The organism is Paractinoplanes lichenicola, from assembly GCF_016785085.1.
GTDB classification, from domain to species: Bacteria; Actinomycetota; Actinomycetes; order Mycobacteriales; family Micromonosporaceae; genus Actinoplanes; species Actinoplanes lichenicola.
In genome coordinates this window covers 113,711-336,638 of sequence record NZ_JAENHO010000004.1, presented here as the reverse complement: position 1 = coordinate 336,638, position 222,928 = coordinate 113,711, and the positions used below count along the sequence as shown (strand labels likewise).

The window sequence follows — 222,928 nt, the reverse complement described above, 5'->3', positions numbered from 1 at the left end:
GTCGCGGCCCACCCTGTGGGAGGCGGCGTTCGCCGTGCTAGCCTCGCCCACCCCGGCGTACGAGGGCGTGTTCCTGCACCGCGACTTCCACCTCGGCAACCTGCTGTGGGACGGTGACCGGATCAGTGGGGTCGTGGACTGGGTCGAGACATCGTGGGGACCGGCCGAACTGGACGTCGCGCACGCGGCCACCTATCTGGCGATGCTGCACGGGGTGCCGGCCGCCGCGCGGCTCGTCGAGGCGTACGGGCGGGCCGAGGTCAGGTATTGGAGCGTCATGGACATCGTGGGCTACCTGCCCGACCCCGTGAAGGTGACCCGGTCCTGGCCCGGGTTCGCAGTCGAGACAGCCCGCCGGCGCCTCGAACAACGCCTCGAAAGCCTTCTCGCATGACCCGGTTTCTAGTCTTTCGGGGCCGGGGCGTTCCCGCCGCGGATCACTGGTCGCGCGAATGGGTCGGCAACTATCCGGAGTTCACGTGGGCGCCCGCACCACCCGAGCCGCCGTTCGTGGTCGCCGACCGGCTCGCCGCGCTGCACGCCGCGATCAGCGCCGACGACGAGCCGGCGATCCTGATCGCCCACAGCGCGGGTTGCCTGGTCGTCGCCGTCTGGGCCGCCCAGCACACCGGCCCTGTGCGGGCCGCCCTGCTGGTGACCCCGCCGTACTTCGAATCGGGCCCACCGCCCACCGACGGCCTCACCGGCACCGGCTACGGCCCCTGGCCCGACGGCGAACGCTGGGCCCGCTCCCCGAGCAGGCCGGCACTCTGATCCTGGTTCGAGCGCGGCTCGACGGCGTAACGATCAGTCCGCGGCGTCGCCGTCGTCCTCGGGGTCGGTTGGGGCGGGGGTGGTGGTTCCGGTTCGTGGGGGCAGGTCGGCTACGGCGAGGTTGAACAGGGTGAGCTCGAGCAGGTCCGGGCTGACTGCGACGTCGGCGGCCGCCTGGTTCATCCAGTGCAGGTAGACCGCGTACCGGTACGGGGTCCACGCCACCGGGCGGCCGTTGCGCAGGTAGCCGTGGTCGTTGCCGGTCAGGCGGGCTACCCGGGCGGCCAGCCGGGCGTCGAGGATCAGCGCGCCGGGCACGGTGAAGTAGAGGAACTTCGTGAAGAAGGCGGGGCCGTAGCTCGCGATCCGGGACCAGGGCGGCGTTCCCGGGCGGCGGCGGTGGTCGTAGTCCGGCCCGCCATACAGCTGGGCGTACGCGAAGACCGGCCCCTGGCATCGGCCGATTTCCCGGACCCGCTCCAGCGTCTCGCCGAGCTCCGGTGCCGCCGCCCGGATCCGGTCGTAGCGGCTGCGGCCGTAGCCTCGCTCGCCCATGCCGAAGAGGTAGCTGGCCGTGAAGATGTCGATGGCGGGCGCCGCGCCCATGTCGAGGAGGGCGCCCCGCGTGATCGAACCTCCGTCGCCCGGCCACAGGTCGGCCCACTTCGCCACCTCGTACGGGACGGCCTGCCCCCGAGGATCGCCGTGGCACGCCTCCGCCAGCCACTTCACCTGCGCGTCGTTCAGCCGACCGGCGCGCGCCTCGTCCAGCGCGGCCTGGGCGTCGATCAAATCCATGCCAGCAATCCTGACCTGAGCCCGACGGCGGCGGATCGGGCGAATGGCGCCGTTTTGGCGCCGTGACGTCCTGCTGCGTGACATCCCCCGATTCCTCGATCATCGAGACGACTGGGCCATGGTGAGGCGGAAGTGGCCGACCGTAACGTGAGGCGGTTCCATGCCCCACGCCCCGAGGAGCACGACGGTGGAGAACGAGATCGAGCTGATCAGCGACGGCGATGGCCTGGCGGTCATCGGGCATCCGGCGGCTGTCGATCGCTTCCTCGCCGCCGAACGGCTGCCCTCGAAGGATCTCGGGTTGAAGCGGCTCATTCCGTCCCTCGGCACCACCGCCAAGGTCCTCAAGGCCGGCGCCGACATGTCCGAGAAGTCGGGGCGCTGGGTTCAGCTGACCGCGGAGTCCGCGCAGGCCGTAAAGAAGTACAACCTGATGGCCGGCTCGCGGGACGGGGTCAGCCGGGCCGTGCTGACCGACCACGGCAAGATCACCGGCCTGCTCGAAATCGTGCAGCAGAGCCCCGCCGCGATGCTGACCAACCCGGCCGTCCTGACCGGCGCGGCCGGGCTCATGGCCCAGCTCGCGATGAAGCAGAGCATGCAGGAAATCACCGATTATCTCGCCGTGATCGACGCGAAGGTCGACGCCGTGCTCCGCGCCCAGACCGACGCGGTGCTGGCCGACATGATCGGGGTGGAGCTCGTGATCGACGAGGCCCTGACGATCTGGGAGCAGGTAGGCCGGGTCTCCGAGGTCACCTGGTCCAAGGTGCAGGCCACGCCGGTGCCGCTGGCCCGCACTCAGGCGTACGCGTTGCGGCAGCTCGACGGCATCGCCGAGCGGCTGGAGACCCAGTCGAAGGTCGGCGACCTGGCCCGTACGACCAAGGAAGCCGAGCTGAAGGTGCAGGAGTGGCTGGCCGTCCTGGCCCGCTGCTTCCAGCTGCAGGACGCCGTCTCGGTGCTCGAACTCGACCGGGTGCTGGGCGCCGCCCCGCAGGAGCTGGAGGAGCACCGCGTCGCCATCCGGATCGCCCGGCGGAACCGCATCGAGATCATCGCGCGCAGCACCGGGCGCCTGCTGGCCCGGATGGACGCGGCCGCCGGCACAGCCAACGCGAAGGTGCTGCTCAACCCGACCAGTTCCCGCGCCGTCGTGCACTCGACCAACCACGTCGCGACCACCGTCGTCGACTTCAACGGCCGGCTCGGTATCGAACGCGATCGCCAGTCGTTGAGCGCCCGGCGCTGGCTGGACGCGGCCACCGAGGTGCGCGACAAGGTTCTCGACACGGGCGCCGAGGTGGGGACCAAGGTCCTCGACACCGGGGGCGACGTGAAGGACAAGGTCCTGGAGACCGGCGCCGAGGGTGTGGGGGCCGCCGGTCGTCTCGGCGTGCAAGCCTTCGGCCGGGCCAAGTCCTTGATGGGCAGAGTCTCGGGCGAGGCCCAGCGTCAGCTCGGCAACAAGGACTCCTGACCGGCAGCAGTCAGCGCCCGGGTCCAGTTCGCCGTAGTCGGTACGGTGGGCGGATGGGGCGTAGCTGGGAGGAGCGGATGGCCGCTCGGGCATACGCGCGGGCGGGCGAGAACAGCGAACGCCGGCGCCGCCCGCTGTTGCCGGATCGGCCCGGGCATGTCGGTCATCATCTCCATCGGACGGCCGCCGGCAGCGCCTGCTCCTGTGGGGAGGATTTCCAGGAGGCCTGCGTCGTCGACCCGGGCGAGGACGCTGCCTGGTGGGGCTCGCAGCGATGCGTCGTCTGCGATCGGCCCGGGACGGTGCTCGAAGGAGACCGGCCCGCGACCTGACCGCGAACACTTTTCCCGGGTGCGGCGAAGTATCGATGTGATGCGACCAGGGAGACGGCGGGCAAGGGCACGGTGGGGCTGATGAGACCGGGGACGACAACCGGCTTGGTCACCGACACCGAGCTGATCGAGCAGGCGGGACGGACGCCCGAGCGGTTCGCGGCGATCTTCGACCGCCATTATCCGGACATCTATGCGTTCGTGGCGAAGCGGCTCGGGCCCGACCTCGCCGAGGACGTGGCGTCCGAGACCTTTCTGATCGCCTTCGACCGGCGGCGCAGCTTCGACCCGGCGCGCGGCGAGGTGCGGCCCTGGCTGTACGGGATCGCGTCGAACCTGGCGGCCCGGCATGTGCGGGCCGAGACGCGGCGGTACAAGGCGCTCGCCCAGGCCGGTGGGCAACTGGCCGAGCAGTCGGGGCACGCCGACGCCGTCGCGGGGCGGCTCGACGCGGCGGCGGTCCGGGGGCGGCTGGCCGAGGCGCTGCGGCGGCTGCCGGAGCCCGTACGGGCGGTGTTGTTGCTGGTGGCGTGGGCGGGCCTGAACCAGCAGGAAGCCGCGGCGGCGCTCGGGATCCCGGCCGGCACGGCCCGATCGCGGCTGCACCGCGCGCGACAGGAAATGCGACAGGCGCTGGACATGGAGATCGAGGCGGACGAGTGATGGACGAGATGAGCATGCTGCGAGAAACCTTCGAGACCGGCGACGCTCCCCCGGCGGCAGCCCAGCAGCGCGCCCGCGCCGCCCTGCAGAGCCGGATCGACGGACCGGCCGAACGCCGCCGGTGGTGGCGAGTGGCCGTGCCGATCGGGGCCGGCGTGGCTACCGCGGCGGCCGTCGTCGCCGCGTTCAGCCTCAACGGCGTCGAGAAGACCGAAGTGACCACCCCGCCGGAGGCGCATCAAGCGGCGGCGACGGTGCCTTATCTCAAGCCGGTCAGCGCCCAGCAATACTTCGAGAACGCGGCGTGGACGGCCGAACGGAAGCAGTGGACCGACCCCGCCCCCGAGCAGTTCATGTATGTCGAGACGCGCGAACTGCGTAACCCGCCGGCGGTCGAGAACCGTACGCCCAACGGCGCCCTGGTGCCCGGTAAGGCGAAATATCGCACGGTCCAGATGTGGGACCGGGTCGACGGCCAGGTGCAGGGGACCATCAAGAACGGCAAGCTCGTCGTGGCGAAGCAGGGCGACGGGGGCGGTTATTGGGCCCGGCTCACGTGGGCGCAGGTCGCCAAGCTGACCACGCCGGCGGCGGTGAAGAAGTTCACCATCGACCCCGGCGGGCCGGTCGGCATGGACGTCGACGCGCTGGCCGGGCAGTACGTGCTGCCCCCGGCCGTGCAGGCGGCGATCTTCCGCTACCTCGCGCAGCAGCCCGGCATGAAGGTCAACGCGGACGCCAAGAACCTCGACGGCCGGCCCGCGATCGGCCTGGGCCGGATCCTCGAGGGCTACCTGTCGCAGGAACTGCTGTTCGACAAGCAGACCTACGCCCTGATCGGCGAGCGCATGATCGCGGTCGCCGACCACACGAACCGCGCCGACGACGGCACCTCGTACACGAAGAAGGGCGACCTGTTCCGCCAGGTGATGTATCGCAAGGCGATCATCGTCGACAAGCCGGGCGAGACCTTCTGACCCTCACACCGTCACTCGCTCCGCTCGGTACAGCAGCCGGGCGGTGTAGAGCAGCAGCAGGGCCAGCACTACTTCGATGCCGAGGCCGGTGCCGACGCCGAGGGCCTCGCCGAGGGAGAAGTTGTCGAAGTTGGTGACGTGGTAGGCGAAGTGGGTGGCCGCGTAGATCAGGTAGCCGGTCAGGGCGGCCAGGGCGACCTTCGTGTCGATCAGCCAGGCCGCGATCCACAGGGTCGCGGCCAGAGCTAGGCCGAGGCCGCCGACGTCGGTCACCAGGTGCTCGTTGTACGGCGGGTCGAGCTGGACGGTCGGGAAGTTGTCGTAGAACGAGCGGGGCAGGAAGTACTGCCAGAGCGAGACGAACGTCTGCAGGGCGGCCAGCGTGTAGAGGCCGCCCCGCAGCCAGCGGCGCAGGGATTCAGAGTTCATGCCTTGAGGACATGCCGCCGCACCACTTTGTGACAGATCACGGCTATGAGAATGATCGCCAAAGCCGCGACCACGAGGGCGGCCCACCCGATGTCGGGCGTCCACAGCAGCGCCATGCCGAGGTCGCCGCCGAGCTGGGCCGGGAGCACCACGAGGACGAGAGCGATCAGGACGGCGCAGCCGGCGGCCCACAAGATCGCGCTCAGCAGCCGGAAGCGGCGGCGGATCAGCGTCCGGGCGATGCCGATCACCAGCAGGGCGGCCACGGCCAGCAGCACGTAGAGCACCACGCTGAACGTCGGATCGGTGTCGCTTGTCTGCACGGCCTGGCCCTGGGTCATGCGGGCCACGTTGAAGCCGAGCGCGGCCAGCGACCCGTCGAGCGCAAGGCTGTAGCTGTTGGCCAGCACCACCACGGCCACGTCGGCGTCCGGCAGCAGCACGACGTGGGCGAAGAAGCCGGGGGTGGCGCCGGCGTGCCACACGACCCGGGTGCCGTCCATCTCGGTGTCGCGCCACCCCAGGCCGTACCCGTTGGCGGTCTGCCCTTTGTGCATCTCGCTGTGCCGCCCGCCGAGGTGGTCACGCGCGAATCGGGCCATGTCGTCCAGGCTCGCCGCCACATATCCGTACGGGGAACCGGAAGTGTCATAGCCGCGATCGAAGCCGCGCGGATGACCGAGCCAATAGCGGTGACCTGCCGGCAGTCCCACCCGTTGCGCGTCGGCCTCGGTGGCGGCGGCGTGCTCCATGCCGAGCGGCTCAAAGATCTCCGAGCGCAAGAATTCCCCGTACGGCTTCCCCGACACGGTCTCGACGAGCGCGCCCAGCACCATGTAGTTCGCGTCGCTGTATTCGTGAGCGGCCCCCGGGGCGCGCTCGGGCTCGACGTCGGCGAGGTCGCGCACCGAGCGGGCCAGCCCGTCGGCGCTGTTGTCGAACCGGTCGGTGCGGCTGGCCCATTGCCCGAGACCGCTGGTGTGGGTGAGCAGGTGGCGCACGGTGATCCGGGCCGCCGCGTCCTCGTCGGCCAGGTCGAACCAGGGCACGTGCCGGCGTACGGGGTCGTCGAGACCGACCCGGCCCGCCTCGACCAGCCGCATGACGGCCTGGGCGGTGACCGGTTTGGAGACCGAGCCGATCAGGAAGGGCGTGTCGGCCTCGACGCCCCAGGCCCCCTGGCTGATCACCCCGGACGGGCCGACGACCACGTACGCCAGCCCGGGTATTCGCAGCTCAGCCTGCTGCTCGCGGAGATAGTCCTCGATCTCGTTCGGCTGGACCGGCGCCAGCGCCACGACCGCCAGCAAGGCCGACAGAATCCACGACACATAATCACCCCGATAATCGTATGGCCGTATGGTTATCGAGATATACCGTATCGCGATATGGTTATGCAATGGCACGCACCGCCGATCACGACGCCCGCCGGCAGCAAGTGGCCGAGGCGGTCGAGCGTCTAGTCGCGTCCGAGGGCTACGACGCCGTCACCGTGGCCAAGACCGCCGCCGCCGCGGGCATCTCGGTCGGGCTGGTGCAGCACTATTTCCCCAGCAAGGACGACATGCTGCTGCACGCCTTCACACACGCCCGCGAGCGCACCGAGCGGCGCGTGCTGGCCGACGCCGATCGGGCCGACCAGGCCGGCGCCCGCATCGAGCAGATCCTGCTGGGCGCGCTGACCGAGCTGCTGCCGCTGGACGAGCGGCGGCGCCGCGAGTGCCGGGTCGAGCTGGCGTTCACCGGACGCGCGGTCGACAACCCGCGGGTCGCCGAGGCGCTCGGGCGCAGCAACGCGCACCTGCGGGCGATGCTGGCCCGGGCGATCCGCAACGGCAAGGAGTGCGGCGAGGTCGACCCCACGGCCGACGAGGAGGCCGAGGCCGCCCGTACGCTGGCCGTGCTCGACGGGCTCAAGCTGCACGCCTACACCGAGCCCGCGACGATGACCGCCGACGCCTCCCGGGCCGCGCTGGCCGGCGAGCTGGCCCGCGTCTTCACCGGCGAGTGTCATCACCGGGACTGATGTCGCCGAAGTTGTGGTGGCGGAGCTGGACCTCCTCGAAGTCCAGGGTGGTCTGGATGCTCTGCAGCACCTCGTCGTCGATGACGCCCTCGTCGCGCAGCCGGACGACCGTGGCGTGCTTGTGCGCGATCGCGGCCAGCCGCAGCCGCCGGTCCTGCTCCTCGCGGCGGCGTGCGCCGTCACCGTTGTCGGGCCCGTCCTCGCGCATGATGCCGAGACGCCGGCCGAACTCGTGACGCAGCTCGTCGGCCACCTCGCGGTCCGCGCCGACCTCGCCGGCCAGCTCGGGCAGGGCGGCCATCGCCTCCTCGCCCGCGGTGATCTCGGCCCGGTGGCGCTCCCTCGCGGCCTCGCCGTCGTCGACCAGCCGGGCCCAGCGCACGATCCGCGGCAGCAGCGGCGCCTGCACGACCAGCGTCACCGCGATCACCCCGGCGGTCACGAAGACGATCACGTCGCGGCCGGGCAGGCTCTCGGGCACGGCCAGCGCGGCGGCCAGCGAGACCGCGCCCCGGAAGCCGGCCGAGGCGACCACCGTACGGGGTCGGGCGCCCAGCCGCAGCTCGCGTTGCCGGGGCCTGCGGTCGAGCAGGCGGATCGCGTACGGGCTGGTGAACAGCCAGGCGAAGCGCACGCCGATGACCGCCGCCGACACCGCGACCACAGCCCCGAGCGCCTGGGCCAGGCCGACGGTGGTCAGATCACGTACGGCGGACTGCACTTCCAACCCGACGAGCACGAACAACGCCGCATTGGCCAGGGCGGTCAGGAAGGCCATCACGGTCTGCACGTATTGCCGGGCGTCGGCCGAGAACAGGCGGGGCGCGGCGCGGCTCACCCACAGGCCGCTGACCACCACGGCCAGCACGCCCGAGGCCTCGACCTCCTCGGCGACCAGATAGGCGGCCAGGGGCGTGGCCAGGGCGACGATGTTGTGCTGGAACGGGTCGTCGAGCCGCTTGCGGGTCTGCACGCTGAGCCACGCGAGCGCGAACCCGATCGCGATGCCGCCCAGATAGGCCAGCACGAACCGGCCGGACACACTGGCCAGCCCGACGTGCTCCTCGCCCATGGTGACGCCGACCGCCAGCGCGTAGATGACCAGCGCCGTGCCGTCGTTGACCAGGCTCTCGGCCCGCAGCGTGGTGGCGATCCGGCGGGGCAGCGACCGGCCCAGCACCCCGACGGCGGTGGCGTCGGTCGGCGCGACGGCCGCGCCCAGCACCCAGGCCGGGCCCCACGGCATGCCCAGCAGATGCGCGGCGGTCGCGGCGACGGCGGCCGTGGCGGCCACCAGCACCGTGCTCAGCAGCAGGATCGCGCGCAGGTTGGTGCGGATCTCGCGCAGCGACGACGTGAAGCTCTCCCAATAGAGCAGCACGGGCAGGAACAGCAGCAGGACGGCCTCGGGCGGCAGGTGCGCGGCCCGCAGCATGGGAAGGAAGCCGAGCAGCACGCCGGCGAGGAGCAGCAGCGCGGGCGGCGCGATCCGGAACTGCCGAGCGACGCTCGTGCAGACCAGGACGGCGACCCCGACCGAGACCGCGAGCAGCAGACTGAGCACGCCGGGGACGCTACCCCCGTTGGCTCAGCCGATAACCTTTCCCGGATTGAAGAGGTTGAGCGGGTCGAGGGTCTGCTTGACGGCGACCTGCATGGCCAGCACCGCGGGCGACAGCTCCTGCTTCATGCCGGCCCGTTTGAGCAGGCCGACACCGTGCTCGCCGGTGACCGTGCCACCCAGCGCGATCGCGGCGGCCAGCATGTCCTCGAACGCGGCCTGCGCGGCCCGCTTGGCCTGCTCGTCGCCGGCCGGGGCCAGGATCAGCGGGTGCAGGTTGCCGTCGCCGGCGTGCGCGATGGTGGCGATCGTCGAGCCGTGCCGGGCCGCGATCTCCTCGATCGAGGCCAGCATCTGCGGCACCTTCGAGCGGGGCACGCAGATGTCCTCGGTCAGCACCGGGCTGAGCCGTTCCAGGGCCGGGTAGGCCAGCCGGCGCGCGGCGAAGAGCGCCTCGGCCTCGATCTCGTCGGTCGACTGCTCGGCCCACAGCGCCCCCGCGGCCCGGAACACGCCGGCGACCGCGGTGGCCTCCTCGTCGCCCGGGGTGTCGAGCTGGGCTAGCAGCAGCGCCGCGGCGTCGGCTTCGAGGCCCAGGTGCTTCCACTCCTCGACGGCCCGCAGGCACGTACGGTCGAGCAGCTCGAGCGCGGCCGGCACCAGCCCGGCCCGGGTCACCGCGGCGACCGCCTCCCCCGCCGCGACCACGCTGCCGAACGCGCCGACCACGGTGCGCGGCGCCTCCCGCCGGGCGGGCCGGAGCCGTACGGTGATCTCGGTTATCACCCCGAACGTGCCCTCCGAGCCGGTGAAAAGCCCGGCCAGGTCGTAGCCCGCGACGCCTTTGGTGGTGCGCCGTCCCAGTTTGACCACCGTCCCGTACGCCCCGGCCGGCCCGCCCACGACGGCCTCCAGCCCGAGCACGTAGTCGCGGGTCACGCCGTACTTGAGGCAGCACAGCCCGCCCGCGTTGGTCGACACGTTGCCGCCGATCGTCGACCAGGGCGCGCTGGCCGGATCGGGCGGATACCACAACCCGTGCTCGGCGACGGCCTTCTTGAGATCGTCGTTGATCACCCCCGGCTGCACGGTCGCGGTCAGGTTCTCGGTGTCGATCTCGACGATCCGGTTCATCTTCGACAGGTCGAGGATCATCGCCCCGTCGACCGCGTTGGCCCCGCCCGACAACCCGGTGCCGGCCCCGCGCGGCACGATCGGAATCTGGCGCTCGGCGCAAAAGGCCACCACCTCCTGCACGTCCGCCGTGGTCAGCGGGCGCACCGCGCCGACCGGCCGCCCGTACGGGGCCCATTCCGCGTCGTCGTGGCTCAAGCTCTCCAGCACATCGGGGTCGTCGATGACGTTCACTTCAGAAACTCCAGAATCGCGGCGTTGGTCAGCTCGGGCTGGTCGAGATTCGCGGCGTGCCCGCAGTCGTCGAGCACCACCACCTGGGCCAGCGGATTGCTCGCCGCCGCGGCCTCGGCATGCTCGTACGGCCAGAGCTGGCTCTGCCTGCCCGCGATGAACAGGCTCGGCACATCCAGCCGCGCAATCACATCCCGCCAGTCCTGCTCGGCATGATTCTGCAGCAACGCCCGCCGCTCCGGCGTGCTCCCATCCGCCATCACCGGCGGCTTCCCCAGCGCCTTGATCAGCCGCGTGATCCCGCCGAGCCGGTCCCCCGCCAGCCCACGCCCGGTCTGCGGCACCCCGTTCGCGAAGAACGTGCCGACGTTGTCCCTGTTCAGCCCGTAGAAACCGTGCTCCCAGCCGGCGTCGTTGACCAGCTTCGGCGTCTGATCGATCGTGACGACCCGCCGGATCCGATCGCTGCCGAACAGGTCGGCATAAGCCCAGATCGTGCTGGCCCCCATCGACCCGCCGACCAGCACGACACCGTCGAGGTCCAGCTGCTCGATCAGCTCCCGCAGGTCCTTTCCATGCCGCGAGAGCCTTTGCCCGTACGAGGGTGACTCTGACCCGCCGTGCGAACGCCGATCAAAACCGATCACCCGGTAGCCGGCTTCGCTGAGGGCCGATCGCTGCAGCTCCCAGCTTTCGAGGGGCGCACAGAACCCGGCAATCAACACCACCGGCGTCCCTGCCCCTTCGTCGGCGTAATGAAGCCGTACGCGGTCGCTGGTCATGATCGTGGCCATACGAGCGACCCTACGCCCGCCCCTTTTCTCCTCTCACCACTCGCGCGCTCGCCTGGGCCCGTCACCGACCGCCCTCCTCAGGCACGCCGGAAGCCGCTCTTCCCACCCCACCGGCGCAACCGGCCGCAGAAAGCCCGGCCACGACGCCCCACCGCCTGGGAAGCCGCTCTTCTCACCCACGGCCGTAACCGGGCGGTGAGCGTCGTGGCCGGGCTGAGTGCCGCCCGTCACGCCCGGCGGATGGAAAGTGCGGCTGCCCAGGCGGTGGACGTCGTGGTCCGGCTCAGTGCCGCCCGTCGCGCCCGGTGGGTGGGTGCGCGGCTAGCCAGGCCTGCACCCGTCGTGGTCCAGCTCAGTGCCGCCCGTCGCGGTTGATCAGTGGGCGCGCGGCTCACCAAGCCCGCACCCGTTGTGGCCGGGCTCAATTCCGCCCAACTCAGTCGTAACAAAAGCTGTTGCTTCTGGGCCGCGGGGCGGCGAGACTGTCCGGGTGGCGGCCAACAGCAGGTTGACGATCGCGGCTCACGCCCTGGCCTGGCTCGAGCTGGCCCGGCGGCGGGGCCGCACGACGCTCACCTCCGACGAGGTGGCCGCCAGCGTCAACACGAACGCGGTCATCGTCCGCCGCAGCCTCACCGACCTGCACCGCGCCGGCCTCGTCACGGCCCGCCGGGGCAACGGTGCCGGCTTCGCCCTCGGCCGCCCGGCTGCCGAGATCACCCTGCTCGACGTCTGGCTCGCCGTCTCTCCGGAGCCGTTGCTGGCCCTGCACCGCACCGAACCCAACCTGGAGTGCCCGGTCGGCCGCGGCATCCGCCCAGTGCTCACCGACCTGTACGACGAGGCGACCCAGGCGTTCCAGGCCTCGCTGGCCCGCACGAGCGTCGCCGACATTCTCGAGAGGATGCCCACGTGATCGTCGAACTGCGCCGCTACACCCTGCGCGAGGGCCGCCGCGACGAGCTGATCGACCTGTTCGACCGCGAGTTCGTCGAGACCCAGGAAGCACTCGGCATCGCCGTCCTGGGCCAGTTCCGCGACCTCGACCGGCCCGACCAGTTCGTGTGGCTGCGCGGCTTCCCCGACATGGAAGCGCGCCGGACAGCCCTGACCGCCTTCTACTCCGGCCCCGTCTGGGCGAAACACGGCCCCGCGGCGAACGCGACGATGCTCGACTCGGACGACGTCCTGCTGCTTCGGGAAATCGTCGCAGTACCGGTCTTCGACCGCGGCGCCGCCGATCCGGAATCGCTCCTGCACGCGACGATCTGGTATCGGTCCGGCCCCTTTCCCGCGCCCGTTCCCGAGGGGTCGCTCGCCACGCTGGTGACCGAGTACGCCGCGAACACCTTCCCCCGGTTGCCGGTCCGCGAAGGGGAACACGCCCTGGTCCGGCTCACCCGGTCACCGCTGCGAGCCGAGGTCCCCGCCGACGTGGTCAAGGTCGAAAGTTTCCGCCTCCGCCCGACCAGCCGTTCCAGCCTCCACTGACCAGCAACCGGCGGACGCCGCGGTCAGCACTTCAGCTTGACCCACCCCGCGTCGCCGTCGGCCTGGACCGCCTCGCTGTGGGTGCTCATCTCGGGGACGACCGTCCCGTCGACGAAGCCGTCCCAGGTCGCCCAGAGCACCTGCACCTGGACGCGATAGCTGTCGACGCCCGAGCGGCAGTCGCCGGTCAGGTCGCGGGAGACGATGCCGCTCGACGGCAGCGACTCCCAGCCGGTCGTGGCGATCGTCTTCGGGTTGCAGAGGTAGCCGAACCGGTTGCAGACCCTCGTCTCCAGCCGCATCTGCACCTGGGCCGAGCAGTTGAGCTTCTGGTTGACCGTGGCCAGCCCGGTGCCGTGGACCTTGTGGTCGTCGCCGACACCCGGGTCGGTGACCGACTGGTCGACGATCGGGCTCAGCATCGCCCCGCCGAAATACTTCAGGGGGTTGCCGGCGCAGTCGTCGGGCGGAGTCTCGTTACCGGTGATGACGCCGGCGCCCGAGAGGTAGAGGCCTGAGCTTCCGCGGTTCTGGCCGCACAGGTCACGCAGGGTGAACACGACCTGGTTCATGCCGGAGTGCAGGAAACCGCCGATGAACAGCGGAGGGATCGGCTTCGGCCCGGCGGCGGTGCAGTTCTCACTGAAGTCCTCGCGGTGGACGACCGGGCAGAGCTTCGAGTCCGGGTTGCAGACCGAGATCTCGAGCACGTCGTCCACGTAGATCGGCGCGTCGGCGTTGTCCCGGCCACTCAGATAGGGAGCGCTCCGTGCACCCATGTAGATGATCGCGGACTTGGCGAGGAAGCCCTCACCCGGCGATCCGGCCGGCTGGCTCGAGGCCTCCGCGATCGGCACGACGGGAACAGCGGGGGAATCAGCCCAGGCGGTCGCGGGCACCAGCACGGCGACGCCGAGCAGGGCACCGGCCAACACTCTCTTGAGCATGGCAATCCTTCGGAGAGGGGCTTCGAACGAGCCCGTTCCCCCTTATGTGGCGGACAGCCGTTTCGGCATCCCCCGAAAATGTTCGCCGGGCCTCCGCAATACGCTCTGCCCGTGTACGAATCTTCGCGGATCTGCCGCTGCGTCATCTGCCACGACTACGGCGATCGCGACGAGTACGACGCGGCCGACCACGGTGTGCTCGGGAACGTCGAGAAGTTCGAGTGGAGCGTCACCGGCGTGCCGGCGGACGAGAAGGGCCCCGGCTGGTCCTACACGATCGGCCGCTGGCACAGCCGGGGCGAGCCCGAGCTGGCCATGTTCGGGCTCCGGGATCTCGCCGTCATGCAGTCGTGCCTCAACATCTTGGGCAAGCGCGACGGCCTCGACGACGGCCAGTCCCACGACGACGTCGTCAACGGCTATCCCGTACGGCTCCGGACCGTCCAGCCGGGCTGGTACAAGGCGTTCTTCGGCCACGGCATCTGGTTCTACCGCCGGCCGCCCATCCCGTTCCTCGAGGTCGTCTGGCCGGACCGCGACGGCACGTTCCCGTGGGACAACGGCAGTCTCGCCCAGCCCCACCTGTGGCTGGAGCCGGGCGAGCACATCCCGGGCGTCTGGACCCAGGACGTGGAATAAGAAGCTGCCGGATTCGCCGTCCGCTGCTGGAGTTGGGAAGGGAAGCGCCTCGGCGGCCACCTTTGGTATATCTTTGGACGGCCTCAACCATGCAAGTTGCATTTTCATGAACCGCTACCGGTCAATGTGCGACAGAGCAGATTGCCTGGTAGCAACCACTTGCGCGCATGAATGAATCGCGTGCGACGCCACTCACCCACCAATAATTGGCGGAAGAGAGGCGTAGGGGGTTGTCATGGCGGCTGACAAGAACGATGCCTTCCACGCGCCGGCTCGAAAAAGGACCGGGAGTTGGGGCCTACTGTGGATCGCGGCCGCACTTGCCGTGATCGGCGTCGCGCTGTCGCCGCTCTTGCTGGGCCTGGCGTACAGCCGGGCCGGCGTCGACTTCGGCGTGATCGGCGACGTCGGCCAGGCTTACGGGGCCGCATCGGCGCTGGTGGCGACAACGGCACTGGTCGCCGTGGCCGCCTCCTTGATCGAGCAGCGACGGCAGGTCAGGGAGGTGCGCTTGCAATTGCTGGACCAGACAACTGACGAACTGGTCCGACTGGCCATGGCCAATCCCGTCTACCGGCAATGCTGGGGCGCCCGGGTCTCACCGGGTCACGTCGCCGAGGATCTTTTCTACTATTGCCAATTACTGGTCAAGCTCTGGACAGATTCTTGGGAGCAGCGAAAAATCGACGAACCGCTGGCTCGCGCGTATCTGCAGAGCTTTTTCGACAGCGAGGTGCCGCGCATGTTCTGGGAGAGAACAGGCGACTGGCATTGCCCGGGTCCGGCCCGCAATCATCGCGATCAGTTCCGGGTCCTGGTGAACGAGGAGTATCTGCGAGCCCTGCGGGCGGGACCACCGGCCCGCTCATTCGAGCAGTTTCCGTCGACCGACGACAGCTTTCCCGTGATCAACAAGCCGCGGACGAGCAGACCGCTCGAGTTTCCCTGATCGGCGGCATCGGGAGTTCATTCCGCCCAGGGCCGCGGTGACTTCAGAGCTGCTATCAGGCCGCGCCACTGATCCAGCGACAGAGTGAGACTGACGTCCGGCCGCGTCGAGTTCCTCAAGAGCACCTCGTGGTCTCCCAGGTTGACCTCAACGCAATGTGACTCTCCAACACAGCGGGAGCTACGCCGCCAGCCGATTGGCCGGTCTTCATGCATGGTGATAAAACTCCCGAGTACTACGTGTCGGCCATTCGGACAAAGTGAAAAAATAGCCTAAATGCCCGCGCAGCGCAATGGAACGCCCGAGAGGGTGTCCCCGATCAGATTACTGGGAGCTACGCGTGGGCTCACCGCCGGAACCCCGAGAGACGCACCGCCTGTCCGTCATTGCCCGCAAGCATGGCCGGGCGCGGCCGCCCTCGTTGGGAATCGGCCGCGCCCGGTGGGGCTACCAGATCCTCGTACGGGCCTGGCCGGAGGCCAACGAGGCGATCGGGCCCGCGGTGAAGAGCGTGCCGGCCGCCTTGTGCGTGCCGAGCAGGTCGACGTCGATCACGGCGGGGGTGCCGTCGCGCTCCTCGAACTCGGCGTCGGCGAAGCGGACCCGTTCGAGGTCGCGGCCGGTGAGCGGGGCCAGGCGCGCGTTGTCGAACTCGGCCGGCAGGTCGGTCGCCAGGTAGACGGCGTCGCCCTCGTCGGTCACCGTCGCCGTGCCCGCGGACACGACGAGCGGTGCGGGCTCGCCGTCGAACGGGCGGGCGCCGGCGGCGTAGACGTTGCCCTGGGCGTAGACGGCCTGCACCACGTCGAGGTAGCGCTGGTGGTCGCCCGGCGGCTGGGCCTGAATACGAGAAATGTAGGCCTCGAACGAATTCGGGTAGCCGTCGTAAGCCGACGTCCCCGAGAGCGCCGGCGCCTTCCCCTCGGCCTCAACCCCGTACGCGCGTGAAGGTTCTCCCCCCACGAAAAGGTTGCCCGCCCATCGGTCGTCACCGGCCCGGATGTACGCGTAACCGGCGACCTGGGTGCTGTGCGGCCGGTGGTACGGGGTGGCCCGGTCCATCACGGCCTCGACGCGGACGGTGCCGCAGATCAGGTTGCTGATGAACGCGCCGCCCTGGCTGAACAGCTCGATCGCGGCGGGCGAGGCGAAGACGTTGTGCTCGACCAGGTAGGGCCCGTGGGAGACCTCGATGAAGATGTCGCGGCTGTTGTTGTAGAACACGTTGCGCGAGATGCGGGTGCCCTGGGTCTGCCAGTCGAGCCAGGTGCCGAGCGAGCAGTCGTGGATGCGGTTGTGCCGGATCTCGACGTCGATCGCCGCGTGCAGCTTGATGCCGCCGATCTCGTAGCCGTAGAACTCGCGCTTGAGGGCGATGTTGTAGATGTGGTTGTCCTCGATGGTCGAGAACACGCAGCCGAGGTGCCCGACGATGCCGTTCTGCCCGCAGTCGTAGATCGTGTTGCGCCGGATGACGTGCGAGCCGATGTGCTCCTTGTCCCAGCCGATCTGCTGCGCCGAGAAGACCGACTCGAGCTGATATTGGTAGCCGGGCTTGTCGCCGCGCTCGGTCGCGTAGTTGTGGCCGGTCGAGGCCTCCTTGCCGATCGAGACGGCCGACGTCTTGGCGTCGTGGATGACGTTGTCCTCGATGATCCAGCCCTTCGACCAGTTGGGCCCGATCAGGCCGGGCTGGTCGGCGGTCGGCGGCGTCCACGGCGTGGCGGCCTGGGCGAGCTCGAAGCCTCGTACGGTGATGTAGTCGAGGTGCGGCACGAGGGGGTAGAAGACCGACCGGCGTACGTTGATCTCGACGAGTTCGGCGTTGGGGTCGGCGCCCTGGAAGTTGGCCCAGATCGTGGTCGTCTCGTCGCCCACCACGGCGTGCCACACCAGCTTGGTCTGCTCGACGTTGCGGACCCGGCCGGTCGTCCTGGTCCAGTTGTCGACGATCTCCGTACGGGCCTCGGGCGCGGCGACGGCGTCCGGCGAGTCGACTTCGTAGAAGCTGAGCCCGTTCAGATAGACGTCACCGAGGTGCTTGTGCGCGGCGCCTTCCGGATAGACGATCCAATCCCCACCCACTTCTTCCCCGTACGGGTTGAAGTCGCCGAACAGCGAGTTGGGCACCTCGGCCCGCCAGACCGTCCCCGCCTCGGAAACCCAGCCGGTGACGCGCTCGGAGCCCTTGATGACGACGTGCTCGCCCTCGGCGGCCTGGTAGGTGATGCGGCGCGCGTCGCTGAGCCCGCCGCGCCGGGGCTGGACCCACTCGCGATACTCCCCCGCGTGCACGACCACGGTGTCGCCCGCGTGCGCGACGGCGGCCGCGCGATTGATCGTACGGAAGGGCTGGTCCTTCGATCCTTCGGCGGCGTCCGAGCCGGTGGTCGCGACGTGGAACTCGGAGGTCATCAGCGCAAGCCTTTCGACGAGGGGCGGTAGCGGGCCGTCCTCAACGTTAGATTGCGAAAATATCAAGTCACAAGGTCGAAAACTTTCGAGGATTCTCGGACCCGCAGCTTGTTATAGCCCAGGATCAGGCGGCCGCGGTCGACTTCCGGACGATCAACTGGGTGGCCAGCTCGACCCGCGGCGAGGCCAGCTCCTCCCCCGCGATCAGCCGCAACAGACGGCGCATGGCCACCCGGCCCATCTCGGCGAACGGCTGACGCACGGTGGTCAGCGGCGGCGCCGACCACCGGGCCGCGTTGATGTCGTCGAAGCCCACCACGCTGACGTCCTCGGGCACGCGCAGGCCGAGCGTGCGCGCCGCCTCGATCGCGCCCAGCGCCTGCCCGTCGTTCGAGGCGAACAGCGCGGTCGGCCGGGGCGTGCGCCCGAGCAGGTCGAGCGCGGCCGCGAAGCCGGCCTCGAACGTGAACGGCCCCGCCGCCATCAGCGCCGGGTCGCTGGTCAGCCCGCGCTGGGCCAGGGCGGCGTGATAGCCGTGCAGGCGGGCGACCGCCACCATCGCGCCGGTCGGGCCCTCGATGAAGCCGATCCGCCGGTGCCCCAGGTCGAGCAGGTGATCGGTGGCCGCCATGCCGCCGTTGAAGTTGGTGGCGCCCACGCTGGGCACGTCGGGGCCGGGCAGGTTGATCGGGTCGATCGCCACCACCGGGATCCGCTGCTCGGCGAACTGCCGCCACTGCCGGCTGTTGATCTCGGAGGTGACCAGGATCAGGCCCTCCCGGTGGGCGGCGGCCATCCGGCGGGCCCAGGCCGCGCCCAGCGGATCCTCCGGGACGGTGCCCACCACGACCTCGACCCCGCCGGCGGCCGCGGCCTCCAGCGCGCCGAACAGGATGTCGAGGTTGTTGGGCGTCCGCATGGCGTCGAAGACGACCTCGACCGTACGGGTGGCAGGTTGTGCCCCGCCCAGGCCGCGCGCGACATAGCCGTGCCGCACCAGCAGCGCCTCGATCCGCCGGCGGGTCTCGGAGGCCACGTCGGTGCGGCCGTTGACCACCTTGGAGACGGTCGGCACGGACACCCCGGCCTCCCGCGCGACGGCGGCCAGCGTCGCGCGCTGCGGCTCACGAGTCATGCGGCCAAGTATCGCAACGTTTTCGCAACCGTGCGGTTCCTGAGCATCCGGCGGGCGCCGACCGATCTTGCGGCCGACACCTCAAACCGCGAACCGCACCACGGAGATGCCAGTGAGCAGTCGTATCAAGCGTCTGGTCGCCGACCGGCGCGTCGGCACCAAGATCATGGCCGCGGTCGGCGTGGTCTCCCTCCTCGGGGTCGGCAACGGCCTCTACGCGCTGAGCAGCCTCAGCGAGACGAACAACCAGGTCAAGCACGGGTTCACGCAGAACCAGGAGCTGAACAGCATCGGCAACCTGCGCGCCGCGGTCAACCGCGTGTGGCTCGCGGTGGACGCCCACATGCTGGCCGGCAACGACGCCGAGCGGACCACCGCCGAGGCCGCCATCACCAAGGCCAAGGGCGAGGTCGTCCAATATTCCAAGGAGTTCCAGTCCTATCCGGTGGGCTCGGCCGCCCTGGCCACCGCGGCGCACTTCGACCAGAACTGGGCCGAGTACGCCAAGGTCGTCGCCATCGACGTGCTGCCGCTGTCCAAGCGCAACGCTCAGGTCGAGCTCAACGCGCTGCGCGACGGCGAGATGGCCAAGGAGATGGCCGACGTGCGCACCGACCTGACCGCGCTGTCCGACATGACGGTCAAGGCGAGCGCGGCGCAGGCGGCCGCCGCCCAGTCCACCTACGAGTCCACCCGGACGCTCGTGATCGGCCTGCTCGCGGGCAGCCTGCTGCTGGGTCTGGCACTGGCCTTCGCGATCGCCCGCATGATCGTCAAGCCGCTGGGCCGCAACGTCGAGGCGCTCGAGCGGATCGCCCAGGGCGACCTCACCGCCCGGGTCGCGGTGGAGAGCGACGACGAGGTCGGCCACATGTCCGAGACGCTCAACCGCACCGCCGTCGCCATGGGCGAGATGGTCGAGCGCATCCAGAACAGCTCGACGCTGCTGGCCTCGGCCTCCGAGGAGCTCTCGGCCGTGTCGTCGGAGCTGTCGGCGTCGGCCGAGGAGACCTCGGCCCAGGTGTCCACGGTCTCGGAGTCGGCCGCCATGGTCTCGACGAGCGTCACCACGGTCTCGGCGGGCGCCGAGGAGATGGGCGTGTCGATCCGCGAGATCTCCAACAACGCCAACGAGGCGGCCGGCGTCGCGGCCGACGCGGCCCGCGCGGCCGAGAGCACCAACGCCAGCGTGGCCCGCCTGGTCGCGGCCTCCGGGCAGATCGGCTCGGTCGTCGCGCTGATCACCTCGATCGCCGAGCAGACCAACCTGCTCGCGCTCAACGCCACCATCGAGGCGGCCCGCGCGGGCGAGGCCGGCAAGGGCTTCGCCGTGGTCGCCAGCGAGGTCAAGGACCTGGCCCAGGAGACCGCCCGGGCCACCCAGGAGATCACCACCCAGGTCGGCGCGATCCAGGCCGAGAGCAACGCCGCCGTGATCGCGATCCAGCAGATCGGCGAGGTCATCGGCACGATCAACGACTACACGACGACCATCGCGGCCGCCGTCGAGGAGCAGACCGCCACCACGGCCGAGATCTCGCGCAGCGTCAACGAGGCCGCCATGGGCTCGACCAGCATCGCCGACACGATCGCGGGCGTCTCCGAGGCCGCCGCGCACGTCACGTCGGGCGCCTCCGACACGCAGCAGACCGCGGCCAGCCTGGCCCAGACCGCGGCCGAGCTGCAGGCGACGGTCTCGGTCTACCGGCTGTCCTGACCCTTTTTGTTGACGGCGGCCTCGTACGCCGCCTGTAGCTCGGCGAAAACCGATGGAGTGCCCGGCGGCCGTGCCAGCCCGAGGTGTTGTTCGCGTAGCTCGTCCATGAAGCGGTCCCACAGGTCGGGGCCGCCGCGTTCGAGCAGCTCGGCGCGGACTGACAGCTCGTGGCCGGCCGGCATGTGCCGCCGGCCCCAGGAGCCGAGCGCGGCCATCACCGGCACCAGCTGCACCCCGGCCTCGGTCAGGCTGTAGCGGATCTTCTGCTTGTGGGTCTCGTCGTCCGCGCGCCAGAGCAGGCCGTGGGCGACGAGCCGGCGCAGCCGGTCGGCCAGGATGTTGGAGGCGATGCCTTCCTCAGAGCCGGTGAGCAGCTCGCGGAAGTAGTGCCGATCGCCGAACATCACGTCGCGCAGCACGACCAGCGACCACTTGTCGCCCAGCACCTCGACGGCCAGGTTGATCGGGCAGCCCGACCGGTGCGCGTCAGTTGTTTCCGCCCTCATCGAGACTGATGGTACTTCGCAACCGGTGCTGCTACCGTCAGCACGCATGAGACTTCTGCTGACCTCAGGCGGCGTCCGTAATCAGAGCATCCACGACGCCCTGCTCGACGTGCTGGGCAAGCCGATCGCCGGGGCGACGGCCCTGTGCATCCCGACCGCCGGCTACGCCAACCCGGGCGGCTTCGGCCGGGCGTGGAATTTCGTGGCCGGGCAGGAATCCGAGTGCCCGATGACCGAGCTGGGCTGGAAGTCCGTCGGCGTGCTCGAGCTGAGCGTCCTGCCCAGCCTCGGCCCGGAGCGCTGGCAGCCGGTCGTCCGCGAGGCCGACGTCCTGCTGGTCAACGGCGGCGACCCGCTGTTCCTGCACTACTGGATGCGCGAGTCGGGCCTGGCCGCCCTGCTGCCCGCCCTGGACGACACGGTCTGGGTCGGCCTGAGCGCCGGCAGCATGATCATGACCCCCCGGATCGGCGAGGACTTCGTCGGCTGGCGCCCACCCACCGGCGGCGACGACAGCACACTCGGCCTGGTCGACTTCTCGATCTTCCCGCACCTCGACCACCCCGCCCTGCCCGAAAACCACATGGGCGCCGCCGAGAAATGGGCCGCCACCCTCCCCAACCCGTCCTACGCGATCGACGACGACACCGCCATCAAGGTCGTCGGCGACACGGTCGAGGTCATCTCCGAGGGCAACTGGACCCTCTTCGAGTAGCAGACCGCTTCGGGCCGCGCGCGGGCCCCTCACCCCGCCGTGACCTGTGCCCTTTTCATATTCCGAGCGCTGACTCCGCTTCCGGGACGCTGTTAGGTTAGGCATCCCTTATTTTGAATTTTGTAGAACTGGAGTCCGCGCATGCGCGCCCCTCGTTTGCTGGCCGCGGCCGTCGCCGCTGCCGCCGCTCTGGCCCTGGCCGCCTGCGGTGGCTCCGACGAGTCCGACGACACTCCCGCGGCCGGTGGCAGCTCCGCCGCCGCGCAGTTCCCGATCACCATCAAGCACAAGCTCGGCACGACCACGATCGAGAAGAAGCCCGAGCGCGTCGCCACCGTGCAGTGGGAGAACCACGAGGTGCCGCTGGCTCTGGGCATCGTGCCGGTCGGCATGGCCAAGGCCAACTTCGGTGACGACGACGGCGACGGCATGCTGCCGTGGGTCGGCGACAAGATCAAAGAGCTCGGCGGCCAGGCCCCGGTCATGTTCGACGAGACCGACGGCATCGCGTTCGAGGCCGTCGCGAACACCAAGCCGGACGTCATCCTGGCCACGTACTCGGGCATCACCCAGCAGGACTACGACACGCTCAGCAAGATCGCGCCGGTCATCGCGTACCCGGACGCGCCCTGGGCGACCCCGTGGCGCGACATCGTGAAGCTCTCCAGCCAGGCGCTGGGCCTGCAGGCCGAGGGTGACGCGCTGATCGCGAGCACCGAGAAGGCCATGAAGGACGCGGCCGCCACCAAGCCGCAGCTGGCCGGCAAGCAGACGATGTTCGTGACGCACATCGACCCGACCGACCTGAGCAAGATCGGCTATTACACCAGCCACGACACCCGTACGCAGTTCTTCAGCGACCTCGGCCTCAAGATCGCCGACGTGGTCGAGAAGGACTCGGCCGGCACCGACGCGTTCACGCTCAACAAGAGCTCCGAGCAGATCCAGGCGTTCGACGACGTCGACGTCATCGTGATGTATTCCGACACCGAGGACCAGCTGGCCAAGCTCCAAGCCGACCCGCTGCTGTCGAAGATCCCGGCGGTCAAGCGCGGCTCGGTGGTGCAGCTCGTCGGCAGCACCCCGCTCGCCACCGCGGCCAACCCGACCGTGCTGGCCATCCCGTTCGTGCTCAACGACTACGTCAACCTGCTCGCGACCGCCGCCGACAAGGTGTCATGACGCAGCTCGACACCCCTCCCGTGCCGGGTCCCGCTGTTCGGCGGCGCCCGGCACGGGTGCGTACGCTGTGGATTCTCGCCGCACTCGTCGTGCTCGCCCTGCTCATGGTGGCGTCGGTCGCGTTCGGCTCGCGGATCGTGCCGTGGTCCGACATCGTCGCCGGCGTGCGGGGCGGCGACGACAACCTGGGCCAGGCCGCGGTGGTCAAACGCATTCCCCGTACGCTCCTGGCGCTCGTCGTCGGCGCCGCGCTCGGCCTGGCCGGCGCGGTCATGCAGGGCGTCACCCGCAACCCCCTGGCCGACCCGGGCATCCTGGGCGTCAACATGGGCGCCTCGCTCGCCGTCGTCACCGGCATCGTGACCTTCGGCCTCAGCTCGGCCACCTCCTACATCTGGGTGGCCATCGCGGGTGCGGCGGTCACGGCGGTCTTCGTGTACGCCGTGGGCTCCCTCGGCCGCGGCGGGGCCACCCCGCTCAAGCTCGCCCTGGCCGGCGCCGCGATCTCGGCCGCCCTGGCCTCCCTGATCAGCGCGTTCGTGCTGCCCCGGAGCGACATCGCCACCGGCTTCCAGTCGTGGCAGATCGGCGGGGTCGGCGGCGCGTCGTACGACAGCCTGCGCCAGGCCGGTCCGTTCCTGCTCGTCGGCTTCGCGATCTCGCTGCTCTCGGCCAAGTCGCTCAACTCGCTCGCGCTCGGCGACGACCTCGCGGCCGGGCTGGGCGAACGCGTGGCGCTGGCCCGCGCGGTGGCGGCGCTGGGCGCGGTGCTGCTGTGCGGCGCGTCGACCGCGGTGGCCGGGCCGATCGCCTTCGTCGGGCTGGTCGTGCCGCACCTGTGCCGGCTGCTGATCGGGCTCGACCACCGCTGGCTGCTGCCGTTCTCGGCGGTCGTCGGGGCGGCCCTGCTGACCGCGGCCGACGTGGTGGGCCGGGTGGTGGCGCGCCCGCAGGAGATCGACGTCGGCATCATCACGGCGCTGATCGGCGCCCCGTTCTTCATCTACATCGTCCGGCGGCAGAAGGTGCGCGAGCTGTGACTCTCGATGCTGTCATCAGCAGCCGCGTACGCCGCGCCCGCCGCTACGCCCTCGTCCTGGGCCTCCTGGCCGCTCTCATCGTCGCGGCCTACCTGGTCAGCCTGATCGTCGGCGAGACCTACTACTCCCTGTCCGAGATCTGGCGCGTGATCCTCGGGGAGACCGTGCCGGGCGCGTCGTTCACCGTGGGCGAGCTGCGGCTGCCCCGGGCCACGCTGGCCGCGCTGGCCGGGTTCTGCTTCGGGCTGGGCGGCGTGACCTTCCAGACCATGCTGCGCAACCCGCTGGCCAGCCCCGACGTCATCGGCATCACCTCGGGCGCGAGCGCCGCGGCCGCGTTCGCCATCGTCATCCTCGGCCTGAGCGAGACCGGTGTGTCGGCGTTCGCGATCGTGGCCGGGCTCGGCGTGGCGATCGTCGTCTACGTCCTGTCGTTCCGCGACGGGGTGGTGGGCACCCGGCTCATCCTGATCGGCATCGGCATCGCCGCCATGCTCGACAGCGCCACCGCGTACGTGCTGAGCCAGGCCGCACAATGGGACCTGCAACAGGCCGTACGGTGGCTGACCGGCAGCCTCAACGGCGCGACCTGGGACGAGACGCTGCCGGTCGTGATCGCGCTGCTCGTGCTCGGGCCGGTGCTGCTCGCGCAGGCCCGCAACCTGTTCATGCTCCAGCTCGGCGACGACACGGCCGCGGCGTTGGGCGTACGGCTGGAACGAACTCGGATCTTGGTGATCGTGGCCGCCGTCGGGCTCCTCGCGTTCGCCACCGCCGCCACCGGCCCGATCGCGTTCGTGGCCTTCCTGTCCGGCCCGATCGCGGCCCGCATCGTCGGCTCGGCCGGCTCCCTGCTCGTGCCGGCGGGCCTGGTCGGGGCGCTCCTGGTGCTGGTGGCCGACCTGATCGGCCAGTACGCGTTCGACATCCGCTACCCGGTCGGCGTCATCACCGGCGTGCTCGGCGCGCCCTACCTCGTCTATCTGCTCATCCGCACCAACCGCGCGGGAGGCTCCCTGTGACTTCCTCTCATTCCCTCACCGTGTCCTCGTTGTCGCTCGGCTACGGCGACCGGACAGTGATCGAATCGCTCGACCTCGTCGTGCCGCCCGGCAAGATCACGGCGATCGTCGGCGCCAACGCCTGCGGCAAGTCGACGCTGCTGCGCTCGATGTCGCGCCTGCTCGCCCCGCGCCACGGCCACGTGCTGCTCGACGGCCGCGAGGTGCACAAGATGCCGGCCAAAGAGCTCGCCCGTACGCTCGGGCTGCTCCCCCAATCCCCCATCGCGCCCGAAGGCATCACCGTCAGCGACCTCGTCGGCCGCGGCCGCAACCCGCACCAGCGCCTGCTGTCCCGCTGGAGCCACGACGACGACCTGGCCGTGGCGGCCGCGCTGGACGCCACCCACACGGCCGACCTGGCCGACCGCTCGGTCGACGAACTCTCGGGCGGCCAGCGCCAACGGGTGTGGATCGCCATGGCCCTGGCCCAGCAGACCGACGTGCTGCTGCTCGACGAGCCGACGACCTTCCTCGACGTCAGCCACCAGGTCGAAGTGCTCGACCTGCTGACCGACCTCAACCACGACCGCGGCACGACGGTCGTGATGGTGCTGCACGACCTGAACATGGCCGCCCGCTACGCCGACCACCTGATCGCCCTGGCCGACGGGAAGCTGCACGCGGCCGGGGACCCTTCGTCGGTGCTCACGGAGGATTGCGTACGGGCGGTGTTCGGCCTGGACAGCCAGGTGATCACGGACCCGACGTCGGGCAAGCCGCTGATGCTGCCGCTGGGCCGCCACCACGTGACCGCCCCCTGACCCCTTCTTCCCGCCCCCATCCGTCAGTAACTCCTCCCGCCCCCATCTCAGTAACTCCTCCCACCGTCATCTCTCAGAACTCCTCCTGCCCCCACCTCTCAGCAATTCCTCCCGCCCCCACCTCCCAGCAATCCCTCCCGCCCCCATACCTCAGAAAATCGCCCCGCCCCGCCCCTCAGTAATAGGTGGGCTGCTTGGCGGCGGGGTCGGCCCGCACGACGTCGAGGCGCGGGTCGGCCAGCAGGCCCGCCACGGCCGCTTCGGACCCACCGACCCCGGCCCAGTGCGGGTCGACGTCCTTGGCCAGGCACCAGGCGTGATCGGCGGGCCAGACGAACGCGGGATCGGGCGTGGTGCCCCGAGGTTGCCCGGGCCACAGGTCGGCCGCGCGCCAGTCGGTCAGGCTGCCACGGAACAGGAAGTAGGACCGGTGCGGCAGCTCGACCCGGGGGCTGCCCGCGATCTCCGTACCCCAGCCGTCCCAGAGGCAGAAATAGCAGTCGTCCGGCGTCGCAGTGTGCCCGCTGAGGGTCTCGAGGGCGAACCCGATCTGCTCGGACTCCGTCGGCGCGTCCTCGGCCGGCGCGACATCATTCTCGCTCTGGCCCGGAAAGGCCGGGTCGTCGAGGAACCGCACCCGCGCGTACGCGGCAAAGCCACCCGGCCCGAACGTCACCCGCTCGGTCCACGGCCGATCGGTCTCGTCGACAAGCCACCGAGCCGCCGACAGATCCGCCAAGTGCCGAAGCCCCACCCGCCGATCCTGTCATGGCAGGGTGAGGTCATGTCTGTCGCGCGCCGGATGTGGGCGCTCTTCGAGCCGTTGCACGCCGTCACGTATTTCGCCCCGCAAGGCGCCGTAGCCTTCGAGCAGGCCGGCCTGACCGGCTTCTGGCGCCGCTACTTCGCCGGCCGGGCCGCCGCCCTCGGCGCGGTCGGCCCCGGCCCGGTCACCGCCGCGTTCTTCGGCTTCGCCCCCCGCATGGTGCAACGAGCCATACCCGACGTGTGGACCCGGATCAGCCCACCGGCCGCCCTCGCGGCCCGCACGGCCGGCGCCACCGCCGCGCTGACCGACCTGTTCGCCGGCCTGCCCGACAAGACAGTCACCGAAGCCGCCGACCTGCTCACCGACGCCGCCCACGCCGCCGACACAACAGGCCGGGTGCTGGCCGCCGCCCACGCCGACCTCCCCTGGCCCGACGCCCCGATCGCCCGCCTCTGGCACGCCGCCACGATCCTCCGCGAACACCGCGGCGACGGCCACGTAGCCGCCCTGCTTACGGCCGGCTTGGACGGCTGCGAATCCCTGGCCTGGCGCGCCGCCCTCGACGGCGGCAAACTGCGCGAGGTCACCCAGCCCGCCCGCGGCTGGACCGACGACGAGTGGCAGGCCGCAGTCGGGCGGTTGGCGGACCGGGGCTGGGTCACCCCCGACGGCACCGCTACCGAGACCGGCCGGAAGGCGTACGACCGGGTCGAGGCCCTGACCGACGAGTTGGCGGCAGGTCCGTGGCACAACCGCGACAAGGCAGCGACCGAACTCCTGACGCCCCTGACCGAACGAGCCTGGCAGGCCGTACCGGACGACAACCCGATCCCCCTCCGCCGCCGCCAGTGAGGCGACGGCAACAGCGAAATATGCTGCGGAATCAGCGGCGCTCCCGGACCAGCAGGCTTTGGTCGGCCGTGTCCAGGGGCTGATTCGCGGCACTGCGGCAGGCGGCACCCTGGCCGGTAAGGCCGATTGCGAATACTTCTGCTACCGCGCGGGCAGCCATACCAGCGTGAACGGGACGGTGCGCAACCCGTTGAACCCAGCCCGCACGGCCGGCGGCTCGTCCTCGGGCAGCGCGGTGCCGGCTGCCTCCGGCGCGCTGCCAATGGCCGTGGGCGGTGACCAAGGGGGCTCGATCCGGGTGCCCCGCCGCCCACTGCGGTGTCTACGGCCTCAAACCGGCCCACGGGCTCGCGCCCTACAAGGGCGTCATGCCGGTCGGCCGCCGACCGCCTCGCCGCTGCCGGGGCCACGGTCGTCAAGTGTCAGTGCCCGAACACTGCACGACGACGAACGTCTGGTCGGCGATCATCCCGGAGGGCACCGTCCAGATCGCCATGTACGGCAACGGCGCTCGGATGGGCATCACCGGCCTCAACCCGACCGCGCTGATGCGGGAGGACCACTCGGCCTGACGTCACCGGGCCCACCTGCTGTCCGAGCCATTCAAGACCGGGCTGATCGCGGGTCACAACCTCCACGAGGTCTACTGCGCCAGGCCAAAAAACCTTGTCCGCGTCGCGCGGCAGGCCCATGACGCCGCTCTGAACCAGGTGGACGTGCTCGCGCTACCCACCGTGCCGTTCGTCGCGCAGCCCCTGCCGCTGGGCGCCGGCCGGGCCGAGATGTCCGCCCCGGGCTTCGACCCGGTGGTCAACACGGCGCCTTTGACTGCACCGGGCATGCGGCGCTCTCCGTGCCGCGCCGGCTCAGCGACGGGTTGCCCACGGGCCTGACGCTCGTGAGCCGGCATCGGGACGAGGCGACGCTTCACCGGGCCGCGGACGCGCTTGAGCGGGCCCGGCGAATGACGGGAACGGCGGGCCGGTCGCGTTGATGCTGCTTACGCCGACGGGCCCGCTTAGAAGCGATGTCCACAATGCCGGTCACGGTGCAATGGCTTCGACCCGGCCGTCGCGATGTTTCGGGGTGCCGGTGCGGTCTGCGGCCAGGGCTGTCTTGGCGGCTTCGACTGTGGCTGCGTCAATCGGGTCGGATTTGCCTGGTGATCGGCGGATATTGCGGCGGGGCCGGTCGATCTCGATCACTTTGACCTGTGCGACGCGGAGGCGGTCGGCGAGCCCCGCGCCGTAGGCGCCGGTCCCTTCGACCCGAGACGGCCTAGCCCGGCCGAAACCGTGGACCCAGGTCAGCAAGGGGTGTATCCGGTCCGGTGAATGCACGAGCACCTCCCAGCCAACGACGACAAATTCCAGGCAGGACCCGAAGTCAGTGGGAGGGTGAGTCAGACTCCGGCGGGAGGTGCTCACCAACATCCTCTCTGTGGACGGGGAGGTGGCGGCACTCCACCGATCTTGAACTAGCGGGTCCCGGTAAACGGCGACCGCGGCCCGATCTCGTACGCCGCCTCAGATCTCGACCATCAGCTGGAGGTCGAGCCGCGGCGTGGCTTCCATCGTGACGGGAAGGTACGACCCGAACGGGGTCAACCGACCGGCTGATCCGCCGACGATCTGTTCAGCTTTCGGAGATGGCCGTCAGCTCGACATCCGACGTCGGGTTAATCCGGTTTGTCCTCTCGTACGGCGCCATGAAAGCAGTGCGAGAGGATCACGATGAACAAGCTCACCCGCGCCCTGACCCTGGGAGGGTTTGGCGTTCTCACCGCTTTGACCGTTGGCATGGGTCCGGCTCAGGCCGCCCCGGCCGGGCCGGTCGGCCCGGCGACCGCGGACAGCAAGATCACGGCCAGCCAGAACATCTGGCGGGGCGAAAGCCAGATCGTCGGCTTCTACCGCTCGCTGCGGGCCTGCCAGCTGGCCGGCATGTACGGCGAGCGGAGCGGTGCCTGGGACGACTTCGACTGCTACGTCGTTCGCGTCGGTCCCCGCCGGGGTGCCTGGGCCCTCGACGTCGCTGACTACGACAACTGGGGCTCGTTCGGCTTCGGCCGGCCGTTCCAGGTCGTCCGCGGCTTCCCGGCCCAGTTCCGTCCCGTCTGGGCGGGCCAGTTCCGCCAGGTTCGTCCGGGTCAGTTCCGGCACTTCCGCCCGGGTTCGCACCGGTCCGACTGGATGCGGGACCGGGACCGTCGCCACCACGGCTGGGACCGCAACGACGGCCGTGGCCGCGACAACGACGGCCGTGGCCGGGACAACGACGGCCGTGGCCGGGACAACGACGGTCGCGGTAACCAGGGCAACAACGGCGGTCAGGGCAACCAGGGCAACCAGGGCGGTCACGGCAACCAGGGCAACAACGGCGGTCGTGGCCACCAGGGCAACAACCGGGGGAACTGACGCCACGAGCGATATCGGGCGGCGCCACACCGGGGTCGTTCGGAGCAGCATCAAACGCAACTGAGTAACGCACAAGGGGATGCATTTATCGCGCGATCCCCATGCCGATAGGTGACTTACACATCCTCGGCCGCCAGGCGATCATCTCGCCTGGCGGCCGCGCGGCTTTCCGGCGGGTCATGGACGAGCCGGCCGGCCCTCTACTGCTGGATGTGGCCGAAGAACAGGCTCGCGGGTGAGTCGAGTTCGGGGGAGGTGAAGAAGTCTCGGATGGCGCCGATGAATTCGGGGCGGCTGATCCGGCCGTCGTCGTCGGTGTCCAGTTCCAGGAAGACGTTGAGGGCCTCCAGGTCGGAGACGCCCCACGCTTCCAGGAACACCTTGTATTCCGGCTTGCTGATGGCGTCGTCGGCGTCGGTGTCCATCACGTCGAAGATCGCCTGGGGGACCGTCTCGGCGATGGTGGACCGGCTCTCGTCGGCCTGGTTGGCCGCCACGAACTGATCTTTCGACAGGCGATCGACGCCGTTCGCGTGTTGCATCAGTTCCGACCAGTACGTCTGGTAGGCGGCTCGCAGCGCGTGGGCCCGGCTGTCCTCCGCCGCTATGCCGTAGCCGTCCAGGTAGCGACTGATCAGGCGCTCGTAGTCGCTCCAGTCGACGAATCCGTCCCCGTCGGTGTCGCTCGCCCCGAACAGGTGCCCCAGCTTCACGGCGATCGGATCAACAGCGCCATCGGTCATGTGCCCCGGCCTTCCGCAAGCGTGATTTGTCAGCAATCTACCGCAAGGCTACGGGCCCGGGCGACGAGTCTCCGGCCGATCACCGCCGGCAGGACGATCGCCCCGGCGGCCACCGGGATCAGCAGCGGCGGGGGCAGGTCGAGGCGGAACACGCTGACCGCGACGAGACCGGTGACCAGCGAGATCGCGTTGAACCCGAGGGCGGCGACGCAGGCCTCCCCGGCGCGGAGCCGCCACGCCCGTACGGCTCGGACGCTCATCACGGCGGCGAGGACCAGCAGTCCCAGGAACACGATCAGCGTCATCCCCGAAGCGTCGCCGAACCACAGGGCGGGGATCAGGAGCAGGGTCATCGCGATCGTCGACAGCGCGTGGACGCCGGCGAACCGGGGGCGGCGGACGGCCAGGATCGCGGTGATCAGGGAGACGGTGGCGGCGGCCGCGTGCGCTGCGACGAACGTGAGGTGCGGGTCCATGTGAGCAGTACACGGCCGCGGCCGAGGGAGGGTCCAACAACTGCCGGGCCGCTTTGACAACCGGTGGTTGTCGAAGTTGTACTCGGGCGGTGGACCTCGACACCGCGACGCTGCGGGCGTTCGTCACATTGGCCGAGGAGTTGCACTTCGGCCGGGCCGCCGCGCGGCTCGGGCTCAGCCAGCAGGCGTTGTCGAAGCGGATTCGGCGGCTGGAGGCCGATCTCGGCACGTCCCTCGTGGATCGCGAGGACCGGCGCTCGATCCGGCTGACCGCGGACGGGCAGCGAGTGCTGCCGCAGGCCGTGGAGGTCGTGCGGGTGGTGGATCGGCTCGGGGAGAAGATGCCGCCCGAGCGGTTGCGGGTCGACGCCATGGGCGACCATCTGGCGCCGATCTCCTGGCTGCGACGGGCGTCGGTCACGATTCCGGTCGAGGTAACCGAACGACCACCCGACGGCACGGCCGAGCACCTGCTGATCAAGGGGCGAGCTGAGCTCGCGTTCGGCCGGGCCGGGGCCGTGCCCGGCCCGTGGCCCGGTGAGGTCCGCCGGCGGCTGGTCATGCTGGAACCGCTCGCGGTGCTCGTGCCGGAGGATCATCGGTGGGCGGCCCGTGACCGGCTGCCGCTGGCCGAGCTGAACGGGGAGCGGCTGTGGTTCCCGATGGCCGGCGCGCCGGTCGAATGGCAGGCCTACGTGGCCGAGTTCGCCGCGCTGACCGGGGCCGACATCGACACGAGCGGGTCGACGTTCGGGTTCGCGAACTGGGTCGAGGACGTCACCACCGGGGTCGCGCCGCCGTCGCTGATCGGCGAGGCGATGCGGCTGCCGGACGATCGGATCCGCAGTGTGCCGCTCTGCGAGCCGACCCCGGTCTTCCCGTGGTGGCTGTTGTGGCGCAGCGACGTCGCCGACGCGGCCGTCGAGGAGCTGGTCGCCGCGATGGGATTCGCCGCCGGGCCACCGTCGCGCCGGGGGACCTGGCTGCCGGCCGCCGACGGGGCCCTATTGATCGATGAAATCCAATAAAGAATCGTCCCGCCGGCGGCCTGGAGAAGCTGCTGCCCAAGATCGCGGCGTAAGGCGGAGAAGTAGGGTTTTCACCACCTTTGATCCTCGGGTCTGCGGGATCGATCGGGCGCCCCGGCCGGCGAAGCATGGACCGCATGGTGACAGTCGGAAAGGCGGCCCTGGCCGGGTTGTGGACGGTCGCGGCCGGGCGGGAACGGCCGGGGCTGCGGCGGCGGCCCTGGCTCACCGGGCTGTTCTTTCTGCTGGCGGTCGCGGTCGGGGCCGGCGTGCACGACCAGCTCGACGGGCAGCCCCAGGCGGTGCGGTTCGGGCTGGCGGTGGCGGTCGGGCTCACCGTCGTGCTGGTGCCGCGGCATTCGCTGATGGCCTGGCGGATCGCGATGGTGGCGACGCTGCTCAACCTGCCGGGATCGATCGCACCCGGGGGCATCTCGTGGCCGTGGCACCCGATGCAGCTCTGGGTGCTGCCCCTGCTGGTGCTGGTGGTCGCGCTGCGGCATGAGACCGGGACGACAGTCGTCGCCGCGCTGCTCACGGTGGCGACCATGGCGGGGCATCTGACATCCGAGCAACTGCCGGTCTCGGTGGCCGCGGTCGTCGTGCTGGCCCTGATCGGTGACCAGGTTCGCCGCCGGGTGGAGGTGCAGCACAGCCTGGCCGCGGCGCGCGAGCTGACCGCGGCCGAGCAGGAACGCAGCGCCGTCCTCGAGGAGCGGGCCCGCATCGCGCGCGAGATGCATGACGTGGTCGCCCATCACATGTCGATGATTGCCGTACGGGCGGAGACCGCGCCCTATCGAGTCGGCGCGGAGAAGGAGGCCCGGGACTCCGAGTTCACGGCCATCGCCGGGGCGTCGCGGGCGGCGTTGCAAGACATGCGGCGGCTGCTGGGGGTGCTGCGCAGCGACGACGTGGACGCCGCGCTCACGCCGTCGCCGGGCCTGGGCGACATTTCTGACATGGTCGGGGTGGCCGCAGAGTCGGGGCTGGACGTCGCGCTGGTTGAGCTGACGGGAAATGGCGTGCACGTCGCGCCGCTCGTGGGCCAGACCGCGTACCGGATCGTGCAGGAAGGGCTGTCCAACGCGACCCGGCATGCGCCAGGAGCCCCCGTACGGGTTGAGGTGGCGGCGGATGAGCAGGCGTTGCACGTTGTCGTCGGCAATGCCGGCTCGGCGCGCGGGGACGACACGAAGGGTGGCGGGCACGGGATCGCGGGCATGCGGGAGCGGGTCGCGGCGGTCGGCGGGGAACTGACGGCGGGCCCGACGACCGGCGGCGGCTTCGAGATCCGCGCCAGGCTGCCGCTGAGCGGGTGAATGCGCGCAGAACCGCGCCGCGCTGCCGCTGAACACGGACGGGGTGCGGGGACGAGGTGCAGCTCGGACTGAGGGCCGGCCGGTCGCGCGCGACGAGGGCGGCATGTTCCCGGGGAGCTGCGGGACCCGTTCAAGCTGGGCTGACGAATCGGTCCGTTGACCGGACCCGTTCGCCGCCGCGGGGGCCGCCGCGCTGCGATCGTGCGGGGATGAACATCATCGGGTATCTCGACCGGCTCAGCTACGCGCCCGGTGCCACCGTGCACGCCAAGTTCAGCACTCCCGCGCCCGATTTCGACGCGCGGCTGGTGCGGCTGATCAACGGGGACGCGCATTCGCTCGGGCCGGGCGTCGACATCCGAGCGGTTCCCTCGGCGCTCGACGGCCTGCGCTTCCCGGGCCGGGTCCAGCCGATTCGAGCCGGTTCCTTCGCCCGTACGGCGGAAGGCCCCGTCCCCGCGGGTCACGTCGAGCTGCGCCTGGCGTTCCGGCCGACGCTCGCCACCGGAGCCGGACACGACCAGACGGTTGTGGCCCTGACCAGCGGTGACGCGCTCGTGGCCGCAGTTGTCATCGACGAAGGACAAGCATTCCTGCGTACGGGGAAAGGGTCTGCCCCGGCCGGCGAAGTGGCGACCGGCCGCTGGTATCGGCTAGCGCTAACAGTGACAGGATCGACGGCAAGCCTGGTCCTCGACTCCGCGCACACCGCACCCAGCCCCTCGCGCACCGCACCCAGCCCCTCGCGCGCCGATAAGGCGCCTGACGAGCGACAAATTATGATAAGTCCGGTTTGGGAGGCGGGAAACGAGGCGGACGGCGGGGCGGCGGCACTTCGGGCGCTGGCGGTGACGTTTGCGGCTGACGGTAAAGGCGAGAATCACTTCAACGGGCGCATTGATCGGCCCACGTTGTATGCCGGCGACAGTGTGATCGCGGAGTGGGACTTCGGGCCCAGTCGGACGTTGCGGCGGATCGCCAACCGTGTCGGTCCCGAGTTTCACGGTGAGTCGGTCAACTTTCCGTTGCGGGCCTGTCTGGGCGTCGACGGTGCGGCCGACGACGTGGATCCGCGGCTCGCGCCCGAGGCCTATCAGGCGATCCACTTTCACGACGACGACCTCGACGACGCCGGCTGGGACGACGACCTGACCCTGGACGTGCCCGGCGACCTGCCCAGCGGCGTCTACGGCATTCACGTCACGGCGGCCGACGGCACCGAGGACACCGTCCCGTTCGTGGTCACGCCCGGTGACAACCCGCGTCACAAGGCCCTCGTCGTGTTACCGACGTTCAGCTACCTCGCGTACAGCTGCGAGCACGTGATGGCCGACCCGGGCGCCCGTGACTATCTGCGCGGCGTGGGTGTCGGCGAGCCCCCGGAGTTCGGCGGCAACAAGCACGACGCCTACCTGCTCACGAACGGCCTGCGCAGCCTCTACGACGTGCACACCGACGGCACGGGGGTCTGCTTCACCAGCACGCAGAAACCCCTGCCCAACGTACGGCCTGATCACCGCTGGGCGGCCGTGGCCGGGGGTGAGACGTCGGCGCACCAGTTCAGCGCCGACCTGCACCTGCTGGCCTGGCTGGACGCCGAGGGCTACGACGTCGACGTGATCACCGACGAGGAGGTGCACCGGGAGGGGCCGGCCGCGCTGGCCCCTTACCGTGTGGTGCTGACCGGCAGTCACCCCGAGTATCCGACGACCGCGATGATGGCCGCGTACGAGTCGTATCTGGGGCAGGGCGGCCGGCTCATGTATCTGGGCGGCAACGGCTTCTACTGGGTCACGTCGATCGACCCGGAGCGCGAGCACACGATCGAGATCCGGCGCACGGCGGGCATCCGCGCCTGGCAGCCCGAGGCGGGCGAGTGGCATCACGCGACGACCGGCGAGCTGGGCGGGTTGTGGCGGCTGCGCGGCAAGGCGCCGCAGAAGATGCTCGGCGTCGGCATGGCCTCGCAGGGCTTCGACACGAACCGCCCGTACGACGTGGTCACCAAGGTGCCGTTCGTCTTCGCCGGGATCGACGACGTGAACCGGATCGGCGACTTCCCGTCGCTGGTGAACGGGCACGGCGCGGCCGGCGTCGAGATCGACCGGGCCGACCGCGCGCTGGGCACCCCCGACGACACGGTCGTGCTGGCCTCGGCGACGGGCTTCTCCCGGGCGTACGGGCTGGATCCGATCGAGGTCCAGCTGCCGGACGGCTGCTACGACGGCACGACCAGCGACAAGGTCCGCTGCGACCTGGTGCTGGTGCCCAAGCCCAACGGCGGCGCGGTCTTCTCCACCGGCAGCATCGCGTGGTGCGGCTCGCTGCTGGTCGACGACCGCCGTAACGACGTCTCGGTCCTCACCGGTAACGTGCTGCGAGCATTCCTCGAGGAGGATCTGCCGATCTAGGGCCCCAACCATCCGCCGCCTCGCCGTCGTTAGGGCAGGTGAAGGGGGTGAGGGATGGACGACTTCCGGGACTTCGTCCGGGAGCGCTCGCCGGCGTTGTCGCGGCACGCGTACCTGCTGACCGGGGACCACCAGCTCGCCGAGGACCTGCTGCAGAGCGCGCTGGCCAGTGTCTACCGGCATTGGCGGCGGGTGCGCGACGACAACCCCGAGGCGTACCTGCGCCGGGCCATCTATCACCAGCACGTCAGCTGGTGGCGGCGCCGCCGCGTGCCCGAGCACCTGACGGGCGCGCCGCCGGAGACCGCCCGGGACGACCCGGCCGAGGCCACGGCCCTGCGGCTCAGCCTGGCCCAGGCGCTGGCCACGCTCAGCCCCAAGCAGCGCGCGGTCGTCGTGCTGCGCTTCTACGACGACCTGACCGAGGCGCAGGCCGCGGACGTGCTCGGGGTGCGGGTCGGCACGGTCAAACGGCACGCCCACGACGCGCTGCGCCGGCTGCGGGAGATCGCGCCCGGCCTGATCGACGACGGCGAGAGGAGCCCCCGGTGACTGCCCATCTGCGTGAGGAGCTGCGGCGCGAGGCCGCGACGGCGAAGACCTACGACGCGTACGCCGGAAGTCTGCGCCGAGCCCGGCGAGGGCGACGCCGTACGGCTGTGGTGTGGGCCGTGCTCGTGGCGGCGCTGGCACTGGCCGTCCCGTTCACGCCGCGGCTGGCGACGACCCCGGCGGCGGACAGCGGCGCGATCTCGTTGCCCGACAAGCTGGGGCTGCCGGCGTACGGGGCTCGCGGGGTCTCCGGGCTGGGTGCGGCGTCCGTGGTCTATTCGGGGTACGGCCCCCGGTTCGGGCCCTGGTTCGACGACCACGACACGTACGGGCTGGTCGGCGCGCGGAAAGAGGACTACCGCAAGATCCACACCGGCCTGGTCGACGACGAGGTGCTGCTCGCCCCGGACGGTGCCACCCTGGCCGTACCGGACCGGCTGATCGACCTGGACACCGGCGCCGAGCGCCCGCTGCCCGGCTTTCCGCTCGCCTGGTCGCCCGACGGCCGCCGGCTCGTGACCGACGACGGGACGCTGCGGATCGTCGACGTGAGCACCGGCGCCGCGACCGATCTGGCCACCACGGCCGCCCAGACGTCGGCAGCCTGGTCACCGGACGGCACCCGGCTCGCGTACGCGTACCAGGGACGGCTGACCGTGATCGGCCCCGATACGAAAAGCTTCGAGCTGGGCTTCGACGGCGTGCTGGCCGGCAAGGGCGCGTGGACGCCGGACGGCCGGGCCGTGGCCGTGGCCGAACAGGAGGACCGGGCGCCCAGGTGGTTCGACCCGGCGACCGGCCGCGAGGTCGACGGCCCGGATCTGCCTGCTGTCGACGGCACCGTCTACCGCCGGTGGTTCGTGGGCTGGCGGCCCGACGGCAGCGCGCTGGTCTTCGTCCTCGGCGACGAGCCCCGGCTCCTGGCCCTGACCCCGGGCGCCGACCGGCCGACGCCGGCGATGACGCTGCCGTCCCAGGTCAGCTATCTCGACCTGGCCGACGCCGCGATCGATTCGGGAGCCGTACGGGAAGGCGATTCTCCGTTTTTCATCGGCCCCTGGTGGTGGCTCAGGCTGGGCGCCGGCGGGCTGGTCGTGCTGGCCGTCGTGCTGATCGTGCGCCGGCTCAACGAGCGCGCCCGCACCCGCCGCGTCGTGGCGATCCCGTGGGAGACCACGCACGGCCCGCTCGTCTGATCAGGCCGCCGTCCGCGCCTCGACCGCCCGGTGGATCAACCCCGCCGTCGCCTGCACGATCGGCAACAGGCGGGGCACGATCAGCTGCGACGTGGGCATGGTGATCGACACGGCGGCGTAAATTTCCCCGTACGCGTCGACGACCGGCACGGCCAGCGAACTGTGCCCGACCAGCATCTCCTCGAGCTCGACGGAGTGCCCACGCTTGCGCACCTCGGCCAGCTGGGCCCCGAGCGCCTCCAGGGTGGGGACGCTGCGCGTGGTCGGGCGCATCAGCTCGTGCCGGCTCAGCTCGGCCAGGATCGCCCGGCCGTCGGGGCGCAACGCCAGGAACAGCTTGCCCGAGGCCGAGCAGCTGGCCGGGAGCCGCCCGCCGACCTCGGAGTGGGTGAGCACGTTGGCCGCGCCCGCGATCTTCTCGAGGAACAGCACGTGGGTGCCGTCGGGGACGATCAGATGCACCGTGGCCCGGGTGGCCGCGTACAGGTCGACCAGGGCCGGCCGCGAGACGCGGCGCAGGATGGCCGCGACCGGCACGCGCTGGCCCAGCTCGAAGACGCGCAGGCCGAGCTGATAGCTGTTGCCGACCCGCTCCAGCAGCCCCCACTGCACGAGCTCCTGGGCGAGCCGGTAGGCCGAGGCCTTCGGGACCCCCGAGCGGCGGCTGAGCTCGGTCAGCCGCAGCTGGACGGCCCCGGCGCCGAACGCGGCCAGCAGCAGCTGCGCCTTGCCCAGCACGGACTTCGGGGTGCCGGTCTCGTCATCGAGCTCGACGTCGGGCGGGATGCGGAAAGCGAGGTCGGTCATGCGCGGCTCCCTCCACAGCTGTGGATCTTGCCTTCCCGACGATAGCGCCGTGTCGCGTAGGGTTGCCGCTGCCGGGCAGACAGTAATTTCCGCCCGTTCGGGCCTGGTCCGGTGACTGGAACGTCCTGGTTGCCCTGCGACGCGCGCGACGGCGACGCTCATCCGAGCCGGCCGACCTTGAGGAGTGTCATGGAGCGATTCCGTCCCAGCGCGGACTACCGGATGTTCGTCGGCGGCGACTGGGTGGCGGCCCGGGACTCCTTCGAGGCCGTCGACCCGAGCCTCGGCAGCGCGTGGGCGGCGATCGCGGACGGCGCGGCGGCCGACGCCGAGGCCGCGGTCGAGGCGGCCCGCAAGGCGCTGCCGGCGTGGCGCAAATCGTCCGTGGCGACCCGCCAGTCGATCTTGGGCGCGATCGCCGACCGCATCGAGGCCAACGCCGACCTGTTCGCGCGCTTGCTGCCGACCGAGAACGGGCGCCCCGTACGCGAGGTCGCCATCGCCGACGTGCCGGCCAGCGCGGCCATCTACCGCTACTACGCCGGCCTCGTCCGCTCGCACCGCGGCGACCAGATCCCGGTCGAGGACCCGCACAGCCTCGTCTACACCGTGCGCGAGCCGCTCGGCGTGATCGCCGCGATCCTGCCCTGGAACTCGCCGCTGATCACCACGGCCAACAAGCTCGCGCCCGCGCTCGCCGCCGGCAACACGGTCGTGCTCAAGCCCAGCGAGTTCGCCTCGGCCAGCGTGCTCGAATTCGTCAAGCTGATCGCCGACCTGCTGCCCGCGGGCGTGCTCAACGTCGTCACCGGCGGCCCGGTCGTCGGGGCCACGCTGGCCGGGCACCCCGACGTGGCCAAGGTGACGCTGACCGGCGGCGGCCCGACCGCCCGCGCGGTGATGACGGCGACGGCGGCCGTGCTGACCCCGACGATCATGGAGCTGGGCGGCAAGAGCGCGATGATCGTGGCCGAGGACGCCGACCTCGACCGGGCCGTGGCCGACGCCGCCATGGGCATCTACCTGGCCAACGGCGAGGCCTGCATCGCGTCGTCGCGGCTGCTGCTGCACGCCTCGATCGCCGACGACTTCCTTGCCCGCTTCGCCGCGCTGGCCGCCTCGATCAAGGTCGGCGACGCCCTCGACCCCGCCACCCAGGTGGGGCCTTTGGTGTCGCGGCCGCACTTCGACCGGGTGCTCGGGCATGTCGGTCGCGCCCGGGACGAAGGCGTACGAGTGCTGGCCGGCGACGAGGACCTCGGGCTGGCGCCGGAGAACAAGAACGGCTTCTTCGTACGGCCGACCGTGCTGCACGACCCCACCGGGAAGGCCGACATCGTCACCAGCGAGGTCTTCGGGCCGGTGACCGTGGCCGAGACGTTCACCGACTACGACGAGGTGGTCGCGCGGGCCAACAGCACCCGCTACGGCCTGGCCGCCGGCGTGTGGACGAAGGACCTGGCCCGCGCCCACACCATCGCGGGCGCGCTGGAGGCCGGCATCATCTGGGTCAACAAGTGGTTCGACCTGCCCGCCGGCGCTCCCATGGGCGGCGTCAAGGACAGCGGGTTCGGCCGCGAGCTGTCGTGGGAGACGCTGCTCGAATACAGCGCCCCCAAGACGATCAACATCGACCTCGGCGCGCCTAGGTTCCCGCTCTGGGGCTAAGCATCGGATTTTTGCCGCCGATCGGGCCGATATGGGGACCGGGGGCAGCGTCGGGGTGCTGGCGCCGTTCGTCGGTGGCACCTATTACGGCAGCCTGGTCGCCGGCACGGTTGCGGCGGCGGCCTCGCACGGGCGGCCGCTGATCGCGATTCAGACCCTCGACGCCGCGGCCGACCTGACCGTCAGCGGCGGCAACCCGGCCTTCGACGCGCCCGTCGCCTGGGATCATATCGGTGGGTATGTCGTGTTCGCCGACGCCGTCGACGCCGGGCATCTGCGCCGCCTGGGCCGGGCCGGCAAACCCGTCGTGCTGGTCGGCCACACCGTCGACGGGCTGGACCGTCCGGTGGTGCTGGCCGACAACGACAACGGCATGCGGGCCGCCGTCACCCACCTGATCCGCGCGCACGGCTGCTCCCGGATCGCGTTCACCGGTTTCCTCGAGGCGAGCGACATCCGGGAGCGGTACGAGGCCTATCTCGCGGTGCTGCGCGAGCACGGCCTGACCCCCGGCCCGCTGCTGCCGGCCACCAGCAACGTCGAGGTCGGCATCGAATGGACCGCGGACGACCTGCTGCGGGACGGCAAACCGGACGCGCTCGTCGCCGCGACCGACCGCAACGCGATCGGCGCCCAGCGGATGCTCGCCGCGTCCGGGCTGCACTGCCCCGACGATTATCAGCTGACCGGCTTCGACGACCTCGACGTGGCCGCCTTCGTCCGGCCCGAGCTGGCCAGCGTCGCCCAGCCGCTCGACGCGATGAGCCGGCTCGGGGTCGACCTGCTCGTACGGGAAATGCGCGGGGAAGCGGTGCGCCGGGGCGAGCATCGGCTGCCGACCCGCTTCGTCCCGCGTACGTCGTGTGGTTGCACCGCCTTCGCCGAACGGCTGCCCGACCTGCCCGAGGCCGACCCTCGCCGCCGTCTCGCCGCCCGGCTGGCCGGTGTGATGGTGTTCGGCTCGCGCCTCGACCCCGACGCCACCGCCGTTCTCGTGGCCGACGCGCTCGAGGCCGGCGTCGTCGTGCCCGCCGCGCACGAACTGCAGACGCTGCTCGCCGCGAGCCCGACCCAGGAGACGCTGCGCGTGCTGTGCCGCGCGGTCCAGGAATACGCCGGCGCCGCCCCCGTCGACCCGCGCGGCGTCCAGGACATCGTGATGTTCCTCGGCCGTTCCTACAACCGGCTCCAGCTCGGCGACCAGCTGCACCTGCGCTCGCTGATCAGCGTCAACTACGACCTCAGCATCACGCTGCTGCACCGCCGCGACGCCGACCCCGGCGACCCGTCGTGGCTGGCCCTGACCCCCGCCACCGCCGGCTCGATCGCCCTGCGCGACCGCAACGGCGACCTCGTACGCACCCCCGGCTGGCGGCGGCACCCCGGCCCACCCATCCCCGCCGGGCCGACGACGGTCGAGGCCTTTCCCCCGGTCGAACTCCTGGACATCGCCGGCCCGACCTTTGTCGTACGGGCCAAGGTGGGCGACAGCGACCGGGGCTGGCTGGCCCTGGTCGACAAGGTCGAGAACCGGGTCGACGACGGCCGCGAACTGGTCAACCAGTGCGCGGCCCTGCTCACGGTCGCGCTCGACCTGCGCGAACAGGAGGCCCAGCTGAGGTGGGCGGCCCAGTCCGACCGCCTGACCGGCCTGCCCAACCGCACCTCGTTCACCGCCGCCCTGCCCGCCGCGGTCGGCCACCCCGGCGCCGTACTCTTCCTCGACCTCGACGGCTTCAAGAAGGTCAACGACACCCTGGGCCACCACGCCGGCGACGAACTGCTGACCCGCGTGGCCGCCCGCCTCCGCCAATGCCTGCGCCCCACCGACCTGGCCGCCCGCTTCGGCGGCGACGAGTTCGTCATCCTGCTGACCGACAGCGTCCCCGGCCCCGACCAGGACCAGCTGGTGGAACGCCTACGCGCCACGATCAGCGCGCCTTATCGGATCGGCGACCGCACGGCCCGCATCGGCGTCAGCATCGGCGTGGCCGACTGCGCCACCGGCACCAGCGCAGAGCAACTACTACGCGACGCCGACACCGCGATGTACCGCGTCAAGGCCGCCCGCCGAGTGCCGGCCGCCGGCGAGCTCGTCAACGACCGATCCTGACCTGCCATACCTTCCCCGACCCGCCCGGAACGAACCCGACGATCGAGTGATCGACGGCGGACCACCTCGTGGCGACCGGCCCCGATCTGGCCGCCCTGCTGCGAGGCGATCCAGAAATCCGTGCCGAGTCGAGAGCGGGCCCCGGTCGCCGTTGACCGGGGCCCGCTGGTCTCAAGATCGGCGGAGTGCCACCACCTCCCCCGCCCACCCAAGGGCAGGGGCTGGACACTACGCCCGGGTGCCGGGATGTGGCACAAGTTGTCCACAGGTCGCCGCACGGTGACCCGGATTGTGGACAACGGCTAGGCCCTAGTCGCGATCGGGCCGCCATTCCCGCCAGTCCCCGGCCCGCTCCAGCGCGCCCGCCGCTCGGTAAAGCGTCGCCTCGTCCCAATGCCGCCCGACGAGCATCAGGCCCGCCGGCATCCCGTCGCTGAGTCCGCAGGGCACGGAGAGCGCCGGATGCCCGGTGCAGTCGAAGGGCGCCGTGTTGACCACGGGGTCGAAGCCGGGGGCGGACATCTCGGCCCGGCTGGTGCCCAGCGGCAGCGGCGGCGCGACGAACGGCACGGTGGGCAGCGCGAGCACGTCGACCTCTGCCAGCGCGGCGTCATAGGCCTGCCGCGCGACGCGGACGAGGTTCTGCGCCTTGGCGTAGTAGACGCCGCCATAAACCTCGCGGAGGTAGTGGCCCGCGATCAGCCCCGTCTGGATCGGCGCGGACAGCAGGTGGGCCCGGTGGCGCCAGGCCGAGTGGGCCCGCATCAGCGCGGTCGGGTTGAGGCCGGTGATGCCCATCCAGGCGCCGTTGCCGTGCATGGCGATCTGGACGGTGCCCTCCAGGATGATCGCCGCCCAGACGTTCATCATCGTGCGGTGCTCGGGCACCGGCACCTCGACGACCGTGGCCCCGGCGGCGGCGAGGCGGTCGGCGGCCGACCGTACGAGCCGTTCGACGCCCGGCTCGGCCAGCGGCTGGCCGAAGCCCTCGGTCAGCAGGCCGATCCGCAGGCCCTCGACACCACCGGTCACCGCGCCGAGGTAGTCGCCCTTGCGTACGCCCACCTGGCGCGGGTCGAGCCCGTCGGGGCCGGCGAGCACGTCGAGCAGCAGGGCGTTGCCGGCCACGGTGGCGGTCATCGGGCCGACGTGGTCGATCGACGGGTCGACCGGCATGACGCCCGTGTACGGCACGAGCCCGTGCGTCGGCTTGAGCCCATAGATTCCGCAGTGCGCGGCGGGCACCCGGATCGAGCCGCCCTGGTCGCCGCCCACGGCCATCGGCACCGCGCCCGAGGCGACCAGCGCCGCGCTGCCCGAGGACGAGCCGCCGGCCGTACGGGTCGGGTCCCACGGGTTGCGCACCGGCCCGTTCGCGCTGGTGTGGCTGCCCGCGCCGTAGCAGAAGTACTCGCAGTTGGCCTTGCCGGCCAGGACGCCGCCCGCGTCGAGGATGCGGGTCACGATCGTGGCGTCGAAGTCCGGCGCGAAGCCCTGCAGCGTGGCCGATCCGGCGGTCATCGGCACTCCGGCCACGCTGACGGTGTCCTTGACGGCGACGCGGTGCCCGGCCAGCGGGCCGGATTCGGCGCCGGCGATGTCGGTGCGGACGGCCCAGCCGTTGTACGGGTCGTCGGCCGGGTCCGGACGGCAGCCCGGGGTGCGCGGATACCGTACGGGCGGCAGTGGCTCGGCCATGGTGTCGAGCCCGCCCAGCAGGTCGATGATGGGCGCGATGTCGGCCCGCACAGCGGCGACGTCAGCGTCCGGCAGCGGCAGCCCCAGGTGGTCGGCCGCGGACCGGATGTGCCGGTCGGACGGGCCGGTGATCGTCATACGCCGGCCCCGATCCACGGGTGTGCCGCCTCGATCTGCCCGGCCAGGGAGAACAGTGTTTCCTCGCGGCCGTAGGCGGCAGCGAACTGCACCCCGATCGGGAGCCCGTCCTCGGTCCGTGCGGCCGGCACCGACATGGCCGGCTGGCCGGTGGTGTTGAACTGCGGCGTGAAGCAGAGGATGTCGATCGAGCGCTGGATGCCGTCCGGGCCGTCGAACAGGCCCAGCGGGGGCGGCGGGTTGGGCACGACCGGGCTCAGCAGCACGTCGAAGCCGCCGGTCCACCACGCGGCCATGCGGCGGCGGAAGTCGTCGCGCCAGATCTCATGCCGTACGTAATCCGCGGCCGACACCTTGGCCCCCTGCTCGGCCCACCACCACGCCACTTCCTCGGCCTCGTCGCGGCGCAGCGGCCGCCCGGCCATCGCGGCCAGGTCGTCCATCAGCACGGTGACGCTGGGGCTGAGCAGGCCGAGCCAGTGCTCGAGGTAGGCCGGATCGGTCATCGCCGAGGGGTACGCCTCTTCGACGCGGTGGCCGAGCGCGGTCAGCCGGTCGGCGGTGCGCCGCACAACCGCGTTGACCGCCGGGTCCACCGGGTAGCCGTTCACGTCGTCGACGAGCATCACCCCGATCCGCAACGAGCCAGGCGCGTCGGATGCGGAGGCCAGGAACGACCGGGACGGCGCGGGCGCCACCACCGGATCGCCGGACCGGTAGCCGGAGATGGCGTCGAGGGCGGCCGCGCTGTCGCGCACGCTGCGGGTGATGACGCCGTAGATGTTGTGCGCGGCCAGCGCGTCGCCCTCGTCCGGCCCGGCACTGACCCGGCCCCGGCTGCTCTTGAAGCCGAACACGCCGCAGTGGGACGAGGGCATGCGCAGCGAGCCGCCGCCGTCGGTGCCCTGCGCCAGCGGCACCATCCCGGTGGCGACCGCGACGGCCGAGCCCCCGGAGGATCCGCCCGGTGAGCGGGTGAGATCCCACGGGTTGCGGGTCGGCCCGAAAGCCCGCGGCTCGGTGGTGGAGACCAGGCCGAACTCGGCCGTGTTGGTGCGCCCGAGCACGACAAAACCGGCCCGGCGCAGGGCCGCCGTCACGTTGGCGTCGCGGGCGGCGCGGCGGTCGAGGCCGCGCAGGAAGGCGTTGCCCTGCTGGTCCGGGTCGCCGGCGCTGCCGCTGCCCAGGTCCTTGAGCACGATCGGCACGCCGCGGAAGGGTCCGTCCGGCAGCGGGCCCCTGGCCTCGTCGAGGGCCTGCTCGAAGCGGCGGTGCACGACCGCGTTGAGCGGGCCGTCGAGCTCCTCGATCCGGCCGATCGCCGCGCTCACCAGCTCGGCCGGACTGGCCTCGCCGGAACTGATGAGCGCGGCCATCGCCGTAGCGTCGGTCACGTCTTACTTCTCGGTGACCGGGATGGTGGCCAGCGTGTAGCCGAGCGTCGCGGTGTCCTTGTACTCGGCGATGTTGGCCTGGCTCCAGTACTTCGCCGTCACCACGTAGTTCTTGCCGGTCACGCCCTTCTTGGCGTCGTCCATGGCCTTGATGACGGCCATGCCGGTGGCGTACGAGTCCGGGTCCCACGTGCCGCTGAGCCGGCCCTGCTTGACCGCCTCGATCGCGTCCGGGTCGCCGTTCGAGCCCTGGATGATGATGCCCTCGCTGGTGCCGTCGGAGATCTTGCGCCCGGCCCGGGTGGCCGAGGTCGACGCGCCGATGGCCGAGGAGTCGTTGTACGACCAGACCGCGTCCACGTCCGGGTACTTGGTGAACGTGTCGCCGGTCAGCGACGCCGCGTTGGCCGAGGTGTCCTTGGTGTTGTCGATCTGGGCCAGGATGGTCAGCCCGGCCGCCTTGGCCGCGTCGCTGAAGCACTTCACGTTGGCCTGGATCGACGGCACCGGCGGGCCACCCATCACGATCACCTTGCCGCCCGGGCGGGCGTCGGCGATCTGCTTGGCCGCCTGCCGGTACGGCGACTGGTCGTCGTCGCAGCGGTTGACGCCCCACCACACGGTCGAGGAGACGTTCGCGCCCTCCGAGTTGACGCCGATGACCGGGATGTTGGCCGTCTTGGCCTGGGCGTACGTGCCCTCCATGGCGCCGGAGTCGAGCGCCCAGAGCCCGATCGCGGCGGCCTGCTGCTGGATCATCGTCTGCACGTTGGAGACCTGCTGGTCGGCCGAGAGGTTGGCGTCGATGACGTTGACCTCCCAGCCCAGCTCCTTGGCGCCGGCGTTCAGGCCGCTGGTGACGATCTGCTGGCCGGGCTGCGAGGCGACCGGGCTGGAGTAGGCGACCTTGAGGCCGCCGGTGCTGCCGCCGGCCGCGGCGTCGTCGCCCCCGCCGCAGGCCGTGGTGCCGAGCAGGGCGGCAACGCCCAAAATGCTACAAGAGGTAATTTTCCACCGGGAAATGGGCATGACGGTTCCTCCGAGGGGTGAAGGCGCGTGCTTTAGAAGGTCTTGACGAGAGCCGAGGCAGTCCGTTCGGCCAAGGCCATGACTGTGATCATGGGGTTGACGCCGGGCGCGGTCGGCAACGCGGACGCGTCCCCGATCCAGACGCCCTTGACGTCGTGAAGCTGTCCCCAGCCGTCGGCCACCGAGGTGGCCGGGTCGGCGCCGAGCCGGCAGGAGCCCATCTGGTGGGCGGAGAAAGCGGTGTGATCGTCGATCGGGGAGCCGGCCAGTTGTTCCAGGTACGCGTCGAAGTCCTCGCCGCGCCGCCAGCGCTGGTCGCTCCAGTGGAAGGTGAAGATCTCGGTGGCGCCGGCCTCGCGATGCATCCGGGCCAGTTCGGTGTGCGCCCGTACGGCGATCCGGTGGTCGACGTCGTCGTCGAGGTTCCAGTGCACGGCGGCGCGGCCGTCGGCGTCGAGATAGACCTCGCCGCTGCCGTGGTCGTGCGACACCCCGTGCCAGGTCGCGAAGTAGGGCAGCTTGCGCAGCTGGTCGCGGGTGGTGCGGCCGTCGGTGAACGGGGATTGCCCGGCCCACGTGCCCGGGTTGAGGGCGAGGCTCTCGACCAGGAAGCCGCCGCCGTCGACGACCTGGGTCAGGTCGAAGCTGACGGCCGACTGGATCTGGCCGTGCCACGCCTCGACCGGCTCCTCGTAGACGCCGGTGACGATCCACGCCGGGTGCAGGGTGAGGTTCTTGCCGACCGCGGGGCCGCCGATGCCCGAGCGCAGCAGCACGGCGGGTGACTCGATGCCGCCCGCGGCGACCACGACGTGCTCAGCCGAGACGGTCAGCGAAGTGGAGCCGTTGACGGTCGCGAGAACACCCGTGACGCGCCCGTCCGCAGTGACGATCTTGTCGACATGCGCGCCGACCACAACGCGGGCGCCCGCATCCACGGCGTCCTGCAGGTATGTGTGCAGGGTCGAGCGCTTCTTGCCCTGCTGACAGCCGGCGTTGCAGTAGCCGCACATCGTCGCGTCGTCGTCGAGCGCGGCGTTGCGGGGCAGCCGCTCGTGCCGCAGCCCCAGCGAGGCCAGCCCGGTGATCATGGCCCGGGTGTTGGCGTTGTACTGGGTGGCGTCGGTGTTGACCCCGATCCGGTCCCACACCATGTCGGTGAACTTGTCGAAGTCGGGCCCGTCCAGACCCTCGAGCCCGTACGAGGCCCAGAGCTCGCGAATGTGCTGAGGAGTGCGCAGGCAGACCATCGAGTTGATCACCGTGCCACCACCCAGGGTCGCCCCGGCCAGCACGCCCATCTGCCCCGACGACGACCACAGCGAGCCACCGCGCAGAAACATCGTGGCCGCCCCGAGCGAGTCGATCTGCCGGAAGTCGGCCTCGTTCCGATATTGCGCGGCCTCCAGTACGAGCACCGACAACCCGGCCTGGGCCGCGCGGGCCGCCACGATCGCTCCCCCGGCGCCCGACCCGATCACGACGACGTCGGCCGCCAGCGTGGCCGGGCCCGCGGGCAGTTCGACGAGCGGGAAGTCCTTGGGCTTGTTGGGCGGCGGCGTGGCCGGCCCGGGGTAGCCGAGCGCGGGCCACGTCGGGTTGGTTCCGGTCGCGTCGACGGCCCCGACCAGCGTCGCGAGGGTCATCGCCTTGAGCTGCCGTACGCCGAGACGCAGCCGCATCGACTCGTCGGCCACCGCGAGCAGCGTCGCCGTACGGGTCTCGAGGTCGGCTGAGGCAAACGATGGGCCGAGCCGTTCCAAGAGTTCGGCCACGACGCCGCGGGTCAGCGCGTCGAGCGACCCGACCGCGCTCGCCACGGCTACGTCGATGCCACGGGCCTTGGCGCCGTCACGGTAGAACGCGATCGTGACGTCATCCGCGCCCGACGGGGCGTCCAGGGACGGCGCGAACGTGTCGCAGACCGCCTGGATGATCGCCTGGTCCTGTACTTCCGGCATGGAGTCCTCCGTCGCGTCAGTTGCTGTGGTGATAAGTCCGAACTAAGACGATGCCGGGGTCTTGCCCCGATTGAACCGCAACCAGCCTCGGTCGCGGGCCACTCCCAGGGCGACCGCGACGATCAGGACGACGCCGTTGACTGTGCCGCGCCAGAACGTCGAGACGTCGCTGAGGGTCAGACCGTTTTGGATCACGCCGAGGAACAGGACGCCGAGGACTGTTCCGCCCACGCCGCCGTCGCCGCCGGTGTAGGCGGTGCCGCCGATCAGGACCGCGGCGACCACCGTGAGCAGCAGGGTCGAGTCGATGCCGGGGCTGGCGCCGGTGAGCCGGCCGACCTGGATGAGGCTGGCCACCGCGGCGGCCAGGCCGGCGATCAGGAAGACGCTCAGGGTCGTCCGGGCGACGTTGATGCCGTTGAGCCGGGCCGCCTCGCGGTTGGAGCCGAGCGCGTAGACCCCGCGGCCGAACGTCGTGTAGCGCAGCACCAGGGCGGCCGCCACGACCAGGAGGACGTCGAAGATCAGCAGGTACGGTATGCCGGCGACCTTGCCGTTGACCAGGTTGTAGATCGGCTGGAAGCCCTCGAGCGAGAACACGTTGATCGTCTTGCCCTGCGACATCACCAGCGCCGCGGATTCAAAGATCGACAACGTGCCCAGGGTGACGACGAGGAACGAGATCTTCACGTAAGAGATCAGGACGCCGTTCACGATGCCGAGCAGCAGACCCACGGCCAGCGCGCCCGCCACGGCGACCCAGGCGCTCATGCCATGTTGCAGGAGCATCCCGTACGACATGCCGGTCACCGCCGCGGCCGAGGCCGTCGACAGGTCCAGCCCGCCCGAGATGATCACGAACGTGGCCCCGACCGCGAGCACCAGCACGACGCTGTTGCTGGCCACGATGTTGGTGATGTTGCCCCAGGTCATGAAGATCGGCTGCGTGATCGACAGGTAGATCACCAGCAGGATCAGGCCGGCCAGCACACCGGTGGTCTTGCCCGACGCCCGCCACACGTTGGTGAGCACGCCGACCCGACCGGAATCGGACGGAGCCGCGATCTTTTCAGAAGGACGAAGTGAAGTGTCCTGGCTCATGAAGGCTCCTCGGAGTGGACGTGCCCGCTGACCGCGATCGCGTTCAGCACCTCTTCCTGCAACTGCTCGCCGCTGACCTCGCCGTGGACCGCGCCCTGGAAACAGACCAGGACCCGGTCGGCCAGGCCGATCAGCTCGGGCAGCTCGGAACTGATGATCACGACGGCGGCGCCGCTCTCGGTCAGCTTCTGCAACAGGGCGTAGATCTGGCTCTTGGAGCCGACGTCGACGCCGCGGGTGGGCTCGCTGAGCACGTAGACCGGGCAGTCCAGCGCGAAGATGCGTCCGAGGATCGCCTTCTGCTGGTTGCCGCCGGAGAGCTGCGTGATCAGCTTGGCCGGGGACGAGGTCTTCACGCCGTACTCGGCGATCGCCTCCTTGACCCGGCGCTTTTCCGTACGGGTGGGCACGACGCCGAACTTGGAGAGCTTCGGCAGCCAGGTCAGGGTCATGTTGTGGGCCACACTGCGGGTCGGCAGCAGGGCCGCGCGCTTGCGGTCGTCGGGCACCAGGCCGATGCCGGCGCCGAGCGCGCGCCGCGGGTCGCCCAGCGTGACCGGCGAGCCGTTGACCCGCACGTCGCCGGTGGCCGCGATGGCGCCGCCGAGGGCCATGCCGAGCTGGGCCTTGCCCGAGCCGACGAGCCCGGCGATGCCGACGATCTCGCCGCTGCGCACCTCGAACGAGGTGGGGGCGAGCGCGCCGTCGGCCGAGGCCAGGTCGCGCACCTGCAGCACCACGTCGCCGGGGACGCAGTCGCGGGAGCCGTAGTAGTCGTTGAGCTCGCGGCCGACCATCATGCGCACGAGCTGGGATTCCGGGGTCGAGGGGAGCGGGACGGTGCCGACCATCTTGCCGTCGCGCAGCACCGCCGCCCGGCCCGCCGTCGAATACAGCTCGGGCATCCGGTGCGAGATCATCAGCACCGCGACGCCGCGCTTGGCCTGCTCCCGGACGAGCTCGAGCAGCCGCTCGGTGGCGTGCTCGGAGAGCGAGCTGGTGGCCTCGTCGAGGATCAGCAGCCGGGCCTTGCTGGAGACCGCGCGGGCGATCTCGACCTCCTGCTGCAGCTCCACCGACAGGTCGCCGACCCTGGCGTTGACGTCGACGTGCACGTCCAGCGCGGCCAGCTCCTCGCGGGCCCGGCGCCGGACGGTGGCCCAGTCGATGACCCGGCCGCGGCGGGGCAGCCGGCCCATGAAGACGTTCTCGGCCACGGTCAGCTGCGGGGCCAGGGTGAGCTCCTGGCTGATCATCACGATGCCGAGCTTGAGGGCGGTGGCCGGGTTGGCGATCACCGTCTCGGCCCCGTCGACCAGCACGACGCCGCCGTCCGGCTGCTCGGCCCCGCCGATGATCTTCGACAGGGTCGACTTGCCGGAGCCGTTCTCGCCGGTCAGGGCCACGATCTCGCCGGGGCTGACGGCCAGGCTGGCGTTGTCGAGGGCGAGCACGCCCGGATATCGCTTCGAGACTCCGCGTACCTCGACCAGAGGCGCCGCACTTGCGTTCACCTGCGTACCTCCCTGGGGGATTGTGAGTTCACCCACCGGCAACCGGATTGGCGCTCACCTTGGCACCGGCGGGTTACCGGCCTAAGCGACCTGTTCCGCTGAACGGACTGTGGCCGGATCGCGACGTTCGGAGATTTGGGCCGGTAGTCCGGTGAACGGACCACCAGGAAGGCGCGCGTAACCGCGGAGGCGTGTTGTGGAGACCCAGACCACACTTCGACGGGAGAACAGCCGATGACCCGTGGGTACGCGGCCACGCCGTACGGCCAGATGCACTACGCCGAGCTGGGCGAGGGCCCCGCCGTGCTGCTGCTGCACCAGACCCCGCGCTCGTACGACGAGTTCCGTGAAGTTCAGCCGCTGCTCGCCGATGGGCACCGGGTGATCGCCATGGACATGCGCGGGTTCGGGCTGAGCGCTCCCCTGCCGGCCCCGCAGACGATCGAGGCCATCGCCGACGGCGCGTTCGCGCTGCTCGACGCGCTCGGCATCGAGCAGGCGGCGGTGCTCGGGCACCACACCGGTGGCGCGGTCGCCATCGAGATGGCCGCGGCCGCGCCGCACCGAACAAAAGCGCTCGTGCTGTCGTCCGCGCCCTGGACCGACGCCGCCTATCGGGAGGGCCACGCGAACGGGCCCGGCGTCGACGAGGCCGAGACGGCGGAGGACGGCAGCCACCTGACCAAGCTGTGGGCGCTGCGGCAGCCGTACTACCCGGCCGGGCGGCCCGACCTGCTCGACCGCTTCATCCGCGACGCGCTGGCCCCCGGCGTCGACCCGGCCGAGGGGCATCTGGCCTGCGCCCGCTACGTCATGGAGGACCGGATCGGCCTGGTCACCGCGCCCGTGCTGCTGATCGGCGGCGCGGACGACCCGTTCGCGCTGCCCGACGTCGAGCGCCTGCAAAAACACCTGACCAACGCCGTACGGGTCGAGACCGCCGTCATCGAGGGCGGCACCATCCCGCTCATGGAGCAAAAGGCCGCCGAGGTGGCCGCTGTGACTCTGGAGTTCCTCGCATGAATCCCACCACGCTGAAAGCCGTCTGCGACACCCTGATCCCCCGCGTGCCGGCCGCGACCGACGACAGTCTCGAGGCGGCCACCCTGCTCGGCCTGAGCGCCTCGGATCTCGGCATCGACGCGATCGCCGCCGCTGTCATCCCGATGCTCGCGCCGCACGTCCAGGAGAAGATCGCGGTCACCCTGGACAGCCTGGGCGACGCCGAGGGCGACGAGCTGGCCCGGCGCTGGAAACAAGCCCTGGCAAACCCGGACACGTACCCCGGCGCGATCATCCTGCAGAGCACGGTACTGGCGATGTTCTACACCGGCCCCGACGCCGAGGCCAAGAACCCGACCTGGCCCGCCATCGGCTACGCGGGCCCGCTGCTGCCCACGCCGAGCGAGGCCGAATTCCCCAAGACGCTGCGCACGATCACCGCTGACGACGACCTGACCGCCGACGCCATCGTGGTCGGCTCGGGCGCCGGTGGCGGTGTCGCCGCGGCCCGCCTGGCCGAGGCGGGGCTGCGGGTCCTCGTACTGGAGAAGGGTTCCTATCGCAACGAGCCCGACCTGCCGCAGCTCGAGGCGCTGTCGTTCCCCAACCTCTATCTCGGCGGCGGCTTCCTGTGGTCGACCAGCGCCTCCGTCGGGCTGCTCGCGGGCTCGACCGTCGGCGGCGGCACCACTGTCAACTCGATGGCCTGCCTGCCCACCCCCGGCTACGTGGTCGAGGAGTGGCGGCAGCGCGGCATGCAGGGGCTCGACGACTTCGACGAGCACGTGCGCGCGGTGATGGACCGGATCAACGCGAAACCGTCGAACACCGTGCACAACCACGTCAACGAGATCCTGATCCGCGGCTTCGAGGCGGCCGGGCTGGCCTGGGCCACGCTGGCCCGCAACGCGAAGGACGACGAGTCGCGCTACTGCGGCGAGTGCAATGCCGGCTGCCTGGTCGGGTGCAAGCAGTCGACCATGAAGACGTTCCTGCAGGACGCGTCGGACCAGGGCGCGCGCCTGCTGCCCAACTGCGATGTGCGCGAGATCCTGCACGATCAAGGGCGAGCTTCCGGCGTACGGGCGCAGGTCGGTGATCGGGAGGTCGAGCTGCGGGCGCCGATCGTCGTCGTGGCCGCGGGCGCCCTGGCCAGTCCCGCGCTGCTGCTCGCGTCGGGCATCGGCGGCCCCGAAGTCGGCAAGAACTTGCACGTGCACCCGTCGTACTTCATGAGTGGAGTGTTCGACGAGGACGTGCGCGGCTGGGAGGGGCAGATCCTGACCAGCGTCAGCCACGACTACGAGCACGTGGCCGGCGAGCACGGTTTCGTCGTGGAGGCGGCGCCGATGGGCCTGGGCTTCTGGACGGCGCTCACGCCCTGGCAGGACGGCGAGTCGCACAAGCGCGAACAGTTGCGGCTGCGGCACGTGTCGGGCGTCTGGGGCTTCGCCCGCGACCACGGCTCGGGCCACGTCGAGCTGGGCCCGGACGGCATGCCGCTGATCCACTGGGACCTGACCGACGACGTCGACCTGGAGGTCGTGCGGCGCTGTCACGTCGAGCTGGCCAAGATTCTGCGCGGGGCCGGCGCGCGCGAGATCTTCACATTCCTGCCCGGTGATCCGCGCTGGCGCGACGGGGAGGACTTCGAGGCGTTCCTCGACACCCTGGCCAAGCTGGAGGGGCCGGACGTGCTGACGTTGTCGGCGCACCAGTCAGGCACGTGCGCGACGGGCACGGTCGTCGACGGCGAGGGGCAGCTCTTCGACGTGAAGGGCGTCTACGTTGCCGATGCGTCGGCGCTGCCCACCGCGCCGGGCGTCAACCCGATGGTCTCGATCGAGGCGTACGCGGCGAAGACCGCCGGGCACATCGTGGCGAGTCTCAAAGCTCCTGCGCGCTGAGCAGCTTGGTCATCCTGCGGCCGACGAGGTTGAGCAGGCCGATGTAGCGGTCCACCTTGGCCCGCGTCGTCGGGGCGGTCACCGACAGGGCCGCCACGACGGCGCCGGTCGCCCCGGTGAGCGGGATGGCCACGCTCATGTAGCCGATCCGGGTCTGCTCGAACTCGGCCACGAAGCCCTGCTCGCGGGCCTTCTGCAGCTCCTGGGCGAGCAGGCCCGGGGCCACCGTCGTGCGCGGGGTGACCCGGGCCAGCGGCGCGGTCATCACCTCGTCGAGCAGGGTGCGCGGGCCGAACGCGAGCAGCGCCTTGCCGGTCGCCGTGCAGTGCAACGGCATCCGCCCGGCGACCCGCGACGGCCGGCTGATCTGGGCGTGCTCGCCGGAGACCTTCTCGAGATAGAGCACCTCGAGCCCGCTGGCCACGGCCAGGTGCGCGGTCTCGTGCGTCGCCTGCACCAGGTCGATCATCATCGGGCGGGCCAGGTCGCGCAGGATCCGCTGCCGCGGCACGCGCTGACCGATCTCGAACAGCCGCATGCCGAGCCGGTATTCGCCGTTGCGGCGCTCCAGCAGCCCCCACTGCACGAGCTCCTGGCTCAGCCGGTGCACCGACGCCTTGGCGAGGCCGGTGCGCCTGGCCAACTCGCTCAGACTCAAAGTCTCGTCGTCGAGGCCGAACACCTCGAGGATGCGGCGCACCTTGCCCAGCACGCTGTTGCTGTCGGGCGCGGGGTGGGGTTCACGGGGGTCGGACTGGAACAGGCAGCTGTCTGCGGCGGTGGCCTCCATCACCTGAATCTCGTCTCCGCCGTCACACTTATCAACGAAACGGTCCGGCCAGCGGAACACGTCCCGCTGACCGGACCTCAGGTTTCAGAAAGACAGAACCGCGCGACCCCGTACGTGTCCCGAGCGCATCCGCGCGATCGCGTCCACGGCGTCCTCGAGCGGGACGGACTCGACCGCGACGCCCAGCTCGCCCGACGCGAGCCGCTCGATCAGCGACGGCGCGAGCTCGCGGGCCCGGCGCTCGTGGCGGATCATGTTGACCGGCAGCAGCGCCACGTCGGCCAGCAGCCAGCTCGGCAGGTCGATGGTGATCTGCGTGCCGGCCACGTAACCGACGACCACCGCCCGGCCGCCCTTGCGCACCCAGCCCGTACGGCCGATCAGGCCCTCGCCGCCGAGCGTGTCGACCAGCAGGTCGAACTCCTCGCCCCGGAAGTCGTCCAGCACCGCGCCGGTGACCCCCGCCGGCACCAGGTCGAGCTGGTCCTGGCGGCCGACCAGACCGGTCACCTCGGCCCCGGCCAGCAACGCCTGCTGGGCCACGCTCGCGCCCACGGCACCGGCCGCGCCGACCACGGCCACCTTCTCCCCCGCCTGCACCTTGGCCACGTCGTGCAGCACGACCGCGGCGGTGGTAGTGGGCACGAAGAACGTCGCCGCCACCTCGGCCGGCAGGCCCGGGTCGAGCACGGTGACCGCCTTGCGGGGCACGCTCACCCGCTCCTGCCACGTGCCGCCGCGCAGCAGGCCGAGGCCGGCGCCACGCAGCATCACCTGGGTGCCGGGTTCGAGGTCGTCGGCCTCGAGCACCACGCCACTGCCCTCGACGCCGCCGGTGTAGGGCAGCTGCGGCTTGAGCCCGAAATTGCCCGACGCCACGGTCAGGTCGAGGTGCGCGAGCGCGGCCGCCTGCACCTGCACGAGCACCTCGCCCTCACCCCGTACGGGCTCCTCGATCTGCTCGATGACCGGGTCCTTGCCCCAGTCGTGGAAGCGCAGCGCGCGCATCAGGCGGCCGCCTTCGCGAGGAATTCCAGGCTGAGCGGGTTGTAGAGCGCGGCCTGCTCGTGCTGCGGCCAGTGCCCCGTCTCCTCGAACAGCTCGAGCTGCGAGCCCGGGATGGCCTCGTGCATGGCCTGCGCCTCGGGCACGTCGCCGAACGGGTTCTTGCGGCCCCAGACGATCAGCGTGGGCTGGGTGATCCGGCCCATCTGCTCCTTGGTCAGCAGGTTGCGCTGCCGGATCTCCATCTTCTGCAGCGAGAGCAGGTTGTCGATGTTGGCCACGAAATCGGGCTCGTGATAGATACGGTGCCGCACGTCGACCAGTTCCTCGGTCGCGTTGACCGGGTCGGCCATCAGCAGCCGCAGCCGCTTGCGGGTCAGCTCGACGTCGTCGGTCGCCACGGCCTGCCGGGTGCTGGAGTCGATGCGCTGCATCACCTCGGGGTTGGCCACCGTGCCGCCCGCGCAGAGCAGCTGCAGGCTGGCGATCCGGTCGGGGTGGTCGACGGCCGTACGGGCGCCGACCCAGCCGCCGAGCGACTCGCCGACGATGTGCGCCTTCTCGATCCCGACGGCGTCGAGATAGTCGAGCAGGTGCTTGACGTAGAGCGGAATCTCGTACGGGTGGTCGGGCTTGCCGGTGTAGCCGTGGCCCAGCATGTCGATCGCGTGCACCTCGTAGTGCGCGGCGTGCGGCGCGATGTTGCGCGTGAACGCCTCGAGGTGCCCGCTCGTGCCGTGCAGGAACACCACCGGGGCGCCCTCGCCGGCCCGCAGCGTCCGCGTCTCGACCCCACCCGCGTCCACGTACGAGAGCGAGAACGGCAACGGCGTCAGGTCGGTCCAGATGGACATGGCTCTCCTACGGCTGGTTGATGCGGTGGACTTGGGTGTTGCTGCGCTTGGCGAGCTCGCGCCCGGCGACCACCAGCAGGGCGGCGCCGGCGAGCGTCAGAAGGATCTTCATCGGGTGGTCTCCAGGTCTCGGCGGGCACAGTCGGCCAGGAAGGCGGCGACGACGGCGTGATAGCGCTCGGGCTGCTCCTCCTGCAGGTGGTGGGACACGTGGTCCATCACGTGCAGATTGCCGTTCGGCACCATGCGGGCCAGCATCATCGGGTAGTCGGGGGTCAGGAACGCGTCCTCGCGGCCCCACATGAACAGCGTCGGCGCCTGCACCTGGCCCAGCTCGGCGGTGAGGTCCTGCCAGTCGCCACGCGGCGAGTCCGACATGGCGGCGAGCGCGCGCTCCTCGGGGTCGAGGCTCTGCTCGTAGCGCATGTCGAGCGTCTCGTCGGGCAGCCGGTCGCCGTCCCACCACTCGAGGCGGGTGATCAGCTGCCGCATCTTCTCGCGGGTCGGGCCCTCGCCGCCGTAGTAGACATCCCGCGCCGTACGGCCGCGGTGACCGTTCTCGGGCAGCGGGGCGAGGGGGCCGTAGAAGACCGGCATGCTGCCCGTGACGACCAGGGACCGTACGCGGTCGGGGTATTTCGCGGCCAGGTTGAGCGCGATCGTGCCGCCCCAGGAGTTGCAGACGAAGTCGGCCCGCTCGATGCCCAGCGTGTCGAGCAGCTTGACCTGGCTGGCCGCGTGGAAGTCCCACATCGGCCCGGTGATGCGCACCTTCTCCGACTTGCCGTACTGCAGGATGTCGGGGATCACCACCCGGCGGTCGGCGGCGAACAGCTCGGCCACGGGACCGAAGTCGCTCCAGCCGGTGCAGCCGGGGCCGCCGCCGTGCAGGAACACGGTGTCCAGGCCGGCGCCCATGTCGAGGTAGTGATAGCCGTCGGCGTACTTGCCGTCGGGGGCCTTGCTCATCGTTCCTCCTCGGAGTTCGCGACCGCGACGCGGGCCAGCACCTCGCTGAGCCGCCGCATCTCGGTCACCTGGACGGTGTTCATGCCGAGCGCGAAGTCGATGCCGGGCAGGGGTGCCTTCGGCATGCCGACCCGCGCGGTGGGGATGCCGCGGGCGCGCAGGATGTTCGCGTCGGTGGCGCCGCTGTTGTCGGGAATCGGCGTGTGCTCACGGCCGGACGCCGCCTCCCATGCGCGGATCGTCTCGGTGATCACCCAGTTGCCCGGATCCGTTGTGGTGGGCGGGATGTGGGCGACCAGCTCGCAGTCCGCGTCCGTGCCCAGCAGCGCTTCGAGCTCCCGGCGCACGCCCAGCGGGGTCATCCCCGGGGCGAGCCGGATGTCGAGGCGGATCCGCACCGCGGCCGGGGTCACCGCCAGCATCCGCTCCCAGCCGCCGGCGATCGAGCCGATGATGCCCTGCGGCGCGGCGGTCGCGGTGCGATGCCGGGCCGGGAAGTCCTCCAGCCAGCGTTCCAGGCGCGTGATCACCTCGGCGGCGGTGACGATCGGGTTCCCGTACGGGAGACGGTGGCGGCTTCCGGCGTACGTGTGAATGCCTTTGACCGTCAGCTCGAACCAGCAGAGCCCGACCTCGTCGTGGGCCACGAAGTCACCGGGTTTGGCGATGATCGCGTGATCCGTGTACCAGCCGCGCTCGAGCAGGAACGACGCCCCGACTCCGTGACCGGTGTTCGCCCTGTCGCCGCCGATCGCGTTGGTCGGCATGCCCCCGGCACCGAAGGCCAGCACCAGATCACCCTTGGGCTCGGCGTGCGAAGACGAAACCGCTTCCGCGTACGCCTGACCGACGACCAGGACGCACGCCGCGTGACCCTTGGGGTTGCCGGCGCCGAGGCCCTGTACGTAATCACCGTCGACCGTCGCCTCCGGCCGCATGTCCGGTCGCAGCTCGGGCCCGATCCACGGCACGTCCTCGGCGACGTCGCCCGTCGTCAGCGTGTCGATCGGGGCGTAAAGCATGAGGTCGCGGCCGGTCCTTGTGCTTCGCACGCGCCCCACGGCGTTGGCTTGATCGTCGTCGATGCGCTGGACTTGCCCTGACATTTCCGACATCTGGGCGGCGAGCCACTCGGCCAGCGGGGCCTCGCGGCCCGTCGGGCTGGGGATCGAGGTGACCGCCACCGCCGCCGCCCGCAGCCGCTCGGGCGTGATGCGGCGCAGCACCTCGGCGAGCAGCTCGCTCACCGGCCACGCTCCGCGCCGGACCCTCCGGCGGCCTCGCTGTCGGGGCGGATCACTCCGACGCCCATGCCGGTCAGCCACTCGGGCATCGGGCTGTAGGCGAGGGTCTTGCCCGGCGCGAAGCCGAGCGCGGACGCCATCGTGAGCCACGTGCGGATCTCCTGGCCGCCGTTGCCGGCCTCCTCGCCGATCCGCGCGGTCGTGTAATCCGCGTAGTAGCCCAGCTCGCCCTTGTCGAGGCGGCCGAGGAAGGCCTCGTCGAACTCGGGGAACAGGGTGGGCCGGGCGCCGACGATGATCTCGCGGCGGCGCTTGTCGTACTTCTCCCACTCGCCGCGGCCGTTGCGCCATGCCTCGACCAGGAACTCCTCGTCGTCGCCGTCCGGGTCCTGCCAGCGGCTGGGCCACGGCAGCTGGTGGCTCAGCCCGCCGCTCGCGATGACGACCGTACGGCGGTCGGTCTGGGCCAAGGCGCGAGCGAGGTTGCCACCCAGCTCGACGCAGCGCTTGACGGTCGGCAGCGGGGTGGCGAAGACGTTGATGACGAGGGGGGTGACCGGCACGTCGATGTCGCGCAGCAGGTATTGCACGGCGTGGCTCTGGCCGTGGTCGATCGTCATCTTGGCGCTGATCGCGACCTCGGTCCCCCGCTCGACCAGCTGCTCCGCAAGGGCCTGGGCGTACGAGGGATCCGACTTCTGCGGGCCTTTGGGGGTGCCGCCGTCGCCGGCCGCGATCACCTCGTCGACGCCGAGCGTGAACGACGGGATGAGGTCGAGCCAGAAGCCGCGGAAGTGGTTGGAGCCGATGATGACGACGTTGTCCGGCCGGGCCTCGGCGATCGCGTCGCGGGCCTCGCTGAGGGCGTGGCGGAACCGCTCGGCCCGGTCGATGCCGGCCACCTTGTCCCAGTGGGTGTTCATCAGCGTCGAGTGCGAGGCCGCGACGCCGAGCACGATCCCGCCCATCAGCGGGTCACCTCCGGCTTGCCGTCCTCGGCCGTGATGCCCTGCTCCTTGAGCCGGTCGACGCGCTCCTCGGTGACGTCCTCGGCCAGCTTGCGCCACTGCAGCAGCGACTCGTCGGGGCGGTAGAGGCGCTCCGGCGGGGCGTCGGTGACCTCGACCATCCACTTGTCCTGGCCGGAGAACTCGCCGTGGAACAGCCAGCGGATCGCGCCCAGGTATTTCGCGTAGAACGGCAGCGTGGCCGCGCCCTTGGCAAAGTTGACCATGACACCGACGTACAGGTGGTTGTCGGCGTCGACCGGCACATAGAACTCGTAGTGGATGAAGCCCGGGTACGCGATGCGCAGCACGCCCGGCATCGAGATCGAGGCGAAGCCCGGGAACTCCTGGGCCGCGATGACCTCGTTGACCTTGGCCGCGCCGCCGGTGTTGCCGATGTTGCGGTTCGCCGTCGCTCCGGGCTTCTTCTTGGACGGGTCGATCTTGTACCAGGCCTTGCCGCTCCACTTGCCGAGACCGGGGAACTCGGCGTCCCAGTACTGTTTGTCCTGCACGCGATAGATCCAGCGGCCGCGCTTGACGATCCGCGTGTCGTTGTGCACCGGCATCGCCTTGAAGAGCCGCCACAACGCCGTACGGTGCAGGTATTTGGCATGGCCCTCGTCGTAGCCGTTCTCGGCCGCGAACCGCCAGTTGCCCTCGCGGGGCTGGATGCGGGCGCCGACCACGGCCGCGTTCTCGACGAGCTCCTCGGGCAGCTGCTCGTCGATCGGCGGGGCGTCCTCGCCGTCACCCACGAACAGCCACACCATGCCGAGCCGCTCGGCGGTCTCGAACGTGGGCTGGGTGACCTTGCCGCAGATCGGCGAGTTGGGCCCGTCCGTGATGGCCGCGGCCAGGTCACCGGTCTTGAGGTCGAACGTCCAGCCGTGGTAGACGCAGCTGACCGTGCCCGGGAACTGCTGGTTGCCGTAGCTCAGCGGCACGCCGCGATGCGGGCAACGGTCCTTGAGGGCGTACACGGTGCCCTTGTCGCGCATCACCATGATCCGCTCACCGAGCAGTGTGACACCGGTCGGCTTGTTCGTGATCTGCGACGAGAACGCCACCGGATACCAGTAGCCGCGGAAACCGGCCTTCGCCTCCTGGTAGTGCGGCCAGCTCGACCAGTCCTGCCGTCCGGGCAGCCGGCCACGCCGCGAGGGACGCGAGGGGCGCCGGGGGCGTTCGGCCCGCGGGGCCGGCGTGCTTTCTGCGACCATGGTCCAACTCCCATCGTGCTGTTGCGATGGGGTGGAGCGAATCACCTCTCCCGGCCGGGTCACAGCCTTCGAGTCCACCCACCGAAACGCGTTCCGCTCAGCGGTCCACGGTCCGCTCAGCGGTCTGCCGTTGTTAAAAAGGCGGCCGGCTCTCCCTACGGTCCTGGCCATGGAACCCACCACGACGATCCACACGGATCTGGTCATCGTCGGGGCCGGCCCGACCGGCCTCTACGGCGCGTTCTGCGCCGGCTTCCGCGGCCTGAGCACCGTCCTGGTGGACGCGCTGCCCCAGGTCGGCGGTCAGATCGCCGCGCTCTACCCGGAGAAGGTCGTGCGCGACGTGGCCGGGCTGCCCGCCGTCACCGGCCGCCGGCTCGTGGACGGGCTGGCCGCCCAGGCCGACGCTTTCGGCACCCGCTACCTGCTGGAACGGCAGGCCGTGGGGATCGGGCACGAGGCCGGGCGGCCGCAGCTGACCCTCTCCGACGGCACGATCGTCGACGCCGGGGCGGTCGTGCTGACCGCGGGCATCGGCACGTTCACGCCGCGGGCGCTGCCGGCCGGCGAGGAGTTCCTGGGCCGCGGGCTGTCGTATTTCGTACCCGACCTGAGCGCCCACGCCGACCGCGACGTCGTGGTGGTCGGCGGCGGCGACAGCGCCATCGACTGGGCCAACGCGCTGGTGCCGCTGGCCCGCTCGGTCACCGTCGTGCACCGGCGGGCGAGGTTCCGCGCCCACGCCGCCTCGATCACCGAAGCCCAACAGGCCGGGGTTGTGTTCCGCACCAACTGCGAGGTCTCCGAGCTCATAGGCGGCGACTGGGTCTCCGAGGTCCGCCTCGGCCCTTCTGATCGTCTCGCTGCGGACAGCGTGATCGCCGCGCTCGGCTTCATCTCCGACCTGGGCCCGCTGGCCGACTGGGGCCTGGAGCTGTCCGGCCGCACGATCGTGGTCGACCAGCGCATGCGCACCAACCTGACCGCCGTCTTCGCAGCCGGCGACGTCACCGAATACCCCGGCAAGGTGCGGCTCATGTCGGTCGGCTTCGGCGAGGTCGCCACCGCCGTCAACAACGCCGCGGTCGAGCTGGACCCCGACGCCGCCCTCTTCCCCGGCCACTCCACCGATTCCGCTCAAGGAGCCTGACATGCCGTACGTGATCGGCAAGGACTGCGTCGACGTCAACGACCGCGCCTGCATGGACGTCTGCCCCGTCGACTGCATCTACGTAGGCGACCGCAAAAGCTACATCAACGCCGCAGAATGCATCGACTGCGGCGCCTGCGAGGTCGAATGCCCAGTAGAAGCCATCTTCGTAGACAGAAAAGCCCGCGGCGACGAAGAACGCACCCAGTTCGTCGAAGACCAAAAGAACTTCTTCGCCATCGTCCTGCCGGGCCGCGACACCCCGATCGGCTCCCCGGGCGGCGCCCGCAAAATCGGCGAACTCGGCGTCGACACCCCATTCATCACCGACTACGACGCCTAGGACCGTTGGCCGTCCATCGAGATCCGCCCATCGTCCGGAACCGTGGTCCCGCTGTCCGATCTAGGACTGCAACGTCGAGGCCGTGAGCCGGCTCAGCACAGAATCGACTCGTGCCGCCCCGGATCAGTTCGCCCGACGTCCCCGAACCGGACTCGGCCGACACCGAGGACACCTTCCTCGACAAGCTCGAGATGCTCCGGACGGCGCAGGGGCTGACCTATCGCGAACTGTCGGAGCGGTCGCACGCCGTCGCCGGGGACCCCCGGCATCCGCACGGGATCGGGTTCTCGTCCTCGGTGCTCACGAGCTGGATCAAGCATCGGGCGTTGCCCAGCAACACGGAGTACGTGAGGGCGTGGGTCCGGGCCTGCGGAATCACGAACACCGAGCCGTGGACGAAGGTCCACACCCGGCTCCTCGTCGCCCGCCGGAAGACTTCCGTCGCGGAACCTTTACCGGTCGAGGAACCCAGGGCGAAGCAGACGCGCCGTCCGGCGGTGGGACGCCCTCGGTGGCGGGCCGCCGCGCTGGTCGGACCCCTGGTCCTGCTCGGGCTGGCCGCCGCCGACAGCGGGCGCGGCGGGCCGCCGGCGCCGACGTGCGCGGCTCAGCAGACCCGATCGACGGACGCCTTCTCCTACACATTCACGCCGTGCTGGGGCGGCGCTGCCGCACAACTCTGGTTCCGCGACGACAAGGCCGACCGGCGCTGCGTGCGGGCCGAGATCACCTTCGGGCGTCTCCCCGGCGCGCCGAACGTCTGGGCCGCGCCGCGGCGGGCGTGCCCCAGTGGTGAGAGCCATTCGTACGTCGTGAGCTCGCCCCCGGAGTCGACCGGCGCGACTGTGACGATTGTTCTCGAGGCGCCGTAGGACGACACGGGTGTTCAGCCTTGTTCAGCGTCGTTCGGATCGGTGGTGGCCTGCGTGAACGGCCACTGTGCTGATGGTCAGCGGGCCGTTGAGGAGCCCGCGAACCAGGACGGAGCACGTCATGAGATCAGCACGGTTCTGGGCCGTCGTCGCAGTTGTGGCCGGCGTCGTGTCGGCCACGGCCGTTCCCTCGGCGGCGGCCACCGATCGCATCCGGGTTCTGCAGGCGAACATCTGCGGTGCCCAGCTCTACCGACCCGAGTGTCCGGCGCAAGGAGGGGACACTGCCGGACCGGTGCCGTACCTTCTCAACCTGATCCCGGCCAAGCGGTACGACGTCGTCACGCTCAACGAGATCTGCGAGTCGCAGTACGAGACCCTGAAGAAGCAACTGGCCGAACGAGGCTGGCGGATGGACGGCAGGTTCGCCGCCGGCATCACAGACCTCAAGACCTCGATGTGGCAGGGCCGCTACTGCGGTGTGGCTGAGAACGGCGCTCGTGGCTACGGCGTCGCCGTTCTGACGTCGAGCGCGATCACCTCCCACACCCCAACCGACCTCGGACGCCCGGACGGCGACGAGACACGCCAGCTGCTCTGCGCTGACACGTCCTTGCGGGGGCGGTCGTTGCGTGCCTGCGTGACCCACCTGAGCCAGCACGGGTACCGCGCCGGCCCGCAGGCGAAGGCGATCGCGGAGCGACCCGAGGTGGCCCAGGCCGAGATGGCCGTCATTCTCGGCGGGGACTTCAACCTCACCCCTGGCTCTGATGGGCTCGGCCATCTCTACCGCCACAGCGGCGGAAGCGGCCAGTTCCGGGAGATCGCCGACACCACCTGCCTGTGGGCGGCCAGCCCCTGCCGAGGCGGCGAGGCGACCCAGAAGTTCGAGAAGATCGACTACGTATTCGCCAGCGACTGTCATTTCGAGGACCCGTACGCCAGAATTCTCGACTCCGGCACATCGGACCACCGCTTCCTGTCCGGATCAGTGCGACCGCGCCAGTGCTGAACACCCGGTAACCACTCCCGGGCCGGTGAGTCAGACGGCGAAGGCCCCCTCCCCGCGTACGGGGAAGGGGCCTTTGACTGTCGGATCAGAAGATCAGGTTGAACTGGTTCCAGCCTGTGCCGATGTTGATGTTGGTGGAGGGGTCGATCCAGGAGCCCTTGCCGTTGCCTCGGTAGAGCTTGAGGTCGCCGGTGGTGTTGCGGGCGATGACGTCGGTGAAACCGTCGCCGGTGAAGTCGCCTGGGGAGAGGATTTGGGTGAACTGGTTCCAGCCGGTGCCTACGACGTCGGGGTCGGAGCCGTTGAGCCAGCCGCCCTTGCCGTTGCCGCGGTAGAGGTGGAGTTCGCCGGTGGAGGTGCGGCCGATGACGTCGGTGAAGCCGTCGCCGGTGAAGTCGCCGGGCGAGAAGATCAGCGTGAAGCGGTTCCAGCCGGTGCCGATTTTGATGTTGGTGGAGCCGTCGATCCAGTAGCCCTTGCCGTTGCCGCGGTAGAGGAGCAGTTCGCCGTCTTTGTTGCGGGTGATGACGTCGGTGAAGCCGTCGCCGTTGAAGTCGCCGGGAGAGAACACCGCGGTGAAGTTGTTCCAGCCGGTGCCGATGACCTCGGGGCTGCCGCCGTTGAGCCAGCCGCCCTTGCCGTTGCTGCGGTAGAGCTTGAGTTCGCCCGCGGCGTTGCGGCCGACGATGTCGAGTGCGCCGTCGCCGGAGAAGTCGCCGACCGGGAAGACGTGGTTGAACTGGTTGAAGCCCGTCCCGATCTCGATGTTGGTCGACGGGTCGATCCAGGAGCCCTTGTTGTTGCCGCGGTAAAGCTTGAGCTCGCCGGCCGGGTTGCGGCCGATCACGTCGGCCCAGCCGTCGCTGTTGAAGTCGTTGCGCCACGCGTCGAGCGGGTAGTCGACCGGCTCGAAGCCGGGGTCGGTGACCTCGACCGGGCCGTCGGTGATCGTCAGGTCGTCGATCAGGCCGCGGAAGCCGCCCGCGTTGCGCGGCTGGTCGTAGCCGACGACGACCGTGGTCACCTGCTTGTCGGCGAGGCTGCCGAGCGGTACGACGACCTGGTTCCAGCGGTCCGCGACGATCTTGCTGCACTGCTGGGCGGGGTGCACGCGGGTGCCGCGCTGGTCGGTCAGGCCCGAGTCGCGCAGCGTGCTGCCGTCGCTGAAGATCAGGTCGATCGAGACGCAGGTGCTGTTGCGGGTCTTGACCTCGGGGCGGGTGGCCGTGCTCTGCGGGCGGATCCAGTACGAGAGCTTCGTCGACGGCTTGACCGCGATCCGGCTCACGGTCATCGACTTGAGGTAGGCGTACGAGGAAAGGGTGTTGACGTCGGTGCCGGAGTAGACCAGCGCCGACGTGCCCGAGTGCCCGGAGCCGGCCGCCACGGCGACCGTCGGGCTGGTGACACCCACGATGCTGCCGGTGACCGGCGTGGTCGGCTGCACATCAGCGCTCTCGAACCCGGTGGCCAGGTCAAGGTCGAACTGCCCCACCCGTACGAAGTCGTTGAGCTCGGTGGGCGTGCCGGCGAGCGCCTTGGTGGCGTACCAGGCCAGGTTGAGATCGCCGTTGGTGGTGGCGGTCGTCTTGATCTGCAGGGCCAGGGCGCGGTCGGCCTGGTAGGCCCGCTCGAGCGCGATCGCGATGTCGCGGTCCTTGGCGGCGTGGATGCCGGTGTCGATGAACGCCTTCCACACGGCCGCGTCGTTGCTGCGCGCGGCGGCGATGGCGGCCGCCTGCACCTCGGTGCCGTCGGTGGCGAAGTTCCAGACCTCGGTCACGAAGTCGCGGTCGGGCAGGCCGAGCAGCGCGTCGGTGACGGTCATCCCGATCCGGTTGGCGGCCAGCTTCTTCGCGACTCGCGCTCTTTCCAGCGCCTTCTCGGCCTCGGTCTTGGCCTGGTCGGCGGCGATCCGGTCGTCCACGTCCTGATGCGCGGCCTCGGCCAGGCCGGTCGCGATGAACACGCGCCGGTCCTCGTCGCTGCCCTCGCGGGCCGTGCGCGCGGCCGTCTTGACCTTGGGCCACTTGACGTCCTCGGCGACCAGTTCCCAGATCAGCCGTACGAAGTCAGCGTCGCTCCCGTTGAGCAGGGCGGCGTCGGCCACGACGTCGATGCTGGCCGCGGCCGCGCTGCGGGCCGAGTCGCTCCGCCGCTTGGCCTCGGCCTCCTGCCGCTCGCGGGCGACGTCCCGGTCGAACGCGGCGAACACCCCGGCGGTGATGAACTCGTACGCGGCCGGGCTCTCCTCGCTCTCCGAGAAGGCCAGCTCGGCGGCGGCGCGCACCTCGAGGTGGTCGGCGTTGTTCTTGACGTGATTCCAGATCGCGATGACGAAGTCGCGGTCGGCCAGCTCGATCAGCGCGAAGTCGTCCCCGCGCCCGAACTTGATCGCCACCGCGAGCTTCTGGTCGTACGAGGCCTGGCTTGCGGCCTGCATCGCGCCCACCGGTCGGGGCGCGGCCTGGGCCACGGCGGGTGTCACGACCAGAAATGTCGCGACAATTCCGGCGGCTAGCAGTTTTTTGGGCAGCATGAAGTTGGTGTTCCCCCGTGAAAGTTCGATCGCAATCGATTCGGCACGAGGGTAACGGATCGATCAGCGTGCCGACGCCCGGCTCAGCCGGTCCAGCTTGTCGCGGGCGTCCGTGCCCGGCCGCGGGGTGTAGACGACCAGCCGCAGATTCGAGCCCTGGGTGGCCAGGACGTCCGTGTCGAGCGCGATGTCGCCCACGACCGGGTGCTCGATCGTCTTGTGCGCGCTCTGGTGATCGGCCACCGAGCGCAGCGCCCACAACTCGCGGAACCGGGCGTTGCCCCGCAGCCGCGCGACCAGGGCGGCGACCTCGGGGTCGTCCGGGTAGCGGCTCGTGGTGGCCCGCAGGTCGGCCACCATCGACTCCTCGAACGCGGCCCGCTCGGCTTTTGAGAGGCGCAACCAGGGCCATAGGCCCTCGAAGTGGCAGATCAGCGCGTTTCTTTCGGCGGTGGCCGGATCGCCGCACATCGCCGCGAACAGCGGATTCCAGTGCAGCAGCTGCCACGTGGCGTCGTACAGGGCGAGCGGGTTGACGGCGAGCTGCGCCATGATCCGGTGCAGGCTCTCCGGGATCTGCCGCGGCACCCGCCCCGGGTCGGCCGCGTGCCCGGCCAGCCGCAGCAGGTGGGCGTGCTCGTCGCCGGAAAGCTTGAGCGCCCGCGCCAGCGACGAGCACACGTGCGCCGACGGGGTCGGGGCGCGGCCCTGCTCGAGCCGGACCACGTATTCGATCGAGATGCCGGCCAGCGTGGCCAGCTCCTCGCGGCGCAACCCCGGCACCCGTCGGGCCGGGTCGTGCGCCTCCGGGCCTCGCCTGTCCCGCCAGGCCCGCAGGACCGCGCCGAGTTCGTTCATCACCCCATGGTGGTACAACCTGTAACTCCCCGGGCCGCCGCCGCGCGCCGAAGATCGAGGTCATGAACACATCACTGCGACTCGCGGACGACTTCGAGGTCAACCGGATGGGCTACGGCGCCATGCAGCTGGCCGGGCCCAACGCCTTCGGGCCGCCGAAAGACCGGGCCGAGGCCGTACGGGTTCTGCGCACCGCCGTCGAATCGGGCGTCACCCACATCGACACCAGCGACTACTACGGTCCTTTCATCACCAACGAGATCATCCGAGAGGCACTGCACCCGTACGACCCCTCGCTGCGGATCGTCACGAAGGTGGGCTTCCGGCGGGGGCCGTCGGGGTCGTGGGAGCCGTCATTGCACGACCTGCGGGGCCAGGTGGAGGCGAACCTGACGCATTTGGGGCTGGACACGCTGGACGCCGTCAATTTGCGCGTCGACGGGGGCGGGTCGGTCGCTACGGCGTACGGGGAAATGGTCTCTCTGCAGGAAGAAGGGCTGGTGCGGCATTTGGGGCTGTCGAATGTGACTGCCGCGCAGGTGGCCGAGGCGCGGGAAATCGGGCCGATCATCTTTGTGCAGAACCTCTACAACCTGGCCCTGCGCGGGGATGACGCGCTGGTGGATTCGCTGGCGGCGGACGGGATCGGGTTTGTGCCGTTCTTTCCGCTGGGAGGATGGAGCCCGGTGCAGTCGGCGGCGTTGGATGCGGTGGCGGCTTCGGTGGGGGCTACGGCTAAGCAGGTGGCGTTGGCTTGGTTGTTGCAGCGGTCGCCGAATATCCTGCTGATTCCTGGGACGTCTTCGGTGGCACATTTGCGCGAGAACCTGGCTGCGGCTGAGGTGATTTTGCCGGCTGAGGCCTTGGAGCGGCTGAACGTATGAAACACCGTTGATCGTCTGAGCGTGCAGTAGAAAGGGCCCACCCGACGGCGGTTTCAGCCGGTCGTTGCAACACGGTCGGTGTCGAGGAGTTTAGCCAGGCGTTCGGCTGGGGTGTCCCAGCCCAATGTCATGCGGGGGCGGCGGTTCATTTGGGCGGCGACTTGTTGTCCTTGCCGACGATCAGGTCGCCTTCCCAGTGGCCGGTTGCGGGCTGAACCTGTCGGTCAGCATGGCTTGCACCGCGGCGTGCAGCACCGGCCGGGTGGCGAGTTTGCGGGGTTTTCGGGCGGGGCCGGCGGGCCTCGGCGCGTTGCTGGGCCGCATGCGGCCGGTAGACGCCCGTGCCCGGGTGCCGGTTACGGCTGATCGTGGCCGGTGACCGGCCGAGCTCGACCGCGATCGACTTCTGCGACGCCTTCTCCAGCAGCCGATCCGCGATCACGATCCGTTCCTCGACCGACAGGTAACGGCTCGAGAACGCCGCCCGCGCCGCCGCCTTGGCGTTGCGCTGTTTCGCTTTCTCCTCGGCCCGCCTGACCCGACGCTGTTCCGGGTGTCGCCAGTAGTAGCCGACCTTACGACCGATTCCGACCCGCCGGCATGCCTCGCTGGTACCGATTCCCTGCGCCACAAGATCTAGGTATGCCTGCCGCTGCGCCGCCGTGCCCGCAACCGGCAACCCACTGCCTGCACGATCCTCGAACACCCGTCAACACTTCGATCAACTCGGGTGTTGCAACGATCCCTTGAACCCAAGCGACCGGGGGACCCCCGCCCTCGGCCGTTTTACCGGGCGGGGCGGATCTTGGAGGGCGGGCTCAGGCGCGCCTGTGGATAACTTGGAACTTGGACGGCGAACCGGCCGGGCTTGATTGTGCTAGTCGCGTCAGGAACTGATGCGGCCGGCGTGGACGGCCACATCAGACCTGGACGACCACAAGAAGGGTCAGGTGGTCAGGTCGGCGGGGATGAGCGAATAGATCGCCAGGTCCACCCGGCCGGCGTGGATGATGCCGGCGTTGCGGGCGACACCCTCGTACGTGAAGCCCGCCCGCTCGGCGACCCGGATCGAGGCGGTGTTGCCCGGGGCGATGCGCATGATCACCCGCTCGAAGGCCGCCTCGGTCAACGCCCAGCGGGACAGCGCGACCGTCGCCTCGGTCATCACGCCCCGGCCGCGGACGGCGGGGGTCGTCCAGTAGCCGATCTCGGTCGTGCGGTGGCGCCAGTCGGTGTTCTTCAGGTCGATCAGGCCGGCCAGCTCGCCGTCGCATTCGATCGCGCGGATCAGGCCACGGCCGCTTGCCCGTACGGTCGGGGCGGTTTCGGCCACGAAGGTCACCGCGTGCTCGCGCTCGTACGGGTCCGGGAGCGGCAGCCAGCGTTGCGTCAGCGGATCGGCGACGGCGGCCACGATCGCGTCGACGTCGTCCTCGTGCGGCGCGCGCAATGTCAGCCGGGCGGTACGCAGAACGATGTCGGGGAAAACGTTCTCACTCACCCGACGATCTTCAGCCATGCCTGCAAGCGGAGTCCCAGCGGGACAGCAGTTCGAGGACCGGGGCGGCGCCGTCCTCGGTGGCGATCCGGGCGGCCACTTCGGCGGCGCGTTCCCGGTAGGACGGCTGGTCGAGGCAGGCGCGTATCGAGCCGGCCAAAGACTCGGCGGTCAGCGACGCCATCGGGGGCGGTGCCACGCCGAGCCGGTGCAGACGGTCGGCCCAGAAAGGCTGGTCGACCAGCACCGGTACGGGCACGGCGGGCACCCCGGCGCGCAGGCCGGCACCGGTCGTGCCCGCCCCGGCGTGGTGAACGACCGCGGCCATGCGCGGGAACAACCATTCGTGCGGAACGTCGCCAACAAGAAATGAGGTCGCGCCGGGAGAAGCCCGATCAGATTGGATCACCGCTCGTACCCCCGCCAACTGCACCGCGTCGGCGACCACCTCGGAACGGTCCTCGGTCATGCTGCCGAAGCCGATGAACACCGGCGGCGGCCCGTCCGCCAGGAAGGACACCAGCGAAGCGGGCGGCTCCCACCCCGAAGGTACGGCCGGCCACCAGAATCCGGTCACCTGCACCGAAGCGGGCCAGTCGGCCGGCCGGGGAACAACCACGGGGCTGAAGCCGTGCAGGATCGGCCCCGAGTCGGCGGCGGCCAGGCCCAGCCGCCGCAGCACGTCGACGTAGAGGGCGCTCGTGCCGGAAAGCATCGTGTGGCCGGCGGCGAGGTTCTCCTCCGGCGATGCGCCCGAAGGCATACCCGGCGGCGGAAACTCGCGGGTCGGGACGCCGGGCGCCAGATACAGCCCGGCGCACGGGATCCCGTACCGGGCGGCCACGGCCCGGCTCAGCGGCGCCGGCCCGAAGGCCGTCAACACAACGTCGGCGCCCGCGGCCACCGCGCCCAGCACCCCGTCGCCCAGCTCGTCGAGGAACGCGGCGAACACCGACCGGGCGGCGTCAGGGCCGGGTGCGGCCGTACGCGCACGGGTCAGCTCGACCGGATCACCGGGCAGGACGTAATGGGAAAGCCCGGCGTCGCGGACGAGGGGGCCGAACCGTTCGTGCGCGGCCAGCGTCACCCGGTGACCCGCCCGCTCCAAGCGCTGCCCCAGGCCGGTGAACGGTGCCACGTCGCCCCGCGATCCGGCGGTCACGATCAGAACCCGCATCCGCCCTACGCTAGCGCCGTCACGATGCGGCCGGGGTTCTGCGGCCGGATCGCCTCATCGATCATCGCCGCGGCCACCGTGGACCGGCTGATGGTCGCCGGGAAGAACCGGCGGGGCAGGAACGCGCGCGAGCCCGGGGCGTTCGTGAGCGGACCGGCGTGGAAGACCGTCCCGCCCGCCGCCAGCACGATCTCGTCGGCGGCAGCCTTGTCGGCCAGCTCGCGACGCAGCGCCAGCCCGATAACTGCTCTGGTGAGCCCGCTAGCAAAGACCGCGGTGCGTCCCGTCCCGAACGCCCCCAACCAGATCACCCGCGGCACCCCGGAGCCGACCGCTGCCCGAGCCCCCGCAGCCAGCGTGCCCGGCGGGCTGTCCCGCACGACCCCCAGCCCGGACACCAGCACGTCACACCCGTCCACGGCCCGCTTGATCGAATCCGGGTCGTGCACGTCGCCGAAGACCGCGGGCGGCGGCAGCGAGCGGGCGATCTCCACGACGGACAACCCCCGCGCACGGGCCGCAGAAGTCAGCAGACGCCCGGTTGCACCCGAAGCACCCAGCACGGCGACCCGCATCAGCGCACCACCGCGAGGGCAGCCGCGTGCACGCCCGGCGCGGCCGCCACATAGGACGGCGACGTGATGTCCCAGGGCTTCCCGTCGAGGTCGGTGACGACGCCGCCCGCCTCCTGCACGAGCAGCACCGGCCCGATGTGCGAGCGCACGTTGTCGTACTGCCAGTGCGCGTCCATCCGCCCGGCCGCGACCTGCGCCAGCTGATGCCCGACGGGCACGGACATGCGGACGTACAGGGCCTCTTGCATCATGGCGGTGATCGAGGCCCCCATGAAAGCCGCTGATTTGAAGGAACGACCGGGTGCCGCCTGGCCTGTGCCGACCACCGCGGCCCGCAAATCATTTTTGGCGCTGACCCGCAGCGCCACCCCGTTGAGAAACGCCCCGCCGCCCGCCGTAGCCGTGAACATCTCATCGGCCAGCGGCGCGTAGAGCACGGCCAGCACCGGCCGCCCGTCGCGGACGAGGCTGACGCCGATGTTCCAGTCGGTCATGCCGTGCACGGTGTTGACGTTGCCGCCGACCGGGTCCACCACCCAGCGGTCCCCTCCGGCGATCGGCCCGGTAGCGTGCTCGTCGGACTCCCAGGGCGCGTGCGACAGGGCCGGCCGCAGCACGTCGCTGACGGCGGTGTCGTTGGCCCGCAGCGCCGCGAGCAGGTCGTCGAGGGTCGCCGGACGGCTCGAGGTCGAGTAACGGTCCAGCAGCCGGGCGCCCGCCTCACGAACGGCGGTGACGGTCGAGTTCAGAAGTTCCATGCATCGAGCATCGGCCCGCGGCGCGGTTAAATCCAATGCAACCTTGGCAAGCTAATGTTTACTGCCATGCAACTGGACCTGAACCTGCTGACGGCCCTGCACGCCCTGCTCGAGGAGAACAGCGTCACCGGGGCCGCCGAGCGCCTGCGCCTGTCGGTGCCCGCTGTCAGCCGTACGCTGGGCCGCATCCGCCGGCTCACGGGCGACGACATTCTCGTGCGCTCCGGCCACACCATGACCCCCACCCCGTACGCGGTGGGAATTCGCGACCGCGTCGGCGAGGTGCTGCTGCAGGCCCAGTCGGTGCTGGCCCCGAGCCGCGAGTTCGACCCGGCCACGCTCGAGCGCACGTTCACCCTGCAATGCCACGACGCCCTGGCCACCGCGCTCGCACCCCCGTTGCTGAGCGCACTCGCCGAGCAAGCCCCCGGCGTCAGCCTGCGACTGCTGGCCGAGGCCACCGGCGACTCCGACGACCTGCGCCACGGCCGCGTCGACCTGCAAATCGGCGCCACCCTCCCGGACCTGCCCGAGTTCCGCTCCGACACGATCGGCCACGACCGCCTCGTCCTGGTGCGCCGCCGCGCCACACCCAAGATCAAGACCCTTCCCGCGTACGCGGCCCGCCCGCACATCCTCCTGTCGCGCCGAGGCCGCCTGGCCGATCCCGTCGACGACGTCCTGGCCGCCGCCGGGCTCAGTCGCCGCGTCGTCGCCGCCGTCGGCACGAGCGCCACCGCCCTGCACATCGTGGCCCGCGGCGAGACCGTCCTGACCGTCCCCGAAGCCTCGTGCCGCCCCCTGATCGCCGCCTTCGACGTGGCCGTCGACGAGCTCCCGATGCCCCTGCCCGCCCCACCGGTCGTCGCCGTCTGGCACCAGCGCTACGACACCGACCCCGCCCACACCTGGTTCCGCACCCAAGTCCGCGACGCCGTCACGTCTGTGCTGCCCGCCCGGTAACGACCCCTCACAAATGCGCGTGTGCCGGGCGCATCCGTTGCTGCGCCTCGAAAAGCTCGTCCCCGTGCCGAAGAACCCAGTCGGCGAGCGCTCGCATCGGCCCCCCGGCGAAGGTCTGGCCGAGGGGAGTCAACGCGTAGTCGACCCGAGGAGGCGCCTCGGCGTACGACCGCTTCTCGAGCAGGCCGTTCGCGATGAGCCGGTTGAGTGCCTCGGTCAGCGCCTTGTCACTGATCCCGCCGATCTGCGCCCGAAGCGCACGGCGACGTCGCGGACCGACAGTCAACGCCGCCAGCACCACCGGATCCCACACGTGCGCAAACAGGTCGGTGCCCATCCGCAGCCGGCAGTCCGCCACGAACTCCAAGCCGTCTCGGCCCGTGCCACCAGACATCCGCCCATCGTGCCACGGCCGATGCGCACCTCATGGTTCGCGTCGAACTCTCTAACGTCCAAACCCATGCGAATCGCGATTCTCGGCACCGGAACCTTCGCCACGGCACTAGCCACCGGCTGGACCCGGGCCGGCCACGACGTCAACATCGGCGGCCGTTCACCCCAGCGCGCGGCCGCCGCGGCCGAGGCATCCGGAGCTCACTACGGGCCGCTGCCCGACATCGTCAAGGACGCCGACGCCGTTCTGCTCAGCGTGCGCTGGGAAGGCATCGCCGACATCCTCACGGCGGTGGGCGCACCCGACGGCTCGCTCACCGGCAAGCCACTCATCGACCCGACCAACGCGGTCGACCACGGCATAGGCGTACTACGAACCGACCCCGGCCGTGCGATCGCGCAGCGCGTTGCCGAACTCGCCCCCGGCGCCCACGTAGTCAAGGCGCTTCACCTTTTCCCGTCGACGCGCTGGACGGCTCCCACATCGCCCCCGGTGACAGTCCCGATCTGCGGCGACGACCCAGCCCCGCTGCAGACCGTCAGCTCGCTGATCCGCGACATCGGCGGCACCCCAGTCGTCTTCGGCGGCCTGGACCGGGCACGACAGCTCGAGGAAGTCGCCGGCTTCGTCATCACCCTCGCCTTCGCCGGCATCAACCCCCAACTGGCAATCCCAGCGGTCTAGTCACATACGTCAGTTGGTCGCCGTTCGACGATCGTTGCCGGCATGAATAGCTCCGCCCCGACCTTGTAGGCACCGGCTGGAACCAATTCACCTGATCTTTCTTTCAGGCCGGCTTGCTGAGCCAAAGTCTCATCTGGACGGCGGCGTCCATCCGCCTCGATTCAGCTTGGCCCAGAGCAGGTTCGCCAGGTGGGTCTGCCCTTCCTTAGTAGGGTGCAACGCCTCGAGGCTGAGCTTCAGTTTGGCGCTGGCGCCGGACGAGAGTGTCAGGTCGTGAATCCAACTGTCCGGGCCACACGACCAGTGGCCGGCGAAGCTGTCAGAAGAGGTGGGAGCAGCGACGTCCACGAAGGTGAAGCCGTGCTCGCCGGCGGCTGTCGCGATCATGGCGTTGAGCCGCTCCTCCTCCCGCATCATGAAGTGGTATTCCTCCGGAGTGATGGTTCCGGCTCCGTAAATCCTGACGTCGGTCCGGCGGCAGTTCCCGGTCTTCGGGAACAGGTACGGATAGCCCTGGACCAAGACCTGAGCGTTGGGCGCCTTCGCGCGCACCGCACCATAGAGAGCATCCAAGCGACCTGGGATGTCGGCGAGCCGTTTGGCGAGCTTGGTGGTGAACGCCGGGTCGATGTCGCAACGGGTGACTTTCAGGCATGAACTCACGTCATCGGAGAAGCCAGCATCATTTCCGCCGGCACTGAGCGTCACCAAAGTGACGTCGTCGTCCAGATAGTCCAGTTGAGTCGCCACCGGAGCATACGTTTGAGACCTGCTCACCCTGACGTTCTGCATGTCGACGCTCGTGAACCCGGTGCAAGCCAGCAGGTCGTATCGGATCTTCGCCATGTGCCGGTCGAAGAGTTGCTGCGAGGCGGCGTACCGAGAACGATCGCAGACGCCGAGGCCGTTCTTCGCGGTGCTGTTCACGTAGCCGCCCCCACCCTCGCCGCTCGCGTAAGAGTCACCGAGTCCGATCCCATGACCGCCACGTACCTGGAAGCATGTCTGATCGAAGTCGGCGGTGGTCGACTGCAAGTCGAAGCACAGCGGTACCGTGATGATCTTCGAGTCGGTTTGGGACAACTCGCAGGTGACGGAAGGGCTGCTCGACTCGACGCCAAGACCGGAGCATTGAACTCGAACCGGTGACTTAGGTAGTCCAAGCCGGTCGTACTTCACCCCACGAGGACGCAACGCCGCCCGATCGACTTCAATCTTGAGTCTCGGTGCGGACGCTGCCGCAATGGCGATTTTCCGTGTACCCGTCGGCGGAGCGTAGATCAGACCTGCAGGAGCAGTGGTCAATCGCGGAGCCGTGGTAGGTGGACCTCCGAATGACCAGGAGGTGACATCGGCGAGTTCGTGGTTCGATCCCGTGCCTCCGGTCAGACCGACGTACGCGGGAGCCGACTTGCCGAGTACAGCGGACAGATCAATGTCGGCGGACACGATGGGGGCGGCCGGCTTCTGCGCATTCTGCGACGCGAAGACCGATAGACGCTTTCCGGCCGCGTCATAGTTCACCCAGGCTGTGAAAGGGGCTCCGTACAACGCGAAGGGAGGCGCGGCGATGGCCAGCGATTTCGTTTCGTCGCCGCCGGTGGTGACAGCGATGTGGTTGGCATCGGGGTCCCAGTCGTTGAGCCACGTGTCGAACTCGACCTCGACGCTCGGAGTGATGCCTCCATAACCGATGCCTTCACCGAACCGGCCGATAGCGGCGGTACCCGCCCCGGACGACTGGAGCACCAGAGCGAGACCGTCGGCCGGCGGTGTCGAGCCGTCATGCAGGGACACATGAAGCACGCTCTCGAACGAAGCGTCCGGATCGATGGGCTTACCGTGCCACGCCGCAGCCGACTCGTCGACGCCGGTGCCACTCAGTCGTAGCGCTGCGCCGCTGACGGAAGCGTTTCCGTTGAGGATCAGATCAGAAGCGGCGGCGAAGTCGATGTAGGTAAAAGTGCTACCAGCAGCGGCGAATGCTTGTTCCCCGGCGGTAAGAAATGCGCATGCCATAAGCAGCGAAACAGTACCTCGAGCAAGCGTGCGTCGCCCCATTCCAGCCATAATCACAGCTTCCGTACTCCTGAATGATAAGAATAGTCTCGATGAGCCGCGCGGCTGCATGGATTCCGCACCCGAGGCATGTCGCCGCCGTCGATCGACGAAATGTATGCCGCTGATCCTAAGGACGAGACCCGGGTGCGGAGCACCGGCTGACCTGACAAATCGCCCCGTTGAACAGCACGAACGCTGCCACGAAAAGACGACCGCTTCCGAGGGAACAAGGGACGTCCACTGAGACCGATTGCTGGATACGGCCGCCAGAGCATGGGCGGCGTCCGGCATTTGCGGGTGGGGAACAGGTCACGAATGCTGCTGGTCGGCGTTGACGATTGTGGCGAGCAGGTCGCGGAGGTGGCGGCGGTCGGCGGGCGGGAGGTTGAACAGGGCCTCGGCTCTGGTGTTGGCCTCGGTCATCAGGTGGTTGCGGCGGCGGTGGCCTTCGTCGGTCAGGATCAGGTGTTTGACTCGGCGGTCGGTGGGGGCGGGTTCGCGGGTGACGAGGCCGCGGCGTTCCAGGCCGTCGACTATGCCGGTGACGTTGGAGGCGTCGCAGTGGAGGACGCCGGCCAGGTCGCGCATGGGGGCCGGGTCGCGCAGGTTGACCAGGGCTACCGCCTGAACGGGTGTCAGGTCGAGCTCGGCCGCGATCGCATTGAAGCCCTGCTGGAGGCGGCCTGACACGTGGAAGGCCAGGTCGGTCAGCTCGGTGATCAGCGGGTCTTCGGCAGCCATGGGCTAATGGTACGCATTCTCGATAGTTGACATTCTCAAGTATCTGCTAGGCTCCGAAAAAGGTTGACTTGCTCAACAATTGACTTGCTCAAGGAGGAGCTATGGCAGTGCAAACGAAGACGCAGTCCACCGGGCGGTTCGGCAGAACGGGCAGGCGGATGCTGGTGGTCGGGGCTGCGGTGCTCGCGAGTGTGGTCGCGTGGGTCGTCGGGGAGCCGCTGCTCGGGCATGACCTGGTGGTGCAGTCGCCGGGGCAGCCGGTCATGGACCTTGGCGTGGGCCAGATTGTGTTCATGGCGGCGGTGTTCAGCCTGGTCGGCTGGGCGGCTTTGGCCATCCTGGAACGGTTCACCGCTCGGGCCGTTCTCATCTGGACGATCGCGGCGTTCGTGGTTCTGGCGGTGTCGTTCGTGCCGTTCGTGAGCGTGGAGGCGTCCAGCGGGAGCAAGATTGTCTTGGCCGTCACGCATGTCGCGCTTGCCGCCGTGCTCATCCCCGGGTTGCGGCTTACGAGCGCGCGTTACTGAGCGGTGTAGCCGCCGTCCACGTGCCATGTGCTGCCGGTGGTGAAGCTGCTTGACGGGTCCAGCAGGGTGAGCACGGCGTGGGCGACCTCGTCGGGGGTGCCCCAGCGGCCGACGGGGATCTTGGCGGTGAAGGCGTCCGAGACCTTGTCGGTGGCGTTCATGGGGGTGCGTACGGGGCCTGGGGCGACGCAGTTGACCGTGATGCCGGTGCCGGCCAGTTCTAGGGCCAGCGAGCGGGTCAGGGCGGCGACCGCGCCCTTAGTAGCGGCGTAGCCGGCGCGTTCGGGGGCGCCGGTCGAGCCGAGCACCGAGCCGATCGTGACGATCCGGCCGTGGGCGCGGGTGGTCATGCCGGGGGCTACGGCCCGGATCGCCAGCCAGGTGCCCATCACGTTGGTCTCCCAGGCGGCCTGGAAGTCGGCTTCCGTGAGCTCGAGGAGGCTGCCGCGGGCCAGTCGGCCGGCCGCGGTGACCAGGCCGTCGACCGCCCCCCAGCGGCGTTCCGCCTCCGCGACCAGCTCGGCAAGAACTTGGGCGTCGGTGGTGTCGCCGGGAACGGCCAGCACGTCCCCGCCCAGCGCGTCCCGGGCGGCCTGACAGCGGGCGGCGTCGCGGCCCAGCACGGCCACCGGGCGGCCCTGCGCGACCAGCGCGGCCGCCACGGCCAGGCCGATGCCGCTGGTTCCGCCGGTGATCACCACAGCTCCCATGCGCCGAATCCTGACCCGGGAGGCCGTACGGGGGCCATCGTTGCGGTCCGGTGGGCGGTCCGATCGCGTTGACCCTGTTCGGGGGTCGCCCGACGATCGGGACCTCGGTGGCGCGGTGGGCGTGCCGCCGTTGAGGGAGGGCACCGTGGCGGAACAGCTCTTGATCGCCGGCGAGTGGGTTCCGGCGGCGTCGGGCCGGGTCAGCGAGACCTTCGACCCGGCCAGCGGGGCCAAGCTGGCCGAGTTCGCCGAGGCCGGCAGCGCCGACGTGGACGTCGCGGTGGCCGCGGCCCGGACGGCGTTCGAGGACCCGGACTGGCGCGACCTGAGCCCGGACGCCCGGGGGCGGCTGCTCTGGAAGGTCGCCGACCTGATCGAGCGGGACGCCACCGCGCTGGCCGAGCTGGAGACGCACGACCAGGGCATGCCGATCGCGCTGACCACCAACGTCAACGTCACCCTGGCCGCGCAGGTGTTCCGCTACTACGCCGGCTGGGCCACCAAGATCGAGGGCAAGCTGTCGTCGGTGTCGGTGCCGGACACGCTGCACTACACCCGGCGCGAGCCGCTCGGCGTGGTCGGCCTGATCACGCCGTGGAACTTCCCGTTCGCGATCGCCGCCTGGAAGCTGGCCCCGGCCCTGGCCACCGGCAACACCGTGGTGCTGAAGCCGGCCGAGCAGACCCCGCTGAGCACGCTCAAGCTGGGCGCGCTGTGCCTGGAGGCGGGCATCCCGGCCGGCGTCGTCAACGTGCTGACCGGCGGTCCCGAGGTGGGCAAGGCGCTGGTCGCGCATCGCGGCGTCAACAAGATCTCGTTCACCGGCTCGACCGAGGTCGGCCAGCAGATCGCGGGGGTGGCCGCGGCCGACCTCAAGCGGGTCAGCCTCGAGCTGGGCGGCAAGGCGCCGAGCATCATCACCCGCGGCGCCGACATCGACGCGGCCGTGATGGGCAACCTGCAGGGCGCGCTGTTCAACACCGGGCAGGCCTGCGGGGCGTACACCAGGTTCTATGTCGACGCCAAGCGGGCCGACGAGTTCACCGAGAAGATCGCGGCGGCCGCGCAGACCCTCAAGATCGGTCCCGGCATCGACTTCGACACCGTGCTCGGCCCGCTGGTCTCGCAGGAGCAGCTGGACCGGGTCACCGGCTACGTCAACGGCGGCGTCGAGCAGGGCGCCCAGCTCGTCACGGGCGGCAAGCGGGCCTCCGGGGCGGGCCTGGACGACGGCTACTTCTTCACACCGACCGTCTTCTCCGGCGTACGGGATGACATGACCATCGCCCGCGAGGAGATCTTCGGTCCGGTGCTGTCGATCTTCAGCTACGAGGACGAGGACGAGGTCATCGCGCGGGCCAACGACAGCGACTATGGCCTGGCCGCGGTGCTGTGGACGCAGGACCTGACGGCGGCGCACCGGCTGGCCGCGCGGATCCACGCCGGCACCGTCTTCGTCAACCAGCTGCCGCTGATCGACCCGGGCGCGCCGTGGGGCGGCTTCGGCCTCTCCGGCTGGGGGCGCGAGATGGGCACGTACGCGCTGGACGAGTTCACCGAGACGAAGGGCGTATGGGTCAACCTGGCCCGGTGACGGCCGTGACCGGGCGCCGTCAGCCAGGCTCGATGACGGCCGTGACCGGGCGGCCGGAGACGTTCGTCGACGTGCTCACCCGGCGCGCCGAGCACGACCCGGACACGGTCGTGGCCACGTTCCTGGGCGAGGGCGGCATCACGGCCGGCGACCTGCTCCTCGGGGCCGAGCGGGTCGCGCGGCAGCTGTCCTCGCCCACCCTGGCCCTCGGCCCGCACGCATCGGTGGTCACGTGCCTCCGCCCCGGGGCCGCCCTCGCGACCGTCGTCGCGGGAGTGGCCCGGGCCGGGCGTGTCGAGGTGCCGGCCGCCCTCGACACGTCCGGCGGCGGGCCTCGGGCGGAGGTGGCTCTGCTGGGCACCGCCGCGCTGGCCGCCAACCCCGCGCTGGCCACCCTGGCGCCGACGGTTTTCACCGTGGACGACGGCGGCGGCCCGGGCACGTTCGACGACCTGCGCCCGGGTCCGCTCCCCCGCCTGCCCGGGCCCGGCGATCCGGCGCTCGTGCTGAGCACCTCGGGCACGACGGGACGGCCCAAGGGCGTGCTGCTGCCGCATTTCGCCGGTGTGCGGCACGCGCGGCGGGTCAGTGACTCCATGCGATACGGTCCGGATGACGTTCTGTACAACGCTTTCCCGTGGAACCACGTCAACATCCGGCACACGGGGCTGCTGGCCGCGCTCGTCAGCGGGGCACGGTTGCTGGCGGTGCCACGATTCTCGGCGTCGGCGTTCTGGCAGATCTGCCGGGACGAGGGCGTCACCGCGTTCAACTTCATGGGTGCGGTGGCGGCGATCCTGTTGCGTACGGGGGAAACCGACGAGGAACACCGGGTCACGCGGGCCTATGGCGGGCCGGCGCCGCGGTGGCTGGCCGAGCAGTTCCGGTCGCGCTTCGGCGTCCAGCTGATTGAGGCGTACGCCTGCACAGAGCTCGGCGACGTCACGTCCAACCGCCTCGGCGACGTCACGGCGGGCACTGCCGGAAAACCGCTTCCCGAGTACGAGGTGACGCTGCGCGACGCCGCGGGAAAGCCCGTGCCGCAGGGTGAGACCGGCGGCATCACGGTCCGCGCCCGGCACCCGCACATCAGCACCCTCGGCTATGTGGGCACCCCCGGGCCGCCCCCGGAGTGGATCGCCACCGGCGACCTGGGCCGGTTCGACGAGGACGGCCGGCTGGTCTTCTGCGGCCGCCACTCCGACGTGATCCGCCGCCGCGGCGAGAACATCTCGGCCTGGGACGTGGAGTCGGCCGTGGCCGCCATGCCCGGCATACGCGAGGCGGCCGCGGTCGGACTGAGCTCCGAGTTCACCGAGGAGGACTTGCTCGTCGCGGTCGTCCCCGCCCGGGACGTGACACCGGAAGACGTGCACGCTTGGTGCCGGGAGCGACTCCCCCGGCACGCCTGGCCGCGCTACATCGCCGTTCTGGAGTCGTTGCCCCGCAACGGATCCAGCAAAGTCAGCAAGCCCGCCCTGCGCGACCCGGCCCTCGTTGCCGCGGCCGCCGACCTCGAACACCTCCGACGAGTCCCGGCCTCCCCCTCCGTCGCCGCCCCCATGCCGGTCGCAGTTCCGACCGCGACGGCCGCCCCGGCCGAGGAGTGCGTCGAGACGCGCGGCGACTCGGGGCACGCCCCACCCCCGCCCGTATTTCCCTCTGCCGGAAAGGATCGATAGTGCGAGTCCTGGATCTGACCGACGAACTCGGCGCGGCGGCGATCCGCGCGTTGATCGGGCTGGGTGCCGATGTCACTCGGGTGCCGCTCGACGAGCCGGCCGACCGGGCCGCCGGCCTCCATTGGTATGCCGGGACCCGGCGGGCAGCAACCGATGACCTCGACGCGCTGGCCGCCGAGGTCGACGTGGTCGTGGAGAGCGGCCCGGTGGCGCGGCTGCGCGGTCTGACCGCGGACGGCAAGTCCCGCTGGCCTTGGCTGGTGCATGTGGTGGTGACGCCGTTCGGGCTGACCGGGCCGCGCCGCGAGTGGCTGGCCGACGATCTGATCGCGGCGTCCGCGGGTGGCATGACGTGGCTCGGCGGTCGTGCCGACGGGCCGCCCAAGCCGCCCCCGCGCGAGTCGGCGCTGCAAATCGCGGGCGCCCACGCGGCGATCGGCGCCTATCTCGGCCTGCTGGCCAAAGACCGCGACGGCGCGAACCAGGCGGAGAACCGCGACGGCGCGAACCAGGACGGCGGCGGTCAGCTGATCGACGTGTCCGCGCAGGAGGCGGTGGCGGCGACGTTGGAGACCGGTGCGATCGCCTGGATTCACGCGGGTGCGTTCCCCCGGCGTACGGGCGGAATCTACGGCCACGTCGCGCATCGCGTGTTCAAGGCCGCCGACGGCTACGCCGCGGGTGGTTACTCGGGCAGCAATCGCATGTGGACCGACCTGCTGGCCTGGATGGTCGAGGTGGGTGAGGCCGAGGACCTGATCGACGAGAAGTACGCCGACGCCGTCTACCGCTGGAACGAGCGCCCGCACGTGGACGAGGTCGTGGCCCGGTTCGCGGCGCGGCGTACGGCGGGAACGCTCGGCGAGGAGGGACGGCGGCGGGCGTTGCCGTGGGCCGAGGTCAGCCGGGCCGATCAGCTCGCCGAGAATCCGCAGCTGCGGGCGCGTGACTTCTTCATCGACGTGGACGGGCTGACCGACGTCGGTTACGCCGTCAAGCTGCCCGATTCGGAGCCGGGCTCGAAGACCTGGCGGCGCGGCGACAAAGACATGCCGGCGCTGACGGGCCTGCGGGTGCTCGATCTGACGTGGGTTCTTGCGGGCCCGTACGCGACCCGGCAGCTCGCCGACCACGGCGCCGACGTGATCAAGGTCGAGTCGAAGCATCGGCAGGACCCGACCAGGTTCGCGCCTTCGATGCGGTTGCGGCCGGGCGCCACGCACGACGACGGCGGCTACTTCCTCAACTTCAACCGCGGCAAGCGCTCGATCGCCGTGAACATGCGCACGCCCGAGGGTCAGCAGATCGTGCGCGAGCTGGCCGCGCAGTGCGACGTGATCATCGACAACTACAGCCCGGGCACGATGGCCAAGTGGGGGCTCGACCACGAGTCGCTGGCCGAGGTGAACCCGGGAATCATCGCGGTCTCGATGTCGGGGGTCGGGCAGGACGGGCCGTGGCGCAACGCGGTCACGTTCGCCGACACCCTGGCCGCGATGTCGGGGCTCACGCACGAGACGGCCGACCCGGGCGGCGACCCGCAGGGGCTCACGTTCGGGCTGGGCGACATGGTGGCCGCGAACGCCGCCGTGCTCGCGATCGTGGCGCTGCTGCAGGAGAAGCGGGGCGGGTTCGTCGACCTGTCGCAGCTCGAGGCGATGGCCGCGTCGATGGGGCCGGCCGTTCTCGAGCAGCAGCTGGGCACGGTCGCGACCGGGGCCACCCCGGCCTGGCCGCACCGGCTGGCGACCCGGTCCCCGCACGGCGTCTACCCGGCGCTGGGCGAGGACCGCTGGGTTGCCATCGCGGTCCTGGACGACGAGCAGTGGCGGACCTTGGCGCGGCTCACCGGCGTACGGGAGGCCGGTTTTGATCTGGCCGAGCGCAAGGCCAACGAGGACCGCATCGACGCCGAGCTGGCCGCCTGGACCCGGGCGCGGGGTGCCTCCGAGACGGCCGAGCTGCTGCAGGCGCACGGGATCCCGGCCGCCGTGGTGAGCACCGGCGAGGACCTCACTGACCTGGACCCACAGCTGGCCGACCGCGGTTTCTATCCCATGCTGCGGCACCCGCTGGCCGGCGAGGTCCGCCACGAGGGCAGCGTTCTCAAGCTTTCCCGTACGCCGGTCCGCGTCGACCGTCCCGCCCCGCTGCTGGGCGAGCACACCGACGCGGTGCTGACCGAATTCGGCATCGTCGCCGCCGACCCGACAGTCCTGGAGTGAGACCGATGACCTTCCTCAACGTCGATGTGGCCGCCGGTGTCGCCACCGTGGTGATCGACCGCCCGCCCGCCAACGCCGTCACCCCGGAGCTGATCGAGGAGTTCCTGACGGTCGTTCCCGGCCTTTCCGACGACCCTTCCGTACGGGTCATCGTGCTCACCGGTGTCGGCCGCTTCTTCATCGCGGGCGCCGACATCGCCGTGATGCGCGACCTGTCGCTCGACAACCACGTCCGGATGCGCCGCTGGATCGAGGTGCAGCGGCTGCTCGAACTGGCCCCCAAGCCGGTGATCGCCGCCCTCAACGGTCACGCCCTGGGCGGTGGGGCCGAGCTGTCGCTGGCCTGCGACCTGCGGATCGCCGCCGCGTCGGCCACTGTCGGCTTCCCCGAGATGCAGCTCGGCCTGTTCCCCGGCGCGGGCGGCAGCCAGCGGCTCCCCCGTCTGCTCGGCCTGCACAAGGCCAAGCTGCTGATGATCGAGGGCCGCCGTCTGTCCGCCGCCAGCGCTTTGGAGATCGGCCTGGTCGACGAGGTCGTGCCCGACGAGGAGTTCGCGGCCGTGGTCGCCACGCGGGCGGCTGAGTGGGCGGCCAAGCCGACCGCCACGATCGGGCTGCTCAAGACGTCGATGCTGGAGGGGGCGCCGCTCGATATGGAGGGCGCGATGGCCGTGGAGTGGGCCGCCGTCCAGCAGGTGATCGCGAGCGAGGACGCCGCCGAGGGCCTGCAGTCGTTCCTCGACAAGCGCAAGCCGGAATTCCGCGGCAATTGAGGACCCGCCGGAGGGGGCGCGCTGCTGTGATCGCCGCGCCCTCTCCGGCGTAGCACTCCCATTGCCGCCGCGCTCCTCCCGCTCACGCCACAAAACACTCAGGTCCGCTCCCGACCGCGCGATAGGACCGCCTGGGAGGCCTGGTGGATCGCCGGCCGGCAAGTTCACCGATCCCGCCACCGGGCGTGGGAGCGACGTCGACTTCGCCGGTCACCTCGCAGGGGTGTGGCCGCGATCGCCGCCTACACCGACGAGGGCTACGACACGACGGTGACCCGGGCGCCGGTGGCCGTCCTCTCGGCGGAATGCTTCGGCGACACCGATCACGCCGGCCCACCGCCGTGCAGCAACAGAAGGCGACGGTCACCTTGCTCAAAGCCTTTTTCGCGTACGCCCTCAAGGGTGACCGCCGCGGCCTGCCCGTGCTGACCGGCACCACTCCGGTCGACGGCGTCACCACCGAGGCCTTCGGCGTCAGCTAAGGCAAAGGCACCACGTACGAGTCGACGCGCGCGATGAGTCCGTCGCGAAACGTGAACGTGTCGTTGAAGGCGAACCGGAACGGGCCGTGCTCGACGGTGGCGCCGAGGCCCTCGCCCAGGGTGATGACGACCGGGCCGTCCTCGTAGACGCGTTGCACGTCGAGCTCGGGGCTGCCGGTGAAGGCCGGATTCTCGATCTCGCCGTCGAACTCGGTCTTGCCGGTGGTGGTGCGGTGGCCGTGGATGACCCAGTCGACGTCGTCGGTGAGAGTGGCCAGGATGCGGGGGTGGTCGCTCGCGCGGAAACCGGCGAAGTATTCGGCGACCAGATCCTGCTGGGCTGTCATGGCGTCTCCAGGTGGGTGGCGAGGGCGTCGAGGATTGACGCGAGACCGTCGGCGGCCTGCGCGGTCCGCAACTCGGGCGGGAGCTTGCGTTGCTGGACGGTGAGGTCGGTGCCGTCGCCGTCGGGGCGCAGGGTCACGGTGGTGCGGATGCCGGTGACCGGCTCGTCGAAGACCAGCTCGTGCGGGGGCGTGACGACGGCGTACCGGAAGCGAAGTCGCCGGCCCGTGCCGTCGGGGCCGCGGGTGTCGAGGGCGAACTCGCCGCCCACGCGCAGGTCGACGGTCACCGACTGCGGGGGCACCACCGCGTGTGAGCCGCCCCAGAACGCGGCGATGCCGGCCGGCGTGGTGAAGGCCGTCCACACTCGCGGCGGCGGGACGGCCAGGCGGCGTACGGCAATGAGCTCGTCGCCGGTGATCACGACAGGTGCTTCTCGAGCGAGTCGAGGCGGTCGTTCCAGGTATGGCGCTGCTCGTCGATCCACGAGCCGAGCAGCGTCAACTGGTCGGCCCGCAACCGGCAGGGCCGCCGGGTGCCCTCGCGCCGCTGCTCGACCAGGCCGCACCGGCGCAGCACCCCGACGTGATGCGAGATGGCCTGCTGCGTCAGGTCGAACGGCGCGGCCAGCTCGCTCACGGTGGCGTCACCGCGCGCGAGCCGGCTCACCAACGCCCGCCGTACGGGGTCACCGAGCGCGGCGAACGCCGAATCAAGATCGGTCATGGCCGAACCCTAACACAAACACCTGTTTGTGAAAGCGCTAGTTTGTGTACGCGGCGGCGACCGCGGCAAAGGCGGCTTTCGGTTCCCAGTGGCCGTCGTCGAAGACCTTGACGACGCCCGGACTGGCCCGGTCGAGGTCGTCGCGCGGATCGCCACCGAGGCGATGCGGATGGCTGTGCAGCGCGAACAGGTGGACGAACGTGCTGTCGACGCCGGCCCGGTCGAAGATGTCGAGCACCTCGGCCAGATATCTCGCCTGCTCGGCCTCGGCGCGCTCGTAGACGCCGTCCAGCCTCTTCCCGCCGGGCTCGACGATCTCCATGCTGCGCGGGGCCACCTCGGCCGCGCCGCGCCACGTCGCGCAGCCGAAACCGGAGACGGCGACTGGTTTCGGATGGGCGACCAGATCCCGTACGGCGTCAGGGAACTGCTCGGCCACCTCCGCCGAGCGGATCAGCTCCAGGGTGACGAAGTCGAAAAGCTCCCAGACGGTGGCCTCGTAAGGGATCGCGGCGTACGTGACCTTGCCGTGGAACCGCTCCCGGATCCGCGGCACGACGTCGCGAAAGAAACTGTCGAGACGGTCGCGGGCCTCGGGCATGCGCGCCCGCGGATCGGCGAACAGGTGCCCGAGGCGATCGGGCAGGCGGTCGCCGTTGACGAGACCGCGAACCATGAGGGTCAGCTCGACGCCGGCCACGAACACGACCTCGCTTCCGGCGGCGCGGAGGCGCTCGGCCCGCTCGGCGCAGTCTCGGAACAGGCTTTTCGTCTCTTCCAACGTCAGGTCCAGCGGGTAGGGCGAGAACCAGACCTCGAGGCCTAGAGAAGCCGCGATCTCGGCGGTGAACTCGAGGCGTGCGGGGTCGAGGTGGTCGATCGAGTTGCGCCCGTCGACGACGAAGCCGGTGTCGTAGGCGATGCCTTTCGCTCTCATGGACGTCATTATTGCGTGCACGCAAGTTTGCGTCCACGTACTTTTGGTGCGAGGGTGGCGGCATGAGTCTTCGCGAGCGGAAGAAGCAGGCGACCCGCGAGGCCCTGAGCGCGGCGGCTTTGCGGCTCGCCTTGGAACACGGCCCGGAACGCGTACGGGTGGACGACATCGCCGAGGCCGCGGGGGTCTCGCCGCGCACGTACAACAACTACTTCCCTAGTCGCGACCACGCGATCGTGGCCGCGTTGACCGCTGACCGGACGGCCCGGCTGAGCCCGGACGGGCCGTTGAGCGACGCCGTGATCGAGGCTGTGATCGGCCTCTACACCGCGGACGCCGCCGCCGGGGACGCCGCTGCCGGGGACGCTGGGGACGACGCGGCCGGGGACGCTGCAGCCGGGGACGCTGGGGACGACGCGGCCGGGGACGCTGCAGCCGGGGACGGCGCGGCCGGGGAGGCCCCGGACGCTGGGAACGTCGGGGACGTGCTGACGAGATCGTCCGCCGCCTGGACGGCCGCACCTCCGCCGGCCGAAGCACTCGCCATGATCTCGGCCAGCACCTCGCTGCGGGCCTGCTACGTCGACAGCATGACCACTCTCGACGGGCCGGCCATCGTGGCGCGGCACCCTGAGATCGACGCCCTGACCGCCGAGGTGCTCGCCGCAGCCGCGAACGCCGCAGTACGGGTCGCCCTCGAACGATGGCTCGGAGCGGCGAATGTCCCGCCCTCCATGCCGGGCTTCGTCATCCCCTCCGGGTCACTACCCGACCTGGTGCGGGCGGCCCTACTCCCCCTCCGCCCCTCTCTGGACGCCGCCACCGACGGCCGAACCGCGCCCGCTTGACGCTCGCGCTCCGACGCCCGCCGCAGGCCCACGCCAACCCAAGCCCGGCACCGCCCCAAGCCCGCCGCAGGCCCAAGCCCACCGCAGGCCGACCCCGGCCCAAGCCCACCGCAGGCCGACGCCGGCCCAAGCCCACCGCAGGCCGACGCCGGCCCAAGCCCACCGCAGGCCCAAGCCCGCCGCAGGCCCAAGCCCGCCGCAGGCCCACGCCGGCCCAAGCCCGCCGCCGGCCCAAGCCTCGACCCGCCGCCAGTCCCCAAGCCCCGCCCGGCTCCGGCCCACGAAACAGCCGCCCTCCCCGCATCCGGGCGCCGCTGCTGAAGCCTCACGGCACGGCCCCTGCCCCGCCTTGGACTCCGAAGCTTAGACCTCGTCGGAGCCACCAAGGCGGTTATCCACAATCGAGAGTTATCCACAGGCCACCCCTTGAAGATCGGCCCGCTTCACTAGAATGGGCGGTGGTGGAGGCCCCCAGGGAGGGTGGGCTATGGGGGCGATCAGTAGGAGTTGATCAGCGGCCGAGTTCGGACAGGTTAAGAGCCAAGCGGCGCCGAACGGCCGGCACATGCCCCGCGAAACCGAGAACGGTGTTGCGGCCGGCCCGTAGCAAGGGATTGCGCACAGTGGCCGCCCGAGTCATGCGGTGCGCGGTGGCGACGACCTGGGCCGCCACAGGCCGTCGTTCTCGTTCGTATGCGTCGAGGTCAGCAGGGTCCCCGGCCAGCACCCGGGCCAGTGCGACCGCGTCCTGGATCCCGGTGTTCATGCCCTGCCCACCGGCGGGGCTGTGCACGTGGGCCGCGTCGCCGGCCAAGAACACGGGGCCCTGCCGATAGTGGTCGGCCAGCCGGTGGTGCACCCGGAACCGTGAGCTCCAAGCCACCCCGGTCACCCGCCCCGGCGAGACCATCGGGCCCCGGTCGTCCAGCAGCCGCTGCACATCGAGGGCGGTTGGGTGTTCGGGGGCCGAGTCGAGCGTCGCCACGATGCGGTAGTGATCGCCGGGCAGGGGCGCGACCACCACCAGGCCGTTCGGTGAGAAGAACAGGTTGACCTCGTCGCGGGGGTAGGGCCAGTCCATCGTCACGTCGGCCAGGACGAATGATTCGGCGTACTGGTCGCCGGTGAAGCCGATGCCGGTTTGTTCGCGGACGGCGCTGTGCATGCCGTCGCAGCCGGCCAGGTAGCGGAACCGGATCTCGCTGATGGAGCCGTCGGGGCCGGCGACCTTGGCGGCGTCGTTCTCGAACCCGACGACCCGGTGGCCCCAGCGAACGCTGCCGGCGGGCAGGTGGGCGGCCAGCACCTGTTCGGTGACGTCCTGGGGCAGCATCAGCGTGTACGGGAACTTGGTGGGCAGCCCGCCGAACGGCACCCGCATCAGCACGCGATCGCGGTCGCGGACGGCGAAGGCGGGCACGACGATCCCCCGGCGCACCAGTTCCTCGCTGATTCCGAGGCCGTCGAGCACTTCGAGCGTACGGGCGTGGATGACCGCCGCCCGTGAGGTGTTGGCGCCGCGCTCGGCCTGGTCGAGCAGCACGTGGTCGATGCCGCGGGCGGTCAGGGCGCAGGCCAGGGTCAGCCCGGTCGGCCCGGCCCCGGCGATGAGAACCTCGGTACGTTCGGACATGGTGTCTCCTTCGGTAAGACCGGCGAGTTCGGTGAGACGGCGAGTTCGGCAAGACCAGCGAGTTCGGCAAGACCAGCGAGTTCGGCAAGACCAGCGAGTTCGGTAAGAAAGGCGAGCACGACATCAGGGCGTGTCGACCGGTTCGATGCGGGTCGCGGTGGTGGTGGCGGCGACATAGTGCGGCAGTTGGTCCAGGGCGCCGGCGGCGTCGGCCGCGGTGGCCTGCCACCAGATCTCGTGGCCGCCGGCCCGGCACGAGGCGAGCGCGCCGGTGTGCCGCAGCGGGCTGGGAAAGCCCCGGAAGGCGGCGAACACCACCCCGCAGTCGGCGGCGGCGTGTCGGTTGTGGAGCAGGAATCGCGGCACAGGTCGAGCGTGCCGACGGTCGCGCGGGACGACATCGGGGTGCGACCCTGAGCCGGTGGAGCAGGGGCGTGATCTGGTGGGGCGGGATGCCGAGCTGGCGGTGCTGGCGGCGGCGCTGGACGGTGCCGGGGCCCGGACGCTGGTGATCGCGGGAGAGCCGGGCATCGGCAAGAGCCGCCTGCTCGCCGAGCTGGGCCGGATGGCCGACGAGCGGGGCCTGCTCGTGCTCGACGGCAGCGCCTCGGAGTTCGAGCGGGACCTGCCGTTCTGGTTGTTCGTCGACGCGCTCGACGAATATCTGCGGGCGGCCCGGCCCGAGCTCGACGACGAGACGGAGGCCGAGCTCGCGCGCCTGCTGCCGTCGTGGCCGGCCCCGGCGTCGGAGGGGCGCGGCGATCCGCGCTACCGGGCGCACCGGGCGGTCCGTCAGGTACTGGAGGTGCTGGCCCGGGCCACCCCGACCGTGCTGCTGCTGGACGATCTGCACTGGGCCGACGAGGGGTCGGTCGAGCTGCTGTGCGCGCTGCTGCGGCGGCCCCCGGCGGCGCCCGTGCTGCTGGGGCTGGCGATGCGGCCCCGCCAGACGTCCGGGCGTCTGACCGCCGCGCTCGATCGGGCCGCCGCGACCCGGCTCGACCTCGCCCCGCTCACCCCGGAGGCCGTACGGGAGCTGTTGGGTCCGCGAGCCACGAATGCCGCGCGGCTGCACGCCGAGAGTGGTGGCAACCCGTTCTATCTGACCCAGCTGGCGCGCACCGGCCGCTCCCCCGACGGCCGGACGTCCACCGAGGACGCGGTGTCGACGGCGATGTCCGACGAGCTCGCCCTGCTCGACCGGGACGTGCGCCGGGTGCTCGAGGGCGCGGCCGTGGCCGGTGACCCGTTCCAGCTTGAGCTGGTGGCCGCCGCGGCCGAGCGCACCGAGCCGGAGGTCGCCGACGCCCTCGACGCGCTGCTCGACCGCGACCTCGTACGCCCCACGGAGGCCCCGCGCCGGTTCCGGTTCCGGCATCCGCTGCTGCGCCGGGCCGTCTACGACGCCGCGCCGCGGGCGTGGCGGGTCGGTGCGCATGAACGTCTGGGCCGGGCGCTCGCCGAGCGGGGCGTGCCGCCGGCCGGGCGCGCCCATCACATCGTGCAGGCCGCCCGTCCCGGCGACCCGGAGGCGGTCGCGCTGCTGCGGGAAGCGGGTGACGACGTGCTGCTGCCGGCGCCCGGGGAGGCCGCCCGCTGGTATCGCCACGCGCTCGACCTGCGGCCCGGCGACCCCGAGCTGTGGGCCGCGCTGGGCCAGGCGCTGGGCGGCGCCGGTCGGCTGGCCGAGGCCCGAGATGCCCTCGTACGGGCCCTCGCGCTGCTGCCGGAGGAGGACCTCGCGGCGCGGGTCCCGCTGATCGCCGAGTGCGCGGGCATCGAGCACACGCTGGGCCGGCACGACGCCGCGCACCGCCGGTTGACGGCGGCCCTGGCCCAGGCCGGCGAGGACCGTCCGGCCGAGGCGGCCACGCTGATGTGCGCGATCGCCCAGGATCACCAGTTCCGGCTGGAGTTCACCGCGGCCGTCCAGTGGTCGCGCCGGGCCCGCGCGGCGGCCGGTCGGCTCGGCGATCCGCGGGTGATCGCCGAGACCTCGATGCGGCTGGGTTTCAGCGCCGCCTTCGCCGGTCTCGAGGCCGACGCGGTGGCCGCCTGCGCCGAGGCCGCGGCGCTGCTCGACGCGCAGACCGACGAGGAGATCGGGCATTCCGCCGACCCGATCGTCGGCCAGCTCGCCGCGGCCGAGCTGCTGGCGGGCCGGCTCAGCGATGCCGCCCGGCACGCCGAACGGGCCCTCGCCGTGGTCAGCCATCACGTGCCGGTGATGTATTGGGCCGGGCTGGTGCGGGCGGCGCGGGGGCGGCTGCCGGAGGCCGCGGCCGTGCTCGACGAGGCGATCGAGGTGGCGCGCTCGTCGGGCAACCCGTCCCTGCTCGGGTGGACGCTGCTGGCCCGGGCCACGGTCGCCACGACCAGCGGCGACACGGCCCGGGCGCGGACCCTGGCCGAGGAGTGCGTCGAGGCCCACGGCGGCGAGGCCCACACCCTGCCCGGCGTCTGGTCACGGCTGACCCTGGCCACGACGCTGGCCGACGCGGGCGAACCGGCCGCCGCCGAGCGACTGCTCACGACGCTGACCGGCGCAGGCGAACCGGCCGCCGCCGAGCGACTAGTCACGACGCTGACCGGCGCGGGTGAGCCGGCCGCCGCCGAGCAAATGACCGAAGGGGACGCCCTCGACGCGCTTCCGGCCCCGCTGCGCCCGGCCGCGCGGGAGCTGCTGGTGCGGTGCTGTCTCGCCGCGGGCCGGGTGGCCGAGGCGGCCGCGCTGGCCGGCGACACGGGCCGGCCCGCCGCGGCGGCGGCCCTGGCCCAGGGCCGCCCCCACGAGGCCGCCGAGCTGGCCCTGGCCGAGGCCGCGACGAGCGCCGGGCCGACGGACGAGGCCGCGTCCCGCTTCCTGGCCGCCCGCGCGCTGGCCGAGGCGGATCAGCCCGAGGCCGCCGTACGGGAGCTGCAGTTGGTCTGTGACCTTTATGAGCGCTGCGGCGCACCGAGGCGCCGGGCCGAGGCCGAACGGCTGATGCGGCGGCTCGGCCATCGCCGCGTGCACCACCGCAGCGGACCCGGTTCGGGCCTGGCCGGGCTGACCGGGCGCGAGCTCGAGATCGCCCGGCTGATCACCGACCGCCGGACCAACGCCGAGATCGCCGAGGCCCTCTTTCTGAGCACGAAGACGGTGGAGACCCACATCCGCAACGTCTTCCACAAGTTGTCGGTCACCTCGCGGGTCGAGATCGCCCGCGCCGTCGAACGCCACGACGGGGGCTGACCCGGCTCAGGGTGCGACCCCGATGTCGGGGCGGCCGGCGCTGCAAAGACTGACCGGCATGAACCTTCGTCTGCTCACCGGCGGCGCCGCGATCGTGTTCTCCGCCGTCTATCTGCTGTCCGACCTGATCGAGCTGGCGCAGGGCGGCTTCTCCGGAATGCAGCTCGGTCTCACGTACGCCGCTGAGGCCGCGATCCCGCTGTTCGTGCTCGGCCTGTACGCGCTGCAACGCCCCCGGATCGGCCGGCTCGGACTGGCCGGGGCCGTCGGTTACGCGTACACGTACGTCTTCTTCACCGGCACCGTGCTCTACGCCATCGTGGCCGGCGTGCCGGACTGGCCCGCCCTGTCGGAGCGGCTGGGCGCGTGGACCGGCGTGCACTCGGTGCTGATGATCGCGGCCGGGATCGCGTTCGGGGTCGCGGTCGCGCGGGCGGGGCAGTGGCCGCCGTGGACCGGGTGGACCCTCGTGGCCGGGATGCTGCTCTACGCGGTCAGCCCGACGCTGCCCGACGTGATGTCGATCGGGGCGGCGACCGTACGGGATCTGGCTTTCGCCTCTATGGGGTGGGCGGCGCTGAAATCAGGGCACCACGGTGACCGGCCAGCGGCCGCAGCGCACCAGCTTCGAGCTCAGTGAGCCGGCGAAACGGTGCAACGTCTGGGTCGAGCGGCCCACGATGACGGCGTCGGCCTGCAGCTCCTGGGCGGCGTCGACGATCTCGGTGAACGGCTCGCCCGTGCGCACGACCAGGCGCGCGTCCAGCTCGAGCTCGGCCAGCCGGTCGACGAACATGGTGCGCAGCTCCCGCTCGACCGCGTCCTGCGTGTCGATCACGGTGGCGACCGCGCCGCCGGTGTCGGCCAGGGGCAGCAGGGCCGAGGGATGCGTACGCACATAGAGCGCGACCAGCCGGCTGCGCTGTCGCCGGGCCAGGCCCGTGGCGTAGGCGGCGGCGCGCAGCGAGGAAGTCGACCCGTCGATGCCCACCAGGATCGTGCCCGGCCCGTCCCTCATGACCTCACGCCTTTACTGAACGCTTGGTGTTCAATTATCCGAAGTGTATCGTGACGGTAACCGTTCAGCAATGTGCGAGCAGGGGGTCCGCAGATGGTGAGCACCGGGCGGCCCCGCGATCCCGAGGTCGATCGCCGCATCGCGCGGGCCGCGCTCGACCTGTTCGGCGACGCGGGCTGGGCCGGGTTCGCGATGGAGACGGTGGCGCGGCGGGCCGGGGTCGGCAAGGCCTCGCTCTATCTGCGCTGGAACAGCAAGGAGGCGCTGCTCACCGACGCCCTGACCGGCAGCCTGCCGCACGTCAGCGACGTCGACACCGGCACCCTGCACGGCGACCTGGTCGAGCTGGCGACCCAGATTCTCGACGTCTATGCGGGCCCGTCGAGCCGGGCCGCGCTACGCCTGCAGCTCGAGGCGGCGAAGATCCCGGGCATCGCCGAGCACTACGCGGCCACCCGCGAGGCCCAGATCCAGGCCGCGCGGGGCATCGTGCAGCGCGGCATAGCCCGGGGCGAGCTGCCCGCCGCGACATCGGTGACGCTGCTGCTCAACACGGTGATCGGCGGCGCCATGATGCACGCCTTGACCACGCCGCCCGAGAAGCGGGCGGCGCTGGCCGCCGAGACCGGCGTACAGGCCCGCCGGCTGGTCGATTTTTTGTGGAGCCGTTAGGCCCTGTTTCGCAGTTGGGGCGGGGCTGCGGCAGGGCCCAGATCCCGCCTGGCGGCGTCCCGCGAAAGCCAGGTTCCAACACCGGGAGCCAGGCTTCCCCGGGCCACCACCAGACGAAATCTGGACCCGGCCTCGCACCCACCCCAACTACGAAACAGGACCTAAGGCTTGCGGCCGATTCCGCCGTACGAATCCTGGTGCGGGGCCTCGACGTCGGGACGCCAGTCCGAGACCGAGACGACGCCCGGGTCGACCAGCTCGAGCCCCTCGAAGAAGCGGGCGATGCGCTCCGGGCTGCGCAGGTGATAGGTGTGGCCGCCCTCGCTGGAGACCTTGGCCCCCTCCACGATCTTCTCGCTCGTGTCGGTGCCGTCGTAGAAGGCCAGATAGCTGCCCGGCGGCAGCAGGTCGACCAGCCGCTTGACGATCGCCACGGCCTCGTCGTCGTCCTCGATGTGGCCCAGGATGCCCATCAGCATGAGGGCGATCGGCTGGTCGAAGTCGAGCGTGCGGCCCGCCTCGAGCCGGATCGTCTCGGTGTCGCGCAGGTCAGCGTCGATGTAGTCGGTGACGCCCTCGGGGCCGCTGCTGAGCAGGGCGCGGGCGTGCACCAGCACGAGCGGGTCGTTGTCGACATAGACGATCTTGGACGTCGGGGCCACCCGCTGGGCCACCTGGTGCGTGTTGTTGGCCGTGGGCAGGCCGGTGCCGATGTCGAGGAACTGGCGCATCCCGGCCTCGCCGGCCAGGTAGCTGACCACGCGGACCAGGAAGGCCCGGCAGGCCCGCGCATTTTCCGCGATGGCCGGGAACACGGCCAGGACGCTGTCGCCGACCTCACGGTCGACGGCGTAGTTGTCCTTGCCGCCGAGCCAGTAGTTCCAGACCCGGGCGCTGTGCGGCGTGCTCGTGTCGAGTTGCGGCGGAGTGTCCGTCATGGCTGCCCTCCCGAAAACCGGCGAGGGTGATCAGGGTAGTGCATCGCACCAACCACTGTGGACCCGAATCAGGTGAACACTGACCAGCAGATATCGTTCCGCAGCCGCTGGTCGTCGAGCACCAGGTCACGGATCGGGCCGGGCAGCTGGTCGCGCTGCCACCGGCACTCCTGGCGCCCGGCCTCCTCGCCCGCGGCGGCGCGCACGGCCTTGATCGCGTACGCGGCGGCGCCGAGCTCGTGCGCCGCGACGTGCGGGACGACGGCGGCCTGCCCGGCGGCGTAGGCGGCGTTGCGGGCCGCGCCTCGCAGGTCGCGGGCGGCTCCCATGGCGTGCCCGCCGACCGCCCGCGCCTGCATCATCTTGACCTCGCCCCGCACCCAGGCCCGCGCGTTCTCGACGGCCTCGCGGGGCCTGGGGTCGTCCGGCCGTTCCGCCTCGAACAGGCCGAGCACGTGCTCGGCGCAGTCGGCGGCCCACAGCGTGAGCAGGTGGTGATCGTCGTCCGTCAGCGTGCCGCCCCGGCGGATCGTGATGAACCGCGGGTCGCGGACCTTCGGCAGGATCATGCCGACGAACCTATCCCCGGCCGCGGCGGTCAGGGCTTGAGGACCACCTTGATGCAGCCGTCCTCCTTCTTCTTGAACATCTCGTACGCCTGGGGCGCCTCCTCGAGCGGCGTGCGGTGGGTGACCAGGTCGTCCACGCCGAGCGGGTCGTCGTCGCCGGTGAGCAGCGGCATGATGTCGTCGACCCAGCGCTTCACGTGGGCCTGGCCCATGCGCATCGTGATGCCCTTGTCGAACAGGTCCATCATCGGGAACGGGTCGGCCTCGCCGCCGTAGACGCCGATGATCGAGACGGTGCCGGCCCGGCGGACGGAGTCGAACGCCGTGCGCAGGGCGCCCATCTGGTCGACACCGAACGTCTCGGTGGCCTTGCGGGCCAGCGCGTCGGGCAGCAGGCCGGCCCCCTTGATCGCGGCGGCCTGGAACGGCGTGCCGTGGGCCTCCATGCCGACGGCCTCGATGACCGAGTCGGCCCCGCGGCCCTGGGTGGCGTCCCGGACGGCCGCGCCGATGTCGTCGACCTTGTCGAAGTTCAGCACCTCGATGCCGTTGCGCTCGGCCATGGCGATCCGCTCGGGCACGTTGTCGACCGCGAGCACCCGGCCCGCGCCGAGGTGCCGGGCGATCCGGGCCGACATCTGGCCGATCGGGCCGAGACCGGTGACCAGCACCGTGCTCCCGGGCTCGATGTCGGCGTACTTGGCGGCCTGCCACGAGGTGGTCAGCACGTCGGAGAGGAACAGGTAGCGCTCGTCGGGGTGCCCGTCCGGCACCTTGATCGGCCCGAACTGCGCCTGCGGCACGCGCAGGTATTCGGCCTGGCCGCCGGGCACCTGCCCGTACAGCTTGGTGTAGCCGAACAGCGACGCGCCCTTGCCCTGCTCGGTGTTCTGGGTGGTCTCGCACTGCGCGTAGTAGCCCTTGGAGCAGTACCAGCAGTACCCGCACGAGATGTTGAACGGGATCACCACCCGGTCGCCCGGCTTGATGTGCGTGACCTCGGCGCCCACCTCCTCGACGATGCCCATCGGCTCGTGGCCGAGGATGTCGCCTTTGTCGATGTACATGCCGAGCACGTCGTACAGGTGCAGGTCGGAGCCGCAGATCGCGGTCGACGTCATCCGGACGATCGCGTCCGTCGGCTCCTGGATCTTGGGGTCGGGAACGTTCTCCACGGCGACTTTGCCGGTGCCTTGCCAGGTGAGTGCTCGCATGACGGGCCGGATACCCGGGCTTTTCGCGGGTATGCAAACCAACCATGAGTTCACGGGTGGTGGTGGTGACCGGGGCGTCCAGCGGGATCGGCCGGGCTGCGGCGCTGGCGTTCGCGGCCCGCGGTGACCGGCTGGTGCTGGCCGCGCGCAGCAGAGACGATCTCGAAAAGGTGGCGGCGGCCTGCGGGACCGATCCGATCGTGGTGCCGGCCGACGTCACCCGGCGCGAAGACCTCGAACAGGTCCGCGAACGCGCGATAAAAAAGTACGGGCGAATCGACGTGTGGGCCGACTCGGCGGCTGTCATGGCGTACGGGAAATTCGAGGAGCTGCCGCCCGAGGTGTTCGATCGCATGGTCACGACCGACCTGCTCGGCCCGGCGAACGTCGCCCGCACCGCGCTGGCGCAGTTCCGGGAGCAGGGCCACGGCACGCTGATCCTGACCGGCTCGCTGCTCGGGCACGTCGCGGTGCCGTACATGTCAGCCTACGTGACCTCGAAGTGGGGCGCTCGCGGGCTCACGCGCGTGCTGCGGCAGGAGACGCGCGACAACAAGCGCATCCACGTGTGCTCGGTCGACCCCGGCAGCGTCGACACCCCGATCTACACGAGCGCGGCCAACTACGCCGGTTTCGTCGGCCGCCCGCCGCCCCCGGTCGACAGCGCCGAGCGCGTCGCGGCCCGCATCGTGCGGCAGGCCGACCGGCCCAGGCCCGAGGCGTCGGTGGGCGCGACCAACCGGCTCATCGAGTTCGGCTTCAACGCCTTCCCTTCCCTGTACGACGCCCTGGTCACGCCGCTGATGAGGCGCGGCGGCCTGTCCCGCCAGGCGATCGCCCACCACGACGGCAACGTCTTCGCGGCCCGGCCCCGCGAGGAGGGCGGCCCGGGCCGGTGGAGCCGCGCCCAGGTCGGCCTGGCCGTGGCCGGCGTGGCCCTGGCCACCGGCGCCGCCGTGAAACGTCTGCATAGCCGGGGTGTTCCGGGGTAACCGCGTTGCCGTGCTGATGGTCGAGCCCCTGCCCGGTAAGGGCGCCACCGCCGAACGCCTGTGGAAGCTGGCCGAGCTGGGCCGCGCGGACCCCGTGACCGCCCGGCTCGGTGAGGGGCACGCCGACGCGGCCGCGATCCGGGCCGAGCTCGGCGACGACGGCCCGCCCGCGGCCGGCGAGCGCTGGGGCGTGTGGGCCGCCGTCCCCAAGTCGGTCACGGCGACCAGGGCCGGTGACGGCTGGCGGCTCAGCGGCGAGCGGCCCTGGTGCTCCGGCGCCGCCTGGTGCACCCACGCGCTGGTCACGGCCGAGGCCGACGACGGCATCCGGCTGTTCGCGGTGACCAACGAGACCCCGTACGCGGTTCCGCTCGACGGCACCTGGCCGGCTGTGGGGATGGCGGCCAGTGACAGCCGCACGATCCGGTTCACCGACGCGCCCGCCCGTCCGGTCGGCGGCCCCGGCGACTACGTGAACCGGCCCGGCTTCTGGCACGGTGGCATCGGCGTCGCGGCCTGCTGGTACGGGGGCGCGCTGGGCATCGCCGGCCTGCTGCGCGAGCGGGCGGACGGGCCGCACGCGCTGGCCCACCTGGGCGCGGTCGACGTGGCCCTGGGCGCGGCCCGCGCGGTGCTGGCCGAGGCCGCCGCCGCGATCGATGCCGACCCGGCCGCCGTGCAGCATCGGCTGGCCCTGCGCGTACGGGCCACGGTCGAGGCCGCCGCCACCGAGGTGATCGACCGGGTGGGCCGCGCGCTCGGGGCCGGCCCGCTGAGCCGCGACGAGCGCCACGCCCGCCGGGTCGCCGATCTGACCGTCTATCTGCGCCAGAGCCACGCCGAGGCCGACCTCGAGCAGCTCGGCCGTCTCGTCCAGGAGGAGTCGCCGTGGTGAAGCCGATCGTTCAGGAGGAATCGCTGTGGTGAAGCCGATCGTCATCGAGGAGGGCACGCCGGAGGGGAGCTGGCTCGCCTGGCCCGCCATGGCCGAGTGGCCCGAGCTGCCCCTGGGCGAGGCGGGCACGCCGCTGATCGTCGCCCCGCACCCGGACGACGAGATCCTCGGCGTGGCCGGTTTGATGGCGACGCTGGGGCGGGCCGAGCTGGTGGCGGTGACCGACGGCGAGGCCTCGCACCCCGGCTCGACCGTGCACACGCAGGCCGAGCTGGCTCTGATCCGCCGGGCCGAGACCGACGAGGCCCTGCGCCGCCTCGGGTTGGCCGACGCGGTTGTGCACCGGCCGGGCCAGCCCGACGGCAAGATCGACGAGGAGGCGCTGACCGAGGTCCTGACCGGGCTGCTTTCCCCCGGCCGGTGGTGCCTGGCGACCTGGCGCGAGGACGGGCACCCCGATCACGAGGCGGTGGGCCGGGCCGCCGCCCGCGCGTGCGAGGCCACCGGGGCGGTGCTGCTGGAATACCCGATCTGGACGTGGCATTGGTCCGCACCGGAAGACCCCCGGGTGCCGTGGGATCGGGCTTTCAGGGTGCCACTTGCGCGAAATGTCCGAGATGCGAAACAGGCCGCTATCGAGGCTTTCCCCAGCCAGATCGCTCCCCTGGGCCCCGAGCCGGCCGACGCCGCGATCCTGCCCCCGCACGTGCTGGCCCGGTTCGCCCGCCCGTTCGAGGTGATCTTCCGGTGACCACGCCGACCAGCTACTTCGAGCACCTGTACGCCCGCAGCGACGACCCGTGGAGCTTCGCCACCCGCTGGTACGACGCCCGCAAGCACGCCCTCACCGTGGACTCGCTGCCGCGCCGCCACTACCGGTCGGGGTTCGAGCCCGGCTGCTCGACCGGCCGGCTCACCGCGCGGCTGGCCGGGCGCTGCGACCGGCTGCTGTCGGTCGACGCGATCCCGGCCGCGATCGCCACCGCCGCCGACCACCTGGCCGCGTTCCCGCACGTCACCGTGCGCACCGCGCGGATGCCGGCAGACTGGCCGGACGAGACGTTCGACCTGATCGTGCTGTCCGAGCTCGGCTACTACTTCGACGACCATGACCTGGCCACGCTGATCGAGCGGACGGTGGCCTCCCTCGAACCCGGCGGCGACCTGGTCGCCGTGCACTGGCGGCACCCGGTCGACGAGCACGCCCGCCCCGGCGACGAGGTGCACGAACTGCTCGGCGCCGTGCCCGCGCTGGCCCGTCAGGCCCGGCACGAGGAGGCCGACTTCCTCCTCGAGGTCTTCACCCGGACGCCTCCCGAGCCGAAGTCGGTGGCTCAGGCCGAGGGTCTGGCGTGACGAACGACGGGTCCCACGGCACCACGATCGTCTCGCGGCGCAGGATCCACCGGGCCAGCGTCTCGATCAGCCACGGCCCGCGCACCTGTTCGCGTTCGTAGCCGAGCAACCGCCCCCACGGGCCGCGCACCACGATCGCCTCGGTCAGCCGCTGGTTCTCGTCGAACGCGACGTCGACGATGCGGCCGCCGGCCACCCGCTTACCCAGAAAGTCGCTAGCTCTCGGCATTGTCGGCTCCCGGTATCCGTCCGATCAGGTGGTCGTCCAGCCACTTCTCCAGCGCGGGCGGGGCCAGCAGCTCCCGCTTGATCGCCAGGTGCACCGCCGAGTCGACCTTCGCCACCAGGTCGTACGGGATGCGTCTGGGCTCGGCCCCGCCGGCCGCCGCGGTGATCCAGCGGCCCAGCACGCCGCCGAACCGGCCGCCGAGCGCGCTCTGCCCGGTGAGCAGCGCGGTGAGCGTACGGGCGTCCTCGGACAGCTCGACGTCGTCGACCTTGCCCACCGGCACGCCGTCACGGTCGACGATCTGACGGTCGAGCAGGTCGAACCCGATGAGCAGGCGCATGTCAGCCTCCCATGCCGGTCAGGATCATGATGGGCACGGCCGCGACCGCCGCGGCCAGGATGACGAACAGATAGATCACGCCGAGCGTGTTGGCCAGCCGGCCGTTGACCTTGTCGCCGAGATAGCCGCGGTCGTTGGCGATCACCAGGATCGGCAGGTAGGTCAGCGGCAGCACGATCGCGCTGAAGATCAGCATGTACTCGGTGAGCTGCACCGGGTCGATCGTCGTGAGCAGCGCGGCCACGGCCAGCAGGATGCTCACCAGCACCACGGTGTGGAACCGGGCGGCCTGCCGGGGGCGCAGATACTTGCCCCACGACCAGCCGAAATACTGCGCCACGGTGTAACCCGCGGACAGGCTGGTCTCCATCGCCGCGCCGAAGGTGGCCGCGAACACGCCCAGGATCACCAGCCCCAGCCCGACTTGGCCGAACGCGAGCCCGGCGGGCAGCACCGCCTGCCCGAGCGTGTCGACCCGCATGCCGAGCGGCTCGTAGACGGCGGCCGACGTGGCCAGGAAGCCGAACGCGAGCAGCCCGCCGAGCGGGAAGCCGAGGAACACGTTGACCCGCGACAGCGTCAGGTCCCGGGGCGTCCACCGCTCCTCGACGCCGCCCGAGGTGAAGAAGAAGACCTCGTACGGGGTCATGGCCGACGCGAACAGGGCGATCGCCACGAAGAAGTAGGTCGGCCAGTTCTCGCCCGGCGGCGGCGCGATCTTGGTCATCTGCGTGAAGTCGGGTCCCAGCTTGAACGTCGCGATCAGCAGCACGACCAGCGACAACCCGGCCAGGCCGAAGATCCGTTCGAGGGTCGAGAACTTGACCCGCCACAGCGCCAGCCACAGCACGAGGGCCACGGCCGGCACCCAGAGCAGATAGGGGGCGCCGCTGAGCAGCTGCAACGCGAGCGCCACGCCCCCGATCTCGGCGGCCAGGGTCAACAGCGTGATCGCGTACGCCCCCAGCAGGTTGACCAGGGCGACGCGCGGGCCGAGGCGCTCGCGGATCAGGTCGTACACCGGGCGTTTGGACACCGCCGTCACGCGGCCCGCCATCTCGGCGTACACGCAGATGCCGACGATGCCCACGAGCAGCACCCACGTGTGGGACAGCCCGAACCGCGCGCCCGCCTCCGAGGTCGAGACGATGTCTCCGATGTCGACGAAGCCGCCGATCGCAGTGAGAATGCCCAGCGTGACGGCCAGGAGGCGCTTCACGTGTGCTGCTCCACGAAGCGTTCCAGCGCGTCGGAGAGCTGATCGGCCGCGTGCGGCTCGGTCTCGGTGCGGGTGAGCGCGGCGTCGGCCTGCTGCAGCAGGGGCGCCAGCTCGTCGTGCATGCGCTCGCAGCGCTCGTCCGGCGGTTCGATCGCGGTGAACTTCTTCGCCCCACCGGCCAGCGCCTTGCGGGCATCGTCAAAGGCACTTTTCCCGTACGGGGTCATGACCTGGCCTTTTTCGAGGGCCTCGGCGACCAGGGCCGTCGTGGTCAGCGCGTCGTGGGCGGTCTCGGCCGCGCTCACGGCGGCGACCCGATAGTCGTGGAAGTCGACCGGCTTGGTGATCAGATAGCCGGCCCCGCCCCAGGCGAGGGCGACCACGGACAACGCGGTCGCACCCCACCATTTCGCCCTCACGGGCGCCGCATACCCCTGTTAGGAGGCGCTCAATCACAGCCCGTGCACGGACAAGACGTCACTCAGCGCGTTCCTGGGCACGCCCCGGCCGTCCGGGCGCGGCCAGTGCACGCTGACCTCGTCGAAGCCCAGCGCGGCGAGCCGTCCCACGGTGTCGGCGTAGCGGTCGCGGCTCTCGAACGGCCAGTACGTCTCGAGGGCGACGTTGACGACGCGGCGGATCCGGCGGCCGTCGAGGGCCTGGTCGAGCTGGGCGGACTGCTTCTCGAGGGCGGCGAACCATTCGTCGGGAGCGACCGCCGGACCGTACGGGCCGTAGGTGACCCAGGCCTGGCCGTGCTTGGCCACCAGCGCGAGCGACCGCGGGCCGGTGCCGGCCACGGTGAACGGCACGCGCGGCGTCTGCACGCACCCGGGCAGCTGGTGCGCGTCGATCGCGCTGTACCGCTCGCCCCGCACGGTGACGACGGGCTCGGCGAGCAGCCGGTCGAGCAGCCCGATCCACTCGGCGAACCGGTCCATCCGCTCACGCGGCGTCAACGCGGGATCGCCCAGCACGAGCGCGTCCAGGCTCTCGGCGCCGGCGCCCAGGCCCACCTCGAGCCGGCCCCCGCTGAGCTGGTCGAGAGTCATCAGCTCCTTGGCGAACGGCACCGGGTGCCGGTAGTTCGGCGTCGCGACCTGAATACCGAGACGGACCCGCTCGGTGGCCCCGGCCGCGGCGGCGATCAGCGGGACACAGCCGTACCAGGGGCTGTCCTTGAGCAGCGGCCAGGTCAGGTGGTCGTACGTCCAGACCGTGCACACACCGGCCCGCTCGGCCTCCACCACGTCGGCGACCCAGTCGGCGACCGGATGCCGGTCCGGCAACACCAGCGCGGACAACTCGGTCATGACAACGACTCCACAACGGCGGCGGCGATCACAAGGTCCTCCCAGCCCATCCCCACGGTCTTGATCAGCCTGGGCCGGGCGGGGGCGACACCCCGGACCAGATCGGCCAACGTGGTCAGCTCGTCTGCCGTCGTTCCCGCCAGAATCAGGTCCCCGGCCTCACGCATGGCGACCGCGCGCGACTCCACGAGGGCACCACACCTGCGTACGGTCTCGGCGTCGACCTCGCGGGCCTCAGGCTCATGCGACCCAACCGCCACCACGACGGCATCGTCACGCAGCAACTTCCCGTCGAACAGCGGCTCGCGCGCGGTCGTGCAACAGGCCACGATGTCGGCGTCAGCCACCGCTTCCGGACCGGCCGCCTCGAGGCCCAGCTCGCGGGCGAATGCCGATACTCGGTCGCGGTCTCGACCGACCACCTGAACCGAATCGATGGGGCGCACCGCGCGGATCGCCTCGATGTGGCCCAACGCCTGCGGCCCCGTTCCGAAGACCACCAGTCGGCGGGCGTCGGCGGGCGCGACCAAGTCGACGCCCAGGGCCGACACTGCGGGGGTGCGCAGCGACGTAAGGGCGGCACCGTCCAGAATGGCTCGCGGCACCAGCGTGGGCGCGTCGAACAATACGTAGACGCCGTGGATGCGAGGCAGGTTGTGGGCGGGATTGCCGGGCGCGACGCCGACCAGCTTGATGCCCGCGAACCGGTCGTCGCCGGAGGGCATCATCAGGATCTCGCCACCGCCGAGTTCGACGCGGGAGCGGGCCGGCTCGGACTCGGGGTCGAGCCCCGCGGCCAGGGCTTCGCGCAGCGCGGCGATCGCGCCCGGGAAGCCCAGTGCGGCTACCTGGTCCGCCTCGATCATGCGCTGTACCATGTCACATACCACCGAGGGAGGCAACAGCCATGACGTCACCGCTCATCGGCCCGCTGCGCACCGCCGGCAGCTTCCGGCAGCACGTGGAGGACGCGGTGGCCGCCGCGATCGTCTCCGGCGAGTTCGCCCCGGGCACGATGCTGACCGCGCCGACCCTCGCGGCCCGGTTCGACGTCTCGGCCACGCCCGTACGGGAAGCGCTCTTGAATCTCGAGAAGCGTGGATTCGTGGAGATCGCGCGCAACAAGGGCTTCCGGGTCACCGAGGTCAGCCAGCAGGACCTGGCCGAGATCGTACAGATCCGGCAGTGGCTCGAGGCGCCGCCGATGCGCCTGCTCGCGGGCCGGCTCGACGCCGCGCGCCTGGGCCGGCTGCGGGCCGAGGCCGAGGCGATCGTGACCAGCGCCGACGCCTCCGACCTGCCGACCTATCTGGCCGCCGACACCACCTTCCACCTGCACCTGCTCAGTCTGACCGGCAACGACCGCCTGGTCACCCTGGTCGGCGATCTGCGCCAGCAGACCCGGCTGGTCGGCCTGGCCACGATGCTGGGCTCCCCCGAGCTGGCCGAGTCCTCGGTCGAACACCTGACGCTGCTCGACCTGCTGGAGTCGGGTGACGGCGCCGGGGCCGAGGAACTGATGCACCGCCACCTCGGCCACATCACCGGCTGGTGGAGCGGGCGAAGCGAATGAGGGTCGTCGTGGTGGGCGCGGGGATCGTCGGCGCGGCCGTGGCCCGGGAGCTCGCGCGGGCCGGCGTCGACGTCATCGTGCTCGACCGCTCGGCGTCGGCCGGTGGCACATCCGCGGCCGGCGAGGGCAACCTGCTGGTCTCCGACAAGGGCCCCGGCCCCGAGCTCGACCTGGCGCTGCGCTCGCTGACACTGTGGCGCGAGTTCCGGCCCGAAAGCCCACTGCCGATCGAGTACGAGGCCAAGGGCGGGCTGGTCGTGGCGACGACCGAAGCGGGCGCGACGGCACTGCGCGCGTTCGCGGCCACCCAGCGTACGGCGGGGGTCGAAGCGTCCGAAGTGAACGGCCTGGACCACGAGCCCGACCTCAACCCCGGCCACGCGGCGGCGATCCTCTATCCGCAGGACGCCCAGGTGCAGCCCGCGATCGCCACCGAGGCCCTGCTGGCCGACGCCCGCCGCCACGGCGCCCAGGTTCGCCAGGGCGTAGAGGTGCTGAGTTCGCTACGCGGCGGCGGCGTCGTCACCTCCGACGGCCCCCTCGCCGCCGATCACGTCGTGGTAGCGGCCGGGCCCTGGTCGGGTGAGGTGTCCGAACGGCTCGGAGTCACCCTTCCCGTACGCCCCCGGCGCGGCACGATCCTGGTCACCACCCGGATGCGCCAACGAATCCGGCACAAGGTCTACGACGCCGACTACGTGGGCGCGGTCGGCTCGAACGACGCCTCCCTGCAAACTTCCAGCGTCGTCGAGTCAACCGCGGCCGGCACCGTCCTGATCGGCTCGTCCCGGGAACGCCGCGGCTTCGACGAGACCATCGAGGCCCGGGTGCTGTCGGCAGTGGCGGCCAAGGCGCTGGTGCTGTTCCCCTTCCTGGAGGGGGTCGCGGTGATGCGCGCGTACGGGGGATTCCGCCCCTTCGTCCCCGACCACCTGCCGGTCATCGGCCCCGACCACCGCCTCCCCGGCCTGTGGCACGCCACCGGTCACGAGGGCGCCGGCATCGTCCTGTCCACGGCCACCGCCGAGCTGCTGGCCGACCTCATGCTGAACCGGCCGCCGCACCTGGACGCGGCCGCCTTCGCCGTCGACCGGCCCACACTGCTCCCCCACCTCGGGAACCCTTAGCTCGTCTTGGCCGGCTCACAGCCCGAACGTGACGCCGGTCAGTTCCTCGGACACGGCCCAGAGACGACGCGCGAGCTCCGGGTCCCTGGAGTGCTTCGACCGGCCGATCAGCTGGGCCCCGCCCCGCATGTGCATCGCGTGCTGGGGACCGGTGAACGCGCCCGGGGGCACGTCGGCGGTCGCGGCGAGCAGCACCGGCAGCGCGCCCTGCTCCGGACTCTGCGCCAGGTGGCGAACCATGAACTGGGTCATCGCGCCACCGCTGCCCTCGGTCATGGGGGTGGCGACCAGGCCCGGATGGGCGGCGGCGGCGAGGACCGGCGAGCCGGCCGCGGTCAGGCGGCGCTGCAGCTCGGTGATGAAGAGCAGGTTCGCCAGCTTCGACGCCGCGTAGACCCGGGATTCCCGGTACGGCGTGCGTTCGAGGCCCAGGTCGTCGAAGGCGATCCGCCCGGTCCGCTCGGCCTGGGAGGACAGCGAGACGACGCGTCCGGTGATGTGCGGCAGCAGCAGGTTCGTCAACGCGAACGGGCCGAGGTGGTTGGTGCCGAACTGCAGCTCGAAGCCGTCCCTGGTGCGCTGCAGGGTCGGGCTGGAGACGCCGGCGTTGTTGACGAGCACGTCGATCGGTCCCGCCCACTCGTCGGCGAAGCGGCGCACGGAGCTCAGGTCGGCCAGGTCGAGGGGCCGTACGACCGTCTCGCCGGCGATCGAGGCGGCCGCGGCGGCGCCTTTCGCCGTGTTCCGGACAGCGAGGACGACGCGGGCGTGCGCGGCGCCCAGGGCCTGCGCGGTGGCCAGCCCGATGCCGCTGCCGGCGCCGGTGACGATCACGGTGCGTCCGGTCAGGTCGGGCAGGCCGGAGGCCGAGGTCAAGGTCAAGGTCGAGGTCATGACACCCAAACTAGGCAGCGTCTATTAAATAGTCAACGCCTACATTCTAGGCAGTGCCTAGGATCACGGTACGCTGGTGGCATGAGGCGGCCTTTCCATCACGGCAATCTGCGGGAGGTCCTGCTCGAGCAGGCCGAAGTGATGCTTCGCGCCGAAGGGGTCGACGGCTTGTCGTTGCGCGAGCTGGCCCGGCAGGCGGGCGTGAGTCACGGCGCCCCGCGCAGTCACTTCATCGACCGGCAAGCGTTGCTTGATGCGCTCGCCGAGCGGGGTTTCGACCGCCTCACCGAGAGGGTCGTCGCCGCGCTGCGGGACCCGGGCCTCGACCGGGAGCGACTGCGGCTCGTGGGGCGCGCATACGTGGCCTTCGCCGTCGAGAACGCGGCACTGATGGAGCTGATGTTCGCGTCGAAGTCGAACGGTCCGGCCGGGCCGGTCCAGGAGGCCGCGGGCCGGCTGTTCACGGTCCTGGACGGGGGCCTGGCCGACTCCGCCGGCGATGACACCCGGGAGCGGTTCAAGCTGCTCTTCGCCGCCACCGTGCAGGGCACGGCCACCCTCATCGCGGCACAACGCGTCACGCCGGAACAGGGCGAAACCTTGATCGACGACGCGATGGAGGCCCTGCTCACCTCCGCACTCGGCTCGCAGGTCCTGCCTGGTCACTGACCAGGCACGGTGGGCGCCCGTTATCGAGTCTCAGCCGTTGAGTGCGCCCCAGTTCGGGGATTCGCCGGCGGGCGAGCGGTGCTGCGGCACGTTCCACGGGTTGTCGTCGCGCAGCGGCTCGGGCAGCAGGGCGGCCGGCGCGTCCTGATAGACCACCGGTCGCAGGAACCGCTCGATCGACGCCGTACCCACCGAGGTGGTCGTCGGGTTGGTCGTCGCCGGGAACGGGCCGCCGTGTTGCATTGCCGGGGTCACCGCAACACCCGTCGGCCAGCCGTTGAACAGCACTCGCCCGGCCAGAGCCTGCAACGAGGTCACCAACTCGTGCAGCCACGGCGAGTCCTCGTCCGAGCCGACGTGGACGCCGGCCGTCAGCGAGCCCTCGACCAGCTCGGTGAGCACTGAGCCCAGCGGCTCGCCCGGCGTGTAGCGGACGACGATCGACAGCGGCCCGAAAGCCTCCTGCAGCAGCGTGTCGCGGTGTTTGACCAGCGTGGCCAGGTCGGTCTCGACCAGGGTCGGCGTCGCCCCGTCGGAAGTCACCGAGCCCTCGACCACCACCGTGACGCCGGGCGTCTCCAGCACCTCGGCACGGCGCCGGGTGTAGCCGTCGACGATTCCCGCGTGCAGCAAGCGATGCGGAGCCACGCCCTCGAAGGAGTCGGCATCGAAAGAGCCGGGGACGAACAGCAGGCCGGGCTTGGTGCACAGCTGGCCGGCCGAGCCCGAGACGCTGGCCGCGAAGCCGGAGGCGATCGACGAGGCCCGCTCGGCGAGAGCGGATGGGGTGACCACCACCGGGTTGAGGCTGCCAAGCTCGCCGTAGAACGGGATCGGCCGGGGGCGGGCGGCGGCGATCGCGGCCAGCGCCTGTCCGCCGGCGAGCGAACCCGTGAAGGCGGCGGCGGTGATCCGCTCGTCCTTGAGCGCGGCCACACCCTCCTCCTGCCCGTGGATGACGCCGAGCGCGCCTGCGGGCAACACCGAGTTCAAGACCTCCGCCGTACGGTCGGAGAGGCGGGGATGCCCGGGGTGCGCCTTGACGACGACGGGGCAACCGGCGGCCAGGGCCGAGGCCGTGTCGCCGCCGGCCACCGAGAACGCGAACGGGAAGTTGCTGGCCGCGAAGTTGAGCACGGGGCCCAGCGGCACGAGGTAGCGACGCAGGTCGGGCCGGGGGCCGAGGACGAAGTCCGGATCGGCGGCGTCGAGGCGTACGGCCAAATAAGCGCCGGCCGCCGCGACCTCGGCGAAAAGCTTGAGCTGCACCGCCGTCCGCTTGATCTCGCCGCGCAGGCGGGGCTCGGTCAGCCCGGTCTCCTCGATGGCCAGCGGCACGAGTTCGTCCGCGGCCTCAGTCAAAGCCTCCGCCGCGGCCACCAACAAGGAAGCCCGATCGCGGGGAGATAGAAGAGCCAAAACCGGGGCGGCCGCGGCCGCGGCATCAAGAACACTCATGAAGACATTCCTCAGAACGCGAAGCCGGTCGGATACGGGTCGGACGGATCGAGCAAGTATTGACCGATGCCGGTCACCCAGGCCCGCCCGGTGATGGTGGGGATGACCGCGGGCCGCCCGGCCACTGTGGTCTCCCCGATGAGGCGCCCGGTGAAACGGCTGCCGATGAACGACTCGTTGACGAAGTCCTCGCCGAGCTTCAGCTCGCCGCGCGCCCACAGCTCGGCCATCCGGGCCGACGTGCCGGTGCCGCACGGCGAGCGGTCGAACCAGCCCGGGTAGATCGCCATCGCGTGCCGCGACAACGACGCGTCCGAGCCCGGCGCGATGAACTCGACGTGGTGGCAGTGGTCCACGCCGTCGATCGTCGGATGCCTGGGCGGGTCCTGCTCGTTGATGGCGGCCATGATGGCCAGCCCGGCGTCGGCGATGTCGCGCTGCCGGGCCCGGTCGAACGGCAGGCCGACCGCGTCGAGGTCGACCATGGCGTAGAAGTTGCCGCCGAACGCGAGGCTGTACGGCACCGAACCGAGGCCGGGCACGTCGATCGTCGCGTCGAGGCGCTCGCAGTACGACGGCACGTTCTCCAGCGTGACCGACTCGGCGTGGCCTTGCTCCACCCGTACGGCGGCAATGACCAGGCCGGCCGGGGTGTCCAACCGGATCGTGGTGACCGGCTCGGTGACGGCCACCATGCCCGTCTCGACCAGCACCGTGGCCACCCCGATCGTGCCGTGCCCGCACATCGGCAGGCAGCCCGACACCTCGATGTAGACGACCCCGAAATCCGCGTCGGGCCTGGTCGGGGGCTGCAGGATGGCGCCGCTCATGGCCGCGTGCCCCCGCGGTTCGTTCATCAGGAGCTCCCGTACGCCGTCCAGGTGCTCGATGAAGTGCAGGCGCCGCTCGTTCATGGTCGCCCCGGGGATCGTCCCCAACCCCGACGTGACGACCCGGGTCGGCATCCCCTCGGTGTGCGAGTCGACGGCCGAGAACATCCGCGAGGCGCGCACGTCAGGCCTGGTTTTTCGCTGCTTCGAGAGCCGACACGGCCCGCTTCGTCTCCGCCTCGACCTGCGCCCGGTGCTCGGGGGTGAGCGGGCCCCGCGGCGGGCGGCACGGGCCCCCGTACCGGCCGATCAAGTCCATGCTGAGCTTGATGGCCTGCACGAACTCCGTACGGGAATCCCAGCGGAACACGGCCACCAGGTGCTGATAGAGCGCGCGGGCCTCGGCCACCTGCCCGTCCAGCATGAGGTCGTAGAGCCGCCGGGACTCGGCCGGAAAGACGTTGGGGAAGCCCGCGAACCAGCCCACGGCGCCGTCGACCATCAGCTCGAACAGCACGTCGTCGGCGCCCGCGATCACGTCGATGTCGCACTTCTCGCGGATCTCGAACAGCCGCCGCACGTCCCCGGTGAACTCCTTGACCGCCACGACCTGCGGGATCTGCGCGATCTCGGCGATCAGGTCGGGCACCAGGTCGACCTTGGTGTCGAACGGGTTGTTGTAGATCATCATCGGCAGCCCGGCGTCGGCGATCCTCGTGTAGTGCTCGACCACCTGCGTGTGGCTGGCCCGATACATGGTCGGCGGGAGCGCGAGCACGCCGTCGGCGCCGTCCTCCCCGGCCAGCTCCGCCCACTTCTTCGCTTGGTGCCACCCCGGGCCGTGTACGCCGGCGATGACCTTGCCACGCCCGGCGACCGCCTCCACCGCCACCTGCACGACGCGGCGGCGCTCCTCATCGGTCAGCGACGAGTATTCGCCGAGCGAGCCGTTCGGACCGACCCCGTGACAGCCGTTGCTGATCAACCAGTCGCAGTGCTCGGCGTACTTGTCGAAGTCGACGGCGAGCCCGGCCGGCGCGGACGGGTCCTCCTTGTAGGGCAGCGCGGTGGCGACGACAACGCCGCGAAGGTCGGTGGTCATGGGGTGTCCTCCTGAGTGAGGCCGGCCAGTTCGCCCATCCGGACGAACGCGGCGAGGGGTCGGTTCTCGGTGCGGCCCGGGTCGAGCAGGCCGCCGGTGTGCCGGTGCAGCAGTTCCTCGACGGTGCGCCCGCAGACCCGGCCCTGACAGACGCCCAGGCCGGCGCGGGTGCTGAGCTTGAGCGAGCGCAGGCCGCGCGATCCGGTGTCGTGGGCACCTCGTCGGAGGTCGCCCGCCGTCACCTCCTCGCAGCGGCAGACGATCGTGGTGTCGTCGAGCCAGCCGGTCCAGCCTTGTCGAATGCCGTGAGCCTCTTCCAGCCGTACGGCGAAACGCCTCTGTTCCTTTTTTGTCCGCATTTGCGCCCGCGTGGGAGTGCCGCCCGCCGCGGCCAGCCCGGCTGTCGCACCCTCGGCCAGGGCCAGATCCGCGCCGCCGATGCCGGTGATCTCCCCGGCCGCGTAGACGCCGGGCACGCTGGTCAGCCCGTTCTCGTCGGTGAGCACGCGACCGTTCGCCATGGCGCAGCCGGCCGCGAGCTCGCTGCGCGGCACAAACCCGTGGCTCACGCAGACGGCATCCACGTCGATGTCACGCTCGGTGCCCGGAATCGGCGCCCACAACGGATTGAGCCGCGCCACCGTCACCTTCCGTACGCGATCGGTGCCGTGCGCGGCGATCACAGCCAGGCCGGCGCGATAGGGCACGCGATGACGAGCCAGATCCCGTACGTATCCCGCCAGCTCGCCCGCCTTGTGCCGCGTCGACAACAGCTCGGCCGGGCGCGCGGTCCACGCCTTCCGCAGCCGCCCCCAGCCGTTCACCTCGAGTACCCCCACCACCCTCGACCCCGTACGGAGGAGGGTCGAAGCAACCGGAAGCAGGAACGGCCCGGCCCCCGCGACGAGCACGCGCCGCCCGACGGCGATCCGCTCGGACTTGGCCAAGGCCTGCGCCGCCCCCGCCGTGAACACGCCGGGCAGCTCCCAGCCGGGAAAGGGCAAAGTGCGCTCGTACGCCCCGGTCGCGAGCACGAGAGCCCTGGGCGCGAACGTCCGCGGGACCCGGTGATTGCCGTCCGCCGGCCCGACCAGCACGTGCAGGGTGGGCGGCCGGTCGTCATGCCGCTCGGCCAGCCAGACCTGCGCGTTAGTAAGTACTTCGTTACTTCCGCGCAGCGCGGCGAACCGTTCCCAGCCGTGGTGCAGGACCCGCTCGTTGGCCGCGGGCCGCTCCTTGGGCAGGTGCCGCCAGTATTGCCCCCCGGCATCGGCAGCCGCATCGAGCAGAACGACCTGCGCCCCGGCCCGGCGGGCAGCATCGGCCGCGGCCAGCCCGGCGGGCCCGGCCCCCACAACAAGCACGTCGGGAGTCTCGACCGTCATGCCGGGTCCTTCGTGGAGATCACGTCACCGTCGGCGGCCTGGCGTTGACAGGCCCGCACGTCGGCGAGGCCGTTCACGGTCAGCAGGCAGTCATGACAGACCCCGATGCCACAGAACACGCCCCGCGGCCGCCCGTTGGGTGTCGTACGCCAGGCGAGCCGCCCCGCCCCCATGAGCACCCCGGCGACCGTCTGCCCTCGCAGCCCACTCATCGGAGCACCGTCGACAGTGATCGTGATCGGAGACGTAGGCCCAGGTCGCACTGGGTCATGGTGCGGTTCCATCCGAGCCGGCCCGGTCGTCGTCACGTCAGTAGTATGTCACACATTACTAGCGCCTGGCGAGATCCCTAACTGCATGCACCGAAGAGCAAGTGGTGCGGCGACCGCGCGCGGCAGTTCATCGAGCGGGTTCGCCGGTCGGTCAATCAGGTATTCGACAGATCATCGCCACTCCGCGCTCAGGCCGGCATGAGCAGGCAGCGCTCCATCGCTGACGGCGGAATGCCGGATGCGACCCGAGATGGCCAATGTTCGAAACCTCCCCGTAGACATCGAGGCTCACCTATCGTACTTACTCAGTTACTCTCGGCAATGTCTTGGGAAGCGGTGGTTGCCGTATGGCTGGGAAAACACACAGGGCCAACTGCGCCAACGCCCAAAATCCTGGTTGCGTATGTTCGGGCTGCGGCGGCTCTCTCCACGGCTGGCAGGGCTGGACCGGGTTCGCCATTGATTCGCAGCAAAAGCGCGACGAGAAGCGGCGAGAACTGGACCGCAAAATTGAGCGCACCCGACTGGGGGCGCTCAACTTCAATGCACGTAACCGTCAGGCGTACATCGACCTTGCGCGTCTCGACATCGCCGACTTCATGTCCGGTTCGGGCTTACGGAGGGAATCCCCCGGAGCGCCCCTGCCGAAGATTGACATTGCCGATGCCGGCACCATTACATTCGATGCCGAGCGGGTGACTCTCCTCGGCCAAGAGTTGATGGACCAGACCTGGGACGAAATCTCAGATGAGATCGATGGCATTGCCCAGACCGAGCGCAGCCCGCAAGACATCAAGAAGCAGTTGGCCGATCACGTGTGGTGCGGCCTTCTAGTGGCGCTGATCCGCTGGATCGAGACGATCGACCTTGCTACCCAAATTCTTTCCGACCGAGCTAAAGCGTTCGTCAAAGATATTCTTACGAAACAGTTGCCAGATTATTCAAAGATGCTGGCGGACGCCGTTATCGCTATTGTTGTAGACAAAGTTTGGACAGCATTGTCCCGGCTCGCTCAGGCGCATTTTCCCTTGCTTGGTGAGGACACCTTACGAGTCCTTCGAATACTGACCCTCTTTGTTTGCCCGTCCATCGAACAGCATCCAGACGTCTACAAGCATGCCGCACGGCCCCTCATGGGGGACGCTCGAAATATCATCACCGATGAAGTGAAAGAGCAGGTCATCACGCTTTTCACGTCATGGTGGAAGCGGCGTGCGCCGGAAGTAGCGTGATATGGAGCAAGATGGGCTCCGGGAAACTCCGGTGCGCTGCTCGATCACTGTCACTAGAGTCGCGCCATGCGGATCCGGGGTGTGATGCCGGCCGAAGAGTTGGCTGTCGAGGCGGTTGTCGCGGCGGCATTCGGGGAGCCGGTGGACGGGCGCGTTGTGCGGATGATGCGCGCTCTGCACGCGGGTGGAGCGGCGCGGGTGAGCCTGGTCGCCGTTGATGATGACGAACCGGTCGGGCACGTCGGGTTGTCGCGCGGCTGGGTGGACGCTCGACGCGAGCTGGTCGAGGTGCTGGTGCTTTCGCCGCTCGCGGTCCGTCCCGACCGTCAGGGGCAGGGCGTCGGCACCGCGCTGGTCGAGGCGGCCCTGGCGACCGCCGACGATCGCGGCACACCGGCCGTCTTTCTCGAGGGCAGTCCGCAGTATTACGGGCGGCGCGGGTTCGGCTCCGCCGCCGCGCTGGGGTTCGATCGGCCCTCGACGCGGATCCCGGAGCCGGGGTTCCAGGTGGCGCTTCGGCCGGCGTACGAGCCTTGGATGGCTGGCCGGTTGGTCTATCCCGAGGCGTTCTGGACCACCGGGACGGTCGGTCTGCGTGACCCCGAGCTGGAGCAGGTGGAAGCCCTGATCGCGTCGGGAGGCTGATGCGGCCGGCCGACCTTTGACGACGATCGGCCGGCCCAACGCTCAGAAGCCGGGGAACGCCGCCCGCAGCTGGTCGAGCGTCACGTTGCCCGACACGGTGACGGCGGGCGGGGTGTAGCGCTCGCCGAGCCGTCCGCTCAGCAGCCGCAGCGCCGCCTCGAGCGGGCCGTTGAAGCCCGCCGTGACCTCGAGCGTGCCGGTGGTGAGGCGCGTGTCGTCGCCCACGATGACGGCGTACGGGGTGCCGACGATCCCCACCACGATCGGTCCGCTGAACACCTCCGGCTTGGCGATCCAGCCCAGCAGGAAGCCCAGTCCCCCGCCGAGGTGCTCGGCCAGCAACTCGTCGGAGCCGGCCAGCAGCCCGGCCGCCGGGTCGACGCCGACGCGGATGTCCCACGTGTGGTTGGCGACCTCGTTGAGCCGCATGCCGACGAACGACGCCACGGGGATGGCCTCGGGCAGGAAGCCCGGGTTGAGCGTGGCGGTCTCGTGCTGCTCGGGGGTCAGCGCCTCGAAGGCGGCCACGAGCTTCTCGTCCGACTCGCGCCAGTTCGCCACCTGATCCTCGGGGCTCAGCGCGTTCCACCGGTCCCACACGCCCTGGTTGAAATCGGGGCCGGGCTTCTCGGCCTCGCCGAGCTCGGCCCGGAAGTTCGCCAGCCCGATCTCGGCGCCGCTGCCCAGGTGCGAATAGACGTCCGCGACGGTCCATTCGGAGGCGCCGGACGGGGCCTTGAGCTGCTCGGGGGTGAGGGTGTCGGCCAGCGACGCGAGGGCGTCGTGCTCGGCGCGCAGGGCCGCGATCGTACGGGCCGCAAGGGTTGTCATGACCGAAGCCTATGTCGCCCGCGACCCGTACCAGCGCGTCAGGCGATGCCGTAGCGGTTGCGGGCGGCGTCGGCGGTGATGTTGTGGTCGAGGACGTCGGCGCGGACGTCGTCGGCTGAGCGTTCGGTGGGGTCGCCGTAGCCGCCTCCGCCGCCGGTGGCGCAGCGGACCACGTCGCCCTTCTTCAGGGGCATGCCGTTGATTTTGAGGATGCGGCGTTCGTCGGCGCGGCCCGGGTTGATGACGACTTCGGGGCCGACCGCGTCCTCGCCGCCGAACAAGCCCCAGGCCGGCTGGCGGGAGCGTTCGAACCACAGCGACACCGTCAGGTCTGTCTGCGCCTCGTATTCGCGGATCACGCCGTTGCCGCCGCGCCATTTGCCGGAGCCGCCGGAGTCGGGGCGGATGCGGTATTCGTTGATCCGCCACGGGTAGCGGGTCTCGTAGACTTCGACCGGGATGTCCTTGAGCGAGCCGTTCACGTTGTTGATCAGGGCGCTTTCGCCGTCGGAGCCGTTCCAGCCGCCCCAGCCGCCGACGGTGGCCTCGAGGCTGACGAACTCGCGCTTGACCCGCGGGTCCGTGCCGGCCGACAGGATGATCATCGAGTCGCCGTGGCTGGCCCCGGCCACCTGGTCGGGCAGGGCCGGGGCGAGGGCCCGGGCCACCATGTCGATCAGCAGGCCGAGGTGCGAGAAGTACCACTGGCAGGCGGCCGGGGATTTGGCGCCGAGCACCGAGCCCTCGCGCACCTGGGTGGTCATCGAGCGGAACGAGCCGCCGTTGCCGGGCAGGTCGGGGCTGACCAGCAGCTTGTAGCCGACCCGGAGCGCGGAGACGGCCTGCGAGACGCCGCAGTTGACCGGGCCCACCGTCTGGTCGGCCGACTCGGTCACGTCGAAGTCGATGTCCTCGCCGGAGACGGCGATCTTCAACCGGATCGGTACGGGGGTGTCGAGGTCGACGCCGTCGTTGTCGAGCACGCCCTCGGCGCTGTAGACGCCGTCCGGGATCTTCGCGATCACCGCCCGTTCGAGCAGCTCGGTCTGGTGGAAGATCTCGTCGCGCGCCTCCTCCAGGACCGACAGGCCAAACCTCCGTACGATCTCCTGCAGCCGCCGGTCGCCCATCTGGATGCAGGCCATCATCGCGTGCATGTCGCCGGTCGTCGGGTAGGGGAACCGTACGTTGGTGGCGATCGTGTCGGTGACCGAGCGCTCCTCGACGCCGCCCGACACCAGCTTCTGCGGGCCCAGGCGCAGGCCCTCCTGGAAGATGTTGACGGAGTCCATCGAGCCGCCGGGGTCCTTGGAGCCGACGTCGATCCAGTGGGCCCGCGAGGCCGTGAAGCCGACCAGCGTCTCGTCGACGAAGACCGGGCCGAAGATGGTGACGTCGTTGAGGTGCGTGCCGCCGAGGTAGCTGTCGTTGAGGATCCAGACGTCGCCCGGCTGCCACACCTCGCGGCCGAAGCGCTCCTCGGTGGCCAGGGTGCACGTCTCCAGGTTGCCCAGGAAGATCGGCAGGCCGGCCGACTGGCCCAGCACCTGGTGGTTCGCGTCGAGCAGGGCGACCACACAGTCGCCGCACTCATAGATGATCGGGGTGTAGGCCGAGCGGATCAGGGTGGCGTTCATGTCGTCCGCGGCGGCGTTGAGCGCGTTGCGGATGATCTCGACGGTTACCGGGTCGATGGTCACTGGCCGTCCTTCCGAGAGATGATCAGCGAGCCGATGTCGTCGACGCTCACCGCGTAGCCGGGCGGCACCACCGTGGTCGCCGTGTCCTCGATGACGACCGCCGGGCCGTCGAAGGTGTGCCCCACATAGAGATCGTCTCGGCGGACGATAAGCGTGTTTTGTCCGACGCCATCGAAGACCACCGTTCGGACAGCATGATCAAAGTCCGATTTGTCCGCAGCGGGCCACTTCTGCGGATCGGGCCGTCCCAGATCACCGAAAGCAGCCGTACGCAGCGCGACGAACTCGATAGGAGCACCCAGATTGGCGTGCCCGTACCGCGACTTGTGCAGGTCGGCGAACCGCTGCGCGACATCGGCGAGGAAAGTCGGCGAGGCAGGCTCATCCGCACCGGTCAGCGGCACGGTCAGCGTGTACTCCTGAGCCGCGTACCGGATATCCACCGCGTGCGAAGCGTGCCGCGCGTCCCCCGCCACCCCTTCGTGATCGAGCCCGTCCAGCCCGTCCTTCTCGAGCCGGGCCAGTGCCGCCGCCATGTCAGCGGTGTCGAGATCCTGGTCGAGGAAGAAGTACGGCTCGGTGTAGTCCTGCCGGATCTGTGTCTGCAGCATCCCCCAGGCCGAGAACGCCCCCGGGAACCGCGGCACCACGATCTCGGCGATGCCCAGCTCCCGGGCCAGGAACACGGCGTGCATCGGCCCCGCCCCGCCAAACGCGACCAGCGCCGAGTCCCGCGGCTCGATCCCGCGCGACACCGTGATCGTCCGGATCGCCTGCGCCATCTTGGAGTTGGCCACGTCGCAGATGCCCTCGGCCATCGCCGTCGTGGTCATGCCGAACACCTCGGCCAGCCCGTCGACGGCCTCCTCCGCCGCGGAAAGGGAGAGCGTCATCTGCCCGCCCGCGAAGCCGTCCGGGTCGATCCGCCCGAGCACCAGGTTGGCGTCGGTCACCGTCGGTTCGGTGCCGCCCCGGCCGTAGCAGGCCGGTCCCGGGCGAGCGCCGGCCGATCGCGGCCCGACGCGCAGCCCGCCGGCCTCGGCCCAGGCCACCGAGCCGCCCCCGGCGCCGACGGTGTGGATGTTGACGACGCTCATCAGCATCGGCAGGCCTTCCAGGAACGCCTCGGCCGACACGTCGGGCTCGCCGTCGACGATCAGCGAGACGTCGAACGAGGTGCCGCCCATGTCGATGCCGATCAGGTGCGGCCGGCCGGTCTGGCGGGACAGCTCGGCGCAGGCGATCGCGCCGCCGACCGGGCCCGACAGCAGCGTCTGCAGCGGGCGGCGGCGGGCCGACTCGGCGGTCAGGATGCCGCCCGACGACTGCATGACATGCAACGGCACGTGCAGCCCCCGATCGGAGAGCCGGCCCTCGAGGTCGACCAGGTAGCGCCGGACGATCGGTCCCGTGTACGCCTCGACGACCGCCGACGAGGTGCGCTCGTACTCGCGCCATTCCTTGGCCGCCTCGTGCGAGACCGACACCGTGACGTCGTCGCCCAACTCCTCCTGCAGGATCTCGCGGGCCCGCAGCTCGTGGGCCGGGTTCTTGTAGCTGAACAGGAACGCCACCGCGATGGCGCCGTGCCCGCTCGCCCGCGCCTGGGCCGCCGCAGCCCGTACGGCGTCCTCGTCGAGCGGCGTCAACTCGGAGCCGTCGGCCGCGATCCGTCCGCCGATGCCCACCACGTCCCGGCGCGGCACGAGCGGGGCCGGCTTGCGGTAGTGCAGGTCGTACAGGCGGGCCCGGGGGCCGCGGGCGATGTGGTAGGTGTCCTCCAGCCCGCCCGTGCCGAGCAGCAGCACCGGCACGCCGCGGCGCTCGAGGAAGGCGTTGAGACCCTGGGTCGTGCCGTGCACCAGGAAGTCGATGCCGGCCGGGTCGTCGACGACCGCGTCCAGGCCGGCCAGCACGCCCTCGCTGAGGTTGCCGGGCGTGGTCGAGGCCTTGGTCGCCGCGAACGCCCCGCTCCGCTGGTCGTACGTCACGACATCGGTGAACGTGCCCCCGATGTCCATCGCGACTCGATACCGCCCCATGTGATCTCCCTCGCGCCGAGGCCGTTCCGGTAAGCGCAAGTTAGAGAGCGGGTGTACGGATGGAGTGTGCGCCCTGCATAGCGGTGTGGCGACGGCGCGTGCGGGGCGCACGATCCCGGCCCGGCGGCGCCCGGCAGGATGCCGGGATGTCGACGACCCCCCGGGAGGCACCGTGACCAGCAGCGACAGGCGGGACCGGGCGGCCGAGATCGCGGCCGCGGCCGATGCCGTCACGGCGGGCACCGGACCGGTGACCGTCGATGTCGGAAAAGCCGACCGGCACCTGACGTTCGTGCCCGGTTCCGTCGTGCGGGATCCCTGGTCGGCCTTCGATGGGGAAGTCGGTTTAGGCGTTTTGTCGCCGGAGTCCGCGCGCCGGGCCGGAGTCGAAGCAGCCGCGCTGCTGAGCGGCGGCCCGGTCGAGGTGGCCGGTCCGCCCGAGCTGATCGGCCCGATCGTCGACGGCCTGATCACCGGCTGCCCGGGAGAAGCCACGCTCCTGGTCGACGAGGCGTTGCTCCCGGCTGCGCTGCGGGGCCGGCTCGCCGCCGACGTCGCCCGGCTGGCCCGGCTGCTGACCAGCGCCCCCGCCAACGTCCTGACTCCCGCCGCCGCGGCCGCGCTGGCCGTCCGGCTCGCCGACGACGCCGGGCTGACCTGCACGGTGCTCGGCCCGGAAGAGGTGACCGCGCAGGGTTTCGGCGGTCTCGCGGCGATCGGCGGCGGCTCGGCCAACGGGCCCCACCTGGTCACGCTCGATCACCTGCCCGAGGCCGGCCCGCCCGAGGTGGCGCTGGTCGGCAAGGGGATCACGTTCGACAGCGGCGGCCTGTCGCTGAAGTCGCCGGCCGCGATGCAGAGCATGCGCCTCGACGTGGCGGGGGCGGCCACCGTGCTCGCCGTCATGGCCGGCCTGCGCCGCGCGGGGTGCGATTTCGGTGTACGGGCGGTGTTGCCGTTCGCCGAGAACCTGCCCGGCCCGGGTGCGGTCCGCCCCGGCGACGTGGTGACCGCCTGGAACGGCACCGAGATCCAGATCCTCGACACCGACTTCGAGGGCCGGGTGATCCTGGCCGACGCGCTGGCCCTGGCCGCCGACTCCGAACCGGGCCTGCTGATCGACCTGGCCACGCTGACCTACCAGGCCGAGATCGCGCTGGGCCCCGAGATCGCCGCGGTGTTCGGCCGGGACGGCTCGGCCACCCGCTTCCTGCAGGCGGGCGCGGCGGCGGGCGAGCCGCTGTGGGAGCTGCCCTACGACGAGCGCTACCTTCCCCAGATCAAGACCGCTTCCGGCGTACGCAACCATCCCCTCCACGATTCCGGCCGCGCGATCACCGCGGCGCTGTTCCTGGGCGAGTTCGTGCCCCGGCCAGTCCCGTGGGTCCACGTCGACATGACCGGCCCGGCCTGGTCCGGCAACGCCTCGGCCGACGGCGCCACCGGCTTCGGCGCCCGTACGCTGCTGGAACTGCTCACTCCGCCGAAAGGTCTGACTATTTAGCCGCTCGCGGCAGTCAGGCCTGTCAGGACAGGGGATGATCATGCCGGGCCGGGCCGGTTGCATGGGAGCGCGGCCGTGCCTGGACTGGTGCCCGGCCGCATACCAGTCCCTGACAACCAGTCCGTGGAGCACCGACCGACGTGACATATCAGCCCCACGCTGACCAGCCCTACCCGACCGGCAACCAGCCCCAGCCGGGGGTCTACGGCGGGCAGCCGCCCTATTCGGCCGGCCCTCCCCACTATCAGAACCAGACGCCGCAGCAGCCCGGCTACGGCAACTCCGGCACCGCCTACGGCAACCCCGCTCCGACATACGGCACCCCCACCCCCGGTTTCGGCACGCCCGGCACGCAGGGAACCGGCTACGGAACGCCCGGCCCCGGGTTCGGCGGCCCGCCGCCGGCGCCCAAGAAGCGCAAGAAGTGGCCCTGGATCCTGCTGGCCGTGGTCGTCGTGATGATCCTCGGCTGCGTCGGCGTCTTCGCCTTCGTGCTCAACGGGGCCAAGGAAGCGGTCGAGACCCTCGACGACAACGCCTCGGGCAAGAACGCGGTCGCCGGCGAGATGAACAAGGCCGCCCGCGACGGCAGCTTCGAGTTCACGGTCAAGTCGATGGACTGCACCAAGAGCAGCCTCGGCCCGGCCGCCTACCCCACGAAGGCCCAGGGCACGTTCTGCGTGGTCACCCTGACGGTCAAGAACGTCGGCGACAAGGCCCAGTTCTTCGACGGCTCGAGCCAGAAGGCGTTCGACGCCAAGGGCACGCAGTTCTCCGACCACCTCGAGGGCGGGGTAGCCGCCAACTCCGGGTCGTCCGCGATGATCCAGGAGATCAATCCGGGCAACCAGGTGACCGGCAAGCTCGTCTACGACGTCCCCAAGGGCACCAAGCTCACGTCGATCGAGCTGCACGACTCGTTCTCCCTCCTCACCGGCGGGGTGAAGATCCCGCTGAAGTAGGCCGCCCGCTTGACCCTGCCCCAGGGGCACGGGTTCGCATGGGGTGTGAGCTGTCGTGAATGAGAATGGCCCGATGCGGATCGCGGGCGGCTGGAGCACGCGCGAGCTGGCCGAGCTGGCCGGCACGACGCTGAAGACGGTCCGGCACTATCACCGGATCGGGCTGCTGGAGGAGCCGGAGCGGGCGGCCAACGGCTACAAGAAGTATCGGGTCCGGCATCTGATCCGGCTGCTCCGGATCCGCCGGCTCGTCGACCTCGGGGTGTCCCTCGCGGACATCGCCGTCGTCGAGGAGTCGGTCGAGGGCGCGGAGGGGGTCTTCCGCGCCCTCGACGCCGAGCTGGCGGCCGGCATCGAGCGCCAGCAACGGATGCGCGCGGAGCTGGCCGCGATCCTGCTGCACCACAAGCTGGCCGACCTGCCGCCCGGCTTCGACCGGACGGCCGGCGACCTGTCCGACGCCGACCGGGCGTTCCTGCTGCTGTCGTCGCGGATCCTCGAGCCCGAGCTGCTGCAGACGCTGCGTGAGCAGCACCGGTCGCCGCGCACCGAGACCGGGCGGGAGTTCGACGAGCTGACCGACGAGTCGAGCGACGAGCAGCGGCAGAGCCTGGCCGAGCGGATCGCCCCCGAGGTGGCGGCCGACCGGGCGAGCAACCCGGGCATGACCGAGTGGAGCCGCCAGGTCGCGGCGGGCGAGGCCGACCCCCGTACGGTGGCCGTGGTCTTGCAGGGTGTGGCCGAGTTGCACAACGCCGCCCAGATCGACGTCATGCAGCGGGTCAACGTGATGCTCGAGATGGGGGCAGAATCGCCGGAATGACAGAGGTGAAGTTGCGGCCGCTCGAGGACGGCGACATGGACGCGCTGTTCGAGCTGATGCGCGATCCGGAATCGGTGCGGATGGCCGCGTTCGTGGGTCGCGACCCCGACGACCGGGCCGCCTTCGACGCGCACATGGCCCGGATCCGGAGCCGCACCGATGTGACGAACCGCGCGGTCACCCTCGACGGCCGGCTGGTCGGCAGCATCGCCGCGTTCGTCATCGAGGGCGACACCGAGGTCACCTACTGGATCGACCGGGCGTTCTGGGGTCAGGGCATCGCCGGGCGCGCGCTTGCCCTTCTGTTGCAAGAGGTTCCCGTACGCCCCCTGTTCGGCCGCGCCGCCAGCGACAACCTCGCGTCGCTGACCGTGTTGCGACGGGCCGGTTTCCAGGAAGTGGGCACCGGCGTCGACTTCGCCCGGGCCCGCGGCACCGAGATCGAGGAGACGATCCTGCGCCTCGACTCATGACGGGGCCTCGGTGACGTCGCTCCACAGGGAGGTCAGGGCGTAGCAGAGCACGTGCAGGGCGAGGCGCTGGCCGGGCTCGTCGTAGGTCAGGCCGAACTGCCGGGCCCGGGAGAGCCGGGCCAGCACGGTGTTGCGGTGCACGCCGAGCTGCTGCGAGGCCTGGCTCAGCGAGCCGCCCGCGTCGAGCACGGCCAGCACGGTCTGCACGAGCGCGGCCCGGTCGCGGGCGGCCATCAGATCTTCCAGGCACAGGTCGGCCACCTGGGCGATCTCGGTGGTGGGCAGCCAGGCCAGCGCGGCGTTCGCGCCGACCTGGTCGAACCACTGCACGGCGCCGGGGCCGTCCTCGCGGGCCACGTGCGCGGCCAGCCGGGCCTCGGCCACCGAGCGCATCAGGCCGGCCACGCCGTCGTGCGCGCGGCCGACGCCGATGACGAGCCGGTGGGCGACGGCCGAGTCGCGGAACCCGGCCAGGGCCCGGCGCAGCGCGGTCACGTCGTCCGGGTCGGCGCTGCTGTGCCACGAGATCCACCCGTCGCCCTCGGCGACCAGCGGCCACGTGGTGTGGCCGCGCTGCCACGAGGCCCGGATCATGAAGGTGATCTCGGGCGCGGGTTCGCCCGCGGGGCGTACGGGGGCCAGCCAGACGGCCCGGTTGGCCTCGCCGACCTGCCAGCCCAGCTCGCCGGCCCAGCCCGGGGCCTCCACACCGGCCGGTTCGGCCGGCTCCGGCGCCGGGTCCCCGGCCAGGCGGCGCAGCAGCCCGAACGCGGCCTGCTCGTGGGCGGCCCGGGCGGCCGCGTCGAGCCGGCTCTGCGCCCACGCGGCCTGCAGCGACGGGCGGGCCAGCCGCAGCAGCGACTCGACCTGGTCGGCCGGGCCGGGCACGGGGACGGCGGCGACCAGCCGGGCCGTCGACCGCTCCCCCGGCGCGTGCACCTCGACCTCGATCTGGCGCACGTGCGGGCGCTCGGTCAGGGCCGCGCTCTGCCCGCCGAGCACGACGCCGCCCATCACCAGGGCCACCGGCACCTGCTGGAGCTCGCGGTTGAGCACGCCGAGCACGCCGCGGATGCCGGTCTGCTCGGCCAGCTGCTCGGCCAGCCGGGCCTGGCGCAGCGCGCGGGCCGCGGCGGGCGCGCTGACCTGCCCGGCGAGGTGCAGGGCGACGTCGATCGGGTCGTCGTCGATGACGATCAGCGACATGGTGAGCCGCTCGGCCAGGGCCACGCTGGAGTCGCCGGCCACCGAGCGCGCGACGACCACCGCCGACAGGTTGCGCTCCCAGGCCAGGTGCAGCGCCGCGGCCAGCGACCAGCCGCCGGTGGCCGCCTCGTTGTGCAGCACGACGAGCCCGTGCGGGGTGCACCGGCGCAGCCGTTCGAAGGTCTCGGCCAGCACCACCTGCTCGACCTTGCGGGCGGGGTCGGCCAGGTGCGGCTCGGCGGCGGCCAGGGGCTGGATGCGGGCCAGCTCGCCGAGCGTGATGGGCAGGGTCGACGGGTGTCTCATCGGCGCCTCACAAGCGGGTGCCTCATCGGCGCCTCACAAGCGGGTGTCTCATCGGCGCCTCGGGTGGGCCAGCGGGATGCCGTGCGAGCCCATCCCGACCATCTCGATGCCGCGCGGCGAATACCAGACCGCATCGGCCGGGGTCACCAGCACGTCGATGAGGTCGCCCGGCTCGAGGCTGTCCAGGGTGGCCAGCGCGCCGCGGGAGACGTCGAGCAGGCACATCAGGTCGGGGGCGCCGGCGATCAGCGCGCCGTCGGCGAACACGGCCACGATCTCGCTGCGCAGCTCGATCCGCAGTTGCCGGCCGAGCCCGCCGACCTCGTCGACGACCAGGCTCGACGGGTGGGCCGGGATGGTGACGTCGCTGGGGCGGCTCAGGTGCTCGAGCTCGGCGATGCGGCCCCGGGCCAGGCGGCGGCACCCGGTGATCGCGCCGAGCCGGGTGACGAGCAGATCAGGATCCGTACGGTCGAGCAGCAGCCGCCCCACGTTGGCGATCCGGGACACCGTACCGGGAAGGGCTGCTCTTCTGAGGACGCCCGCGGTGGTCGGGTAGGCCGCCAGGGCCGCCCAGCCGCCGACGGTGTCCACGTTGGCCCGCAGCATCCTGTCCGCGCGCGGCCCGGCCGGCACCTCGACCAGCACGCTCTCGCCGGTGGGCCCGACCGCGGCCAGCGGCGTCGGCGACACCCCGGACAGGTGCATCGAGGTGTGGTGGATCAGCGCGAAGGCCCGGCCCATCCCGTCCGCGTCGAGCAGCGGCACCCGCAGCTGAGCCGCGGTCACCACCGCGACCAGGGCGCTGATCGTGGCCGCGGCCAGCGGATAGACGGCCCCGAACTCGACCCGCTGGAGCCGCTCGATCTGGCGTACGGCCAGCTCGAACTCGTCGCCGGCCGGGGGCAGGTCGGCCATCGCCGAGCCCGACCCGAGCACGCAGACCGACACGCAGGGGGTCTCCGGGGGCACGCCCTCGACCTTGAGCAGCGGCACCGGGCCGTTGCGGTCGAGCAGCCCGGCCAGCCACGAGTTGACCGACGACTTGTTGGCGTCGCCCACGGCGGGCGAATAGAACTTGGCCCCCTCGTAGAACGCGGGCACGTCGTCGGCGGTGATCGACGAGCTGGCGCCGACGTAGCCCGGCTGCGTCATCGCCGGGCCAGCGAGGTGTCGGGCAGGCCGGCCACCCGCACGCGGACGCGTACGGTGCCGGACGGGCTGTAGGGCAGGGCCACCGTGGAGATCTCGGCGATGTAGGTGGTGCCGGGCGCGGCCCCGTTGGCCATCACCATCGCCGTGGCCCGCTCCTCGGCGTCGCGGCGGATGTCCTCGAGCTGGTCGGCCGACTCGATGAAGGCCACCTCGTCGAGCCAGGCCGCGGGCTGGCAGAGCGTCGCCCCGATGCAGGCCAGCAGGTGCGGCGGCTGGTCGGGCCGCAGGTGCAGCGAGGTGTCGCCGGGTTCGGCGGTGAGCACGGCCATCGGCACGACCAGCTCGGTGCCGATGCCGTCCGGCTCGTCGGGCCGCACGACGGCCAGGCCGTGCCGCACCTCGCCGGCCAGCCGCCGCCCGCCGCGGGGCAGCAGCACCCGGCAGTCGTCGAGCCCGGCCAGGTGGGCGGCGCCACGCAGCTCCAGAGCCTCGGTGGCGCCGAACGCGACGACCGGGGTGACGCGGATGCGCGACGGGGTGCTGTAACCGCCGTCGCCGCGGGCCACCCGCAGCTCGAGCGAGCCGGGCAGCCGGGCCAGGGTGCGTTCGCAACGGTCGAGCAGTCGCTCGGTGAGCACGGCGAGCGCGCTGTCGAGCACCACGGTGGCCTCCCTCGCGACCAGTCCCTGCCCGCCGTAGTCGCTGGCCACCGAGATGTGCGCGCCGGGCACAGCGGCCAGGACGGCGTCGGCCACCTCGCGCTCGTGGGCCGGGCGGGCCTGCGAGCCGGCGGCGACGATGGCCACGTGCCGGATGCCGGAGGCGGACAGCTCCTCGCAGAGCGCGGCCAGCCCGGTGCGGTCGAGCGGGCAGAGCTCGTTGCCGAGCAGGTCGTGCCCGCCGGCGACGGTCCAGCGGCGGGCGATGCGGCGCTCCACCAGCTCGGCCGGCGAGCGGGCCAGGGCCGGGTCGGTGGCCGCGCGCGGGACGATCCGCACGACGGCCACCGGCGGCAGCTCGGCCTCGGGGCGCAGCAGGGTGTCGTAGAGCAGCGGGGCCAGGTCGACGGTGACCGCGCCGGCGCCGCCGGGGGCGCGCAGGGCCACCCCGGCCGCGGCCGCGATCACGCCCTCCAGATCGGCGCGGGCCGGGGCCACCGGCTCGACCGGCTCGACGGTCGGGCCGGTCACCACCGCCGCGTACGCCCGGTGCGGCCGCAGCGTCACCCCGATCTGCGCAACTGCGCCCTGAGCAGGCATTTCTTGATCGTACTCGCGATCAACGGGTGCGCTTTCGCAACCATCGATCCATGGTCACGGCGAACAGGATGAGCAGACCCTGCAGGACCTGTTGATAGATCGTGTCCCAGCCCAGCAGGTTGAAGCCGTTGCCGATCAGGGTCAGCAGCAGCGCGCCGACGATGGCCCGCCACACCGCGCCCTCGCCGCCGAGGATGCTGGTGCCGCCGACCACGGCCGCCGCGATCGCGGTCAGCTCCGTGCCGGTGGCCATCGTCGACTGCGCGGACCCGGCCCGGGAGGCCAGGATCAGGCCGGCCAGCGCCGAGCAGACCCCGCTGATCATGAACGCGGTGACGTGGATCGAGCCGACCCGGATGCCGGAGAGCCGGGCCGCCTCGGCGTTGCCGCCCACCGCGTACAGGCGGCGGCCGAACGTGGTGCGGGCGACGACGACGGCCAGGACCCCCACGACCACCACGAACATGATGGTGGCCGAGGTCAGGCCGAACAGCGACGGCCAGGTCAGCATGCCGAACGTCTCGGCCGCGCCGGTCAGCGGATAGACGATCGCGCCGCCGGTCACCATCACGGCCAGGCCGCGATAGACCATGCTCGTGGCCAGGGTGCCGACGAACGAGTTGACGCCGCTGCGCACCACCACCGTGCCGGTCACGAAGCCGAGCAGCGCGCCCGCCACCACGGCCGCGAGCATGCCGACATAGACGTCGGTGACCCGGCCGACCTGCACGCCGATGATCGCCGAGAGGGCGAGCGTGGCGCTGGCCGTGAGGTCGAAGACGCCGCTGATGATGCAAATGGTGGCGCCGGTCGCCAGCAGGCCGATCACGGCCGTCTGGTCCAGCAGGTTGACGATGTTGCCGGTCGTCAGGAACGTGTCGGTGCTGACCGAGAGCGCGATCACGATGATCACGAGGGCGGCCACGATGCCGTAGTCGCGCATCCGGAACGCGAGCCGCGACATGTTGCCGGCCGGCGGCGCGGCGGTCTTGGGCAGGGTGTCGACGCTCAACTGGGTTCTCCTTCATCCGAGCCGAACGCGGCCGCGATGACGACCTCCGGGGTGGTGCCGCGCGGATATTCGCCGACGGGCTCGCCGTGCCGCAGCACGAGCACCCGGTGCGAGAGCGCGAGCAGTTCCTCGATCTCGGACGAGACGCAGACGACCGCCATGCCGTCCGCGGCCAGCCCGGTGATCAGGTGATGGATCTGGGTCTTGGCGGCGACGTCGACGCCACGGGTGGGCTCGTCGATGAGCAGCACCTTGGGCTTGCGCAGCAGCCACTTGGCGAACAGGGCCTTCTGCTGGTTGCCGCCGGAGAGGGTCTCGATCGCGGCCTCCGGGTCGGCCGCGCGGATGTCGACCGACTTGGCGATCTCGCCGACCGCCTTCTTCTCGGCCGGTCGCCGCACGAACGGGCCGGCCCTTCGCCCCGACAAAGACGACAGGGCCACGTTCTCGGCCACCGACCGCTGCATGACCAGGCCCTGCTCCTTGCGCGACTCGGGCACCAGCGCCACGCCGGCCGCCATCGCCGCTCGTGGGGTGGGCTGGGCCAGTTCGGCGCCGTCGACCTCGACCACGCCCTCGACCGGCCGGTCGGCGCCGAACAGCAGCCGCAGCGTCTCCGTCCGCCCGCTCCCGACCAGCCCGGCGATGCCCAGGATCTCGCCCGCCCGCACCTCGAGGCCGACGCCGTTGACCAGACCGCGCTTGAGCCCACGGGCGGCCAGCATCACCGGTGCGCCGTCCGGCACCGGCCGCGGGTCGGGATAGAGCACGTCGATCTCGCGCCCGACCATGTGCCCGACCAGCTCGCGGGGTGACGTTTCCGAGGCCTTCTGAGTACGGATGAGGGCGCCGTCGCGCAGCACGGTGATCCGGTCGGCGACCGACAGCACCTCCTCCAGGAAGTGCGAGACGAGGATGATCGTCGTGCCGCCCGCGGCCAGCTTGCGGATCAGCGCGAGCAGGTTCTCCTTCTCGTGCTCGGCCAGCACGGCCGTGGGCTCGTCCATCGCGATGACCTGGGCGCCCCGGGCCAGCGAGCGCAGGATCTCGACCTGCTGCTGCACCCCGATCGGCAGCCGGTCGACGCGCTCGTCGGGGTCGACCGTGAAGCCGGTCGTCTCGAGCAGCCCGGCCAGGCGCTTGCGGTCGGCGCGGGCGCTGACCAGGCCGCCGCGGTGCGACCAGCGGGCCAGGAACACGTTGTCCAGCACCGACAGGGCCGGCACGAGCGCGCCCTCCTGCGAGATCAGGCTGATGCCGTGGCCGATCGCGTCGCGCGGGCTGCCCACGGTGACCTGCTCGCCGTCGAAGCTCAGCGTCCCGGCGTCGGCCCGGATCGCCCCGCCCAGGATCTTGAGCAGGGTGCTCTTGCCGGCCCCGTTCTCGCCGACCAGCCCGTGCACCTCGCCGGGCGCGATGTCCAGGTCGATGTCGTGCAGCACGGTGACGCCGCTGTAGCTCTTGCCGACGCCGCGCACGGCGATCGACGGCGCTTTTCGACTGCTCAAAGGGTCTCCTCAACGCCAGAGGGCGCCGGGGAAAGGTGTCCCCGGCGCCCGCGCCGTCAGTCCGAGTAGTCCGCCGTCTTGCCGGTCAGCGCTTCCTTGGTGCCGAGGCAGTTGTAGTCGGTGAGCACCTCGCAGGCCACCGACGACTCCGGCACGGTCTCGCCGCGGGCCTTCTTGATGCCCAGCTCGGCCGCCTTGGCGCCCTGACCCTTCTCGGGCAGCGCGTACGTGGCGTACCAGGTGCCCTTGTTGACGAGGTCGTAGGCCTGGGTCGAGTTGCCGTTGCCGACGAAGGTGATCTTCTTGCCGGCCGCCAGCGGGGTCGCCCCCTGCAGCGCCTGCGACGAGCCGATCACGACGTTGATGTCGGGGTGCGCCTGCAGCAGGTTCTGCATGGCGGCCCGGCCGCTGTCCGGGGTGTAGCCGCCGACGAAGTTCGAGACGACCTCGGCCGCGCCGCCCGCCTCGAGCGTCTTCACCGCGGCCTCCGTACGGGCCGTGTCGAGCGGATAGTTGGCGAAGCCCTGCAGATAGGCCACCTTGCAGCCGCTGCCGGCGACCGTCTTGCAGGCCTCCAGGCCCATCTTGGCCAGGCCCTCGCCGTTGACCGTGGGCGGGTCGATGATGTTGATCGTGCCCGGCACCTGCGGGGCGGCGGTGTCGTACTTGCCGCCGACCGGGGTGAACTCGACGACCACGGTGATACCGGCCGCGACCGCCTGCTTGACCGGGTTGACCATCGCGGTGCCGTCGTTGGCCTGCACGATCACGACGTCGTAGCGCTTGGAGGTCACCGCGTCCTGCAGCTGGTTGACCTGCGTGGGCCCGTCGAAGTTGGAGTCGAGGAACGTCGCCTCGGCATTGTTGGCGTTCGCGTACTCCTGCACGCCGGCCCAGGTGGCCTGGGCGAACGAGTTCGCCTTGGCGAAGCCGAAGAAGCCGATGCTGAGTTTCTTGTCGGCCGGGGCGGCGGTGGCCGCGGCGCCGGCGCTGTCGTCGTTGTTGGGATTGCTGCAGGCGGTCAGCGCCACCGCGGCGGTCAGGCCGACCGCCAGGAGCCGAGCAACTCGTATCACTGGTACTCCTCTTACTGTTTTCAAGAAGAAGAATCGAGAACTCTCAGGGCTCGACGAGCTCGAAGACTCCGCCAACGAGCGGCTCGTCGTCCCGGATGTCCAGCAGTGCGGTGAGCCGCCCGGACAAGGAGGCTCGCCACGGGTCGTCGACCCATCGGCGGTAGTCGGCGGCCGTGTCCCAGTCGGCGATGACCAGGTGGGTCGCGGGGCTGTCGTCAACGGATCGCAACAATTCGGCAGCACGGCACCCGGGGAACGCCCGGGCCCGCTCCAGAACCCGCTGGTCCGCGTAGAAGGCCTCGAGCTCGTGGCCCAGGCCGGCGGCCGCTCGAAGGGTGAGGACGCTGCGGACCATTGGTACCTCCCGTGCTTCGGGTGGTTGGAGTGGGCAAATGCTGACGGTGGCCGGTCCGCCACGGATGTGCGCCGAGCACACCGGCGACGGGCGCGGCTGTGCAGCGCGGCGCAACGCCGTGTTCACACCGGGTGGCCGCCCCACCAGCACCGATTGACACCCCAGAAACGGCTGTGACAGTTTCGGGGCCTCGCCGCGCCAACCGGCGATCTCCTCTTCTCCAGGCCTGACCACCGCTCTCCACCGGTGGTGCTTCGCCGTGCGCGAAAGGCGATTTCCCTATGACCAGCAACAGCCGCGTCGCGATCGACGTCGGCGGCACCTTCACCGACGTCGTCGAGCTCATCGGCGCCAGCGGCGAGATCCGCTTCGGCAAGGTGCCGACCACCCCGTCCCAGCCGACCGCGGGCGTGCTCGACGCGTTCGCCACGACCGAGGCGCCGATGGCCGAGGTCGCCATGTTCACCCACGGCACCACGCTCGGGCTCAACGCGTTGCTGACCCGCACCGGAGCCCGTACGGCGGTGGTCGGCACGGCCGGTTTCCGCGACGTCTACCTGCTGGGGCGCACCGACCGGCGCACCAACTACGACATCACCTACCGGCCGCCGCCGGCTCTGGTCGAGCGCTACGACACGTTCGAGGTGCCCGAGCGCAGCCTGTTCGACGGCTCGGTGCACCGGCCGCTCGACGAGGAGGCGGCCCGGCAGGTCGCGGCCACGATCGCCGAGCGCGGCTACGACTCGGTCGCGGTGGCCTTCCTGCACTCGTACGCGAATCCGGTCCACGAGTCGCGCATGCGGGAGATTCTCGAGGAGGTCGCGCCGGGCGTGGTCGTCACGGTCTCGCACGAGCTGTCCCGGGAGTATCGCGAATACGAGCGCACCAGCACGGCCGTGCTCGACGCCTACGTCAAGCCGATCGTGCGCCGCTATCTGGAACGGCTCGAGGGCGAGCTGGCCTCGGGCGGGTTCGGCGGGCGGTTTCTGATGACCCGCTCGGGCGGCGGCGCCATGACCGCCAGTTCGGCCCGGGAACAACCGGTCAGCCTGATCCTGTCCGGCCCGGCCGGCGGCGTCATCGGGGCGACCGCGTTCGGCGAGCTGATCGGGCAGCCCAACCTGATCACCATCGACATGGGCGGCACCAGCCTGGACGCGTCGCTGGTCATCGACGGCGGGCCGGTGCTGCATCAGGGGGCCGAGTTCGAGCAGCTGCCGATCAACACGCCGTCGCTCTACATCCACACGATCGGCGCGGGCGGCGGCTCGATCGGCTGGCTCGACGACGCGGGCGCGCTGCAGGTCGGGCCGCAGAGCGCGGGCGCCGACCCGGGCCCGGCCTCGTACGGCAAGGGCGGCACCCAGCCCACGTTCACCGACGCCGCGCTCGCGGTCGGCTACATGGGGACGACGGCGGCGCTCGGCGGGCGGCTCAGCCTCGACGACCGGCTGGCCCTGAGCGCGCTCGAACCGCTGGCGACCAAGCTCGACATGACGCCGCTGGCGCTGGCCCGTGGCATGATCCGGATCTCCACGACCAAGATCATGGGGGCCGTCCGGGCGATCACCGTCGAGGTCGGCCGCGACCCCAAGGACTTCGCGCTGCTGTCGTTCGGCGGCGGGGGCGGCCTGGTCGCGGTCGACGTCGCCGACGAGCTCGGCATCCCGACGGTCATCGTCCCGCCGGGCCAGGGCGCGTTCTCGGCCTTCGGCATGTTGTTCGCCGATGTCCAGCACGACTTCGCCCGTACGGCGGTGACCCCGCTCGCCGAGCTCGATTCCCCGGCCGTCGAGGCGAGCTACGTCGAGATGGCTGCTTCCGCCGGCGAAGCCCTCTCCGCCGAGGGGTTCGCTCCCGCGGCGCAGGTGCTGACCCGCAGCGTGGACGTGCGCTACGCCGGGCAGGAGCACACGGTGACGGTGCCGGTTCCGGACGGGACCACCGGGGTCGCGGCCGTCGTCGAGCGCGAGTTCACCGAGCTGCACGAACGGCAGTACGGGCACGTGATGGACGACCCGATCGAGGTCACCACGCTGCGGCTGCGCGCCACGGGGCGAGTAGAAAAGCCGACGCTGCCTTTGCTGGCCGCGCGCGAGTCGGGCGCTCTCTCCTCCGAGGGCACGCGTGACGTGTTCGTGTCGGCGGAGCAGCCGGCTGTGCCGTACGCCCTTTACACCCGCGAGGAACTGCTGGCCGGCGACGAGATCGCCGGACCGGCCGTGATCCACGAACACACCGCCACCACCGTCATCCACGCCGGAGATCGTCTGCGCGTGGGTTCGTACGGGGAAATGGTCATCTCTGTGAAGGCAGGCGCATGAGCACCGTCGACTCCATCACGATCGAGGTCATCCGGCACGGCCTGCTCGCGGGCGCCGAGGAGATGGCCCGCAACCTGTGCCGGACGGCCTACAACACGGTCGTCTACGAGATTCACGACTACGGCATCGGGATCCACGACGCGAACGGCGACGTGGTGGCCGACGCGCCAGGCATCGCCGTCTTCACCCGCGGCAACGACCACGGCATCAAGAAGGCGGTCGAGTTTCTCGGCGCCGAGAAGCTGCTGCCGGGCGACGTGTTCATCATCAACTACCCGTACTGGTCGTCCGCGCACACGCTCGACCCGCTGGTGTTCGCGCCGATCCACGACACGGACGGCACGCTGATCGGCTATGCGTCGTGCCGGATCCACGTGCTCGACCTCAAGCAGAAGGACGCCGGGTACGTCCTCGACTCGACCGACATGTATCAGGAGGGCATCTTCTTCACGGCGGCCAAGCTGTACCGCCAGGGGGAGATGAACGAGGACATCTTCAACGTCGTCAAGTTCAACAGCCGCATGCCCGAGCGCACGATCGGCGACCTGCAGGCCCAGGTTTCGGCGTGCTATACGGGCGTCCGGCGTACGCAGGAAATCGCTGCCAAATATGGCGCGGCGGCGCTGACCGAGGCGATGGCCGCGATCAACGACCACGGCGAGCGGCTGGCCCGGATCGCGCTGGCCAAACTGCCCAAGGGCACGTGGACGGCGTACGACTTCGTCGACCAGGACGGCGTCGACCTCGACCGCATGATCAAGATGAACGTCACCGTGACCGTGACGGACGACGAGATGATCGTCGACTGGACCGGCAGCGAGAAGGACGTCCGCGGCCCGATCAACCTGCCCGTCGGGCAGACCGAGGCGTTCTGCAGCCTCATCTTCAAGTCGCTGACCACGCCGGACACCCCCGTCGTGGCGGGCAACTTCCGGCCGCTGCGCGTGATCACCGAACCGGGCTCGGTCATGCACGCCGTCCCGCCGATGCCGACCTTCACCCTGTGGACCGGGCTGCTCGGCGGCGAGGTGGTGCTCAAGGCGCTCGCCCAGGGCATGCCCGACCTGGTGCCGGCCTGCTCGGGTGGGGACGTGTGCTCGATGATGGGGCTGGGCGTGAACCCGCGCAACGGCGAGGCCTGGCTCGAGGCGACCAACGAGGCCGTGGGCTTCGGCGGGCACGCGCACGGCGACGGGGCGGACGGGATCATGCACATCTCGGAGCCGGGGTGCCGCAACAACCCGGTCGAGGTGCTCGAGACCAAGTCGCCGATGTTCATCGAGTCGTACGGGTATCGGCCCGACACCGGGGGTGCGGGGCGCAACCGGGGTGGCGTGGGGGTGCAGCGGTCGTACCGGTTCACGGCGCCCTCTACGGGGATCTGCATCGTCTACAAGACGAAGACGAAGCCGTGGTCGATCGACGGCGGGGGCGAGGGCGACAACAACCACATCGTGCTCAACCCGGGCACGGACCGCGAGAAGGTCACCGGGGGCAGCTACAACCTGCTCGACACCGGTGAGGTCCTGGTCAACAACACCGGTGGGGGTGGGGGGTACGGCAATCCGTTCGAGCGTTCGCCGGCCCTGGTGGCCGCGGACGTGCGCAACGGCTTCGTGTCCGTTTCGGCCGCGGCGACCTCCTACGGCGTGATCGTCGACCCGGTCACGTTCGAGGTAGACACCGAAGGCACCACAGCCCGGCGGGTGACGGCGTGATCGGCCTCGCCCCTTCCCTCAACGCTCGCCTCGCCCCTCCTCTGACCGCTCGCCCCGCCCCTGCTCTCACCGCTCGCTTCGCCCCTGCTCTCACCGCTCGCCTCGCCCCTCCCCCTACCGCTCGCCTAACCCCTCGCCTCACCGCTCCCCTCGCCCCTCGCCTCGCTCTTCAGTCGGGGGTTTGGCGGTGACCTCCCTGTCGATCGTCAACGCCACCGTCTGGGACGGGGTCTCGGACGATCTCACCGAGGGCGCGGTGCACGTTGTCGACGGCCGGATCACGGCCGTCGGCGGGGCACCGCAGGACGCCGACCGCACGATCGACGCCCGCGGGAGAACCGTGCTGCCCGGGTTGATCGACGCGCACTGCCACGCGTACGGGATCGGTCTCAACATGCTGGAGATCGAGTCGCGGCCGCTGAGCTACGTCGCGCTGGTGGCCGCTCAACGTCTGCGGGCGGCGCTGTCCCGCGGTTTCACGACGGTGCGCGACCCGTCGGGCGGCGACGCCGGACTCGACCGGGCAATCCGCGAGGGCCTGCTGCCGTCACCCCGCTACCTGTGGACGGGTGCCGCGCTCAGTCAGACCGGTGGCCACGGCGACTTCCGCGCGGCCGACTCCGATGTGTGCGGCTGCAACACGCATACGTGCGAGGTCGTCGACGGCGTGGACAACCTGCGGGTGGCCGTCCGCGAGCGGCTGCGCCGCGGTGCCCACGCCATCAAGATCATGGCCTCGGGCGGCGTGGTGTCGCTGACCGACCCGATCCGCATCCCGCAGTATTCGCCCGAGGAGATCCGCGCCGTCACGTCGGAGGCGGCCCGCCGAGGCAGCTATGTGGCGGCGCACGCCTACTCCCCCGAGTCGATCCGCCACGCGATAGACAACGGCGTCCGCACCATCGAACACGGCAACCTGCTCGACGCCCCCACGGCCGCGGCTATGGCGGAGGCCGGGGCTTTCCTGGTGCCGACCCTGGCCGCGTACGACGCCATGGACCGCCGGGGAGCCTCCCTGGGCATGGCCGCCGTGTCACGCGCCAAGAACCGCGAGGTCCTCGACGCCGGTCGCCAGGCAGTGCTCCTCGCCCGCGAGGCCGGCGTGCGGGTCGGCTTCGGCACCGACTTGATGGGCTCCCTGGAGGACGAACAACTCAACGGCCTGCGCCTGCAGGTCGAAGTCGACGGCGCCCTGACCGCCCTCAAGTCGGCCACGTCGGTCAACGCCGCCCTGCTGAACCGCCCCGACCTGGGCACCGTGGCCCCCGGCGCGGCAGGCGACCTCCTGATCGTCGACGGTGACCCGCTCGCCTCCCCGTCGGTCCTCTGGTCGGGCCCGCGCACGGTCGTTCAGGGAGGAGTGATCGTCAGCGGCTCTTCTTCTGAATAGCCTTCACCAGCTCGCCCTTCTTCATCGTGGTGCGGCCGGTGATGTCGAGCTTCTTCGCCACGTCGAGCAGATGCTTCTTGCTGGCGTTGGCGTCGACACCGCCGGCCGTCTTCGCCTTGGTCTTCCGTCCGCCCGCGGCCTTCTTGTCGCTCGGTCCCTTCTTGGCCTTGGGTTCCCAGTGGTCGCCGACCTTCTCGAAGGAGTGCTTCACAGCAGCCAGCGCGGTGCGGTGCGCCCGCTCCCCCTCGCCGTACTCCTTCACGGCCGAGTCATGCGCCTTGATGAACGTGTCCTGAGCCTTCTTGGGCGACCGCTTGAGCGTGCCCGGAAGCTCCTTACGTGCCGGCATGACAACCTCCTGGTTCGTCGGTGTTGCCTTTCTGCGTTCCCCCCGGTGATCGCCCGAAACAGCCACACACCGGTCGTTCTGCTCGCCGTCGACCTCTCCCGCGAGCACATCCCGGCCTTTCGGCGTGGCCCAACCCGGCCTGTCGACGTGGCCCAGCCCGGCCTGTCGACGTGGCCCAGCCCGGCCTGTCGACGTGGCCCAACTCGGCCTATCTGCGTGGCCCAGCCCGGCCTATCCGAGCGGCCCAGCCCGGCCTATCCGCGTGGCCCGGCCCGGCCTATCGGCGTGGCCCAGCTCGGCCTCGGAATCAGGCAAAATGGGTGGCCCGCGGGGTCGGCGAAAACGTGGTCGCCGGGCAACGGCCTCGCCCCGAGCGCGAGCACGGCCTCGGCGGCCACCGCGAGATCGTCGACCATGACGTCGAGGTGCATCTGCTGCGGGACAGCCGGATCGGGCCACGTCGACGCCCGATGGTCCGGCGCCCGCTGAAACGCAACCCCGGACGTCGTCGTATCGGCCGACACGACAACGAAGTCCCCGTCGTCGTAGGTGACCGGCTGATCGAGCACGGCACTCCAGAACTGCCCTTCGACCGCAGGCTCCGGACAGTCGACGATGAGATGGTGCAGTCGCCCAACAGGCATCGCGGGGCGCCCCTTTCTTCCGGCCATGGTCTCGCAAGTTACCGCTGTTCAGTTTTGGTGTGGTGGGCGTACCAGGCCGGACTCGAAGGCGATCACCACCAACTGGGCTCGGTCGCGGGCCTGCAGTTTGGTCATGGCCCGGTTGATGTGGGTCTTCGCGGTGACCTGGCTGATCGCCATCCGCGCGGCCACCTCGCCGTTGGCCAGTCCGTGCGCGACCAGGGTCACGGCCTCGCGCTCGCGGTTGGTCAACTCGTCCAGCTTCGCCGCGGGCCGCGGAGGCCACGTCACATACCGGTCGATCAACTTACGCGTGATCGCCGGGGCGAGCAGCGCCTCCCCACGCGCCGCAACCCGCACGGCATGCACGAAATCCTCCGGCCGGATGTCCTTCACGAGGAACCCGGCCGCCCCCGCCCGAAGCGCACGAAAGACGTATTCGTCGAGCCCATAGTTGGTCAGGATCACGACGTGCACCCCCGACAGGCCCGGCTCCCCCGCGATGCGGCTGGTGGCCTCAATGCCATCGGCACCCGGCATCCGCACGTCGATCAACGCCACGTCGGGCACATGCTGCCGAGCAAGGGCCACCGCCTCATCGCCGTCGTTGCCCTCGGCCACCACCTCGATGTCATCCTCGAGATCGAGCAACGCCCGAAAGCCACTACGAATCAGCGGCTGATCGTCAACCAGCAACACCCTGATCATCAAACCCGACCCCATGGCAACTCGACTTCAACGGCGAATCCCCCACCCGCACAAGGCCCGGCCCGAATACTGCCCCCAAGAGCAGCAACCCGTTCCCGCATGCCAACCAGCCCCACGCCGGCCCTCACCTGCCCCGCAAGAGCACCGCTCCCACCTCGCCCGGACTTTCCCGCACCCGCGCCGCTCGCGCCCAGCCCGGGCTTTCCCGTGGCCGTGCTGGCGGCGCTCTGGGCGGACTTCGGCTTGGCTGCGCCGTCGTCCTTCACGCGGATCGTCAAGGCGCCGGGTTGCCATGCGATGTGGACCGTGACGTTGGCGGCTGGTGCGTGCCGGGCGACGTTTGTCAGGGATTCCTGCACGATTCGGTAGGCCGTTCGGTCGACCGCGAACGGCACCTCGGGGCGTTCGCCCTCGAATGTCAGCGTCGTCGCAGTCCCGGCCCTCTCGGCCTGCTCGACGAGCTCGGCTATCTGGTCGATCCCGTGCGGCGGCACGGAGACGTCGTCACGCAGCGCCTCGAGGGTCGCGCGCAGATCGCGGGTGGCCGCACGGCCGGCGTCGCGAATGGCCAGCAACGCCTCGGGCACCTCCTCACCTCGCCGCTCGGCCACGTGCACTGCGGCCTCGGATTGCACCTTGATCACCGAGATCTGGTGGGTGAGCGAGTCGTGCAGCTCGCGTGCGATATGCAGCCTCTCCTCATCGGCCCGGCGGCGCGCGACCGCCTCACGAGTGCGCTCCGCCTCGTCGGCCCGCTGCTCGGCCTGCCGGAGCGCCTCTCCCGCCGCCCCGGCCGCCGCCAGCCAGGCCAGCTCGAGGACACTGCGGGACCGCGCGAACGCCTCGCCCAGGTCGGATGCGCCCGATGCCAGCGCCGCGGCGGGCAGCGCCACCAGCAGGACCGCGCTGGTCACCACCGTGACGACCCACCGCCCGGCCCGCATCGCCGAATAGACCGCGATGAGATAGGCCACGGCGAAGGCGTCGAACCCGGCCGCTTGATAGCCGGCCGCGCACGCTGCCGTGACGATCAGGACGGCGACCGGTGCGCGCCGCCGCTCCCCCAGAGCCAGGCCGCCGACGACCAGGAGCGGATAGCCCACCGCCGCCAACCCGGTGGAGGACAGCCCAGCGACCAGCAGGATCACGGCCACTCCGACCGCAATCACCCAATCCCACGCTCTGTCCATGCCGGGCACATTAACCGCCGGCCGCTCGGGGCGCGTCGTGCGAACGCAGGCGTTTTCGGCTGCTGCAAACGCAGTAGCCGAATGTCTACATCGGCACGATGCCCTCAAGGCTTCCCACGACCACGATGCAGAGGCGAAAGGAGGAACCCCATGGTCACCCTGGATCGGTTGATAGCAACAGTGGGCGCGCTACTGGCGCTGATCGGCGTCATCACCGCGTTGTGGGCCCTGGCTCACGCGAGAAGGAAAGGTTCCACCCGCGCCGTGGTCGCCGGCGCGGTCGGCACGGTGGTGGGGGCCGTCGTGGTCGCCACGGCCGACGGCGGCCCCGGCACGGGAAACGGCGTGGTCGGCGGCTGGGCGGCCCTGGTTCTGGGCCCGATGGCAATGGTCCTCGGCGGGCTGGCGCTCGCTCGCGGCCGGGCTCAGGCGAGGCCGGATTGATAGGCGAACACGACCAGCTGGGCGCGGTCCCGGGCGCCCAGCTTGGTCATCGAGCGGCTCACGTGGGTGCGGGCCGTCGCGGGGCTGACCACGAGGTGTTCGGCTATCTCATGGTTGCTCAGTCCCCGCGCGACCAGGACGACGATCTCGCGCTCGCGGTCGGTCAGCCGGTCGAGTCCGGGGTGCGGGGTTCGCGAGTGCGGGGCCAGATCGGTGAATTCGCGGATCAGGGTGCGGGTCACCGAGGGCGCCAGCAGCGCGCCGCCGTCGGCCACGGTGCGGACGGCGTCGAGCAGGGCGGGTGGCTTGGTGTTCTTCAGCAGGAAGCCGCTCGCGCCGGCGCGCAGGGCGGTGAAGACGTATTCGTCATGTTCAAAGGTGGTGAGAACGATGACCCTGGTCGACGTCAGCTCCGGGTCGACGACGATGCGCTGGGTCGCCTCGAGGCCGTCGATGCCCGGCATGCGGATGTCCATGAGCACCACATCGGGCCGGGTCCGGCGGGCCTCGGCCACGGCGGCCAACCCGTCGGCGGCCTCGGCGGCGACGCTGAAGCCCTCGGTCGCGTCGAACAGGGTCCGCAGACCCAGGCGCACGAGATCCTGGTCGTCGGCGAGCAGCACGGTGATCACGGGCGGTGCTCCCGGGGGATGACGGCCTGCAGGGCAAAGGTTCCGGCGTCGGCCGAGGCGGTCAAGTCGCCACCGAGTTGCTCGACGCGTCGGCGCATCCCGGTGATGCCGAAGCCGTCCGTGTGGCCAACTGCGGCGACGGAGTTGAAGACGCCCAGGTCGAGGTGGTCCGGACGGTGCTGGATCGTCACTCGGGCTCGCGGCTTGTCGGCGTGCTTGACGACGTTGGTGAGGGCCTCCTGCAGCACTCGGTATGCCGCTATGTCGACCGCGGTGGGCAGCGGGCTCGGCGTTCCACCGACGGTGAGGTCGACAGCCACGCCGGCAGTGCGGACACGAGCGCAAAGGTCCTCGAGCCCGGCCAACCCAGGCGAGGAGAGACCGGCGAGGGTCGCGCGCAGTTCGTCGAGCGCTTCGGAGCTGGCTTTGCTGATCGTTTCGAGGGCCTCGAGTGCCAGTTCGGGGCGCGCGTCACGCAGATGCAGCGCGACGTCGGCCTGCATCTGGATCGCGGCGAGGCCGTGGCCGACGACGTCGTGCACCTCCTGCGCCACGCGCAGCCGCTCGGCGTCGGCGACCCGTCGCTCCGACTCGGCGCGCTCGCGGGCCTGTGCCTCGACGACCTGGCGCCGGGCCGCGCCGAGGGTGAACGGGACGACCACCCAGGCCGTGCCGGGCGCCAAGCCGATCAGCGGCTCGTCGAACACGAGGTGGATCAGCAGGACGAGCAGCGCCGGGGCCGCCCAGAGGGCCGCCTGCCGCAGCACACGGTGGCGGGCCACGGCGAAGACGCAGACGGCGAAGGACAACAGGATCGGGCCGTACGGGAATCCGATGATCAGATATGTGGAGGTGAGCGCGGATGCGGTCAGCAGGGCGGGTCCGGGCCAGCGGTGCCGCAGGGCGGTGGTTGCGGCGGTGGCGAGCACCAGCGCCACGGCGGTCAGGTCGAGGGGGTGATCCGTTGATGAGAATCTGTCGAGCGCGGGCATGGTGGCCACGCCGACCACCGCCAGGGCGGCAGGGACGGCCAGGTCACGAGGGCGCATGTTCTCACGGTGCCATGGGCGCGGGGCAGGTGTGTACGTCGGAGGGCGTACGTGCGAAGCCGCTCCGAGCCCGACGATCCGCGACCGATCGTCGAGCAAGCTGGGCTCATGACTTTGGGACCCGCGCATCGCAAGCTCTGGCTCGTGCTGCACATCGTCTCGGCCGGGGCGTGGATCGGCATCGACGTGGTGGTGGCGGTGCTGGTGGGCATCGGTGGGCTGAGCGACGATCCCGCCCGGCGTGGGCTGGCCTATCAGGCGCTGGGCACGTTCGTTGTGTGGCCGATGCTGACGTCCGGGCTGGTCTGCTTGATCACCGGGCTGGTGCTGGGACTGGGCACGAAGTGGGGCCTGATCCGCTACTGGTGGGTCGGCGTCAAGCTGGTGCTGAACGTCATGCTGTGCACGCTGATCCTGGTGCTGCTGCGGCCCGGCATGCCCGGCATCGCCGAGTTCGGGGCCCGCCTGTCCGCCGGCGAGACGGTCTCGCACGACGTCAGCAGCCTGATCATGCCGCCGATCGTGTCGCTGACGTTGCTCAGCCTGGCCACGGTGCTCTCGGTCTACAAGCCGTGGGGCCGCGTGCGACGCACACGCCTCAACACGCCGCCGCGGGCGGGAGACCGAGTGGATCAGCGGGCCAGGCAGGCGACCGCGAACAGGGCGGCCAGCACGCCGTAAAGGTGGACGGTGTGCAAGCGTTCTCGGAGCAGCGAGCGGTTGAGCATCAGCGTCACCGCCGGGTAGAGCGAGGCGACGACGGCGGCGGGGGCCAGCGCGGCGGCGGCCGCCGTGATGAAGGCGGCGTCGGCCAGGGCGTCGGTGGCGCCCACGATGAAGATCGGAATGGCACTGCGGGCGCCGAGTCCGAGACGGGTCGTGCGAGAGGAGTGCACTGCGGCGCGATCAGGGGCGGAGGTAAATAGTGCGGAGTTTCGGGAAGTGGGCGTTGCGGCGGAGGCTTCCGATGGCTTGCGGGTTGGGGACCGGCGACGGGCGGTAGTGAGGAGGAAGAGCAGGGCGGCCAGGCCCTCGGTTATGCGGGCGTAGGCGACCGACCAGAACTGGTCCGCGGTGGCGGCCTCGTGCAGGAGTACGAAGTAGATGCCGAAGCCGAGGGCGGCTCCGAGCGCGCACAGGTTGGCTGAGTGCTGGGTGCGGCGTTGGGGTGTGCCGGGCACGGGCCAGCTGGCGAGGGTGGCTCCGGCCAGGCCGGCCGCGATGCCCAAGGTGGCGAAGAGGCTCAGGCGGTCACCGTGCAGGAGGCCCCAGGCCACGGGGACCAGGGCGGCGATTGCGGCTACAGGGGCGACCACGGCCAGGGAGCCGTCGCGCATGGCTCGGTAGAGCAGGCCCATCGCCGGGAGGCCGACGAGGCCGGCCAGGACGCCGAGCCAGAGGCGGGGGCCGGTCGCGGGCGGGGTGGTCCAGACGGCGGCGGCCACCACGGCCAGCAGCATGGCGGCGACTTTTGACCAGACGAGGATGGTGACGATCGGTAGACGGCGGGCCAGCAGGCCGGCAAGGAAGTCGGAGATACCCCAGGCCGCGGCGGCGCACGCCGCGGACGTCATCACCCAAGCCACGACGGGCATGGGGTCTTGTTGACGGTGCCGGATACGTCGCGGTCGGATACGCGATAGGGCATGCGAGCGATGATGCCGACCGCCATGCGGCCGGTCAGTCGCCCGCCAGCGGACGCCCGAGCGGCCTAACCCGAACGAAGCGCGGCCCGCCCCACGAGGGGACGGGCCGAGCGATCAGAAAACAGGCGGAGCGATACTCAGGGGAGGGTCCAGCGTTGGTTGGCGCCGGTGCCGCAGTCCCAGATTTGCAGGCGGGTGCCGTTGGCGGAGCTGTTGTTCGAGGCGTCGAGGCAGCGGCCGCTGGTGGGGTTGCGCAGCGTCCCGTTCGACTGGGACTGCCACTGCTGGGCGCCGGTGCCGTTGCAGTCGTAGATCTGCACCAGCGTGCCGTTCGCGGTGCCGGCCGCCGCCACGTCGAGGCACTTGCCCAGGCCGCGGATCGTGCCGTCGGTGCCTACGGTCCAGTTCTGGGCGTTGGTGCCGTTGCAGTCGTAGAGCTGCACGGCAGTGCCGTTGGCGCTGTTCGCGGCGTTGATGTCGACGCACTTGCCGGCGACGCCGGTGATGCGGCCGGTGCGGCCCGACGGCGGCGGGGTCGTGGGGCCCCCGCCGCCGTTCATCACGGTCTCGTAGATGGCGCTGACCAGCGAGTTCGCGCCGGTTGCGTCCTGCGAGAGCTCCCAGTTCATGATGCCGCCGGCGTTGGCCAGCGCCCACTGGGTCTTGCGGCGGATCGTGGGCAGGCCGTTGTAGCACTCGCCGCTGGGCGTGCAGTCGCGGTTGGCGTTGGCCGGGTCCTGGGCGACCAGTTGCGCGTACGTCAGGTAGCCGGGCCGGCTGTAGAACGGCACCCCGAGCACGGTCTTGGCCTTGGGCAGACCCCGGTTCTTCCAGAAGTTGGCCGAGGCGATGGCCCAGTCGTAGTTGGCGTGGGGCGACCCACCGTCGTACGCCATGATGTTGAGCCAGTCGACGTAGCCGAACACGGCCGGCTGGACGCCGTTGGCGGTGCCGCCCTCACTGACGACCGCGGCGGTGAGCAGCTTGCCCTCGTTGTGCAGGGCCGTGCTGAGCTGCTGCATCAGGGCCGTGTAGTTGTTGCCGGAGGCGCCCGGGTCCGGGTATTCCCAGTCGATGTCGACGCCGTCGAGCCCGTACTGGCGCACGGTGTTCATGACGTTGGTGACGAACGCCGTACGGGTGCCGGAGCTGGCGGCGAGCGACTCGAAGGCGGAGTCGTTGCCGTCGTTCCAGCCGCCGATGGCCAGCGAGACCTTGACGTTGTTCTGGTGGCCGAGCGTGACGAGCTGCTGGAGCTTCGACGTGTTCTCGATCGGCTGGAGGGTGCCGTTCGCATTGGGGAGCGCGAACGAATAGTTGATGTGGGTCAGCTTCGAGTACTGAATGCTCGTGACGCTGCCGGCCCACGACGGCATGTAGCCGACGCTCTTGAAGCCGTTGGGCAGGACGGCCGCCTGGGACGGCGCCTGGACGGCAAGGGCGGTGATCGTGCCGACGGCGGCGACCGCGCACGCCGCGGCGGCCGCAGTCCAGCGGCTCTTTCTGATGGCCATGGGGATGGTGACCCTTCGTGTCCGGCGCGGGGGTTGCGCCGTGGGGATGACTTCGGGCCCACAAAGATTAGGAAGATTTACTAACAGTCGTCAATATACAGCGTGATAAAAGTCTGGCCCGATATCGCGAGCCACGGAAAGGGCAACGCGCGCGGCGAGCGGGGTGGCGAGGGAAGGCCGCGGCGCGGAGTGGCGAAAGGTGGACGGGGCGCGGAGTGGCGGAGGGAAGGGGCGGAGTGGCGACGGGGAGGGGTCCGGCCCGGAGTGGCGAGGATGAGCGCCGCGTGGAGTGGCGCGTGGTAAACGCGGCGCGGAGTGGCGCAGGGCAGACGCGGCGTGGAGTGGCGCAGGTTGGACGGGGCGGGGAGTAGTGAGGGGTGGTGCTGGGCGCGGGGTGGACGCGGCGCGGAATAACGAGGGAGGGCACGGCACGGAGTGGCGAGGGATGAGCGCGGCGCGGAGGGGCGAGGTGGACGCGGCGCGGGAGGGCGAGGGGAAGTGCGGCGCTGGGCGGGATGAGGGCTGGCGGGGTGGAGGGGTTAGCGGCCCTCGAAGGAGGGTGGGCGGCGTTCCATGAAGGCGCGTTGTCCTTCGAACTCGTCGTGTGAGCCGGTGGTGGAGGCGATCAGTTGCTGGGCCCGGGGCGCCAGGGCGGGGTGGGCGGCGGCCTTGATCGAGGCCTTGGCGGCGCGTACGGCGAGGGGGGCGTTCGCGGCGATCGCTGAGGCGGTGCGGAGCACGTCGGGTTCGAGGGCGGGTGCGGGGACCAGGCGGTTGATCAGGCCTGCGGCCAGGGCTTCCGTGTCGGTGTAGGTCCGGGCGGTGAAGAGCATCTCGCTCGCGTTGGCGGGGCCGACGACGTGGACGAGGGTCTGGGCCAGTTCGTACGGGTAGCCGATGCCGAGGCGGGCCGCGGGGATGGCGAATTTGCTGCCCTCGGCGGCGACGCGGATGTCGGCGCTCAACGCCAGGGCCATGCCCGCGCCGATGCACGGGCCCTGGATCATCGCGATCAGTGGCGTGGTCAGGCCGCTCAGCGTCTCGAACAGGCCGGTCAGCGCCTGTTCCCACGTCTCGCGGGCGCCGGCCGAGTCGTGGTGGGCGGCGAACTCGCTGATGTCGGCCCCGGCGGTGAACGTCTCGCCCGCGCCGCGCAGCACGATGGTGCGTACGGGGGAAGCGGTGTCGAAATCGCGGACGGTCGTCGCCAGCGAGGCCAGCATCGCCGTCGACAACGCGTTACGGCGGGCCGGGTTGCTCATGGTGACCCAGCCGACGCCGTCGCGGACCTCACTGATGATCTCTGCCGCCACGAGGAGTGACTCTATCGGGAAGCAGCAGCATGATCGACAGCGCGAGCACACCACCCAGGGCCACCGCGTTCCCGATCTTGTCGATGGTCGGGAACATCTCGAGGTGCAGCATGTGCCACAGGAAGTGGATCGAGTTGAAGATCAGCCACGCTCCCCCGGTGACCCGCATGGCGTCGGGGGTGGGGCGGCGCCAGGCCCACACGCTCAGCACCAGCAGGGCCAGATAGAGGGCGCCCACATCGCGTACGAGATGTTCGCTGTAGGGACCCAGCGTCGACACCCAGTGACGGCCGGGGGCGGGGAAGTCGGTGTAGAACGACACCGGGAACGCGGCCGCCCACACCCCGACGACCGCGGCCGACACCGCGAGGATCAGCACCGCCCAGCGTTTCATCGGGCCGCCACCCACTCGTCGAACGTGATCTCGCCGCGGTGGAAGTCGCCCGCCGGGAGCAGCCCGCCGCCTGCCATCGCGCGCCCGGCCGGCACCGTGAGCACCAGCTTGCCCTTGGCCAGGCGGCGCACCATGGCCGACATTTTGAGCACCTCGGGGCCGGCCAGATCGGTCGCCAAGCCCTGGGCGGGGCCTTCGGCCAGCCGTACGAGCTCGGTTGCGACATCGGCGGCGGCGACCGGCCGGGTCAGCATCGACGGCACGATCTTGACCGGTCCGGGCACGCGCTCGAGCATCTGGGCGGCGAACTCGTGGAACTGGGTCGCCCGCAGCACGGTGGCCGGGATCGGGCCGTCGAGCGCGAGCTTCTCCTGCAGGCGCTTGGCCGCGTAGTAGCCCGAGTCGACCCGGTCGACACCGACGATCGACAGCACCACGTGGTGACGTACGAGGGAACGCTCTTCCGCCGCCAACAGGGTGCGTGTGGCCGTCTCGAAGAACGCGCCGGCCGTCTTGCCGCTCAACGTCTCGATGTTGGTCACGTCGATCACCGCGTCGACGCCCCGCAACGCCTCGTCGAGACCCGCGCCGGTGGTCAGGTCGACGCCGTTCGACCGCGAGATCACCACGACCTCGTGACCGGCCGCCCGTGCCCGCTCGACCACCAGCTTGCCGACCCAGCCGGTTCCGCCGGCAACCGCCATCCTCATTGTGTCCATCCTTCGCTCGGCCGTCCGTGTTCATGGCAGGGACGAGGGGGTGAAAGCGAACGTGACACCGTGTGTCACGGGCCACAGCGCGGCTAGTCTCCGGGCGTGACGACGCGCGTGGTGGTGCTCGGGGCGGGGTTCGGCGGGCTGGAACTGGCGACGACGGTGGCGGCGGAACTGGGCGACGACGTCGAGCTCACTTTGATCGACAAGTCCGAGGGTTTCGTCTTCGGGTTCTCGAAGCTGGACGTCATGTTCGGTCGCTCGCGGCCCGAGCAGGTGCTGCACCGGTACGTCGACATGGTGAACCCGGGCGTCCGGTTCGTCAGCGCCGAGGTCACCGCGATCGATCCCGAGGCGAAGCGGGTCGAGACGAGCGCCGGGCAGTTCGAGGCGGACGTGCTGGTGGTGGCCCTCGGCGCCGATCTGCATCCGGAGGCGACGCCGGGGCTGGCCGGTAACGAGTTCTACACCGTGGAGGGTGCCTTCGCGTCGGCAGCGCGGCTCCGGGACTTCCCCGGCGGCCGGGTCGTCGTCGCGGTCACGTCGACGCCGTTCAAGTGTCCGCCGGCGCCCAGTGAGACAGCCCTTCTCGCGTACGAGTATCTGACCGCGCGCGGCCGGCCGTGTGAGATCACGCTGGTCATGCCGCTCGGCACCCCGATTCCGCCGTCACCCGACGCGTCGGCCGCCGTGCTGGCCGCCTTCGCCGAGCGCGGGATCACGTGGGTGCCGGAGCGACTGGTGCGCGGGCTCGACGCGGAGCGCAAAGTTGCCACGCTGAGTGATGACACCGAGATTCCGTACGATCTTTTCCTCGGTGTGCCAGTCCATCGAGCCCCGCGGGCCGTGGCGAACCTGACCGTCGACGGCTGGATCCCGGTCAACCCGCTGACGCTCGAGACCGCCTTCCCCGGGGTGTACGCCGTGGGCGACGTGACCAGCGTCGGCACGCCCAAGGCCGGGGTCTTCGCCGAGGGCCAGGCCGCGGTGGTCGCTCAGCGGATCATCGGCAAGGTCAGGGACGCCGAGTACGACGGGCGTGGCGTCTGCTACCTCGAGTTCGGCGGCGACCGGGTGGCCAAGGTCGACGTCAAGTTCGTGGCGGGTCAGCGCCCGGTGGGCAGCCTGATCGGCCCGTCGACCGACCTGGCGGCGGACAAGACGGCGTTCGGCGCCGACCGCATCCGTCGCTGGTTCGGCCGCGAGTGGGTCACTTCAGGCTCGAGCGCCGATAGCTAGCGCCCGCAGCAGGAATCGGGGCTGGGCCAGCGCGCTTGGATGCTCGAGCATCGTGGTGACCTGGCCGAGCCGCTGGTTGATCGACTGGTCGCGCATGGACGCCTTGAAGATCAGGCCGGTGACCCACTGGATCGCCTTGTAACCCTTGGGGTAGGGCCCGTCGACGTGCGGCAGCGCCAGGTCGGCCATCGTCGAGACCTGCCAGGCCGCGTCCACGATCACCTTGACGTCCTGGAAGTAGGACAGGGCCGGCTTGGCCAGGTCGGGCCCGCCGCGCAGGTATTCCGACAGCGCCGAGGCGTGCAGGGTGGCCGAGGTCATCCCCTGCCCGTAGACGGGGTTGAACGAGGCCACGGCGTCGCCGGCCGCGATCAGGCGGGCCGGGAAGCGGGTCAGCTTGTGGAAGTCGCGGCGCCGGCTGTCGGCCTGGTGGTAGGTGATGACGTCGCCGACCTGCGCGGCCGTGGTCGCCACCGCGCCGAACTCGGGCGGGAAGTCGTCGACGCAGCGCTGCCGGAACTCGCTCGCGTCGCGGCCGGGCCGGTCGTCGTCGTAGCCGGAGACCAGCACCGTCCAGCGGTCGCCCTCGATCGGGGTGTAGCCGCCGATCCGCGCCACCTTGCCCGGGCCCGGGTTGGCGATCGAGATGCACGTCCACACCGCGGCGTCGGCCGGGCGGTGGAACAGGGCCGTCGCATAGTTGAGCTTGATGCCCATCCGCTGCATCGGCGGCTTGGCGAAGCCGTGCCCCTCGAGCCAGTCGCCGAGCCGGCTGGAGCGCCCGGTGGCGTCGACGACGAAGTCGGCCTTTTCCTCCCGGCCGTCGCTGTGGCGCACGCCGGCCACCGCCTCGCCATGCAAGATCAAACCCTCGGCACGGCCCTTCACCGTACGCACGTTGGCCAGCCCCAGGACGCGATGGCGGATCAGCGCCTCGAGGAAGGGCCGGCTCGAGATGAGGGCCTGCGCGGCCGGGCCGGTCGGGGGCTCGTCGCGCAGCTTGCCGTCCATGTAGAAGTGGCTCGTGCCGGGCGGCGGGTTGACGGCGCCGGCGGCCAGGGCCTCGTCGACGAACCCGGGGAAGAAGCGCTCGAGCTGGGTGAGCCCCGAGGGCAGCAGCGCGTGCACCTGGCTGCCCTGCGGCACGCCCGGCCGCGGGGCGACGGCGCCGGCCGGGTCGGCGGCGATCTGGTCGTCGGGCGCGTCGAGCTCGGCCAGGTCGTCCCGCTCGATGATCAGCACCTGTTCGGCGTGGTCACTGAGGACCCGCGCCGCCATCAGGCCCGCGATGCTGCCGCCGAGCACGACGGCCCGCTCGAACAGCACCCGCTGACCGCTGGGCGGCTCGGCTGTCGACAACAGGGCGAAACGGTCCGCAGCAGACATCCGGGCCCCCGTAAATGTGAAAGTTTGTTTCCTCGTCGCCTCGCCGAACATACCCGAGTCATCGAGAAGTGTCGTTACCGCAGGTAGGACGCTCCGTTGAGGTCGAGCACGGCCCCCGACGACCAGACCGCCTCGGGCGAGGCCAGGTGCAGCACGGCCGCCGCCACCTCCTCGGGGGCGCCGACCCGGCCGAACGGGCTCTGACCGCGTACCCGGTCGTCGATCTTGTCTTGCTGGCGCTCGGTGCCGACGAAGCCGGGCGCCACCGAGGTGACGGCGATCCCGTACGGGGCCAGCGCGATCGCCATCGACTGGCCGAACGCGTGCAGGGCGGCCTTCGCGGCCCCGTACGCCGGGAAGTCGGGCTCGCCGCGATACGCCCCGCGCGAGCCGACGTTGACGATGCTGCCCCCGGACCGCCGGTCGATCATCTGGCGGGCCACCAGGTACGTCACGTTCGCCGCTCCGAGCAGGTCGACGTCGATCATCGTGCGCCAGGTGCGCTGCCATTCCTCGTACGGGATGTCGTCGATCTTGTGGCGGTTGGCGTCGCTCGGCGCGACGGCGGCATTGTTGACGAGCACGTCGATCCCACCCAGCTCGGCCGTGGCACTCTCGACGACGCCGCGCGCCACCTCGGGATCCGACAAGTCGCCGCCGGCCAGGGCGTGGCCAACCCCTTCCAACGTACGCAGGGTGAGCTCGGCCTCCTGCCGGTCGCGCCCGTAGTGCACCGCCACCCGGTCACCGTTGTTGGCGAACGCCACCGCGACGGCCCGCCCGATCCCCCGCGACGCCCCCGTGACCAGCACTCGCCTCCGCTGGCTCGACCCGCCCGTCTCGCCGGCCTCGCTCGCGCTGCTGGTCTTGCTCGGCTCGTTGGCCTTGCTCACTTCGCGAACACCTGGCTCTCGTCGCTGAAGGCCTTGAACTCCAGCGCGTTGCCGGCCGGGTCGCGGAAGAACATCGTCCACTGCTCGCCCGGCAGGCCCGGGAACCGCAGGTAGGGCTCGATCAGGAACGTGGTGCCGGCTTTTTGCAGCCGCTCGGCCAGCTCGTGGAACGCCTCGGCCGTGAGCAGCAGCCCGTAGTGCGGAATCGGCACGTCGTGACCGTCCACCTCGCTGTCACCCGCGGCCGTCACGGGCCGCGCGACGACGTGCGTGACGAGCTGGTGCCCGTGCAGGTTCCAGTCGATCCAGTGGTCGCTGGACCGCCCCTCGCCCAGCCCGAGCACGCCGCCGTAAAACCCCCGGGCCGCCTCGAGATCGTCCACCGGGATCGCCAGATGAACCGCCGGCCTGTCACCCATGCCCGCTCCTCTTGATCAAGCTCAACTGTTGTACGGCTGTACGGCTGTACGGCTGTACGGCCACCACCTCCCCCGCCCACCACTGGGAGAGAGGAGAAGTCGCGTGCCCGACCTTACGCGGCGGCGACCGGGCGGCACACGTTATCCACAATGCGGAGTTGTCCACAGCCCCGGTTGACAACGAACAATTTTTATCCGGCCCATAAATAGCGTTGCCAAGACGAGGCGACGGCGGCTACCTTTGTTTTCACCACCGGGAAGCACCACCCGCAGGAGAGGAGATGGCCATGTCGCAGCACGCTCACCAGCTAGCACCGCTCGGCTCCGCCGTCGCCCTGACCTGTTCGTTCACGCTCCTTGGCAAGCCCTATCGGGCCCGGTGGCTCTGCTAGCTCTCGCTGGCACGACGCCGCCGACCCGACCTGGGGACGGCGGCTTTTTTGTTTTCTGATCGCAATTTCCGCCTGGCGCCGTGAGTCAATTCGCGCTGCCCTTATTCGATTCGTTAATTGACAACTCCACAGCGGATGGCACAGATAATCCGGAGCGAGGGAGACGGCAACCCGCGCACCTTGGGAGTGTGAGACACCCCGTTCGACTCGGGGGCTCCGGACGAAGCAGTAATGGGCTTGTGGCGCAGCGGGTAGCGCACCGGTTCGGCAGACCGGGGGTCGGCGGTTCGAGTCCGCCCAGGTCCACATGCGGTTGTAGCTCAGTCAGGCCAGAGCGCCACCCCGCCACGGTGGAGGCCACCGGTTCGAATCCGGTCTGCCGCTTATCGCCCTCGTAGCCCAAAGGCAGAGGCACGACGTTGAGGACGTCGCCAGTGCGCGTTCGACTCGCGCCGAGGGCACGCAACACCAGCACCAGCACCATCAGCACCGGGCCGGTGCAGCACGACTGGTCGTGCAGCCGTTTCGTAATCGGCAGGTAGCGGGTTCGAGTCCCGCCGCCGGCTCACGCTCGGGTAGCCCAATGGCAGAGGCACGCCGCTCAGAACGGCGCCAGTGCGCGTTCGAATCGCGCTCCGAGTACGCAAGCAAAGCAGTACGCAGCAAAGCAGTACGCAACAAAGCAGCACCAAGGGCTCGTAGCTCATCAGGTAGAGCGCCGCTCTCGCACAGCGGAGGTGGCCGGTTCGACCCCGGCCGGGTCCACGTTCACAAGGCACCACCAGGGAGACGCCAGCCGATGGGCGCCGGCCGCCGCCTCGAAAGCGGTTGGGGGGTGAAACCCCGTGGGCGTTCGACTCGCCCCGTCTCCGCGTAGGAACAGAAAGTGCCGCTAGCTCAACTGGTAGAGCTTCTGACTCTTAATCAGCAGGTTCGGGGTTCGAGTCCCCGGCGGCGCACTTGCAGGGTGGAGGAGTTCGGTCGTCCTCGCCGGTCTCATAAGCCGGAAACCGCGGGTTCGAATCCCGCCCCTGCTCCCATCCTGGTAGCTCAGAGGCAGAGCGCCGCCGTGACAGGGCGGAAGTCGCTGGTTCGACCCCAGCCCGGGATACGTCCGTATGGCTCAGCGGAAGAGCGTCCCCTTCACACGGGGAAGGTCCCAGGTTCGAATCCTGGTATGGACACTGTGGCTGAAGCTCAGTCGGCCGAGCGCCGGAATGTGACTCCGGAGGCCGCCGGTTCAAGTCCGGCCAGCCACCTAGCGCGTCGTGGACGGCGGCACGTCCAGCGGTCCGTAAAACCGTCGCCTTAGGCAGACCTGGGTCGGCACCAGGGACGCGCACGCATGGTCGCATGCCCGAGTGGTTCAGGGAGCCGCCTGCAAAGCGGCGCACGCCGGTTCGAATCCGGCTGCGACTTCGAGAGGTGCCATCCGCTGCGGCGTTGGCGAAAAAACGTGGCAAGGTCGACACCATGGGAATGAAGAACCATGTCATCGGCCTCGTCGTGCACCCGCGCAACGATGTCAGCGATTCGGTCGCCACGGTCGTCGGTCTGGCCAGCGCTCACGGCGTCCGGATCGTGGCAAAGCCTTCCGATGCCGTACGGCTTGAGGGTGTTGAGCCGATGGCCGACGAGGAGCTGGCCGAGCGGGCCGACTTCGTGTTCAGCCTCGGCGGCGACGGCACCATGCTCGGGGCGATGCGCCTGGTCGCGGGGCGGCCGACCCCCGTGCTGGGCGTCAACCACGGCAACATCGGCTTCCTGATCGAGGTCTCCCCCGACGGCCTGTCCCAGGCGCTCGACCGCCTGGTGGCCGGCGACTTCAGCCTCGAGCCGCACAGCTGTCTCGAGCTGACCGGCCACGACGCCCCCGCCCTGGCCTTCAACGACGTGGTTCTGACGGCCACCCAGCCCTGGACGGCCGTCTCGCTCGACCTGGAGATCAACGCCGTCCGGCACGGGTATTACCGCAGCGACGCCGTGGTCGTGTGCACGCCGACGGGTTCGACCGCGTACAACTACGCGGCGGGCGGCCCGATCATCTCGCCGTCGGCCCCGCTGATCGGCCTGACCCCGGTCGCGCCGATGTCGGGCATCACCCGCCCGATCGTGCTCGGCGGCGACGAGACCGTGCTGCTGCGCGCCCCCTCGCACGAGACTCGCCTGTCGCTCGACGGCGCGGCCACGTTCACGGTCGACGCGGGCGCCGACATGATCCTGCGCATGCGCCCGAACGCGGTCAACGTCGTCCGCTTCGACCAGGACACCCACGGCACCCGTACGCGGATCAAGCTCAGCCTGCTCGACCTGCCCCTGCGCCCCGACCAACTGGTCGAGCTGGTCCCCGAGCACCTCCGCGACAAGGCCCGCCTGCCCCGGCTATGACCTCAGGGCCTCGACCAGCTGCTCCTTCGTCATGGTCGAGCGGCCCTTGATGTTCTGGCGCCGGGCCTCCTCGTACAGCTCCTTCTTGGCCGCCTGCGGGCGCGGCTTGTCCGAGGAGCGCCTGGCCGCGTTGGGTTTGCCCAGCTCGCGCCAGCTCTTCTCGGTCAGCTCGACGCCGTACTGGCGCGCCGCCTTCTTGATCCGCCGGAACGCCTCGTCGCGTTCGGAGTCGCTGACGTCACGCACCTGGTCGAACCGGGCGATGGCGTTGCGCACATGCTTGGCATCATTCAACGGCTCCTTCCGTACGCGGGGGAACGCGAAGGTGCTGTCCGAGAGCGCGTTGCGGGTCTCCGTCTTGATAGCCATGCCTAGGGCGTACCCGCGACACCCCGCAGGTACGCCTTGATGACCTCGCCCGCGTTCTCGACCCGCGAGCCGGCCACCCGGTCGAAGAGCAGGCCGTCGACCAGCGCGATCAGCCCCGGGGCGTGCCGCTCGGGGTCGCTCACGCCCGCCGCGGCCAGGGTCGACTCGGCGGCGGTCAGGAACGCCGCGCGGGCCGGGGAGCCGGTCGTGAGCAGCGGATGCAACGCGGGATCGCCGGCCAGGTCGACCATCAGCGCATACCGGACCCGGTGGTCGGCGGCCCGCTCGGCCAGCCGGTCGAGCAGCTCGGCCGGGCCGGCGACGGGGGCCATGTCGGTCACCGTACGGCCGGCCAGGCGCTGGACCATCAGCTCGATCAGCTGGCGCCGGGTGCGCGCGTAATAGGACGTCGAGCCGGCGGGCAGCTCCAGCGCGCGATCGATCGCCCGATGCGTCAGTGCCCGCAGCCCCTGCTCGGCGACAAGCGCGACGGCCGCGTCGCCGATGGCCGCCCGCCGATCTGTGTTCGGGACCACCTTCACCCGATCACTCTACACCCGTAGAGTCCTCTACATGCGTAGAGCTGCGATAGTCGGGGCCGGCATCGGCGGCCTCACCACTGCCATCGGTCTCCAGCGCACCGGCTGGGACGTCACCGTCTTCGAGCGCACGGCCGCGGGTTCGCAGGTCGGCGCGGGCCTGTCGCTGTTCGGCAACGCGTGGCGAGCACTCGACGCGATCGGCGCCGGGGATGCCGTACGGGAAATCGCCGGCCCTGAACACCACGCGCGGGCCGGACAGCGGCACCAGGACGGCCGGTGGCTCGCGGTGTCGCCGTCGCACGTGCTCCATGACCTGCGCGTTGTGCATCGCGCCGACCTGCATCGAGTCCTGGCCGCACAACTGGAGCCGGGCACCATCACCTACAGCACATCCGCGCAAATCGGACAAGAGGTGAGGGGTGAGGGCACACAAGAGGTGAGGGGTGAAGGCACACAAGAGGTAAGGGGTGAGAGTGGACAAGGGGTGAGGGGTGCGGGTGGGAGCGGACAAGGGGTGGCCGGGGAGGCGACGGAAGAGTTAAGGGATGACTGGAGTCGGGACTTCGACCTCGTGGTGGCGGCGGATGGGCTTCGGTCGCGGACTCGGGCGGGGTGGCCCGGTGATCCCGGCCTGCGATACAGCGGCTACACGAGCTGGCGTGGCGTCACGAAGCACCCCGTCGACCTGGGCGGGGAGGCCGGTGAGTCGCTCGGGCGGGGTGAACGGGTCGGGCTCGCGCCGCTGCCCGACGGGCGCGTCTACTGGTTCGGGGTGGCTTCGCTGCCCGCCGGCACCCGTTTCGCGGACGACTACGTCGAGGTGCGGCGGCGGTTCGACGGGTGGCACTCCCCCATCCCGCAGGTGCTCGACGCGATCGAACCCGCCGCGATCGTGCGTACCGACATTTTCGACCTGGCCCGTCCGCTGCGCACCTTCGTCCGGGGCCGCACCGTGCTGCTCGGGGATGCCGCGCACGCCATGACGCCCGACCTCGGTCAGGGTGCCGCCATGGCCATCGAGGACGCGGCCACCCTCACCCACCTGCTGAGCGCTTTGCCGATCGATGAAGCCCTTCCCGCGTACGATGTAGCTCGCCGCCGCCGCACCCAGGCGATCGCCCGCCGGGCCCGCGCGATGGGCCGTCTGCTGCAGAGCCGCAGCCCCCTGCGCGACCTCGTGCTGCGTCTCACCCCGCCGGGTGCCGTCGCCCGGCAACTCGCGGCACTGCAGGACTGGCAGGCCCCCGGAAGTCGTTCTGACCTGGCAGACTTGCCTATCCCCCGATCAGGAATCGAGAAGCCGGACGCTGGCCGTCCAGCCTAGAGTTCCCCGGGGGAGCCACGCCGACTACCAGGGGAGCCGGGAATGCACGACGCCGACAGCCACGACATGATCCGCGTGACCGGCGCACGGGTGAACAATCTCCAGGACGTCAGCGTCGAGATCCCGAAACGGCGCCTCACGGTGTTCACCGGGGTCTCCGGCTCGGGCAAGAGCTCGCTGGTCTTCGGCACGATCGCCGCCGAGTCGCAGCGGCTGATCAACGAGACGTATTCGGCTTTCCTGCAGAATTTCATGCCCTCGATGGCCCGGCCCGACGTCGACGTGCTCGACGGGCTGACCACCGCGATCCTCGTCGACCAGGAGCGGATGGGCGGCGACGTCCGCTCGACCGTGGGCACGGCCACCGACGCCAACGCCATGCTGCGCATTTTGTTCAGCCGCCTCGGAAAGCCGTACATCGGGTCTCCGCAAGCTTTTTCCTTCAACATCGCCTCGGTCAGCGGGGCCGGAGCCGTCACGCTGCAGAAGGGCGGCCGCGAGGTCAAGGAGAAGCGCACCTTCAGCCTGCTGGGCGGCATGTGCCCGCGCTGCGAGGGGCGCGGCTCGATCAACGACATCGACCTGTCCCAGCTGTACGACGAGGAGAAGTCGCTCAACGAGGGCGCGATCACGATCCCCGGCTACAGCATGGAGGGCTGGTTCGGACGAATCTTCCGCGGCGTCGGGTATTTCGACCCCGACAAGCCGATCAAGAAGTTCACCAAGAAAGAAATGGACGACCTGCTCTACCGCGAGGCCACCAAGGTCAAGATCGAGGGCATCAACCTCACGTACACGGGTCTGATCCCCAACATCCAGAAGTCGTACCTGTCCAAGGACATCGACGCGGTGCAGCCCCACGTGCGGGCCTTCATCGAGCGGGTCGCCATCTTCAAGACCTGCCCCGACTGCGACGGCACCCGGCTCAGCGAGGCCGCCCGGTCGTCGAAGATCAAGGGGATCAGCATCGCCGACGCCTGCGCGATGCAGATCAGCGACCTGGCCGACTGGGTCCGCAAGCTCAAGGAGCCGTCGGTCGGGCCGCTGCTGACGGCGCTGGGCGAGACGCTCGACTCGTTCGTCCAGATCGGCCTCGGCTACCTCTCGCTCGACCGCCCATCGGGCACGCTGTCCGGCGGTGAGGCCCAGCGGACGAAGATGATCCGGCACCTGGGCTCGGCGCTGACCGACGTCACGTACGTCTTCGACGAGCCGACGATCGGCCTGCACCCGCACGACATCCAGCGCATGAACGACCTGCTGCTGCAGCTGCGCGACAAGGGCAACACGGTGCTGGTGGTCGAGCACAAGCCGGAGGCGATCGCGATCGCCGACCACATCATCGACCTCGGGCCGGCCGCCGGCAGCGGGGGCGGCCAGGTCGTCTACGAGGGCAGCCTCGACGGGTTGCGGGCCAGCGACACGCTGACCGGGCGCCACCTGGAGTATCGGGCCAAGCTGAAGGAGAAGGTGCGCCAGCCGTCGGGCACGCTCGAGGTGCGCGGCGCGAACTCGCACAATTTGCAGAACGTCGACGTCGACATCCCGCTCGGCGTGCTGGTGGTCGTCACGGGCGTGGCCGGCTCGGGCAAGAGCTCGCTGATCCACGGGTCGGTGGCGCCGCGCGACGGGGTGGTGGCGGTCGACCAGGCGGCGATCCGCGGCTCCCGGCGCAGCAGCCCCGCCACGTACACGAGCCTGCTCGAACCCATCCGTAAGGCGTTCGCGAAGGTCAACGGGGTCAAGCCGGCCCTGTTCAGCGCGAACTCCGAGGGCGCCTGCCCGAACTGCAACGGCGCCGGCGTCATCTACACCGACCTCGGGGTGATGGCGAGCATGGCCACCACCTGCGAGGTGTGTGAGGGCCGGCGGTTCGACGCGTCGGTGCTCGAATACAAGCTGGGCGGCAAGGACATCAGCGAGGTGCTCGCGATGCCGGTGGTCGAGGCCGAGGAGTTCTTCCGCGAGGGCGAGGGCAAGGTGCCGGCCGCGCACACGATCCTCGTACGGCTGGCCGACGTCGGGCTCGGCTATCTCAAGCTGGGCCAGCCGCTGACCACGCTGTCGGGCGGCGAGCGGCAGCGGCTCAAGCTGGCCACCCGGATGGGCGAGAAGGGCGGCGTCTACATCCTGGACGAACCGACCACGGGGCTGCACCTGGCCGACGTGGAAAATCTGCTCGGCCTGCTCGACCGGCTCGTCGAGGCGGGCAAGTCGGTGATCGTCATCGAGCACCACCAGGCCGTGATGGCGCACGCCGACTGGATCATCGATCTGGGCCCCGGCGCCGGCCACGACGGCGGCAAGATCGTCTTCGAGGGCACGCCGGCCGACCTGGTGACCGCGCGCGCCACCCTGACCGGCGAGCACCTGGCGGACTACGTAGGATCCTGATCCACCATGGAGAGCATCACCAAGAACCGGCAGTCCCTGGACACGCTCCGGGCCATGGTGACGCGCGCCTACGGCAAAGATCAAGTTCCTTCCCGTACGGGTAAATGGGTGCACGAATTAGGGCACGGCTGGTTCAACGTGGCCTATCGGGTGCGGCTGCGCGACGGCCGCGACGTGGTCCTCAAGATCGCCCCGCCGCCGGGCGTCGACGTGATGACGTACGAGCGGGGGGCGATGGCGACCGAGCTGGCCGCGATCGAGCTGATCCGCGAGTCGACGGCCGTGCCCGTGCCGGCCGTCGACTTCGTGGACACCACGGGCGAGCTGGGCGGCGCCGACTGGTTCTTCATGCCGTACGTGGACGCCGACAACTACGGCGTGATCCGCTCGACCCTCTCGGCCCGCGAGCAGGACAAATTGGATCAGGCCCTGGGCCTGGCCACCCGCGAGCTCAACGCGATCCGGGGTGACCGGTTCGGCCCGCTGATCGGCCCCGGTTCCCCCAGCTGGCGCACCCAGTTCCTGACCATGTTCGAGACGGTCCTGGCCGACGGCTCCCGCAAGGGCGTCGACCTGGACTACCCGGCCCTGCGCGCCCTGGCCGAGTCACAGGCCGGCTGCCTCGACGAGGTGACCGAGCCCCGCCTGGTCGAATGGGACCTGTGGGACAGCAACGTCCTGGTCCGCGACGGCCGGATCGTCTGCATCATCGACCACGAGCGCGCCTTCTACGGCGACCCGCTGATCGAGGCCGGCTTCGTCGCCACCCAGCTCCGCTCGTTCGGCGACCCGACGGCCTTCCTGCGCGGCTACGGCAAACTCACACTGACCCCCGCCGAACACGACCGCCGCCGCCTCTACACCCTGCACCTCACCCTGATCATGCTGATCGAAACCGCCTACCGCGGCGTGACCGGCCCCCGCCACCTCGACTGGGTGCGGGCCCGGCTGACCGAGGCGCTGGCGTTGTTCGACCGCCCTTAGCGCGCCTCCCGCGCGGGCGCGCCCCGCGGCGTTGCCTTGAACCCCAGGCCGGCACGGTTTCCGTGCGGGCGCGGCCTTCGGCGCCTGCCCCTAACCCCAGGTCGGCACGGCTTCCGCGCGGGCGCGGCCCTCGGCGATGCGGAGCAGGTCGCGGAGGGTCACCGGGCCGGAGAGGGAGCCGTACGCGAGGCCCAGGCTGACGCCGAAGGGGGCGCGGGCGCCGTCGATGACGACCGGCTCGTCGGCCAGGCGGGCCAGGCGGTCGGCGCAGGCCTGGGCGGCGGCCCGCGACGTGTTCGGCAGCACGATCACGAACTGCTGGCCGGCCAGCCGGGCCACCAGGGCGTCGTCCGCGACGGTGCTGCGCATGCGGTCGGCCACCGTACGGAGAAGGGTGTCTCCCGCGTCGTGGCCGAACGCGTCGGTCAGCTCGCGGAAGCCGTCGAGCTCGACGGCGATGACCGCGGTCTCGTTGAGCGTGAGACCCGCCCGGTCCTGCAGGGTGGCCCGGGTGAGCAGGCCGGTCACCGGGTCGGCCCCGGACAGCAGGCGTACCTGCTCCTCGGCGGCGTCGAGCCGCGTACGGGTGCGGGCCAGCCGCCAGGCCTGATCCGAGCTGGCCACCGCGAAGATCAGCAGCAGCAGCGCGGGCGCCACGGCGTCGAGCACCATTCCGCGCAGGGCGAACCCGGTGATCAGCGCGGGCACGATCGCGGCCCAGGCCACCAGCGCGCCCCGCCGCTGCCGCCGGGTCGAGGCGGTGAGCAGCACGAAGACGGCGCCCGGCCAGACCGCGATGTGCCCGATCTGATCCATGGACGCCAGCACCAGATCGGTGACGACGATGCCGGCCGCCGTCTGCAGCAGTTCGAGCGACGACGTACGGGCCGGGTCACGGTCGAGCACGGCCAGCACGTTGACAAAAACACAGAACAGCGCGGACAGGACCAGGTAGGCCACCGCCGGACCGAGATGCCGGTCGAAGGGCGGGTTCCACGTGACCCCGGCCGTGGCCACGGCGGCCAGCACAACAATGACGATCAGCGGGGCGAAACGCGACAACAGTCGCACGGCGGTCACAACACGCCGCCGACGACGGGCGCGGGGAATCTTCTACCTCGGAGATGCGAAACATGCCCCACAGTTCGGCGCCAAAAGGTCTTACCTTAATCGAGCATCGCTCAGGCACCCGCCCACAACAATCCGCGCTCGATCAGCGTGCGGGTAGGCGCGACCGACAGGTCGGCCGGCCCGTGGCCGAGAGTGCAGACGAAGACCCGGCCCGCCCCGAACCGCCGGGTCCACGCCACCGGCATGACGGCCCCCGCGGTCTCGGGCGCGTCCACCGTGCCGCGGAACGTGGTCGTCGCCAGCACGTCCAGCGTCGGGTCAACGTGCAGGTAGTACTGCTCGGTGTGCACCTCGTAGGACGCCGGCAGCCCCGCGGTGATCGGATGGCCCGCGGCGACGTCGACCTGGTGGCGTACGAAATCGCCGGGGTGGAACAGGAAGCGGCCGCCCAGCATGTATTGATAACGGGACGCCTCGTAGCCGACGGCCAGCACCCCGCCGTGCCACCCGGCGAACCCGGCCCCCGCCGCCACCCGCTCGACGAGCCCGCGCTCCTGCTCCTCGGTGAACCGCCCCCGCGTCCAGCACTGCACGATCAGATCGGCCCGGCTCATGGCCACCGGATCCGCGTAGACGTCCAGGGTGTCGGCCACCCCGACCACATAGCCGTTGCTTTCGAGGTGGCCGCGGAACAACTCGGTGCAGGCGACGGGCTCGTGGCCTTCCCAGCCACCCCTGACGACAAGCGCTCTCATGCGCCCACTGTAGGAAGATCAGCACCCGTTCCGCTGAGAACCGACGGCCACGTCGTCGTACCAGAGCGTGTCGGATCCCTCGCCGTAGCTCTCCCAGCCCAGCCGCAGATCGGTCAGCGCGGGCCGCCACGTACGGTTGAGCCACTGCCCGTCGATGTCGTGCGTCGCGACGCCGTCGTTGAGCAGCCCCGGCACCGACGTGTTGTTGAGCCAGGTCTCCATCGTCCCGTTGCTGCCGTCGACCTTGAACTCGACGCAGTTCCACGAGCCGGTCGGCAGCGGTTTCGACTGGGCCACGCCGGCCGGGCTCTGCTCCGGGAGCGTCGCGTCGTCGGAGGCCCGGTTGAACTGCAGGGCCCCGTTCTGCCCGCCGAACCGCAGATCCTTGTTTCCGTCGGCCGCGTCGCGCATGGCCACCGTGGTGATGTGCGACGCCGGCAGCGCCGTGGTGTGCCGCACCCAGTAACGGACGTACCAGACCGGCCCCGCCGTGCCGAGGATCTGCGTGTTGCCCGCGAAGACGTGATTGCAGTAGCCGGCCGCCCCGTCGATGCGCAGCGAGACAGACCCACTTCGAGCCACCGTACGGTCGATGACCGCCGCTCCCGCCCCTGAGCAGTCCGGCGTGGCGACCGTCCAGTTCCCGGCCGGCACGGTCCCGGCCTGGTTCTCAAACCCGTCGCAGATGGCCGTCGGCACGCAGCCCGGGCTCGGGGTGGTCGGCGGCGGGGTGCTCGGAGGCGGGGTCGTCGGCACGGGCGTGGTCGGGGCCGGTGTGGTCGGGGCCGGCGTCGGGGTCGTCGGCGATCCGCTGCACGAGACACCGTTGAAGCTGAACTCGGCCGGTTTCGCGTTGGTCCCCGAATACGTCCCCTGGAACCCGAACCGCGCCGACGCACCCGTGGCGAGCGACCCGTTCCACCCCACACTCGCCGCCGTGACGGCGTTGCCGGTCTGGGTGACGGTGGCGTTCCACCCGTTGGTGACCCGCTGATCCCCGGCGAACGTCCACCCCAGAGTCCACGACGTGACCGCCGCTCCCCCGTTGGTCACCTGCACCTCGGCCGTGAAACCGTTCGACCACTGATTGGCCGTCCACTCCACAGTGCAGGCCGCGGCGGCCGACGCCGGCGGCGCCACCGCCACTGCCAGACCGGCCGCGACCAGCGCCGCAGCCCCCGCCACCGCATACATCCGACGTCGCACGGCCGCCTCCTACAGTCTTGGGAGCGCTCCCATTCATTGATGACTGTAGATTGGCCGGCGATGAAAGTGAAGTCAGACCGGACAGCTGGAGTCGCAGGCCCCGATCGGGATGATCATGTCGGCACTGTCCCGCTCCGGCGGCCAGAAAGCATCGAAGCTCACGGCGACCCACCGGCCCTCAGGCACCCGGCTCCAGTCCATCCGGTACTCGCCGTAATACCGGACTTCCTTCTCCGTGCTCTTCTCGCCCTCGGGAATCGGGCTCCAGTAACCGATCGACAACAGGAACTGCCCTCGGTCCGCCCCCGGGAACGCGATCGTCTTCGGCTCGTCCGGTTGCCCCACCCGGATCCACTCGTCCAGCACGATCGTCTCCGGTTCCGCAGCATCGAGCGACGGAACGCCCTCCTCGTGCTCCACAGCGGCCAAGCGGTCGGCGCCGGTGACGACGTCGGGCCGGAACGGCTCACCGGCCAGCGTCATGCCGGCATACCAGGGCTCACCGTTACGACGAGGCGGCGGCGAGGCGGCCTGCACCCGCCGGAACAACGCCTCCGGCTGGTCGCTACCCTCCGGCAGCAGCGGAGCGTACGGGTAGCCGATCGGAGCCCCAAATGCGAACCGCAGGGAATGGACGCACGCCCCGGTCAGTTCAAAGACGGCGTCGCTGGTGCCCATACCCATGACGTGCCCCCCATTGGCGACAGTCGCGCCGAGAGTGATGATTGATCCCCGACAGTAGGATCCGAGAGGTGGCCACACAAGGCGTGACCGAGCAACTCCCGGTTATCTCCTCATCACAGATCGTAAATGCATTGGCTGCGACCTGGCGTTCTTACCTGCCCGAACACGTTCTACGGCTGCTGCTGACAGCCGACAGTGTCAGCATTCCGCCAGTCACGCAGCGTGCCCATGCCGTTGTTCTCTACGCCGACGTCGTAGGTTTCACAGCACTTACCGAAAGCTTCGCGGGCTCGGGAAGCTTCGGCACCGAGCAATTGACTCGCATCATCAACCGCTGGTTCGAGGTCACCGCCGACGCGATTGCCGAATCGGGCGGCAGTGTCGTCGACTTCGCGGGCGACGCCCTGGTCGGAATGTTCGACTACACACCGGAAACCGCAGCCGCTGTTGCCCGCCGCGCGATCCGCTGTGCCGAGTTGATACGCGAAGCTACTGCCTCTGTCGTTCCGGTGTCGACACCTGACGGCGCCCGTTCGCTCACCATCCGAATCGGGATGGCTGCGGGCCCGCTGCTTCTGATGCTGCTCGGGGACCCAGCGACCCGCCTGCAGCACCTCATTGCCGGCCCGGCGCTCGATGACGCGGTCGCTGCTCTGCATCGTGCCGAGCGGGGTGAAATCGTGGCAGCCGCGGAGTTGCGGTTGATAGCCGATCAACCGGCTGTGAAGAGTGCGACATCCGGCCCGGCGATCTACGCAGAGTCAAGGAGTGCGGAGCTCGAGCGACTCGTCGAACCCTTCCTGCACCCGGCTATCCGGACGAGACTCAGGTCGGGGCGGCACGAACTGGTCAACGAGCACCGCAAGGTCACTACGGCCTTCGTCCGCCTGCCCGACCTTTCCATCGACAATCGCGAGACCGTGGAGGCCCTCCAGCGCTATCTGGCCGCTGGAGTGGCCGTTATCGACCGTTACGGCGGCCACCTGCGTCATCTCATGGCCGATGACAAGGGCACTGTGCTGGTCGCCGTCTTCGGCACTCCGGTAAGTCACGAGGACGACGAGGAACGGGCACTTCGCTGCTGCCTCGAACTCCTCGCGCTGCCCGGCGGGACCGGCCGAGGGGGACTGACTACCGGGCCGGTCTTCTGCGGTGAAGTCGGCTCCGACGTACGCCGCGAGTATGCCGTAGTTGGCGACGCGGTCAATTTGGCGGCAAGGCTGATGCAGGCTGCGCCGCCTGGACATTTGCTCGTCGACCGATCCACCTTTGAGCGGGTCAGCGACGTGGTCGAAGCCGAAGGTCCCATCGAGGTGGCCGCCAAGGGTAAGGCCATGCCGGTCCAGTCTTGGATCGTGCGCTCGGTGCTGGAGTCCACGCCGCCAGGCGAACTCCCTTCGCCCGCGTCCAGCGCCTTGGTTGGACGCGCCAGTGAGATGGCGCGACTCGAACAACTCGTGAGCGAGGTGCGCACAAGCCGCGGCCGCGTCGTCTGGCTGCATGGCGAGGCTGGCATCGGTAAATCTCGTCTCGCCGCTGAGACCTGCCGGATAGCAGGCGAACTTGGTTTCACGGGCTACAGCGGTAGTTGCCGTTCGCATGGAACGAATGCGAGCTACCTGGTGTGGCGCTCGATCTGGCGCGAGTTGCTGGACATCGATGCTTCATTGCCACTCGAGGAGCAGCGGGTGGCGCTGACTGCTCGGGTCTCTCGCTACGACGAAACCGGCCAGCGTGCACCGTTGGTAGCCGCGGTGGTCGACCTGCCGATGGCGGACAACGAACTCACCGCCCAGCTCGACCAGGCAGGACGCGATGTGCTGCTGCGCTCGATCCTGATCGCCATCCTCCGGGAGCGAGCCCAAGCCGCCCCACTGGTCCTGTTACTCGAAGATTGCCACTGGATCGACCCCGCTTCCCTGAGCTTGCTCGACTTGCTGGCCGCTCGTCTGGCCGATCTTCCGGTCCTGCTCGTGGCAACCTCACGCGAGTTGACACCGGGCACGCTCTCTGGGGCCGATCACGTGGTGGAAATGCCACTGACTCAGATGACGAGCGCTGACGCGCAGCGGTTGGCCACATTGTGCCTGCGAGAACGCTACGGTCGGGACGCCGTGATCTCGGCACGGGTGGTCGAGCAGGTCGACGAACAGGCGCGAGGAAACGCGTTCTACATCGAGGAATTGATCGCCTACCTGCACGGCAACGGATTCGACCCTGCTAATGCGGCCGGACTTGCCGCGCTCCATTTGCCGGACAGCCTCCAGCGTCTGGTGATGGCTCGCATCGACCAACTCACCGATGACGAGAAGGCCGCAATCAAGGTGGCCAGCGTGATCGGTCGGCGCTTCCGGCCGCCGTGGATCGCTTCGGTCTATCCGAAGGCTGGTTCATCGCAGCAGGTTGCCACACATCTTCGGCATCTTCATTCGCTCGATATCACTCCCCGCGTCAATGAGGGACCTGAGCCGGAGTACGAGTTCAAGCACCCGATCACGCAGGAGACGGCGTATCAAAGCATCACCTACGACACCCGGTCCGCCCTGCACGAGCAAGCCGGCTTGTTTGTAGAAGAGGCTTTTGCCGATCGGTTGGCCCAGTATGTCGACTTGCTCGCCCACCACTACGCCCGCACCGACCGAACCGATAAACAGCGGATCTGGTTCCGGGCAGCTGGGGACCGCGCGAAGGCAATCTTCGCGAATGAGGCGGCGACCCAGTACTACGGACGGCTGCTTCCCCTGCTACCAGAGGCGGAGCAGGCTGCATTGCACGTGGAGATCGGCACCGTGCAGCACCATACCGGTCAGTGGGCCGAGGCCGAGCGACACTACCGACTGGCAATGCGGGCCGCGGAGGCGACCGGGCGCCGTGACATCGTCGCAGCCGGCCAGCGGCAACTCGGCGATCTGCTGATCTACACAAGTAAGCCCGCCGAGGCCCTCGACTGGCTACGGAGTGCCCTCGCGGGATTCCAGAGCCTCGGCGATGCCAGTGGATTGTCGCGGACCATGGACAGGATGACTTTTGTGCTGTTCCGCCAAGGGGAATACGCCGAGGCGATCGCCACGGCCGAGCGACATCTGGCGATGGCGACCGCTGCGGGTGACTTGCCGGCGATGTGCGCCGCGCTCAACCATCTGGGTTTGTGCTATCTCAATACCGGCCGGTCGGAGAATGCGCTCGACAGTTTGCGCCAGGCGTTCAGCACGGCCGAGCAGGCCCGCGACCGTTATTGGATGCTGCACGGCGCGAACAACCTGGGCTGGGCATTCGTGCGTAACGCTGATCATGTGCAGGCAATTGCGTCTTATCGCCGGGCGCTGGACGTGGCACGCGCGATTGGGGCACGGCACACCGCCAGCATCACGGTTGGGAACATGGGTGAGATCTATCGCGAGGAGGGCGACTTCAGTCGAGCCCGAGCTTGTGCGCTGAGCTCGCTGCGAGTCGCCGTTGAACTACGGGACTGGGCGTCTGTCGTCGACAAGGTGACCGGGCTCGGAGCGATCGCCGCAGCGGAGGGCCGGACAGCAGAGGCACAGCGTCTGCTGGAGCGTGCCGTTCTGATGGCCCGCGAACTGGAAGCGCCCTACTACCTCTGCGAATCGCTCTATCGTCTAGGCAGGCTCCATCTGAGTGCCGGCCGTCCAGCAGTAGCGGAACGTTTGAACTCCGAGGCGCTGAACATCGCCGAGGAACACGATGAGCGGGACACGCGGGTAACGGCATTCATCCTGTCGATCCGACTGCAAATCGACTCTCGCAAGATCGACGCGATGGCGGCCGCTGAAAGACTGCGGAAAGCAGCCGAGACGTGGTCGGAACCGCATGAGGTGGCGGCCCTCATGGATGCGGCGTGGCAGGCCGACCCGACTGACGACGACGCTCGACGGATGGCGGCGGATATCTACCGGCGGTTGTACGCGCGGGCCCCCAGCCTCGAATACCGGCACGCCTATCTCAGGCTCACCGGCGTAAGGCTGCCGCCCGGTGCGCCGCTGCCCGCGCTTCCCCAGTGGATCGTTGCCGACAGCGGGCCCGGTCTGGAGACGCTGCTGGAGCGTATCGACCGGGCGCCGCGGCAGACCAGGGCTGCTTAGCCGGCCAGGGAGTCGTCGCCGGCCAGCTTGCGCAGCGCCTCCAGGGACGGGGCGAAGGCGTAAACCGCGCCCGTCGTTGTCACGAAGCCGCCGAATGCGGGCTCCTTGATTTTGTCGTAGACCTCGGCGGGCAGCCGGCTCTCCGCCGTCCCGCGGCTGTCACCCAGCACTGGGTCGAGGCCGTCGATGCGGGCCGGGGTGGCGGGCACGCGGCCGTACTTGGCCAGCGAGCTGGACGGGAAGCCCGGGTCGTTGGCCCAGCGGCGCTGCACGAACTCGTACTGGTCCTCGATACTGGTCAGGTACGAGTTGAAGATCATGCCGCGGTCGGTGGCGGGGTCCTCGTCGTATGTGGGTCCGAAGGGGATGCCGCGGCGCAGCATCTTGTGGCCGCGGTCGCGGAAGATCACGTCCTCGCGCGGGTTGACCTTGCGGATGTGGGCGTAGAGCGGGGTCTTCTCGCCGTCGCGGTCCTCGTCGTACGTGAAGTCGTTCTCTTTCTCGAGGCTGGCCCCGGGCGCGGCGAGGGGGCGGCCGTCCAGATGCCGTCCGAGCGCGTGGGCGGCGATCGTCGACGGGTCGCCGCTCTCCCCGGCCACCTCGGTCAGCCGCCGCCGCCAGCCCGCGACGTCCTGCCGCAGGCGGCGGAACACCTGGAACGAGCCGCCGTGCATCCAGGCCGGCGGCACCGGGCGGGGCATCCACGACTGGGGCCGGCGTTCGCCGACGTGTCCCAGGATGAACTCGCCCGCGGCGATCATCGGGGAGCCGGGGCGGGCCGGTTCGGCGTCGGGGAAGCCTTTGACGCCGGGCTGGGAGATGCCGTCGGTGAAGCCGAAGTGCTCGACCCGCCGGCCGCGGTCGTCGCGCAGCACCTCGCAGTGCTGCACGAACAGCACGTCGAAGCCTTCGGCTGCGGCCTGCTCGGCCAGCACCGCCTGCTTGATGGTCTCCTCGTCGCCGGCCGCGAGCGTCAGCAGGGCGTCGACCGGGCGGCCGAGACCGCCGACCACCCAGTGCGACGGGTCGCTGGGGCCGGTGTCGCCGAGCAGCGCCGGCGCCGTGGTCAGGCGGTCGTTGTCGTCGACGCGGGGGCCCAGCGGGCCGTGCCAGAACGCGACGAAGGCGGCCAGCCGGTCCGCGGTCTCGGGGTGCAACAGCACCAGGCCCGTGGCGGTGAGGCCGACGTTGAGCAGCGAGCGGCCGGGCTCGAGCCGGTCCTGGCCGCGGCCCGGCACCTGGTCGGTGCCGGTCGCGCGAGCGGCGGCAGCGGTCAGCCAGCGGCGGGCCGCGGGCCGGTTGTTGCGGAATGACAGCGCCACGAACGCCTGGTGGGCGCCGCCGAACGGGCGAAGGATGTTGCCCTGGATCTGCTGCGCATCGACGAGCTGTGAAGGCATGGCTGGATGGTAGCCACGGAAGCTACTGGCCAGTCATAACTGTCGCCCATCGGTCTCCGGCCGGCTGGGGCGGGGCCATGAGGGCGGGTTCGGGGCGGATGGTGCCGTCCACGTTGATGGCCCACCACAGGGCGAACATGGCGACCGCCCAGACCTTGCGGGAGTTGTCGGCCGTGCCGGCGCGGTGGTCGGTGAGCAGGCGCAGGGCGTAGTCGACGTCGATCAGGTGGCGGGGGGCCGAGCCGGAGATCAGGCCGCCCACCCAGTCGCCGATTCCGCCTTTCAGCCACAGCCGGGTGGGGGTGGGGAAGCCCAGCTTGCGGCGTTCGCGGACGGATTCGGGGACGATGCCGCGCATGGCCTCGCGCAGGGCGTGCTTGGTGGTGTGCTTGTTGTTCGAGGGGAGTTTGAGCTCGGTCGGCAGGCCGGCCGCGGCCGCGTAGACCGCCTGGTCGAGGAAGGGGACACGCAGTTCCAGCGAGTGGGCCATCGACATGCGGTCGGCCTTGGCCAGGATGTCGCCGGGCAGCCAGGTGTGCAGGTCGACGTACTGCATGGAGGTCGCGTCGTCGACGTCGGCGGTCTCGGCGTACAGGTGGGAAGTGATCGACGTGTGGGGTTCGGCGGTGAAGCGCAGCAGCTCGGCCTTCTCCTCGGGGGTGAAGATGCGGGCGTTGCCGTAGTAGCGCTCCTCGATGGGGGTGGTGCCGCGTTCGAGGAAGCTGCGGCCGCGGACACCCTCGGGGATGGCGTGGGCCAGGCCGCGCAGTCCCCTCTTCATCCCGGCGGGGAGGCGTTCGATGCCGGCCAGCGACGCGGGCTCGCGATAGATCGTGTAGCCGCCGAACAGCTCGTCGGAGCCCTCGCCGGAGAGCACCACGGTGACGTAGCGCGACGCGGTCTGGGCCAGGAAATACAGGGGGATCAGGGACGGGTCGGCGACCGGGTCGTCGAGCAGCTGCACGATGCGGGGCAGCTCGCGGATCACGTCGTCCTCGGTGACGACGGTCGGGGTGATCCGTACGCCGAGCTGCTGGGCCGTGTCCTGGGCGATGTCGATCTCGGAGTAGCCCTCGTGGGCGAACCCGGCCGTGAAGACGTGCAGGTCGGGCTTGTATTCGCGGGCCAGCGCGACGATGGCCGACGAGTCGACGCCGCTGGACAGGAAGGCTCCGACCGGCACCTCGGCGTGCAGGTGAGCGCGGACGCTGTCGCGCAGCGCGTGCTGGATGTCCTCCACAAAAGTCGAAGACGTACGGGGCCGCAGCGACGGGCGGAAGTAGCGGTCCAGGCGCAGGCCACCGGCGGCGGACCAGGTCAGGCGGTGGCCCGGGGGCAGCCGGCGGATCTGCCGGTGCAGGGTCTGCGGGTCGGGCACGAACTGGAACGTGAAGTAGTGGGCCAGCGCGTCGGTGTCGAGCTGCGCGGCCGAGTCGCCGCTGAACGGCAGCAGGGCCTTGCGCTCGCTGGCCAGGAACAGCCCGTCCACGGTCTCGAGGATGTAGAGCGGCTTGATGCCGAACTGGTCGCGGGCGGCGTGCAGGGTGCCGGTCCAGTGATCGTACGCGGCGAAGGCGAACATGCCGCGCAGCCGGGGCAGGGCGGCCGGGCCCCAGAAGTGGAAGGCCGCGGCCAGCACCTCGCTGTCACCCTCGGTAGCGAACGTGGCGCCGTGGTCGCGGATCAGCTCGGCCCGCAGCTCCCGGTAGTTGTAGATCTCGCCGTTGAACACCACGGTCCAGCGGTCCCGGTAGTGCACGGGCTGGGCGGCCTCGGTGCGGTCGATGATCGCGAGCCGCTTGAAGCCGAACGCGGCGCCGTCGGCGAACTCGACCCGGGTGTCGTCCGGCCCGCGGTGGTGCATCGTCTCGAGCGCGGCGGCGAAGGCGGCCTGGGACGCCGGGTCCGGCGCTCCGGCGGCCGGCCGGCTGCTCACAAAGACGTTCAACCCACACATGTCGGCTCCTCCCGTTGGCGTTGCTCCGGCAGCGTGCGGGGCGACCTGTGAAGAACTTGTGGCCGCACGGCAATCGGCCGGGATCTTCACGGGAATCCAACATTTCTTGGCCGGGGTGGTGCGGAGAGGTCAGAATCGCGAGCGTGACCGCACGTATCCTGGTGGCCGACGACGACCCGAAGCACGCCCAGCTCATCCGGCTCTATCTGGAGCGCGAGGGCCACCAGGTCATCACTGTCGGTGACGGCCGGTCGGCGCTCGACGTGGCCCGGGCCCGCAAGCCCGACCTGATCGTGCTCGATGTGATGATGCCGCTGGTCGACGGGCTGGACGTGTGCCGGATCCTGCGAGCCGAGTCGAACGTGGCGATCCTGATGGTGACGGCCCGCTCGTCGGAGAACGACATGCTGCTGGGCCTGGACATCGGCGCCGACGACTACATGCCCAAGCCGGTCAGCCCGCGCGAGCTCACCGCCCGGGTGCGGGCGCTCCTGCGGCGTACGGGGAAGGCCGAAGGCCCGTCGTCGGTGCTCCGGGTGGGTGAGCTGGAAGTCGACGCGGGCCGGTTCGAGGTTCGCGTACGCGGCGCGGCCGTCACCCTGACCGCCAAGGAGTTCGGCATCCTCGAGCTGCTGGCGCGCGAGCCGGGCCGGGTGTTCACCCGCGGCCAGATCATCGACAAGACGTTCGGCTTCGAGCACGACGTGTCCAACCGGACGGTCGACGCGCACATCGTCAACCTGCGCCGCAAGATCGAGGACAACCCGGCCGAGCCCCGCTACGTGCAGACCGTGTACGGCCGGGGCTACCGGATGGGCGAGTCTTGAGCTTCCGCGTACGCATCTTCGCGCTGGTGATGCTGGTGGCGGTGAGCGCGATCGGGGCCACCGCGTTCCTCACCCTGCAGCTGACCCAGCGTGAGGTGTCCAAGGCGGTGGAGTCGCAGAACCTGTACCGGGCCGAGATCGTCGAGGAGATCCAGGAGTTCGGGCGGGCGCATGGCCGCTGGCCGGGGCTGGACGGCCTGGTCACCGACCTGTCCGACCGCACCGGCCTGCACATCCGGGTGCAGACGGCCGACGACGGCATCGTGCTGGTCGACTCGGACATCCAGGCCAAGCGGGCGTCCGGGCCGGTGCAGCCGATCGCGTACCCCATCGACGCCCTCCCGCCGATCACGGTCCCGCTGGTCATGACCGAGGCGGAGGCGCGGCGGCAGATCAGCCCCGCGACCTATCAGAAGCTGAGGCTGGTGCCGAGCAACATCTTCGGCGCGACACCCACCGATCCGCTCTTCGGCACCACGGCGGCGCTGGTGCTCCGGCAGGCCGCCCAGTTCCGCACCGGCCTGGTGCTCGTGCGCTGCCTCAACGAGACCCTCGGCGACGAGGACGCCCTGGGCCTGGCGTCCGCGCCGTACGTGACGCCGGATCAGCTGAAACGCTCGCCCGAGTGCACCCGCCGCGCCCTGACCAAGGTGCTGAGCGACGACGAATGGTTCTTCAGCTACTGGGACTTCTACTTCCAGTGCGCCGGCGTGCGACAGGACACTGCTTTCCTGCCGGACCGGATCCGTGCGCCGGGCGCCGCGCCCAGCCCGAGCGCCAAGGAGATCATCACCTGTGTGAGCCAGGCCTACACGGACACCGTGGTGACCAGCGCGGCCGTCCCGCTCGAGCTCTACCTGGGTGGCCGCGGCGGGATCGACCTCGCGGAGTTCGGCCGGCCCGGCATTGCGGGCGCGGCCGGGCTGATCGTGGTCGCGCTGATCGGCACGTTCCTGATCGCCCGGCAGGTCAGCAGCCCGGTGCGGCGGCTCACCGGGGCCTCCCAGATGCTCGCGGCGGGTCAGCTCGACGCGCGGGTGCGGATCAAGGGGCGGGGCGAGCTGGCCCGGCTGGGCACCTCGTTCAACTCGATGGCCGCGGCCGTGCAGCAGAGCGAGGAGCAGCAGCGCCGGCTCATCGCGGACGTCGCGCACGAGATGCGTACGCCGTTGTCGAACTTGCGGGGCTATCTCGAGGGCCTCTCGGACGGCGTGATCGAGCCGAGCCGGGAGCTCTTCGTCTCGCTGCACGAGGAGACGATGCTGCAGAGCCGGATCCTGGACGACCTGCAGGTGCTGGCGCTGGCCGAGGCGGGCGACCTGGGCTACACCAAGGCGCCGGTCGACCTGGCCGAGCTGGCCTCGGGCAGCGTGACCGCGCACCGGGCGGTGGCCGCCGAGGCGCAGGTGGCGCTGACCGTGGACGCGTCGGCGCCGGTCTGGGTGGAGGCCGACCAGGACCGGATCCGCCAGGTGCTGGGCAACCTGCTGACCAACGCGATCCGCTACACCGACAAGCAGGGCCAGGTGCTCGTACGGGTGCGGGCCGAGGGCGGCGAGGGCGTGCTGACCGTGCAGGACACCGGCGTCGGCATCGCCGCGAGCGACCTGCCGCACGTGTTCGACCGGTTCTGGCGGGCCGACCCCGCCCGGCAGCGCGCGACCGGCGGCACCGGCCTGGGCCTGACGATCGCCCATCGGATCGTCACCGACCACGGCGGCCGCATCGAGGTCGAGAGCCGGCAGCACGTCGGGACGACGTTCACGGTCCGGCTTATTTCAAGCCGTGAAGACCCCGGCGCAGCTTTCGACTGATGCTGCAAAAGTTATGCTGATCGATCCGAAAGTCTGGACAGGACCGTCGCGAAGTTCATAACCTCAAGGCCCACTACGGGAATGTTTCCGGCGCGTATCAGATCCCCGCTGATGCCGGAGAAGCCCGCCTGGCAATCCCCAGTCAGGAAGGGACCACGTGAACAAACGGACTTTCACCCATCGATTAGTAACGATGAGTACGGCCGCTCTGCTCCTCTCCACCGTCCTCAGTGTCGCCGCCACGCCGGCCTCCGCGGTGATCAACCCGGCCGACTTCCAGCAGGTCACGCTGGCCAAGGGCGTCGCCGAGACGGGCGAGCCGATGAGCCTGGCCGTGCTGCCCGACCGCTCGGTGCTGCACACCGCGCGTAACGGCACGCTCCGGCGTACGGACGCCAGCGGCAACACGGCAGTGATCGCGACCATCCCCGTCTACACCCACGACGAGGAGGGTCTGCAGGGCGTGGCGGTCGACCCCGGCTTCGCCACGAACCGGCACATCTACCTCTTCTACGCGCCCCCGCTGAGCACGCCCGCGGGCGACGCCCCGGCCACCGGCACGGCCGCCACCTGGGCCACCTGGGCCGGCGTCAACCGGCTGTCCCGGTTCACGCTCAACGCCGACTTCACCGTGAACACGGCCAGCCAGGTCAACGTGCTCGACGTGCCGACCGACCGGGGCATGTGCTGCCACGTCGGCGGCGACATGGACTGGGACGCGGCCGGCAACCTCTACATCTCGACCGGCGACGACTCCAACCCGTTCGACTCGGCCGGCTACTCCCCGATCGACGAGCGCACCAACCGCAACCCGGTCTACGACGCCCAGCGCAGCGCGGGCAACACCAACGACCTGCGCGGCAAGATCCTGCGGATCAAGCCCAACGCCAACGGCACGTACGCGATCCCGGCGGGCAACCTGTTCGCGCCGGGCACCGCCAACACCAAGCCCGAGATCTATGCGATGGGCTTCCGCAACCCGTTCCGGATCAGTGTGGACAAGGCCACCGGCGCGGTCTACGTGGGTGACTACGGTCCCGACGCGGGCACGTCGTCGGCCACCCGCGGCCCGTCCGGGCAGGTCGAGTTCAACCGGGTCACCGCGCCCGGCAACTACGGCTGGCCCTACTGCACGGGCACCAACACCAGCGCCGAGACGTACAACGAATGGGACTTCGCGGCCGGCACCGGCGGCGCCAAATACAACTGCACCGGCGGCCCGACGAACAACTCGTTCCGCAACACCGGCCTGGGCACGCTGCCCGCCGCCAAACCCGCCTGGATCCGGTACGCCGGGGACGCGGGCTCGCCGCCCGAGTTCGGCGGGGGCTCCGAGTCGCCGATGGGTGGCCCGGTCTACCGGTACAGCGCGAGCAACCCCTCCACCACGAAGTTCCCGCAGGTCTTCGACGGGCAGTTCTTCGCCGGCGAGTTCGGCCGGGGCTGGATCAAGCCGACCGTGGTCAACGCCGACGGCACGTACGGCGCGATCGACACGTTCCCGTGGAACGGCAAGCAGGTCATGGACATGGCGTTCGGCCCCGACGGCGCGCTCTACGTCCTCGACTACGGCACCGGCTACTTCAACGGCGACGCCAACTCGGCCCTCTACCGCTACGACTACGTGGCCGGCGGCAACCGGGCGCCGACCGCGGTGGCCAGTGCGACCCCGACCTCCGGGGCGGCGCCGCTGACGGTCACGTTCTCGTCGGCGGGCAGCAGCGATCCCGAGGGCGGGGCGCTCACCTACTCGTGGGCGTTCGGCGACGGCACCACGTCGACGGCGGCCAACCCGGCCAAGACGTACGCCACCAACGGCACCTACACCGCGACCTTGACCGTACGGGACCCGCAGGGGGCGACCGGCACGTCGAGCGTGAGCATCAGCGTCGGCAACACCGCGCCGACCGTGACCATCAACTCCCCGGCCGCGGGGCAGCTGGCGTCGTTCGGCGACAGCATCCCGTGGAGCGTCACCGTGACCGACCCCGAGGACGGGACGATCGACTGCACCAAGGTGACGATGGCCTACGTGCTCGGGCACGACCAGCACGCGCACCAGATCACGTCGCAGACCGGCTGCTCGGGCACGATCACGATCCCGACCGACGGCGAGCACGACGACGCGGCGAACATCTTCCCGATCTTCGACGCGGCGTACACGGACAAGGGCGGCCTGACCACGCACGCGCAGCACATCCTGGCGCCCCGCAAGCGGCAGGCCGAGCACTACAAGACGTCGTCGGGCGTGGCCAAGATGTCCAAGACGACGGCCGAGGGCGGGCAGACGGTCGGCGACATCACCAACGGCGACTGGATCCAGTTCGACCCGTACAAGCTGAACAACGCCACCTCGTTCACGGCCCGGGTCTCCTCGGCCGGCATCGGGGGCACGCTCCAGGTCCGTACGGGATCACCGACCGGAACCGTCATCGGCTCGGCCGCGGTGGCCCCGACCGGCTCGTGGGACACGTTCGTCAACGTCACTGGGGCGATCAGCGGGGCCCCGGCCGGCACGACGTCGCTCTACCTGACGTTCGCCGGCGGCACTACGGGCGCGCTGTTCGACGTGGACAGCTTCTCCTTCGCCACCGGCACGGCGGCCAGTCTGCTGTCGCTCAACAAGCCGGCCACCGCCTCCAGCGTCGAGAACGCCACCTACCCGGCCTCGGCCGCGGTGGACGCCTCGGCCACGACGCGGTGGTCGAGCGCCTTCAGCGATCCGCAGTGGATCCAGGTCGATCTCGGCGCTGCTTTCAATGTGAGTCGCGTCCGTCTTCAGTGGGAAGCCGCCTACGGCTCGGCTTATCAGATCCAAACGTCCACCAACGGCACCACCTGGGCCACCGCCCGCTCGGTGACCGGAGGTGACGGCGGGTCCGACGACATCACCGGTCTGAACGCCCAGGCCCGCTACGTGCGCGTCAACGGCACCACCCGGGCCACCGCCTGGGGCTATTCGCTCTTCAACTTCGAGGTCTACGGCAGCTGATCCTTCCCCGTCGAGTGTGGGCGCCCGCTCCCCCAAGCGGGCGCCCACCTCCCCCGCTTCAGGAGGCTCGCTTCATGCGCAAGGTCCTAGCAGGTGCGGCGACACTGATCGCTTTAGCCGCATGCACGTTCACGGCTGGTCCCGCTTCGGCGGCCGATTCCCCGTACGACGTCCTGGTCTTCTCGAAGACGGCCGGGTTCCGGCACGACGCCATCCCGGTCGGCATCCAGACCATCCGCGACCTGGGCGCGGCCAACAACTTCACGGTCACCGCCACCGAGGACGCGGGCGCCTTCACGACGGGCAACCTGGCCCAGTACGAGGCGGTCGTCTTCCTCAACACGACCGGTGACATCCTCAACGACACCCAACAGACCGCTTTCGAGTCGTACGTTCGTGGCGGCGGCGGATACGTCGGGGTGCACGCGGCGGCCGACACCGAGTACGGCTGGCCCTTCTACGGTCAGCTGGTCGGCGCGTACTTCCACTCGCACCCGGCGATCCAGCAGGTCACCGCGCGGGTCGAGGACCGCGGGCACCCGAGCAGCGCGCACCTGCCGCAGGCGTGGACCCGTACGGACGAGCTCTACAACTACCAGAGCAACCCGCGCGGCAGTGCCCACGTGCTGGCCACGCTGGACGAGTCGACGTACTCGGGCGGCAACATGGGCGCCGACCACCCGATCGCGTGGTGCAAGACCGTGGACAGCGGCCGCTCCTGGTACACGGGCTTCGGGCACACCCAGGCCTCGTACGGGGAAGCGAATTTCCGCACCCACCTGCTGGGCGGCCTGCGCTACGCGTCGAACCGGGCCAAGGCCGACTGCCGCCCCGAGAGCGGCTACACGAAGCTCTATGACGGCAGCACCACCGGCTGGTCGCAGGCCGGGCCGGGCAGCTTCACCAACAGCGACGCCACGCTGAGCTCGACCGGCGGCATGGGCCTGTTCTGGTATTCGGCCAAGCAGTTCACGTCGTACTCGCTCAAGGCCGACTGGCGGCTGACCGGCGACAGCAACTCGGGCATCTTCGTCGGCTTCCCCAACCCGGGCAACGACCCGTGGGTGGCCGTCAACCAGGGCTACGAGGTGCAGATCGACGCCACCGACGCGGCCGACCGCACCACCGGCGCGATCTACACGTTCAAGTCGGCCGACCTGGCCGCCCGCGACGCGGCGCTCAACCCGGCCGGCGAGTGGAACGCGTACGAGCTGCTCGTCGAGGGTCAGCGGATCCGCGTCTACCTGAACGGCAAGCTGATCAACGACTTCACCAACGCCGACCCGGCCCGCAACCTGGACGGCTACATCGGCATCCAGAACCACGGCGCAAGCGACCAGGCGTCCTTCCGCAACATCCGGATCAAGGAGCTGACCGGGCAGCCGCCCGCGACGAACCTGTCGCTGAACAAGCCGGCCACGGCGTCCAGCGTGGAGAACGCCTCGTACCCGGCCGCCAACGCGGTGGACGCCTCCACCACAACCCGCTGGTCGAGCGCCTTCAGCGACCCGCAGTGGGTCCGGGTCGACCTGGGCGCTGTCCGTTCGGTGAGCCGCGTGCGGCTTCAGTGGGAGGCCGCCTACGGGTCGGCCTACCAGATCCAGACCTCTCTTGACGGCACCACCTGGACCACCGCGCGGTCGGTCACGGGTGCCAACGGCGGCGAGGACGACCACACCGGCCTGAGCTCCCAGGCGCGATATGTCCGTATTTATGGAACGCAACGCGCGACCGCCTGGGGTTACTCGCTTTACAACTTCGAGGTCTACGGCAACTAAGCAGTTCGGAAAGGGGTCAGGATGACGACCGGCGTGTGGTTGATCGGAGCACGAGGATCTGTGGCGGTGACCAGCATGGTCGGGGCCACCGCACTACGCGCCGGGCTCGCCGAGCCCCTGGGGTGCGTCACCGAGCTGCCGGAGCTGGCTTCGCCGGCCCTGCCCGGGCTGAGCGAGCTGGTCTTCGGCGGCCACGACATCAGCGACATCACCCTGGAGAAGAAGGTCGAGAACCTGGTCGCCGCCGGTGTGCTCCCCGCACGCCCGGCGGCGGCCGTGGCCGACAAGCTGGACGAGTTGCAACGCGAGCTGCGGCCCGTGCCGTCGGCTCCCAACCAGCTGGAGACCGCGCGGCTGATCGCGCAGGACATCGACGACTTCCGGCGCCGCCGCGGCCTGGAACGGGTCGTGGTCGTCAACGTCTCGTCGACCGAGCCGATCATCGTTCCGCATCCCGCTTTCGACACGCTCGAGGCTCTCCGCGCCGCCATGGCCACGTCCTCGATCCTGCCACCGAGTTCCCTGTACGCGTACGCCGCCTTCAGCGCGGGCTGCCCCTACGTCGACTTCACGCCGTCGACCGGGGCCCGGCTGCCCGCCCTGGTCTCCCTGGCGGCCGAGGCCGGACTGCCGTACGCGGGACACGACGGCAAGACCGGCGAGACGCTGGTGAAGTCGGTGCTGGCCCCCATGTTCGCCATGCGCCACCTGCGCGTACGCACGTGGGCCGGCACCAACCTGCTGGGCGGCGGCGACGGGGCCAACCTGGCCGATCCCGCCGCCCGGGCCGCCAAGTCGGGCAGCAAGCAGCGGGTGCTCAAGGAGACGCTGGGCTACCAGCCGCAGGGCAGCAGCCACATCGAATACGTCGACGACATCGGCGACTTCAAGACGGCCTGGGACCTGATCACGTTCAGCGGCTTCCTCGGCACCCAGATGCGCATGGAATTCTCGTGGCACGGCTGCGACTCGGCCCTGGCCGCCCCGCTGATCCTCGACCTGGCCCGGCTCACCGCGGCCGCCCACGCCGCCGGCCGCACCGGCCCTTTGACCGACCTGGCGTTCTTCTTCAAGGACCCGATCGGCGAGGTCCCCCACGGCCTGGCCGACCAGTGGGGGCGGCTGGCCGCCTTCGTGCGAGGCCTCGCCAATGACTGACGTCAACGGTCGCTCGACCTCGCTCAACGGCAGCCCACCGATCGCGGCGGCCAACGCGCAAACGAACAACCAACGGACACCCGCGTTGCGCAGTCGATCATCGCGGGGTGGATGGCCGGCCTGGCGGGATCTGGCGGAGCTCGTCCGGGCGCCGGCTGCCCTCTCCGTGCCCGGGGATCTCATCGCCGGGGCGGCTGCGGCCGGTGGAGTGCGGCCCGCCACGCCTGCCCTTGCCGCGGCCTCGGTCTGCCTCTACTGGGGTGGGATGGCGGCCAACGACTGGGCCGACCGTGATGTGGATGCGCGGGAGCGACCGCAGCGGCCGATCCCGTCGGGGCGGGTGCAACCGAAACACGCCGCGCTCGTGGCGGCGGGGCTGACCGCGGCCGGGGTCGGGCTGGCCGCGCTGACCGGGGGCCGGCGGGCGGCGGCGGTCGCGGTGCCGCTGGCCGGGGCGGTCTGGGCCTATGACCTGTGGGCCAAGAACACTCCGGCCGGGCCGGCCTTCATGGCGGCCTGCCGGGGGCTCGACGTGCTGCTGGGCGCAAGCGGCGGCCGGATGCGGGACGCCGTGCCGGCCGCGCTGACCGTGGCCGCGCACACCTACACGGTCACCGAACTCTCCCGTCGAGAGGTTGAGGGGGCGACTCCCGCGCTCCCCCTCACGACGCTCGCGGGGACGGTGGCGTTGGCGGCCACGACTGCTGGAAAGAAGCCGGGGCCGGCCGGGTTGCTGGCGGCTTGGTATGCGGTCGGATACGGGAGTGCGCAGGTCAAGGCGGCGGCCGAGCCCACGGCGGGCCGGATTCGGGCGGCGGTCGGGGCCGGGATCACCGATCTGCCGACGTTGCAGGGCGCCTTGACCGCTAAGGCCGGCTCCCCCGCGTACGGGATTGGGCTTGCTCTTGTCGCGCCGCTGGCCCGGCGCCTGGCGCGAAAGGTCTCGCCGACATGAGCGTGGAGAAGGACGAGCCGGGCCGGAAGGAGTTCCCCGCATGAAGTTCGGCTACGGGACCAACGGATTTGGCAACCATCGCTTGCCGGAGGCGCTGCGGGTCATTGCCGAGCTCGGGTACGACGGGGTGGCGCTGACGCTCGACACCAATCATCTCGATCCGTTCGAGGCGGATCTGGCCGGGCGGACCAAAGTCGTAGGCGCGGAGTTGCAGCGGCTGGGGCTGGGTGTGGTCATCGAGACCGGGGCGCGTTATCTACTCGATCCCTGGCGTAAGCACTCGCCCACGTTGATGGACGACGACCCGGCGCTGCGCCTTGAATACCTGCGCCAGGCCGTACGGGTGGGGGCCGATCTGGGGGCGCAAGCGGTCTCGTTCTGGGCGGGCATCGGGAGCGCCGAGCGGTGGGATCGGCTTGTCGACGGGACGGGGCGGATCGTTGAGTTCGCGGCCGAGCGCGGGGTGACGCTGGGATTCGAGCCGGAGCCGGGGATGCTCGTGAACGACATCGCGGACTGGCGGCGGCTGTACGAAGACTTGGGGCGGCCCGCGAACTTCGGGATAACGCTCGACATCGGACACTGCCGGTGCCTGGAGCCGTTGCCGGTGGCCGAGTGTGTGACCGCGGTGGCCGAGCATCTCGTCAACGTGCAGATCGACGACATGCGACGCGGCACGCACGAGCATCTCGAGTTCGGGACCGGTGAGATCGAGTTCCCGCCGGTGCTGGCGGCGCTCGAGGCCTCGTACGGGGGGCTGGTCGCGGTGGAGTTGCCGCGGCATTCGCATGCGGCGCCGACTATCGCCGCGCAATCACTGGACTTCCTGCGCAACGCCCTCAAAGAGGCAGGAGACCGCGCATGACCACATTGGATCAGTTGAAAAGCGAATTGGCGGGCAATGAACGGCTGACCGACGATTTGCGCCGGGTGGCCGACAAGCCGGAAACCGTGGCCGGGTTGTTTCCGGCGGCCGGGCGGCGTTACGGGCGGGAACCGCTGACCGGCGGCTGGACCACCGACGAGGCGGCGCGGGCACTTTTGTTGTCCGTCTCCCCGGCCGATCAGGTGCTGCAGGCGTATCGCTACGGGGACACGGCGGAGAAGCTAGCCGTGCTGAAAGCGTTGCCGCTGCTGCCGATCGGCGACAGTGGCGTCCCACTGCTCGAGGACGCGTTGCGCACCAACGACACGCGGCTCGTGAGCGCGGCCCTCGGCCCGTACGCGGATCGGCTGGGCCAGGAGGCGTGGCGCCAGGCCGTGCTCAAGTGCGTGTTCATGGGCGTACCGCTCAAGGAAGTGCACCGGCTGCACGACCGCGCCGACGCCGAGCTCGGTGCGATGCTGCGCGCTTTCGCCCAGGAACGTGCGGCCGCCGGGCGGGACATGCCGCCCGACGCGCTCGCTCTGCTCGACCAGCTCAAGGAGGCCTGATGCGCATCTTCGACCCGCACATCCACATGACGTCGCGCACCACCGACGACTACGCGCGCATGGCCGAGGCGGGCGTGCTGGCCGTGGTCGAGCCCGCGTTCTGGCTCGGCCAGCCGCGCACCAGCCCGGGCTCGTTCACCGACTACTTCGACTCGATCATCGGGTGGGAGCCGTTCCGGGCGAGCCAGTTCGGCATCCGGCATCACGCCACGATCGCGCTCAACCCCAAGGAGGCCAACGATCCGCGCTGCCGGCCGGTGCTCGACCTGCTGCCGCGCTATCTGGCCAAGGACGGCGTGGTGGCGGTGGGCGAGATCGGCTACGACTCGATGACGCCGGCCGAGGACGAGGCGTTCGCGGCGCAGCTGGCCCTGGCCCTCGACCACGAGCTGCCCGCGCTCGTGCACACGCCGCACCGCGACAAGGCCCGCGGCACCCAGCGCAGCATCGACGTGATCAAGGAGTCGGGCATCGACCCGGGCCGGGTGGTGCTCGACCACCTCAACGAGGTGACCGTGGCGGCGGCCAAGGACGCGGGAGTGTGGGCCGGGTTCTCGATCTATCCGGACACGAAGATGTCGCCGGACCGGATGGTGACGATCCTGCAGGAGTACGGGCCCGAGCGGGTGCTCATCAACTCGGCCGCCGACTGGGGCAAATCGGACCCGCTGCTTACCCTGCGCACTGGCGAGGCGATGCTCAAGGCGGGCTTCTCCGAGGACGACGTCGACCGGGTGCTGTGGCAGAACCCGGTCGCGTTCTATTCGCAGTCGGGCCGCTTGGATATTTCGGACAAATCCGAGGTAGAAGCCACCTTCGCCGGCAACTCGATCCTGCGCGGAGGCAGCTGATGCACCTCAGCTACTGCACCAACGTGCACCCGGCCGAGGATCTGGCCGGCATCATCGAGCAGCTCGACACGTACGCCCTCCCGATCCGGCAGCGCCTCGACGCCGACACGCTGGGCCTGGGACTGTGGCTGGCGGCCCCCGCGGCGGCCGGGCTCGCGGCCAGCCCTTCGGAGCGGCGGCGGCTGCGCACCGAGCTCGACGCGCGCGGGCTCGAGGTGGTCACCCTCAACGGCTTCCCGTACGAGGCGTTCCAGGCCCCCGTGGTGAAGCTCGGCGTCTACTACCCCGACTGGACCTCCCGCGAGCGGCTCGACTACACCCTGCAGCTCGCGCGCGTCCTCGTCGACCTGATGCCGGACCAGACCCCGTACGGCTCGGTGTCGTCGCTGCCGATCGCCTGGCGTACGCCGTGGGACGGCTCGCGCGCGGCGGCCGCGTTCGCGCACCTGGACGAGCTGGCCCGGGGACTGGCCCGGATCGAGGCGGAGACCGGCCGTACGGTAAAGGTCGGTTTCGAGCCCGAGCCGGGGTGCCTGATCGAGAACACGACGCAGGCGGCCGCGCTGCTGGCCGGGGTCGACACGCAGCGGCTCGGCGTCTGCCTCGACCTGGCCCATCTCGCGGTCGCCTGGGAGGAGCCGGCCGAGGCCCTGGAGCGGCTGCGCGTCGCCGGGGTGCCGGTCGTGAAGGTGCAGGTGTCGGCGGCGCTGCAGGCGGACGCGCCGCTCGAGACGGCCGACGTCCTGCAGGCGTACGTGGAACCGCGGTTTCTGCATCAGACGCGCTCGCGGGGCGGGGAGGCGACGGACGATCTGGATGCGGCCCTCGACCGGAAATTGCCGGGGCCGTGGCGGATTCACTATCACGTGCCGCTGCACGCGGAACCGGTGGCGCCGTTGACGTCGACAGTTCCCGTGCTGCGCACCGCGATCCGGGAATTGCTCGCGTCGTCCGACTGCGCGCATTACGACGTGGAGACGTACACCTGGGGTGTTCTGCCACTCGAACAGCGACCCCGCGACGCGGCCGGACTGGCCGACGGCATCGCGGCGGAATTGGCCTTCGCGAGGAATCTGCTGTCGATGGAAGGGGCCGCTCGATGAGCAAACTGATCGTCCTTGACGTGGTCGGGCTGACACCGGGGTTGCTGGCTCACATGCCGAAGCTGCGGGCAGTGGCCGAACGCGGATTCCAGGCGCCATTGGGCACCGTGCTGCCGGCCGTGACCTGTTCCGTGCAGTCCACATTCCTTACCGGCGAACTGCCCTCGGGTCACGGCATCGTCGGCAACGGCTGGTATTTCCGCGAGCTCGGCGAAGTGTTCCTCTGGCGGCAGCACAACGCGCTCGTCGAGGGCGAGAAGATCTGGGACGCGGCCCGCAGACAACGCCCGGATTTCACGGTGGCCAACGTCTGCTGGTGGTACGCGATGGGCGCCCGGGTCGACTGGACGATCACCCCGCGGCCCATCTATCGCGCCGACGGCCGCAAGGAACCGGACTGCTACACGTATCCGCCCGAACTGCACGACGAACTGCCGCCGTTCCCGCTCTTCAGCTATTGGGGACCGGGCGCGGGAATGCCGTCGTCGCAGTGGATCGTCAACGCGGCCCTGCACCTGCGGAAGACCCGCGATCCCGACCTGACCCTGGTCTACATTCCGCACCTGGATTACGACCTGCAGCGTTTCGGCCCGTCCTCGCCCCAGGCGGCCGACGCCGCGGCGGCGCTCGACGACGTGCTGGCGCCACTGCTCACGCTGCCGGACACGACCGTGGTGGCGCTCTCCGAATACGGCATCACCGACGTCAGCAAGCCCGTCGACATCAACCGGATGCTGCGTTCCGAGGGGCTGCTGGAGGTCTACACCCAGGACGGTATGGAGTATCTGGATCCGTGGGTGTCGCGGGCCTTCGCCGTGGCCGACCACCAGGTGGCGCACGTCTATGTGCGCGATCCCGCCGACATCCCGGCCGTGACCAAATTGTGCGAGGCCCTGCCCGGCGTCGACACGGTGGTGGACAAGGTCGAAGCCGGTCTCGACCACGCGCGCTCGGGTGAGCTCGTGCTGGTGGCCGAGCCGGATGCCTGGTTCACCTATTACTACTGGCTCGACGACGCGCGGGCGCCCGACTTCGCGCGCAGCGTCGAGATTCACCGCAAACCCGGATACGACCCGGCCGAGCTGCTTTTCGACCCGGCCAATCCGGGGGCGGCCCAGCGCCGGGCGATCGCCGCGGTGGCCCGCAAGAAAATGGGGCTGCGCTACGTGATGAACCCGATCGGGCTCGACGCGGGGGCGCGGGCCGTCCGCGGGTCGCACGGCCGATTGCCCACGTCGGCCAAGGACGCCCCGGTGCTTTTGTGTTCGGACCCTTCCGCCGTACGGGAAAAGGTGTCCGCGACCGAGGTGAAAGGGCTGCTGCTCGGATTGGCGGGGCTGTCATGACGCTCGAGGTGACGCGGGCGCCGGCCACCGCCGAATTGCGGCAACGCTTCGACACGGCGCTCGCGGCCTTCATCGACCGGCAGGACCCGTCGTGGCCGGACGGCGCCCCGCGCGGCGCGCTCGACTCGTTGCGGCGGTTCATTCTGGCCGGGGGCAAACGGATCCGGCCGACATTCTGCTATTGGGGCTGGCGCGGCGGCGGGGGCGACGACTGCGACGAAGTGGTCAACGCGGCCGCCGCCTTGGAGCTGTTCCACGCGTTCGCGCTGATCCACGACGACATCATCGACGGCAGCGACCGGCGCCGCGGCCAGCCGTCGATGCACCGCTTCTTCGCGACCCTGCACGACCGGCACTCGTGGCGCGGCGACTCGCTGGCCTTCGGCCGCAACACCGCGCTGCTCTGCGGCGACCTGTGCGCCGCGTGGGCCGAGCAGATGTTCCACGAGTGCGGGCTGCCGCCCAAACAGATCCACCAGGGGTACGCGGCGTTCGCGCTGATGCGCACCGAGGTGATCGCCGGCCAATATCTGGACCTGGTCTCGGGGGTGGGCGACGGCTCGGTGGCCAGCGCGCTGACCGTGATCCGGATGAAGGCCGCCCGCTACACGGTCACCCGCCCCCTGCAGATCGGCGCGTGGCTGGCCGGCGCGCCCCGCTCGCTGTATTCCGCGTTCATCGACTTCGGCGACCCGCTGGGCGACGCGTTCCAGCTGCGCGACGACGTGCTGGGCGTCTTCGGCGACCCGACGGTGACCGGCAAGTCGACCCTGGACGACCTGCGCGAGGGCAAGCCGACGGTGATGATGGCCCTGGCCCGCGACGCCGCCACCCGCGACCAGGCGGCCCGCCTGGCCGTGCTCTTCGGCAACCCCGACCTGGACGCCTCCGGGGCCGAGGAGCTGCGCGGCATCATCGTCGAGACGGGCGCGCTGACCCAGATCGAACAGATGATCCGCGTACGGGCCGAGGCCGCCCTGACCGCCCTGGAAGCGGCGCCGCTCCCCCCGTTCGTCCGAGCGGCCCTCCAGGACCAGGCCACGGCGGCGGTGGACCGGGCGACCTGACACTCAGGCGTGCAGGGGCCGGCGGCGGGGGCGGACCGTCCGGTGGGCGATGCGCCAGCCCTCGGCGGTCAGCGTCACGGTGTCGTCGTAGGTGACGCTGCTGACCGTGCCGTCGGCCATCACGCCCAGCCCCTTCGAGACGACCCTCGCCTGCGAGCCGGTCGCCTCCGTGAGCACGACGTTGGTGACATGGTGGGCGACCGGGTTGGCGTCGCCCAGAGCCAGGGCGGCCTCGCGCAGAGCGGACGGGCCGGCCAGGACGCCGCCGCCGAGGGCGGTCACGTCGTAGGTCGCGTCCGGCGTGAACAGGGCGGCCAGGCCCTCGAAGTCGCCGGCGTCGCAGAGATGCCCGTGCCGGTTGATCAGGTCGAGGACGGCGGTCCGGTCGTCCGCGGTGAACGTCATGGCGGTCCTCCCTGCCTTGTCCTGCTACCGTAAGTGGGGATGTCCCCGGATCGCAAGCGTGCCGACGCCACCCGCAACGCCGCCGTGCTGCTGACGGCCGCCCGCGACCTGGTGGAGCGCGAGGGCAGCGACATCTCGCTCGACCAGGTGGCGCGGCTCGCCGGGGTGGGCAACGCGACGCTCTACCGCCACTTCCCCACCCGCGAGGATCTGCTGGCCGCCGTCTACGCCGACGAGGTGGCGGCCCTGTGCGCGTACGGCGCCGAGGTCGGCCGGGCGTCGCCGCCGTTGGACGCGCTGTTCGCCTGGCTCGACGCCTTCGTGGTGCACGTGGCGACCAAACGGCCGCTGGCGCTGGCGGCCACCGAGGGGCCGGGCGGGCGGCGCGGGCCCCGGTTCGCGGCATGGCACGCGTCGATCAACGCGGTGGCCGCCGACCTGGTCGAGGGCGCGCGCGGCGACCTGCGGACGGGGCTCACCGCCACCGACGTGCTCACCCTGGCCCGAGGGGCGGCGCTGGCCGCCGACGTCGAAACCGCACGCCGCCTGACGGCCTACCTGCGGGACGGTCTCAGCTCGGGTCGAGCGTGAACTCGGCTCGGTGCACCTTCCCGTCGACCTGGAACTCGAGGAACGCCCGGTAGCGGGCCGCGCCCGGAAGGGAGACGTTGAAGCGGATCGCGCCGTCGGTCAGTTCCGGGTCGGGGTGCACGTGGACATAGCCCAGGTCCCCTTCGCGCAGCACCACCAGATGCCCGTACGACCCCAGGTAGCGCTCCAACGTGACCGGGCCGGGGGCCGAGCGGGCGACCCGGAACAGGACCGGGGTCGTGGCGCCGGGTTTGGCGTCGCCCTCCATCGAGACCAGGAACGGCTTGGCCTCGACGATCGTCTGCGGGGCGGGCAGCTCGGCCGTGGTCGTGTCGCCGGGCACGAAGTGGTCGACGCCGAGCACCAGCGGGGTGGCCGGACTGTCCAGGGTGAAATCGGCGAAGACGCGGTAGGCGCCGGCCTCGGGCAGGGTGAGCGGCACCGACCACAGGCCGTCGGGGGCCATCGTGGGGTGCAGATGCTGGAAGCCGGTCAGGCCGCGGCCCACGACGACCAGGTGCAGCGGCTTGTCGTGCACGACCGAGTAGCGGGTGGCGGGCTGCTTGTCGGCGCCGACGATCCGGAACGTGTAGTCGACCGTGCTGCCCTTCGGCTGCGACCGGCGTACGGGCTGGATCGTGTAACCCTGGTCGCTGACCGCGGTGCCCAGCGCGTCGACGCTGGCCGTGCCGCCGTCGCCGCCGCCGTGCTGATGCGGGCCCGCGCCCGTCATGGCCACGGGCGCGGGAGCCTGGGCCGGCTTCGCCACGGTGGCCCGGCCGAGCGCATAACCGCCGATCAGCGCGACGACCACCCCGCCCACGGCCACCGGCGCGACCGGGATGCGGGCGAGACGAGGCAGGGGTGAGCCGCGCCGGCGCCACACGACGACAGCGGCCGCGACGAGAGCGAGGCCGGCAGCCCCACCCGCCCAGGCGAGCCAGTTGATCCCGCCACCATTGTCGTCAGTCTTCGCCGGCGTCGTGGCGCTGCCGGGCGGCGCCCACCCGGCCGGCGCGGGCGTCGTCGGTCCCGTGTACTTGAACGTCACCGTCCCGTGAACCTGGTCGCCGTCCGACGCCGTGGATCGGTACTCCACTTTGTACTCACCCGTGGCCGGCAGGTGCGCGATCCTGACTCGGGCCGGGAAGCCGGTCTTGTACTCCCGGGGCTCGAACTTGCCGTTCTCCATGAAGTATTCGGTGACCGGCTTGTCCAGCGGCCGCGGCGAGGCGTGCTCCCACCCGTTGTCGACCCGGCCGCCATCGGGCGCGGTGACCGCGAAGTACGCATCATCGCGCACCTTCTCGGTGAAGTAGAGCTCGACGCTGCCGAGCGGCGCGGCGACCGTCGCCCCGTTCACGGGGTTGGACATCGCCAGCGTGCCGTGGGCCGAGGCGGGCGATGCGGGCAGCCCGAACACGAGAGCCAGCAGGACGCCGAGCGCGAGAAGACCGCGTACGAGGGAACGCATCTCCCCATCCTCGGAGAACTGGAACTTTAGTCAATACATTCAAATCTTTTTATTCCTGGCCAGAAAGCCCGGGCGGCGGCGGGCCCGGGCGGAAGGCGGGCGCGGGCGCGGCAGGCGGGCGGGCGCGGGCGCGGCAGGCGGGCGGGCGCGGCAGGCGGGCAGGCGGGCAGGCGGGCAGGGCGCAGCAGGCGGGCAGGCGCGGGCGCGGCAGGCGGGCAGGCGCGGGCGCGGCAGGCGGGCGGGCGCGGCAGGCGGGCAGGCGCGGCAGGCGGGCAGGCGCGGGCGCGGCAGGCGGGCGGGCGCGACAGGCGGGCGGGCGCGGCAGGCGGGCAGGCGGGCGGGCGCGGGCGGCGGGGCGGGGGGCAAGCGCAGAAGGGTCCGGGAGGAAAGCAAATGATCGATCCTCGTTAATGACATGGCCACTCGGCGGGTCTACGTTCGGGCCTCATGGCTGAGTTCGATCGCCGCACGTTTTTGCAGATGCTCGGTGTTCCGGCGGTCGCTACGGCGACGCCCGCGAGCCTCGACAAGGCCCTCGCCATCCCCGCGGCCCACCGCACCGGGAGCATCGAGGACGTCGAACACGTGATCATCCTGATGCAGGAAAATCGTTCGTTCGACCACTACTTCGGCGCCCTGCGGGGCGTCCGCGGCTTCGCCGACCCCCACCCCGTACGGCTTCCGTCGGGCCGCAGCGTCTGGCATCAGCCGAACGGCACGGGTGAGCTGCTGCCGTTCCGCCCCGAGGTGCCGGACGTGGGCGACATGTTCCTGCCCGACCCGCCGCACGGCTGGAACGATACGCACGACGCGTTCAACGGCGGCCGCTACGACCGCTGGGTGCCCAACAAGGGCGTGCAGACCATGACCCATCACGTCCGGGCCGACCTGCCGTACGCGTACGCCCTGGCCGACGCGTTCACGATCTGCGACAACTACTTCTGTTCGCTGCTGGGCTCGACCGACCCGAACCGCTATCACATGTGGACGGGCTGGGTCGGCAACGACGGCCAGGGCGGCGGCCCGGTCGTCGACAACTCGGAGGCCGGCTACGACTGGTCGACCTACCCCGAGAAGCTCGAGCAGGCCGGTGTGTCGTGGCGCATCTATCAGGACATCGGCGTGGGCCTGACCGCCGCCGGGTCGTGGGGCTGGACGAACGACCCGTTCATCGGCAACTACGGCGACAACGCGCTGCTCTACTTCCACCAATATCAGGTGCAGCCGGGCAACCCGCTCGCCGACAAGGCCAAGATGGGCACCGAGATCAACAAGCTCGGCCGCGACCCGGAGAAGCTGCTCACCGACTTCCGCGCCGACGTCGAGAACGACCGGCTGCCCTCGGTCAGCTGGGTCGTCGCACCCGAGGCCTACACCGAGCACCCGAACTGGGGCCCGCACTACGGCGAGTGGTACGTCTCGCGCGTCATCGACATCCTGGCGTCGAACCCCAAGGTGTGGAGCAAGATGGCGCTCTTCGTCACCTACGACGAGGAGGGCGGCTTCTTCGACCACCTCGTGCCGCCCACCCCCGACCCGGCCCGCTCGACCGTGCCGACCACCAACGAGATCTTCCCCGGCAGCAGCAATCACCCCACCGGCCCGTACGGGTTCGGGGTGCGCGTGCCGATGATCGTGGTCTCGCCGTGGACGCGGGGCGGCTGGGTCAACTCGCAGCTGTTCGACCACACGTCGCTGATCCGGTTCCTGGAGCGCCGCTTCGGCCCCAAGGAACCCAACATCACGCCGTGGCGCCGGGCCGTGGCCGGCGACCTGACCAGCGCGTTCGACTTCAAGACGCCGAACCGCCGCCGCGTCGACCTGCCCGGGACGGCCGAGTTCAAGCCGACCGAGCTGACCCGCCAGCCCGACGAGGTGCCGGTGCCCCCGGCCGACCCGGCGCTGCCCAAGCAGGAGCGGGGTGTCCGGCCGGCTCGCGCGCTGCCGTACGACCTGCACGCCGACGGCAAGGCCGCGACCACCGGGTTCACGATCGACTTCCGTAACACCGGACGCGCCGCCGCGGTCTTCCAGGTGCACTCGGCCGACCCCGCCCACGAGCCCCGGACGTACACGGTCGAACCGGGCAAGCACCTGACCGGCATGTGGCCCACCACCGCCGCGTACGACCTGGAGGTGCGCGGGCCCAACGGGTTCTACCGCCACTTCACCGGGAAGGCGGGCAAGCCGAGCGTCGAGGTGCGCGGGGCGGGCACCGGGCTCGACATCGTCAACCACGGCGGGGCGCGGGCGCTGGTCAGGGTGGCCAACCGCTACTCGCACAAGGAGACGACCGTGTCGGTGCGGCCGGGCTCGACCCACCAGCACCGGACCCCGACCGTACGCGGCTGGTACGACCTGACCGTCACGGCCACGGGCATCGAGCGCCGCTACGCGGGCCACCTCGAGAACGGCCGCGAAAGCATTAGTGATCCCGGTATGGGAGGTCTGGCCTGATCAGCGCGAGCTTGTCGCCGTCGGGGGTGCCCGGCTCGGCCGAGTGGATCAGCAGCCGCTGCCCGCTCGCGTCGCCGATGTCGAGCGTCTCGTAGTCGAGCGTCAGCCGGCCCACATCCGGGTGGTGCAAGACCTTCTTCCCCGTACGGCAGTAGGACACCTCGGCCCGGGCCCAGAGCTCGCGGAACTCCTGGCTGTGCACGGACAGCTCGCCGACCAGCCGTTGCAGCTCGGCGTCGTCGGGGTAGAGCCCGGCCGCCGAGCGCAGCGCCGCGACGCTCTGGGCCCGCACCGCGGCCGGGGCCGGCCGGCGGAAGACGTCGCGCACCAGGTTGCGGCCCTCCCGCAGATCCGGGTTGAGCAGCACCGCCAGCTCGTTGGCGCGCAGCACGGTCAGCGTGCGGTCGAGCAGCACGACCGGCCACGGCGACAGGTCGACGAGCCGGGCCACCGAGGGCCGGATCTCGGGGTCGGGCGCGGCGGCCGGGACGGCCACGGCGGCCAGTCGCTGCAGGTGGCTGGTGGCGTCGCCGTCCAGCTGCAGCGCGCGGGCCAGCGCGGCCACCACCTCGGGCGACGGGTTGCGGTCGCGGCCCTGCTCGAGGCGTACGTAGTAATCGACGCTGATGCCCGCGAGCAGGGCCAGCTCCTCGCGCCGCAGCCCGCGCACGTGCCGCCGCCCGCCCGCGACCAGCCCGGCCGCGGCGGGACCGATCAGCGCCCGCCGCGCCCGCAGGAACTCCCCCAGGTCACCAGCCATCCCCCCACGGTAGGCCGGACCTCGGGCGAAAACCTGGCCCTGCGACCCCCAGGATCGGCCGGGCCTGGGGAAACGCGCCCGCCGCGCCCAGGCTGGGACACATGGAACTGAAGAACCGACGCGCCCTGGTCACGGGCGCCTCCTCCGGAATCGGCGCCGCCGTCGTGCGGGCCCTGCGCGACGAGGGCGCCCGTGTGGCCGCCGCGGCCCGGCGCACCGACCAGCTCGGCGGCGACCTGAATCTGGCCCTCGACGTCACCGACGAGTCCGCGATCCGGGCCGCCGTCGCCGCCGCCACCGGCGAGTTCGGCGGGCTCGACCTGGTCGTCAACGCGGCCGGGATCATGCCGCTGGGCCCGGTGCTCGGGGCCGACGTGACCACCTGGCGGCGCTGCCTCGACACCAACCTGCTCGGCATGATGCTCGTGACCCACGCGGCCCTCCCCCACCTGGTCGAGGCGGGCGCGGCCGACATCGTCAACATCTCGTCGATCGGCGGCCGCGAGACCTATCCGGGCGCCGCCGCCTATCACGCGTCCAAATTCGGCCTGTACGGCTTCTCGGACGCGCTGCGCAAGGAGCTGACCGGCGACGGCGTACGGGTCAGCGTGGTCGAGCCCGGCTACACCGAGACCGGGCTGTTCGGCAGCATCGGCGACTCCGCTCTGCAGGCCGGCATCGAGGGCGCGATGGCCGCCCAGCGCAACCTCGACCCCGGCGACGTCGCGGCGGCCGTGCTGCACATCGTCAGCCGGCCGCCGCACGTCGTCGTCAACAACCTCCAGATCAGGCCGTCGGTCCAGGCCTGACCTCGGCCCTAGCCCGGCAGCAGCGGCTGGAACCTCGGCGGCGCCACCCGCTTTCCGGAAGGCGGAGCGGCCGGCACCGTCGGGGCCGTCGCACCCGGCGCGGGCAGCTTGCCCACGAGCGGCAAGCTGAGCGAACTGCCGCGCAGATCGAGGCGTACGGTCGCGCCCGTCGACTGCGGGGTCGAATACTCGTTGTCGCTGGCCTGCAGGATCAGGCCGAGCACGTGCCCGGCGGCGATCCGCTGGTCGGTGGGCTGCAGCGGCACGGTCACCGAATACCACCGGCCGGGCCGCAGCGGCGTCACGAACCGCAGCGACACGTGGTGGGCGGCGTCCTGCCAGCCCCGGGTCACAATCGCGTGGTCGCTGGTCACCACGTCCTCGGCGGTGTCGCGGTAACAAGCGTCGTCGAAGGTCGTCGACGCACCCCAGCACGACTCGGTAGTCAGCGTCGTGATGCCCTCGCCCCGGCCGAGATAGTTGACCCGGTTCGCGGTGCCGTAGTCGACCAGCCGGGCCGTCAGCTCGGTCGTCGGCTTGTCGACCTGCACCTTCAGGGTCACGGTGGGCGTGCCCGAGATCCGTACGGGCTGGGTCAGCGGCGCCGAGAGGAACGAGACCCTTCCCGGTACGGCGGAGTTCGGGCTCGCCACGGCGACGTCCTCACTGAGGTCGGGCGCGTCTGACCACGTACGGGAACCGCCGTTGACCTTGCCCCCGAGCGTGCCCGTGGAACCGTCGCCGTTGCCCAGCGCGACCCTCGTCGTCCTGGCGGCCGAGGCAGGCCAGGACCGCTCGTTCACCCACGTGCCCGGCGCGGTCTCGATCGTCGCCTGCGGCTCGCGGTCGATGCCGTTGCGCAGCCCCTGCAGCCACCGGTCGAACCAGCGGTGCAGCGTGTCCACCCACTCGCCGCGGCGGATGTCGAACGGGTCGACGTGCCCCTGCTGGGCCAGCCAGATCTTCTTGGGCACGTCGAGCCGCTCCCACCACCGCGCGAACTGGGTGGTCGTCACGTTCGTGTCGTTGATGCCGTGCGCGATGAACACGCTCGCGTGCACCCTGCGTGCGTCGGGCCGGAAGTCCCGCTCGGCCCAGTACGCGTTGTAGTTGCCGGTCGCGTCGTCGCTGCCCTCGTCCAGTTGCTTGACGACCTGGTCGCAGACCCCCGCCGGACGCCCGTTGACCACCCGGTGCAGATACTCCGGGTAGTCGTTGGTCCGCAGCACGCCGTTGTAGCGCTGATAGTCGTACCAGCTCGAGATGGCCGAGATCGGCACGATCGTCTCGAGCCCCTCGACGCCGGTCGCGGCCACCCCGTTGGCCACCGACCCGTCCCACGACTTGCCGATCATGCCCGTCTTGCCGTTGGTCCAGCGCGTCGCGACGGCCGGGGTGCCATCGGCGTACGTGGCCCTGGCCCGCCCGTTCAGCCAGTCGACCACGGCCTTGGCGCTGAGCACCTCCTCGCGGCCGCCCACGTCCATGCACCCCGTCGACCGGTTGGTGCCGGCGATGTCGGCCGCCACGAACGCGTACCCGCGCGGCACGAAGAAGTTGTCGTAGAACAGCGGCTGCTTGGTGATCACGCCGTTCGCGTCGTACTGCTTGAGCTCGCTCTCGTTGCCCCGCCCGCAACACGAGTAGTACGGCGACGCCTCCAGAATGACCGGCACCTTCACCGCCGCCCGGGGCCGGGTGATGTCGACGGCGACCTTGTCGGGCACCCCGTCCTGATCGTTGTCGAGCGTGGTCTGCACCCACACGCTCTCGCGGACGGCGTCCTCATAGGAGTAGACGGGCACTGTCTCCCCGCCCCGGATGTGCGCCGGCGTCCCGGCCGCCCCAGCAGGCGCCGCGGCGATGGCCAGCATCACGCCGGCCCCCGCAACGACGGCGACGCTTCGCATTCGTAGCCCTGACATCGACGCATCGTATTACGTCAATGCCTTTGCGGGCATCCGCCTGCGTGTTTTCACGCCAGGCGGCCGAGCCGGTTCTTCTCTACAAGCACGCATCAACGGGAGGGAGACCTGCGGTGACACAGGACGAGCGCGCGGTGGCCGAGCGGGATCACCAGGGGACACTGTGGCTGATCAACGGAATCCTGGCCGGCGTCGGCGGGGTGTTCCTCACGACCGGGTCGGTGCCGGTCACCCTGATCGCCGCCGCGGTGGCGGTCGTCATCTCGGGTATGGCCCTCATGACCCGCCGCTGACGCTCGGTCATCATGAGACCCGGACGACGAGGGCGGGAGGGCGACGTGGCCGACAGACCGGAGCGGCCGGTCCCCGCCGAGTCGTTCGAGGACTTCTTCAAGCGGATGTACGAGCCGCTGCTGAGCTTCGCGACGTTCTGGTGCGGCAGCTACCACGACGCGGACGACGCCGTGGACACGGTCATGGTGGCCATGTGCGAGCGCTGGCACGAGATCAAAAGCCCGGCCGCGTACGCCCGGCGGGCAGTCCCCCGGACGATCATCAAGCTTCGCCGTGACCGCGGCGACCACCGCTTCGTCGCCGTGCCGACCGACCAACTCCCCGAACTGGTCGACATGGTCTCGGACATCGACCGGATCAGCGGCGACCAGTGGGTGCAGGAGCTGCTCGGCACCCTGCCGCCGACCCAGTACGCGGTGCTCAGCCGCTTCCTCGACGGCCTGAGCATGAGCGAGATCTCCGACGAACTGCGCCGCAGCGAGTCCACGATCCGCCAGAACTACAAACTGGCCCGCGACCGCCTGCGCCCCGCAGTCAGCGAATACGACCGCACCCGCCCGCCCCCGCCCCCGCCGCGTTCGCCGTCTTCGGCACCTCCCCCTCCTTCCCCACCCCCGCCGCGTTCGTCGCAGGGGCAGAATGTGGACAGAGCGGGAGGCGAGCGATGAGCGACGACAGCGTCTTCGAGGAGTTGGCCGACGCGGCCGACGCCTCCGCGCGGCTCACCCACGCCCGGCTCGGGGACGACGAACTGCAGCGCCGATACCAGCGGGTGGCGCGGGGCGGCCCCCGGCCCGAGACCGGCGACCGGCCGCAGATCCTCGACATCTGGCGGGCGATCGCGGAGGACTGCGTACGGGAGGATCTGTGGGTCTGGGGTGACGGGCCGGTCCGCGATGCAGTCGCCGACGCCGAGCAGCTGCTGTGCCTGCTGCTGCCCGCCACCCGTCTGCCCAGGCTCGCGCTCGACCGTCCCGACATGACGAGCCAGGAAGTCCTCGCCGCGCTGGCCCCGCTGGGCGACGAACGGAAGATCCCGCACCGGCTCGCCGCCATCCTGCTCGACTACTACGCCGAGCACGCCGACAACGGCACGCCGACGTTCACCGGCTCGGTCGACTCGTACGCGGTGTCGGTGACGTTGTCGCTGGCCACCCTGGGTTTCGTCAGGATCTTCCGGACCAGCACGGCCCGCCAGGCGCTGCGCGACCAGCTGCGGGACCTGGAGGAACGGGCGAGTGTCCGGCTCACCGCGGCGCAGGAGGGGCTGCTGCGTACGTTCAGCGTCACCGAGTTCGACACCGAATCCCCGGCCGGTCGGGCGCTGCTCGCCATGGTGAACCAGGACAGACTGCCGGTGCCCCAAGTGGTGGCCCGGCTGCGGGCTGACTGGCAGGAGATGCTCGCCGCTGCCCCCGAGACCCTCGTCGCGGACGACCGGGATGCCGACCTGCTCGAGTGCGGCTGGCCCGGAGGGATCACCGCCACGGTCACCGCCCTCGAAGCGGTGGAGGAGCTGATCTCCGAGCGGACGCGCGTTCTCGGCCTGCTCGACGAGGAACAGCAGCGGCTGTCCCGGAAGCTGCAACTACGCTACGAGCTGGCCCTGTCCTACTGGGCGGGGATCGCGACCTTCGGGTCGGGCCGGTGGCCGGTCGAGGATGTGCCGTGGGTCGCCACCGACGGCGAGAGCTCCGACTACAACACCCTGCAAGTGGCCTCGCTGGCGATGAAGGGCATGGTGGCCCGGCGCGGCGCCGATGCTCAACTGGCCCGGATCGGCTCCATCCTGCTCGAGCTGGCCGACCGCGCGCGGATCACCCGTCGCTCGGCCCCGGACGAACCCCACGAGCATCCGGACTTCGCCCCGCTGCTGCTGCAGCGCGCCGTTCAGTTGGCCGGTCTGGTGACCGATGCCCACCGGCGTGAGGCGCTGCTCGCGCTGGTGGATCGGATGCGGGACCACCACATGCCGCCTCGCCGGTCCTGGCACACGACCATCGCTGTCGTCCGGGCGTTGGTCGCCGTCTCCGTCGCGCGGGCCGAGTCACCGGTTCGCAGCGGCGCGATGGCCGACTTCACTTCGGAACTCTTGACCGAGGCGGAGCACCTTTACGACCGTGAAATGCTCGACCCGCAGCAGTCACTGCCGGAGCAGCTGGAACGGATCGGGGCCGACCTGCGCCGGGCCCGGGAAATACGGCGCGAGAAGCCGGGGGTGGCCGCGGCGGTGGCGGCCGATGTGAACCGCCGGCTGCGCGAGCTCGCTGCCGCCCGGGAGTCTCGCCAGGAATCTCAGTTCTGAATGGCGGGCCAGGCGGCCTCGGGGTGGCAGCGGGCCGGGCAGGCGAAGATGTAGACCTCGTTGCCCAGGAAGAGCTGGGCCTGGTCGCCGTTCTTGTCGCGCATCGGCCACATGTCGAAGCCGAAATTCTCCGGCACCTGGCACAGGAAGACCATGTCGGTGCCGCAGGAGCAGCGGTAACTCTCGGGCTCCTGCGCCCAGGACGGGACGCCGCCCAGCTTGAAGCCGGAACGGCCACGACCGTGTTCGTCGACCTCTTCGTCGGCGGGCCGGAGGGCGAGCCGACGCGGTTCCAGCTGCGGTTCGGCGTCCGGCGAAGCTACGCCGTACGGGCGGAACAGGAAACGCCAGAACGGGCCGGCATAGGGGTCCACTGCCGTGTCCCAGTAACGGTCCGGCAGCTGAGCCGGGCCGAAGGCCGCGTCGTCGTGCGCCGGGCACTGAAATACCAGTAGATGGTCACCGGCGAACTGCGGGACGTCGAGCTGGAAGAAGAAGACCATCGGCCGGCCGCAGAAGCAGGCCGGCCACGGTTCGCCGGCATCGAGCAGCGGCCACCCGCCGATCGTGTTGCGGTCGCCGGCAACCGGCGGCTCGGGCTGGATCTCAACGGTGTGGATCATCGACGGTCCTCTTCCAGCCGGAAAACTCGCAGCGTACGGGCTGCGCGGGCGTCATAGTCGCGAAACGCCGGCCAGACCCGCAACAGCAGCGGCCACAACCGTTCCCGCTCGGCCCCGTCGACCAGCATTGCCCGTACGGGGGTGGTCTCCCCGCCGATCGTGATCGTGGCCGCCGGGTTGGCCAGCAGGTTGACCGACCAGCTCGGATGATGGTCCTGCCCCCAGTTCGAGCCGATCACGACGAACGCGTCCCCGTCACGGGCGTACAGCACCGGCCGTTCCCGCGGCAGACCGCTTTTGCGCCCCGTGGTCGTCAGCAACAACGTGGCCGGCGCCGTCCGCCAGCCGACCACCGAGAAGCGGCCCTTGGCGAGCCGGATCAACCGCCGGTCGAGCGGCATCAAGAACCGCCCCGAGGCGGCGAACCACCGCCGATGCCCGATCCGCAGGATCAACTCGCTGATACGCACGGCAGCATCAAAGCACAGCGGCCGTCTCTCCCTCGCCGTCGTCCTGCCGGCGGAGATTCTCCGGCACCGGCTGCCCGTACTTCTCGGCCAGATACAGCGTCTGGGCGTAGAAGCGGGCCTGCCGCACCACGTCGCCCAGCACGTACGCGTTGGTGCCCGCCCCGGCGATCACGGCGACCACCGGCATCGCCTTCGCGACCTTGTCGACCGGAACCGCGCGCCCGTTGGCGAACTGTTTCATGAGCTTCTCGACCGCCGCCATCAGCCGATGGTCGTCCCGCAACTTCTGGCTCCACCGCACCCGGTCCTTGGCGACGTTGAACGCCGCCCCTGCCTTGCGAGCGGTCTCGACCTTCGGCGCCTGGCTGCGATAGGCCCGCACCACCATGCGATCGACGAGGTGCTTCATCTCATCGTCGTTCACATCGAACCCGTACGCGTAACAGACCCGCGTGGCGACGGCCGTGCTCAGCACGTGCATCGCCACCATGTCCAGGGTGAGCGCGGCGACCCCGCCGGCGAACGGAACCATCGCGAGCGCACCCATGGCCCCGCCCTGCAGCGCTCCGCTTGTGCGCCACTTCAGCGCCATCGTCCGGGTGAAGTCGTCGAGCTGCTCGAGGTCGAGCCCCTTGAGGTCCGCCAGCTTCTCGACCTCCCGACCGGCCGCCCGGTGATGCTCCAGCACCTTTTCGGGATCCACGAGCTCGGTCGTCCAGTCGGTCACGAGCTCGAGCAGGTGAACGGCTTGCTTGGCCACCGGCACCAGCGCCGCGTCGGCCACAGTCCCGAGGCCGTCCTTGACGACCGGGGGCGTCACGTTCGCGACGGCCTGGCCGGCCTTCCGGGCGGTCTCCTTGACCTGCCGGCCCGCGCCGCCGATCGCGGCCCTGGCCTTCGGCGGGAGCAGCTGGCGGCGCTCGGCCTTCTTCGCCCAGTGCCGCTGCAACTCCGCCCACCGTCGTTCCTCGTACGGCGACATCACGGGCGCCTCACCGGGACCTTCACTCATACGGCAGAGGCTAGATGATCTTCCGTGTCCGCAGCCGGGTGACGCGCCTCGCAGTACTTGCCCCTGACGTCAACGTGAGGTTCTAGCGTGGCGGCATGCAGATCAACGGAACAAAAGCCCTCGTAACCGGCGCCAACCGTGGCCTGGGCAAGGCCTTCGCCGAGGCCCTGCTGGCCCGCGGCGCGACCACCGTCTACGCCACAGCGCGCAAGCCCGAGAGCATCGACATCCCCGGCGTCGTCCCGCTGCGGCTGGACGTGACCGATCAGGCGTCGATCGACGCGGCGGTCGCCGAGGTGGGTGAGCTCGACATTCTCGTCAACAATGCCGGCATCTCGACCAACGCGCCCCTGCTCGGCCCGTCCAAGGAGAACATCCGCCGGGAGTTCGAGACCAACTTCTGGGGGACCCTCGACGTCACCCGCGCCTTCGCGCCCAAGCTGGCCGGCGGGGCCATCCTCAACGTCATCTCGGCGCTGAGCTGGTATGCCTTCGCCCCGGCGAGCAACGGCTACGCCGCCTCGAAGGCCGCGATGTGGTCGCTCACCAACGGCGTCCGGCTCGAGCTGGCCGAGCAGAAGACCCAGGTCACCGCCCTGGCCCTGGCCATCGCGGACACCGACATGATGGCCGGCTACGACATCCCCAAGCTGCCGCCGCACGAGGTGATCGCCCAGGCCTTGGACGGCCTGGAGGCGGGCAAGCTGGAGGTCATCGCCGACAAGCCGACGGCCAACGTCAAAGCCTCCCTCTCCGGTGACCCGGCCCTGTTCTACGCCGACATCCCGGCCGCCCTGTTCGGCTGACGGCACGGGCCGGGGACGGATCAGGCGGGCCCGGCCAGCCCGATCAGGTTGCCCTCGGGGTCGGTGAAGTGGGCGACCACCAGGTCACGACCCTCAGGGCGCTCCGGCCCCATCACCCGCCGCCCGCCCAGCGCCTCGGCCCGCCGCAGCGCCTCTTCCACGTCGGGCACCCCCACGTAGAAAACGGTCTGCGGCCGAAACCCGGCACCGCCACCCACCCCGCCCGGGATCGTGTCCCCGGCCGGGGTGAAGCCGTACGAGCCGGGCTCGGAGACGGACGCGGCGACCGGCCCGGAGGTATCGAACGACCAGCCGAACAGCGAACCGTAGTAGCCGCGGAGGGCGGCCGGGTCGGTGCCGATTATCTCGAAGTGCACCACGGGATGCGTCATGCCGACCGAGCATGCCCTAGATTCGGGGCGTGATCGACCCCTTCGAGGACGCCGGCGCGCTGCGGGAGGCGTATCTCGGGGTCGACTGGGCCACGACCCCGCTCGGCCCGGTCGCCGAGTGGAGCCCGACCCTGCTCAGCGCGGTCGACATGTTGCTGCACACCCGCAGCGCGGTCACGCTGTTCTGGGGTGCCGAGCAGGTGATGGTCTACAACGAGGCCTACGTCGACATGATCGGCGACAAGCATCCGGCCGCGCTGGGCGCCCCGGTGCATGAGGTGTTCGCCGAGATCTGGGACGAGATCGGGCCGATGATCGCCACGGTGCGGACCGGCGCCGCGGCGACCGGGCTGAGCCCGCTCGTGCCCTACGACGACGCCTACCGCGGGTTCCTGCGCCTGGTCGCGGCCGCCCTCAACCAGGGTCTCAGCCGGGCCGGCGAACGCGCCTTGGCCGAGGCCTTGCAGCGCAGCCTGCTCAGCCATCCCGCCCAGCCCGACCACTTGCAGGTGGCGGTCCGCTATCAGCCGGCGGCCGAGGGGGCCAAGGTCGGCGGCGACTGGTACGACGCGTTCACCCTGCCCGACGGCCCGGCTTCGACGCCCTGCTCGGCGCGCTGGCCGCGGCCCCGGACAAGACCGCCGAGGCCCTGTGCGACCGCCTGCTGACCGAGCTGGCCGGCCGGGCCGAGGACGACGTGGTGCTAGCCGTGGTGCACCGGCGTCCGGCGTAGCGGGCCGCGCGTGACGACGTACGCGAGAAGCAGTGCCATGACGGCGACGCCGGCCCACATGGCCTGTTGCCAGCCGTCGACGAAGGATTGCTGGGCGGCCGCGAGCGAAGCGGCGTCGGCGTTGGCGATGTTCTCGCGTACGGCGGAAGGGGCGCCGGGCAGGCGGGAGTCGATGGCGGAGCGGTAGCCGGCCGACAGGATCGCGCCCAGCAGGGCCACGCCCAGGGCGGTGCCGAACTCGCGGGTCACGTCGTTGAGCGCGGACGCCACGCCCTGGCGGTCGCGGGGCAGCGAGGACGTGATGGCCTCGGTCGACGGGGTCATCGACAGGCCCATGCCCAGGCCCATCGCCAGCATGCCGGGCAGCACCGACAGGTAGCCGCCGTCGACGGAGACCAGGGCGGCCATCAGGGCCAGGCCCGCGCCGCCGAGGGCGATGCCGGTGGCCATCGTCGCGCGGGCGCCGGCCCGGGCCGCCAGCCGCGGGGCGAGGCCGGAGGCGACCATCATGAGCAGCGCCATCGGCAGCATCGCGAGCGTCGAGCGCAGGCCCGACCAGCCCAGCACGGCCTGGAAGTACGGGAACAGCACCACGAAGATGCCCGCCTGCACGCCGAAGACGGTCAGCAGCGACACCGACCCGCTCGCGAGCCCGCGTGACCGGAACAGGCGCACGTCGAGCAGCGGGGCGGGGTGGCGCAGCTCCCAGGCGACGAAACCGATCGCGGCGATCACGCCGAGGGCCAGGCCGATCAGGGTCTCCGGGGCGGCCCACCCCCGTACGGGACCCTCGTGCAGGACGAAGATGAGCGCGACCACGGCGATCAGCGACGTCACCGAGCCGCCGACGTCGAAGCCCTTCCCCTCGCGGGAGTCGGGCACCGAGCGTACGGTCAGGACGGCCGCCACCAGGACCAGCGCCACCGGCAGCAGGAACAGCCAGCGCCAGCTCGCGACGTCGACCAGGATCGCCGAGAGATACATGCCGAGCAGGCCGCCACCGCCGGCCACACCGGTCCAGATGCCGATCGCGCGGGACCGTTCCTCCTCGGGGAACGTCGACGTGATCACGGCCAGGGTGACCGGCATGATCATCGCCGCGCCGACGCCGCTGAGCAGGCGGGACGCGATCATGACCTCGGTCGTCGGGGCGAGCCCGGCCACCGCGTTGGCGACGCCGAAGACGAGCAGGCCGGTCAGCAGCACGGGCTTGCGGCCCCAGCGGTCGCCGGCCGCGCCCAGCGGCAGCAGCAGGGCGGCCAGGGTGAGCGCGTAGACGTTGATGATCCACAGGACGGTGCTCTGCGAGGCCCCGAAGGCCAGGGCGATCTGCTGCTGGGCGACGTTGAGGCCGGAGACGGAGGCGATGACCGCCATCAGCGCGACGCAGACGGCGATCAGAATCGCGCGGCGCCGGCGGGGGTCGTCGATCGTGACGGTGGGGGCGGTAAGCATGGCGCAAAGGTAGGGCGGCTTTGCCCGTACGGCATTAGCTCTTGCGGGAATAGCAAGAATCAGGCTGACGCGTGGGCGCGCTCGCCCTCCTGGTCGAAGATCGTGAGGATCTCGACCGGGCCGTCCACCGCGCCGATGAAGTGCGGGATCATCGTCGAGAACTCGGCCGCGTTGCCCGTCGCGACGGGGATCTGCCGCTCGGCCAGATGCAGCAGCGCCGTCCCGCTGATCACCGTGAACCACTCGCGCCCGGGATGGACGGCCAGCCGCTCGGGGCTCGGGCGGCGCTCCGGCGTGATCCGCATCTTGGCCACGAGGCTGCCGCCGGGGCGGGCCGGCTCGCGCGACAGCACCCACGTCGTCAGCCCCGGCTCCTGATGCTGCAGCGGCCGGATGATCACGTCGGCGTCGTCGACCGGCTCGACCAGGTGATCGATCGTGGTGTCGAGGGCCCGGGCCAGCGCCACCAGCTGGTCGAGGTCGATGCGGCGGTGGCCGGTCTCGATGCGGCTCAGCGTGGACGGGCTGATGTGGCAGCGGGCGGCCAGCGCGTCGAGGCTCCACCCGCGGGCCTGACGCAGCCCGCGGATCCGCTGCCGGACGACGTCCGAGATCTCTTGCATTTAGTGCACGTTACCTTGCCGATGTCGCAACATGGGGATCAGCATCGCCGGAAACATCAGCACGTGCCCGGCCGTCATCAGGGTGTCCCCGCCGATCAGCCCCAGCCAGTACGGCACGAGCAGCACGACGAACGGCGCCACCATCCACGCGCACATCTCGCCGATGTGCGCCCACCCGTGCTTGCGGACACGCATCCACAGGGCCATGCCGATCGACATGTTGGTCGCCATCACCATCGCGGCCGCGTCCGGATGCTCGGACAGCGACGGCACCGCCATCGACCACAGCGGTGCGAGAGCGAACATGCCGACGAACATGGCGATGACCATCTCGAGGTAGTGCCCGGCGAACTTCAACGTTGTCGTCATGGCCCGATCATCGAAAAACCGGGGTCACGGTTTCAGGTGCCGGAAGTCATGCCCGGGGTCACGGAATCAGGCCGAGCCTGGCGGCGCGCAGGGCGGCCTGCGTACGGTCGCGGACGCCGAGCTTGCCGAGCACGTTGGTGACGTGGTTCTTGACCGTGCCCTCGGCCAGGAACAAGGCGGCCGCGATCTCCCGGTTGCTGCGGCCCTCGGCGAGCAGCCGCAGCACCTCACGCTCCCGGTCCGAGAGCGGCACCACCAGAGGCTGCGGCGGGGGCTCGGCCTCGGCGTCGGGCAGCTGGGCGAACCGCGCGACCACCTTCGCCGCCACCGAGGGCTGCAGCACCGACTCGCCCCGCGCGGCCGCCCGTACGGCCTCGACCAGCCGCTCCGACGACACGTCCTTGAGCAGGTAACCGAGCGCGCCCGCGCGCAGCGCCGCGAACACGTCGGCGTCGTCGTCGAATGTGGTCAGCGCGATCACCTGGGTCGCCGGGTGCTCGGCGCGGATCCGGCGGGTGGCCGCGACCCCGTCCAGCACCGGCATGCGCAGGTCCATCAGCACGACGTCGGGCCCGGTGGCGGCGACCTGGCGTACGGCCTCCTCGCCGTCACCCGCCTCGCCCACGACCTCCAGACCGGCCGCGGCGCCGAGCAGCACGGCCAGGGCCTCGCGGAACAGCGCCTGATCGTCGACGAGCAGCACCCGTACGGGGGTCATCCTGGCACCTCCATGCGCAGCGTGGCCCCGGCCCCGGGCGCCGAGTCGAACGTCACCCGCCCGCCCAGCCGCGCGGCCCGTTCCCGCAGCCCGACCAGGCCGAAACCGCCGCCTGTCTCGTCGCCGCCGACTCCGTCGTCCCGCACCTCGAGGCTTACTGTGCCGGCGGCGGTGTAGTCGAGGTGCAGCGTGACATTGGTGGCCCGCGCGTGCTTGTGGGCGTTGGTCACCCCCTCCTGCGCCGCGCGGAACAAGGACTCCTCGGCCTCAGCCGGCAGCCCTCGCGGCTCGCCCCGGACATCCACCGAACCCAGCTCGCGCAACGCCTCGGGCAGCGGCGCTCGCTCCTCGCGCAGCGCGCCCACCGACCGGCGTACCTCCTGAAGGGCCTTCTCCGCCTGCTCCTGGGCCTTGGCCAGCATCTCGTCGGCCCGCTCGGGAGCCGCCCGGGCCGCCTTGATCTGCATCTGCACGACGGTCAGCGCATGGCCGAGCCCGTCGTGGATGTCGCGCGCCACCCGGTTGCGCTCCTCGAGCACGGCCACCCGTTCCGCCTGCTGCCGGGCCGTCTGCTCGCGCATCAGCAGCCTGGTGACGACCGCGGCGAACGCCCCCACCGCGAACAGGCTCAACCCCTCGCGCAGCCCCTCGGCCAGGGCCATGCCCACGTGGAAGAACGGCAGCAGCGCCACGACCACGGCCACGGCGGCCGGCGGGAGCAGCAGGGTGGCCTGGACGACGAGCACCACGAGCATCAGCGTCGAGCCGACCGACGCGTCCGAGGCGTAGAAGACGGCAAAACCCAGCAGGACCAGGCCCACCACGTACGGGAAACGGAAGCGGCCCCGCTCGGCCCAGGCGAACCCGAAGATGGCCGCGACCGTGAACCCGAACGCGGGCAGCAGCGCGATGCCCTCGCTGTGGCCGCTCCCGACGTCGACGAGCAACGTCAGGAACGCCGCGACGGTCAGCGCGGCCATGGCCCTTTTCACGCCACCACTGTCACGGCAACCACGGATCCGGGTCAAACAGGTTCAGGTTCAGCGGGAGCCCTTGCTTACCGGAGTCGCGGGGGTACCCTGTGGCGCGAACAGCCCCGCGATCTCCTCAGCCCGCGGCGGTGTCGAGCCGATGGGATCGCTGTGGAGAGGACGAGTGCCGCCGGCGGGGTGCGGGTTCCCCCGTTCCGGCTGACGCGTGCCCTGGCCGTCTCCGCAAGCACCATGGCCCTCGCCGCCCTGTGGTTCGGGTTCGGCCTCGTGCACGAGACACCCACCTCGGCGGGCTGGCTCGCCGTGCTGATCTCGGTGCCGGTGGCCGCGGTCGTCTCGTGGCGGGCCTCGGCCGGCGGCCGCACCTACTGGCGCTACGCCTCGGTCGGCATCGTGCTGATCGGCCTGGGCGCCGTCTCCAACGCCTGGGACTACTTCAGCGGCGCCCAGCACGGCCAGCACATCGGCGGGCTGACCGCGGCGATCTACGTGCTGGGGCTGGTCGCCTTCGTGGCCGGCCTGCTGCGCATCCCCGGCGCCCGGCGCACCGGCATCGAATGGGCCCGCTTCGGCCTCGACACCGCCACGGTCGTCGTCACCGTGCTCACCTTCACCTGGCATTTCGCGTACCGGCGGTGGGAGAGCTGGCTGGGCGGCACCATCGCCGACTCGTTCTCCGTGTTCATCGTGCTCTCGGCCGGCTTCGTCTGCGTCTTCGCCTTCGTCAAGGTCGCCTTCACCGGCACCGGCCCGATCGACCGCCGCGCCCTGCACCTGCTCGCCCTGACCGGCGCGGTCGGCGCGGGTGGCGGGTCGCTGGCCCCGCTGCTGGCCGACCGGCCCTACCTGAACACCGCGCACATTTTGCTGCCGGCCACCTCGCTGTGCCTCAGCCTGGCCGCCGACCGGCAGCTGCGCGCCAGCCGCCTCGGCCGGCCGTTGCCCCGCCCGGCGATGAGCCGGCTCAGCCTGATGCCGTACGCCGCGGTGCTGGGCACCGGCGCCCTGCTGCTCACCAGCGCCATCGGCCACACCGCCGACCTGCTCGCCGTCGCGATCGGCTCGGTCACCGTCACGCTGCTCGTCGCCGCCCGCCAGCTGGTCGCCCTGCGCGACAACGCCCGCCTGCTCGAGGACCTCGACGCCCAGAAGCAGGAACTTGCCTACCAGGCCGGCCACGACGCGCTGACCGGCCTGGCCAACCGCACCGTGCTGGCCCGCGAGATCACCGAGGCCCTGGCCGACGACCCGGCCGACGTCAGCGTGGCCCTGATCGACCTCGACGACTTCAAGGCCATCAACGACGACCTGGGTCACGCCGTCGGCGACGCGCTGCTGGTCGCCGTGGCCGAGACGATCGCGTCCCAGCTGCCGCCGGGCAGCCTCGTGGCCCGCCAGGGCGGCGACGAATACGCCCTCCTGCTGCGCGGCGACGCCCCCGGCACGCTGGCCGCCATCACCTCCCGCCTGCGCCTGTCGGTGCACGCGGGCGGTCACGAGCTGGTCGTCGAGTCGAGCATCGGCCTGGCCCCCGCCCGCGACGGCGACACCGCCGACGAGCTGCTGCGCCGCGCCGACGTGGCCATGTACGAGGCGAAGGGCCAAGGCAAAGGACGCCAGGTCACGTACGCCGCGGAGATGGACCAGCGCACCGCCGAGCAGTCCCGCCTCGCCGCCGACCTGCGGGTCGCCCTCGACACCGACCAGCTCAACCTGGTCTACCAGCCGATCGTCGAGATGCCGGGCGGCGAGCTGTACGGGGTCGAGGCCCTGATCCGCTGGAACCACCCCACCCGCGGCCCGATCGGCCCCGACGTCTTCATCCCGGCCGCCGAGCGTACGGGGCTGATCGTGCCGCTCGGGGCCTGGATCCTCGAGGAGGCGTGCCGGCAGGCCGCCGCCTGGCGCGCCTCGCTGGGGGAATGCGCCCCGCACACCGTCACCGTCAACGTCTCGGCCCGGCAGCTCCGGGAGGCCGGGTTCGCTGCCGATGTCGCCGCCGTGCTGCAGCGCACCGGCCTGCCCCCTTCGACGCTGACCGTGGAGGTCACCGAGACCGCGGTCTTCGACGGTGGCACGGCGCTGGCCGAGGTCCGGGCCATCTCCGAGCTGGGCGTCAAGATCGCCCTGGACGATTTCGGTACCGGGCACTCGTCCCTGGGGCTGCTCCGCACGTGCCCGGCCGATGTGCTGAAGGTCGACAAGTCGTTCGTCGACGACGTCACCGAGGGCGGGCAGCAGGCTGTGGTGGTGGCCGCCCTGATCGGCATCTGCGAGGGGATGGGATTGCGGGCCGTCGCCGAAGGTGTCGAAACCGCCGAGCAGGCAGCCGAACTGCAGCGGCTGGGCTACCGATATGCGCAGGGCTTCCACTACGGCCACCCGATGCCGGCCGCGGCGATCGCCGACTACCGCCCGGCCCCGGCCCGCAACCGGATCGCCGCGTAGGCAACCAGCGCCTGTAGCACGTCGTAGCACATATCGTTAGTCTGTAGCTATGGTTGAGCCGTCACGCGAGATCACACAACGCGAGCTTCGGAACGACTCCGGTGCCATCATGCGTGGAGTTGAGCGAGGCGAGTCCTACACGATCACGCGCAATGGAACGCCGATCGGTCGTCTCATCCCACTTCGGCGACGCACTTATGTTCCCCGCGACCAGGTGATGGCCGCGTTTGCGACCGCAGCGACAGTTGATGCCGATCGGTTGCGCGCTGACCTGGATGCCGCCGTCGAGCAGGACCCGTTCGACCGTGACTGGTGACGCCACCCGCGGCCTGATCGACACGAACATCGTCGTTCACTTGTCCGTCCTCGACCCCGCCCTGCTGCCCAGCGAGATGGTCATCAGTGCGATCACCCTGGCCGAGTTGTCCGCCGGTCCCCATCACACCGACGATCCCATCGAGCGGGCCAGGCGAACCAGCGTGTTGCAGCACACCGAGGCGACGTTCGACCCGTTGCCGTTCGACGCCGAGGCAGCCCGCACGTACGGCGTGATTTGCGCGGCGGTCCTGGCCACCGGCCGGACACCACGTCGCCGTGTCGCGGACCTGATGATCGCCTCCATCGCCGCCGTGAACCGGCTGCCGCTCTACACCACCAACCCCGGAGATTTCGTCGGGCTGGAACAGTTGCTCACCGTGGTGGCCGTACCGCGGCCGACCCGTTGACAACGATGCCGCCGAGGCGGGCAGCGGTGCGGATCTTCACGTCAGGGGGTTCGGCCGGTGCGGGTGCGCGGCCGGTCACGCCCCGGGTGCCGCTCGGGTGCCGGGCGATCGGCTCCTATTCGGTTCGCAAGGCCACCGCCGTACGGGTGCGGGCGGCCCAGCCGGCGGGGAGCAGCGCTCCCAGCAGGGCGATCACCGGCCCGCCCAAGGCCAGCCCACCCAACAGCACCGGCCCGTAGACGTCGAGCAGCGACTCCGGCAGGTGCAACCCGCCGCTGGCGGCCATGGCCGGTACGACCAGCCTTTGCATGGCGATCCCCAAAGGCACCCCCAGCAAGCTGCCGAGCACCCCTAGACCCGCCACCGAGGCGATCACCATGGCGATCGTCTGGCGTGGGGTCATCCCGAGGGCCTTGTGCACGCCCAGGTCGTGGACGCGATCGCGCAGGTCGAGCACCAGCATGTTGAGCACACCCAGGGCGGCCACCGCGAGCAGCAGCAGGGTCAGTGTCAGAGTCAGGCCCTGGACGACGGCCAGCAGGGGGTCGATCTCGGCGCCGTTGGGCTGGGCGGTCAGGTTTTGGCCGGCGAGTGCGGTGGTCAGGGATTGGGCGTACGCGTTCTTGTCGGTGCCGTCGGTGAGGGCGATGTGCCACTCGCCGACGGGCACGTCGGGGATGGTGCTCGTGGACGTGAAGACGCCGCCGTTCGTCTCGAAGACCTCGCCGACGATGCGGAGCCGTACGGGCTGGTCCTGGATCTTGATCTGGACGGTGTCGCCGATCCGGGTGCCGGTCGCGTTGAGGAACGGGGCGCCGGCCACGGCCTCTCCGGTGGCGGTGAACCAGCGGCCGGAGACCATCTCGAAGCCGTCCCACGTGGCGTCGCCGGTGATCGTGGTGACGCTGAACGGGTCGGTGTTGCCCGAGACGATTGCGGGGGCCTGACCCATCCCGTACGCGGCCCGGGTGCCGGCCTGGGCGGTGATCGCCGGGAGCGCGCCGGCCGCGTCGCCGCGCATGCCCATGACGATCACGTCGGCGTTGTCCTGCTCGACCGCGGCCTGGATGCGAACCAGTGAGGCGGCGAGGCCGGTCGCGAACGTGACCGCGGTGGCCCCGGTCGCGACGGCCAGCAGGATCGCGGTGGTGCGGACGGGGCGCGCGAACGGGCGGGCCAGGCCGAGCGCGACCGGCCGGGAGACGGGCAGCCGGGCGGCCCATCGTCCCGCCCACCGGCCCCGTACGGGTCCGGCCGCGCGACCGACCGCGATGGCGTCGACGGTGCGCAGCCGACCGGCCCGCAGCGCCGCCGCCCACGCGGTCGCGGCCACCACCACGAGCACCCCGCCCGCCGCCACGAGGGTGACCCACCAGGCGATCGTGGCGTTGGACGACCCGTACAGCTGCTCGGTCTCGGCCAGCACGGGCAGCGCGATCAGGTTGCCGGCCACCGCTCCGGCAACGCCGCCGACGCTTGCGGGGATCAATGCTTGGGCGACGAACGCGCGGACGATCCCGGCGGGGGTGCAGCCGAGCGCCTTGAGGATGCCGATGCGGCGGGTGCCGGCGGCGACCGCGCCGGCGATCACCGTGCCCACCACGAGCACGGCCATCACGATGCCGAGCAGGGCGAACGCGACGAGGAAGGGCACGAAGACGGCGGCCTCCTCGACGGCCTGCTGCCGCACGTCGAGCCAGGAGCGGGCGCCGGTGACCGCGCCCTTCGGCAGGGCCGCCTCGACTGCGGCGCGACCGGCCTCGACATCGGCGGCCGTGCTCGCGGCGCCAAACCGGTAGAGCATCTGATAGCCCTGGATCGTGCCGAGCGATTCCACTGCGGACGGCGCCACCCAGGCCGTCGCCGTCTGGCTGACCGAGCGGGCGGTGCCCACCACGGTCAGGGTCACGCCGTTCTCGGTGGTCAGGTGTTCGCCGACCGGCAGGCGGAAGCTGCCGTCGCCGACCACGATCTCGTTCGGGGCGGTGGCCCACCGGCCGTCGGTCACTTCGACCCGGTCGACGTCGCCGCCGGGGTCGGCCCGGGCGACCAGGGTCAGGGGCGGTCCCTGCAGGGGGACGTCCAGCACCGCGTACGGGCCGGAAGCCGCGACCACGCCCGGCACGTCGGCGGGAGGCTTGGCGTCGGGGGCGAGTTGGACGGTCAAGTGGGCGCCGTGCTGGGCAGCGAAGGAGTTGTCGAAGGGCGCCCGCGAGGCGACCAGCAGCCCGGCCCCGAGCACGGAGGCGGTCACGGCGGCCGCGGCGACCAGCCCGATCACCACCGTCTGGACCCGGCGCCGCCGTACGCCGGAACGGATCACCTGCCGCAGCCCGCTCACCGCTCCTCCTCGGCGTGGCCGTCGCGCATGCCGATCGTGCGGGTGGCGCAGGCCTCGGCCAGCCGCAGGTCGTGGGTGACCAGCACGATCGTCTGGCCGCTGTCGTGCAGGCCGTTGAGCAGGTGCCGCACGTCCTCGCCGGAGGCGGTGTCGAGCGCGCCGGTCGGCTCGTCGGCCAGCAGCAACGCCGGCCGGTTGACCAGCGCCCGCGCCACCGCGACGCGCTGCCTTTCCCCTCCCGACAATCGCCCCGGGTACGCGTCGGCGTGCCGGGCGATCCCCAGCGAGCTCAGCAGCCCGGCCGCGTGGTCGCGGGCCGCCTTGCGGGAGCCGCCGGCCAGTTGCGCGGGCAGCAGCACGTTGTCGAGCACGGTCAGGTCGTCGAGCAGGTTGAAGAACTGGAAGACGAGCCCGATGTGCGCCCGGCGGTAGCGGGCCGAGGCCGCCTCGCCGAGCGTGTCGACGCGGGTGCCGGCCACCGTGACCGTGCCCTCGTCCGGGCGGTCCAGGCCCGCGATCAGGTTGAGCAGAGTGGACTTGCCGCTGCCGGAGGGTCCGAGCACGGCCACGCACTCCCCCGGTTTCACGGTCAGCGACACGTCGTGCAGCGCGGGCGGGCCCTCGTCGTAGCGGCGGGTCACCCCACGCAGGTCGATCACGGGATCGGTCATGTCGGCGCTCCTCGATAGGTCGGTCGCAGCGACGCTACGAGCGCCGAGTCGTTGGTCGCGTCGGTCCCGCGATGCAACTTCCGTACGGCGTCATCCCTGCGATGTAGCTATCGCGGCCGATGCCCGTACGGGCGTGGCCGGGCCAGAATGAGCGGGTGAAGTGGATGGTGGCCGCCGGGCCCTTGCCGAGACCGGGCTGGCGCGCGCTGCTGCTCGACGGCGCCCTGGCCTTCGCGCTCGGGCTCGTCAGCTTCCAGGCCGCCACCGACGACGCCGGGGTCATCCGGCCGATCCCGCCGATGATTCCCGATCCCTGGCTGCCGGAGCCGCCGCCCGAGTCGGATCTCGGCGCGCTGCTGCTCGTGTTCGTCCTGTGCGCGCCGCTCGTGCTGCGCCGGCGCTACCCGCTGGCCGTGCTCTGGGCGACGATCCTCGCCTCGTTCCTGGTGCTGGCGAGCCAGGGCGATCAGCAGCCCAACCTCTATCCGTGCGTGGTGGTCGCCTCGCTCATCGCCGTCTACAGCGCGGCCGCGCACAGCCCGTACAGGCGGCCCGCCCTCGTCACCGTCGCGGTGGCCGCGGTGCTCGGGCTGGTCGTGGTCGAGGTGCCCAAGGATTATCTGCCGTTCCTGATGCTGACGCCGCTGACCGCCGCGGCCGGCGGCCATTACGTGTGGAAGCGGCGCGCCGGGGAGGACCGGGAGCGGATCGCGGCCGAGACCCGGGCCCAGGCCGAGGCGCTGCGCGACGCCGTGGACGGCGAGCGGGCCCGGATCGCCCGCGAGCTGCACGACGTGGTGACGCACCACGTGAGCGTGATGGTGATCCAGGCCGGGGCCGCCCGCGCGGTGCTGGCGGCCGAGCCCGACCAGGCGCGGGAGGCGCTGCTGGCCGTCGAGTCGACCGGGCGGTCGGCGCTGACCGAGCTGCGCAACGTGATGGGCTTGCTGTCCTCGCCCGTGCTGGAAGGGGGACCCGAGGCGCCGCAGCCGGGGATCGAGGGGCTGCCCGCGCTGGTCGGGCGGATGCGTGACGCCGGGGTGCCGGTGCTGCTCACGGTCGTCGGCGAGCAGCGGCCGATCGCGCCCGGGGCCGGGCTGACCGCGTACCGGGTCGTGCAGGAGGCTTTGACGAACATGGTGCGGCACGCGCCCGGGGCCACCGCGATGGTGCTGGTGGAGTATTCCGCCGAGGAGTTGCGGGTCGAGGTGGCGAACACCGAGCCGACCGGGCCCGCCGTCACCGGGCCGACCGGCGGGCGCGGGCTGATCGGGTTGCGGGAACGGCTCGCGGTCTACGGTGGGAGCCTGCGCGCCGAGGCCCGGCCCGGCGAGGGCTTCCTGGTCGAGGCCCTGATCCCCCTGGAGACAGCATGACCGTACGGGTGGTGGTCGCCGATGATCAGGCCCTGGTCCGTACGGGCTTCCGCATGATCCTCACCGCGGGCGGGGTGGACGTGGTCGCCGAGGCGGCCGACGGGGCCGAGGCCGTCGACGCCGTGCGGCGCACCCGCCCCGACGTGGTGCTGATGGACGTGCGGATGCCCGAGCTGGACGGCCTGGAAGCGACCCGGCGCATCCTGACCGGGGCCGCCGCGGCGCCGCGCATCATCATCCTGACCACGTTCGACCTCGACCAGTACGTGTACGCCGCGCTGGCCGCCGGGGCCAGCGGCTTCCTGCTCAAGGACGTGACCCCGGAACACCTGGTGGCGGCCGTGCTGATGGTGCGCGACGGCGACGCCCTGCTCGCCCCGGCGATCACCCGGCGGCTGGTCAGCCGGTTCGCCCGGCGCGACCCGCAGGTGCCGGCGGTGCACCGCGACCTGGCCGCCCTCACGCCGCGCGAGACCGAGGTGCTGCGCCTGCTGGCCGGCGGGCTGAGCAACGCCGAACTGGCCGCCGAGCTGCACCTGTCCGAGGCCACCGTGAAGACGCACGTGGCCCGCATCCTCGGCAAGCTGCAGCTGCGCGACCGCGTGCAGGCGGTGGTCGTCGCCTACGAGACCGGCCTGGTCAGCCCCGGTTCCCCGGCGGGCCGGCCTTGATCGGCTCTGCGACACTGCGGCCGTGGGGCTGATCATCGGTGGTGCGCTGCTCATAGCGTTCGCTCTCTGGACCGTCATCGCGCCGCGGCAGCAGTGGCAGCTGCTGAACGCCTGGCGCTACCGCGACCCCGACGCCAACGAGCCGAGCGACCTGTCCTACAACATGGGCCGCGCGGCCGGGGTCGGCACGATCGTGCTGGTGCTCGTCCTCGGCTCGGTCCTGATCCGCTCGTCCCACCACCCCGAACGCGACGCCGCCGAGGCGCGCGAGGCCTTCTTCGGCACGTCGTCGGCCAAGCTCACCGCGGCCCCGCCGCCCGGCTCGACGGGCACGCCGGTCGCGATCTGGCGCTACGCCACCCCGTCCGAGAAGCTGCTGGCCGGCCTGGGCCCTGTGCCCGACGCCGACCTGCTCATCGCCGTGGACGGCGCCTTCCGCCCCGACGCGATGACCGTCGACGAAACCCCGTCCCAGGTGACAGTCACCCTGCGCGGCGCCTGCACAAAACCGGAGATCCTCTGCGACCCGGCCAAACGCAGCCAGGCCCTGCCCCCGATCCAGCTCTTCCCCCTCAAACTGGCCGCGCCACTGAACGGCAGGCCTCTGATCGACGGCGCCACCAAGGAAGAGGCGATCGGCCGCTGAGCTCGGGCTGCTAGTCGAGGTCCGCACCCGTATAGCCCGCCCTCCCAGGGGGTCCCCCACCACAGATAAATCTACCGGAATTCGGCAGGGGCCCGGCGGTTGTCCACAGTCCAGAGTTATCCACAGGGCCCGCTTGAAGATCACCAAAATCGACGATAATGGGTGGTGGCCGGGGGTCCCCCTGGGAGGGCGGGTTATACGGGTCGGCGAGCTACACGGCCCGGCGAGCAATACGGGTCGGCGGGTCATCAGAGCCGGGACCAGGCCGGTTGCGGGCCGCGTATCGCGCACCTTTCTCATGTTCGGGGATGTGCCGCCGGCCCGCGCCGAAGTCGACCTCGACCTCCGGGCGGATCGTCGCGCTCTGGGATCAGGGCGCGGACCCGGGCGCGTCACGCACCGAACGACATCCCTGCCTGCCGGGCGTAAACCGGAGGCGCACCGGCACGGGAGGCGCCTACGCTCGGGGCGCTATGAAGACGCGGTTTGTGGACACGGGGCGCCGGCTTGACATGTTTGCCGGGGAGTTTGTCGTGTGTTGCCCGCGCTGCGGCTCGGCGGGGATGGTGCGGCGGGCGTGGGACGGTGAGCGACGCCGGTGGGAGCGCGCGCGGTTCTCGTGCCTGGCTTGTGGGCGCTTCCGATATGAGGGGCGCTGGGCCGGGCCGCTGTCCCTCGCGGTGCAGCGCCGCTGCGGCAACTGCGGGCGCTGGCTCACATTCGAGCGAACGGTCTCGACGGCGCCGACGAGCCTGAAAGTTGAGCTCACGTGCCACGACTGCCAGGCGACGACCGTAACGCAGGCGCATGTGTGGGCGATCGGCACGCCGCGGGCGTTGGTTGATGACTGTTTCGGGTTGCCGTTGTGGTTGCAGACTTCGTGCGCGGGGCACACGTTGTGGGCCTACAACGCGGAGCACGTCGCCTATCTCAAAGACTTTGTGCGGGCCGGCCTGCGGGAGCGTCAGGGGTTCGTGAACACCTCGCTGGCGTCGCGGCTGCCGGTCTGGCTCAAGCAGGCCAAGCATCGCGCCGAGGCGTTGCGGGCAATCGGGCGGCTCGAAACACTCATCCCTTGACGACGGCGAGCGTGCTGACGGGCGTGGCGTTGAGGGCGCTCAGCGGGGTGCCCTTGTCGCCCCAGCTGCCGTCGGCGATGGCGGCGTCGCGCTGGGAGATCAGGTCGGCGTATTTCGTCTTGGGCAGGCGGTCGAGGCGCAGCCGCCACGTGACGCCGGTGCCCTCGGGGCGGGTGGAGCCGAGATAGATCGTGTACGGGGCGGCGCCGTTGCCGATGATGTCGAGCTTGCCGTCGAGGTAGCAGCGGCCGGCCACGCAGATGAGCAGCGCGACCACCGTGTCCGTCGACTTCACGTCGGCCGGGGCGACCGAGAAGCGGGCGTCGAACGGGTAGGACACGCGGCTGTTGGCGGCCGGGGCGACGATCCTCGTCCGTACGGTGGCCGGGGGTGGGGTGGTCTTGGCGGGCGTGGGCGCGGTGGTGGCCGGGGCGGTCGTCACCGGCGGCGACGGGGGTGCGGTCGTGGAGGCGGCGGCCGAGGGCACGACGGGGGCCTGCGGGAGGGCGGAGATGCCGGCCGAGGCGACGGGAGCGGCGGCGGCCGGCTGGGAGGGCGCCGGCTGCGCGACGGCGGTCTGTTCCGGCTTTTCGTCGCCGGGCCGCAGGACCAGCACCGCGACGACTACGGCCACGATGATGCCGCCGACGACACCGCCGAGAGCCGCGGGCATCCAGTTGCGGCGGGCGGGAGAAGGCGGGGCCGAGGTCAGCGGCGGGACCGCCTCGAAACTGGGCGCGGGCGAAACCGGCGGGGGCGCGAAAAGAGGCGCGGGCGAAACCGGCGGCGGCGCGATAGGAGGCGCGGGCGAAACCGGCGGCGGCGCGAAAAGAGGGGCCGGCGCGGCCGAGGTGGGCGACGCGGAAACGGGCGCGGCAGGCGGCGCGGAGGTGGGCGCACCGAAGATCGGCGGGCCAGGGTCGAGCGGAGGCGACGGCTGCGCCGCGGCGTCCAGATATTCGCGGGCCCGGGTCACGGCCCAGTGGTCCTCCCCCAACGCCGCCGGCCCCAGCTCGGCCACCTTGGCGAAGTTGCGCCGGGCCACATGCCGGTTGGCCAGTTCCTCGGCCACCACGGCCAGGTCGAAGGCGAGCATCACGACCAGCGGATCGGCGTCCCCGCGCGAGGCCGCCGCGGCTTCCTCGAGCACTCGCCGGGCCGCGGCCGGATCCCCGGCCGCGATGTGCAGCCCGGCCAGCTGCCGCATCGTCTCGAGCAGCTCCGGGTCGCCCTCGGCCAGTCCGGCCCGGCCCTGCGCGACCGCGTCCTCGAGCAGCGCGCGGGCCGCTTCGGGGTCGCCGGCTTCGGCGAGGCTTCGGGCTTGCTGACGCAGATTGTCGAAGGCGTGAGGCACCCCGCCATGCTGCCTGCCGGGCGCAACCGATGCCAGCTCAGATCGGAATCGTGATCATGATGGTGGTCGGGCCGCCGGCCGGGCTGGTCACTTCCAGGCGACCGTCGACCGCTTCGAGCCGCTCGGTGATGCCGCGCAGGCCGCTGCCCGCCGCCGGGTCGACGCCGCCGTGGCCGTCGTCGGTGACGGTGACGCGCAACGGCGCCGCGAACACGACCTGGGCCGATGTGGCGCCGCTGTGTTTGACGACGTTGCCGAGGCATTCGGCCACCGCGAAGTAGGCCGCCGTCTCCACCGCCGGGCTCGGCTCGCCCTCGATCGTCCCCGCCACGGTCACCGGCACTGCAAGATCAAGAGCCAGGGCCCGTACGGCGTCGAGCAGTCCCCGGTCGGCCAGGACGGGCGGGTGGATGCTGTGCATGACCGCGCGCAGGTCGTCCAGCGCCGAGCGGGCCGTGGACCGCGCCTCCAGCAGCAGCTTCTCCGCGCCGTCGGGGTCGCGCCGCAGCAGCTCGCCGGCGAGGCCGAGGGTCAGGGCGAGCGAGACCATCCGGGCCTGGGCGCCGTCGTGCAGGTCGCGTTCGACCCGTTTGAGCTCGGCCGCCTGCCGGTCCAGGGCGCCGCTGCGCGAGCGGGCCAGCGACGTGACCCGGGCCGCGAGCTCCCGTTCGCGCTTGCCGGGTGGCTTGCTGACCACGTACGCGTGCAGGCCGAGCAGGGCGCTGACCGCGAGCGTCGTCCAGACCGGCCAGAAGTAGCCCCCGCCGGAGAGCACGTAGATGGTCAGGTCGGCCGCGATCAGCAGCCCGCCGAACGCCGCGTTGACCACGAGCCAGCGGCGGCGGCCGGACGACGTGCGCAGCGCGCGGCGGAACACGAAGACCGCGGCCGCGACCGTGCCGAATCCGAAGTAGACCCAACGCGGCCAGAAGTCGCCCCGGCCCAGCACCGCCCACGCGACGGTGGCCGCGACGCAGAGCGCCACGGCCACCGCTGGAAGAACGCGAGTCATCGCGCGGTCCGATAGGTGATGCGGCGCAGCAGCGTCTCGGCCGGGCCACGATAGCCGGCGGCGCTCATCCGCTGCGCGACGGTGACCGAAATCAACCAGACCGCGACGGCGGCCACGACTGCGGTGTACGTGCCCTCGAGGCCGAGCGCCCACGGGCTGAACAGGGCGACCCAGGCCACGGACTGGAACAGGTAGCCGCTCAGCGAGCGCTGACCGAGCGCGACGACCGGGGCGGCCAGGCGATTACCGGCGGTGATGCGGGTGGCGAGCAGGCCGAACAGCGCGACGTAGCCGGGGCCGCCGTATTCACCCGTGAGCGCGTGGACGAAGCTCATGGCGTCGACCGTAGCGGCGTCGACGTGCAGCCAGCCCGCGGAGATCAGGGCGTACGGGAGGCCGCCGAGGATCGAGAGGCTCAGCCCGCCGATCGCGGTGCGGCGCAACAGCGTACGGTGCTGGGCAGGGTTTTCCAGGATGCGGTGCCGGGCGGCCCAGATGCCCAGCCAGACGATGATGACGAAGCCGAGCACGGTGGCCGTGTGCAGGGGCCATTCGGCGAGCCGGTCGGCGATCGAGGCGGCGTAGGACGAGGCGCTCAGCGACGGGTTGGGCGTGTTGACGAGCGTGGCGTCGCCCGCGCTCGCGGTGCTCAGCGTGAACACGGCCAGCAGCACGGCGTACAGGGTCTGCAAGCCCCAGAGCCACAGGATCAGCCGGTGGAACTTGTCGCCCCGCTTGAGCAGCAGCAGAGTGCAGAGCACCCCGACGATCCCGTACGCGCCCAGGAAGTCGCCGAAGTAGAGCAGCGTGGCGTGGGCGAGTCCGAAGACGATCAGGGCGGTGTTGCGCCGCAGCAGCACCCGCCGGGCCGCGTCGCCCTGGCGCCGCCAGATCTGCACGAGACCGTAGCCGAACATGATCGCGAAGACGGGGTACGCGCGACTGTCGATCAGCGCCGACATTCCGAAATTCACGACCCGTTCGAGCCCGTACGGGGTGGGGTCGAGACCGGGCTGGCCGCGAAAGGCGAAGTTGGCCGCGTTGGCCAGCGCGATGAACAGCAGCATGGCGCCGCGCGTGAGGTCGGGCGCGAGGGCTCGCTCGGAACGGGTGACGGGTCCTTTGATCTGCGTGGTTGTCATGACTAAGAGCCTCGTTCCTGCCGGTCCCGCGAACGAGGTGGCTGAAACCCGTCTTGCCGAGGTGCTAGTACCCCTCCAGGAACTTGAGGACGGCCAGCACGCGGCGGTTGTCGTCCTCGGAGGCCTGCAGGCCGAGCTTGGCGAAGATGTTGTTGGTGTGGTTGGCCACGGCCTTCTCGGTGATGAACAGGGCGGCGCCGATCGCGGCGTTGGAGCGGCCCTGCGCCATGTGCGACAGCACCTCGTGCTCGCGCGGGGTGAGCGGCAGCTTCGGCTTGCTGCCCATCAGCTTCGCGACGACCGTGGGGTCGAGCACGGTGCCGCCGGCCGCGACCCGCTGGACCGCGTCGACGAACTCGCCGATGTCGGAGACGCGATCCTTGAGCAGGTAGCCGATGCCGCCGGTGCCGTCGGCGAGCAGCTCGCGGGCGTACAGGCGCTCGACGTACTGGGAGAGCACGAGGATCGGGAGGCCGGGCTTCTCGGCGCGCGCGGTCAGGGCGGCCCGCAGCCCCTCGTCGGAGAAGCCGGGCGGGAGCCGCACGTCGACCACGGCCACGTCGGGGTTGTCGGTGAGCAGCGCCTTGAGCAGGTCGGGGCCGGTGCCGACGGCGGCCACGACCTCGAACCCGTACGCCTCGAGCATGCGCACGATGCCGTCGCGCAGCAGCGTCAGATCCTCGGCCACGACGACTCTCACGCGGCCAGGGTAGCGGTCAGGTGGCCGCGGCGGTGACGCCTCCCACGGCGACGACGGCGCCCAGCGCGACGAGCAGGGCCGTGCACATGTGCTGCATGCGGCGGCTCGGCACGGGCTGCTGGTCGAGGACGGCGACCATCACGCCCCACGCGGCCGCGAGGGTGGCCGCGAGCCCGCCGACCAGGAATCCGAACATCGTTGCAGAATGCCGTCCCGGCCGTCGGCGGCTGCCAACGGCCGGTGACGTCGTCATGAATACCGGACTACTTCTCGATGAGTGCGGCGGCCTTGTCGATGTCCGACTGCTTGACCGCGGCGAGCGAGCCGAACAGCTTGACGGCCTGGTAATACGTCCACGCGAGGCTGTTGCAGGCCGGGCGCACGACGGCGTTGTAGGTGGCGCAGACGCGCTTGAGGTCGGCGTAGAAGGTGTCGTCGATCCGGGCCTTGTTGGCCGGGAACTGACCGATCGCCTTGTAGTTGCGGTAGCCGAAGTCGTGGTGCCAGCAGGAGGTGTCGAAGTTGAAGCCGAGCGGGTTGTCGGGGCTCGACGAGCAGTAGTCGGTCGACCAGTCGAAGCCGTACGAGGCCCACGGCTGCCGGTTGTTGCGGGCGTCGTTCCAGGCGGCGGTGCTGGCCGCGGTCGGCTGCGTCCAACGCGAGAGGACGGTTTCCTTGGAGTCCGCGGCGTAGGCGGCGCCGGCCGGGAACAGGGCGGCCACGGCGAGGAGCAGGACGACGAGGATGCGGCGGGTCATCGGAGCCTCCTAGATGGGTGGCCTCCAGACTCCGATCACCGGGGTAAATAGATCCACCCCTATCTATCAAATTCGCGGCTGACGAACCTCAATACTTCAGGTGTTGCCGGGTCAGCTGGGCGACCTTCTCGACCAGCGCGATCCCGCTGTCCATCGACTGGTTGTTGTGCGAGAGCACCGCCAGCGAGACGTCGACCGTGCCGTCGGAGGAGGTGACCCGGCCGATCGAGTTGATCGCCCACAGGCCGCCGTCGGCCGAGCGCGTGTCCCAGCCGTTCTTGACCGTGCTCGTCTCGCCCTGCTTGGCCACCGACGGCACACCCCAGTCCTGATCGTCGGCCACCGTGTTCATCAGCGAGAACGCCGTCTTGCGGGAATCCGCGTCGAGCGGGCCGCGCGAGTCGACAAGGCGTGAGAGCAGCTTGACCTGATCGGTGGCGGTCGTCTTGGTCAGGCCCCAGGCCCGGTTCACGGTCGTCTGGGTCAGACCGAGGCGCTTGTTGCACTTCGTGATCGCGCTCTTGCCGCCCAGGTGCTCGAACAGCTCGGTGGTCGCGTTGTTGTCGCTGAGCTGGATCATCGGGGTGGCCAGGGCCATCTCGCCGTCGGTGGGCTCGCGATCCTTGTCCTGCGCCTGCAGCAGCTCGCAGGCGAGGATCTGCGCCTTGACGATGCTCGCGGTGTCGAACTTCGTCGTGCCCTGATACTGATACGCCTGGCCGGTCTTCTTGTCGATCACGGCGACCGCGAAGTCGGGCGTCTCGGCCGCGACCAGCTTGAGGGCCGCGTCGAGCTGCTTGGCCCTCTTCGCCCGCTCGAGCCGCGCCAACTCCTCGGGGCTCGGACCGGCCGGCTTGTTGGCCTTGCCGCCCGTGAGCGCCGCGGTCACACCGCCGCCCTCGCCGTCGCCGCCCATGCCGAGCGCGATGAGGCCTCCGCCGCCGAGGATCACGACTGCCGCCACAGCAATGATGAGGTTCCGGGATCGCCGCACCGAAGCATAGTGCCGTCTCGAGCGCGAAGACTCAAACCCTCGTACGCTGGGCATCTCCATCAATACGTTGAGTGATCCATCCCCCGGGCGAGCTACCCCCGATTGCCCACCGGACGGTGACTTCCCCAGCGGCGCCCGTCAATAGCGTTCTCCCCATGTCGGCTCCTCGCTGGTTGCGCCCGATCGGGCTGCGCCTCCTCTTCCTGTTCGTCGTCTTCCTGCTCGCGGATGTGGGGCTGGCGCCGCTCGCCGCCCTGGCCGCCCGCAACCCGATCACCGGCCTGCTGGTGGGCTTCGCGATCGCCGCCGCCGCGCTGTTCCTCTACGTCCGGCTCGTCCGGTGGCTCGAGCAACGGCCGGTGACCGAGCTGTCGTCCTGGCGCGGCGCGCTGCACGGCCTGTGGATCGGGTCGGCACTCTTCGCCGCCGTGATGCTGCTGATCGTGGCCAGCAACGGCTGGCGGTTCACCGGCTACGGCTCGATCGCCGACATGATCGCCACGTTCGGGCTGATGGCGGGCATCGCGACGCTCGAGGAGCTGCTGTTCCGGGGCGTGTTGTTCCGGATCGGAGAGGAGTGGGCGGGCACGGTCCTGGCCCTGGTCGTCTCGGCGGCCCTGTTCGGCGGCCTGCACCTGCTCAACCCGGCCGCGACCCTGTGGGGCGCCCTCGCGATCGCGGTCGAGGCCGGCGTGCTGCTCGGCGCGGCGTATGTGCTCTTCCGCAACCTGTGGGTGCCGATCGGCCTGCACCTGGGCTGGAACTTCGTCGAATCGGGCATCTTCGGCGCGACCACCTCGGGCTCCGACGGCACCGTGGGCGGCCTGCTGACCGGCGTCCCGCACGGTTCCGCGATCCTCAGCGGCGGTGGCTTCGGACCCGAGGCCAGCATTTATGCGGTGCTGGTGGGCCTGGTCGCGTCCTACTTCCTGCTCCGTACGGCCCGTCGCCGCGGACTTGTCCACAGGGCGTCCTGGCGATGAGCTCCGGCGGCTACGCTGCCCCCGTGCCCCGGCTTCCCGCCTTCGTGGCCCAGCTCCGGACGGGCTGGGCCACCCGGCCGGTGCTGGTGCGCGACGGCCTGGTGGCGGTGCTGCTGGCACTGCTGGCCTTCGCTCCCCCGCTGCTCGGCAACGGCACCCGGCTCGGCGAGCTGCCGGTCCGCCCGCTCGACGCGCTGGCCGTGGCGGCCGCGCTGGCCATGGCGCTGCCGCTCGCCCTACGCCGTCTGGCCCCGGCGCTCACCCTGGCGGTGGTCGCGGCCGGGTTCGGGGTGCAGGAGATCCGGGGGTACGCGAGCTTCGCCAGCATCGGCGTGGTCGTCGCGCTCTACAGCACGGCCGCCCACCAGCCCCGGTTCCGCCTCGCCACGGCGGGGGCGGCCGTGGTGGCGTACGGGGGTCTGGTCTGGGGTCTGCACTCGGCCGGCTCGGCGGCCCGCCCGTCGGATTACGCCGTCTTCTTCCTCTGCCTGTGCGGGGCGTGGGTGGCCGGCTCGTGGGCCCGCAGCCGCCGCCGCACCGAGGCCGAACGCCGGCGCCTGGCCGCCGCCGAGATCCGCGCCGCCGAACGATCGGAGATCGCCCGGGAACTCCACGACGTGGTC

At 70.8% G+C, this 222,928-nt stretch carries 215 protein-coding genes, 13 tRNA genes and 1 pseudogene (2 of these 229 cut by a window edge); 113 read left to right on the top strand and 116 right to left on the bottom strand.

The window, feature by feature from the left end:
* Together JKJ07_RS15035 and JKJ07_RS15030 are read left to right on the top strand one after the other, a co-directional pair.
* Positions 1–394: the 3' end of a phosphotransferase family protein gene (locus JKJ07_RS15035; RefSeq protein ID WP_202992126.1), read on the top strand. Its footprint begins 428 nt before the window's first position; only the last 394 of its 822 coding nucleotides appear in the window; the start codon falls outside the window, past its left edge; the stop codon is at positions 392–394.
* Entirely contained in the window at positions 391–774 is a 384-nt protein-coding gene (locus tag JKJ07_RS15030) for an alpha/beta hydrolase (RefSeq protein ID WP_202992125.1), read from the top strand. The genes JKJ07_RS15035 and JKJ07_RS15030 overlap by 4 nt, the downstream gene beginning before the upstream one ends.
* 33 nt (positions 775–807) lie before the next feature.
* On the opposite strand, the gene JKJ07_RS15025 is transcribed toward JKJ07_RS15030, so the two are convergent.
* Positions 808–1,572, bottom strand: coding sequence for an 8-oxoguanine DNA glycosylase OGG fold protein (locus JKJ07_RS15025; protein ID WP_202992123.1), 765 nt, complete (start codon positions 1,570–1,572; stop codon positions 808–810).
* 187 nt (positions 1,573–1,759) lie between these two features.
* Here JKJ07_RS15025 and JKJ07_RS15020 point away from each other — a divergent pair, with 187 nt between their 5' ends.
* The 4 genes from JKJ07_RS15020 (at position 1,760) to JKJ07_RS15005 (ending at position 5,024) form a co-directional block, all read left to right on the top strand.
* Entirely contained in the window at positions 1,760–3,052 is a 1,293-nt protein-coding gene (locus JKJ07_RS15020; RefSeq protein ID WP_202992122.1) for a hypothetical protein, read from the top strand.
* A gap of 53 nt (positions 3,053–3,105) precedes the next feature.
* Positions 3,106–3,384: a hypothetical protein gene (locus JKJ07_RS15015; protein WP_202992121.1), complete on the top strand. Its 279-nt coding sequence runs from the start codon at positions 3,106–3,108 to the stop codon at positions 3,382–3,384.
* A gap of 81 nt (positions 3,385–3,465) precedes the next feature.
* Complete coding sequence (locus JKJ07_RS15010; protein WP_202992119.1) at positions 3,466–4,047, top strand: RNA polymerase sigma factor; 582 nt, start codon at positions 3,466–3,468, stop codon at positions 4,045–4,047.
* Complete coding sequence (locus JKJ07_RS15005; RefSeq protein WP_202992118.1) at positions 4,047–5,024, top strand: CU044_5270 family protein; 978 nt, start codon at positions 4,047–4,049, stop codon at positions 5,022–5,024. Before JKJ07_RS15010 ends, JKJ07_RS15005 begins: the two co-directional genes overlap by 1 nt.
* A 3-nt stretch (positions 5,025–5,027) precedes the next feature.
* Here JKJ07_RS15005 and JKJ07_RS15000 read toward each other — a convergent pair whose 3' ends face one another.
* On the bottom strand, positions 5,028–5,453 hold the full coding sequence (locus tag JKJ07_RS15000) for a hypothetical protein (RefSeq protein ID WP_202992116.1): 426 nt from the start codon (positions 5,451–5,453) through the stop codon (positions 5,028–5,030).
* On the bottom strand, positions 5,450–6,784 hold the full coding sequence (locus JKJ07_RS14995; protein ID WP_202992115.1) for a serine hydrolase domain-containing protein: 1,335 nt from the start codon (positions 6,782–6,784) through the stop codon (positions 5,450–5,452). Before JKJ07_RS14995 ends, JKJ07_RS15000 begins: the two co-directional genes overlap by 4 nt.
* A 68-nt stretch (positions 6,785–6,852) precedes the next feature.
* On the opposite strand from JKJ07_RS14995, the gene JKJ07_RS14990 reads away from it, so the two are divergent.
* Positions 6,853–7,479 (top strand): TetR/AcrR family transcriptional regulator, encoded by a 627-nt coding sequence (locus JKJ07_RS14990; RefSeq protein ID WP_202992114.1) that lies wholly within the window; start codon positions 6,853–6,855, stop codon positions 7,477–7,479.
* On the opposite strand, the gene JKJ07_RS14985 is transcribed toward JKJ07_RS14990, so the two are convergent.
* Genes JKJ07_RS14985 through JKJ07_RS14975 form a run of 3 tightly spaced genes read right to left on the bottom strand, consistent with a single transcriptional unit; the run spans position 7,451 to position 11,202 of the window.
* On the bottom strand, positions 7,451–9,043 hold the full coding sequence (locus JKJ07_RS14985) for a Na+/H+ antiporter (protein ID WP_202992113.1): 1,593 nt from the start codon (positions 9,041–9,043) through the stop codon (positions 7,451–7,453). The genes JKJ07_RS14990 and JKJ07_RS14985 overlap by 29 nt on opposite strands.
* A gap of 24 nt (positions 9,044–9,067) precedes the next feature.
* The gene (locus JKJ07_RS14980) at positions 9,068–10,408 is read right to left on the bottom strand and encodes an FAD-binding oxidoreductase (protein ID WP_307834267.1); all 1,341 of its coding nucleotides are present in this window, start codon (positions 10,406–10,408) and stop codon (positions 9,068–9,070) included.
* Positions 10,405–11,202, bottom strand: a complete 798-nt coding sequence (locus JKJ07_RS14975) for an alpha/beta fold hydrolase (RefSeq protein ID WP_202992112.1) — start codon at positions 11,200–11,202, stop codon at positions 10,405–10,407. The genes JKJ07_RS14980 and JKJ07_RS14975 overlap by 4 nt, the downstream gene beginning before the upstream one ends.
* A 490-nt stretch (positions 11,203–11,692) precedes the next feature.
* Between JKJ07_RS14975 and JKJ07_RS14970 the strand changes: the two genes are divergently transcribed.
* A complete protein-coding gene (locus tag JKJ07_RS14970) occupies positions 11,693–12,118 on the top strand; it encodes an Rrf2 family transcriptional regulator (protein ID WP_202992111.1) in 426 nt (141 codons plus the stop codon).
* Positions 12,115–12,693, top strand: a complete 579-nt coding sequence (locus tag JKJ07_RS14965; RefSeq protein ID WP_202992110.1) for an NIPSNAP family protein — start codon at positions 12,115–12,117, stop codon at positions 12,691–12,693. The genes JKJ07_RS14970 and JKJ07_RS14965 overlap by 4 nt, the downstream gene beginning before the upstream one ends.
* 23 nt (positions 12,694–12,716) lie before the next feature.
* Here JKJ07_RS14965 and JKJ07_RS14960 read toward each other — a convergent pair whose 3' ends face one another.
* Positions 12,717–13,640, bottom strand: a complete 924-nt coding sequence (locus JKJ07_RS14960; protein ID WP_202992109.1) for a hypothetical protein — start codon at positions 13,638–13,640, stop codon at positions 12,717–12,719.
* 111 nt (positions 13,641–13,751) lie between these two features.
* Between JKJ07_RS14960 and JKJ07_RS14955 the strand changes: the two genes are divergently transcribed.
* Together JKJ07_RS14955 and JKJ07_RS14950 are read left to right on the top strand one after the other, a co-directional pair.
* Positions 13,752–14,279 (top strand): DUF4262 domain-containing protein, encoded by a 528-nt coding sequence (locus JKJ07_RS14955; protein ID WP_202992108.1) that lies wholly within the window; start codon positions 13,752–13,754, stop codon positions 14,277–14,279.
* 235 nt (positions 14,280–14,514) lie between these two features.
* A complete protein-coding gene (locus JKJ07_RS14950) occupies positions 14,515–15,228 on the top strand; it encodes a DUF6082 family protein (protein ID WP_202992106.1) in 714 nt (237 codons plus the stop codon).
* A 17-nt stretch (positions 15,229–15,245) separates the two neighbouring features.
* Here JKJ07_RS14950 and JKJ07_RS52225 read toward each other — a convergent pair whose 3' ends face one another.
* The 3 genes from JKJ07_RS52225 to JKJ07_RS14935 form a co-directional block, all read right to left on the bottom strand.
* Positions 15,246–15,443 carry a DUF397 domain-containing protein gene (locus tag JKJ07_RS52225; RefSeq protein ID WP_202992105.1) on the bottom strand — a complete coding sequence of 66 codons (198 nt, stop codon included), beginning with the start codon at positions 15,441–15,443 and terminating at the stop codon, positions 15,246–15,248.
* A gap of 232 nt (positions 15,444–15,675) precedes the next feature.
* The gene (locus JKJ07_RS14940; RefSeq protein WP_202992104.1) at positions 15,676–17,643 is read right to left on the bottom strand and encodes a right-handed parallel beta-helix repeat-containing protein; all 1,968 of its coding nucleotides are present in this window, start codon (positions 17,641–17,643) and stop codon (positions 15,676–15,678) included.
* Positions 17,644–17,767: 124 nt separating this feature from the next.
* Complete coding sequence (locus JKJ07_RS14935; RefSeq protein ID WP_202992103.1) at positions 17,768–18,778, bottom strand: LacI family DNA-binding transcriptional regulator; 1,011 nt, start codon at positions 18,776–18,778, stop codon at positions 17,768–17,770.
* 112 nt (positions 18,779–18,890) lie between these two features.
* On the opposite strand from JKJ07_RS14935, the gene JKJ07_RS14930 reads away from it, so the two are divergent.
* Entirely contained in the window at positions 18,891–20,495 is a 1,605-nt protein-coding gene (locus tag JKJ07_RS14930) for a methyl-accepting chemotaxis protein (RefSeq protein ID WP_307834266.1), read from the top strand.
* On the opposite strand, the gene JKJ07_RS14925 is transcribed toward JKJ07_RS14930, so the two are convergent.
* Positions 20,480–21,001, bottom strand: coding sequence for a winged helix-turn-helix transcriptional regulator (locus JKJ07_RS14925; RefSeq protein WP_202992101.1), 522 nt, complete (start codon positions 20,999–21,001; stop codon positions 20,480–20,482). The genes JKJ07_RS14930 and JKJ07_RS14925 overlap by 16 nt on opposite strands.
* Positions 21,002–21,047: 46 nt before the next feature.
* On the opposite strand from JKJ07_RS14925, the gene JKJ07_RS14920 reads away from it, so the two are divergent.
* The 5 genes from JKJ07_RS14920 to JKJ07_RS14900 all read left to right on the top strand — a co-directional run bounded on the left by JKJ07_RS14920 (position 21,048) and on the right by JKJ07_RS14900 (position 25,763).
* Positions 21,048–21,716 (top strand): Type 1 glutamine amidotransferase-like domain-containing protein, encoded by a 669-nt coding sequence (locus JKJ07_RS14920; RefSeq protein WP_202992100.1) that lies wholly within the window; start codon positions 21,048–21,050, stop codon positions 21,714–21,716.
* A gap of 141 nt (positions 21,717–21,857) precedes the next feature.
* Positions 21,858–22,898, top strand: a complete 1,041-nt coding sequence (locus JKJ07_RS14915; RefSeq protein ID WP_202992099.1) for an iron-siderophore ABC transporter substrate-binding protein — start codon at positions 21,858–21,860, stop codon at positions 22,896–22,898.
* A complete protein-coding gene (locus JKJ07_RS14910; protein ID WP_202992098.1) occupies positions 22,895–23,938 on the top strand; it encodes a FecCD family ABC transporter permease in 1,044 nt (347 codons plus the stop codon). Before JKJ07_RS14915 ends, JKJ07_RS14910 begins: the two co-directional genes overlap by 4 nt.
* Entirely contained in the window at positions 23,935–24,960 is a 1,026-nt protein-coding gene (locus JKJ07_RS14905) for a FecCD family ABC transporter permease (RefSeq protein WP_202992097.1), read from the top strand. Before JKJ07_RS14910 ends, JKJ07_RS14905 begins: the two co-directional genes overlap by 4 nt.
* Positions 24,957–25,763 carry an ABC transporter ATP-binding protein gene (locus tag JKJ07_RS14900; protein ID WP_307834265.1) on the top strand — a complete coding sequence of 269 codons (807 nt, stop codon included), beginning with the start codon at positions 24,957–24,959 and terminating at the stop codon, positions 25,761–25,763. The genes JKJ07_RS14905 and JKJ07_RS14900 overlap by 4 nt, the downstream gene beginning before the upstream one ends.
* Before the next feature lie 175 nt (positions 25,764–25,938).
* Here JKJ07_RS14900 and JKJ07_RS14895 read toward each other — a convergent pair whose 3' ends face one another.
* A complete protein-coding gene (locus tag JKJ07_RS14895; protein ID WP_202992096.1) occupies positions 25,939–26,517 on the bottom strand; it encodes a hypothetical protein in 579 nt (192 codons plus the stop codon).
* A gap of 30 nt (positions 26,518–26,547) precedes the next feature.
* Here JKJ07_RS14895 and JKJ07_RS14890 point away from each other — a divergent pair, with 30 nt between their 5' ends.
* From JKJ07_RS14890 to JKJ07_RS51725, 3 genes and pseudogenes are all read left to right on the top strand, one after another.
* Positions 26,548–27,384 carry an SCO6745 family protein gene (locus JKJ07_RS14890; protein ID WP_236028983.1) on the top strand — a complete coding sequence of 279 codons (837 nt, stop codon included), beginning with the start codon at positions 26,548–26,550 and terminating at the stop codon, positions 27,382–27,384.
* 58 nt (positions 27,385–27,442) lie between these two features.
* Positions 27,443–27,676: pseudogene (locus JKJ07_RS49805) on the top strand (amidase family protein); the annotation flags it as partial.
* A gap of 127 nt (positions 27,677–27,803) precedes the next feature.
* On the top strand, positions 27,804–27,956 hold the full coding sequence (locus JKJ07_RS51725; RefSeq protein ID WP_307834304.1) for a hypothetical protein: 153 nt from the start codon (positions 27,804–27,806) through the stop codon (positions 27,954–27,956).
* A 471-nt stretch (positions 27,957–28,427) separates the two neighbouring features.
* Here the strand turns inward: JKJ07_RS51725 and JKJ07_RS14880 are convergent, their stop codons facing one another.
* On the bottom strand, positions 28,428–28,811 hold the full coding sequence (locus tag JKJ07_RS14880; RefSeq protein WP_202992095.1) for a hypothetical protein: 384 nt from the start codon (positions 28,809–28,811) through the stop codon (positions 28,428–28,430).
* A 306-nt stretch (positions 28,812–29,117) separates the two neighbouring features.
* On the opposite strand from JKJ07_RS14880, the gene JKJ07_RS14875 reads away from it, so the two are divergent.
* Entirely contained in the window at positions 29,118–29,801 is a 684-nt protein-coding gene (locus tag JKJ07_RS14875; protein ID WP_202992094.1) for a hypothetical protein, read from the top strand.
* 200 nt (positions 29,802–30,001) lie between these two features.
* Here the strand turns inward: JKJ07_RS14875 and JKJ07_RS14870 are convergent, their stop codons facing one another.
* Positions 30,002–30,544 carry an EF-hand domain-containing protein gene (locus JKJ07_RS14870; protein ID WP_202992093.1) on the bottom strand — a complete coding sequence of 181 codons (543 nt, stop codon included), beginning with the start codon at positions 30,542–30,544 and terminating at the stop codon, positions 30,002–30,004.
* Between the two features lie 29 nt (positions 30,545–30,573).
* Positions 30,574–31,020, bottom strand: a complete 447-nt coding sequence (locus JKJ07_RS14865; RefSeq protein ID WP_202992092.1) for a hypothetical protein — start codon at positions 31,018–31,020, stop codon at positions 30,574–30,576.
* Between the two features lie 89 nt (positions 31,021–31,109).
* On the opposite strand from JKJ07_RS14865, the gene JKJ07_RS14860 reads away from it, so the two are divergent.
* The 5 genes from JKJ07_RS14860 to JKJ07_RS14840 all read left to right on the top strand — a co-directional run bounded on the left by JKJ07_RS14860 (position 31,110) and on the right by JKJ07_RS14840 (position 37,529).
* Positions 31,110–32,048: a LysR family transcriptional regulator gene (locus tag JKJ07_RS14860; RefSeq protein WP_202992091.1), complete on the top strand. Its 939-nt coding sequence runs from the start codon at positions 31,110–31,112 to the stop codon at positions 32,046–32,048.
* 137 nt (positions 32,049–32,185) lie between these two features.
* Positions 32,186–33,370: a sensor histidine kinase gene (locus JKJ07_RS14855; protein WP_202992090.1), complete on the top strand. Its 1,185-nt coding sequence runs from the start codon at positions 32,186–32,188 to the stop codon at positions 33,368–33,370.
* A 209-nt stretch (positions 33,371–33,579) separates the two neighbouring features.
* Positions 33,580–35,781 (top strand): N,N-dimethylformamidase beta subunit family domain-containing protein, encoded by a 2,202-nt coding sequence (locus JKJ07_RS14850; RefSeq protein ID WP_202992089.1) that lies wholly within the window; start codon positions 33,580–33,582, stop codon positions 35,779–35,781.
* A 54-nt stretch (positions 35,782–35,835) separates the two neighbouring features.
* Complete coding sequence (locus JKJ07_RS14845) at positions 35,836–36,333, top strand: SigE family RNA polymerase sigma factor (protein WP_202992088.1); 498 nt, start codon at positions 35,836–35,838, stop codon at positions 36,331–36,333.
* Entirely contained in the window at positions 36,330–37,529 is a 1,200-nt protein-coding gene (locus tag JKJ07_RS14840) for a WD40 repeat domain-containing protein (protein WP_202992087.1), read from the top strand. Before JKJ07_RS14845 ends, JKJ07_RS14840 begins: the two co-directional genes overlap by 4 nt.
* Here the strand turns inward: JKJ07_RS14840 and JKJ07_RS14835 are convergent, their stop codons facing one another.
* Entirely contained in the window at positions 37,530–38,336 is an 807-nt protein-coding gene (locus JKJ07_RS14835) for an IclR family transcriptional regulator (protein ID WP_202992086.1), read from the bottom strand. It lies immediately after the preceding gene.
* A gap of 189 nt (positions 38,337–38,525) precedes the next feature.
* Here JKJ07_RS14835 and JKJ07_RS14830 point away from each other — a divergent pair, with 189 nt between their 5' ends.
* Together JKJ07_RS14830 and JKJ07_RS14825 are read left to right on the top strand one after the other, a co-directional pair.
* On the top strand, positions 38,526–40,004 hold the full coding sequence (locus JKJ07_RS14830) for an aldehyde dehydrogenase family protein (protein WP_202992085.1): 1,479 nt from the start codon (positions 38,526–38,528) through the stop codon (positions 40,002–40,004).
* A gap of 31 nt (positions 40,005–40,035) precedes the next feature.
* On the top strand, positions 40,036–42,117 hold the full coding sequence (locus JKJ07_RS14825; protein WP_202992084.1) for a substrate-binding and GGDEF domain-containing protein: 2,082 nt from the start codon (positions 40,036–40,038) through the stop codon (positions 42,115–42,117).
* 309 nt (positions 42,118–42,426) lie between these two features.
* Here the strand turns inward: JKJ07_RS14825 and JKJ07_RS14820 are convergent, their stop codons facing one another.
* The 6 genes from JKJ07_RS14820 to JKJ07_RS14795 form a co-directional block, all read right to left on the bottom strand.
* A complete protein-coding gene (locus tag JKJ07_RS14820) occupies positions 42,427–43,953 on the bottom strand; it encodes an amidase (RefSeq protein WP_202992083.1) in 1,527 nt (508 codons plus the stop codon).
* Positions 43,950–45,347, bottom strand: a complete 1,398-nt coding sequence (locus JKJ07_RS14815; protein WP_202992082.1) for an amidase — start codon at positions 45,345–45,347, stop codon at positions 43,950–43,952. Before JKJ07_RS14815 ends, JKJ07_RS14820 begins: the two co-directional genes overlap by 4 nt.
* Positions 45,348–45,350: 3 nt before the next feature.
* Positions 45,351–46,337 carry a sugar ABC transporter substrate-binding protein gene (locus JKJ07_RS14810; RefSeq protein ID WP_202992081.1) on the bottom strand — a complete coding sequence of 329 codons (987 nt, stop codon included), beginning with the start codon at positions 46,335–46,337 and terminating at the stop codon, positions 45,351–45,353.
* Positions 46,338–46,408: 71 nt separating this feature from the next.
* The gene (locus tag JKJ07_RS14805) at positions 46,409–48,337 is read right to left on the bottom strand and encodes a GMC family oxidoreductase (protein ID WP_202992080.1); all 1,929 of its coding nucleotides are present in this window, start codon (positions 48,335–48,337) and stop codon (positions 46,409–46,411) included.
* A gap of 42 nt (positions 48,338–48,379) precedes the next feature.
* Positions 48,380–49,438, bottom strand: a complete 1,059-nt coding sequence (locus JKJ07_RS14800) for an ABC transporter permease (RefSeq protein WP_202992079.1) — start codon at positions 49,436–49,438, stop codon at positions 48,380–48,382.
* Entirely contained in the window at positions 49,435–50,952 is a 1,518-nt protein-coding gene (locus JKJ07_RS14795; RefSeq protein WP_202992078.1) for a sugar ABC transporter ATP-binding protein, read from the bottom strand. Before JKJ07_RS14795 ends, JKJ07_RS14800 begins: the two co-directional genes overlap by 4 nt.
* A 234-nt stretch (positions 50,953–51,186) precedes the next feature.
* Here JKJ07_RS14795 and JKJ07_RS14790 point away from each other — a divergent pair, with 234 nt between their 5' ends.
* Entirely contained in the window at positions 51,187–51,975 is a 789-nt protein-coding gene (locus tag JKJ07_RS14790) for an alpha/beta fold hydrolase (protein WP_202992077.1), read from the top strand.
* A complete protein-coding gene (locus JKJ07_RS14785; protein ID WP_202992076.1) occupies positions 51,972–53,861 on the top strand; it encodes a GMC family oxidoreductase N-terminal domain-containing protein in 1,890 nt (629 codons plus the stop codon). The genes JKJ07_RS14790 and JKJ07_RS14785 overlap by 4 nt, the downstream gene beginning before the upstream one ends.
* Here the strand turns inward: JKJ07_RS14785 and JKJ07_RS14780 are convergent.
* The 7 genes from JKJ07_RS14780 to JKJ07_RS14750 form a co-directional block, all read right to left on the bottom strand.
* Entirely contained in the window at positions 53,842–54,651 is an 810-nt protein-coding gene (locus JKJ07_RS14780) for an IclR family transcriptional regulator (RefSeq protein ID WP_202992075.1), read from the bottom strand. The two genes, JKJ07_RS14785 and JKJ07_RS14780, sit on opposite strands and share 20 nt — an antisense overlap.
* An 84-nt stretch (positions 54,652–54,735) precedes the next feature.
* Positions 54,736–55,659, bottom strand: a complete 924-nt coding sequence (locus tag JKJ07_RS14775; protein WP_202992074.1) for a quinone oxidoreductase family protein — start codon at positions 55,657–55,659, stop codon at positions 54,736–54,738.
* Entirely contained in the window at positions 55,659–56,510 is an 852-nt protein-coding gene (locus JKJ07_RS14770; protein WP_202992073.1) for an alpha/beta fold hydrolase, read from the bottom strand. The genes JKJ07_RS14775 and JKJ07_RS14770 overlap by 1 nt, the downstream gene beginning before the upstream one ends.
* 108 nt (positions 56,511–56,618) lie before the next feature.
* Positions 56,619–57,479, bottom strand: coding sequence for an alpha/beta fold hydrolase (locus JKJ07_RS14765; RefSeq protein ID WP_202992072.1), 861 nt, complete (start codon positions 57,477–57,479; stop codon positions 56,619–56,621).
* A complete protein-coding gene (locus JKJ07_RS14760; protein ID WP_202992071.1) occupies positions 57,476–58,726 on the bottom strand; it encodes a M20 family metallopeptidase in 1,251 nt (416 codons plus the stop codon). The genes JKJ07_RS14765 and JKJ07_RS14760 overlap by 4 nt, the downstream gene beginning before the upstream one ends.
* A complete protein-coding gene (locus tag JKJ07_RS14755) occupies positions 58,723–59,691 on the bottom strand; it encodes a DODA-type extradiol aromatic ring-opening family dioxygenase (RefSeq protein WP_202992070.1) in 969 nt (322 codons plus the stop codon). Before JKJ07_RS14755 ends, JKJ07_RS14760 begins: the two co-directional genes overlap by 4 nt.
* Positions 59,691–60,953 (bottom strand): Rieske 2Fe-2S domain-containing protein, encoded by a 1,263-nt coding sequence (locus tag JKJ07_RS14750; RefSeq protein WP_202992069.1) that lies wholly within the window; start codon positions 60,951–60,953, stop codon positions 59,691–59,693. Before JKJ07_RS14750 ends, JKJ07_RS14755 begins: the two co-directional genes overlap by 1 nt.
* Before the next feature lie 187 nt (positions 60,954–61,140).
* Here JKJ07_RS14750 and JKJ07_RS14745 point away from each other — a divergent pair, with 187 nt between their 5' ends.
* From JKJ07_RS14745 to JKJ07_RS14730, 4 genes are all read left to right on the top strand, one after another.
* Entirely contained in the window at positions 61,141–62,103 is a 963-nt protein-coding gene (locus JKJ07_RS14745; protein ID WP_202992598.1) for an NAD(P)/FAD-dependent oxidoreductase, read from the top strand.
* 1 nt (position 62,104) lies between these two features.
* Positions 62,105–62,446, top strand: coding sequence for a ferredoxin family protein (locus JKJ07_RS14740; protein WP_202992068.1), 342 nt, complete (start codon positions 62,105–62,107; stop codon positions 62,444–62,446).
* Positions 62,447–62,556: 110 nt separating this feature from the next.
* On the top strand, positions 62,557–63,318 hold the full coding sequence (locus tag JKJ07_RS14735) for a helix-turn-helix domain-containing protein (RefSeq protein ID WP_202992067.1): 762 nt from the start codon (positions 62,557–62,559) through the stop codon (positions 63,316–63,318).
* Positions 63,319–63,475: 157 nt separating this feature from the next.
* On the top strand, positions 63,476–64,330 hold the full coding sequence (locus JKJ07_RS14730; protein ID WP_202992066.1) for an endonuclease/exonuclease/phosphatase family protein: 855 nt from the start codon (positions 63,476–63,478) through the stop codon (positions 64,328–64,330).
* 85 nt (positions 64,331–64,415) lie between these two features.
* Here JKJ07_RS14730 and JKJ07_RS51720 read toward each other — a convergent pair whose 3' ends face one another.
* On the bottom strand, positions 64,416–66,818 hold the full coding sequence (locus JKJ07_RS51720) for an FG-GAP-like repeat-containing protein (RefSeq protein ID WP_202992065.1): 2,403 nt from the start codon (positions 66,816–66,818) through the stop codon (positions 64,416–64,418).
* A 114-nt stretch (positions 66,819–66,932) separates the two neighbouring features.
* A complete protein-coding gene (locus tag JKJ07_RS14720; RefSeq protein ID WP_202992064.1) occupies positions 66,933–67,727 on the bottom strand; it encodes a helix-turn-helix transcriptional regulator in 795 nt (264 codons plus the stop codon).
* Positions 67,728–67,789: 62 nt separating this feature from the next.
* Between JKJ07_RS14720 and JKJ07_RS14715 the strand changes: the two genes are divergently transcribed.
* Positions 67,790–68,611 carry an oxidoreductase gene (locus JKJ07_RS14715; protein ID WP_202992063.1) on the top strand — a complete coding sequence of 274 codons (822 nt, stop codon included), beginning with the start codon at positions 67,790–67,792 and terminating at the stop codon, positions 68,609–68,611.
* 145 nt (positions 68,612–68,756) lie between these two features.
* Here the strand turns inward: JKJ07_RS14715 and JKJ07_RS52440 are convergent, their stop codons facing one another.
* The 5 genes from JKJ07_RS52440 to JKJ07_RS14690 form a co-directional block, all read right to left on the bottom strand.
* Complete coding sequence (locus tag JKJ07_RS52440; protein ID WP_438871413.1) at positions 68,757–69,053, bottom strand: hypothetical protein; 297 nt, start codon at positions 69,051–69,053, stop codon at positions 68,757–68,759.
* A 504-nt stretch (positions 69,054–69,557) separates the two neighbouring features.
* Positions 69,558–70,112: a GNAT family N-acetyltransferase gene (locus tag JKJ07_RS14705; RefSeq protein ID WP_202992061.1), complete on the bottom strand. Its 555-nt coding sequence runs from the start codon at positions 70,110–70,112 to the stop codon at positions 69,558–69,560.
* Between the two features lie 10 nt (positions 70,113–70,122).
* Positions 70,123–71,286, bottom strand: coding sequence for a glycosyltransferase (locus JKJ07_RS14700; protein WP_202992060.1), 1,164 nt, complete (start codon positions 71,284–71,286; stop codon positions 70,123–70,125).
* Positions 71,287–71,291: 5 nt separating this feature from the next.
* Positions 71,292–71,861 carry an NAD(P)-dependent oxidoreductase gene (locus tag JKJ07_RS14695; RefSeq protein WP_202992059.1) on the bottom strand — a complete coding sequence of 190 codons (570 nt, stop codon included), beginning with the start codon at positions 71,859–71,861 and terminating at the stop codon, positions 71,292–71,294.
* The gene (locus JKJ07_RS14690; protein WP_202992058.1) at positions 71,861–72,619 is read right to left on the bottom strand and encodes an inositol monophosphatase family protein; all 759 of its coding nucleotides are present in this window, start codon (positions 72,617–72,619) and stop codon (positions 71,861–71,863) included. The genes JKJ07_RS14695 and JKJ07_RS14690 overlap by 1 nt, the downstream gene beginning before the upstream one ends.
* A 66-nt stretch (positions 72,620–72,685) precedes the next feature.
* Here JKJ07_RS14690 and JKJ07_RS14685 point away from each other — a divergent pair, with 66 nt between their 5' ends.
* Entirely contained in the window at positions 72,686–73,582 is an 897-nt protein-coding gene (locus JKJ07_RS14685) for a LysR family transcriptional regulator (RefSeq protein WP_202992057.1), read from the top strand.
* 7 nt (positions 73,583–73,589) lie between these two features.
* Here the strand turns inward: JKJ07_RS14685 and JKJ07_RS14680 are convergent, their stop codons facing one another.
* Positions 73,590–73,940 carry a winged helix-turn-helix transcriptional regulator gene (locus JKJ07_RS14680; RefSeq protein ID WP_307834303.1) on the bottom strand — a complete coding sequence of 117 codons (351 nt, stop codon included), beginning with the start codon at positions 73,938–73,940 and terminating at the stop codon, positions 73,590–73,592.
* A 102-nt stretch (positions 73,941–74,042) separates the two neighbouring features.
* Here JKJ07_RS14680 and JKJ07_RS14675 point away from each other — a divergent pair, with 102 nt between their 5' ends.
* Positions 74,043–74,660 carry an NADPH-dependent F420 reductase gene (locus tag JKJ07_RS14675; RefSeq protein WP_202992055.1) on the top strand — a complete coding sequence of 206 codons (618 nt, stop codon included), beginning with the start codon at positions 74,043–74,045 and terminating at the stop codon, positions 74,658–74,660.
* 129 nt (positions 74,661–74,789) lie between these two features.
* On the opposite strand, the gene JKJ07_RS14670 is transcribed toward JKJ07_RS14675, so the two are convergent.
* Both JKJ07_RS14670 and JKJ07_RS14665 read right to left on the bottom strand, forming a co-directional pair.
* A complete protein-coding gene (locus JKJ07_RS14670; protein WP_202992054.1) occupies positions 74,790–76,730 on the bottom strand; it encodes a GDSL-type esterase/lipase family protein in 1,941 nt (646 codons plus the stop codon).
* Between the two features lie 300 nt (positions 76,731–77,030).
* Complete coding sequence (locus JKJ07_RS14665; RefSeq protein WP_202992053.1) at positions 77,031–77,462, bottom strand: MarR family winged helix-turn-helix transcriptional regulator; 432 nt, start codon at positions 77,460–77,462, stop codon at positions 77,031–77,033.
* A 101-nt stretch (positions 77,463–77,563) separates the two neighbouring features.
* Between JKJ07_RS14665 and JKJ07_RS14660 the strand changes: the two genes are divergently transcribed.
* Complete coding sequence (locus JKJ07_RS14660) at positions 77,564–77,989, top strand: DUF6069 family protein (protein ID WP_202992052.1); 426 nt, start codon at positions 77,564–77,566, stop codon at positions 77,987–77,989.
* On the opposite strand, the gene JKJ07_RS14655 is transcribed toward JKJ07_RS14660, so the two are convergent.
* Positions 77,983–78,699 (bottom strand): SDR family NAD(P)-dependent oxidoreductase, encoded by a 717-nt coding sequence (locus JKJ07_RS14655; RefSeq protein ID WP_202992051.1) that lies wholly within the window; start codon positions 78,697–78,699, stop codon positions 77,983–77,985. The two genes, JKJ07_RS14660 and JKJ07_RS14655, sit on opposite strands and share 7 nt — an antisense overlap.
* 145 nt (positions 78,700–78,844) lie before the next feature.
* Between JKJ07_RS14655 and JKJ07_RS14650 the strand changes: the two genes are divergently transcribed.
* From JKJ07_RS14650 to JKJ07_RS14630, 5 genes are all read left to right on the top strand, one after another.
* Positions 78,845–80,293 carry an aldehyde dehydrogenase family protein gene (locus tag JKJ07_RS14650; protein WP_307834264.1) on the top strand — a complete coding sequence of 483 codons (1,449 nt, stop codon included), beginning with the start codon at positions 78,845–78,847 and terminating at the stop codon, positions 80,291–80,293.
* Complete coding sequence (locus tag JKJ07_RS14645; RefSeq protein ID WP_202992049.1) at positions 80,290–81,975, top strand: AMP-binding protein; 1,686 nt, start codon at positions 80,290–80,292, stop codon at positions 81,973–81,975. The genes JKJ07_RS14650 and JKJ07_RS14645 overlap by 4 nt, the downstream gene beginning before the upstream one ends.
* Positions 81,975–84,200 carry a CaiB/BaiF CoA-transferase family protein gene (locus JKJ07_RS14640; protein WP_202992048.1) on the top strand — a complete coding sequence of 742 codons (2,226 nt, stop codon included), beginning with the start codon at positions 81,975–81,977 and terminating at the stop codon, positions 84,198–84,200. Before JKJ07_RS14645 ends, JKJ07_RS14640 begins: the two co-directional genes overlap by 1 nt.
* A 5-nt stretch (positions 84,201–84,205) precedes the next feature.
* The gene (locus JKJ07_RS14635; protein WP_236029102.1) at positions 84,206–84,973 is read left to right on the top strand and encodes an enoyl-CoA hydratase/isomerase family protein; all 768 of its coding nucleotides are present in this window, start codon (positions 84,206–84,208) and stop codon (positions 84,971–84,973) included.
* A 305-nt stretch (positions 84,974–85,278) separates the two neighbouring features.
* On the top strand, positions 85,279–85,455 hold the full coding sequence (locus JKJ07_RS14630; RefSeq protein WP_202992046.1) for a hypothetical protein: 177 nt from the start codon (positions 85,279–85,281) through the stop codon (positions 85,453–85,455).
* Here the strand turns inward: JKJ07_RS14630 and JKJ07_RS14625 are convergent.
* The 4 genes from JKJ07_RS14625 to JKJ07_RS14610 are packed head-to-tail and all read right to left on the bottom strand — an operon-like array spanning position 85,452 to position 87,463.
* Complete coding sequence (locus tag JKJ07_RS14625; protein ID WP_202992045.1) at positions 85,452–85,802, bottom strand: nuclear transport factor 2 family protein; 351 nt, start codon at positions 85,800–85,802, stop codon at positions 85,452–85,454. The two genes, JKJ07_RS14630 and JKJ07_RS14625, sit on opposite strands and share 4 nt — an antisense overlap.
* Positions 85,799–86,224, bottom strand: coding sequence for an SRPBCC family protein (locus JKJ07_RS14620; RefSeq protein WP_202992044.1), 426 nt, complete (start codon positions 86,222–86,224; stop codon positions 85,799–85,801). The genes JKJ07_RS14625 and JKJ07_RS14620 overlap by 4 nt, the downstream gene beginning before the upstream one ends.
* Complete coding sequence (locus JKJ07_RS14615; protein ID WP_202992043.1) at positions 86,221–86,526, bottom strand: ArsR/SmtB family transcription factor; 306 nt, start codon at positions 86,524–86,526, stop codon at positions 86,221–86,223. Before JKJ07_RS14615 ends, JKJ07_RS14620 begins: the two co-directional genes overlap by 4 nt.
* Positions 86,527–86,563: 37 nt before the next feature.
* Entirely contained in the window at positions 86,564–87,463 is a 900-nt protein-coding gene (locus JKJ07_RS14610; RefSeq protein ID WP_202992042.1) for a glycoside hydrolase family 113 protein, read from the bottom strand.
* A gap of 62 nt (positions 87,464–87,525) precedes the next feature.
* Between JKJ07_RS14610 and JKJ07_RS51715 the strand changes: the two genes are divergently transcribed.
* Complete coding sequence (locus JKJ07_RS51715; protein ID WP_202992041.1) at positions 87,526–88,311, top strand: TetR/AcrR family transcriptional regulator; 786 nt, start codon at positions 87,526–87,528, stop codon at positions 88,309–88,311.
* A 511-nt stretch (positions 88,312–88,822) separates the two neighbouring features.
* On the opposite strand, the gene JKJ07_RS14600 is transcribed toward JKJ07_RS51715, so the two are convergent.
* Positions 88,823–89,944, bottom strand: a complete 1,122-nt coding sequence (locus tag JKJ07_RS14600; RefSeq protein ID WP_202992040.1) for an FAD-dependent monooxygenase — start codon at positions 89,942–89,944, stop codon at positions 88,823–88,825.
* Between the two features lie 123 nt (positions 89,945–90,067).
* Positions 90,068–90,310, bottom strand: a complete 243-nt coding sequence (locus JKJ07_RS14595; RefSeq protein WP_202992039.1) for a hypothetical protein — start codon at positions 90,308–90,310, stop codon at positions 90,068–90,070.
* Positions 90,311–90,365: 55 nt separating this feature from the next.
* On the opposite strand from JKJ07_RS14595, the gene JKJ07_RS14590 reads away from it, so the two are divergent.
* Positions 90,366–93,179 carry a helix-turn-helix transcriptional regulator gene (locus JKJ07_RS14590; RefSeq protein WP_202992038.1) on the top strand — a complete coding sequence of 938 codons (2,814 nt, stop codon included), beginning with the start codon at positions 90,366–90,368 and terminating at the stop codon, positions 93,177–93,179.
* Between the two features lie 58 nt (positions 93,180–93,237).
* Positions 93,238–93,819 carry a hypothetical protein gene (locus tag JKJ07_RS14585; RefSeq protein WP_202992037.1) on the top strand — a complete coding sequence of 194 codons (582 nt, stop codon included), beginning with the start codon at positions 93,238–93,240 and terminating at the stop codon, positions 93,817–93,819.
* Here JKJ07_RS14585 and JKJ07_RS14580 read toward each other — a convergent pair.
* On the bottom strand, positions 93,763–94,197 hold the full coding sequence (locus tag JKJ07_RS14580; protein WP_202992036.1) for a universal stress protein: 435 nt from the start codon (positions 94,195–94,197) through the stop codon (positions 93,763–93,765). The genes JKJ07_RS14585 and JKJ07_RS14580 overlap by 57 nt on opposite strands.
* A gap of 93 nt (positions 94,198–94,290) precedes the next feature.
* On the opposite strand from JKJ07_RS14580, the gene JKJ07_RS14575 reads away from it, so the two are divergent.
* Positions 94,291–94,869: a TetR/AcrR family transcriptional regulator gene (locus JKJ07_RS14575; RefSeq protein WP_202992035.1), complete on the top strand. Its 579-nt coding sequence runs from the start codon at positions 94,291–94,293 to the stop codon at positions 94,867–94,869.
* 161 nt (positions 94,870–95,030) lie between these two features.
* Here the strand turns inward: JKJ07_RS14575 and JKJ07_RS14570 are convergent, their stop codons facing one another.
* The 3 genes from JKJ07_RS14570 to JKJ07_RS14560 form a co-directional block, all read right to left on the bottom strand.
* A complete protein-coding gene (locus tag JKJ07_RS14570) occupies positions 95,031–95,807 on the bottom strand; it encodes an SAM-dependent methyltransferase (RefSeq protein WP_202992034.1) in 777 nt (258 codons plus the stop codon).
* A 68-nt stretch (positions 95,808–95,875) separates the two neighbouring features.
* Entirely contained in the window at positions 95,876–96,376 is a 501-nt protein-coding gene (locus JKJ07_RS14565) for a putative immunity protein (protein ID WP_202992033.1), read from the bottom strand.
* 29 nt (positions 96,377–96,405) lie between these two features.
* Positions 96,406–97,590: a zinc-dependent alcohol dehydrogenase gene (locus JKJ07_RS14560; RefSeq protein WP_202992032.1), complete on the bottom strand. Its 1,185-nt coding sequence runs from the start codon at positions 97,588–97,590 to the stop codon at positions 96,406–96,408.
* A gap of 44 nt (positions 97,591–97,634) precedes the next feature.
* Here JKJ07_RS14560 and JKJ07_RS14555 point away from each other — a divergent pair, with 44 nt between their 5' ends.
* From JKJ07_RS14555 to JKJ07_RS14540, 4 genes are read left to right on the top strand one after another with little or no spacing between them, the layout of a single operon-like run.
* Positions 97,635–98,582, top strand: a complete 948-nt coding sequence (locus JKJ07_RS14555; protein WP_202992031.1) for an SDR family NAD(P)-dependent oxidoreductase — start codon at positions 97,635–97,637, stop codon at positions 98,580–98,582.
* Positions 98,583–98,598: 16 nt separating this feature from the next.
* Positions 98,599–99,477, top strand: coding sequence for an acyl-CoA dehydrogenase family protein (locus tag JKJ07_RS14550; protein ID WP_202992597.1), 879 nt, complete (start codon positions 98,599–98,601; stop codon positions 99,475–99,477).
* A gap of 25 nt (positions 99,478–99,502) precedes the next feature.
* A complete protein-coding gene (locus JKJ07_RS14545; protein WP_307834263.1) occupies positions 99,503–100,228 on the top strand; it encodes a PIG-L deacetylase family protein in 726 nt (241 codons plus the stop codon).
* Entirely contained in the window at positions 100,225–100,833 is a 609-nt protein-coding gene (locus tag JKJ07_RS14540; protein ID WP_202992030.1) for a class I SAM-dependent methyltransferase, read from the top strand. Before JKJ07_RS14545 ends, JKJ07_RS14540 begins: the two co-directional genes overlap by 4 nt.
* On the opposite strand, the gene JKJ07_RS14535 is transcribed toward JKJ07_RS14540, so the two are convergent.
* The 6 genes from JKJ07_RS14535 to JKJ07_RS14510 are packed head-to-tail and all read right to left on the bottom strand — an operon-like array spanning position 100,778 to position 104,800.
* The gene (locus JKJ07_RS14535; protein WP_202992029.1) at positions 100,778–101,062 is read right to left on the bottom strand and encodes a hypothetical protein; all 285 of its coding nucleotides are present in this window, start codon (positions 101,060–101,062) and stop codon (positions 100,778–100,780) included. The two genes, JKJ07_RS14540 and JKJ07_RS14535, sit on opposite strands and share 56 nt — an antisense overlap.
* The gene (locus JKJ07_RS14530) at positions 101,049–101,402 is read right to left on the bottom strand and encodes a PRC-barrel domain-containing protein (protein WP_202992028.1); all 354 of its coding nucleotides are present in this window, start codon (positions 101,400–101,402) and stop codon (positions 101,049–101,051) included. The genes JKJ07_RS14535 and JKJ07_RS14530 overlap by 14 nt, the downstream gene beginning before the upstream one ends.
* Before the next feature lies 1 nt (position 101,403).
* Entirely contained in the window at positions 101,404–102,621 is a 1,218-nt protein-coding gene (locus tag JKJ07_RS14525) for an NRAMP family divalent metal transporter (protein ID WP_202992027.1), read from the bottom strand.
* On the bottom strand, positions 102,618–103,040 hold the full coding sequence (locus tag JKJ07_RS14520) for a hypothetical protein (RefSeq protein WP_202992026.1): 423 nt from the start codon (positions 103,038–103,040) through the stop codon (positions 102,618–102,620). The genes JKJ07_RS14525 and JKJ07_RS14520 overlap by 4 nt, the downstream gene beginning before the upstream one ends.
* A 33-nt stretch (positions 103,041–103,073) precedes the next feature.
* The gene (locus tag JKJ07_RS14515) at positions 103,074–103,934 is read right to left on the bottom strand and encodes an LLM class flavin-dependent oxidoreductase (RefSeq protein WP_202992025.1); all 861 of its coding nucleotides are present in this window, start codon (positions 103,932–103,934) and stop codon (positions 103,074–103,076) included.
* Positions 103,931–104,800: an ornithine cyclodeaminase family protein gene (locus JKJ07_RS14510; RefSeq protein ID WP_202992024.1), complete on the bottom strand. Its 870-nt coding sequence runs from the start codon at positions 104,798–104,800 to the stop codon at positions 103,931–103,933. Before JKJ07_RS14510 ends, JKJ07_RS14515 begins: the two co-directional genes overlap by 4 nt.
* 41 nt (positions 104,801–104,841) lie before the next feature.
* Here JKJ07_RS14510 and JKJ07_RS14505 point away from each other — a divergent pair, with 41 nt between their 5' ends.
* Positions 104,842–105,507, top strand: coding sequence for a GntR family transcriptional regulator (locus tag JKJ07_RS14505; RefSeq protein WP_202992023.1), 666 nt, complete (start codon positions 104,842–104,844; stop codon positions 105,505–105,507).
* Positions 105,504–106,634: an NAD(P)/FAD-dependent oxidoreductase gene (locus tag JKJ07_RS14500; RefSeq protein ID WP_236028976.1), complete on the top strand. Its 1,131-nt coding sequence runs from the start codon at positions 105,504–105,506 to the stop codon at positions 106,632–106,634. Before JKJ07_RS14505 ends, JKJ07_RS14500 begins: the two co-directional genes overlap by 4 nt.
* Positions 106,635–106,649: 15 nt before the next feature.
* Here JKJ07_RS14500 and JKJ07_RS14495 read toward each other — a convergent pair whose 3' ends face one another.
* Positions 106,650–107,528, bottom strand: coding sequence for an oxidoreductase (locus JKJ07_RS14495; RefSeq protein WP_202992021.1), 879 nt, complete (start codon positions 107,526–107,528; stop codon positions 106,650–106,652).
* Positions 107,529–107,609: 81 nt separating this feature from the next.
* Between JKJ07_RS14495 and JKJ07_RS14490 the strand changes: the two genes are divergently transcribed.
* Complete coding sequence (locus JKJ07_RS14490) at positions 107,610–108,197, top strand: TetR/AcrR family transcriptional regulator (protein WP_202992020.1); 588 nt, start codon at positions 107,610–107,612, stop codon at positions 108,195–108,197.
* 30 nt (positions 108,198–108,227) lie between these two features.
* Here JKJ07_RS14490 and JKJ07_RS14485 read toward each other — a convergent pair whose 3' ends face one another.
* Genes JKJ07_RS14485 through JKJ07_RS14465 form a run of 5 tightly spaced genes read right to left on the bottom strand, consistent with a single transcriptional unit; the run spans position 108,228 to position 113,256 of the window.
* A complete protein-coding gene (locus tag JKJ07_RS14485; RefSeq protein ID WP_202992019.1) occupies positions 108,228–109,655 on the bottom strand; it encodes an aldehyde dehydrogenase family protein in 1,428 nt (475 codons plus the stop codon).
* A gap of 11 nt (positions 109,656–109,666) precedes the next feature.
* Positions 109,667–110,668 (bottom strand): proline racemase family protein, encoded by a 1,002-nt coding sequence (locus JKJ07_RS14480; protein ID WP_202992018.1) that lies wholly within the window; start codon positions 110,666–110,668, stop codon positions 109,667–109,669.
* Position 110,669: 1 nt separating this feature from the next.
* Positions 110,670–111,587 carry a dihydrodipicolinate synthase family protein gene (locus JKJ07_RS14475; protein ID WP_202992017.1) on the bottom strand — a complete coding sequence of 306 codons (918 nt, stop codon included), beginning with the start codon at positions 111,585–111,587 and terminating at the stop codon, positions 110,670–110,672.
* The gene (locus JKJ07_RS14470) at positions 111,584–112,972 is read right to left on the bottom strand and encodes an FAD/NAD(P)-dependent oxidoreductase (RefSeq protein WP_202992016.1); all 1,389 of its coding nucleotides are present in this window, start codon (positions 112,970–112,972) and stop codon (positions 111,584–111,586) included. The genes JKJ07_RS14475 and JKJ07_RS14470 overlap by 4 nt, the downstream gene beginning before the upstream one ends.
* Positions 112,969–113,256, bottom strand: coding sequence for a (2Fe-2S)-binding protein (locus tag JKJ07_RS14465; RefSeq protein WP_202992595.1), 288 nt, complete (start codon positions 113,254–113,256; stop codon positions 112,969–112,971). The genes JKJ07_RS14470 and JKJ07_RS14465 overlap by 4 nt, the downstream gene beginning before the upstream one ends.
* Positions 113,257–113,591: 335 nt before the next feature.
* On the opposite strand from JKJ07_RS14465, the gene JKJ07_RS14460 reads away from it, so the two are divergent.
* Both JKJ07_RS14460 and JKJ07_RS14455 read left to right on the top strand, forming a co-directional pair.
* A complete protein-coding gene (locus JKJ07_RS14460) occupies positions 113,592–114,476 on the top strand; it encodes a hypothetical protein (RefSeq protein WP_202992015.1) in 885 nt (294 codons plus the stop codon).
* A 66-nt stretch (positions 114,477–114,542) separates the two neighbouring features.
* The gene (locus JKJ07_RS14455) at positions 114,543–115,121 is read left to right on the top strand and encodes a GNAT family N-acetyltransferase (protein ID WP_202992014.1); all 579 of its coding nucleotides are present in this window, start codon (positions 114,543–114,545) and stop codon (positions 115,119–115,121) included.
* A 42-nt stretch (positions 115,122–115,163) separates the two neighbouring features.
* Here JKJ07_RS14455 and JKJ07_RS14450 read toward each other — a convergent pair whose 3' ends face one another.
* From JKJ07_RS14450 to JKJ07_RS14440, 3 genes are read right to left on the bottom strand one after another with little or no spacing between them, the layout of a single operon-like run.
* Positions 115,164–115,952: a maleylpyruvate isomerase family mycothiol-dependent enzyme gene (locus JKJ07_RS14450; protein ID WP_202992013.1), complete on the bottom strand. Its 789-nt coding sequence runs from the start codon at positions 115,950–115,952 to the stop codon at positions 115,164–115,166.
* 38 nt (positions 115,953–115,990) lie between these two features.
* Positions 115,991–117,652 carry a hydantoinase B/oxoprolinase family protein gene (locus JKJ07_RS14445; protein ID WP_202992012.1) on the bottom strand — a complete coding sequence of 554 codons (1,662 nt, stop codon included), beginning with the start codon at positions 117,650–117,652 and terminating at the stop codon, positions 115,991–115,993.
* Complete coding sequence (locus JKJ07_RS14440; RefSeq protein WP_236028974.1) at positions 117,649–119,694, bottom strand: hydantoinase/oxoprolinase family protein; 2,046 nt, start codon at positions 119,692–119,694, stop codon at positions 117,649–117,651. Before JKJ07_RS14440 ends, JKJ07_RS14445 begins: the two co-directional genes overlap by 4 nt.
* A gap of 172 nt (positions 119,695–119,866) precedes the next feature.
* Between JKJ07_RS14440 and JKJ07_RS14435 the strand changes: the two genes are divergently transcribed.
* The 4 genes from JKJ07_RS14435 to JKJ07_RS14420 all read left to right on the top strand — a co-directional run bounded on the left by JKJ07_RS14435 (position 119,867) and on the right by JKJ07_RS14420 (position 123,456).
* Positions 119,867–121,198 (top strand): M17 family metallopeptidase, encoded by a 1,332-nt coding sequence (locus tag JKJ07_RS14435; protein WP_202992011.1) that lies wholly within the window; start codon positions 119,867–119,869, stop codon positions 121,196–121,198.
* A 140-nt stretch (positions 121,199–121,338) separates the two neighbouring features.
* A complete protein-coding gene (locus JKJ07_RS51710; RefSeq protein ID WP_307834262.1) occupies positions 121,339–122,160 on the top strand; it encodes a DUF4352 domain-containing protein in 822 nt (273 codons plus the stop codon).
* Positions 122,161–122,233: 73 nt separating this feature from the next.
* Entirely contained in the window at positions 122,234–122,983 is a 750-nt protein-coding gene (locus JKJ07_RS14425) for a helix-turn-helix domain-containing protein (RefSeq protein ID WP_202992010.1), read from the top strand.
* Positions 122,980–123,456 (top strand): GNAT family N-acetyltransferase, encoded by a 477-nt coding sequence (locus JKJ07_RS14420; RefSeq protein WP_202992009.1) that lies wholly within the window; start codon positions 122,980–122,982, stop codon positions 123,454–123,456. Before JKJ07_RS14425 ends, JKJ07_RS14420 begins: the two co-directional genes overlap by 4 nt.
* On the opposite strand, the gene JKJ07_RS14415 is transcribed toward JKJ07_RS14420, so the two are convergent.
* Genes JKJ07_RS14415 through JKJ07_RS14385 form a run of 7 tightly spaced genes read right to left on the bottom strand, consistent with a single transcriptional unit; the run spans position 123,451 to position 131,333 of the window.
* Entirely contained in the window at positions 123,451–124,968 is a 1,518-nt protein-coding gene (locus JKJ07_RS14415) for a PucR family transcriptional regulator (protein WP_202992008.1), read from the bottom strand. The two genes, JKJ07_RS14420 and JKJ07_RS14415, sit on opposite strands and share 6 nt — an antisense overlap.
* A gap of 48 nt (positions 124,969–125,016) precedes the next feature.
* Entirely contained in the window at positions 125,017–126,123 is a 1,107-nt protein-coding gene (locus JKJ07_RS14410) for an S-methyl thiohydantoin desulfurase family protein (protein WP_202992007.1), read from the bottom strand.
* Positions 126,120–127,382 carry a hydantoinase/oxoprolinase N-terminal domain-containing protein gene (locus JKJ07_RS14405; RefSeq protein WP_202992006.1) on the bottom strand — a complete coding sequence of 421 codons (1,263 nt, stop codon included), beginning with the start codon at positions 127,380–127,382 and terminating at the stop codon, positions 126,120–126,122. Before JKJ07_RS14405 ends, JKJ07_RS14410 begins: the two co-directional genes overlap by 4 nt.
* A gap of 19 nt (positions 127,383–127,401) precedes the next feature.
* Positions 127,402–128,394, bottom strand: a complete 993-nt coding sequence (locus JKJ07_RS14400) for an ABC transporter permease (RefSeq protein WP_202992005.1) — start codon at positions 128,392–128,394, stop codon at positions 127,402–127,404.
* The gene (locus tag JKJ07_RS14395; RefSeq protein ID WP_202992004.1) at positions 128,391–129,902 is read right to left on the bottom strand and encodes a sugar ABC transporter ATP-binding protein; all 1,512 of its coding nucleotides are present in this window, start codon (positions 129,900–129,902) and stop codon (positions 128,391–128,393) included. The genes JKJ07_RS14400 and JKJ07_RS14395 overlap by 4 nt, the downstream gene beginning before the upstream one ends.
* A 56-nt stretch (positions 129,903–129,958) precedes the next feature.
* On the bottom strand, positions 129,959–130,978 hold the full coding sequence (locus JKJ07_RS14390; protein WP_307834261.1) for a sugar ABC transporter substrate-binding protein: 1,020 nt from the start codon (positions 130,976–130,978) through the stop codon (positions 129,959–129,961).
* A gap of 43 nt (positions 130,979–131,021) precedes the next feature.
* On the bottom strand, positions 131,022–131,333 hold the full coding sequence (locus JKJ07_RS14385; protein ID WP_202992003.1) for an antibiotic biosynthesis monooxygenase family protein: 312 nt from the start codon (positions 131,331–131,333) through the stop codon (positions 131,022–131,024).
* A 281-nt stretch (positions 131,334–131,614) separates the two neighbouring features.
* Between JKJ07_RS14385 and JKJ07_RS14380 the strand changes: the two genes are divergently transcribed.
* The 3 genes from JKJ07_RS14380 (at position 131,615) to JKJ07_RS14370 (ending at position 136,765) form a co-directional block, all read left to right on the top strand.
* On the top strand, positions 131,615–133,657 hold the full coding sequence (locus JKJ07_RS14380; RefSeq protein WP_202992002.1) for a hydantoinase/oxoprolinase family protein: 2,043 nt from the start codon (positions 131,615–131,617) through the stop codon (positions 133,655–133,657).
* Positions 133,654–135,375, top strand: coding sequence for a hydantoinase B/oxoprolinase family protein (locus tag JKJ07_RS14375; protein ID WP_202992001.1), 1,722 nt, complete (start codon positions 133,654–133,656; stop codon positions 135,373–135,375). Before JKJ07_RS14380 ends, JKJ07_RS14375 begins: the two co-directional genes overlap by 4 nt.
* A 187-nt stretch (positions 135,376–135,562) precedes the next feature.
* On the top strand, positions 135,563–136,765 hold the full coding sequence (locus JKJ07_RS14370; protein ID WP_202992000.1) for a metal-dependent hydrolase family protein: 1,203 nt from the start codon (positions 135,563–135,565) through the stop codon (positions 136,763–136,765).
* On the opposite strand, the gene JKJ07_RS14365 is transcribed toward JKJ07_RS14370, so the two are convergent.
* The 4 genes from JKJ07_RS14365 to JKJ07_RS14350 all read right to left on the bottom strand — a co-directional run bounded on the left by JKJ07_RS14365 (position 136,743) and on the right by JKJ07_RS14350 (position 139,614).
* On the bottom strand, positions 136,743–137,114 hold the full coding sequence (locus JKJ07_RS14365; RefSeq protein ID WP_202991999.1) for a ChaB family protein: 372 nt from the start codon (positions 137,112–137,114) through the stop codon (positions 136,743–136,745). The two genes, JKJ07_RS14370 and JKJ07_RS14365, sit on opposite strands and share 23 nt — an antisense overlap.
* A 254-nt stretch (positions 137,115–137,368) precedes the next feature.
* On the bottom strand, positions 137,369–137,785 hold the full coding sequence (locus JKJ07_RS14360) for a VOC family protein (protein WP_236028973.1): 417 nt from the start codon (positions 137,783–137,785) through the stop codon (positions 137,369–137,371).
* 21 nt (positions 137,786–137,806) lie between these two features.
* On the bottom strand, positions 137,807–138,466 hold the full coding sequence (locus JKJ07_RS14355) for a response regulator (protein WP_202991998.1): 660 nt from the start codon (positions 138,464–138,466) through the stop codon (positions 137,807–137,809).
* Positions 138,466–139,614 (bottom strand): sensor histidine kinase, encoded by a 1,149-nt coding sequence (locus JKJ07_RS14350; protein WP_307834260.1) that lies wholly within the window; start codon positions 139,612–139,614, stop codon positions 138,466–138,468. Before JKJ07_RS14350 ends, JKJ07_RS14355 begins: the two co-directional genes overlap by 1 nt.
* Before the next feature lie 192 nt (positions 139,615–139,806).
* On the opposite strand from JKJ07_RS14350, the gene JKJ07_RS14345 reads away from it, so the two are divergent.
* Positions 139,807–140,100 (top strand): DUF6223 family protein, encoded by a 294-nt coding sequence (locus tag JKJ07_RS14345; protein ID WP_202991996.1) that lies wholly within the window; start codon positions 139,807–139,809, stop codon positions 140,098–140,100.
* Here JKJ07_RS14345 and JKJ07_RS14340 read toward each other — a convergent pair.
* Together JKJ07_RS14340 and JKJ07_RS14335 are read right to left on the bottom strand one after the other, a co-directional pair.
* Positions 140,082–140,732, bottom strand: a complete 651-nt coding sequence (locus JKJ07_RS14340; protein WP_202991995.1) for a response regulator — start codon at positions 140,730–140,732, stop codon at positions 140,082–140,084. The genes JKJ07_RS14345 and JKJ07_RS14340 overlap by 19 nt on opposite strands.
* Positions 140,729–141,781, bottom strand: coding sequence for a sensor histidine kinase (locus tag JKJ07_RS14335; protein ID WP_202991994.1), 1,053 nt, complete (start codon positions 141,779–141,781; stop codon positions 140,729–140,731). The genes JKJ07_RS14340 and JKJ07_RS14335 overlap by 4 nt, the downstream gene beginning before the upstream one ends.
* 108 nt (positions 141,782–141,889) lie before the next feature.
* On the opposite strand from JKJ07_RS14335, the gene JKJ07_RS14330 reads away from it, so the two are divergent.
* Positions 141,890–142,462 (top strand): hypothetical protein, encoded by a 573-nt coding sequence (locus JKJ07_RS14330; protein WP_202991993.1) that lies wholly within the window; start codon positions 141,890–141,892, stop codon positions 142,460–142,462.
* Here JKJ07_RS14330 and JKJ07_RS49785 read toward each other — a convergent pair.
* From JKJ07_RS49785 to JKJ07_RS14300, 5 genes are all read right to left on the bottom strand, one after another.
* On the bottom strand, positions 142,414–143,376 hold the full coding sequence (locus JKJ07_RS49785; RefSeq protein ID WP_236028972.1) for an EamA family transporter: 963 nt from the start codon (positions 143,374–143,376) through the stop codon (positions 142,414–142,416). The two genes, JKJ07_RS14330 and JKJ07_RS49785, sit on opposite strands and share 49 nt — an antisense overlap.
* A gap of 188 nt (positions 143,377–143,564) precedes the next feature.
* Positions 143,565–144,941: a glycosyl hydrolase family 18 protein gene (locus JKJ07_RS14315; protein ID WP_202991992.1), complete on the bottom strand. Its 1,377-nt coding sequence runs from the start codon at positions 144,939–144,941 to the stop codon at positions 143,565–143,567.
* Between the two features lie 539 nt (positions 144,942–145,480).
* Positions 145,481–146,254, bottom strand: a complete 774-nt coding sequence (locus JKJ07_RS14310; protein ID WP_202991991.1) for an enoyl-CoA hydratase-related protein — start codon at positions 146,252–146,254, stop codon at positions 145,481–145,483.
* Positions 146,232–146,648: a DUF4345 family protein gene (locus JKJ07_RS14305; RefSeq protein WP_202991990.1), complete on the bottom strand. Its 417-nt coding sequence runs from the start codon at positions 146,646–146,648 to the stop codon at positions 146,232–146,234. Before JKJ07_RS14305 ends, JKJ07_RS14310 begins: the two co-directional genes overlap by 23 nt.
* Positions 146,645–147,358, bottom strand: coding sequence for an SDR family oxidoreductase (locus tag JKJ07_RS14300; RefSeq protein ID WP_202991989.1), 714 nt, complete (start codon positions 147,356–147,358; stop codon positions 146,645–146,647). Before JKJ07_RS14300 ends, JKJ07_RS14305 begins: the two co-directional genes overlap by 4 nt.
* Before the next feature lie 105 nt (positions 147,359–147,463).
* Between JKJ07_RS14300 and JKJ07_RS14295 the strand changes: the two genes are divergently transcribed.
* Positions 147,464–148,600, top strand: a complete 1,137-nt coding sequence (locus JKJ07_RS14295; RefSeq protein WP_307834259.1) for an NAD(P)/FAD-dependent oxidoreductase — start codon at positions 147,464–147,466, stop codon at positions 148,598–148,600.
* On the opposite strand, the gene JKJ07_RS14290 is transcribed toward JKJ07_RS14295, so the two are convergent.
* The 3 genes from JKJ07_RS14290 to JKJ07_RS14280 form a co-directional block, all read right to left on the bottom strand.
* Positions 148,577–149,986: an FAD-dependent oxidoreductase gene (locus tag JKJ07_RS14290; RefSeq protein WP_202991988.1), complete on the bottom strand. Its 1,410-nt coding sequence runs from the start codon at positions 149,984–149,986 to the stop codon at positions 148,577–148,579. The two genes, JKJ07_RS14295 and JKJ07_RS14290, sit on opposite strands and share 24 nt — an antisense overlap.
* Before the next feature lie 74 nt (positions 149,987–150,060).
* Positions 150,061–150,879, bottom strand: a complete 819-nt coding sequence (locus JKJ07_RS14285) for an SDR family NAD(P)-dependent oxidoreductase (protein ID WP_307834258.1) — start codon at positions 150,877–150,879, stop codon at positions 150,061–150,063.
* Positions 150,876–151,298 carry a VOC family protein gene (locus tag JKJ07_RS14280; RefSeq protein ID WP_202991987.1) on the bottom strand — a complete coding sequence of 141 codons (423 nt, stop codon included), beginning with the start codon at positions 151,296–151,298 and terminating at the stop codon, positions 150,876–150,878. Before JKJ07_RS14280 ends, JKJ07_RS14285 begins: the two co-directional genes overlap by 4 nt.
* Before the next feature lie 625 nt (positions 151,299–151,923).
* On the opposite strand from JKJ07_RS14280, the gene JKJ07_RS14275 reads away from it, so the two are divergent.
* The 14 genes from JKJ07_RS14275 (at position 151,924) to JKJ07_RS14210 (ending at position 154,078) form a co-directional block, all read left to right on the top strand.
* Positions 151,924–151,996, top strand: a tRNA-Ala gene (locus tag JKJ07_RS14275).
* A 3-nt stretch (positions 151,997–151,999) separates the two neighbouring features.
* Positions 152,000–152,074: transfer RNA gene (locus JKJ07_RS14270), tRNA-Gly, on the top strand.
* Positions 152,075–152,078: 4 nt separating this feature from the next.
* A tRNA-Leu gene (locus JKJ07_RS14265) sits at positions 152,079–152,151 on the top strand.
* 32 nt (positions 152,152–152,183) lie between these two features.
* A tRNA-Thr gene (locus JKJ07_RS14260) sits at positions 152,184–152,256 on the top strand.
* Between the two features lie 3 nt (positions 152,257–152,259).
* Positions 152,260–152,332, top strand: a tRNA-Leu gene (locus JKJ07_RS14255).
* A 50-nt stretch (positions 152,333–152,382) separates the two neighbouring features.
* Positions 152,383–152,455, top strand: a tRNA-Ala gene (locus JKJ07_RS14250).
* Between the two features lie 20 nt (positions 152,456–152,475).
* Positions 152,476–152,562 (top strand) — tRNA-Ser (locus tag JKJ07_RS14245).
* Between the two features lie 14 nt (positions 152,563–152,576).
* Positions 152,577–152,649 (top strand) — tRNA-Lys (locus tag JKJ07_RS14240).
* Between the two features lie 2 nt (positions 152,650–152,651).
* Positions 152,652–152,730, top strand: a tRNA-Met gene (locus JKJ07_RS14235).
* A tRNA-Val gene (locus tag JKJ07_RS14230) sits at positions 152,730–152,801 on the top strand. Before JKJ07_RS14235 ends, JKJ07_RS14230 begins: the two co-directional genes overlap by 1 nt.
* Position 152,802: 1 nt before the next feature.
* Positions 152,803–152,874 (top strand) — tRNA-Val (locus tag JKJ07_RS14225).
* 2 nt (positions 152,875–152,876) lie between these two features.
* Positions 152,877–152,949 (top strand) — tRNA-His (locus JKJ07_RS14220).
* An 88-nt stretch (positions 152,950–153,037) separates the two neighbouring features.
* Positions 153,038–153,109: transfer RNA gene (locus JKJ07_RS14215), tRNA-Cys, on the top strand.
* A gap of 54 nt (positions 153,110–153,163) precedes the next feature.
* Complete coding sequence (locus JKJ07_RS14210) at positions 153,164–154,078, top strand: NAD(+)/NADH kinase (RefSeq protein WP_202991986.1); 915 nt, start codon at positions 153,164–153,166, stop codon at positions 154,076–154,078.
* On the opposite strand, the gene JKJ07_RS14205 is transcribed toward JKJ07_RS14210, so the two are convergent.
* Positions 154,073–154,447: a DUF6582 domain-containing protein gene (locus JKJ07_RS14205; protein ID WP_202991985.1), complete on the bottom strand. Its 375-nt coding sequence runs from the start codon at positions 154,445–154,447 to the stop codon at positions 154,073–154,075. The two genes, JKJ07_RS14210 and JKJ07_RS14205, sit on opposite strands and share 6 nt — an antisense overlap.
* A 2-nt stretch (positions 154,448–154,449) precedes the next feature.
* Positions 154,450–154,989 (bottom strand): TetR/AcrR family transcriptional regulator, encoded by a 540-nt coding sequence (locus JKJ07_RS14200; protein ID WP_202991984.1) that lies wholly within the window; start codon positions 154,987–154,989, stop codon positions 154,450–154,452.
* 31 nt (positions 154,990–155,020) lie between these two features.
* Here JKJ07_RS14200 and JKJ07_RS14195 point away from each other — a divergent pair, with 31 nt between their 5' ends.
* Genes JKJ07_RS14195 through JKJ07_RS14185 form a run of 3 tightly spaced genes read left to right on the top strand, consistent with a single transcriptional unit; the run spans position 155,021 to position 159,691 of the window.
* Entirely contained in the window at positions 155,021–156,313 is a 1,293-nt protein-coding gene (locus JKJ07_RS14195; protein ID WP_202991983.1) for an FAD-dependent monooxygenase, read from the top strand.
* A 42-nt stretch (positions 156,314–156,355) separates the two neighbouring features.
* Positions 156,356–158,707 (top strand): ATP-binding cassette domain-containing protein, encoded by a 2,352-nt coding sequence (locus JKJ07_RS14190; RefSeq protein WP_202991982.1) that lies wholly within the window; start codon positions 156,356–156,358, stop codon positions 158,705–158,707.
* A gap of 6 nt (positions 158,708–158,713) precedes the next feature.
* Positions 158,714–159,691, top strand: a complete 978-nt coding sequence (locus JKJ07_RS14185) for a phosphotransferase family protein (RefSeq protein WP_202991981.1) — start codon at positions 158,714–158,716, stop codon at positions 159,689–159,691.
* A 90-nt stretch (positions 159,692–159,781) separates the two neighbouring features.
* Here the strand turns inward: JKJ07_RS14185 and JKJ07_RS14180 are convergent, their stop codons facing one another.
* The 4 genes from JKJ07_RS14180 to JKJ07_RS14165 all read right to left on the bottom strand — a co-directional run bounded on the left by JKJ07_RS14180 (position 159,782) and on the right by JKJ07_RS14165 (position 163,407).
* Positions 159,782–160,762: a GGDEF domain-containing protein gene (locus tag JKJ07_RS14180; protein WP_202991980.1), complete on the bottom strand. Its 981-nt coding sequence runs from the start codon at positions 160,760–160,762 to the stop codon at positions 159,782–159,784.
* 110 nt (positions 160,763–160,872) lie between these two features.
* A complete protein-coding gene (locus tag JKJ07_RS14175; protein WP_202991979.1) occupies positions 160,873–161,517 on the bottom strand; it encodes a ThuA domain-containing protein in 645 nt (214 codons plus the stop codon).
* Between the two features lie 18 nt (positions 161,518–161,535).
* Positions 161,536–162,723 carry a cellulose-binding domain-containing protein gene (locus JKJ07_RS14170; protein ID WP_307834257.1) on the bottom strand — a complete coding sequence of 396 codons (1,188 nt, stop codon included), beginning with the start codon at positions 162,721–162,723 and terminating at the stop codon, positions 161,536–161,538.
* Between the two features lie 72 nt (positions 162,724–162,795).
* On the bottom strand, positions 162,796–163,407 hold the full coding sequence (locus JKJ07_RS14165) for a hypothetical protein (protein WP_202991978.1): 612 nt from the start codon (positions 163,405–163,407) through the stop codon (positions 162,796–162,798).
* A gap of 83 nt (positions 163,408–163,490) precedes the next feature.
* Here JKJ07_RS14165 and JKJ07_RS14160 point away from each other — a divergent pair, with 83 nt between their 5' ends.
* On the top strand, positions 163,491–167,510 hold the full coding sequence (locus JKJ07_RS14160) for a tetratricopeptide repeat protein (RefSeq protein ID WP_202991977.1): 4,020 nt from the start codon (positions 163,491–163,493) through the stop codon (positions 167,508–167,510).
* Here the strand turns inward: JKJ07_RS14160 and JKJ07_RS14155 are convergent.
* Both JKJ07_RS14155 and asnB read right to left on the bottom strand, forming a co-directional pair.
* Positions 167,507–168,910, bottom strand: a complete 1,404-nt coding sequence (locus JKJ07_RS14155) for a Dyp-type peroxidase (protein ID WP_202991976.1) — start codon at positions 168,908–168,910, stop codon at positions 167,507–167,509. The genes JKJ07_RS14160 and JKJ07_RS14155 overlap by 4 nt on opposite strands.
* A gap of 22 nt (positions 168,911–168,932) precedes the next feature.
* On the bottom strand, positions 168,933–170,867 hold the full coding sequence (asnB, locus tag JKJ07_RS14150) for an asparagine synthase (glutamine-hydrolyzing) (RefSeq protein WP_202991975.1): 1,935 nt from the start codon (positions 170,865–170,867) through the stop codon (positions 168,933–168,935).
* Between the two features lie 134 nt (positions 170,868–171,001).
* Here asnB and JKJ07_RS14145 point away from each other — a divergent pair, with 134 nt between their 5' ends.
* The 12 genes from JKJ07_RS14145 (at position 171,002) to JKJ07_RS14090 (ending at position 186,192) form a co-directional block, all read left to right on the top strand.
* A complete protein-coding gene (locus JKJ07_RS14145; protein ID WP_202992587.1) occupies positions 171,002–171,694 on the top strand; it encodes a response regulator transcription factor in 693 nt (230 codons plus the stop codon).
* Complete coding sequence (locus JKJ07_RS14140) at positions 171,691–173,508, top strand: sensor histidine kinase (protein WP_202991974.1); 1,818 nt, start codon at positions 171,691–171,693, stop codon at positions 173,506–173,508. The genes JKJ07_RS14145 and JKJ07_RS14140 overlap by 4 nt, the downstream gene beginning before the upstream one ends.
* Positions 173,509–173,701: 193 nt before the next feature.
* Entirely contained in the window at positions 173,702–176,500 is a 2,799-nt protein-coding gene (locus JKJ07_RS14135) for a PQQ-dependent sugar dehydrogenase (protein WP_236028971.1), read from the top strand.
* A 74-nt stretch (positions 176,501–176,574) separates the two neighbouring features.
* The gene (locus tag JKJ07_RS14130) at positions 176,575–178,278 is read left to right on the top strand and encodes a ThuA domain-containing protein (RefSeq protein ID WP_202991973.1); all 1,704 of its coding nucleotides are present in this window, start codon (positions 176,575–176,577) and stop codon (positions 178,276–178,278) included.
* A 21-nt stretch (positions 178,279–178,299) separates the two neighbouring features.
* Positions 178,300–179,436, top strand: coding sequence for an inositol-3-phosphate synthase (locus JKJ07_RS14125; protein ID WP_202991972.1), 1,137 nt, complete (start codon positions 178,300–178,302; stop codon positions 179,434–179,436).
* Positions 179,429–180,391, top strand: coding sequence for an SCO3242 family prenyltransferase (locus JKJ07_RS14120; RefSeq protein ID WP_202991971.1), 963 nt, complete (start codon positions 179,429–179,431; stop codon positions 180,389–180,391). Before JKJ07_RS14125 ends, JKJ07_RS14120 begins: the two co-directional genes overlap by 8 nt.
* A 40-nt stretch (positions 180,392–180,431) precedes the next feature.
* A complete protein-coding gene (locus JKJ07_RS14115) occupies positions 180,432–181,256 on the top strand; it encodes a sugar phosphate isomerase/epimerase family protein (RefSeq protein WP_202991970.1) in 825 nt (274 codons plus the stop codon).
* A complete protein-coding gene (locus JKJ07_RS14110; RefSeq protein WP_202991969.1) occupies positions 181,253–181,825 on the top strand; it encodes an EboA domain-containing protein in 573 nt (190 codons plus the stop codon). Before JKJ07_RS14115 ends, JKJ07_RS14110 begins: the two co-directional genes overlap by 4 nt.
* Positions 181,825–182,676 carry a TatD family hydrolase gene (locus tag JKJ07_RS14105; RefSeq protein WP_202991968.1) on the top strand — a complete coding sequence of 284 codons (852 nt, stop codon included), beginning with the start codon at positions 181,825–181,827 and terminating at the stop codon, positions 182,674–182,676. The genes JKJ07_RS14110 and JKJ07_RS14105 overlap by 1 nt, the downstream gene beginning before the upstream one ends.
* Positions 182,676–183,779 (top strand): metabolite traffic protein EboE, encoded by a 1,104-nt coding sequence (gene eboE, locus JKJ07_RS14100; RefSeq protein WP_202991967.1) that lies wholly within the window; start codon positions 182,676–182,678, stop codon positions 183,777–183,779. The genes JKJ07_RS14105 and eboE overlap by 1 nt, the downstream gene beginning before the upstream one ends.
* On the top strand, positions 183,776–185,125 hold the full coding sequence (locus JKJ07_RS14095) for an alkaline phosphatase family protein (RefSeq protein ID WP_202991966.1): 1,350 nt from the start codon (positions 183,776–183,778) through the stop codon (positions 185,123–185,125). The genes eboE and JKJ07_RS14095 overlap by 4 nt, the downstream gene beginning before the upstream one ends.
* Positions 185,122–186,192: a polyprenyl synthetase family protein gene (locus JKJ07_RS14090; RefSeq protein WP_202991965.1), complete on the top strand. Its 1,071-nt coding sequence runs from the start codon at positions 185,122–185,124 to the stop codon at positions 186,190–186,192. Before JKJ07_RS14095 ends, JKJ07_RS14090 begins: the two co-directional genes overlap by 4 nt.
* A gap of 3 nt (positions 186,193–186,195) precedes the next feature.
* Here JKJ07_RS14090 and JKJ07_RS14085 read toward each other — a convergent pair whose 3' ends face one another.
* Entirely contained in the window at positions 186,196–186,597 is a 402-nt protein-coding gene (locus tag JKJ07_RS14085) for a nuclear transport factor 2 family protein (RefSeq protein WP_202991964.1), read from the bottom strand.
* A gap of 39 nt (positions 186,598–186,636) precedes the next feature.
* On the opposite strand from JKJ07_RS14085, the gene JKJ07_RS14080 reads away from it, so the two are divergent.
* Positions 186,637–187,188 carry a TetR/AcrR family transcriptional regulator gene (locus tag JKJ07_RS14080; RefSeq protein WP_202991963.1) on the top strand — a complete coding sequence of 184 codons (552 nt, stop codon included), beginning with the start codon at positions 186,637–186,639 and terminating at the stop codon, positions 187,186–187,188.
* Here the strand turns inward: JKJ07_RS14080 and JKJ07_RS14075 are convergent.
* Complete coding sequence (locus tag JKJ07_RS14075) at positions 187,169–188,662, bottom strand: copper resistance CopC family protein (protein ID WP_202991962.1); 1,494 nt, start codon at positions 188,660–188,662, stop codon at positions 187,169–187,171. The two genes, JKJ07_RS14080 and JKJ07_RS14075, sit on opposite strands and share 20 nt — an antisense overlap.
* Before the next feature lie 447 nt (positions 188,663–189,109).
* Here JKJ07_RS14075 and JKJ07_RS14070 point away from each other — a divergent pair, with 447 nt between their 5' ends.
* A complete protein-coding gene (locus JKJ07_RS14070) occupies positions 189,110–191,119 on the top strand; it encodes a phosphocholine-specific phospholipase C (protein ID WP_202991961.1) in 2,010 nt (669 codons plus the stop codon).
* Here the strand turns inward: JKJ07_RS14070 and JKJ07_RS14065 are convergent.
* On the bottom strand, positions 191,088–191,879 hold the full coding sequence (locus JKJ07_RS14065; protein ID WP_202991960.1) for a helix-turn-helix domain-containing protein: 792 nt from the start codon (positions 191,877–191,879) through the stop codon (positions 191,088–191,090). The genes JKJ07_RS14070 and JKJ07_RS14065 overlap by 32 nt on opposite strands.
* Positions 191,880–191,980: 101 nt before the next feature.
* Between JKJ07_RS14065 and JKJ07_RS14060 the strand changes: the two genes are divergently transcribed.
* Complete coding sequence (locus tag JKJ07_RS14060; protein ID WP_202991959.1) at positions 191,981–192,688, top strand: SDR family oxidoreductase; 708 nt, start codon at positions 191,981–191,983, stop codon at positions 192,686–192,688.
* Between the two features lie 8 nt (positions 192,689–192,696).
* On the opposite strand, the gene JKJ07_RS14055 is transcribed toward JKJ07_RS14060, so the two are convergent.
* Entirely contained in the window at positions 192,697–194,613 is a 1,917-nt protein-coding gene (locus tag JKJ07_RS14055) for a Xaa-Pro dipeptidyl-peptidase (protein WP_202991958.1), read from the bottom strand.
* Between the two features lie 113 nt (positions 194,614–194,726).
* On the opposite strand from JKJ07_RS14055, the gene JKJ07_RS14050 reads away from it, so the two are divergent.
* From JKJ07_RS14050 to JKJ07_RS14040, 3 genes are read left to right on the top strand one after another with little or no spacing between them, the layout of a single operon-like run.
* Entirely contained in the window at positions 194,727–194,906 is a 180-nt protein-coding gene (locus tag JKJ07_RS14050) for a hypothetical protein (RefSeq protein WP_202991957.1), read from the top strand.
* A gap of 45 nt (positions 194,907–194,951) precedes the next feature.
* On the top strand, positions 194,952–195,575 hold the full coding sequence (locus JKJ07_RS14045) for a sigma-70 family RNA polymerase sigma factor (RefSeq protein WP_202991956.1): 624 nt from the start codon (positions 194,952–194,954) through the stop codon (positions 195,573–195,575).
* Entirely contained in the window at positions 195,572–197,212 is a 1,641-nt protein-coding gene (locus JKJ07_RS14040) for a hypothetical protein (protein ID WP_202991955.1), read from the top strand. Before JKJ07_RS14045 ends, JKJ07_RS14040 begins: the two co-directional genes overlap by 4 nt.
* Here the strand turns inward: JKJ07_RS14040 and JKJ07_RS14035 are convergent.
* The 3 genes from JKJ07_RS14035 to JKJ07_RS14025 are packed head-to-tail and all read right to left on the bottom strand — an operon-like array spanning position 197,203 to position 199,317.
* Positions 197,203–197,835 (bottom strand): YwqG family protein, encoded by a 633-nt coding sequence (locus tag JKJ07_RS14035; RefSeq protein WP_202991954.1) that lies wholly within the window; start codon positions 197,833–197,835, stop codon positions 197,203–197,205. The genes JKJ07_RS14040 and JKJ07_RS14035 overlap by 10 nt on opposite strands.
* Positions 197,832–198,305 (bottom strand): nitroreductase family deazaflavin-dependent oxidoreductase, encoded by a 474-nt coding sequence (locus JKJ07_RS14030; protein ID WP_307834256.1) that lies wholly within the window; start codon positions 198,303–198,305, stop codon positions 197,832–197,834. The genes JKJ07_RS14035 and JKJ07_RS14030 overlap by 4 nt, the downstream gene beginning before the upstream one ends.
* A 7-nt stretch (positions 198,306–198,312) precedes the next feature.
* Complete coding sequence (locus JKJ07_RS14025) at positions 198,313–199,317, bottom strand: EcsC family protein (protein WP_202991953.1); 1,005 nt, start codon at positions 199,315–199,317, stop codon at positions 198,313–198,315.
* 95 nt (positions 199,318–199,412) lie between these two features.
* Between JKJ07_RS14025 and JKJ07_RS14020 the strand changes: the two genes are divergently transcribed.
* On the top strand, positions 199,413–200,123 hold the full coding sequence (locus JKJ07_RS14020; protein ID WP_202991952.1) for an SDR family oxidoreductase: 711 nt from the start codon (positions 199,413–199,415) through the stop codon (positions 200,121–200,123).
* 20 nt (positions 200,124–200,143) lie between these two features.
* On the opposite strand, the gene JKJ07_RS14015 is transcribed toward JKJ07_RS14020, so the two are convergent.
* Positions 200,144–200,515, bottom strand: a complete 372-nt coding sequence (locus JKJ07_RS14015) for a VOC family protein (protein WP_202991951.1) — start codon at positions 200,513–200,515, stop codon at positions 200,144–200,146.
* A 29-nt stretch (positions 200,516–200,544) separates the two neighbouring features.
* Here JKJ07_RS14015 and JKJ07_RS14010 point away from each other — a divergent pair, with 29 nt between their 5' ends.
* Positions 200,545–201,183, top strand: a complete 639-nt coding sequence (locus JKJ07_RS14010; RefSeq protein ID WP_202991950.1) for a hypothetical protein — start codon at positions 200,545–200,547, stop codon at positions 201,181–201,183.
* A 35-nt stretch (positions 201,184–201,218) separates the two neighbouring features.
* Here JKJ07_RS14010 and JKJ07_RS14005 read toward each other — a convergent pair whose 3' ends face one another.
* Genes JKJ07_RS14005 through JKJ07_RS51705 form a run of 5 tightly spaced genes read right to left on the bottom strand, consistent with a single transcriptional unit; the run spans position 201,219 to position 205,405 of the window.
* A complete protein-coding gene (locus tag JKJ07_RS14005) occupies positions 201,219–202,703 on the bottom strand; it encodes an MFS transporter (RefSeq protein ID WP_202991949.1) in 1,485 nt (494 codons plus the stop codon).
* 59 nt (positions 202,704–202,762) lie between these two features.
* Positions 202,763–203,326 carry a helix-turn-helix transcriptional regulator gene (locus JKJ07_RS14000; protein ID WP_202991948.1) on the bottom strand — a complete coding sequence of 188 codons (564 nt, stop codon included), beginning with the start codon at positions 203,324–203,326 and terminating at the stop codon, positions 202,763–202,765.
* The gene (locus JKJ07_RS13995; RefSeq protein ID WP_202991947.1) at positions 203,327–203,695 is read right to left on the bottom strand and encodes a hypothetical protein; all 369 of its coding nucleotides are present in this window, start codon (positions 203,693–203,695) and stop codon (positions 203,327–203,329) included.
* Positions 203,696–203,753: 58 nt separating this feature from the next.
* Positions 203,754–204,413: a response regulator gene (locus JKJ07_RS13990; protein ID WP_202991946.1), complete on the bottom strand. Its 660-nt coding sequence runs from the start codon at positions 204,411–204,413 to the stop codon at positions 203,754–203,756.
* Positions 204,410–205,405 carry a sensor histidine kinase gene (locus tag JKJ07_RS51705; RefSeq protein WP_202991945.1) on the bottom strand — a complete coding sequence of 332 codons (996 nt, stop codon included), beginning with the start codon at positions 205,403–205,405 and terminating at the stop codon, positions 204,410–204,412. The genes JKJ07_RS13990 and JKJ07_RS51705 overlap by 4 nt, the downstream gene beginning before the upstream one ends.
* 150 nt (positions 205,406–205,555) lie before the next feature.
* Between JKJ07_RS51705 and JKJ07_RS51700 the strand changes: the two genes are divergently transcribed.
* Genes JKJ07_RS51700 through JKJ07_RS13970 form a run of 3 tightly spaced genes read left to right on the top strand, consistent with a single transcriptional unit; the run spans position 205,556 to position 208,578 of the window.
* Positions 205,556–207,853, top strand: a complete 2,298-nt coding sequence (locus tag JKJ07_RS51700) for a putative bifunctional diguanylate cyclase/phosphodiesterase (protein WP_202991944.1) — start codon at positions 205,556–205,558, stop codon at positions 207,851–207,853.
* Between the two features lie 49 nt (positions 207,854–207,902).
* Positions 207,903–208,169: a type II toxin-antitoxin system Phd/YefM family antitoxin gene (locus JKJ07_RS13975; protein WP_202991943.1), complete on the top strand. Its 267-nt coding sequence runs from the start codon at positions 207,903–207,905 to the stop codon at positions 208,167–208,169.
* Complete coding sequence (locus tag JKJ07_RS13970) at positions 208,159–208,578, top strand: type II toxin-antitoxin system VapC family toxin (RefSeq protein ID WP_202991942.1); 420 nt, start codon at positions 208,159–208,161, stop codon at positions 208,576–208,578. Before JKJ07_RS13975 ends, JKJ07_RS13970 begins: the two co-directional genes overlap by 11 nt.
* A 115-nt stretch (positions 208,579–208,693) precedes the next feature.
* On the opposite strand, the gene JKJ07_RS13965 is transcribed toward JKJ07_RS13970, so the two are convergent.
* Together JKJ07_RS13965 and JKJ07_RS13960 are read right to left on the bottom strand one after the other, a co-directional pair.
* A complete protein-coding gene (locus JKJ07_RS13965; protein ID WP_202991941.1) occupies positions 208,694–210,919 on the bottom strand; it encodes an FtsX-like permease family protein in 2,226 nt (741 codons plus the stop codon).
* On the bottom strand, positions 210,916–211,590 hold the full coding sequence (locus JKJ07_RS13960) for an ABC transporter ATP-binding protein (protein WP_202991940.1): 675 nt from the start codon (positions 211,588–211,590) through the stop codon (positions 210,916–210,918). The genes JKJ07_RS13965 and JKJ07_RS13960 overlap by 4 nt, the downstream gene beginning before the upstream one ends.
* 164 nt (positions 211,591–211,754) lie before the next feature.
* On the opposite strand from JKJ07_RS13960, the gene JKJ07_RS13955 reads away from it, so the two are divergent.
* The 4 genes from JKJ07_RS13955 to JKJ07_RS13940 all read left to right on the top strand — a co-directional run bounded on the left by JKJ07_RS13955 (position 211,755) and on the right by JKJ07_RS13940 (position 215,362).
* On the top strand, positions 211,755–212,966 hold the full coding sequence (locus JKJ07_RS13955) for a sensor histidine kinase (RefSeq protein WP_236029065.1): 1,212 nt from the start codon (positions 211,755–211,757) through the stop codon (positions 212,964–212,966).
* Entirely contained in the window at positions 212,963–213,637 is a 675-nt protein-coding gene (locus JKJ07_RS13950; RefSeq protein ID WP_202991938.1) for a response regulator, read from the top strand. Before JKJ07_RS13955 ends, JKJ07_RS13950 begins: the two co-directional genes overlap by 4 nt.
* 22 nt (positions 213,638–213,659) lie before the next feature.
* Positions 213,660–214,283: a DUF6199 family natural product biosynthesis protein gene (locus JKJ07_RS13945; protein ID WP_202991937.1), complete on the top strand. Its 624-nt coding sequence runs from the start codon at positions 213,660–213,662 to the stop codon at positions 214,281–214,283.
* Positions 214,284–214,756: 473 nt separating this feature from the next.
* Positions 214,757–215,362 carry a hypothetical protein gene (locus JKJ07_RS13940; RefSeq protein ID WP_202991936.1) on the top strand — a complete coding sequence of 202 codons (606 nt, stop codon included), beginning with the start codon at positions 214,757–214,759 and terminating at the stop codon, positions 215,360–215,362.
* Here JKJ07_RS13940 and JKJ07_RS13935 read toward each other — a convergent pair.
* The 7 genes from JKJ07_RS13935 to JKJ07_RS13905 form a co-directional block, all read right to left on the bottom strand.
* Entirely contained in the window at positions 215,352–216,716 is a 1,365-nt protein-coding gene (locus tag JKJ07_RS13935; RefSeq protein ID WP_202991935.1) for a tetratricopeptide repeat protein, read from the bottom strand. The two genes, JKJ07_RS13940 and JKJ07_RS13935, sit on opposite strands and share 11 nt — an antisense overlap.
* Before the next feature lie 37 nt (positions 216,717–216,753).
* Entirely contained in the window at positions 216,754–217,728 is a 975-nt protein-coding gene (locus JKJ07_RS13930) for a sensor histidine kinase (RefSeq protein ID WP_202991934.1), read from the bottom strand.
* Positions 217,725–218,870, bottom strand: coding sequence for a DUF418 domain-containing protein (locus JKJ07_RS13925; protein WP_202991933.1), 1,146 nt, complete (start codon positions 218,868–218,870; stop codon positions 217,725–217,727). Before JKJ07_RS13925 ends, JKJ07_RS13930 begins: the two co-directional genes overlap by 4 nt.
* A gap of 64 nt (positions 218,871–218,934) precedes the next feature.
* Positions 218,935–219,570, bottom strand: a complete 636-nt coding sequence (locus tag JKJ07_RS13920) for a response regulator transcription factor (RefSeq protein ID WP_202991932.1) — start codon at positions 219,568–219,570, stop codon at positions 218,935–218,937.
* 16 nt (positions 219,571–219,586) lie between these two features.
* A complete protein-coding gene (locus JKJ07_RS13915; protein WP_202991931.1) occupies positions 219,587–219,766 on the bottom strand; it encodes a hypothetical protein in 180 nt (59 codons plus the stop codon).
* Positions 219,767–219,833: 67 nt separating this feature from the next.
* Positions 219,834–220,328, bottom strand: a complete 495-nt coding sequence (locus tag JKJ07_RS13910; RefSeq protein ID WP_202991930.1) for a phospholipase — start codon at positions 220,326–220,328, stop codon at positions 219,834–219,836.
* A gap of 88 nt (positions 220,329–220,416) precedes the next feature.
* A complete protein-coding gene (locus JKJ07_RS13905) occupies positions 220,417–221,322 on the bottom strand; it encodes a serine hydrolase (RefSeq protein WP_307834255.1) in 906 nt (301 codons plus the stop codon).
* A 155-nt stretch (positions 221,323–221,477) separates the two neighbouring features.
* On the opposite strand from JKJ07_RS13905, the gene JKJ07_RS13900 reads away from it, so the two are divergent.
* Complete coding sequence (locus tag JKJ07_RS13900) at positions 221,478–222,305, top strand: CPBP family intramembrane glutamic endopeptidase (RefSeq protein ID WP_202991929.1); 828 nt, start codon at positions 221,478–221,480, stop codon at positions 222,303–222,305.
* 23 nt (positions 222,306–222,328) lie between these two features.
* A protein-coding gene (locus JKJ07_RS13895; RefSeq protein WP_202991928.1) for a sensor histidine kinase crosses the window boundary here: on the top strand, positions 222,329–222,928 show its 5' end (the start). The gene runs 837 nt beyond the window's last position; 600 of the gene's 1,437 nt are visible here — the first part of the coding sequence; the start codon lies at positions 222,329–222,331; the stop codon falls past the right edge of the window.

What these genes read in the sequence shown, in the direction of transcription:
- JKJ07_RS15030 (WP_202992125.1), top strand. Translation starts at nt 391, where the DNA reads ATGACCCGGTTTCTAGTCTTTCGGGGCCGGGGCGTTCCCGCCGCGGAT.
- JKJ07_RS15025 (WP_202992123.1), bottom strand. Translation starts at nt 1,572, where the DNA reads ATGGATTTGATCGACGCCCAGGCCGCGCTGGACGAGGCGCGCGCCGGT.
- JKJ07_RS15015 (WP_202992121.1), top strand. Translation starts at nt 3,106, where the DNA reads ATGGGGCGTAGCTGGGAGGAGCGGATGGCCGCTCGGGCATACGCGCGG.
- JKJ07_RS15010 (WP_202992119.1), top strand. Translation starts at nt 3,466, where the DNA reads ATGAGACCGGGGACGACAACCGGCTTGGTCACCGACACCGAGCTGATC.
- JKJ07_RS15005 (WP_202992118.1), top strand. Translation starts at nt 4,047, where the DNA reads ATGGACGAGATGAGCATGCTGCGAGAAACCTTCGAGACCGGCGACGCT.
- JKJ07_RS15000 (WP_202992116.1), bottom strand. Translation starts at nt 5,453, where the DNA reads ATGAACTCTGAATCCCTGCGCCGCTGGCTGCGGGGCGGCCTCTACACG.
- JKJ07_RS14990 (WP_202992114.1), top strand. Translation starts at nt 6,853, where the DNA reads ATGGCACGCACCGCCGATCACGACGCCCGCCGGCAGCAAGTGGCCGAG.
- JKJ07_RS14975 (WP_202992112.1), bottom strand. Translation starts at nt 11,202, where the DNA reads ATGGCCACGATCATGACCAGCGACCGCGTACGGCTTCATTACGCCGAC.
- JKJ07_RS14960 (WP_202992109.1), bottom strand. Translation starts at nt 13,640, where the DNA reads ATGCTCAAGAGAGTGTTGGCCGGTGCCCTGCTCGGCGTCGCCGTGCTG.
- JKJ07_RS14950 (WP_202992106.1), top strand. Translation starts at nt 14,515, where the DNA reads ATGGCGGCTGACAAGAACGATGCCTTCCACGCGCCGGCTCGAAAAAGG.
- JKJ07_RS52225 (WP_202992105.1), bottom strand. Translation starts at nt 15,443, where the DNA reads ATGCATGAAGACCGGCCAATCGGCTGGCGGCGTAGCTCCCGCTGTGTT.
- JKJ07_RS14940 (WP_202992104.1), bottom strand. Translation starts at nt 17,643, where the DNA reads ATGACCTCCGAGTTCCACGTCGCGACCACCGGCTCGGACGCCGCCGAA.
- JKJ07_RS14935 (WP_202992103.1), bottom strand. Translation starts at nt 18,778, where the DNA reads ATGACTCGTGAGCCGCAGCGCGCGACGCTGGCCGCCGTCGCGCGGGAG.
- JKJ07_RS14925 (WP_202992101.1), bottom strand. Translation starts at nt 21,001, where the DNA reads ATGAGGGCGGAAACAACTGACGCGCACCGGTCGGGCTGCCCGATCAAC.
- JKJ07_RS14920 (WP_202992100.1), top strand. Translation starts at nt 21,048, where the DNA reads ATGAGACTTCTGCTGACCTCAGGCGGCGTCCGTAATCAGAGCATCCAC.
- JKJ07_RS14915 (WP_202992099.1), top strand. Translation starts at nt 21,858, where the DNA reads ATGCGCGCCCCTCGTTTGCTGGCCGCGGCCGTCGCCGCTGCCGCCGCT.
- JKJ07_RS14910 (WP_202992098.1), top strand. Translation starts at nt 22,895, where the DNA reads ATGACGCAGCTCGACACCCCTCCCGTGCCGGGTCCCGCTGTTCGGCGG.
- JKJ07_RS14890 (WP_236028983.1), top strand. Translation starts at nt 26,548, where the DNA reads ATGTCTGTCGCGCGCCGGATGTGGGCGCTCTTCGAGCCGTTGCACGCC.
- JKJ07_RS14875 (WP_202992094.1), top strand. Translation starts at nt 29,118, where the DNA reads ATGAACAAGCTCACCCGCGCCCTGACCCTGGGAGGGTTTGGCGTTCTC.
- JKJ07_RS14870 (WP_202992093.1), bottom strand. Translation starts at nt 30,544, where the DNA reads ATGACCGATGGCGCTGTTGATCCGATCGCCGTGAAGCTGGGGCACCTG.
- JKJ07_RS14865 (WP_202992092.1), bottom strand. Translation starts at nt 31,020, where the DNA reads ATGGACCCGCACCTCACGTTCGTCGCAGCGCACGCGGCCGCCGCCACC.
- JKJ07_RS14855 (WP_202992090.1), top strand. Translation starts at nt 32,186, where the DNA reads ATGGTGACAGTCGGAAAGGCGGCCCTGGCCGGGTTGTGGACGGTCGCG.
- JKJ07_RS14850 (WP_202992089.1), top strand. Translation starts at nt 33,580, where the DNA reads ATGAACATCATCGGGTATCTCGACCGGCTCAGCTACGCGCCCGGTGCC.
- JKJ07_RS14845 (WP_202992088.1), top strand. Translation starts at nt 35,836, where the DNA reads ATGGACGACTTCCGGGACTTCGTCCGGGAGCGCTCGCCGGCGTTGTCG.
- JKJ07_RS14835 (WP_202992086.1), bottom strand. Translation starts at nt 38,336, where the DNA reads ATGACCGACCTCGCTTTCCGCATCCCGCCCGACGTCGAGCTCGATGAC.
- JKJ07_RS14830 (WP_202992085.1), top strand. Translation starts at nt 38,526, where the DNA reads ATGGAGCGATTCCGTCCCAGCGCGGACTACCGGATGTTCGTCGGCGGC.
- JKJ07_RS14825 (WP_202992084.1), top strand. Translation starts at nt 40,036, where the DNA reads ATGGGGACCGGGGGCAGCGTCGGGGTGCTGGCGCCGTTCGTCGGTGGC.
- JKJ07_RS14820 (WP_202992083.1), bottom strand. Translation starts at nt 43,953, where the DNA reads ATGACGATCACCGGCCCGTCCGACCGGCACATCCGGTCCGCGGCCGAC.
- JKJ07_RS14805 (WP_202992080.1), bottom strand. Translation starts at nt 48,337, where the DNA reads ATGCCGGAAGTACAGGACCAGGCGATCATCCAGGCGGTCTGCGACACG.
- JKJ07_RS14800 (WP_202992079.1), bottom strand. Translation starts at nt 49,438, where the DNA reads ATGAGCCAGGACACTTCACTTCGTCCTTCTGAAAAGATCGCGGCTCCG.
- JKJ07_RS14790 (WP_202992077.1), top strand. Translation starts at nt 51,187, where the DNA reads ATGACCCGTGGGTACGCGGCCACGCCGTACGGCCAGATGCACTACGCC.
- JKJ07_RS14785 (WP_202992076.1), top strand. Translation starts at nt 51,972, where the DNA reads ATGAATCCCACCACGCTGAAAGCCGTCTGCGACACCCTGATCCCCCGC.
- JKJ07_RS14780 (WP_202992075.1), bottom strand. Translation starts at nt 54,651, where the DNA reads ATGGAGGCCACCGCCGCAGACAGCTGCCTGTTCCAGTCCGACCCCCGT.
- JKJ07_RS14775 (WP_202992074.1), bottom strand. Translation starts at nt 55,659, where the DNA reads ATGCGCGCGCTGCGCTTCCACGACTGGGGCAAGGACCCGGTCATCGAG.
- JKJ07_RS14770 (WP_202992073.1), bottom strand. Translation starts at nt 56,510, where the DNA reads ATGTCCATCTGGACCGACCTGACGCCGTTGCCGTTCTCGCTCTCGTAC.
- JKJ07_RS14765 (WP_202992072.1), bottom strand. Translation starts at nt 57,479, where the DNA reads ATGAGCAAGGCCCCCGACGGCAAGTACGCCGACGGCTATCACTACCTC.
- JKJ07_RS14755 (WP_202992070.1), bottom strand. Translation starts at nt 59,691, where the DNA reads ATGGGCGGGATCGTGCTCGGCGTCGCGGCCTCGCACTCGACGCTGATG.
- JKJ07_RS14750 (WP_202992069.1), bottom strand. Translation starts at nt 60,953, where the DNA reads ATGGTCGCAGAAAGCACGCCGGCCCCGCGGGCCGAACGCCCCCGGCGC.
- JKJ07_RS14740 (WP_202992068.1), top strand. Translation starts at nt 62,105, where the DNA reads ATGCCGTACGTGATCGGCAAGGACTGCGTCGACGTCAACGACCGCGCC.
- JKJ07_RS14720 (WP_202992064.1), bottom strand. Translation starts at nt 67,727, where the DNA reads ATGAACGAACTCGGCGCGGTCCTGCGGGCCTGGCGGGACAGGCGAGGC.
- JKJ07_RS14715 (WP_202992063.1), top strand. Translation starts at nt 67,790, where the DNA reads ATGAACACATCACTGCGACTCGCGGACGACTTCGAGGTCAACCGGATG.
- JKJ07_RS14700 (WP_202992060.1), bottom strand. Translation starts at nt 71,286, where the DNA reads ATGCGGGTTCTGATCGTGACCGCCGGATCGCGGGGCGACGTGGCACCG.
- JKJ07_RS14695 (WP_202992059.1), bottom strand. Translation starts at nt 71,861, where the DNA reads ATGCGGGTCGCCGTGCTGGGTGCTTCGGGTGCAACCGGGCGTCTGCTG.
- JKJ07_RS14690 (WP_202992058.1), bottom strand. Translation starts at nt 72,619, where the DNA reads ATGGAACTTCTGAACTCGACCGTCACCGCCGTTCGTGAGGCGGGCGCC.
- JKJ07_RS14685 (WP_202992057.1), top strand. Translation starts at nt 72,686, where the DNA reads ATGCAACTGGACCTGAACCTGCTGACGGCCCTGCACGCCCTGCTCGAG.
- JKJ07_RS14675 (WP_202992055.1), top strand. Translation starts at nt 74,043, where the DNA reads ATGCGAATCGCGATTCTCGGCACCGGAACCTTCGCCACGGCACTAGCC.
- JKJ07_RS14670 (WP_202992054.1), bottom strand. Translation starts at nt 76,730, where the DNA reads ATGGCTGGAATGGGGCGACGCACGCTTGCTCGAGGTACTGTTTCGCTG.
- JKJ07_RS14665 (WP_202992053.1), bottom strand. Translation starts at nt 77,462, where the DNA reads ATGGCTGCCGAAGACCCGCTGATCACCGAGCTGACCGACCTGGCCTTC.
- JKJ07_RS14660 (WP_202992052.1), top strand. Translation starts at nt 77,564, where the DNA reads ATGGCAGTGCAAACGAAGACGCAGTCCACCGGGCGGTTCGGCAGAACG.
- JKJ07_RS14655 (WP_202992051.1), bottom strand. Translation starts at nt 78,699, where the DNA reads ATGGGAGCTGTGGTGATCACCGGCGGAACCAGCGGCATCGGCCTGGCC.
- JKJ07_RS14635 (WP_236029102.1), top strand. Translation starts at nt 84,206, where the DNA reads ATGACCTTCCTCAACGTCGATGTGGCCGCCGGTGTCGCCACCGTGGTG.
- JKJ07_RS14630 (WP_202992046.1), top strand. Translation starts at nt 85,279, where the DNA reads ATGCTTCGGCGACACCGATCACGCCGGCCCACCGCCGTGCAGCAACAG.
- JKJ07_RS14625 (WP_202992045.1), bottom strand. Translation starts at nt 85,802, where the DNA reads ATGACAGCCCAGCAGGATCTGGTCGCCGAATACTTCGCCGGTTTCCGC.
- JKJ07_RS14615 (WP_202992043.1), bottom strand. Translation starts at nt 86,526, where the DNA reads ATGACCGATCTTGATTCGGCGTTCGCCGCGCTCGGTGACCCCGTACGG.
- JKJ07_RS14610 (WP_202992042.1), bottom strand. Translation starts at nt 87,463, where the DNA reads ATGAGAGCGAAAGGCATCGCCTACGACACCGGCTTCGTCGTCGACGGG.
- JKJ07_RS51715 (WP_202992041.1), top strand. Translation starts at nt 87,526, where the DNA reads ATGAGTCTTCGCGAGCGGAAGAAGCAGGCGACCCGCGAGGCCCTGAGC.
- JKJ07_RS14600 (WP_202992040.1), bottom strand. Translation starts at nt 89,944, where the DNA reads ATGTCCGAACGTACCGAGGTTCTCATCGCCGGGGCCGGGCCGACCGGG.
- JKJ07_RS14585 (WP_202992037.1), top strand. Translation starts at nt 93,238, where the DNA reads ATGAACCTTCGTCTGCTCACCGGCGGCGCCGCGATCGTGTTCTCCGCC.
- JKJ07_RS14580 (WP_202992036.1), bottom strand. Translation starts at nt 94,197, where the DNA reads ATGAGGGACGGGCCGGGCACGATCCTGGTGGGCATCGACGGGTCGACT.
- JKJ07_RS14575 (WP_202992035.1), top strand. Translation starts at nt 94,291, where the DNA reads ATGGTGAGCACCGGGCGGCCCCGCGATCCCGAGGTCGATCGCCGCATC.
- JKJ07_RS14570 (WP_202992034.1), bottom strand. Translation starts at nt 95,807, where the DNA reads ATGACGGACACTCCGCCGCAACTCGACACGAGCACGCCGCACAGCGCC.
- JKJ07_RS14565 (WP_202992033.1), bottom strand. Translation starts at nt 96,376, where the DNA reads ATGATCCTGCCGAAGGTCCGCGACCCGCGGTTCATCACGATCCGCCGG.
- JKJ07_RS14560 (WP_202992032.1), bottom strand. Translation starts at nt 97,590, where the DNA reads ATGCGAGCACTCACCTGGCAAGGCACCGGCAAAGTCGCCGTGGAGAAC.
- JKJ07_RS14555 (WP_202992031.1), top strand. Translation starts at nt 97,635, where the DNA reads ATGAGTTCACGGGTGGTGGTGGTGACCGGGGCGTCCAGCGGGATCGGC.
- JKJ07_RS14550 (WP_202992597.1), top strand. Translation starts at nt 98,599, where the DNA reads ATGGTCGAGCCCCTGCCCGGTAAGGGCGCCACCGCCGAACGCCTGTGG.
- JKJ07_RS14535 (WP_202992029.1), bottom strand. Translation starts at nt 101,062, where the DNA reads ATGCCGAGAGCTAGCGACTTTCTGGGTAAGCGGGTGGCCGGCGGCCGC.
- JKJ07_RS14530 (WP_202992028.1), bottom strand. Translation starts at nt 101,402, where the DNA reads ATGCGCCTGCTCATCGGGTTCGACCTGCTCGACCGTCAGATCGTCGAC.
- JKJ07_RS14515 (WP_202992025.1), bottom strand. Translation starts at nt 103,934, where the DNA reads ATGACCGAGTTGTCCGCGCTGGTGTTGCCGGACCGGCATCCGGTCGCC.
- JKJ07_RS14510 (WP_202992024.1), bottom strand. Translation starts at nt 104,800, where the DNA reads ATGATCGAGGCGGACCAGGTAGCCGCACTGGGCTTCCCGGGCGCGATC.
- JKJ07_RS14505 (WP_202992023.1), top strand. Translation starts at nt 104,842, where the DNA reads ATGACGTCACCGCTCATCGGCCCGCTGCGCACCGCCGGCAGCTTCCGG.
- JKJ07_RS14500 (WP_236028976.1), top strand. Translation starts at nt 105,504, where the DNA reads ATGAGGGTCGTCGTGGTGGGCGCGGGGATCGTCGGCGCGGCCGTGGCC.
- JKJ07_RS14495 (WP_202992021.1), bottom strand. Translation starts at nt 107,528, where the DNA reads ATGACCTCGACCTTGACCTTGACCTCGGCCTCCGGCCTGCCCGACCTG.
- JKJ07_RS14490 (WP_202992020.1), top strand. Translation starts at nt 107,610, where the DNA reads ATGAGGCGGCCTTTCCATCACGGCAATCTGCGGGAGGTCCTGCTCGAG.
- JKJ07_RS14485 (WP_202992019.1), bottom strand. Translation starts at nt 109,655, where the DNA reads ATGAGTGTTCTTGATGCCGCGGCCGCGGCCGCCCCGGTTTTGGCTCTT.
- JKJ07_RS14475 (WP_202992017.1), bottom strand. Translation starts at nt 111,587, where the DNA reads ATGACCACCGACCTTCGCGGCGTTGTCGTCGCCACCGCGCTGCCCTAC.
- JKJ07_RS14470 (WP_202992016.1), bottom strand. Translation starts at nt 112,972, where the DNA reads ATGACGGTCGAGACTCCCGACGTGCTTGTTGTGGGGGCCGGGCCCGCC.
- JKJ07_RS14465 (WP_202992595.1), bottom strand. Translation starts at nt 113,256, where the DNA reads ATGGAACCGCACCATGACCCAGTGCGACCTGGGCCTACGTCTCCGATC.
- JKJ07_RS14460 (WP_202992015.1), top strand. Translation starts at nt 113,592, where the DNA reads ATGGCTGGGAAAACACACAGGGCCAACTGCGCCAACGCCCAAAATCCT.
- JKJ07_RS14455 (WP_202992014.1), top strand. Translation starts at nt 114,543, where the DNA reads ATGCGGATCCGGGGTGTGATGCCGGCCGAAGAGTTGGCTGTCGAGGCG.
- JKJ07_RS14450 (WP_202992013.1), bottom strand. Translation starts at nt 115,952, where the DNA reads ATGACAACCCTTGCGGCCCGTACGATCGCGGCCCTGCGCGCCGAGCAC.
- JKJ07_RS14440 (WP_236028974.1), bottom strand. Translation starts at nt 119,694, where the DNA reads ATGGGGCGGTATCGAGTCGCGATGGACATCGGGGGCACGTTCACCGAT.
- JKJ07_RS14425 (WP_202992010.1), top strand. Translation starts at nt 122,234, where the DNA reads ATGCGGATCGCGGGCGGCTGGAGCACGCGCGAGCTGGCCGAGCTGGCC.
- JKJ07_RS14420 (WP_202992009.1), top strand. Translation starts at nt 122,980, where the DNA reads ATGACAGAGGTGAAGTTGCGGCCGCTCGAGGACGGCGACATGGACGCG.
- JKJ07_RS14415 (WP_202992008.1), bottom strand. Translation starts at nt 124,968, where the DNA reads ATGAGACACCCGTCGACCCTGCCCATCACGCTCGGCGAGCTGGCCCGC.
- JKJ07_RS14410 (WP_202992007.1), bottom strand. Translation starts at nt 126,123, where the DNA reads ATGACGCAGCCGGGCTACGTCGGCGCCAGCTCGTCGATCACCGCCGAC.
- JKJ07_RS14405 (WP_202992006.1), bottom strand. Translation starts at nt 127,382, where the DNA reads ATGCCTGCTCAGGGCGCAGTTGCGCAGATCGGGGTGACGCTGCGGCCG.
- JKJ07_RS14385 (WP_202992003.1), bottom strand. Translation starts at nt 131,333, where the DNA reads ATGGTCCGCAGCGTCCTCACCCTTCGAGCGGCCGCCGGCCTGGGCCAC.
- JKJ07_RS14380 (WP_202992002.1), top strand. Translation starts at nt 131,615, where the DNA reads ATGACCAGCAACAGCCGCGTCGCGATCGACGTCGGCGGCACCTTCACC.
- JKJ07_RS14375 (WP_202992001.1), top strand. Translation starts at nt 133,654, where the DNA reads ATGAGCACCGTCGACTCCATCACGATCGAGGTCATCCGGCACGGCCTG.
- JKJ07_RS14365 (WP_202991999.1), bottom strand. Translation starts at nt 137,114, where the DNA reads ATGCCGGCACGTAAGGAGCTTCCGGGCACGCTCAAGCGGTCGCCCAAG.
- JKJ07_RS14360 (WP_236028973.1), bottom strand. Translation starts at nt 137,785, where the DNA reads ATGGCCGGAAGAAAGGGGCGCCCCGCGATGCCTGTTGGGCGACTGCAC.
- JKJ07_RS14355 (WP_202991998.1), bottom strand. Translation starts at nt 138,466, where the DNA reads ATGATCAGGGTGTTGCTGGTTGACGATCAGCCGCTGATTCGTAGTGGC.
- JKJ07_RS14345 (WP_202991996.1), top strand. Translation starts at nt 139,807, where the DNA reads ATGGTCACCCTGGATCGGTTGATAGCAACAGTGGGCGCGCTACTGGCG.
- JKJ07_RS14335 (WP_202991994.1), bottom strand. Translation starts at nt 141,781, where the DNA reads ATGCGCCCTCGTGACCTGGCCGTCCCTGCCGCCCTGGCGGTGGTCGGC.
- JKJ07_RS14330 (WP_202991993.1), top strand. Translation starts at nt 141,890, where the DNA reads ATGACTTTGGGACCCGCGCATCGCAAGCTCTGGCTCGTGCTGCACATC.
- JKJ07_RS49785 (WP_236028972.1), bottom strand. Translation starts at nt 143,376, where the DNA reads ATGCCCGTCGTGGCTTGGGTGATGACGTCCGCGGCGTGCGCCGCCGCG.
- JKJ07_RS14315 (WP_202991992.1), bottom strand. Translation starts at nt 144,941, where the DNA reads ATGGCCATCAGAAAGAGCCGCTGGACTGCGGCCGCCGCGGCGTGCGCG.
- JKJ07_RS14305 (WP_202991990.1), bottom strand. Translation starts at nt 146,648, where the DNA reads ATGAAACGCTGGGCGGTGCTGATCCTCGCGGTGTCGGCCGCGGTCGTC.
- JKJ07_RS14300 (WP_202991989.1), bottom strand. Translation starts at nt 147,358, where the DNA reads ATGAGGATGGCGGTTGCCGGCGGAACCGGCTGGGTCGGCAAGCTGGTG.
- JKJ07_RS14290 (WP_202991988.1), bottom strand. Translation starts at nt 149,986, where the DNA reads ATGTCTGCTGCGGACCGTTTCGCCCTGTTGTCGACAGCCGAGCCGCCC.
- JKJ07_RS14280 (WP_202991987.1), bottom strand. Translation starts at nt 151,298, where the DNA reads ATGGGTGACAGGCCGGCGGTTCATCTGGCGATCCCGGTGGACGATCTC.
- JKJ07_RS14210 (WP_202991986.1), top strand. Translation starts at nt 153,164, where the DNA reads ATGGGAATGAAGAACCATGTCATCGGCCTCGTCGTGCACCCGCGCAAC.
- JKJ07_RS14205 (WP_202991985.1), bottom strand. Translation starts at nt 154,447, where the DNA reads ATGGCTATCAAGACGGAGACCCGCAACGCGCTCTCGGACAGCACCTTC.
- JKJ07_RS14195 (WP_202991983.1), top strand. Translation starts at nt 155,021, where the DNA reads ATGCGTAGAGCTGCGATAGTCGGGGCCGGCATCGGCGGCCTCACCACT.
- JKJ07_RS14190 (WP_202991982.1), top strand. Translation starts at nt 156,356, where the DNA reads ATGCACGACGCCGACAGCCACGACATGATCCGCGTGACCGGCGCACGG.
- JKJ07_RS14185 (WP_202991981.1), top strand. Translation starts at nt 158,714, where the DNA reads ATGGAGAGCATCACCAAGAACCGGCAGTCCCTGGACACGCTCCGGGCC.
- JKJ07_RS14175 (WP_202991979.1), bottom strand. Translation starts at nt 161,517, where the DNA reads ATGAGAGCGCTTGTCGTCAGGGGTGGCTGGGAAGGCCACGAGCCCGTC.
- JKJ07_RS14165 (WP_202991978.1), bottom strand. Translation starts at nt 163,407, where the DNA reads ATGGGTATGGGCACCAGCGACGCCGTCTTTGAACTGACCGGGGCGTGC.
- JKJ07_RS14155 (WP_202991976.1), bottom strand. Translation starts at nt 168,910, where the DNA reads ATGCCTTCACAGCTCGTCGATGCGCAGCAGATCCAGGGCAACATCCTT.
- asnB (WP_202991975.1), bottom strand. Translation starts at nt 170,867, where the DNA reads ATGTGTGGGTTGAACGTCTTTGTGAGCAGCCGGCCGGCCGCCGGAGCG.
- JKJ07_RS14135 (WP_236028971.1), top strand. Translation starts at nt 173,702, where the DNA reads ATGAGTACGGCCGCTCTGCTCCTCTCCACCGTCCTCAGTGTCGCCGCC.
- JKJ07_RS14130 (WP_202991973.1), top strand. Translation starts at nt 176,575, where the DNA reads ATGCGCAAGGTCCTAGCAGGTGCGGCGACACTGATCGCTTTAGCCGCA.
- JKJ07_RS14125 (WP_202991972.1), top strand. Translation starts at nt 178,300, where the DNA reads ATGACGACCGGCGTGTGGTTGATCGGAGCACGAGGATCTGTGGCGGTG.
- JKJ07_RS14120 (WP_202991971.1), top strand. Translation starts at nt 179,429, where the DNA reads ATGACTGACGTCAACGGTCGCTCGACCTCGCTCAACGGCAGCCCACCG.
- JKJ07_RS14115 (WP_202991970.1), top strand. Translation starts at nt 180,432, where the DNA reads ATGAAGTTCGGCTACGGGACCAACGGATTTGGCAACCATCGCTTGCCG.
- JKJ07_RS14110 (WP_202991969.1), top strand. Translation starts at nt 181,253, where the DNA reads ATGACCACATTGGATCAGTTGAAAAGCGAATTGGCGGGCAATGAACGG.
- JKJ07_RS14105 (WP_202991968.1), top strand. Translation starts at nt 181,825, where the DNA reads ATGCGCATCTTCGACCCGCACATCCACATGACGTCGCGCACCACCGAC.
- eboE (WP_202991967.1), top strand. Translation starts at nt 182,676, where the DNA reads ATGCACCTCAGCTACTGCACCAACGTGCACCCGGCCGAGGATCTGGCC.
- JKJ07_RS14095 (WP_202991966.1), top strand. Translation starts at nt 183,776, where the DNA reads ATGAGCAAACTGATCGTCCTTGACGTGGTCGGGCTGACACCGGGGTTG.
- JKJ07_RS14090 (WP_202991965.1), top strand. Translation starts at nt 185,122, where the DNA reads ATGACGCTCGAGGTGACGCGGGCGCCGGCCACCGCCGAATTGCGGCAA.
- JKJ07_RS14085 (WP_202991964.1), bottom strand. Translation starts at nt 186,597, where the DNA reads ATGACGTTCACCGCGGACGACCGGACCGCCGTCCTCGACCTGATCAAC.
- JKJ07_RS14080 (WP_202991963.1), top strand. Translation starts at nt 186,637, where the DNA reads ATGTCCCCGGATCGCAAGCGTGCCGACGCCACCCGCAACGCCGCCGTG.
- JKJ07_RS14075 (WP_202991962.1), bottom strand. Translation starts at nt 188,662, where the DNA reads ATGCGTTCCCTCGTACGCGGTCTTCTCGCGCTCGGCGTCCTGCTGGCT.
- JKJ07_RS14070 (WP_202991961.1), top strand. Translation starts at nt 189,110, where the DNA reads ATGGCTGAGTTCGATCGCCGCACGTTTTTGCAGATGCTCGGTGTTCCG.
- JKJ07_RS14065 (WP_202991960.1), bottom strand. Translation starts at nt 191,879, where the DNA reads ATGGCTGGTGACCTGGGGGAGTTCCTGCGGGCGCGGCGGGCGCTGATC.
- JKJ07_RS14060 (WP_202991959.1), top strand. Translation starts at nt 191,981, where the DNA reads ATGGAACTGAAGAACCGACGCGCCCTGGTCACGGGCGCCTCCTCCGGA.
- JKJ07_RS14055 (WP_202991958.1), bottom strand. Translation starts at nt 194,613, where the DNA reads ATGTCAGGGCTACGAATGCGAAGCGTCGCCGTCGTTGCGGGGGCCGGC.
- JKJ07_RS14040 (WP_202991955.1), top strand. Translation starts at nt 195,572, where the DNA reads ATGAGCGACGACAGCGTCTTCGAGGAGTTGGCCGACGCGGCCGACGCC.
- JKJ07_RS14035 (WP_202991954.1), bottom strand. Translation starts at nt 197,835, where the DNA reads ATGATCCACACCGTTGAGATCCAGCCCGAGCCGCCGGTTGCCGGCGAC.
- JKJ07_RS14025 (WP_202991953.1), bottom strand. Translation starts at nt 199,317, where the DNA reads ATGAGTGAAGGTCCCGGTGAGGCGCCCGTGATGTCGCCGTACGAGGAA.
- JKJ07_RS14020 (WP_202991952.1), top strand. Translation starts at nt 199,413, where the DNA reads ATGCAGATCAACGGAACAAAAGCCCTCGTAACCGGCGCCAACCGTGGC.
- JKJ07_RS14015 (WP_202991951.1), bottom strand. Translation starts at nt 200,515, where the DNA reads ATGACGCATCCCGTGGTGCACTTCGAGATAATCGGCACCGACCCGGCC.
- JKJ07_RS14005 (WP_202991949.1), bottom strand. Translation starts at nt 202,703, where the DNA reads ATGCTTACCGCCCCCACCGTCACGATCGACGACCCCCGCCGGCGCCGC.
- JKJ07_RS14000 (WP_202991948.1), bottom strand. Translation starts at nt 203,326, where the DNA reads ATGCAAGAGATCTCGGACGTCGTCCGGCAGCGGATCCGCGGGCTGCGT.
- JKJ07_RS13995 (WP_202991947.1), bottom strand. Translation starts at nt 203,695, where the DNA reads ATGACGACAACGTTGAAGTTCGCCGGGCACTACCTCGAGATGGTCATC.
- JKJ07_RS13990 (WP_202991946.1), bottom strand. Translation starts at nt 204,413, where the DNA reads ATGACCCCCGTACGGGTGCTGCTCGTCGACGATCAGGCGCTGTTCCGC.
- JKJ07_RS13975 (WP_202991943.1), top strand. Translation starts at nt 207,903, where the DNA reads ATGGTTGAGCCGTCACGCGAGATCACACAACGCGAGCTTCGGAACGAC.
- JKJ07_RS13960 (WP_202991940.1), bottom strand. Translation starts at nt 211,590, where the DNA reads ATGACCGATCCCGTGATCGACCTGCGTGGGGTGACCCGCCGCTACGAC.
- JKJ07_RS13955 (WP_236029065.1), top strand. Translation starts at nt 211,755, where the DNA reads ATGGTGGCCGCCGGGCCCTTGCCGAGACCGGGCTGGCGCGCGCTGCTG.
- JKJ07_RS13950 (WP_202991938.1), top strand. Translation starts at nt 212,963, where the DNA reads ATGACCGTACGGGTGGTGGTCGCCGATGATCAGGCCCTGGTCCGTACG.
- JKJ07_RS13940 (WP_202991936.1), top strand. Translation starts at nt 214,757, where the DNA reads ATGAAGACGCGGTTTGTGGACACGGGGCGCCGGCTTGACATGTTTGCC.
- JKJ07_RS13930 (WP_202991934.1), bottom strand. Translation starts at nt 217,728, where the DNA reads ATGACTCGCGTTCTTCCAGCGGTGGCCGTGGCGCTCTGCGTCGCGGCC.
- JKJ07_RS13925 (WP_202991933.1), bottom strand. Translation starts at nt 218,870, where the DNA reads ATGACAACCACGCAGATCAAAGGACCCGTCACCCGTTCCGAGCGAGCC.
- JKJ07_RS13915 (WP_202991931.1), bottom strand. Translation starts at nt 219,766, where the DNA reads ATGTTCGGATTCCTGGTCGGCGGGCTCGCGGCCACCCTCGCGGCCGCG.
- JKJ07_RS13910 (WP_202991930.1), bottom strand. Translation starts at nt 220,328, where the DNA reads ATGACCCGCCGCATCCTCGTCGTCCTGCTCCTCGCCGTGGCCGCCCTG.
- JKJ07_RS13900 (WP_202991929.1), top strand. Translation starts at nt 221,478, where the DNA reads ATGTCGGCTCCTCGCTGGTTGCGCCCGATCGGGCTGCGCCTCCTCTTC.